At 53.9% G+C, this 230,686-nt stretch carries 195 protein-coding genes, 1 tRNA gene, 1 other RNA gene and 2 pseudogenes (2 of these 199 running past the window's edge); 105 read left to right on the forward strand and 94 right to left on the reverse strand.

All coding sequences use genetic code 11. The features are described 5' to 3' along the window. The 11 genes from recB to rppH form a co-directional block, all read right to left on the reverse strand. Positions 1–2,215, reverse strand: the 5' portion of a protein-coding gene (recB, locus tag FN037_RS14890; protein ID WP_138360146.1) for an exodeoxyribonuclease V subunit beta. It extends 1,331 nt beyond the left edge of the window; only the first 2,215 of its 3,546 coding nucleotides appear in the window; the start codon lies at positions 2,213–2,215; its stop codon lies off the left edge, out of view. Next, positions 2,212–5,097, reverse strand: a complete 2,886-nt coding sequence (gene ptrA / locus FN037_RS14895) for a pitrilysin (protein ID WP_142502568.1) — start codon at positions 5,095–5,097, stop codon at positions 2,212–2,214. The genes recB and ptrA overlap by 4 nt, the downstream gene beginning before the upstream one ends. 128 nt (positions 5,098–5,225) lie before the next feature. Beyond that, positions 5,226–8,600 carry an exodeoxyribonuclease V subunit gamma gene (gene recC / locus FN037_RS14900; RefSeq protein WP_142502569.1) on the reverse strand — a complete coding sequence of 1,125 codons (3,375 nt, stop codon included), beginning with the start codon at positions 8,598–8,600 and terminating at the stop codon, positions 5,226–5,228. Between the two features lie 12 nt (positions 8,601–8,612). Then, positions 8,613–8,936 (reverse strand): prepilin-type N-terminal cleavage/methylation domain-containing protein, encoded by a 324-nt coding sequence (locus FN037_RS14905; RefSeq protein WP_138360149.1) that lies wholly within the window; start codon positions 8,934–8,936, stop codon positions 8,613–8,615. Next, positions 8,921–9,328: a DUF2509 family protein gene (locus FN037_RS14910; protein ID WP_138360150.1), complete on the reverse strand. Its 408-nt coding sequence runs from the start codon at positions 9,326–9,328 to the stop codon at positions 8,921–8,923. Before FN037_RS14910 ends, FN037_RS14905 begins: the two co-directional genes overlap by 16 nt. Then, a complete protein-coding gene (locus FN037_RS14915; RefSeq protein WP_142502570.1) occupies positions 9,325–9,888 on the reverse strand; it encodes a prepilin peptidase-dependent protein in 564 nt (187 codons plus the stop codon). The genes FN037_RS14910 and FN037_RS14915 overlap by 4 nt, the downstream gene beginning before the upstream one ends. Further along, positions 9,879–10,346 (reverse strand): prepilin peptidase-dependent protein, encoded by a 468-nt coding sequence (locus tag FN037_RS14920; protein ID WP_142502571.1) that lies wholly within the window; start codon positions 10,344–10,346, stop codon positions 9,879–9,881. The genes FN037_RS14915 and FN037_RS14920 overlap by 10 nt, the downstream gene beginning before the upstream one ends. 381 nt (positions 10,347–10,727) lie before the next feature. Next, on the reverse strand, positions 10,728–11,522 hold the full coding sequence (gene thyA / locus FN037_RS14925) for a thymidylate synthase (RefSeq protein WP_138360153.1): 795 nt from the start codon (positions 11,520–11,522) through the stop codon (positions 10,728–10,730). Between the two features lie 6 nt (positions 11,523–11,528). Next, entirely contained in the window at positions 11,529–12,404 is an 876-nt protein-coding gene (lgt, locus tag FN037_RS14930; protein ID WP_138360154.1) for a prolipoprotein diacylglyceryl transferase, read from the reverse strand. A gap of 219 nt (positions 12,405–12,623) precedes the next feature. Continuing rightward, positions 12,624–14,870 (reverse strand): phosphoenolpyruvate--protein phosphotransferase, encoded by a 2,247-nt coding sequence (gene ptsP, locus FN037_RS14935; RefSeq protein WP_138360155.1) that lies wholly within the window; start codon positions 14,868–14,870, stop codon positions 12,624–12,626. A gap of 12 nt (positions 14,871–14,882) precedes the next feature. Further along, positions 14,883–15,413, reverse strand: a complete 531-nt coding sequence (rppH, locus tag FN037_RS14940; RefSeq protein WP_138360156.1) for an RNA pyrophosphohydrolase — start codon at positions 15,411–15,413, stop codon at positions 14,883–14,885. Between the two features lie 441 nt (positions 15,414–15,854). Between rppH and FN037_RS24620 the strand changes: the two genes are divergently transcribed. The 5 genes from FN037_RS24620 (at position 15,855) to FN037_RS14965 (ending at position 19,281) form a co-directional block, all read left to right on the forward strand. Next, positions 15,855–15,986, forward strand: coding sequence for a hypothetical protein (locus tag FN037_RS24620; protein WP_241675616.1), 132 nt, complete (start codon positions 15,855–15,857; stop codon positions 15,984–15,986). Positions 15,987–16,095: 109 nt separating this feature from the next. Next, positions 16,096–16,791, forward strand: coding sequence for a DNA mismatch repair endonuclease MutH (gene mutH, locus FN037_RS14950; RefSeq protein ID WP_138360158.1), 696 nt, complete (start codon positions 16,096–16,098; stop codon positions 16,789–16,791). A gap of 168 nt (positions 16,792–16,959) precedes the next feature. Next, entirely contained in the window at positions 16,960–17,673 is a 714-nt protein-coding gene (locus FN037_RS14955) for a TerC family protein (protein WP_138360214.1), read from the forward strand. A 114-nt stretch (positions 17,674–17,787) separates the two neighbouring features. Continuing rightward, positions 17,788–18,006, forward strand: coding sequence for a YgdI/YgdR family lipoprotein (locus FN037_RS14960; protein ID WP_004105255.1), 219 nt, complete (start codon positions 17,788–17,790; stop codon positions 18,004–18,006). A gap of 234 nt (positions 18,007–18,240) precedes the next feature. After that, positions 18,241–19,281 (forward strand): NADP(H)-dependent aldo-keto reductase, encoded by a 1,041-nt coding sequence (locus tag FN037_RS14965; protein ID WP_138360159.1) that lies wholly within the window; start codon positions 18,241–18,243, stop codon positions 19,279–19,281. Between the two features lie 41 nt (positions 19,282–19,322). Here FN037_RS14965 and lplT read toward each other — a convergent pair whose 3' ends face one another. Together lplT and aas are read right to left on the reverse strand one after the other, a co-directional pair. After that, positions 19,323–20,516, reverse strand: coding sequence for a lysophospholipid transporter LplT (gene lplT / locus FN037_RS14970; RefSeq protein WP_142502572.1), 1,194 nt, complete (start codon positions 20,514–20,516; stop codon positions 19,323–19,325). Next, positions 20,509–22,668, reverse strand: a complete 2,160-nt coding sequence (gene aas, locus FN037_RS14975; RefSeq protein WP_142502573.1) for a bifunctional acyl-ACP--phospholipid O-acyltransferase/long-chain-fatty-acid--ACP ligase — start codon at positions 22,666–22,668, stop codon at positions 20,509–20,511. The genes lplT and aas overlap by 8 nt, the downstream gene beginning before the upstream one ends. A 423-nt stretch (positions 22,669–23,091) precedes the next feature. On the opposite strand from aas, the gene galR reads away from it, so the two are divergent. Next, on the forward strand, positions 23,092–24,108 hold the full coding sequence (gene galR / locus FN037_RS14980; protein WP_138360162.1) for an HTH-type transcriptional regulator GalR: 1,017 nt from the start codon (positions 23,092–23,094) through the stop codon (positions 24,106–24,108). On the opposite strand, the gene FN037_RS14985 is transcribed toward galR, so the two are convergent. The 4 genes from FN037_RS14985 to FN037_RS15000 form a co-directional block, all read right to left on the reverse strand. After that, positions 24,069–24,548, reverse strand: coding sequence for a GNAT family N-acetyltransferase (locus FN037_RS14985; protein WP_138360163.1), 480 nt, complete (start codon positions 24,546–24,548; stop codon positions 24,069–24,071). The two genes, galR and FN037_RS14985, sit on opposite strands and share 40 nt — an antisense overlap. Continuing rightward, the gene (locus tag FN037_RS14990) at positions 24,545–25,318 is read right to left on the reverse strand and encodes a GntR family transcriptional regulator (protein ID WP_138360164.1); all 774 of its coding nucleotides are present in this window, start codon (positions 25,316–25,318) and stop codon (positions 24,545–24,547) included. Before FN037_RS14990 ends, FN037_RS14985 begins: the two co-directional genes overlap by 4 nt. 67 nt (positions 25,319–25,385) lie before the next feature. Next, positions 25,386–26,813: a glycoside hydrolase family 1 protein gene (locus tag FN037_RS14995; protein ID WP_142502574.1), complete on the reverse strand. Its 1,428-nt coding sequence runs from the start codon at positions 26,811–26,813 to the stop codon at positions 25,386–25,388. A 7-nt stretch (positions 26,814–26,820) separates the two neighbouring features. Then, positions 26,821–28,158 (reverse strand): PTS sugar transporter subunit IIC, encoded by a 1,338-nt coding sequence (locus FN037_RS15000; protein WP_138360166.1) that lies wholly within the window; start codon positions 28,156–28,158, stop codon positions 26,821–26,823. Positions 28,159–28,462: 304 nt separating this feature from the next. Here FN037_RS15000 and FN037_RS15005 point away from each other — a divergent pair, with 304 nt between their 5' ends. Then, complete coding sequence (locus tag FN037_RS15005) at positions 28,463–29,464, forward strand: LacI family DNA-binding transcriptional regulator (protein WP_171034836.1); 1,002 nt, start codon at positions 28,463–28,465, stop codon at positions 29,462–29,464. 81 nt (positions 29,465–29,545) lie between these two features. Here the strand turns inward: FN037_RS15005 and lysA are convergent, their stop codons facing one another. Beyond that, positions 29,546–30,808, reverse strand: a complete 1,263-nt coding sequence (lysA, locus tag FN037_RS15010) for a diaminopimelate decarboxylase (protein WP_142502575.1) — start codon at positions 30,806–30,808, stop codon at positions 29,546–29,548. A 134-nt stretch (positions 30,809–30,942) separates the two neighbouring features. On the opposite strand from lysA, the gene FN037_RS15015 reads away from it, so the two are divergent. Beyond that, positions 30,943–31,869, forward strand: coding sequence for a LysR family transcriptional regulator (locus FN037_RS15015; RefSeq protein ID WP_138360169.1), 927 nt, complete (start codon positions 30,943–30,945; stop codon positions 31,867–31,869). On the opposite strand, the gene FN037_RS15020 is transcribed toward FN037_RS15015, so the two are convergent. Beyond that, positions 31,835–32,548, reverse strand: a complete 714-nt coding sequence (locus tag FN037_RS15020; protein ID WP_142502576.1) for an aspartate/glutamate racemase — start codon at positions 32,546–32,548, stop codon at positions 31,835–31,837. The genes FN037_RS15015 and FN037_RS15020 overlap by 35 nt on opposite strands. 138 nt (positions 32,549–32,686) lie before the next feature. On the opposite strand from FN037_RS15020, the gene FN037_RS15025 reads away from it, so the two are divergent. The 6 genes from FN037_RS15025 to FN037_RS15050 all read left to right on the forward strand — a co-directional run bounded on the left by FN037_RS15025 (position 32,687) and on the right by FN037_RS15050 (position 39,304). Continuing rightward, a complete protein-coding gene (locus FN037_RS15025) occupies positions 32,687–33,013 on the forward strand; it encodes a cupin domain-containing protein (protein ID WP_138360171.1) in 327 nt (108 codons plus the stop codon). 869 nt (positions 33,014–33,882) lie between these two features. After that, complete coding sequence (locus tag FN037_RS15030) at positions 33,883–34,773, forward strand: carbohydrate ABC transporter permease (protein WP_138360172.1); 891 nt, start codon at positions 33,883–33,885, stop codon at positions 34,771–34,773. Then, on the forward strand, positions 34,766–35,668 hold the full coding sequence (locus tag FN037_RS15035; RefSeq protein ID WP_138360173.1) for a carbohydrate ABC transporter permease: 903 nt from the start codon (positions 34,766–34,768) through the stop codon (positions 35,666–35,668). Before FN037_RS15030 ends, FN037_RS15035 begins: the two co-directional genes overlap by 8 nt. A gap of 12 nt (positions 35,669–35,680) precedes the next feature. Further along, positions 35,681–36,808, forward strand: coding sequence for an ABC transporter ATP-binding protein (locus FN037_RS15040; protein ID WP_138360174.1), 1,128 nt, complete (start codon positions 35,681–35,683; stop codon positions 36,806–36,808). A 16-nt stretch (positions 36,809–36,824) separates the two neighbouring features. Beyond that, positions 36,825–38,111: an ABC transporter substrate-binding protein gene (locus tag FN037_RS15045; RefSeq protein WP_138360175.1), complete on the forward strand. Its 1,287-nt coding sequence runs from the start codon at positions 36,825–36,827 to the stop codon at positions 38,109–38,111. A 65-nt stretch (positions 38,112–38,176) separates the two neighbouring features. Then, the gene (locus FN037_RS15050) at positions 38,177–39,304 is read left to right on the forward strand and encodes an oligogalacturonate lyase family protein (RefSeq protein ID WP_138360176.1); all 1,128 of its coding nucleotides are present in this window, start codon (positions 38,177–38,179) and stop codon (positions 39,302–39,304) included. A 412-nt stretch (positions 39,305–39,716) separates the two neighbouring features. Here the strand turns inward: FN037_RS15050 and FN037_RS15055 are convergent, their stop codons facing one another. Both FN037_RS15055 and FN037_RS15060 read right to left on the reverse strand, forming a co-directional pair. After that, complete coding sequence (locus FN037_RS15055; protein ID WP_142502577.1) at positions 39,717–41,150, reverse strand: glycoside hydrolase family 32 protein; 1,434 nt, start codon at positions 41,148–41,150, stop codon at positions 39,717–39,719. An 18-nt stretch (positions 41,151–41,168) separates the two neighbouring features. Further along, on the reverse strand, positions 41,169–42,410 hold the full coding sequence (locus FN037_RS15060; protein WP_138360178.1) for an MFS transporter: 1,242 nt from the start codon (positions 42,408–42,410) through the stop codon (positions 41,169–41,171). 244 nt (positions 42,411–42,654) lie between these two features. On the opposite strand from FN037_RS15060, the gene FN037_RS15065 reads away from it, so the two are divergent. Continuing rightward, on the forward strand, positions 42,655–43,650 hold the full coding sequence (locus FN037_RS15065) for a LacI family DNA-binding transcriptional regulator (protein ID WP_142502578.1): 996 nt from the start codon (positions 42,655–42,657) through the stop codon (positions 43,648–43,650). A 1-nt stretch (position 43,651) separates the two neighbouring features. Here FN037_RS15065 and FN037_RS15070 read toward each other — a convergent pair whose 3' ends face one another. Then, positions 43,652–45,070, reverse strand: a complete 1,419-nt coding sequence (locus FN037_RS15070) for a sugar porter family MFS transporter (protein ID WP_138360180.1) — start codon at positions 45,068–45,070, stop codon at positions 43,652–43,654. Between the two features lie 525 nt (positions 45,071–45,595). Then, complete coding sequence (gene kduD / locus FN037_RS15075; RefSeq protein ID WP_142502579.1) at positions 45,596–46,357, reverse strand: 2-dehydro-3-deoxy-D-gluconate 5-dehydrogenase KduD; 762 nt, start codon at positions 46,355–46,357, stop codon at positions 45,596–45,598. 540 nt (positions 46,358–46,897) lie between these two features. On the opposite strand from kduD, the gene FN037_RS15080 reads away from it, so the two are divergent. Then, entirely contained in the window at positions 46,898–48,073 is a 1,176-nt protein-coding gene (locus FN037_RS15080; RefSeq protein ID WP_138360182.1) for an oligogalacturonate lyase family protein, read from the forward strand. 191 nt (positions 48,074–48,264) lie between these two features. Here the strand turns inward: FN037_RS15080 and FN037_RS15085 are convergent, their stop codons facing one another. After that, positions 48,265–48,960, reverse strand: coding sequence for an oligogalacturonate-specific porin KdgM family protein (locus tag FN037_RS15085; protein ID WP_142502580.1), 696 nt, complete (start codon positions 48,958–48,960; stop codon positions 48,265–48,267). A gap of 619 nt (positions 48,961–49,579) precedes the next feature. Continuing rightward, entirely contained in the window at positions 49,580–50,758 is a 1,179-nt protein-coding gene (locus tag FN037_RS15090; RefSeq protein ID WP_142502581.1) for an acetyl-CoA C-acetyltransferase, read from the reverse strand. Between the two features lie 387 nt (positions 50,759–51,145). On the opposite strand from FN037_RS15090, the gene FN037_RS15095 reads away from it, so the two are divergent. From FN037_RS15095 to FN037_RS15110, 4 genes are all read left to right on the forward strand, one after another. Next, the gene (locus FN037_RS15095; protein WP_142502582.1) at positions 51,146–52,375 is read left to right on the forward strand and encodes an amino acid permease; all 1,230 of its coding nucleotides are present in this window, start codon (positions 51,146–51,148) and stop codon (positions 52,373–52,375) included. A gap of 550 nt (positions 52,376–52,925) precedes the next feature. Then, a complete protein-coding gene (locus FN037_RS15100; RefSeq protein WP_142502583.1) occupies positions 52,926–53,621 on the forward strand; it encodes a flagellar brake protein in 696 nt (231 codons plus the stop codon). Between the two features lie 5 nt (positions 53,622–53,626). Then, positions 53,627–54,211: a helix-turn-helix transcriptional regulator gene (locus FN037_RS15105; RefSeq protein ID WP_142502584.1), complete on the forward strand. Its 585-nt coding sequence runs from the start codon at positions 53,627–53,629 to the stop codon at positions 54,209–54,211. Between the two features lie 138 nt (positions 54,212–54,349). Then, positions 54,350–55,066 carry an EAL domain-containing protein gene (locus tag FN037_RS15110; RefSeq protein ID WP_142502585.1) on the forward strand — a complete coding sequence of 239 codons (717 nt, stop codon included), beginning with the start codon at positions 54,350–54,352 and terminating at the stop codon, positions 55,064–55,066. Positions 55,067–55,125: 59 nt separating this feature from the next. On the opposite strand, the gene FN037_RS15115 is transcribed toward FN037_RS15110, so the two are convergent. The 5 genes from FN037_RS15115 to FN037_RS15135 form a co-directional block, all read right to left on the reverse strand. After that, a complete protein-coding gene (locus FN037_RS15115; protein ID WP_241675618.1) occupies positions 55,126–55,713 on the reverse strand; it encodes a fimbrial protein in 588 nt (195 codons plus the stop codon). A gap of 77 nt (positions 55,714–55,790) precedes the next feature. Beyond that, positions 55,791–56,786 (reverse strand): fimbrial protein, encoded by a 996-nt coding sequence (locus FN037_RS15120; protein ID WP_138360189.1) that lies wholly within the window; start codon positions 56,784–56,786, stop codon positions 55,791–55,793. Then, on the reverse strand, positions 56,777–59,263 hold the full coding sequence (locus FN037_RS15125) for a fimbria/pilus outer membrane usher protein (protein ID WP_138360190.1): 2,487 nt from the start codon (positions 59,261–59,263) through the stop codon (positions 56,777–56,779). The genes FN037_RS15120 and FN037_RS15125 overlap by 10 nt, the downstream gene beginning before the upstream one ends. An 11-nt stretch (positions 59,264–59,274) precedes the next feature. Continuing rightward, positions 59,275–59,976, reverse strand: a complete 702-nt coding sequence (locus FN037_RS15130; protein WP_142502586.1) for a molecular chaperone — start codon at positions 59,974–59,976, stop codon at positions 59,275–59,277. A 95-nt stretch (positions 59,977–60,071) separates the two neighbouring features. Then, positions 60,072–60,680 (reverse strand): fimbrial protein, encoded by a 609-nt coding sequence (locus FN037_RS15135; RefSeq protein ID WP_138360192.1) that lies wholly within the window; start codon positions 60,678–60,680, stop codon positions 60,072–60,074. A 733-nt stretch (positions 60,681–61,413) separates the two neighbouring features. On the opposite strand from FN037_RS15135, the gene FN037_RS15140 reads away from it, so the two are divergent. After that, the gene (locus tag FN037_RS15140; RefSeq protein WP_138360193.1) at positions 61,414–61,623 is read left to right on the forward strand and encodes a YdgH/BhsA/McbA-like domain containing protein; all 210 of its coding nucleotides are present in this window, start codon (positions 61,414–61,416) and stop codon (positions 61,621–61,623) included. A gap of 162 nt (positions 61,624–61,785) precedes the next feature. On the opposite strand, the pseudogene FN037_RS15145 reads toward FN037_RS15140, so the two are convergent. Next, positions 61,786–61,905 (reverse strand): annotated as a pseudogene (locus FN037_RS15145) (EamA family transporter); the annotation flags it as partial. A gap of 150 nt (positions 61,906–62,055) precedes the next feature. On the opposite strand from FN037_RS15145, the gene FN037_RS15150 reads away from it, so the two are divergent. The 4 genes from FN037_RS15150 to FN037_RS15165 are packed head-to-tail and all read left to right on the forward strand — an operon-like array spanning position 62,056 to position 66,742. Beyond that, complete coding sequence (locus FN037_RS15150) at positions 62,056–62,277, forward strand: YtcA family lipoprotein (protein WP_171034838.1); 222 nt, start codon at positions 62,056–62,058, stop codon at positions 62,275–62,277. 5 nt (positions 62,278–62,282) lie between these two features. Then, the gene (gene mdtN / locus FN037_RS15155; protein WP_142502587.1) at positions 62,283–63,311 is read left to right on the forward strand and encodes a multidrug transporter subunit MdtN; all 1,029 of its coding nucleotides are present in this window, start codon (positions 62,283–62,285) and stop codon (positions 63,309–63,311) included. A gap of 12 nt (positions 63,312–63,323) precedes the next feature. Next, positions 63,324–65,267 carry an FUSC family protein gene (locus tag FN037_RS15160; RefSeq protein WP_142502588.1) on the forward strand — a complete coding sequence of 648 codons (1,944 nt, stop codon included), beginning with the start codon at positions 63,324–63,326 and terminating at the stop codon, positions 65,265–65,267. Next, entirely contained in the window at positions 65,264–66,742 is a 1,479-nt protein-coding gene (locus FN037_RS15165) for an MdtP family multidrug efflux transporter outer membrane subunit (protein ID WP_142502589.1), read from the forward strand. The genes FN037_RS15160 and FN037_RS15165 overlap by 4 nt, the downstream gene beginning before the upstream one ends. On the opposite strand, the gene FN037_RS15170 is transcribed toward FN037_RS15165, so the two are convergent. After that, entirely contained in the window at positions 66,739–69,441 is a 2,703-nt protein-coding gene (locus FN037_RS15170; RefSeq protein WP_142502590.1) for a LuxR C-terminal-related transcriptional regulator, read from the reverse strand. The two genes, FN037_RS15165 and FN037_RS15170, sit on opposite strands and share 4 nt — an antisense overlap. A 161-nt stretch (positions 69,442–69,602) precedes the next feature. Here FN037_RS15170 and FN037_RS15175 point away from each other — a divergent pair, with 161 nt between their 5' ends. Beyond that, positions 69,603–70,382, forward strand: coding sequence for an acetoin reductase (locus FN037_RS15175; RefSeq protein ID WP_138360199.1), 780 nt, complete (start codon positions 69,603–69,605; stop codon positions 70,380–70,382). A gap of 188 nt (positions 70,383–70,570) precedes the next feature. On the opposite strand, the gene FN037_RS15180 is transcribed toward FN037_RS15175, so the two are convergent. Further along, positions 70,571–72,124 (reverse strand): peptide MFS transporter, encoded by a 1,554-nt coding sequence (locus tag FN037_RS15180; RefSeq protein ID WP_142502591.1) that lies wholly within the window; start codon positions 72,122–72,124, stop codon positions 70,571–70,573. Positions 72,125–72,697: 573 nt separating this feature from the next. Between FN037_RS15180 and FN037_RS15185 the strand changes: the two genes are divergently transcribed. The 19 genes from FN037_RS15185 (at position 72,698) to FN037_RS24710 (ending at position 93,943) form a co-directional block, all read left to right on the forward strand. Next, positions 72,698–73,654, forward strand: coding sequence for a transporter (locus FN037_RS15185; RefSeq protein ID WP_185929272.1), 957 nt, complete (start codon positions 72,698–72,700; stop codon positions 73,652–73,654). Between the two features lie 184 nt (positions 73,655–73,838). Further along, positions 73,839–74,522 carry a Crp/Fnr family transcriptional regulator gene (locus FN037_RS15190; protein ID WP_142502593.1) on the forward strand — a complete coding sequence of 228 codons (684 nt, stop codon included), beginning with the start codon at positions 73,839–73,841 and terminating at the stop codon, positions 74,520–74,522. A 93-nt stretch (positions 74,523–74,615) separates the two neighbouring features. Further along, positions 74,616–75,623: a LysR family transcriptional regulator gene (locus tag FN037_RS15195; protein WP_142502594.1), complete on the forward strand. Its 1,008-nt coding sequence runs from the start codon at positions 74,616–74,618 to the stop codon at positions 75,621–75,623. A 207-nt stretch (positions 75,624–75,830) separates the two neighbouring features. After that, a complete protein-coding gene (locus tag FN037_RS15200) occupies positions 75,831–77,141 on the forward strand; it encodes a nitrate/nitrite transporter (RefSeq protein ID WP_185929273.1) in 1,311 nt (436 codons plus the stop codon). Positions 77,142–77,230: 89 nt separating this feature from the next. Then, complete coding sequence (locus FN037_RS15205) at positions 77,231–77,896, forward strand: 3-oxoacid CoA-transferase subunit A (protein WP_312845806.1); 666 nt, start codon at positions 77,231–77,233, stop codon at positions 77,894–77,896. After that, positions 77,889–78,557: a 3-oxoacid CoA-transferase subunit B gene (locus FN037_RS15210; RefSeq protein ID WP_142502597.1), complete on the forward strand. Its 669-nt coding sequence runs from the start codon at positions 77,889–77,891 to the stop codon at positions 78,555–78,557. Before FN037_RS15205 ends, FN037_RS15210 begins: the two co-directional genes overlap by 8 nt. 3 nt (positions 78,558–78,560) lie before the next feature. Continuing rightward, on the forward strand, positions 78,561–78,902 hold the full coding sequence (locus tag FN037_RS15215; RefSeq protein WP_142502598.1) for a cupin domain-containing protein: 342 nt from the start codon (positions 78,561–78,563) through the stop codon (positions 78,900–78,902). A gap of 16 nt (positions 78,903–78,918) precedes the next feature. Next, positions 78,919–79,707, forward strand: coding sequence for an SDR family NAD(P)-dependent oxidoreductase (locus FN037_RS15220; protein ID WP_142502599.1), 789 nt, complete (start codon positions 78,919–78,921; stop codon positions 79,705–79,707). 10 nt (positions 79,708–79,717) lie between these two features. Then, entirely contained in the window at positions 79,718–80,644 is a 927-nt protein-coding gene (locus FN037_RS15225) for a 3-hydroxyacyl-CoA dehydrogenase family protein (RefSeq protein ID WP_142502600.1), read from the forward strand. A 4-nt stretch (positions 80,645–80,648) separates the two neighbouring features. Further along, positions 80,649–81,587: a cyclase family protein gene (locus FN037_RS15230; protein ID WP_142502601.1), complete on the forward strand. Its 939-nt coding sequence runs from the start codon at positions 80,649–80,651 to the stop codon at positions 81,585–81,587. Positions 81,588–81,869: 282 nt separating this feature from the next. Next, positions 81,870–83,054 (forward strand): acetyl-CoA C-acetyltransferase, encoded by a 1,185-nt coding sequence (locus tag FN037_RS15235; protein ID WP_312845803.1) that lies wholly within the window; start codon positions 81,870–81,872, stop codon positions 83,052–83,054. 17 nt (positions 83,055–83,071) lie between these two features. Next, positions 83,072–83,932, forward strand: coding sequence for a 3-keto-5-aminohexanoate cleavage protein (locus tag FN037_RS15240; RefSeq protein WP_185929274.1), 861 nt, complete (start codon positions 83,072–83,074; stop codon positions 83,930–83,932). An 81-nt stretch (positions 83,933–84,013) separates the two neighbouring features. Then, the gene (pntA, locus tag FN037_RS15245; protein WP_142502603.1) at positions 84,014–85,540 is read left to right on the forward strand and encodes a Re/Si-specific NAD(P)(+) transhydrogenase subunit alpha; all 1,527 of its coding nucleotides are present in this window, start codon (positions 84,014–84,016) and stop codon (positions 85,538–85,540) included. A gap of 9 nt (positions 85,541–85,549) precedes the next feature. After that, positions 85,550–86,938 (forward strand): Re/Si-specific NAD(P)(+) transhydrogenase subunit beta, encoded by a 1,389-nt coding sequence (pntB, locus tag FN037_RS15250; protein WP_142502604.1) that lies wholly within the window; start codon positions 85,550–85,552, stop codon positions 86,936–86,938. A 1,549-nt stretch (positions 86,939–88,487) separates the two neighbouring features. After that, a complete protein-coding gene (locus tag FN037_RS15255) occupies positions 88,488–89,939 on the forward strand; it encodes a sugar porter family MFS transporter (RefSeq protein WP_142502605.1) in 1,452 nt (483 codons plus the stop codon). A gap of 25 nt (positions 89,940–89,964) precedes the next feature. Then, positions 89,965–90,888 carry a sugar phosphate isomerase/epimerase family protein gene (locus FN037_RS15260; protein ID WP_138360201.1) on the forward strand — a complete coding sequence of 308 codons (924 nt, stop codon included), beginning with the start codon at positions 89,965–89,967 and terminating at the stop codon, positions 90,886–90,888. 15 nt (positions 90,889–90,903) lie between these two features. Then, positions 90,904–92,082 (forward strand): Gfo/Idh/MocA family protein, encoded by a 1,179-nt coding sequence (locus FN037_RS15265; RefSeq protein ID WP_142502606.1) that lies wholly within the window; start codon positions 90,904–90,906, stop codon positions 92,080–92,082. Between the two features lie 46 nt (positions 92,083–92,128). Continuing rightward, positions 92,129–92,602, forward strand: a complete 474-nt coding sequence (locus FN037_RS15270; protein ID WP_142502607.1) for a heme-degrading domain-containing protein — start codon at positions 92,129–92,131, stop codon at positions 92,600–92,602. A gap of 462 nt (positions 92,603–93,064) precedes the next feature. Then, positions 93,065–93,943 (forward strand): C40 family peptidase, encoded by an 879-nt coding sequence (locus tag FN037_RS24710; RefSeq protein ID WP_142502608.1) that lies wholly within the window; start codon positions 93,065–93,067, stop codon positions 93,941–93,943. Positions 93,944–94,179: 236 nt separating this feature from the next. Here the strand turns inward: FN037_RS24710 and FN037_RS15280 are convergent, their stop codons facing one another. The 3 genes from FN037_RS15280 to FN037_RS15290 all read right to left on the reverse strand — a co-directional run bounded on the left by FN037_RS15280 (position 94,180) and on the right by FN037_RS15290 (position 97,000). Further along, positions 94,180–94,530: a YbaN family protein gene (locus FN037_RS15280; protein ID WP_260607877.1), complete on the reverse strand. Its 351-nt coding sequence runs from the start codon at positions 94,528–94,530 to the stop codon at positions 94,180–94,182. Between the two features lie 331 nt (positions 94,531–94,861). Next, a complete protein-coding gene (locus FN037_RS15285) occupies positions 94,862–96,313 on the reverse strand; it encodes a sensor histidine kinase (RefSeq protein WP_142502610.1) in 1,452 nt (483 codons plus the stop codon). Positions 96,314–96,316: 3 nt separating this feature from the next. Further along, positions 96,317–97,000: a response regulator transcription factor gene (locus tag FN037_RS15290; RefSeq protein ID WP_142502611.1), complete on the reverse strand. Its 684-nt coding sequence runs from the start codon at positions 96,998–97,000 to the stop codon at positions 96,317–96,319. Positions 97,001–97,495: 495 nt separating this feature from the next. On the opposite strand from FN037_RS15290, the gene hutW reads away from it, so the two are divergent. From hutW to FN037_RS15305, 3 genes are all read left to right on the forward strand, one after another. After that, entirely contained in the window at positions 97,496–98,806 is a 1,311-nt protein-coding gene (gene hutW / locus FN037_RS15295; protein WP_142502612.1) for a heme anaerobic degradation radical SAM methyltransferase ChuW/HutW, read from the forward strand. 28 nt (positions 98,807–98,834) lie between these two features. Continuing rightward, on the forward strand, positions 98,835–99,479 hold the full coding sequence (locus tag FN037_RS15300) for an NAD(P)H-binding protein (protein ID WP_142502613.1): 645 nt from the start codon (positions 98,835–98,837) through the stop codon (positions 99,477–99,479). 320 nt (positions 99,480–99,799) lie between these two features. After that, positions 99,800–100,831: a hemin-degrading factor gene (locus FN037_RS15305; RefSeq protein WP_142502614.1), complete on the forward strand. Its 1,032-nt coding sequence runs from the start codon at positions 99,800–99,802 to the stop codon at positions 100,829–100,831. Positions 100,832–100,904: 73 nt separating this feature from the next. Here the strand turns inward: FN037_RS15305 and FN037_RS15310 are convergent, their stop codons facing one another. The 19 genes from FN037_RS15310 to FN037_RS15400 all read right to left on the reverse strand — a co-directional run bounded on the left by FN037_RS15310 (position 100,905) and on the right by FN037_RS15400 (position 126,430). Further along, the gene (locus FN037_RS15310) at positions 100,905–103,034 is read right to left on the reverse strand and encodes an HlyD family efflux transporter periplasmic adaptor subunit (protein ID WP_142502615.1); all 2,130 of its coding nucleotides are present in this window, start codon (positions 103,032–103,034) and stop codon (positions 100,905–100,907) included. A 2-nt stretch (positions 103,035–103,036) separates the two neighbouring features. Continuing rightward, positions 103,037–104,353 carry an efflux RND transporter periplasmic adaptor subunit gene (locus FN037_RS15315; protein WP_142502616.1) on the reverse strand — a complete coding sequence of 439 codons (1,317 nt, stop codon included), beginning with the start codon at positions 104,351–104,353 and terminating at the stop codon, positions 103,037–103,039. Next, positions 104,346–105,044 (reverse strand): efflux RND transporter periplasmic adaptor subunit, encoded by a 699-nt coding sequence (locus FN037_RS15320; RefSeq protein ID WP_260607906.1) that lies wholly within the window; start codon positions 105,042–105,044, stop codon positions 104,346–104,348. Before FN037_RS15320 ends, FN037_RS15315 begins: the two co-directional genes overlap by 8 nt. Before the next feature lie 35 nt (positions 105,045–105,079). Further along, entirely contained in the window at positions 105,080–106,801 is a 1,722-nt protein-coding gene (locus FN037_RS15325) for a TolC family protein (RefSeq protein WP_260607907.1), read from the reverse strand. Between the two features lie 56 nt (positions 106,802–106,857). Then, on the reverse strand, positions 106,858–113,481 hold the full coding sequence (locus FN037_RS15330; protein WP_142502619.1) for a putative Ig domain-containing protein: 6,624 nt from the start codon (positions 113,479–113,481) through the stop codon (positions 106,858–106,860). Positions 113,482–113,518: 37 nt separating this feature from the next. Continuing rightward, positions 113,519–115,129: a TadE/TadG family type IV pilus assembly protein gene (locus FN037_RS15335; RefSeq protein ID WP_260607880.1), complete on the reverse strand. Its 1,611-nt coding sequence runs from the start codon at positions 115,127–115,129 to the stop codon at positions 113,519–113,521. Then, on the reverse strand, positions 115,126–115,704 hold the full coding sequence (locus FN037_RS15340) for a hypothetical protein (RefSeq protein ID WP_142502620.1): 579 nt from the start codon (positions 115,702–115,704) through the stop codon (positions 115,126–115,128). Before FN037_RS15340 ends, FN037_RS15335 begins: the two co-directional genes overlap by 4 nt. Further along, positions 115,691–116,200 carry a hypothetical protein gene (locus FN037_RS15345; RefSeq protein ID WP_260607881.1) on the reverse strand — a complete coding sequence of 170 codons (510 nt, stop codon included), beginning with the start codon at positions 116,198–116,200 and terminating at the stop codon, positions 115,691–115,693. The genes FN037_RS15340 and FN037_RS15345 overlap by 14 nt, the downstream gene beginning before the upstream one ends. Then, positions 116,197–117,042: a tetratricopeptide repeat protein gene (locus FN037_RS15350; RefSeq protein WP_142502621.1), complete on the reverse strand. Its 846-nt coding sequence runs from the start codon at positions 117,040–117,042 to the stop codon at positions 116,197–116,199. Before FN037_RS15350 ends, FN037_RS15345 begins: the two co-directional genes overlap by 4 nt. Before the next feature lie 33 nt (positions 117,043–117,075). After that, the gene (locus FN037_RS15355) at positions 117,076–118,041 is read right to left on the reverse strand and encodes a type II secretion system F family protein (RefSeq protein WP_142502622.1); all 966 of its coding nucleotides are present in this window, start codon (positions 118,039–118,041) and stop codon (positions 117,076–117,078) included. Positions 118,042–118,050: 9 nt separating this feature from the next. Continuing rightward, the gene (locus tag FN037_RS15360; protein WP_142502623.1) at positions 118,051–119,031 is read right to left on the reverse strand and encodes a type II secretion system F family protein; all 981 of its coding nucleotides are present in this window, start codon (positions 119,029–119,031) and stop codon (positions 118,051–118,053) included. Positions 119,032–119,046: 15 nt separating this feature from the next. Beyond that, complete coding sequence (locus FN037_RS15365) at positions 119,047–120,366, reverse strand: CpaF family protein (protein WP_409513737.1); 1,320 nt, start codon at positions 120,364–120,366, stop codon at positions 119,047–119,049. 99 nt (positions 120,367–120,465) lie between these two features. After that, a complete protein-coding gene (locus FN037_RS15370) occupies positions 120,466–121,674 on the reverse strand; it encodes a CpaE family protein (protein ID WP_142502625.1) in 1,209 nt (402 codons plus the stop codon). Positions 121,675–121,687: 13 nt separating this feature from the next. Further along, positions 121,688–122,350 (reverse strand): CpaD family pilus assembly lipoprotein, encoded by a 663-nt coding sequence (locus FN037_RS15375; protein ID WP_142502626.1) that lies wholly within the window; start codon positions 122,348–122,350, stop codon positions 121,688–121,690. A 17-nt stretch (positions 122,351–122,367) separates the two neighbouring features. Next, complete coding sequence (locus FN037_RS15380) at positions 122,368–123,798, reverse strand: type II and III secretion system protein family protein (protein WP_142502627.1); 1,431 nt, start codon at positions 123,796–123,798, stop codon at positions 122,368–122,370. Between the two features lie 66 nt (positions 123,799–123,864). Then, positions 123,865–124,791 (reverse strand): Flp pilus assembly protein CpaB, encoded by a 927-nt coding sequence (gene cpaB, locus FN037_RS15385; protein WP_308560658.1) that lies wholly within the window; start codon positions 124,789–124,791, stop codon positions 123,865–123,867. 49 nt (positions 124,792–124,840) lie between these two features. Continuing rightward, positions 124,841–125,380 (reverse strand): prepilin peptidase, encoded by a 540-nt coding sequence (locus FN037_RS15390; protein WP_138360205.1) that lies wholly within the window; start codon positions 125,378–125,380, stop codon positions 124,841–124,843. Positions 125,381–125,382: 2 nt separating this feature from the next. Next, positions 125,383–125,595: a Flp family type IVb pilin gene (locus tag FN037_RS15395; protein ID WP_138360206.1), complete on the reverse strand. Its 213-nt coding sequence runs from the start codon at positions 125,593–125,595 to the stop codon at positions 125,383–125,385. A gap of 331 nt (positions 125,596–125,926) precedes the next feature. After that, on the reverse strand, positions 125,927–126,430 hold the full coding sequence (locus FN037_RS15400) for a LysR substrate-binding domain-containing protein (RefSeq protein ID WP_142502628.1): 504 nt from the start codon (positions 126,428–126,430) through the stop codon (positions 125,927–125,929). Between the two features lie 1,378 nt (positions 126,431–127,808). Between FN037_RS15400 and FN037_RS15405 the strand changes: the two genes are divergently transcribed. From FN037_RS15405 to FN037_RS15425, 5 genes are all read left to right on the forward strand, one after another. Further along, positions 127,809–129,167 (forward strand): MFS transporter, encoded by a 1,359-nt coding sequence (locus FN037_RS15405; protein ID WP_142502629.1) that lies wholly within the window; start codon positions 127,809–127,811, stop codon positions 129,165–129,167. A gap of 86 nt (positions 129,168–129,253) precedes the next feature. Further along, positions 129,254–130,120, forward strand: a complete 867-nt coding sequence (locus FN037_RS15410) for an MBL fold metallo-hydrolase (RefSeq protein ID WP_142502630.1) — start codon at positions 129,254–129,256, stop codon at positions 130,118–130,120. 46 nt (positions 130,121–130,166) lie between these two features. Continuing rightward, on the forward strand, positions 130,167–130,412 hold the full coding sequence (locus tag FN037_RS15415) for a hypothetical protein (RefSeq protein ID WP_142502631.1): 246 nt from the start codon (positions 130,167–130,169) through the stop codon (positions 130,410–130,412). Continuing rightward, positions 130,373–131,092: an alpha/beta hydrolase gene (locus FN037_RS15420; protein WP_312845807.1), complete on the forward strand. Its 720-nt coding sequence runs from the start codon at positions 130,373–130,375 to the stop codon at positions 131,090–131,092. Before FN037_RS15415 ends, FN037_RS15420 begins: the two co-directional genes overlap by 40 nt. Positions 131,093–131,406: 314 nt before the next feature. After that, entirely contained in the window at positions 131,407–132,186 is a 780-nt protein-coding gene (locus FN037_RS15425) for an HAD-IIB family hydrolase (RefSeq protein WP_138360749.1), read from the forward strand. A gap of 59 nt (positions 132,187–132,245) precedes the next feature. Here FN037_RS15425 and FN037_RS24630 read toward each other — a convergent pair. From FN037_RS24630 to actS, 3 genes and pseudogenes are all read right to left on the reverse strand, one after another. After that, positions 132,246–132,507: pseudogene (locus tag FN037_RS24630) on the reverse strand (integrase); the annotation flags it as partial. A gap of 97 nt (positions 132,508–132,604) precedes the next feature. Then, positions 132,605–132,678, reverse strand: a tRNA-Gly gene (locus FN037_RS15435). An 80-nt stretch (positions 132,679–132,758) separates the two neighbouring features. Further along, on the reverse strand, positions 132,759–133,484 hold the full coding sequence (actS, locus tag FN037_RS15440; RefSeq protein WP_142502633.1) for an amidase activator ActS: 726 nt from the start codon (positions 133,482–133,484) through the stop codon (positions 132,759–132,761). A gap of 374 nt (positions 133,485–133,858) precedes the next feature. On the opposite strand from actS, the gene xdhA reads away from it, so the two are divergent. The 3 genes from xdhA to xdhC are packed head-to-tail and all read left to right on the forward strand — an operon-like array spanning position 133,859 to position 137,521. After that, on the forward strand, positions 133,859–136,162 hold the full coding sequence (gene xdhA, locus FN037_RS15445; protein WP_142502634.1) for a xanthine dehydrogenase molybdenum-binding subunit XdhA: 2,304 nt from the start codon (positions 133,859–133,861) through the stop codon (positions 136,160–136,162). A gap of 4 nt (positions 136,163–136,166) precedes the next feature. Next, positions 136,167–137,045: a xanthine dehydrogenase FAD-binding subunit XdhB gene (gene xdhB / locus FN037_RS15450; protein WP_138360752.1), complete on the forward strand. Its 879-nt coding sequence runs from the start codon at positions 136,167–136,169 to the stop codon at positions 137,043–137,045. Beyond that, positions 137,042–137,521, forward strand: a complete 480-nt coding sequence (gene xdhC / locus FN037_RS15455) for a xanthine dehydrogenase iron sulfur-binding subunit XdhC (protein ID WP_138360840.1) — start codon at positions 137,042–137,044, stop codon at positions 137,519–137,521. Before xdhB ends, xdhC begins: the two co-directional genes overlap by 4 nt. Before the next feature lie 31 nt (positions 137,522–137,552). Here the strand turns inward: xdhC and FN037_RS15460 are convergent, their stop codons facing one another. Then, a complete protein-coding gene (locus FN037_RS15460) occupies positions 137,553–139,331 on the reverse strand; it encodes a sigma-54 interaction domain-containing protein (protein ID WP_142502635.1) in 1,779 nt (592 codons plus the stop codon). 465 nt (positions 139,332–139,796) lie between these two features. Here FN037_RS15460 and ygeW point away from each other — a divergent pair, with 465 nt between their 5' ends. The 5 genes from ygeW (at position 139,797) to arcC (ending at position 146,104) form a co-directional block, all read left to right on the forward strand. Continuing rightward, positions 139,797–140,984, forward strand: a complete 1,188-nt coding sequence (ygeW, locus tag FN037_RS15465) for a knotted carbamoyltransferase YgeW (RefSeq protein ID WP_138360754.1) — start codon at positions 139,797–139,799, stop codon at positions 140,982–140,984. A gap of 62 nt (positions 140,985–141,046) precedes the next feature. Next, positions 141,047–142,243, forward strand: a complete 1,197-nt coding sequence (dpaL, locus tag FN037_RS15470) for a diaminopropionate ammonia-lyase (protein ID WP_138360755.1) — start codon at positions 141,047–141,049, stop codon at positions 142,241–142,243. Between the two features lie 57 nt (positions 142,244–142,300). After that, the gene (locus FN037_RS15475) at positions 142,301–143,512 is read left to right on the forward strand and encodes a YgeY family selenium metabolism-linked hydrolase (protein ID WP_138360756.1); all 1,212 of its coding nucleotides are present in this window, start codon (positions 142,301–142,303) and stop codon (positions 143,510–143,512) included. A gap of 257 nt (positions 143,513–143,769) precedes the next feature. Then, positions 143,770–145,161, forward strand: coding sequence for a dihydropyrimidinase (gene hydA, locus FN037_RS15480; protein ID WP_142502636.1), 1,392 nt, complete (start codon positions 143,770–143,772; stop codon positions 145,159–145,161). A gap of 10 nt (positions 145,162–145,171) precedes the next feature. Next, positions 145,172–146,104, forward strand: a complete 933-nt coding sequence (gene arcC / locus FN037_RS15485) for a carbamate kinase (RefSeq protein ID WP_138360758.1) — start codon at positions 145,172–145,174, stop codon at positions 146,102–146,104. Between the two features lie 116 nt (positions 146,105–146,220). Here the strand turns inward: arcC and yqeB are convergent, their stop codons facing one another. Both yqeB and yqeC read right to left on the reverse strand, forming a co-directional pair. Further along, complete coding sequence (gene yqeB, locus FN037_RS15490; protein WP_142502637.1) at positions 146,221–147,846, reverse strand: selenium-dependent molybdenum cofactor biosynthesis protein YqeB; 1,626 nt, start codon at positions 147,844–147,846, stop codon at positions 146,221–146,223. 48 nt (positions 147,847–147,894) lie between these two features. Then, the gene (gene yqeC, locus FN037_RS15495; protein WP_138360760.1) at positions 147,895–148,674 is read right to left on the reverse strand and encodes a selenium cofactor biosynthesis protein YqeC; all 780 of its coding nucleotides are present in this window, start codon (positions 148,672–148,674) and stop codon (positions 147,895–147,897) included. Positions 148,675–148,700: 26 nt separating this feature from the next. On the opposite strand from yqeC, the gene FN037_RS15500 reads away from it, so the two are divergent. The 11 genes from FN037_RS15500 (at position 148,701) to idi (ending at position 164,633) form a co-directional block, all read left to right on the forward strand. Beyond that, the gene (locus FN037_RS15500; protein WP_142502638.1) at positions 148,701–149,264 is read left to right on the forward strand and encodes an NTP transferase domain-containing protein; all 564 of its coding nucleotides are present in this window, start codon (positions 148,701–148,703) and stop codon (positions 149,262–149,264) included. A 323-nt stretch (positions 149,265–149,587) separates the two neighbouring features. Next, positions 149,588–152,692 (forward strand): putative selenate reductase subunit YgfK, encoded by a 3,105-nt coding sequence (ygfK, locus tag FN037_RS15505; RefSeq protein ID WP_142502639.1) that lies wholly within the window; start codon positions 149,588–149,590, stop codon positions 152,690–152,692. A gap of 2 nt (positions 152,693–152,694) precedes the next feature. Then, positions 152,695–154,023: a putative aminohydrolase SsnA gene (gene ssnA, locus FN037_RS15510; protein ID WP_142502640.1), complete on the forward strand. Its 1,329-nt coding sequence runs from the start codon at positions 152,695–152,697 to the stop codon at positions 154,021–154,023. Between the two features lie 45 nt (positions 154,024–154,068). Next, positions 154,069–154,848, forward strand: a complete 780-nt coding sequence (ygfM, locus tag FN037_RS15515; RefSeq protein WP_142502641.1) for a molybdopterin-dependent oxidoreductase FAD-binding subunit — start codon at positions 154,069–154,071, stop codon at positions 154,846–154,848. Next, complete coding sequence (locus FN037_RS15520) at positions 154,845–157,715, forward strand: molybdopterin-dependent oxidoreductase Mo/Fe-S-binding subunit (protein ID WP_142502642.1); 2,871 nt, start codon at positions 154,845–154,847, stop codon at positions 157,713–157,715. Before ygfM ends, FN037_RS15520 begins: the two co-directional genes overlap by 4 nt. Before the next feature lie 451 nt (positions 157,716–158,166). Next, positions 158,167–159,567, forward strand: coding sequence for a nucleobase:cation symporter-2 family protein (locus tag FN037_RS15525; protein ID WP_142502643.1), 1,401 nt, complete (start codon positions 158,167–158,169; stop codon positions 159,565–159,567). A gap of 15 nt (positions 159,568–159,582) precedes the next feature. Continuing rightward, positions 159,583–160,899 (forward strand): guanine deaminase, encoded by a 1,317-nt coding sequence (guaD, locus tag FN037_RS15530; RefSeq protein WP_138360767.1) that lies wholly within the window; start codon positions 159,583–159,585, stop codon positions 160,897–160,899. Positions 160,900–160,931: 32 nt separating this feature from the next. Continuing rightward, complete coding sequence (locus FN037_RS15535; RefSeq protein WP_138360768.1) at positions 160,932–162,299, forward strand: NCS2 family permease; 1,368 nt, start codon at positions 160,932–160,934, stop codon at positions 162,297–162,299. 85 nt (positions 162,300–162,384) lie between these two features. Then, positions 162,385–163,830 (forward strand): nucleobase:cation symporter-2 family protein, encoded by a 1,446-nt coding sequence (locus tag FN037_RS15540; RefSeq protein ID WP_142502644.1) that lies wholly within the window; start codon positions 162,385–162,387, stop codon positions 163,828–163,830. A 1-nt stretch (position 163,831) separates the two neighbouring features. Continuing rightward, complete coding sequence (locus FN037_RS24635) at positions 163,832–163,954, forward strand: hypothetical protein (RefSeq protein ID WP_241675623.1); 123 nt, start codon at positions 163,832–163,834, stop codon at positions 163,952–163,954. A 130-nt stretch (positions 163,955–164,084) separates the two neighbouring features. Continuing rightward, entirely contained in the window at positions 164,085–164,633 is a 549-nt protein-coding gene (idi, locus tag FN037_RS15545; protein WP_138360770.1) for an isopentenyl-diphosphate Delta-isomerase, read from the forward strand. Between the two features lie 42 nt (positions 164,634–164,675). On the opposite strand, the gene lysS is transcribed toward idi, so the two are convergent. The 5 genes from lysS to xerD form a co-directional block, all read right to left on the reverse strand. Further along, positions 164,676–166,193: a lysine--tRNA ligase gene (gene lysS, locus FN037_RS15550; RefSeq protein WP_142502645.1), complete on the reverse strand. Its 1,518-nt coding sequence runs from the start codon at positions 166,191–166,193 to the stop codon at positions 164,676–164,678. Positions 166,194–166,202: 9 nt separating this feature from the next. After that, positions 166,203–167,301 (reverse strand): peptide chain release factor 2 gene (prfB, locus tag FN037_RS15555; RefSeq protein ID WP_138360772.1). Its coding sequence is split into 2 segments (ribosomal slippage): positions 166,203–167,225 and positions 167,227–167,301, totalling 1,098 coding nucleotides; the frame shifts between segments, so codons are not numbered across the junction. A gap of 85 nt (positions 167,302–167,386) precedes the next feature. Continuing rightward, on the reverse strand, positions 167,387–169,120 hold the full coding sequence (recJ, locus tag FN037_RS15560) for a single-stranded-DNA-specific exonuclease RecJ (protein ID WP_142502646.1): 1,734 nt from the start codon (positions 169,118–169,120) through the stop codon (positions 167,387–167,389). A gap of 5 nt (positions 169,121–169,125) precedes the next feature. After that, a complete protein-coding gene (gene dsbC / locus FN037_RS15565; protein WP_138360774.1) occupies positions 169,126–169,839 on the reverse strand; it encodes a bifunctional protein-disulfide isomerase/oxidoreductase DsbC in 714 nt (237 codons plus the stop codon). 21 nt (positions 169,840–169,860) lie between these two features. Further along, positions 169,861–170,757, reverse strand: a complete 897-nt coding sequence (xerD, locus tag FN037_RS15570) for a site-specific tyrosine recombinase XerD (RefSeq protein WP_138360775.1) — start codon at positions 170,755–170,757, stop codon at positions 169,861–169,863. 120 nt (positions 170,758–170,877) lie between these two features. Between xerD and fldB the strand changes: the two genes are divergently transcribed. Continuing rightward, positions 170,878–171,399, forward strand: a complete 522-nt coding sequence (gene fldB, locus FN037_RS15575; RefSeq protein ID WP_138360776.1) for a flavodoxin FldB — start codon at positions 170,878–170,880, stop codon at positions 171,397–171,399. Positions 171,400–171,609: 210 nt separating this feature from the next. On the opposite strand, the gene FN037_RS15580 is transcribed toward fldB, so the two are convergent. Both FN037_RS15580 and sdhE read right to left on the reverse strand, forming a co-directional pair. Further along, positions 171,610–172,020, reverse strand: coding sequence for a protein YgfX (locus FN037_RS15580; RefSeq protein WP_138360777.1), 411 nt, complete (start codon positions 172,018–172,020; stop codon positions 171,610–171,612). Beyond that, complete coding sequence (sdhE, locus tag FN037_RS15585) at positions 172,001–172,267, reverse strand: FAD assembly factor SdhE (RefSeq protein WP_138360778.1); 267 nt, start codon at positions 172,265–172,267, stop codon at positions 172,001–172,003. Before sdhE ends, FN037_RS15580 begins: the two co-directional genes overlap by 20 nt. Positions 172,268–172,569: 302 nt before the next feature. On the opposite strand from sdhE, the gene ygfZ reads away from it, so the two are divergent. The 8 genes from ygfZ (at position 172,570) to dagF (ending at position 181,190) form a co-directional block, all read left to right on the forward strand. Next, on the forward strand, positions 172,570–173,553 hold the full coding sequence (gene ygfZ / locus FN037_RS15590; RefSeq protein WP_142502647.1) for a tRNA-modifying protein YgfZ: 984 nt from the start codon (positions 172,570–172,572) through the stop codon (positions 173,551–173,553). Between the two features lie 227 nt (positions 173,554–173,780). Further along, positions 173,781–176,579, forward strand: a complete 2,799-nt coding sequence (dagR, locus tag FN037_RS15595) for a transcriptional regulator DagR (RefSeq protein ID WP_142502648.1) — start codon at positions 173,781–173,783, stop codon at positions 176,577–176,579. 213 nt (positions 176,580–176,792) lie between these two features. After that, positions 176,793–177,218, forward strand: coding sequence for a PTS sugar transporter subunit IIA (locus FN037_RS15600; RefSeq protein ID WP_142502649.1), 426 nt, complete (start codon positions 176,793–176,795; stop codon positions 177,216–177,218). A gap of 11 nt (positions 177,219–177,229) precedes the next feature. Then, complete coding sequence (locus tag FN037_RS15605) at positions 177,230–177,715, forward strand: PTS system mannose/fructose/N-acetylgalactosamine-transporter subunit IIB (RefSeq protein ID WP_012135808.1); 486 nt, start codon at positions 177,230–177,232, stop codon at positions 177,713–177,715. A gap of 25 nt (positions 177,716–177,740) precedes the next feature. Continuing rightward, positions 177,741–178,490, forward strand: coding sequence for a PTS sugar transporter subunit IIC (locus tag FN037_RS15610; RefSeq protein WP_142502650.1), 750 nt, complete (start codon positions 177,741–177,743; stop codon positions 178,488–178,490). Continuing rightward, entirely contained in the window at positions 178,487–179,347 is an 861-nt protein-coding gene (locus FN037_RS15615) for a PTS system mannose/fructose/sorbose family transporter subunit IID (protein ID WP_185929276.1), read from the forward strand. The genes FN037_RS15610 and FN037_RS15615 overlap by 4 nt, the downstream gene beginning before the upstream one ends. A gap of 3 nt (positions 179,348–179,350) precedes the next feature. Next, a complete protein-coding gene (gene dgaE / locus FN037_RS15620) occupies positions 179,351–180,460 on the forward strand; it encodes a D-glucosaminate-6-phosphate ammonia lyase (protein WP_142502651.1) in 1,110 nt (369 codons plus the stop codon). Continuing rightward, positions 180,447–181,190 (forward strand): 2-dehydro-3-deoxy-phosphogluconate aldolase, encoded by a 744-nt coding sequence (dagF, locus tag FN037_RS15625; protein ID WP_142502652.1) that lies wholly within the window; start codon positions 180,447–180,449, stop codon positions 181,188–181,190. Before dgaE ends, dagF begins: the two co-directional genes overlap by 14 nt. A gap of 73 nt (positions 181,191–181,263) precedes the next feature. Here the strand turns inward: dagF and trhA are convergent, their stop codons facing one another. Together trhA and yqfB are read right to left on the reverse strand one after the other, a co-directional pair. Further along, the gene (gene trhA / locus FN037_RS15630) at positions 181,264–181,917 is read right to left on the reverse strand and encodes a PAQR family membrane homeostasis protein TrhA (protein ID WP_138360780.1); all 654 of its coding nucleotides are present in this window, start codon (positions 181,915–181,917) and stop codon (positions 181,264–181,266) included. 162 nt (positions 181,918–182,079) lie between these two features. Next, positions 182,080–182,391 (reverse strand): N(4)-acetylcytidine aminohydrolase, encoded by a 312-nt coding sequence (gene yqfB, locus FN037_RS15635; protein ID WP_138360781.1) that lies wholly within the window; start codon positions 182,389–182,391, stop codon positions 182,080–182,082. Positions 182,392–182,440: 49 nt separating this feature from the next. On the opposite strand from yqfB, the gene FN037_RS15640 reads away from it, so the two are divergent. Then, positions 182,441–183,169 (forward strand): MurR/RpiR family transcriptional regulator, encoded by a 729-nt coding sequence (locus FN037_RS15640; protein ID WP_138360841.1) that lies wholly within the window; start codon positions 182,441–182,443, stop codon positions 183,167–183,169. 120 nt (positions 183,170–183,289) lie between these two features. After that, on the forward strand, positions 183,290–184,723 hold the full coding sequence (locus FN037_RS15645; protein WP_142502653.1) for a 6-phospho-beta-glucosidase: 1,434 nt from the start codon (positions 183,290–183,292) through the stop codon (positions 184,721–184,723). An 80-nt stretch (positions 184,724–184,803) separates the two neighbouring features. On the opposite strand, the gene FN037_RS15650 is transcribed toward FN037_RS15645, so the two are convergent. From FN037_RS15650 to FN037_RS15685, 8 genes are all read right to left on the reverse strand, one after another. Beyond that, positions 184,804–185,547 (reverse strand): SDR family oxidoreductase, encoded by a 744-nt coding sequence (locus FN037_RS15650; protein ID WP_138360783.1) that lies wholly within the window; start codon positions 185,545–185,547, stop codon positions 184,804–184,806. A gap of 60 nt (positions 185,548–185,607) precedes the next feature. Then, positions 185,608–188,481 (reverse strand): aminomethyl-transferring glycine dehydrogenase, encoded by a 2,874-nt coding sequence (gene gcvP, locus FN037_RS15655; RefSeq protein ID WP_142502654.1) that lies wholly within the window; start codon positions 188,479–188,481, stop codon positions 185,608–185,610. A gap of 220 nt (positions 188,482–188,701) precedes the next feature. Further along, positions 188,702–189,091 (reverse strand): glycine cleavage system protein GcvH, encoded by a 390-nt coding sequence (gene gcvH / locus FN037_RS15660; protein ID WP_138360785.1) that lies wholly within the window; start codon positions 189,089–189,091, stop codon positions 188,702–188,704. 23 nt (positions 189,092–189,114) lie between these two features. Next, complete coding sequence (gcvT, locus tag FN037_RS15665; protein WP_142502655.1) at positions 189,115–190,209, reverse strand: glycine cleavage system aminomethyltransferase GcvT; 1,095 nt, start codon at positions 190,207–190,209, stop codon at positions 189,115–189,117. A gap of 420 nt (positions 190,210–190,629) precedes the next feature. Further along, the gene (gene ubiI / locus FN037_RS15670; RefSeq protein ID WP_142502656.1) at positions 190,630–191,832 is read right to left on the reverse strand and encodes an FAD-dependent 2-octaprenylphenol hydroxylase; all 1,203 of its coding nucleotides are present in this window, start codon (positions 191,830–191,832) and stop codon (positions 190,630–190,632) included. 10 nt (positions 191,833–191,842) lie between these two features. Then, positions 191,843–193,021, reverse strand: a complete 1,179-nt coding sequence (gene ubiH, locus FN037_RS15675) for a 2-octaprenyl-6-methoxyphenyl hydroxylase (RefSeq protein ID WP_138360788.1) — start codon at positions 193,019–193,021, stop codon at positions 191,843–191,845. Then, on the reverse strand, positions 193,018–194,334 hold the full coding sequence (pepP, locus tag FN037_RS15680) for a Xaa-Pro aminopeptidase (protein ID WP_142502657.1): 1,317 nt from the start codon (positions 194,332–194,334) through the stop codon (positions 193,018–193,020). The genes ubiH and pepP overlap by 4 nt, the downstream gene beginning before the upstream one ends. Before the next feature lie 28 nt (positions 194,335–194,362). Beyond that, the gene (locus tag FN037_RS15685; protein ID WP_142502658.1) at positions 194,363–194,941 is read right to left on the reverse strand and encodes a YecA family protein; all 579 of its coding nucleotides are present in this window, start codon (positions 194,939–194,941) and stop codon (positions 194,363–194,365) included. 164 nt (positions 194,942–195,105) lie between these two features. Between FN037_RS15685 and zapA the strand changes: the two genes are divergently transcribed. The 3 genes from zapA to FN037_RS15700 all read left to right on the forward strand — a co-directional run bounded on the left by zapA (position 195,106) and on the right by FN037_RS15700 (position 196,369). Continuing rightward, positions 195,106–195,435, forward strand: a complete 330-nt coding sequence (gene zapA, locus FN037_RS15690; RefSeq protein ID WP_004105598.1) for a cell division protein ZapA — start codon at positions 195,106–195,108, stop codon at positions 195,433–195,435. A gap of 41 nt (positions 195,436–195,476) precedes the next feature. Then, positions 195,477–195,660, forward strand: a non-coding RNA gene (gene ssrS / locus FN037_RS15695) — 6S RNA. A 112-nt stretch (positions 195,661–195,772) separates the two neighbouring features. Then, complete coding sequence (locus tag FN037_RS15700) at positions 195,773–196,369, forward strand: 5-formyltetrahydrofolate cyclo-ligase (protein ID WP_142502659.1); 597 nt, start codon at positions 195,773–195,775, stop codon at positions 196,367–196,369. 113 nt (positions 196,370–196,482) lie between these two features. On the opposite strand, the gene serA is transcribed toward FN037_RS15700, so the two are convergent. Together serA and rpiA are read right to left on the reverse strand one after the other, a co-directional pair. Beyond that, positions 196,483–197,715 carry a phosphoglycerate dehydrogenase gene (serA, locus tag FN037_RS15705; RefSeq protein WP_138360792.1) on the reverse strand — a complete coding sequence of 411 codons (1,233 nt, stop codon included), beginning with the start codon at positions 197,713–197,715 and terminating at the stop codon, positions 196,483–196,485. Positions 197,716–197,983: 268 nt separating this feature from the next. Then, positions 197,984–198,643, reverse strand: coding sequence for a ribose-5-phosphate isomerase RpiA (gene rpiA, locus FN037_RS15715; RefSeq protein ID WP_138360794.1), 660 nt, complete (start codon positions 198,641–198,643; stop codon positions 197,984–197,986). Positions 198,644–198,812: 169 nt separating this feature from the next. Between rpiA and argP the strand changes: the two genes are divergently transcribed. Beyond that, on the forward strand, positions 198,813–199,706 hold the full coding sequence (gene argP, locus FN037_RS15720; RefSeq protein ID WP_138360795.1) for a DNA-binding transcriptional regulator ArgP: 894 nt from the start codon (positions 198,813–198,815) through the stop codon (positions 199,704–199,706). Positions 199,707–199,893: 187 nt separating this feature from the next. Here argP and FN037_RS15725 read toward each other — a convergent pair whose 3' ends face one another. From FN037_RS15725 to tkt, 7 genes are all read right to left on the reverse strand, one after another. Further along, positions 199,894–200,661 (reverse strand): oxidative stress defense protein, encoded by a 768-nt coding sequence (locus tag FN037_RS15725; protein ID WP_138360796.1) that lies wholly within the window; start codon positions 200,659–200,661, stop codon positions 199,894–199,896. 91 nt (positions 200,662–200,752) lie between these two features. Next, positions 200,753–201,388 (reverse strand): arginine exporter ArgO, encoded by a 636-nt coding sequence (gene argO, locus FN037_RS15730; protein WP_138360797.1) that lies wholly within the window; start codon positions 201,386–201,388, stop codon positions 200,753–200,755. A gap of 189 nt (positions 201,389–201,577) precedes the next feature. Beyond that, positions 201,578–202,435 carry a small-conductance mechanosensitive channel MscS gene (mscS, locus tag FN037_RS15735; RefSeq protein WP_138360798.1) on the reverse strand — a complete coding sequence of 286 codons (858 nt, stop codon included), beginning with the start codon at positions 202,433–202,435 and terminating at the stop codon, positions 201,578–201,580. A 188-nt stretch (positions 202,436–202,623) separates the two neighbouring features. Beyond that, a complete protein-coding gene (fbaA, locus tag FN037_RS15740) occupies positions 202,624–203,703 on the reverse strand; it encodes a class II fructose-bisphosphate aldolase (RefSeq protein ID WP_009654956.1) in 1,080 nt (359 codons plus the stop codon). A gap of 97 nt (positions 203,704–203,800) precedes the next feature. Beyond that, positions 203,801–204,964 carry a phosphoglycerate kinase gene (pgk, locus tag FN037_RS15745; RefSeq protein WP_138360799.1) on the reverse strand — a complete coding sequence of 388 codons (1,164 nt, stop codon included), beginning with the start codon at positions 204,962–204,964 and terminating at the stop codon, positions 203,801–203,803. A gap of 51 nt (positions 204,965–205,015) precedes the next feature. After that, positions 205,016–206,035, reverse strand: coding sequence for an erythrose-4-phosphate dehydrogenase (epd, locus tag FN037_RS15750; RefSeq protein WP_138360800.1), 1,020 nt, complete (start codon positions 206,033–206,035; stop codon positions 205,016–205,018). Positions 206,036–206,361: 326 nt separating this feature from the next. Beyond that, positions 206,362–208,353, reverse strand: a complete 1,992-nt coding sequence (tkt, locus tag FN037_RS15755; protein WP_142502661.1) for a transketolase — start codon at positions 208,351–208,353, stop codon at positions 206,362–206,364. A 277-nt stretch (positions 208,354–208,630) separates the two neighbouring features. Here tkt and FN037_RS15760 point away from each other — a divergent pair, with 277 nt between their 5' ends. Beyond that, positions 208,631–209,389: a M48 family metallopeptidase gene (locus FN037_RS15760; protein ID WP_142502662.1), complete on the forward strand. Its 759-nt coding sequence runs from the start codon at positions 208,631–208,633 to the stop codon at positions 209,387–209,389. A 111-nt stretch (positions 209,390–209,500) separates the two neighbouring features. Here the strand turns inward: FN037_RS15760 and speB are convergent, their stop codons facing one another. The 3 genes from speB to yqgB all read right to left on the reverse strand — a co-directional run bounded on the left by speB (position 209,501) and on the right by yqgB (position 212,765). After that, complete coding sequence (speB, locus tag FN037_RS15765) at positions 209,501–210,421, reverse strand: agmatinase (RefSeq protein ID WP_138360803.1); 921 nt, start codon at positions 210,419–210,421, stop codon at positions 209,501–209,503. A 227-nt stretch (positions 210,422–210,648) separates the two neighbouring features. Beyond that, complete coding sequence (speA, locus tag FN037_RS15770) at positions 210,649–212,625, reverse strand: biosynthetic arginine decarboxylase (protein ID WP_138360804.1); 1,977 nt, start codon at positions 212,623–212,625, stop codon at positions 210,649–210,651. A gap of 8 nt (positions 212,626–212,633) precedes the next feature. Then, positions 212,634–212,765 carry an acid stress response protein YqgB gene (gene yqgB / locus FN037_RS15775; RefSeq protein ID WP_138360842.1) on the reverse strand — a complete coding sequence of 44 codons (132 nt, stop codon included), beginning with the start codon at positions 212,763–212,765 and terminating at the stop codon, positions 212,634–212,636. 787 nt (positions 212,766–213,552) lie between these two features. Here yqgB and metK point away from each other — a divergent pair. From metK to ruvX, 8 genes are all read left to right on the forward strand, one after another. Then, complete coding sequence (metK, locus tag FN037_RS15780; protein WP_138360805.1) at positions 213,553–214,707, forward strand: methionine adenosyltransferase; 1,155 nt, start codon at positions 213,553–213,555, stop codon at positions 214,705–214,707. A gap of 390 nt (positions 214,708–215,097) precedes the next feature. Beyond that, entirely contained in the window at positions 215,098–216,492 is a 1,395-nt protein-coding gene (locus FN037_RS15785; protein WP_142502663.1) for a sugar porter family MFS transporter, read from the forward strand. A 75-nt stretch (positions 216,493–216,567) separates the two neighbouring features. Beyond that, positions 216,568–217,068 (forward strand): SprT family zinc-dependent metalloprotease, encoded by a 501-nt coding sequence (locus FN037_RS15790; protein ID WP_138360807.1) that lies wholly within the window; start codon positions 216,568–216,570, stop codon positions 217,066–217,068. A gap of 223 nt (positions 217,069–217,291) precedes the next feature. Beyond that, entirely contained in the window at positions 217,292–217,999 is a 708-nt protein-coding gene (gene endA / locus FN037_RS15795) for a deoxyribonuclease I (protein WP_138360808.1), read from the forward strand. 90 nt (positions 218,000–218,089) lie between these two features. After that, positions 218,090–218,821: a 16S rRNA (uracil(1498)-N(3))-methyltransferase gene (gene rsmE / locus FN037_RS15800; protein ID WP_142502664.1), complete on the forward strand. Its 732-nt coding sequence runs from the start codon at positions 218,090–218,092 to the stop codon at positions 218,819–218,821. A 20-nt stretch (positions 218,822–218,841) separates the two neighbouring features. Next, a complete protein-coding gene (gene gshB, locus FN037_RS15805) occupies positions 218,842–219,789 on the forward strand; it encodes a glutathione synthase (RefSeq protein WP_138360810.1) in 948 nt (315 codons plus the stop codon). Between the two features lie 179 nt (positions 219,790–219,968). Next, positions 219,969–220,532, forward strand: a complete 564-nt coding sequence (locus FN037_RS15810) for a YqgE/AlgH family protein (protein ID WP_138360811.1) — start codon at positions 219,969–219,971, stop codon at positions 220,530–220,532. Then, complete coding sequence (ruvX, locus tag FN037_RS15815; protein ID WP_138360812.1) at positions 220,532–220,948, forward strand: Holliday junction resolvase RuvX; 417 nt, start codon at positions 220,532–220,534, stop codon at positions 220,946–220,948. Before FN037_RS15810 ends, ruvX begins: the two co-directional genes overlap by 1 nt. A gap of 95 nt (positions 220,949–221,043) precedes the next feature. Here ruvX and FN037_RS15820 read toward each other — a convergent pair whose 3' ends face one another. Continuing rightward, positions 221,044–222,024, reverse strand: coding sequence for a type IV pilus twitching motility protein PilT (locus FN037_RS15820; protein WP_138360813.1), 981 nt, complete (start codon positions 222,022–222,024; stop codon positions 221,044–221,046). A 16-nt stretch (positions 222,025–222,040) separates the two neighbouring features. Between FN037_RS15820 and FN037_RS15825 the strand changes: the two genes are divergently transcribed. The 8 genes from FN037_RS15825 (at position 222,041) to FN037_RS15860 (ending at position 228,495) form a co-directional block, all read left to right on the forward strand. Further along, positions 222,041–222,745, forward strand: coding sequence for a YggS family pyridoxal phosphate-dependent enzyme (locus tag FN037_RS15825; RefSeq protein ID WP_138360814.1), 705 nt, complete (start codon positions 222,041–222,043; stop codon positions 222,743–222,745). 17 nt (positions 222,746–222,762) lie between these two features. Then, positions 222,763–223,329, forward strand: coding sequence for a YggT family protein (locus FN037_RS15830; protein ID WP_142502665.1), 567 nt, complete (start codon positions 222,763–222,765; stop codon positions 223,327–223,329). Next, positions 223,326–223,616 carry a DUF167 family protein YggU gene (yggU, locus tag FN037_RS15835; RefSeq protein WP_138360816.1) on the forward strand — a complete coding sequence of 97 codons (291 nt, stop codon included), beginning with the start codon at positions 223,326–223,328 and terminating at the stop codon, positions 223,614–223,616. The genes FN037_RS15830 and yggU overlap by 4 nt, the downstream gene beginning before the upstream one ends. Positions 223,617–223,628: 12 nt before the next feature. Beyond that, complete coding sequence (locus FN037_RS15840; RefSeq protein ID WP_142502666.1) at positions 223,629–224,222, forward strand: XTP/dITP diphosphatase; 594 nt, start codon at positions 223,629–223,631, stop codon at positions 224,220–224,222. Continuing rightward, positions 224,215–225,351, forward strand: coding sequence for a radical SAM family heme chaperone HemW (gene hemW, locus FN037_RS15845; RefSeq protein WP_142502667.1), 1,137 nt, complete (start codon positions 224,215–224,217; stop codon positions 225,349–225,351). The genes FN037_RS15840 and hemW overlap by 8 nt, the downstream gene beginning before the upstream one ends. A 305-nt stretch (positions 225,352–225,656) precedes the next feature. Continuing rightward, a complete protein-coding gene (locus FN037_RS15850; protein ID WP_142502668.1) occupies positions 225,657–226,643 on the forward strand; it encodes a TRAP transporter substrate-binding protein in 987 nt (328 codons plus the stop codon). A 47-nt stretch (positions 226,644–226,690) separates the two neighbouring features. Further along, on the forward strand, positions 226,691–227,194 hold the full coding sequence (locus tag FN037_RS15855) for a TRAP transporter small permease (RefSeq protein WP_142502779.1): 504 nt from the start codon (positions 226,691–226,693) through the stop codon (positions 227,192–227,194). Beyond that, complete coding sequence (locus FN037_RS15860) at positions 227,194–228,495, forward strand: TRAP transporter large permease (protein ID WP_138360820.1); 1,302 nt, start codon at positions 227,194–227,196, stop codon at positions 228,493–228,495. The genes FN037_RS15855 and FN037_RS15860 overlap by 1 nt, the downstream gene beginning before the upstream one ends. 105 nt (positions 228,496–228,600) lie before the next feature. Here the strand turns inward: FN037_RS15860 and FN037_RS15865 are convergent, their stop codons facing one another. From FN037_RS15865 to trmB, 3 genes are read right to left on the reverse strand one after another with little or no spacing between them, the layout of a single operon-like run. Further along, the gene (locus tag FN037_RS15865) at positions 228,601–229,320 is read right to left on the reverse strand and encodes a DUF2884 domain-containing protein (RefSeq protein ID WP_138360821.1); all 720 of its coding nucleotides are present in this window, start codon (positions 229,318–229,320) and stop codon (positions 228,601–228,603) included. A gap of 50 nt (positions 229,321–229,370) precedes the next feature. Continuing rightward, positions 229,371–229,697 (reverse strand): YggL family protein, encoded by a 327-nt coding sequence (locus FN037_RS15870; protein WP_138360822.1) that lies wholly within the window; start codon positions 229,695–229,697, stop codon positions 229,371–229,373. Beyond that, entirely contained in the window at positions 229,697–230,416 is a 720-nt protein-coding gene (gene trmB, locus FN037_RS15875) for a tRNA (guanosine(46)-N7)-methyltransferase TrmB (RefSeq protein ID WP_138360823.1), read from the reverse strand. Before trmB ends, FN037_RS15870 begins: the two co-directional genes overlap by 1 nt. 136 nt (positions 230,417–230,552) lie before the next feature. Between trmB and mutY the strand changes: the two genes are divergently transcribed. Continuing rightward, on the forward strand, positions 230,553–230,686 hold the 5' portion of the coding sequence (mutY, locus tag FN037_RS15880) for an A/G-specific adenine glycosylase (RefSeq protein ID WP_138360824.1). It continues 925 nt past the right edge of the window; 134 of the gene's 1,059 nt are visible here — the first part of the coding sequence; its start codon is at positions 230,553–230,555; its stop codon lies off the right edge, out of view.

The following is a 230,686-nucleotide window of genomic DNA, read 5'->3' on the forward strand; positions in this document are numbered from 1 at the left end:
CAATCTGCACCAGGTGTTTGTCGCTTTCCAGGCGCATCTGCTGGCTGGAAGCATTGCTATCCGGCTCAGCGATATGCTGCGTCAGCCAGCGTACCAGCGCATGTTCACTCTCCAGTTGACTGGCTGCCTCCTGAAGTAGCTCGCTAATATGCAGGATATCGGTCAACCGCCGCTCGCCGCCGCGGGTCGCCAGCAAATTTTCCGCGATATTTCGCGCTGTCATCAGCGCGCGCAGCATCGGCATGATCCCACGCTGCCGCCAGATTTGCCGGTAACCGCTAAACTCCTCGACCAGCTCATCCCAGGCCCGCTCATTTTGATTGAGCTTGTCAATATCGAACGCGTTAAGGCCGAACATTGACGTCGCCAGCGCACTGCGCAAGGTTTCTTCACGATCGGGAGCCAGCACCGCCTGCAGCAACCATAACAGTTCCCGTGCTTCCGGTGTTTCAAATACGCTATCCCGGTTGGAGAGATACACGGACGGAATCGACAACAGCTGGAGGGCATCACGGATCAACGATGCCTCCTGACGGTTACGCACCAGCACCGTGATGTCCGAAGCCTGCACCGGTGTCGCGCGCTCCCCACGCCATAACAGCGCCTTTCCCTGCTGCCCGGCGCTGAGCCAGTCGCGAATTTGCGTCGCGCAAAGCTGAGCCATAAACGCCTGATAATCTCCCGCGCCAACGGCTTCGCCCGGCATCAGCCAGATATTCATCGCCGGCACCGCGGCATCATCGACGGTAAAGCGCAGCCCCTGGTTTTTCTCTGCTGATTTCACCGGCAGGAACGGTATCTCGCGGAACATAAAAGGGTTATCGCTGAGGCTGAACAGACGATTAACGCTCTCAACCATTCCCGGCGCAGAGCGCCAGTTAGTATCCAGCGTATAGTGGGCGCTCACGTCGCTGCGCGCCCTCATATAGGTGAAGATGTCCGCGCCACGGAAAGCGTAAATGGCCTGCTTGGGATCGCCAATCAGCAGCAGCGCGGTATCCGCCTGTCGCCGCCAGATACGACGGAAAATACGATATTGCTGTGGATCGGTATCCTGGAATTCATCGATCATCGCCACCGGGAAACGCTGACGAATCGCGCAGGCCAGCGCGTCTCCGCTATCCCCGCGCAAGGCCTCGTCCAGGCGGCTGAGCATATCGTCAAAACCAAGCTCACCGCGGCGACGTTTTTCCCGCGCCACCGCCTGACGGATTTCGACCATCGCCCTGGCAATAACCAGGTCAGTCAAGGTTAACGCTGACGACAGTAGCGCCTCTACCGCGCTAAACAACGGGTGTACAGGCGGTAAACCGTCCGCTTTAGTGCGTTCAAGCAAGAAGGCCTGGGAGAACTTTTCCAGCGCCTCCGGTAGCTGGTAGTTCAGGGTCTCTTCCTGCGCCCAGGCATCCACTTTCTCCAGCCATTTCCCCTGATTTCCACGATTAAACTTGCGTCGGTCCAGACCGGAGTTTTCCAGCACCTCCGCTATCTCCCCCGCCTGCTCCCGCCACTGTTGTTTAAGGGCGTTAATGCGCCCGATAATTTGCTGGTGGCGTTCGGCCAGCGTTTCTTCATCTGCCGGCGGAGATTTAAGCTGCGGCGCTTCCCCCTGCAACCAGCGATCGATTGACTTCAAAAGATCACGCGGACCTTTCCACGTCGCATCGATAACCGCAGCGATATCGCGCGGTAGCGGATAACAATGCCGACGCCAGAAATCGGCGCAGGCCTGATAGCGCAGGCGTGATTCATCTTCAATCAGTTGCTGTTCAAACAGCATACCGGATTCAAAAGCGTTAAGGCTCAGCATCCGCTGACAGAAGCCGTGAATGGTGAACACCGCGGCTTCATCCATCTGGCGTTCCGCCAGCAGCAGCGTTTGCGCCGCCTGGTCTTTATCGGTGATTTCCGCCAGCAGTCCGGCGTAGAGAGGGTTGTCGGTGCTGTCACGCAGACACGCGATACGCAGCTCGTGGATATTGCTGCGAATACGCCCGCGCAACTCTTCAGTCGCCGCTTCGGTGAAGGTCACCACCAGCAGTTCTTCAACACTGACCTGCCGGGGGAAAGCGGATTCCCCCCCCAGCCCCAGCAGCAGCCGCAGATAGAGCGCGGCGATAGTAAAGGTTTTGCCGGTGCCCGCAGAGGCTTCAATCAGACGCTCGCCTGTCAGGGGCAAGCGCAGTGGGTCAAGAGACTCGGCGGTGTCGGTCATTCATCTTCTCGCATCAGGGGTAGAGATTTCTGCAATGCGCTGACTTTTTCCCAGATTTTGCCACCCTGCGGATGAGCGTATTCCACTTTGCCATTCTGGCTGCCGGAAACCTGAGAGAGTATCGCCATGCCTTGCGGATCCACCACCGTCTGATGGAAAAAGTCAGCAAGTTTTTGCGGCGTCAGCAGTTTAATCTGAGCCACTACTTTATCACGTGAATCGAAACGCATATTACCGCGATCGAAATCTTTGCTCAGCTTTGACGCTTCTTCGCTCAGCGTTTGCGGCGCTTGCTGAATCTGGCTGATAACCGCCTGCTGAATTTGCGCAAATGCTTGCGGCGTCATCGCCCGTAATCGGGCTTCCGCCGTCGGGAAGAACGCCCTGAAGCGTTGCCAGAGGAAAGCTGGCTGTTTGTTGCTGCTCTGCAGTAAGAAGCCCATACCCCACTGGCGGCCCACGTTCATCGGGAAGGCGAAGACCGCATAGCCCAGTTGTTCTTCGGTGCGCAACTGGTTATAGAACCACGGTTGCACGATTTGCCCGAGAAGAGAACTGGCGGCAGAGCTGGTGTATTCGTCAACGTCAGGCGGTGCAAAAACGGCGGCCAGCGCGGAATCAGTGCTGTTGCCAGTTTTTTCAAAAATCGCCAGTTGTTTACGGTCTACCCGCACATTTTTGTTACGGCACCACTCGTTGCCGTCGGCCCCCAGTTGCTTTTGAATCTGCCGCGCCATGGCGATGGATTGATCCGCCGTGAGATTGCCAATCACCAAAAATTCAGGGCGACCTTTCGTTTTGAGATTCTCGCGGTATTCCAGCACCTCTTGCAGCGTAATTGACGGCAGTAGCGCCCGGCGCTCTTCACGCTGAAAGTAAGGCACCTGAGAAACCATCTGGATCGGGACTATCGCCTGATCGTAGGCTTTGCCTTTATCCGCCGAATCCATCATCTGGGCATACCAGGACTTCGCCTGCTTCAACTGTTCTTCTGTTGGCGTATAGCTGAAGTAACCATCGAGCAACGCGCTAAACAACTGCGGAAGATGCTGCGTATAGCCATTGGCGTTGACCATCAATCCATTATTGGCGCCGGTAGAAAAGGTGATTCCCCCGACAGCCGCCTGATTACTGAGCTGATCAAGCGCAATACCCGCCAGATAATCATTGAGGGCGAACATGACCTGCCGACGAGCGCTGTCCATCGCCTGCGGATTGCGCAGAACCAGCGAGATATCCGCTTTCGGTTCACTGGCGAAAAACTGGCTCGGCGCATAAACCACGCGTAGGGTCGGTTCATTGACGATCAACTGCGGATGCGGCCAGGCTTTGTCACTTTTAATTAAGGAGAAATCGTCAGGAATGTAGGGGTTCAGTTGCGGTAGCTTGAGATCGATGGCGCTGGATTTCAACTGCCAGTCGGCAAAAGTCTGCTCGCTGATTTTATCCACCTGATAGGGCGCATCGACGAAATAAGCCATCTTGTTATGCGGTTCTTTCGGGCTGATATACCAGATACGGGCGTTTTGCGGCGTCATCATCGCCAGCCGATCGTTAATCGCCTGCGGATCGTAGCGATCGGCAATATTTACCACATCCAGAGCATGTTCGACCGGCACGCGGATCATGGTATCCGCCAGCCATTCGACGTAATCCATATCGCGGTTAATGGACGGGTAGCGAAAATCAAGCGCCAGCACATGGGCCAGTTCGTCAAAATAACGTTTATCGATCCCCTGGCTACGCAACAGGTTAAGGTAGCTAAAGATAGCTGCCGTGACTTCATCACGATGCGACAGGCCTTTGTCCGTCAGGGTCGCGGAGATGGCCAGCACCCCGCTATTACCGTTGACGACCGGATCGGAATCCGCCCGGATTCCTTCAACCAGCCCCTGCCTTTGTAACCAGTCTGAAAGCGTGCCGGGGCTGCGATTACCGATCATATAGGTGATCAGCTCGTCAGTTTTGCTGCGAAACTGATCGCTATTGTTATCAATGCGAAATTCCACACGCAGCACTTTACGCGGCAGCGCCGGAACATAGTGAATAATGATGCCCTTTTGCGCATCAGTCACCACCGGCACGGTAATTTTCGGTTTGCTGATAGCGTGATTCGGTACGCGACCATAGGTGGCAGCCGCGATGCCCGCCAGTTCCGGCAAAGGCTTATTGCTGTAGATCACCGCTTTCATCAGGTTGGCGGAATACCATTTGTCGCGGAAAGCGTGAAGCGCATCAAGCACCGGTTTGCCAGGTTTGTCGCTTAGCGTCTGAAGGTTACCACCAGAAAAATGCGAACCAGGGTGCGCCGGATTGATGGTTTCCGCGCTAATCTGCGCCATTCGCATCCCGTCCCGGGTTCGCGCCATGGTCAGTTCAGCATTAACCGCATTACGCTCGCGTTCGACATATTTTTTATCCAGCAGCGGCGCGGCAATGGCGTCAGCCAGACGATCGACGGCACCATCCAGAGCATCATTTTCCACTTCAAGATAGAACGCAGTGCGATACGGCGCGGTACTGGCGTTGTGGCTGCCGCCGTGCATTTTGAGAAATTCGGCGAGGCTATCGGGCCGGGGATACTTTTTCGAGCCCATTAACGTCATATGCTCAAGAAAGTGGGCCAGCCCCTGATGTTCAATGGGGTCCTGCAGAGAACCGACAGGAACAACCAACGCCGACAGCGATTTCACCGCCTGCGGATCGGAGACCAGCAGCACCACCATGTCATTATCCAGGCGAATCGCTTGATATTGACGGGGATCATTTTCACTTTTACGGATAGTTTCCTGAATAGGTTGCCATCCGATGTCTGCCTGACTTAACGGCGCCCAAAGGGCGACCAGTATGACAATAACCTTAAACCATACACTGCGGGGCATTCACGAACCTCATTATTAACAAACCTGGCGCTGCACCATATGCAGCCTTATCAAACATCAGTCCGTGATTTGTTGCGCATCATAAATGAACCGCCATTCTTTTGCGCAATTTTTATACTATCGCCATGTTATGCGGACTGATGAAAACGAAATATCGGCAGTAAATAGCGCTGCGTTTGCGCGATGATCTCTTCATAGTATGCTGGTTCCAGCGTTCGCCACAGGCGTTGATACCAGACATCTGCACCTTCACCGCGGACCACCATATTCCCGTCATAAGCCTGAAGAAATTTACTACGCGCTTTTTGTTGCGTCTCTTCATCCATTAACATGATATTCTTCTCAGCGTCATAACAGACTTTTAGCCACGCGCCGCCGCTTTCCGGCAGCAGCAGCAGTGGTTCAGACATGCCTTGCAGATAACCATCAACCAGATCATTCAGATATTCCTGAGCCTGCTCCTGCGCCAGCGGGGGGAAACGCCACCCCCCTTCTTTGCGCACAAACAGCCGGCTTTCTCCCGTTCCTCCGCTGGCACAATAGACAAGATGCTCCAGCCAAAGTTGCATTCCTTGCGCCATGCTTAACATCGATGGTCGCCAGCGCAGCAAACCGTCAGATTGTACCTGCTGTAGCCACCCGGTAATGTTGACGCCGTTACATTGCAGATCAATTTCCATACTTTGCCCGGGCAGCCGACTGGCGATCACCCGCTCAGCCAGGTTTTGCATCTCCTGCCGTTGAGCCTCCCAGGCCAGCTCGCCAAAAGCGCCATAGGGCAACTCCCCGGCCGCGCGGAAACGACGATACATTGCCGAAGCATCCTGCTGCTCAATAAGCGTATTGAGCAACTGCTGGTTCAACTGATAACGACTCAAACCTTCGAGAGTGAAGGGCTCATCGTCGGGGATCTCGCTCTCCTCCGGGCGAAAATTAACCCGTAACCGCTGCTGAAAGAAGGCGCGGACAGGGTGCTGCCAGAAACGCAGCAACTGCCCGAAAGGCAGGTGGTCTATTTCCAGCGCGGGCAGCGGCTGGATAAAATCGCTGTGGGCCGCCCCCTGTTGGCTGGCGGCTGGCAGCCATTCCCGGGCATAGCTTTGTTCTTCATTCGCAAGAAAATTATCCGCATCGAAAGGCATACGCGTATGCAGATGAGTAATATGTTCTTTAACACGACGTTCGCTGGCATCGCAATCCAGAGCTTCATCGCCAGCCAGGCAGTGGCTCTGACCAATATAATCCGCCAGCTCCTGGACCAGTACGGAGGGATAGCGCTCGCTGTTATCCTGAATTGAACGACCAATATAGCTGATATACAGCTTTTGCCCGGCGGACATCAGCGCTTCAAGAAACAGATAACGGTCGTCATCACGACGACTACGATCCCCGCGTTGCGGCTTCTGGCTCATTAAATCAAACCCTAACGGCGGCAGGGTACGCGGATAAACGCCATCATTCATACCCAACAAGCAAACCACCTTGAAAGGAATCGAGCGCATTGGCATCAGAGTACAAATATTCACCGGCCCGGCGAGAAATCGCTGGCTGATTCGCTGCATATCGAGCCGTTGAGCCAGCTCATCGCGGAGTAAAGACAGCGGCACCGCTTCAGCATATTGCGCCTCTACCCCGCCATTAATCACGGCCTGCCACTGCTGCTCAATCAACGCCAGGGCAGCTTCCGTCTCGCTATCCGGAAGGAAAAAGTCGTTCAGCAGATCGCGACATACCGGTAGCCACTCGGCTAACGGGCGATCTTCCGCCAGGCCGCGGCGCCAGAGATTAAGCTGCATCAGCAATGATGCGAGATGACCAACCAGCTCGGCGATAAGCCCGCTCGATTCGTCATAAGGTAGCACCGAGCGCCACTCCCCCTCACTGCTGTCCATCGCGTAGCCTAATAACATACGCGTCAGGCCAAATCGCCAGGTGTGCTGACCGGTCGCCGGGAGATCCAGTTCACGAACGTTGTCGTCATCCATCCCCCAGCGGACACCAGATTCGTTTACCCACTGGCGCAGGTAGCGCAACCCCTCTTCGTTAATGTTAAACCGCGCGGCCAGCACCGGGACATCCAGTAGCGCCAGCACATCTTCGCTGGCAAAGCGACTCTCCGGCAGAGAAAGGAGAGTGATAAATGCCTGTAGCGCCGGATGCGACTCACGGGCGCGACGGTCAGAGATGGCCCACGGTAGCCAGCGTTCACCGCTCGCACTCCCAAAGACGGCCTGAATATACGGGCTATAGCTATCAATATCCGCCACCATAACGATAATATCGCGCGGCGTCAGTTCAGGATCCTCTTCCAGCATGGCCAGCAGCCGGTCGTGCAGCACTTCCACCTCGCGCTGCGGGCTGTGACAGACGTGGATCGTCAGGCTGCGATCGTCCGCCGCTAAAACCCGCTTGCCGCCGCTGTTGGCGAACTCCTCCGCGCTGCGTCCGGTCACCGCCGCATTGCGCAAGTCGAGAATATCCGCCTGAAGATTGTGCAGCAAATTATCCGGCACGATATCGACGAAAGCATCCAGCTCGTCATAGCGTTCCAGACCCGCCAGCAGATAGATATAGTCGCGCCCCAGCTTGCCCCATGAGGCCAGCAATGGGTTGCCGACATCTTGCTCCCCGGCATCGTTGAACAGTCCTGGCGCCAGCGCCGTATCACGAAACAGCGGCAGCTCTCGCGATGTTTCGCGGTGGTGACGGCGCTGGCGAGACATCAGCCTTGCCAGAAATGCGGGATCTTTAATATCCCCCCAGTAGTAGCGGCAAGGGTTAGTGAAGAGCACGTAAACATCCACATGTTTTCCCAGCGCCTGTAGCGCCTGCAGATACACCGGCGGCAGCGCCGAGATGCCGCATATAAATACCCGGGACGGGAGCCCGGCAGGCGGTTCCTTCGCGGCTTCAAGCGCGCTGATAAAGCGTTGATACAAATTGGCGCGATGCCACAGCGGCTGCCCCAAATCAGCCGTATATTCCACTAACGCCTTCCACAGCGGGGCTTGCCATGCCTGCGCCTCGCCCAGCCCGTCTACGCGCTGGCCGTCCTCCCAGCGCATCAGCCACTCGGGGCGATAAACCAGGTACTGGTCATAGAGATCCGCCACTCTTGCCGCCAACTGGAAAAGTTTGCGCTTGTCGTTATCATCGCTCAGATAGTGACATAGCGGCATAAAAGCATCGTCATTTAGCCGCTGTGGTAACAGGGTCATGAGCTTCCAGCTCATGCTTTGCTTGCTGAACGCGCTTTCGCCAGGGATATCTTTCAGTACATGAACGAACATGTCCCAAATGAAACTGGCGGGTAACGGGAATTCGATATTGGCTGCGATGCCGAATCGTCTGGCTAACGACATCTGTAGCCATTGCGCCATCCCGCTACTCTGGACCAGAACCATTTCCGGCATGAAAGGGTCATCCAGCGGCTGACGCTCGACGATAAACTCCATCAATGCTTCCAGCACATCCAGACGGTTTGAATGGTACACCCTTAACATATTCGCTCCTGCCTACTGACTGACCGGGCAATGCAGCCTGGTCATCTGGGCCCGCCTGACGGCGGGCATGGTGATCGTTACCGTGATGCTGACACATCTTTGCGCCGATGTCTGCATGCGGGATATCTGGCGATTATCCGGCACTGCTGGCGGATTAAGCTGACTGAATCGCCACGCATCGCGCCACAGTTGACGGTACTGATTGATCTGCATAAAGCCATTGGCCAGCGCACGCTGATAACCTGCCAGGGCGGTGACGGTCATGACCATCAGCATTAAAGCCAGTAGCGTTTCTGGCAGGCTAAAACCGTCCTGCTTCTTCAGGGCATCTGGCATAAGCTCGCCTCCTTTAACGGGCAAAAATCGCTCCAGCCGTGGGGAGAAAATCGGACACGGTTTTGTTCCACCGTGCCGGTTTGCCACAGCAGCATGGTACCGCTGCCGCCAATCAGCAATACCGATGCATCGCTGAAGATTCGCAGGCAGGCACGCCAGCCGAGCGTGACATCCTGCTGACAGCTCACCGCTTCCTGTCGCGGCCAGGAAAGGCCTTTTCCCCACTGTAGCGCAGATTGCACGCTGGCAGTATCGCGCAGGGCCTGCATTTCGTTGGCTGCTTGCGCCAGCAGAGAACGCTGCTGTTGGTTCAGCCCCTGAAGCAACAAACTGCCGAGCGCGAACAGCAGAAGCACCATCAACAAGGAAGAGAAACCACGCTGACGATTCACAGGTTATATCCTGTTACGCTGTATTCCGCACGGGCGTGGATTTGCCGACCAAAAATGGATTGTGCCGCCAGCGTTATCGATAATTCCGGGGGGAATCCCGCTCTGTCGTAGCGGGAAATGTGAAACGTGGTGATTTTAATCGCCGCCGGATTAGTCATTTTCTCCCAGCCTTTACCATTACAGCTGTCCGCCCCACGCTGGGTTTCCAGCGCACCATCACGTAACCGGAACCCGGTCATATCTGATTCTGACAGTGGAGCCGTATTCCAGACGCCATCGCTGTTGCCATCCCAGCGGACAAGCAGACAATCACCACTTGCGGCAATATGCAGCGCCTCTCCGCGACAGCGGCCGTTGCAATAACCGGCGCGTTGCAAATGCTTCGCCACGGTGTAAATACGCTGCCAGAGTTCATTTTCCAACGACTGTTGCCGGGTCAGGAGAAGCGTTGCCGACTGTAAGGCCGGGAGAAAGCGCGCGCCGCCTGACAATAGCACCGAGCTGATAGCCATCACGATCAGTGTTTCTGGTAGCGAAAAACCACGGCGTATTACAGACATGATACCGTCTCCTCACCACGGCAGAGACGGATTCGCCCCCAGTTAGAGACAATAATGTTCCAGCCACCAGCCGCGCTTTCCAGCCGGATATGTCCGGCCCAGGCGGTATTCCGCAGGCCGTAAAAACCCAGCCCAGGCGTCATGACGCGGAGCGAAACTTCCGGCCACAGCGGGTATAGCGTGAAAACATCCTTTTCACGACAGTCGGCCGTGGAACCAGTAGCGCTCAGGCACCAGCCCTCCCCGCTCCGACCAACGTTTAACAACCGATTACGATTATGCCAGTTGGCATCATCACGCAGCAGCAGCAGAAAGTCGCGAACCTGACAGGCTGTTTGCCACAGGCGCTGCTGCCGTTGCCAGCTGTGCCAGCCATATAGCCCACTGGCGCAAAGAATAACGACCAGTATCAGTGCGACCAGGGTTTCCGTCAGGGTATAGCCATGTTCTCTGTTCATGAGCTGAGTATGGGTATCAGCAATACCTTTTTCGAACGGAAAAATACGCGTTTGCGTCGCGCCTCGGAGAGTATTAAAGACGTTGCAATGGCTTGCAAAGACGGAGGAAACCAACGAACAAAAAGGCGCCCGATAGCAGCAGATTTTCCACGGTCTTGCCGCAGGGAGGTGAGCACATCAGGAAAACGGGCGAGAGTACGCTGGCACACATGCAGGACTGGCCGCCAGGACGGCGGCCAGTGAGGTCGTTCGAGGCTGGACAAACTTGCCTGGGCCAGGCGAAATCTCCCCAGGGCGTTCACACACAGGGGATATGCCCCCTGTCCACGTTATTTATCGTGAACAGAACAGGCCACTAAGCAAAAACATTCACTCCGGGAATTAAATCGCCACCGGCGCTTTAATTCCCGGATACGGGTCATAGCCTTCAATTTCAAAGTCTTCAAACCGGTAGTCGAAAATCGACGCCGGTTTGCGTTTGATGACCAGTTTCGGCAATGCGCGGGGTTCGCGGCTCAGCTGCAGATGCGTCTGCTCCATATGGTTGCTGTACAGATGCGTGTCGCCCCCGGTCCAGACAAAATCGCCCACTGCCAGGTCGCACTGCTGCGCCACCATATGCACCAGCAGGGCGTAGCTGGCGATATTGAACGGCAGGCCAAGGAACACATCGCAGGAGCGCTGATACAGCTGGCAGGAGAGCTTGCCATCCGCCACGTAAAACTGGAAAAACGCATGGCACGGCGCCAGCGCCATTTTGTTCAGTTCGCCAACGTTCCATGCCGAGACGATAATACGCCGTGAATCCGGGTCATTTTTCAACTGTTCCATCACCGTGCTGATCTGGTCGATATGACGACCATCCGGCGCAGGCCAGGAGCGCCACTGCTTGCCATAGACCGGCCCCAGATCGCCGTTTTCATCGGCCCATTCATCCCAGATGGTAACGTTGTTTTCATGCAGATACGCAACGTTGGTATCTCCCTGCAGGAACCACAACAGTTCATGGATGATGGAGCGTAAATGACAGCGTTTGGTCGTCACCAACGGGAATCCTTCCTGCAGGTTAAAACGCATCTGGTGGCCGAAGATAGAGACGGTGCCGGTACCGGTGCGGTCATTTTTTTGCGTGCCCTCGTCGAGCACTTTCTGCATCAAATCAAGATACTGTTTCATGGTTCCTCAAGAGTTTTGTTGCTGCGGACGACAACGGTACGCCCAGACCATCATAATGATACCCGCAAGCACCATAGGAATCGAAAGAATCTGTCCCATACTGATGTACTGCACCCAGGCGCCGGTGAACTGCGCGTCGGGCTGACGGAAAAATTCCACAATAATGCGGAACAGGCCGTAGCCAATCAGGAAAAGACCAGAAACCGAGCCGGTCGGGCGCGGTTTGCGAATAAACAGGTTCAGGATCAGGAACAGCACCACGCCTTCCAGCGCCAGCTCATACAACTGTGAAGGATGGCGGGGCAGCGCGCCGTAGGTATCGAACAACGATTGCCACTCGGGATGTGACGGCAGCAGAGCCAGATCTTCCGCGCGGGAGCCGGGGAAAATCATCGCATAGTGGAAGTTCGGATCGACACGCCCCCACAGTTCGCCGTTGATAAAGTTGCCCAGCCGCCCGGCGCCAAGGCCAAACGGAATCAGCGGCGCAATAAAATCAGAGACCTGGAAGAAGGTTCGCTTCGTGCGTCTGGCGAAGATGATCATCACCAGAATCACACCGATCAGGCCGCCGTGGAAGGACATGCCGCCATCCCAGACGCGGAACAGGTAGAGCGGATCCTCCAGGAAGAGCGGCAGGTTATAGAAAAAGACGTAACCGATACGCCCGCCGAGGAAGACCCCCAGGAACCCGGCGTACAGCAGGTTTTCAACTTCATTTTTCGTCCAGCCGCTACCCGGACGATTGGCCCGACGGGTGGCCAGCCACATGGCAAAAATAAACCCGACCAGATACATCAGGCCGTACCAGTGCAGGGAGACCGGTCCAATGGAAAATATTACCGGATCAAAGTCCGGAAAATGCAGGTAGCCACTATTCATCTGTCACCATAAAGACTTGTTATTCCGCCGAAAGTGGACAGCGGGGATCCTCCGCGCCTGCCAGAAAACGGCGCTCCAAAGGCTGCGAATGATAACATATGCGCGAAAGACGATCCGAGCCGGACGTGTAAAAGATATGTATACGAATGCGAATGAGCAGCAGAGGAGTTCCGGAGGCGGCGCGTTGCGCCTTGTTCACGCGCCGTCCGATAATGACAGCTATCGGCCTCCGCGAATCAGGCCGCCGAGACCGCGCCGCTCCATAAAAGCCGCAACCTGGTGACGGACTTCAGTCGCCATCTGCGCTTCCAGACTGCGGCGGGAAAGTTCCTGGGCCTCATCAATATCGATACGGCGCAGCAGATATTTCACTCTTGCCACCGAGCGACCATTCATTGACAAATGGCGATAGCCCATACCGATGAGGATCGTCACGCACATCGGATCACCCGCCATTTCACCACACAGTCGCAGATCGATGTCGAAACGCTCGGCATCGCGGGCGATCATCGCCAGCGCCCTGAGAACTCCTGGGTGCAGGCTGTCATACATACTGGCCACCCGGGTATTATTGCGATCCACCGCCAGAATATACTGGGTCAGGTCATTAGTGCCAACAGAGATAAAATCAATGCGATTAGCCAGTTGTGGAAGCATAAAGACCATCGACGGCACTTCCAGCATCACGCCAAGACGCGGACGTGGAATAGCATAGCCGATCATGTCTTCCACTTCACGGCTGGCGCGATCGATAAGACGACGAGCCTCATCCACTTCATCCAGGCTGGTCACCATCGGCAGCAAAATACTGAGGTTACCGGTCGCCGCATTGGCGCGCAGCATGGCGCGTATCTGCACCAGAAAAATCTCCGGCTGATCGAGCGTGATGCGAATACCGCGCCAGCCAAGACACGGGTTCTCTTCGCTGATTGGCATATACGGCAGTTGTTTATCCGCGCCGACATCCAGCGTGCGCAGAGTCACCGATTTCTCGTTGAACATCTGTAGCATTCCCTGATACTGGGCAACCTGCTCCTCTTCAGAGGGGAAGCCGCTTTGCAGCATAAAGGGAATCTCGGTGCGGTACAGACCGATACCATCGACGAAATTGCCGAGCTTCTCCTCATGCTCAGGGCTCAGCCCCGCATTGAGCATCACTTTTACTCGCTCGCCGCTTTTCAGTTCAGACGCCCGCTTGAGATCGTCCTCAGCCAGGCGGCTAAGTTCATTCTCTTCGCTAATCAGGCGCTGGTACTCCTGCAGCAACACCGGCTCCGGATCGACCAGCAGCTCGCCACGGTAACCGTCGACGATCAGGGTATGACCGTGCAGCAGCGAAGGCTGAATATCCGCCCCCATCACCGTCGGAATGCCCAGCGCACGAACCATAATCGCAGCATGCGAGTTCGCCGCGCCGTCACGTACCACCACGCCTGCTAAACGGTCCTGAGGAACTTCCGCCAGAGTCGTGGCCGACAGTTCGTCCGCCACCAGTATGATGCGCTCCGGCCAGCTATCCGTTCCCTGAATGCTGTCATCAAGGTGAAACAGCAGTCGCTGGCCTAACGTGCGTAAATCACCCGCACGCTCTTTCAGATAGCCATCACTGAGCGCGGCAAACTGTTCGGCAAACTGCTCGATGATCTTCTTCACCGCCCATTCGGCCACCGCGCCTTTATCCACTTCAGCGAACAGTTCACGACGCAGGCGCGCGTCGGAAAGCAGGTGTGAATAGAGGTCAAAGATGGCCGCCGTCTCTTTCTGCGCGCCGGCAGAATAGCGTTTGCTGTAACGACGAAACTCGTTCGCCGCCTCTTCCAGCGCGATGGTCAGACGCTCGCGCTCGGCAGCGGTATCAAGCGTCGAGGCTTCATAAACCTGCTCCATCAGCGGCAGGCTAACGTCCATCCAGCCTTCAGCAATGGCGACGCCGGACGAAGCAGGCAGGGCGCGAATGCGGGTCTGACGATATTGACCAAACAGCGCGTTTAACTGGGACTGAGAAAGAATACCGGCGATTTGCGTGGCCAGCGTAACAAGAAAAGACTCTTCACTTTCGTCAAACTGGCGCAACTCGCGCTGCTGCACCACCAGCACCCCCAGCAGTTGGCGCCGCTGGATAATCGGCACGCCAAGGAAGGCACGGAAACGCCCCTCTTTTACCGCAGGAATATATTTAAAGCTGGGATGCTTTTGCGCGTCGGCGAGGTTAATGGGTTCTGCCAGACGGCCGACGAGGCCGACCAGGCCTTCGTCAAAAGCGAGCGCGACAATGCGCCCGCGGGGCTTTTTCAACCCGCGAGTCGCCATCAGGTAATAACAGCGCCGGTCGTTGTCAGCCAGATAAACCGAGCAGACCTCCGTTTCCATTGCGGCGCAGATATCGGTTACCAGGATATCCAGCGCCTCGTTTAAACGTGGCGTACTCGCGACCTTCTCGACTATTTCTCGCAACCGAGTGAGCATAATGTGTGTGGCTTAACCTCTTTTACGTCGATATGCAGGCGCGCTTTGCGGCTTAGGCGAACTTTCTGCCAGCGCCATTGTGGCGCTGGCGAACTCTTTCATCACCCGGCGGTAGACATCGCGCTTAAACGACACCACCTGACGCACCGGATACCAGTAGCTTACCCATCGCCAGCCATCAAATTCAGGTGTACTGCTGGTTTGCATATTGACATCCGCATCACTGCCAATCAATTGCAGGAGAAACCACTTCTGTTTCTGGCCGATACATACCGGCTTTGTGTCCCAACGCACCAAACGTTTAGGCAATTTGTAACGCAACCAGTTACGGGTTGAAGCCAGAATCCGCACATCTTTGCGGTTTAACCCAACTTCTTCGAACAATTCCCGATACATCGCCTGCTCTGCTGATTCTCCTGGATTAATGCCCCCTTGCGGGAACTGCCACGAGTGCTGACCATAGCGCCTGGCCCACATAACCTGACCCTGGCGATTACAGATTACAATACCGACATTTGGGCGGTAGCCATCGTCATCAATCACCGGACTACCTCAAAATAAGCTTCAATGCGAATGATTGTTTCACACTCGCTGGAAACGGTAAACCACTCTGTGAACGAGATGAGATCGAATAACATTTGAATAACTCACAGCAATCCCCCGAGTTATAAACAGTGAAAGCCGTCCACGCGCGATTTTATTCACTTTTTCTGTGGATAGAGTTGTGAAGAAGTACGGAATTAACCAGGGAAAACCCAGAGTAATCCGAACAGCGGCGTAATCAACCCACATAATAATATATTTGTTTTCATTAAGTTACCTTGTTTAAATTTCATCATTCACAGTGTAACGTGACGATCATCACATATACGATCCCGGAACTGATGAAAGATCGAACAATGTCGGTTTTATCCACAGCTTGCGCAAGTACTCTGGACATATTTTGGCTAAAAACTCGATTTTTCTCCCACGTCAAGGCTGTAAATGGAAACAGTAGTGGCGCTTTTCCCCAGTTATCCCATTTTTCTGTGGATAACATGGTGTAAGATCCTGTTCATTGTCGGTGACCAGTTCTGGAAAACCTGCCTCCAGATTTTTCATAACGGCAAAAAATAATTAAAAAAGCCATATGAATCATCAAATTGTCATAGTTAGTCAGGAAAAGGTAAACTCTATCCACAACGGACGAAATTACCGCTTATTTTTTATCCAGAGGTTTCATGTTATGCCGAATATCGCGCCGCTCTTATCGCCACCGCAAAGCCAGGAACAGCTTCTGGCTCAGGCGCGGCAGCTGGCAGGTTATTCACTGGGTGAGCTGGCCGCCCTTGCCGGTATTCCCGTTCCGCGCGATTTAAAACGTGATAAAGGCTGGATCGGTATCCTGCTGGAAATTTGGCTTGGCGCCAGCGCAGGCAGCAAGCCCGAGCAGGATTTCGCCGCTCTCGGCGTTGAATTGAAAACCATCCCTGTCGATTCTCAGGGGCGTCCACTGGAAACGACCTTCGTCTGCGTCGCGCCGCTCACCGGTAATAGCGGCGTCACCTGGGAGAGCAGCCATGTGCGTCATAAACTCAAGCGCGTACTGTGGATCCCGGTAGAGGGCGAGCGAACGATTCCGCTCGCCAGCCGCCGGGTGGGCGCGCCTCTGCTGTGGAGCCCCAGCGAAGAAGAAGCGCGTCAGCTACGCATGGACTGGGAAGAGCTGATGGATCTGATCGTGCTTGGGCAAGTTGAACGCATCACTGCGCGTCACGGCGAAGTGCTGCAATTGCGCCCAAAAGCGGCAAATAGCAAAGCCCTGACCGAAGCGGTTGGCGCCCACGGAGAGCCGATCCTCACGTTACCGCGCGGTTTCTACCTGAAGAAAAACTTCACCGCCGCCCTGCTGGCCCGCCACTTCCTTCTTTCCTCTGGATAATTCACACCGCGGGCGGTGTTTAACAACGCGTGCGCTGGCTCCAGGGGCGAGCAGCGCAGGAAGGCGCCGGAGCAGTCGCGCACGGCGATTACTGTCCATGATTAATTTTTTGTTCTGCCATGCGGGTTGCATATAATCACTTCTTTCTATTTTGCAGGACTTTGAATGATGTTATTTGCATGGGTAACCGATCCTAACGCCTGGCTGGCGCTTGGTACGCTGACGCTACTGGAGATAGTGCTTGGGATCGATAATATTATTTTCCTCTCTCTGGTCGTGGCCAAGCTTCCCACTGCGCAACGGGCTCATGCCCGCCGCATCGGGCTTATGGGGGCAATGATCATGCGTCTGGCGTTACTGGCGTCAATCGCATGGGTCGTTAAGCTCACCAACCCGCTGTTTACCGTGCTGGGCCAGGCGATCTCATTTCGCGATCTGATCCTGCTACTCGGCGGGTTATTCCTGATCTGGAAAGCGAGTAAAGAGATTCACGAATCCATTGAAGGAGAAGAAGAGGGGTTAAAAACCAACGTTCATTCATTTATTGGCGCCATTGTGCAGATTATGCTGCTGGATATCATTTTCAGCCTTGATTCGGTGATTACCGCCGTCGGGCTGTCGGATCATCTGTTCATCATGATGGCGGCGGTCGTTATTGCCGTACTGGTGATGATGGTGGCCGCCCGTTCGATAGGCGATTTTGTTGACCGCCACCCTTCGGTGAAAATGCTGGCGCTGTCATTTTTGATTCTCGTCGGCTTCACGCTGATACTGGAAAGTTTTGATGTGCACGTGCCGAAAGGCTACATTTATTTCGCTATGTTCTTTTCGATTGCGGTTGAGAGCCTCAATCTGCTACGAAATAAAAAAAATCCGCTGTAACCCGCACAGCCCTGAAAAGGGCTGTCATCCCTTTTAAGACTTTACTGATTCTTATATTCCAGAAATCAGACTATTAATCTGATAGAAGGTACGGCCAAAATAGAGGTAATAACGATGAAAAAATGGGCAGTATTGATTTCCGCCGTAGGACTGGCATTCTCCGTTTCCGGCTGCAGCAGCGATTATGTCATGGCAACCAAAGACGGACGTATGATTCTGACAGACGGTAAACCTGCGATTGACGACGACACCGGTCTTATCAGCTACGAAGATCAGCAAGGGAACAAAATGCAGATCAATCGCGATGATGTCTCGCAGATTATTAAACGGTAAGCTTTCACGCCAACCTGCGACGAGCCGTTTATCACAGAGTTAAGCGGTGTTTTCGTCCCCTTTTCATTTGCGAAAAGAGTCGGGATATCCTGATCCATCTCCGGATAAATCAGGCCAGATTCCGTAAACCCGGCTTTTTTTGATCTTTTTACTTCCCCTTTTTCTTCCCCTCTGCCATTTTTATATTCCTTTGTCGGGGAACGCCTGACCTTGTAACAAAAAAGGAAACCGGCTATGCAGTATCACCGTATCCCACACAGTTCTCTTGAAATCAGCACGCTGGGACTGGGCACAATGACGTTTGGTGAGCAGAATAGCGAGGCAGACGCGCACGACCAGCTCGATTACGCTGTCAGTCAGGGCATCAACCTGATCGATGTCGCCGAAATGTATCCTGTCCCGCCGCGCCCGGAAACCCAGGGCCTGACGGAAACCTATGTCGGTAACTGGCTGGCAAAACGCGGTAATCGCGAAAAACTGGTTATCGCCTCCAAAGTGAGCGGCCCTGCCCGCAATAACGACAGCAGTATTCGCCCTAACCATGCGCTGGATCGTAAAAATATCCGCGAGGCGCTGCACGACAGCCTGAAGCGGTTGCAGACTGATTATCTTGACCTCTATCAGGTCCACTGGCCGCAGCGGCCAACCAACTGTTTTGGTAAACTGGGCTACACCTGGACCGATTCCGCCCCGGTCGTCACCCTGCTGGATACCCTGGAAGCGCTGGCTGAATTCCAGCGCGCCGGGAAGATTCGCTATATTGGCGTCTCCAACGAAACGGCTTTTGGCGTGATGCGCTATCTCCATCTGGCGGACAAGCATGATTTGCCGCGTATTGTGACGATTCAGAATCCTTACAGCCTGGTGAACCGCAGCTATGAAGTGGCGCTGTCGGAAGTGAGCCAGTATGAAGGCGTGGAGCTGTTAGCTTATTCCTGTCTGGCATTCGGTACGCTGACCGGGAAATACCTCAACGGCGCGAAACCCGCCGGCGCGCGCAATACCCTGTTCAGCCGCTTTACCCGCTATAGCGGCGAGCAGACTCAGAAAGCGGTGGCGGCCTATGTCGATATCGCAAAACGCCATAATCTTGACCCGGCACAAATGGCGCTGGCTTTCGTGCGTCGCCAGCCGTTTGTCGCCAGCACCCTGCTTGGGGCGACGACCATGGCGCAGCTTCAGACTAACGTCGAAAGCCTCCATCTGACACTAAGCGAAGAGGTGCTGGCGGAGATTGAAGCGGTGCATCGAATTTATACCTACCCGGCACCGTAGGAAAAGTCACCTTCCCGGGGCGGTCCGCTGCACCCGGGAGACTATTTACGACGCCCCCAAATCCACAGCGCGATGATAGCCAGCGCAAATACCACGCCGAAGCCCATCCCGACGCCGACAACCGGAATACCTATGCTCACCGCCAGCGAGTACAGGCCCAGCATCAGCAACATCGCGACGTTCTCGCCGAGATTCTGCACCGCGATTGCATTGCCCGCGCCAACCGTGTGTTTGCCGCGTTCCTGAAGCAGCGCATTCAGCGGCACAATAAAGAAACCGCCGAACGCCCCGAGCAGCAGCAGCAGGCCAAATGCCGGCAGCAACGCCTGCTGGATGGCGAAAAAGACGACCGCGACGCCAATCAAAATCCCCGCGGGAATACAACGGGACACCGTTTCCAGCGTCACCAGCTTCGCCGCCGCGCCAGCCCCCAGTACTATCCCCACCGCCACCATTGCGTTAAGGTAGGTCGGCATGGCATTACTGGTAATACCCAGGGCTACTGGCACCCACAGCACCAGTAAGAAGCGCAGGGTCACTCCCGCTCCCCAGAACAAGCTTGTGCCGACTAACGAAAACCGGGTATCGCCGTCACGCCACAGCACTGCACAGGCGCTAAAGAAACGGTGGGTCATCGGCCTGAAACGCCACGACTGTCCGGGACGCGCGGCGGGCAGTTTGGGGATCCACAGGTTGGCCATCACCGCCCCGCCGTACACCATCGCGCAGACGACAAGCGCCGCCAGGACATGCCAGTCCGCCAGAATACCGCCAGCCATCGAACCAAGCAAAATAGCCGCAATGGTGGAGGACTCCATCAGGCCGTTAGCTTTGACTAACTTATCCCCGGTGGTCAGCTCGCCGAGGATGCCGTATTTAGCCGGAGAATAGGCGGCAGCGCCAATGCCCACCAGCGTGTAGCCAACAAACGGATTAACGCCAAAGCAAATACAGCCCGCGCCGATAAGCTTCAGACCGTTAGCCACCATCATTACTCGCCCTTTGGCGAAGCTATCGGCAAACTGCCCGACAAACGGCGCGAAGAGAATGTAAGCACCCACAAACAACATCTGCAATACCGGCTGGCTCCACGCCGGGTAGAACAGTTGCTTCATCAGCGCCAGGGTCGCGAAGAGTAGCGCGTTATCGCCGAATGCCGAGAGAAACTGGGCGCAGATAACCGCCATCATTCCTTTCGAATACAGAGAAGTGTTAGTGTGTACTGACTCACTCATCCGAATGTTCCATCTCTTCAACCATATCGTTAAGGGCGACGAAATCCGGCTTACCGCTGCCCAGCACCGGGAGCTGTTTCAGCCAGCGAATGTCGCGCGGTACCGCCAGCTCCGGCACGCCATGTTCACGGGCATAGCGCAGCAGTTTCTCGCGATTTAGTTCATTATCGCTGGTAAACAGCACCAGCGCCTCGCCTTTACTGGCATCCTGTTTAATCGCCATGGCGTGCATTTTGTCCGGCGAAACCGCCAGCGCCACCTGCTCGACCATCTCCAGCGATACCATCTCACCGGCAATTTTAGCAAAGCGCTTTGCGCGTCCCTGAATTCGCACATAGCCCTGCTCGTCAAAGGTGACAATATCGCCGGTGTCATACCAGCCGGTTTCCACTTCGCCGTGTTGATTCTCCGCCGTTGGCGCCTCCAGCACACCCGGATTTTCCACGCGCAGATAGCCTTTCATAATATTCGGCCCTTTTAGCTGCAGACGGCCGCCTTCTTCAATACCCGGCATCGCCAGTAAACGCGCATCCATACCCGGCAGAATGCGACCAACGGTTCCCACCTTCGTCGCCATCGGCACATTGATCGACACCACTGGCGCACATTCGGTAACGCCATAGCCTTCGAGAATACGCAGGCCAAACTTGTCCTGCCAGATCTGCTTTGTGCTCTCCTGCAGTTTCTCCGCGCCTGCAACAACATACCGCAGGCGATAAAAGTCATATGGATTAGCAAAGCGGGCATAGTTGGCGAGGAAGGTCGAGGTGCCGAACAGCACGGTACAATTACGGTCATACACCAGTTCCGGCACCATGCGATAATGCAGCGGACTCGGATAGAGGAACACCTCCGCACCGGTAAACAGTGGGGTCAGCAGGCCGACCGTCAGGCCAAAGGAGTGAAACAGCGGCAGCGAGGACATAAAGCGATCGTTCGCGGTAAAGTCAGCGACGGTTTTAATCTGCTCGACGTTAGCCAGCAGGCTTTTATGACTATGTACCACGCCTTTCGGATTGCCTTCTGAACCGGAAGTAAACAGGATCATCGCCGCATCTTCCGGCTGCTGCTTAACCTGCGCCAGCTTCGGTATCAACAGATGACCAAAAATCCACAGCTTATCCGCGGCGGTGATATCCGCTTTTAAATCTTCGAGGAATACCCAGCGCACCTGAGTCAACTGTTCCGGCAGGTGCCAGAGTTTGCCTTTATCAAGGAAGGTTCGCGAGGTGAAAATCGTCTTAGTTTCGGCGGCGGTAACCGCGCTGCTCAGGCCTTTCACTCCGGCGGTATAGTTCATCATCGCCGGAATACGCCCACGGGCAATCGCGCCGAAAATTACCGCTGCGCTAATCCCGGCATTCGGCAGCATCAGGCCGATTTTCTCGCCCTGAGCGCTATACCTTTCCAGAATACGCGCCACAAACAGGGTTTTGGTCAACAGCTTACGGTAGGTATCCGGCTGAAAATTAATATCTTCCACGCAGTTTTTACGCGCACCGAAGCGGTACTGCGCCGCCAGCAGCGATTCATACAGCGTTTCGCGCGGGCGCACCGCCATCCGCGCTTCCATCATTATCTGATGCAACATTTCTCCGGCAATTTTACGCCGGTCGCGGGCGCGCGGCGCCTCAGGCATCGCCAGATGCGTCGGCGGCAGCAGATGCAGTTGAATACGGGGAAAAAGGCGGCGCCTGACCAGCCCTTTGAGGCGGCTAAAGGGGGTAAGCTCAGCGCCCTCGATACGCAGCGGCACAATGGTCGCCTGCGACTTTGCTGCAACGAAAGCCGCGCCGTCATAAATTTTCATCAGCGAGCCGGTCACCGAAATCCGCCCTTCCGGGAAAATAACCACCGGACGCCCTTGTTCAATCAGGCGGACCAGATGCTTAATGGACATGGGTTTGGTCGGGTCCAGCGGCACAAAATCGATAAGGGGTGTCAGAGCACGCATAAACCAGCGCTGGCTAATTGAAGAGTACACTGCAAAAACAGGGCGCACCGGCAGGAAAAGCGCCAGCAGTATGCCGTCAATAAATGAGACGTGATTGGGCGTAATCAGTACCTTTGGCTGGTACAGCGCCTGGGTGTCGCCGGTGAGTTTTACCCGGTACAATCCCTTGAATAACAGTCTAAAAAATCCTAAAAGCATAACAACTCCGTCTGACCGGTTAATCAGTCAAAGCAGGTTACACGAGAAGAGGTGGGAAATGCAGTGCGCGAAGAGGAATTCAGGACAAAAAAAACCTGCGCATCTGCGCAGGTCGGTGCAAGATAATCAGTACGAATAGCGTACTTAAGAAACTCACCAATCAATACCTCTGGGAAAGCCAGAATATCAATGATATGAATGGGTAAACCAGCGAACATTCGCAACAGCTAATCGCAAAGTGTAAGCAAAGGTGTGAATTCCCCCCTCCCGGAATCATTCGCAGGTTGCCTGTGAGTAACTCTTTCATCAGCAAGGCTAATCTGTGTCACAATTACATGACCCCAGGCGCCGCGGTTCTTGAATCTGCGGCGCTTTCCCGTAACATAAACGGTATGTAAACGCTTACCCTAAAAAAGGCATGGTATGGCGACAATTAAGGATGTAGCCCGTCTCGCAGGAGTTTCCGTCGCTACCGTCTCCCGCGTGATTAACAATTCACCGAAAGCCAGCGAAGCCTCACGCCAGTCGGTGGGGGCGGCGATGGAAGCGTTAAATTATCATCCTAACGCCAACGCCCGCGCGCTGGCGCAGCAGTCAACGCAAACCGTTGGCCTGGTGGTGGGCGATGTTTCCGACCCTTTCTTTGGTTCAATGGTCAAAGCCGTCGAGCAGGTGGCCTACAATACCGGCAATTTTTTGCTGATCGGTAACGGCTATCACAGCATCCATAAAGAGCGTCAGGCGATTGAACAGTTGATTCGCCACCGCTGCGCAGCCCTGGTGGTTCACGCCAAAATGATCCCCGATGACGAGCTGACCGCGTTAATGAAGCAGATCCCCGGTATGGTGCTGATCAACCGTATTATACCTGGCTTAGAGCAGCGCTGCGTCGCGCTGGATGACCGTTACGGCGCCTGGCTGGCAACGCGTCACCTGATTCAGCAAGGGCATACCCGCATTGGCTATATCTGTTCCGATCACCCGATTTCCGATGCCGAAGACCGTCTTCAGGGCTATTACGCGGCATTAAAAGAGAGCGGCCTGGCGTGCAATGACCGCCTGGTGACCTTTGCCGAGCCTGATGAGAGCGGCGGTGAACAGGCGATGACCGAACTGCTGGGGCGAGGGAGGCATTTTACCGCCGTGGCCTGCTATAACGACTCAATGGCCGCCGGTGCGATGGGCGTGTTAAACGATAACGGTATTGATATACCACAGGAGATTTCGCTGATCGGTTTTGATGACATACTGATTTCACGCTATGTGCGCCCGCGTCTGACCACCGTGCGCTACCCGATCGTCACCATGGCGACTCAGGCCGCCGAGCTGGCGTTAGCGCTGGCGGAACATCGCCCGCCCCCGGAGATAACCCATCTTTTTAGCCCGACGCTGGTACGCCGTCACTCGGTGGTTTCGCCTGCGGAACGCGATAAATCATAGCGATATAAACTGACCGTCGTGGCCGGGTAATCCAGACCTTCGCCGATATACTGCCAGCCAAAACGCTCATAAAAATCACGGCAGGCGGAATAGAGAAACAGCGCGGAATAGCCCTGCGTTCGTGCATACCGGATGACATGCTGCTGTAGCGTTCCCGCCAGCCCTTTTCCCCGTGCTTCCGGGGCGACATAGAGTGCCGCCATCCACGGATACAGATCCTGACGACTGATTAAGTCGCAGCGCCAGAGCCCGACGGTTCCCAGCAGTTTTTCATTTTCAACGGCAATAAACGTAACCGGCAACGCCCCCGGCGTCTGGCTATGCCCGATGATGCTGGCGAAAAACGCCTGCGGCAACATATCGCCGCCAAAAGCCCGCCATAGCCACTCCGTAACCTGCCCAGCATACTGCGGCGCGGCGGATAAAGGCTGAATAATCACATCAGCTTTCCCTGAAAAACAGGCACTGACTCAAAGAGATAGCCGTCAAAGTCCGGTGCGTCTTCATCAGAAAGCTCCAGCAGACTATTTTTTACGTTTTCAAGGTGCTGCCACATGGCCTGCCAGGCGCCCATCACATCGCGACGGCGCAGGGCGGCGAGGAGCGTTTGCCGGTCGCCAAGCCACTTCAGGCGATACGCCCGGCTGGCGATATGTACATTGAACTGCTGCCATAACGGGCTGCTGTCCATTTGCAGCCAGATGCGCTCGACCGTCGCCAGCAGCATCTGGTTTTGCGTCGCCCCGGCCAGCACCAGGTGAAAAAGCCGGGCGTTGTCCTGACTGGTATCGTTGGCGGCAATAGCCCGCTGCTCCTGCTCAATAATACGTTTCAGGTTATCGATATCGGCGCGGGTGGCCATTTTGGCGGCAAAAGCGGCGATATTGCTCTCCAGCAACTGGCGGGCCTGCAGGATTTCGAAAGGCCCGACGTCGCTGCTCAGCATCTGTTCTTCCTCGCTATCGCCCTCATGCGGGATGCGCATAACGTACACCCCGGAGCCCTGGCGAATATCCACCGTTCCCTGTAACTCCAGCATCAACAGCGCTTCACGGACGATCGTCCGGCTCACACCGTAAATTTCGGCGATATTGCGTTCCGGCGGCAGACGCGATCCGATGGGATAGCGCCCCTGCGCAATCTGTGCGCGTAAATCATCACCAATCTCCTGATAGGGTTTCTTTTCCGGCGGAATAATAGCCTTCTCCACAATATCACCTGTGCGTTATGAACCTGCGAGTCAATATCGCCGCTATCTTAGCAAAATTTAACCATGCCTAACGCCACTCGTCGTCAATATCCAGCGTCAATTCCCGACGTTCGCCAAGCTGACGGAACCAGCTGGCGGAAGCCTTCGGCCTTCGCGCGCGGTGATTTTGCAGATCGATTTCAATCAGCCCGTAACGATTTTTAAAGGCGTTCATCGGCGAAACATTGTCGGTAAACGCCCACAGCATATAGCCGTGGCAGTTGGCGCCGGCTTCCCGCGCACGCAGCGTTTGCCACAGATGTTCGCTGATAAAGCGAATCCGGTAATCGTCGGCGATGGTGCCTTCGCTATTGCGAAACTGCCCTTCGTTTTCCACCCCCATGCCGTTTTCGGCCACGAACCACGGGATATTGCGGTAATCCTGTTTAATCCGCATCGCCATATCAAAAACGATTTGCGGATAAATTTCCCAGCCACGCGAACTATTCATCCGTCTTCCCGGGAGTTCAAAGGGCTCATAATAGTAAGCCGGATGGAATGGCGTCTGCGGGTGCCAGGCGCGCGACGGGGCTTTCACCCGGTGTGGGTAGTAGAGATTAATTCCCAGCTCATCCACGGTGTTTTCACGAATAATCGCCAGCTCTTGCGCACTGTAATCCCAGCCAACGTTGTGCTGTTCGAGCAGGTCGTACAGTTCTGACGGATATTCGCCGTGGACCAGCGGATCGAGGAAAACCCGGTTATAAAACAGATCGTAGATTTCCGCGGCGCGAAGATCATGAGGCGCTTTTGAACGTGGATAAGTGACTTCCGGGTTAAGAATACAGCCGACCGTGCCGCGATAGCCTTTTTCGCGAAACAGCCTGACCACTTTAGCCGTCGCCAGCACCTTATGATGATTCCACTGCATCCAGGTCCCGGTATTCTGTTCGTAAGGCCAGCGCAGCGCGTCGAGGTAGACCCGGGTCTGTACCACAATCGGTTCATTGAAAGTAAACCAGCGCGTCACCTTATGGTGATAGCGGGCAAAAACTTTCTCCGCATATTGTACGAACAGATCAACCACTTTTTTCGACGCCCAGCCGCCGTAGTGCTCCAGCAGATAGCCGGGCAGTTCATAGTGCTCAAGGCAGATCATCGGCTCAATGCCGTTAGCCCGTAGCGCGTCAAACAGCTGGTCGTAGTACGCCGCATACTCTTCATCAACCGTGACGTTTTCATAGTCGGTAAGAAAACGCGACCAGTTGATCGACGTACGATAGTGGGTCAGTCCCGCCAGCTTCATCAACTGCACGTCTTCGCGGAAGCGGTTGATAAAATCGGTCGCGACCGCCGGGCCATAACCGTTATGCCAGACGTGACGATCGTTCTTGTACCAGAGATCCGGCCAGGAATCCTGCCCCTCTTTCTTGCCGCTCCAGCCTTCGGTTTGCCACGCCGACGCGGCGGCGCCGAGGATAAAGTCGCGGGGAATCGCGATCCGTACTCTGCTCATGGTGTCCTCATACATTCTGACTGACTTCAGCGTTTTCCGCCTGACGCTGCGCGTTTTCCGCACGACGGGAGGCTATTTTGACGAACGGCAGATAGATAAGCACCGCGGCGACAATACAGACAAGCTGTGTCACTACCGCCCCCATCGATCCGGCTGTGGAGAGCCAGGCGTTAATCAGCGGTGGCGTGGTCCACGGCACCATGACCACCGCTTTACCGGCAAAACCGGTGACGGTGGCGAAGTAACCGATACTGCCGGTCACCAGTGGGGTAATAATAAAAGGGATCGCAAGGATCGGATTAAGCATGATCGGCATACCGAAAATCACTGGTTCGTTAATATTGAACAGCCCGGGTCCGATCGACAGTTTGGCGATCTCCTTCATTTCTTTGCGTTTGGTGGCGATCATCACCGCAATCAGCAGGCCAATCGTCAACCCCGAACCGCCAATGCTCATATAAACATCCCAGAACGGCATGGTGATGATATTCGGCACCTCTTTGCCCTGCTCAAAGGCGCTCATATTGACGGTAATCGCCCCCAGCAGCAGCGGTTCGCGGATCGGTTTGATCATCTGATTACCGTGAATGCCGATAACCCAGAACAACTGGGCGACAAACATCAGCAGCAGGATCCCCGGCAGGCTTTGCACCACTCGCTCCAGCGGCTGCTGTACCACCTGGTAGACCGCATCATAGAGATACATGCCGGTAATTTGATGAAAAATAAAACCAAAGGTAGCAATCGCCGTGGTGGTAATAATTGCCGGGATCAGCGCGGAAAACGATGCCGATACGTTGGGGGGAACGGTGTCCGGCATTTTGATCTTGAGGCCTTTGCATCTCTCCAGCCAGCAGTAGATCTCCACGGAAAGAATGGCAATAAACATGCCGAGGAACAGGCTGCGCGTATCTGAGAACTGGCGCAACAGCACATCTTTCACTTCATGCATTTGTCCGTCGACCAGCATTTCGACGGTGGTTGGCGTCACACAGATAAAACAGATGACCGCCAGCAGGCCGGGAAACAGGCTCTTAATACCGTTAATCCGCCCAAGCTCGATGCCGATCAGAAATACGGCGCCGATATTAAGAAAGTTAAGCGTCGCATAGTTAATTGCGCTGGTAATCGGTTTTAGCGCAGCCAGAAAAGAGAGCGCCTGAAAGCTGGCCAGCCCGTTTTTCGGATCCAGCACCATATTGGAGATCAGCACCGAAAAGGCGCCCACGATGATCACCGGCATCAAGGTAATAAAGGCCGCCTTTATCGCCATAATGTAGCGGTAGCTGTTGAATTTCGTAGCGAAACTCCCCAGAGAGTCGATCAATTTGTCCTGCAATGCCATAGAGGATACCTCAGGGTTAAGGGACTTTTTTGCGCACAAGGTGTACAGCCAGGCACCTATTGGCATACCAAAAATAATCACCGATGGGAAAAAGTTCTGTGACTAAGTTCGCAACCTCAGAACTGGCATTCCAAAAAAACCCAAATTGGCATGCCGAATTCATTGTTTTATTTTTCAGCCCGTTAATCCTGCAAAAGCGTGATCGCGATAGTTTTTTTGCTTTGCCACGAAGCCATATCCCCCTGAATGTCTGTGATAAACTGCGCATTACCACGTGATATCAGGAATCGGATGAATGGCTACAATGCTGGATGTCTCAATTCACGCAGGCGTCTCTAAAGCGACGGTTTCCCGCGTGTTGAACGGCACTGGTCAGGTGAAAGAGAGCACCCGCCAGCGGGTTTTTAAGGCAATGGAAGAGCTGGGCTATCGGCCCAACTTTCTCGCCCGCTCGCTGGCGAACCGCACGAGCAACAGCATCGGCCTGGTGGTCTCCATTTTCGACGGTTTCTATTTTGGGCGTTTATTGCAGCAGGCTTCCCGACAAACGGAAGCCTGGGGTAAACAGCTGATTGTCACCGACGGGCACAATGCGCCGGCGCGTGAAGAAGAGGCCGTACAGATGCTTGCCGACCGTCAATGTGACGCCATCGTGCTATACACGCGCCATATGAGCGAAAAGAAAATTATGTCGCTGATTGAGTCCATCGGCACACCACTGGTGGTCATTAACCGCGACGTTAGCCAGGCGCGGGATCGCTGCGTTTTTTTTGAACAGCAGGATGCGGCGTTTCAGGCGGTAGAGTATCTGATAACTCAGGGCCATCGCGATATCGCCTGTATTACCGTGCCAATACATACGCCAACGGGAAAGGCTCGCCTGGAGGGCTATCGTCAGGCGCTGAAAAAGCACGGTATCAAATGGGATCCGGCGAAAGTGAAGTATGGCGATGCCACCATCCCACGTGGCTATGAACTGTGCCGTGAACTGCTGGAAGAAAAAACATCGTTTAGCGCGCTGTTTTCCTGTAATGACGATATGGCGCTGGGTGTTTCAAAAGCGTTGCGTCAGGCCGGGCTGCGGATCCCGCAGGATATTTCATTGTTTGGTTTTGATGACGCGCCGAGCGCCAAATGGCTGGAACCGGGGCTATCCACGGTCTACCTGCCGATCGATAACATGATTACCACCGCTATCGATCAGGCGATCAAGCTGGCCAACGCTCAGCCGATTGAAACCATCCCGCCGTTTACCGGCACCCTGGTACTGCGCGAGTCGGTGGTCGCCGGCCCCTATTCCACGTAATCCGCCGGATGGCGTATCCGGCGAAGAAGCAACGGCATGCCTGGCATCGGCCCGATAAGCGAAGCGCCATCGGGCATCCACTCACAACTGTTCCAGCGCTAACAGTTCGTCAATTGTCTGGCGACGGCGAATCAGCCGCGCTTTACCGTTGTCGAACAGCACTTCCGGCAGCAATGGACGACTGTTGTAGTTTGAAGACATCGATGCGCCGTAAGCACCGGTGTCATGCAGCACCAGATAATCGCCCGGCACCACCGCTGGCAGCAGGCGGGTTTCCACTTTTCCCCCTTCCTGCTGGGTAAAGACATCGCCCGATTCGCACAGCGGCCCGGCAACCACGGTTTCAATCTTCGCGGCGGCGCTCAAATCCCGACCATCCCCCGCCAGGGCGGTGATATGGTGGTAGCTGCCGTACATCGCCGGGCGCATCAAATCATTAAAACCGGCATCAATCAGCACGAAGTGACGGCTGCCCATCCCTTTCACGCTGCGTACCTGAGAAACCAGCACCCCGGCTTCCGCCACCAGGAAGCGACCCGGTTCCAGCTCCAGCTTCACCGGGTGACCCAGATATTTGGCTATTTGCTCGCGCGCCGCGTTCCACAGCCCGAAGTAATGATCGGTATCGATCGCCTCTTCCCCTTCGTGATAAGGGATCGACAGCCCACCGCCGGCGGAGATCGCCTGCAGATCCTGCCCGAACTCGATAACCTGGCGCACCATCGCCCCGCACACCTGCTCCAGATGGCCATAATCCACCCCGGAACCAATGTGCATATGAATGCCCACCAGCTGAAGCTGATAGCGTTGCATCACCTCCAGCGCCGCCGGTAAATGCGTGTGCCAGATACCGTGTTTGCTGTTCTCGCCGCCGGTATTGGTTTTTTGACTGTGGCCGTGGCCGAACCCCGGATTAACGCGCAGCCAGACCCGGTGACCCGGCGAAACTTCCCCTAGCTGCCTCAGCATATCAACAGAACCGGCGTTGACCGGGATTTGCAGCGCTTTTACCCGCGCCAGCGTCGCGTCATCGATCAGATCAGCGGTAAACACAATGTCGTCCGGATGCTGTTGCGGATCGTAGCCGGCCGCTAACGCGCGCTCGATCTCGCCCAGCGACACCGAATCCACCTTCACCCCCTGCTCACGCATCAGGCGTAAAATGTGAATATTGGAGCAGGCTTTCTGCGCAAAACGCACCACGTCGAACTTCCGGAGTTGAGCAATCTGACGACGGATAATCTGCGCATCGTAGACCCAGACCGGGCAGCCGAACTCAGCGGGCAAGCGCAGCAGATTTTCTGCGGTCAGATCGGTATCGGTGGCATAAAGCGAGTGTGGCATAAGTAACTCCGGTGCTGTGTGTGCGTTATCTCTGTTTTTTTACGATTACGCCACAGCGCGTAAGGAATAAAAAATATCGTTTTATTGCCAGTCTATGCAAAAATGATATGGAATGCATAATCCAAGGATCGCTGATGCCCGCCGTAAACCTGCGCCATATCGAAATCTTCCATGCGGTGATGACCACCGGCAATCTGACCGAAGCCGCGCAGATGTTGCATACCTCGCAGCCAACCGTCAGCCGCGAGCTGGCGCGTTTTGAAAAAGTGCTGGGATTAAAGCTATTTGCCCGCGCGCGCGGTCGTCTGCAACCCACGGTTCAAGGATTACGCCTGTTTGAGGAAGTTCAGCGCGCCTGGTACGGACTGGACAGAATCGTTAGCGCCGCGGAAAGCCTGCGCGAATTCCGCCAGGGCGAGCTGTCGGTTGCCTGCTTGCCGGTATTTTCGCAATCTTTTTTACCGCTGCTGCTGGAGCCGTTTTTGACGCGCTACCCGGACGTTCACCTGCAAATCGTCCCCCAGGAATCGCCGCTGCTTGAAGAGTGGCTGTCGGCTCAGCGCCACGATCTCGGCCTGACCGAAACCCTGCATACCCCTGCCGGAACCGAGCGTACGCCGCTGCTGACGCTGAATGAGGTGTGCGTATTGCCGCAAGGCCATCCGCTGGCCGTGAAACAGATGCTAACGCCCGCGGATTTTCATGACCAAAACTACATTAGCCTGTCGCGTACCGACAGCTATCGCCAGTTGCTTGATGCCCTGTTTCTCGAACATCAGGTCAAACGGCGGATGGTGGTTGAGACCCATAGCGCCGCCTCAATTTGTGCCCTGGTGCGCGCTGGGATTGGCATTTCGGTGGTTAACCCGCTCACCGCTCTGGATTACGCCGGAAACGGCGTAGTGGTACGCCGCTTTAGCGTTGAAGTGCCCTTTACCGTCAGCCTGATTCGCCCACTGCATCGGCCCGGCTCCGCGCTGGTCGATGCTTTCGCGTTACATCTGCAAAAAAGCCTGCCGCGTATTCTTACCCCGCTTGAAGCGGTGCTGACGAAAGCATAAAGTTGACCGCGTCCGCCGCATGAATCGCAGTGGTATCAAACACCGGCAGCGGACTGCTTTCCGCAGGCACCAGCAGGCCGATTTCGGTGCAACCGAAAATCACCCCTTCCGCGCCCTGTTCCGCCAGATCCTCAATCACCTGAAGATAGTAGTCGCGCGAATCCGCGCTAAAGGTCCCCAGGCACAGTTCATCGAAAATGATCTGGTTGATACGCTGGCGATCGTCGGCCTGCGGGATCAGCGTGTCGATAGCGAACTTCTGCTGCAACCGGCCGCGATAAAAATCCTGCTCCATGGTATAACGCGTCCCCAGCAGAGCTACCCGGCGTTGGCCTTTGGCTGTTATCGCCCGTCCGGTGGCGTCGGCAATATGCAGAAACGGAACCTCGCAGCGTGTTTCAATCGCCTGCGCGACCTTGTGCATGGTGTTGGTACACAAGAGGATCCCTTCGGCTCCCGCCTGCTGCAGGCCGAAAGCCGCCTGGGCGAGGATCTCCCCCGCCCGCTGCCAGTCCCCGGAAGACTGACAGGCTTCAATGTCATGGAAATCCACGCTATGCAGTAACAGACTGGCTGAATGTAGCCCGCCCAAACGGCTTTTAATGCCTTCGTTAATAAGGCGGTAGTAAGGAATCGTGGATTCCCAACTCATTCCGCCCAACAGGCCGATCGTTTTCATTATTCACTCCTTCCAGGAATACCTTTGCGACGCCGAACTTGTGATCAGCTTTCCACTTCTCCTGACATTCGTTTCTTTTTACAAGATTGTGGTGTAAATTAAGTGAAACAGCGTTTTAATTAACTACAGGACGACCAGATGTTTATTTTCCATAAAGAGACCACCCTTGAAGATCTGGGCAATGGCGTAACCCGCCGCATCCTTGCGCACGATGGCAACATGATGGCGGTCGAGGTGAACTTCGAAGCAGGCGCCATCGGGCCGATGCATAACCATCCCCACGAACAACTCACCTATGTTCTTTCCGGCGAGTTTGAATTCACCATCGGCGATGAAAAACATGTGGTGAGCGCAGGCGATACCCTCTACAAGAAACCAGAGATTATGCATGGCTGTATCTGCCTGAAACCAGGTACGCTTCTTGATACTTTTACCCCGATTCGCCAGGATTTTCTGCAAAAGTAATATCTCATCTCCGGGGCATGCCCTGCGTGCCCTGATGCGAGTCAGTGACGCCATTTATGCGATTTTATGGTGTCACGTCTGTCGGCGTGAATCTCTTTTTTCCGGTTGCTGAAAACCACAAACAAACGATATCCGAAATTATTCCGGATGAATCGGGATAACTCTACCCTAAATTATTCGAGTTGCAGGAAGGCGGCGACGCAGTGAATCCCCGGGAGCGTACTCCAGTACGTAACTGGGGTGAACGAGGAAAGCCAACGCACATGCAACTTGAAGTATGACGGGTATAACGAGTAAACAACATCCTGGTTTTTCGCCAGAACCACCGCTTAATCGCACCTTTCTGGCTGTAACAAAGCCTGATTCCCCCGTAAATGGCCTTTCACTGACGTGCATCAGCGTCCCCCCACCATTTTCTGAACTTTCCCGCTAAAAATATCTGTCCTAAAGTAGATTTTATCCAAATCATTAACAAGGCTAATTATTTCCCCCACCCGGCTTTTACCAGCTCACGCCTCATCCTGTTTCAGGCCCATTTTCCCGGTAAAATGCGCGCCTCCGCACCTTTTTGAAACATCGTTTCGACTTTGATCACATTTCCGCGATGAACTGAATGACTCTGTGATAAATAGCAATAAAATAAAATTAAAACGGCGTTTTACAAAATCAGGACGCAAGGTAAGACAAAATCAAAAAACACATGCTCTGCAAGGATAAGTAGAGCGAAAACGTTCTCAATAAGTAAAAAGCGCATTAAGGAATGACTCACGGCTGACATAGCAAAAACACATTAACTTTCCGGCGGCGGCGCCCGCGGGAAAGGCAGTCAACAGAATCCGTATTAAAACTCGTAAGCCAGGTAGGTATGTATGAATGAAAACAAGCTCCTGGGATTGGCATGGATATCGCCCTATATTATCGGGCTGATAGTCTTTACCGCCTTTCCCTTTGTTTCATCTTTCTTCCTCAGTTTCACTGAGTACGATTTGATGAATCCACCGGTGTTTAACGGCATCGAAAACTATCGCTACATGCTGACCGAAGATAGCCTCTTCTGGAAATCCATGGGCGTGACGTTCGCGTATGTCTTTTTAACCATTCCGTTAAAACTGGCTTTCGCGCTGGGGATCGCTTTTGTCCTCAACTTCAAACTGCGTGGTATCGGTTTTTTCCGTACCGCCTACTACATCCCCTCGATTCTCGGTAGCTCCGTGGCGATCGCCGTCCTGTGGCGCGCGCTGTTTGCAATCGACGGGCTGCTGAACAGCTTTATTGGCGTATTCGGCTTCGATCCGGTCAACTGGCTCGGCGAACCTTCGCTGGCGCTGATGTCCGTTACCCTGCTGCGCGTCTGGCAGTTTGGTTCCGCGATGGTGATCTTCCTCGCGGCGTTGCAGAACGTGCCGCAGTCTCAATATGAGGCAGCGATGATCGATGGCGCGTCAAAATGGCAGATGTTTATGAAGGTCACGGTACCGCTGATCACCCCGGTGATTTTCTTCAACTTCATTATGCAGACCACTCAGGCGTTCCAGGAGTTTACCGGCCCGTACGTCATTACCGGCGGTGGCCCAACCTATTCCACCTATCTGTTCTCACTCTATATCTACGACACCGCATTTAAGTACTTCGATATGGGTTACGGCGCGGCGCTGGCGTGGGTGCTGTTCCTGGTGGTCGCGGTCTTTGCCGCCATTGCGTTTAAGTCTTCGAAATATTGGGTGTTCTACTCCGCCGATAAGGGAGGCAAAAATGGCTGATATTCAACAAATCTCTGAAGCAAGAGACATCGCCGCACGTGAAGTCGCACGAACTCTGCGTCGTGAAAAAATCAGTCGCTCGATTCGCTATGTGATCCTGCTGTTCGTCGGCCTGCTGATGCTCTACCCGCTGGCATGGATGTTCTCGGCGTCGTTCAAACCGAATCACGAGATCTTCACCACCCTGAGTCTGTGGCCTGCCCACGCGACCTGGGAGGGTTTTATCAACGGCTGGAAAACCGGGACTGAGTACAACTTCGGTCACTACATGCTGAACACCTTCAAGTATGTCATTCCGAAAGTACTGCTGACCATTATCTCCTCCACCATCGTGGCCTACGGCTTCGCCCGCTTCGAGATCCCGTGGAAAAAATTCTGGTTCGCCACCCTTATCACCACCATGCTCCTGCCGAGCACCGTGCTGCTGATCCCCCAGTACCTGATGTTCCGTGAAATGGGCATGCTGAACAGCTATCTGCCGCTGTACCTGCCGTTGGCCTTCGCCACCCAGGGGTTCTTCGTCTTTATGCTGATTCAGTTCCTGCGCGGCGTCCCCCGCGATATGGAAGAAGCGGCGCAGATCGATGGCTGCAACTCCATTCAGGTACTGTGGTACGTCGTGGTGCCGATTCTGAAACCGGCGATTATCTCCGTCGCGCTGTTCCAGTTTATGTGGTCGATGAACGACTTTATCGGCCCGCTGATTTACGTCTACAGCGTCGATAAATATCCAATTGCACTGGCGCTGAAAATGTCCATCGACGTCACGGAAGGCGCTCCGTGGAACGAAATTCTGGCAATGGCGAGTATCTCCATTCTGCCGTCCATCATCGTGTTCTTCCTGGCACAACGCTACTTCGTACAGGGCGTAACCAGCAGCGGAATTAAAGGTTAAGAGGGAAATATCATGGCTGAAGTTATTTTCAACAAACTGGAAAAGGTCTACTCCAACGGCTTCAAAGCGGTACATGGTATCGATCTGAAAATCGCTGATGGCGAGTTTATGGTCATCGTTGGCCCCTCCGGCTGCGCCAAATCCACCACCCTGCGCATGCTGGCCGGTCTGGAAACTATCAGCGGCGGCGAGGTGCGCATCGGGGAAAAAATCGTCAACAATCTCGCGCCAAAAGAACGCGGGATCGCGATGGTATTTCAGAACTATGCGCTTTACCCACATATGACCGTCCGCGAAAATCTCGCTTTCGGCCTGAAGCTGAGCAAAATGCCGAAGGATAAAATTGACGCCCATGTGAACGAAGCGGCAAAAATTCTCGAACTGGAAGAGTTGCTGGATCGCCTGCCTCGTCAGCTCTCCGGCGGCCAGGCGCAGCGCGTGGCGGTTGGCCGCGCAATTGTGAAAAAACCCGATGTATTCCTGTTCGATGAACCGCTCTCTAACCTTGATGCCAAGCTGCGTGCCTCAATGCGTATCCGCATTTCCGATCTGCACAAACAGTTGAAGAAATCCGGCAAACCGGCGACCACCGTATACGTGACCCACGATCAGACCGAAGCGATGACCATGGGCGATCGCATTTGCGTAATGAAGCTGGGCCATATCATGCAGGTTGATACCCCGGACAACCTCTACCATAAGCCGAAAAATATGTTTGTAGCCGGTTTTATCGGCGCGCCAGAGATGAATATCCGCCCCAGCCAGTTGGTTGAACACGCGGGTCGCCTGCACCTGACCATTGGCGATGAGCTGCTGCCGTTAAACGACACCCTGCAGAGTAAAGTCGCCGCGCATAAGGACCAACAGGTATTCTTCGGTGTGCGCCCGGAGTTCGTCTCTCTCTCCGATGAACCGTTTGCCGAAGGATCATGCACTGGCGAAATGGTGCGCGTGGAAAATATGGGACATGAATTCTTCGTCTATCTGAAGGTTGCGGATTATGAACTGACCGCCCGCGTTCCGTCAGATGAAGCGAAACCCATGATTGAGAAAGGGCTTCATCGTAAGGTGCATTTCAAATTTGATTTCAACAAGTGCCATATTTTTGACGCTAAAACTGAACAGAACATCTCTCTGTGAACACTGGAGTATTAAAATGAAAAAAGTGCTTTTAAGCGCCGCAATCTCCGCAACTCTGAGCCTTACCGCGCTGCCGTCAATGGCAAAAGATGTCGACCTGCGTATGTCGTGGTGGGGCGGCAATGGTCGCCACCAGGTCACCCTGAAGGCGCTGGAAGAGTTCCACAAGCAAAACCCGGATATTAACGTTAAAGCGGAATATACCGGCTGGGATGGCCACCTTTCGCGCCTGACCACGCAAATCGCTGGCGGTACCGAGCCGGACGTGATGCAGACAAACTGGAACTGGCTGCCCATCTTCTCGAAAAATGGCGAAGGCTTCTACGATCTCAATAAGATGAAGGACGTTATCGATCTGAGCCAATTTCCGGCCAAAGAGCTGCAATCCACCACCGTGGACGGCAAGCTCAACGGTATACCGATCTCCGTTACCGCTCGCGTGTTCTACTTCAACAATGAGACCTGGAAAAAAGCAGGCATTGCGTATCCGAAAACCTGGGACGAGCTGATGGCGGCGGGTAAAACCTTCGAAAGCAAGCTCGGTAAAGAGTACTACCCGGTGGTGCTGGAGCACCAGGATACGCTGGCGCTGTTGAATTCATATATGGTGCAGAAGTACAACCAACCGGCGATCGACGAGAAGACGAAGAAATTCTCCTGGAGCAAAGCGCAGTGGGTTGAATTCTTCCAGATGTATAAAAAATTAATTGATAGCCACGTGATGCCGGACACCAAATACTACGCGTCATTCGGCAAGAGCAATATGTATGAAATGAAGCCGTGGATTCAGGGCGAGTGGGCGGGAACCTATATGTGGAACTCGACGATCACCAAATACTCCGACAACCTGAAGCCACCGGCGAAGCTGGAACTGGGGGCGTATCCGATGCTGCCAGGCGCGACCGACGCGGGCCTGTTCTTTAAACCGGCGCAGATGCTCTCCATCGGCAAGTCAACGAAAAACCCGCAAGCGGCAGCGAAACTCATTAACTTCCTGCTGAACAGCAAGGAAGGCGTTGATACCCTGGGCCTGGAGCGTGGCGTACCATTAAGTCAAGTGGCGGTGAAATACCTGACCGAAGACGGCACCATCAAAGCCGATGACCCGGCAGTCTCTGGCCTGAAACTGGCTCAGTCTCTGCCGACCAAACTGTCTGTATCACCTTACTTCGATGACCCACAGATCGTCGCCCAGTTCGGCACCACTCTGCAGTACATTGATTATGGGCAGAAAACCGTAGAAGAGGCGGCGGCGGACTTCCAGCGTCAGTCTGACCGTATCCTGCGTCGCGCAATGCGCTAATTGTTGGTTATCAGTCCCTGCCCCGCAGCGCCGGCTGCGGGGTATTTTTGTGCAAGGAGGGAATCATGAAAGGCAAAATCATCCCGCTGAACTTTCTGCATACACAAGACAGCGAAACCGGTCACCCGGTGATCCGGATGACGCCACCGCATGTTATCTGCCATCGCAACTACTTCTATCAAAAATGTTTTACCCGTGACGGTGGTAAGCTTATTTTCGGCGGCGCGTTTGAGGGCCACTGGAACTACTATTTACTCGATATTGCCGCGCAGAAGGCAATCCAGCTCACCGACGGTCCGGGGGATAATACCTTCGGCGGTTTTCTTTCCGATGACGATCGGTCGCTGTGGTATGTGAAAAACAACCAGCAGTTGCGTCGTGTGGACCTGATGTCGCTGGAAGAACAGGTCGTTTATCAGGTAGATGACCAATGGGTGGCTTACGGTACCTGGGTCGCTAATAGTGATTGTAGCCAACTGGTGGGGATTGAAATAAAAAAAAGCGACTGGCAACCCCTGACCGACTGGCGCAAATTCCGCGCCTTTTACTTTACCCGGCCGACGTGTCGGCTGATTAATATCGATCTGCGCAGCGGCGAACAGCGCGTGGTTTTGCAGGAGAAACGCTGGCTCGGTCATCCGATTTACCGCCCGTTTGATAACCGCACTATCGCCTTCTGTCATGAGGGGCCACGGGATGCGATCGATGCCCGGATGTGGCTTATCGACGCGGACGGCAGCAATATGCGTAAGGTTCGCCAGCACCAGCCGGGAGAGAGCTTCACCCACGAGTTCTGGGTGCCGGATGGCTCCGCGCTTTACTATGTTGCGCATCAGGAAAACGATCCGCATCGCTATCTGTGCTGCGCCGACCCGACGACGCTGAAGAATAGCCAGTTGATGGCCATTCCCCCCTGCTCACATCTGATGAGCAATCAAGATGGTTCCCTGGTGGTCGGCGACGGCGCGCCGCACAGCACCGGCGATATTCAACTTAACGATCCGTTTATTTGGGTATTTGATATTCGTACCAATAAGCAGACCGCGGTTTGTCGCCATGACTCGACATGGAAAGTGATCGACGGCGAGCGTCAGGCGACGCACCCACATCCGTCATTTTCACCGGATAACCGCTGGGTGCTGTTCACCTCCGATAAAGAAGGCATGCCGGCGCTGTATCTGGCGGAAGTGTAATACTGCAGCGTCGTCCCTCTGATTTCATCCCCCTCACACAAAGCCGTCTCTTGAGCAGATCTTCTGGTCAAGAGACATTGTCTGCCGGCGCCAGGGATAACCCCCTGCCGATCGGTGAAGCGCCATTCGCCAGGTTTTATTGCCGGTCAGAAGAATTCGGTTAACAGGTGGTGTTGGCGAAATGACGCATTTTTATTTTTGCCTGATTTTGGTCGGTGGATTGTTCCGTTCACCGTCAATACGAAGATATTGGTTATATCCACAGCCCGTGAACGACACCGCATAAAAAACCCGATGGCGGGCTTAACCGGCCCGCGTTCGCCTGACTGGGGATTTCCTGTATCCACAACAAGGATGACATTCACAACCCGCCCAAGGTCAAAGGCGGGTTATTAACAACACTTAAATACTATTATTCGAGCTGCCAGGCACCCGCTTCAGTTAAAAATGCGCAACCGCTCCAGGCAAACAGCGCCAGTTCGCGACGGCCTGTATCCGGATATATCCGGCTGCTAAGACACGCCTCCCCTTCATTAACAAACACTTCCACGGAAGAGCTATCGAAGAATATCCGCAGTTTGAGATTCTCACCAGCGGCCAAAGGTACGCTACGCGTCCCGCACAGACCATACTGCGGATAATGGCGTTCCAGTACCAGGCGCTGCATCTGCGCATCCACATACACGCGCAGCCCCTCACCAACGCTCAGGCCATACTGTTCAGCGTGGCTATTCGCGCAATCCCAGTGCACAACAACCTCCATCGCCTCACAGCTTTCCACCATTGTGGTCTGCTGGTTTTTCAGGGTAGCGACCGGCCAGGGAAACCAGGCGCCGCGCATGCTTTCCACCTCTTTAGCCGGGCGCATTTGCAACCGATTATCCGCACTCAGGCTCACTTCACGTGGCAACGAAAGCATTCCCGCCCAGCCGTCCTGCTGCTCCGGCAGCGGTGATTCCCACATATCCAGCCAGCCAATCACGATCCGCCGACCATCGGGGGTCAGGAAGCTTTGCGGGGCGTAAAAATCGTGGCCGTGATCCATTTCAACAAACCCGCTCTCGCGAACAAACGCCTGCCCCGGTTGCCATTCGCCGAGCAGATAGCCGCTCTGAAACAGATTTCGATTTTGATAACCTTTCGCCGCCACCCCCTGCGGGGAAAACATCAGCACACGTTTACCGTTGAGGAGAAAGAAATCCGGGCATTCCCACATATAGCCCATCTCTTTTTCCGCCTCATCGAGAATGCCCGCATCATGCCACTGGCGCAAATCAGCGGAACGATACAGCCGCACCTGCCCGGTATCGCCGTCACGAGCGCCGACGATCATGTACCAGCTATCCCCTTCTCGCCACACTTTCGGGTCGCGGAAATGGTGCATGCCTGGCGGCGTATCCACCACGATCCCCTGACGCTCAAAGTGAATACCGTCGCGGCTGGTCGCCAGACACTGCACCTGATAGAGGTTGGCTTCGTCGCCGGGATCGCCGTGGAATTTATGCCCGGTGTAAATCAGCGCCAGCGTATCACCATCAACCACCGCCGAACCAGAGAAGCAGCCGTCTTTATCCTCCGGACCTTCGGGAGCCAGCGCCACCGGCAAATGCTCCCAGTGCACCAGATCCTTACTACGCGCGTGGCCCCAGTGCATCGGCCCCCATTGTGTGGAATACGGATGATGTTGGTAAAAAGCGTGATACCAGCCATCAAACCAGACCAGGCCATTTGGATCGTTGATCCAGCCAGCTCGTGCGGCCAGGTGATAACGCGGATACCAGCGCAGGTTCAGCGTTTCATGTTTCGCCTGCAGTTCTTTCTCAGCCCTGGAAATTGAATAGATCATATGCGTTACTCTTTTGCTTCAGATAGCGGAAGTTTGCGGCACCAGCGGATCGGAAGATGACTTACCGGACCGTAATAAAAAGATGGAGATAAAGGTGGTACAGAACACCAGCAGTCCCATAATCAAGTAGGAGTGGGCAAAACCGTATTTTTCATAGCTATAGCCCGCCAGGGGCGACAACACCGTGGCGATAACCGAGCTGGTGCAGGCAAAGCCCACCAGATACAGGGTAGATGAGAGGCGTTTATCAAAATTTAAACTGTTGTATTTAAAGATAGAGACCAGCAGCACCGGCAGTTCGACCGCATGCAGCAGTTTGCTAATCGAGATAAGCAGCGGCCCTTCCACCAGCCCGGAGGCCACCATACGCATCGCCATCACCATCCCGGCAAAGATCAGGCCGTTTTTCGCGCCGATACGGTTGACCAGCCACGGCGCACAAAACATGCCAGCAGCTTCAAGGAACACCTGGAACGAGTTCAGGTAACCATACATCTCGTTGCCTTCCTGCAAGGTCGGGAACTGAGAAGAGAAGTAGACAGGAAACTGCTGGTCGTACACGCCGTAAATGCAGGTGCCAACCACGAAGAAGACCAGCGCCCAAAAGCGCGGCAGGGTCAGCAGACGCAAGGCATCTTCCAGCGTGACTTTTCCCCCCGATACCGCTTCCTGCATAGCGTGCGGCGCAGAGGAAACCCGCAAGCGCGCCAGTAAAATAAAGAACACCAGTCCGGAGCAACTGGCTACCGCGAAATTTAAGTGCGGGTTGATGTTAAACAGCAAACCGGCAAAAAACGTCGCCACCGCCCAGCCCAGCGATCCCCACATTCGTGCCTTGCCAAACTCAAACTGGCTCTGGCGCGCTACGCGTTCGGTATAAGATTCCAGCACCCCAATGCCGCCATTGAAGGTCAGACCGATATAAACCCCGCCGAAAATACTGCCCAGCAATACGTTAATTTTCAGCAGATAACCAAATAGCAAATAGGCCGGACCAGAGAGGATCAGCAGCACGGTAATATACCAGAGCAGATTTTTGCGCAGACCAAGCTTGTCCTGTATAAAGCCGTAACAAACCTGGGCAAACAGCGCGGAGACGGAAAGCACCGCATAAATGATGCCGGTGTCCCCCGCTTTCAGCCCCACTTCCTGATGCAACCAGATAGAGAGCAGCGAGCCTGAAGAAGACCAGGTGACGAAAAAGAAAAACAGTAAGGCACTGAGTAACGGATAGCTCTGAGAGCGATGCGCTTTCATCATAACATTCTCATGTTGGGGTAATGCCGATATGGTAACGTTAACAAAAAAAGAAACTCATGCCGTTTTGCTGATATTTATGATGTTAATCACAAAAGTTAACGTTAACATAACAGGAATGAGATCACGATCAAATATTCCTCATCCACGCGTACGCCATGTGTGGGATAGAATGTCGTATGATCCTTTTACATCAGCAACTTAGTTGTATAACCCGTTGTCGGACGGCAATGGTGGAGCACTCAATATGGCATCTCTGAAAGATGTGGCAAGGCTGGCGAATGTATCGCTGATGACGGTGTCGCGGGCGCTGAATAGCCCGGAAAAACTGAAACCGGAGACCCTGTCCCGCGTCCAGGCCGCTATCGAACAGACTAATTACGTTCCCGATCTGTCGGCGAAAAAAATCCGCGGCGCGCACGCCACGCCAAACACCATTGGGGTGCTGGCGCTGGATACCGTCACCACACCATTCTCGGTGGAAATTACCCTGTCCATCGAAGAAACCGCGCGGGCACACGGCTGGAATAGCTTCGTGGTGAACATGTTTTCCGACGATAGCCCGGAAACCATTGTCGATCTGCTGCTCTCCCATCGTCCGGACGGCATTATCTACACCACCATGGGCCTGCGCCAGGTGCCGCTCCCGGCCAAGCTGTTGACCCTCCCCTGCGTGCTCGCCAACTGCGAAAGTCTGCGCGATCCGGTTGCCAGCTATATCCCGGATGATGAGCAAGGTCAGTATACGGCGGTACAGGCGCTGTTAGCCGCGGGCTATCGTCGTCCGCTGTGCCTGCATCTACCGGCCAATCATCTGGCTACCGTCCGCCGCCGTCAGGGGCTGGAACGCGCCTGTCTGGAAGCGGGTATCGATCCAGGCACACTCGATCATTGCTATATGGCGTACGGCGATGAGCACTATCGCGATATCCCTGCCATGCTGCTGGCACATATTCACCAGCAAGCGCCGTCATTCGATTCGGTCATTTGTGGCAATGACCGAATCGCCTTTATGGTCTATCAAACGCTGCTGGCCCAGGGGCTGCGCATTCCGCAGGATGTGGCGGTGGTGGGCTACGACAATATGGTGGGGATCGGCGATCTGTTTTTACCGCCGCTTTCGACAGTACAGTTACCACACTATGACATCGGGCGCCTGAGCGCCCTGCATATTATTAACGGCGACAGTCACCGGCAGACGGTGCGGGTTGCCAGCCCATGGTTACCGCGTGAGTCATTGTAATTTAATTACCAATATTGCGCAGTTTCTCACCGGACATCAGTTGGCGTTCAATATGCTCCAGCGTGACATTTTTGGTCTCCGGGATCAGCCAGAATGTCACGCCGATAAACGCAACGTTTAGCACGGTATAGAGCCAGAAGGTTCCTGCCGCGCCAATGGTATCCAGTAAAGTCAGGAAGGTTGCGCCGATAATCATATTCGACACCCAGTTAGTGGTGGTTGAGCAGGTAATACCGAAGTCGCGGCATTTCAGCGGTTGAATTTCCGAACACAAAATCCACACGACCGGCGCGGCACTCATCGCATAGCCTGCAATACACATCATTGTCATCCCGACCGAGAGCCAGGAGAGGCCGCTGGAAGCGGTGCCATTATCAAACTGCATCAGGCAGTAACCCAACACCAGCGTACCGATAGCCATGACGCTAAAACCAATTTTTAGCGCTGGCTTACGCCCGGCTTTATCAACGGTAAAGACGGCAATAAAAGTGGCGAACATAAACGTCAGACCGACCACAAGGGTCGCCACCATCTGCTGCTGAGTGGTGGTAAAACCAGCCATTTTAAAGATACGCGGCGCGTAATACATGATGATGTTCATACCGGTAAATTGCTGCATCGCCTGCAACAACATGCCGAGAAATACCGCACGGCGTACGTTGCGGTTGACCTTAAATAGCGCCCAGCCGCTCTGCTTCAGCTTCAGGCTTTCGCGGATTTCATTCAGCTCGTCACGGGCTTTATCTGAAGTATCACGCAGCATCCGCAGCACCTCTTCCGCTTCGATATGGCGTCCTTTTTCCGCCAGCCAGCGGGGGCTGTCAGGCAGAAAGATCACCAGAATAATCAGCACAATGGCGGGTAATGCCAGCACGCCAAGCATCGCCCGCCAGTTACCGCTGTAGCTAAATGCGGTATCGGAGAGAAACGCCATCACGATCCCCAACGTCACCATCAATTGATACATACTGATCATCTTGCCGCGCACATGTTCACTCGCCATCTCAGAGAGATACAGCGGCGCGGTATAAGAAGCGATCCCCACGGCAATCCCGAGAATAACCCTTGCTATCAGCAGCATTTCAATGCTGGTCGCAAAAGCAGAGCCCACGGAACCGGCGACAAACAGCACTGCGCCCGCCATCAGACTGTATTTGCGACCCAGCCGAAAAGAGAGCCAGCAGTTAAATAATGCGCCAATCGCGGCTCCCAGCATCATGCTGCTCACGACCCACTCCTGCAGGCGACTGGATAATACAAAATGTTCGGTAATAAAGGGCAAGGCGCCGGCAATCACCCCGATGTCGAGACCAAACAGCAATCCTGCCACCGCGGCGGCAATTGAGACAAACTGATTCATGCGCCGGGTATCGCGCTGCGTACCCGGGATGGATGTAGAGTCGTGACTAATTGAAATCATTTTTTTCCTGCCAGACGAAGTAAGACATAGGGTGAAAGTACGAGATCGGTGAACTCAAGTGTCAGGCCGGACAAGCCAAAAATATGGATTAATTAGCTATTGAGGATCGTTTTGTGATGGACATTCAACTTTGGAGTAAACAGAAAATGATCATTCTCATATCTACACTTCCTGTAATATATAGAGTTATCCATGAAATATAAAAAAACAATATGGATTATTTCCATTTCATGATATGGACAATTATTGTTATAGCATGAGAAAGCTACTGGCGTGGCAATACCGATTCAGGTTTGCCATACGTTATCTGGAGAAGGCTGCGAGGATCTTTATCGCCATCCCTGGAGAGATATTGAACGGGACGGTAGAACCGTCACTCCGCGGGAAGAGACCGCGTCCTGCGAAGGAGAAATGAGAAGCGCATAAACAGAGGTAAGGCCACGCAAAACAGCCAGTCAGTTGCTGAACTGACTGGCATGACTGCCGAAACGGTTTTTTGTTATGACAGCCAAACGAGGTGAAAAATTAGCGTGCCAGCCAGCCGCCATCCACCGCAACGGTGTAGCCATTGATATAATCCGAGGCGCTGGAAGCCAGAAATACCACCGGCCCCATCAGGTCGCTCGGCAGTCCCCAACGGCCTGCCGGGATACGATCGAGGATCTCACTGCTACGTTGTTCATCCGCGCGCAGCTGCTGAGTATTATTCGTCGCCATATAGCCCGGCGCGAGCGCATTCACATTGATACCGTGTTTCGCCCACTCGTTCGCCAGCAACCGGGTCACGCCCATTACCGCACTTTTAGACGCCGTATAAGACGGTACGCGGATCCCGCCCTGGAAGGAGAGCATTGAAGCGATGTTGATAATCTTGCCGCCGGTCCCCTGGGCAATAAAGTGTTTCGCCGCCGCCTGGGACATAAAGAATACGCTCTTAATGTTCAGATTCATCACGTCATCCCAGTCTTTCTCACTGAATTCAATCGCATCCTCACGACGGATCAGACCGGCGTTGTTCACCAGAATATCAATATGACCGAATTCAGCCACCGCGCGTTCCAGCAGTTGCGGAATACCGTCAATCTGACGCAGATCGGCGGTCAGGCTGAGAAAGCGACGCCCCAACGCGGTTACGCGTTCAATGGTTTCTGTCGGCTCAACAATATTAATCCCTACGATGTCACAACCTGCTTCCGACAGACCGAGCGCCATGCCCTGACCCAGACCCGTATCACAGCCGCTGACAACGGCCACTTTACCCTGCAGGGAGAATGTATCGAGAATCATACTTGGTTCCTTTCATCTTTCAGTGCCTGTAGGCACAGGCGAGGTTCTATTCGTCCGGCCCGCTTGCTTGCGCAGACCCGTATGGTTTACAGAACTCTCAGGGGTTTCCCATATAAAAAATAAAACAGAGTTCCGATTTTAGGTTTGTCCATCTTATCCTTGCCTAAAGCCATTTTCAATTATTATTAAAACATTGTTTCAATTTTAATGTGTATCAATATTGAAAATGCCGAACAGATCACGAAGTGGATGACGACCAGCGCTGATTTTTTATTTTTACTCCATAAAATACATATGGTTAACATCTCATTAAAATGGTTGAGCTCCTTCAGAAACGACAGTAATGCGGCGACTGGCCAGGTATCAGATGGTGCAATGGCGAAAAAGTGCGATCCAGAGCAAGGTATTGTTGCTAATTGAGCACGTCATCACAAATAATGAAACATTGTTTTGATAAATTAATACCCATCTTTTAAATAAAATTGTGCTGACCGGTCTCTAATGACCTGGCGACATATCAGGAAGGAAAAGGAGTACATCATGGCTAAAGGCATGCGGGTAAAATTGAATTACGACGTCAGCCGCGATCCGGACACCGGCGCGGAAATCACCCGCTTAACCCCACCCGACGTTACCTGTCATCGTAACTATTTCTATCAGAAATGTTTTTTTAATGATGGCAGCCATTTACTGTTTGCCGGCGAATTCGATGGTAACTGGAACTACTACCTGTTGGACCTGGCGAAAGCCGAGGCAGTACAGTTGACCGAAGGCGCTGGCGATAATACGTTTGGCGGTTTCCTTTCCCCGGATGATAAATCCCTCTATTACGTAAAAAACGACCGCACGTTGCTGGAAGTTAACCTCACCACCCTGCAGGAACGCGAAGTTTATCGTGTTGCCGACGACTGGGTGGGCTATGGAACCTGGGTTGCGAACAGCGACTGCACGAAACTGGTTGGCATCGAGATCGCCAGAAGCGACTGGACGCCGCTCAACGACTGGCAGATCTTCCACGATTTCTTCCATAAAGGTCCTCATTGCCGTCTGCTGCGCGTCGACCTGCAAACCGGCGAAAGCAGTGTGATCCACGAAGAGAAAAAATGGCTGGGCCACCCGATTTATCGGCCTTTCGATGACAACACCGTCGCCTTCTGCCATGAAGGCCCACACGATCTGGTCGATGCAAGAATGTGGATGGTGAACGAAGACGGCAGCAACGTGCGTAAAGTCAAAGAACATGCAGAAGGTGAAAGCTGCACCCACGAATTCTGGGTACCGAATGGCTCCGCGCTGGTCTATGTCTCTTATCTGAAGGGCCAGCAGGGCCGGACGATTTATCGCTTCAACCCGGATACCGGGGTCAATGAAGCGGTCATGCAGATGCCCGCCTGTTCGCATCTGATGAGTAATTTTGACGGCACAATGCTGGTGGGCGATGGTTCCGGCACCCCGGTGGACGTGAAAGACACCAGCGGCTACACCATTGATAACGACCCGTATCTGTACGCTTTTGATGTCGCGAAACAGGCTTATTTCCGCGTCGCGCGTCACGATACCTCCTGGGCCACGGTGGCCAATAGTCGCCAGGTTACCCACCCGCACCCATCCTTTACGCCGGACGATAGCGCCATTTTGTTCAGTTCCGATAAAGACGGTAAACCTGCCGTTTATATCGCGAAGTTGCCGTTGCATCCTGAGATGCTGAAGGCATAGCGTTTGTCACTGTTTGAGTGAATGTTTCTGTAACTGGCCTTGCCCTCCCTCGCGGAGGGCTTTTTTCTGGCGCGTGATCCGCCCTTTCTGGCGACGCAATTCACATCGTGAATCGTCGCAATCCGTCGGAAAACACAAACAGAAAACCCCGGCTAACGGCTCCGGGGAAAACGATGAGGGCGTTTTTTGTTTTAGAACGAGTAGGCCACCCCCACACGGAAGCGGGTCTGGCGGTCACTGCGGTCGGCTACGCCAACGTTACCGAGTTCACCGTACGGCGCCCAGTTTTTATCCAGCTTATAGGCAACTTTGAGGTTGTACTCTTGCGAGTACGGTTTATTGTCGTTACGGGCAACGCCTTCGGTACTGCGCGCATAAACATAGTTCAGCTCAGCACGCCAGTTGCCGAAAACATAGCCGGCCCATGCATCGCCACGGTTGACTTTATCATCGTCTTTGCCGGCATTCGACGGATAGCGGGTGTAGTCATAACGATAACGGGCCGCAACGTAGAAACCGTTGTCAAAGCTATACTGCGCGCGCAAAAAAGGCTTATAGATTGAGCGGCTATCGTTACTCTCAATTTTAAACCCCGGTTCCATCGAAAAGTTCTTATTGGGCTTCCACTGCCAGCCAATGGTCTCTTCATGACCGTTACCGACCAAATCCGAATAGGGCTGGCTGGCGTTGTCGCCCCCTGATTTCCACTTCGCCTCAACGGAGAAGCCAAAGCCGTTCGCGAAACGATGGGAGACGAGAACACGATCGGCGTTGCTCTTATCCGATTTGCCGCCATCAATGAATTCGTGACGTAAATCAACCGTGACCGCTGAGGCCGCGAAAGACATGCCGCAGAGCGCAGCAAAAGTCAGAGATCTTACCAACATAAAATACCCCTCTATATAATTAAAATATCATTTCGTTTTTATGAAACTGCATTTTATTTTTTAGGCAATTATGTTTTAGTGATCTCGATCGTAATTATTTGTTTCAAAAAAGGTGGCACAAAAAGACGTGACAACGCTCAACAAAAATAGGGACCGGAGAGAGGATTTTTCGAAAGAAAGTGCTTGATGATCAAAAACCTCCGTGGGCAGGTCATGTCGCACGCTTAAGCCAGGCTGCGGAGGTTTTTTATGCTGTCTTATTTACTGGCGGGAATATGTTGTTTCTGCGTCGGGGAATAAAAGCAGGATAATGTTGACGCGCTTGCCACCCTGATTAAATTTGCATAAATAAATAGTGTTATCACTTTATAGCCGTCGGGAAACCAGGAAAAATTCGGGTACGCCTCCTCGACCGGCCACTCGCCTGATCGGAAAACGCAACGAATTTCCCTGTCGGCGGATATGCTGCCACCCACGCAATTGCGGGTAAAAGAAACAGGCCCCAGGCCAGAACCCGGCGAAAATAAACAATACGCGACTCCTGACTTTTGGCAAAACCAGCACTCAACCTCCGGGCCTGGCCCACCGGAAAGCGCCGGAAACGGGCGTCCGGAAAGTTCTATTCACGTTCAACCGCCAGCGCAACCCCCTGACCGCCACCAATGCATAGGGTCGCCAGTCCTTTATGTGAATCGCGTTTGATCATCTCATGAACCAGGGAGACCAGGATACGGCAACCGGAAGCGCCAATTGGATGACCCAGCGCGATCGCACCACCGTTAACATTCACCCGCCGCTCATCCCATTCCAGCATCTTCCCCACCGAAATCGCCTGAGCGGCAAAGGCTTCATTGGCTTCAATCAGATCGACTTCATCCAGCTTCCAGCCGGCTCTTTCCAGGCAACGGCGGGTGGCATGTACCGGAGCAATGCCCATCAACGCGGGATCGACGCCAACGCTGGCAAAGGCGCGGATCCGCGCCAGAACCGGCAGCCCCAGCGCCTGAGCTTTAACTTCACTCATCATCATCACCGCTGCTGCTCCATCATTAATGCCTGAAGCATTACCCGCGGTTACCGACCCTTGCCGATCGAAAGCCGGGAGCAAACCCGCTAGCGTTTCTGCACTGGTCTCCGATCGCGGTTGTTCATCGGTATCCACCAGACGTGAAATACCGTTGTACTCAGTGGCCACGGGCACAATTTCATCGCGAAAACGACCGGAATCAATCGCCCGTCGCGCTTTATGCTGCGAACTGAACGCCCAGGCATCCTGCTGTTCGCGGCTGATATCATACTCGCGCGCCAGATTTTCTGCCGTCACGCCTATATGATAATCATTAAATGCATCCCACAGGCCGTCGTGGACCAGGCTGTCGATAATCTGACCGTTATCCCATTGCGCCCCGCTGCGGCTGTCGGTTAAAACGTGCGGAGCACGGCTCATATTCTCCTGCCCTCCGGCGATCACCACATCGGCTTCCCCGCACTGAATGGCCTGAGTCGCCAGGTGTAGCGCCTTCAGACCGGAGCCGCACACATCGTTGATGGTAATTGCAGAAACGGTATCAGGCAGTCCGCCACGGAGCGCCGATTGACGCGCCGGATTTTGTCCGGTGCCCGCAGTCAGGACCTGACCGAGGATCACCTCATCAACATGCCGGGGATCGACGCCGCTACGCTCGACTAAGGCTTTCACCACCACGCTGCCCAGTTCCACCGCCGAATGACGCGACAACGTCCCCTGAAAACAGCCGATTGGCGTTCGCAGCGCGCCGACGATTACGACCTCTTTCATCCTCTACCTCTGCACATAAAAACAGCACTATAGTAGTGAATTGTTATCAATAAGTTTCGCAATTATTTAAAAAAGTGAGCGTGAATCACAAAGATTTTAGCCGATTTTAACGCCCGTAACCCCCGAGAGCGCAGCACAGCCCGCTTCCCCCCCTCTCCCGATAAGGTTTTTTATTCCACTCCCCAACAGCAAAAAAGTACGAGGATAACCGATTATATTCAGCGCCATCAGGCTGTTATCCGCGTCAATGATCTTTCGCAGGCGGCCAGAGCGATGACCGGCGATCCGCCGCCTCACCGCGCCGTCGGAAACTATCGCCACAGCAAATATATAAATGTGATAAATTGCACTCCTTTTTGTTCTTTTTATGGTTGATAAAGTCACATAATGTATAAATTTTGGTCTAAAGAAGAGACACTTTGGAGTTTTGCCTTATATGGTACTGCTGTAGGTGCAGGCACGTTATTCTTACCGATTCAGTTGGGCGCTGCCGGCGCCATAGTTCTGTTCATCACCACACTGGTTGCCTGGCCGCTAACTTATTGGCCGCACAAGGCGCTGAGTCAGTTCATCCTCTCCGCCAAAATTGCCCCTGGCGCGGGGATCACCGGTGCCGTTAATCACTATTATGGTAAAAAGATCGGTAATCTGATTACCGGGCTCTATTTCCTCGCTTTTTTCGTGGTGGTGCTGATCTACGCTGTGGCTATTACCAATTCGCTCGCCGGGCAGTTATCCCGCTCTATTCCGATCACGCCTGCAGTACGCGCATTGCTTAGCCTCGGCGTGGTGCTGGTACTGAATCTGATCTTTTTAATGGGTCGCCATATCACGATTAAAGTGATGGGATTTTTAGTCTTCCCGCTCATTGCCTGCTTCTTGTTCCTCTCTGTTTATTTAATGGGCAGCTGGCAGCCTGAGTATCTGACCAGTCAAATGCAGCTGACTCCGCACACGCTCCACCAAATCTGGATCTCAATTCCCGTGATGGTTTTTGCTTTTAGCCATACGCCGATCATTTCGACTTTTGCTATCGATCAGCAGGAGAAATACGGCGAGCACGCCATGAGTAAATGCAAAAAGATCATGAAGGTGGCCTACACGCTTATCTGTGCCAGCGTGTTGTTTTTTGTTTTCAGTTGCCTGCTGTCGATACCGACAACGTATATTGAAGCCGCGCGTGATAAAGGCGTGACCATTCTTTCCGCGCTGTCGATGATGCCCGGTTCACCGGCCTGGCTGGCGGTGACCGGAATTATTGTCGCGGTCGTCGCGATGTCGAAATCATTCCTTGGAACCTATTTTGGTGTGATTGAAGGTGCCAGTGAAATCGTGAAAACCGCCCTCGCCCAGGTCGGTATTCGCAAAAGCCGGGCATTTAACCGTGCGATGTCGATCCTGCTGGTTTCCACGCTGACCTTTGTGGTCTGCTTTATCAACCCTAATGCCATCTCAATGATTTATGCGATCAGCGGCCCACTTATTGCAATGATTTTATTCATCATGCCGACGCTGTCCACATATCTCATTCCGGTGCTGAAACCCTATCGCTCACTCGGTAACGTGATAACCCTGGTGGTAGGTTTACTGTGCGTCTCGGTAATGTTCTTGAGTTAACCTCCCCGGGCGGCGGAGATCCTTTTTCGCCGCCGTTCTGCCCGTATTCTCATTTCCGCACGCCTGCTCTTCCGCCCACCTTATCGCCCATTGATTTCACGTCACCAAATGCCATCTCCCGTTATTTGCGCTATCGACATTCCGGCGGATTGAATGCATGACAGGAGTCCAGTATTCGGTTGCGCAAATTCCTGCTCCGCGAATTTATCGCCTGCCCTTCTTATGTTGCCAAATGATTTTGTGTAAACATCCTATAAATTGGCTGTTATTTGCATTATGTTCTAACCGACACCCCTGACGCAGAATAGTTGAATGCTCTTCGATCGGCCTCCGGACTGGAGGCATCTGTTGTTTCTGTCACAAAAGGATTTTAGTTCTCTTGATTGCAGGAAAAACAATATCTCATCCAAAGTTTATACAAATCAATTTAGCCCAAAAGATAGCTAACAACATTAAACACTCATAAAAACATCTGATTAACACAATCAGAATGTTCGTATTGCTATATAAAAAATCAACGCCACACAATAACAATTAACAAGGATTTTACATGACAGAGGGAACAATAAAGACCAATAAGTATGAAATTATTGCTATTTTCAGAGAAGAGCGTCGGAAACAGGCAGAGATAGAAATTATTATTAATAACAAAAGCACCATTACCCAGTTAACACGTGTGGATTTTTCTGAATTTCATATTGCCACCGCCAGAAAAATCCCTGCCGGTCATAAGGTTAAGTTTATCTTGCATAGTGATTCCGGGAAAATAGAGTTTTGCTCAATGTTAAAAAAACAGGGTGCTCATGGTGAAAGTAATACGGTAGCGTTCATCTTGCCTGACTGTATCAAGGTAGTGCAACGGCGGCGCGCGCCACGATTCCGGTTACATCAGGAGCACGGCTTTCTCTGCCATGGCCGATATAAGAATGGAGAAAACTATCTATTCGAAATCAAAGATATTTCGGATGGGGGTTGCGCACTGATAACCGCAAACCCCAATCTAAAATTTCTCAGCCATAATGCAACCATCAAGAATGCCATTCTGGACCTCGCTGAATATGGTGAAATAACCGTAGACCTGGTGATAAAAAATGTCGTCATGGTAACCCTGGATGATAAAGAAGCCCCTGCAAGCTACTACCAGATTTCTTGTCAGTTTAAATTTCGCCATCCTGATAACAAGAAGAGAATAGAAAAAGTATTACTCGACTTGATTATGGAAGCCAAAAGAAAAAAGAGAGTTTAAATCCCTTGAACAGTATCTTACTTTACACCGATGACAATATCATTGGGCAATCAATTTACCACTATCTTACGGATAATCAGAAAAGCATTACCACGCTGGATCTGCTGGCGTTGACCAATGGTATCTGCGTTCCGTTGACCGACACCGTGATCATCAATGTTATTCATAAAGATATCGCGGCAGCCACCACTGTCGCGTTACTTAACAGCTTACAAAATCACCTGATGTCCTGCACATCGCTGGTTCTTATTGTCCAGAACGAGCTATCCAGCCTGTGTCGGGAGCTTCTGAATCTGGATAATATTTTGATTCTACATGACAAATCACCCATAACAGATTTCGCCGCCATTATTACCCCACCATTAGCCCCAGACAATGTGCAGGAATTATGCACCCAGAGAATGCTGAGCGCCAGGGAACGCCAGATTCTGGAGTTAATCATTACCTGCAACAACAATAAAAGAATTGCCGCGCTTCTCGATATTGACCACAAAACGGTGCATAGCCATAAAGCACATATCATGAAGAAACTCGGCATGCATAACTCATGGAGCATGCACAAGATGATAGCCAATATGTATCAATGTTGAAATCTACAGTATGCCGGTGCTCTATCAAAAACCGATAATTAATTGGTATTTTGCCTTTAATCATTCCCATCGGCAGAAAGGTTACCTATAATAATATTACTCTCTCCCGACTTTCGACTTGTTTTCTGATAAGAGATAATGAACGCAACCATTTTTCCCTGCCATAGCCTCTCACGTAGCGATTTATTCGTTCGTTATGTCTTTCAAAAAATGTTTTCCCCAAAAGGTACACTCGTCGCGGTGGAATGTCTGAGCCGTTTCGATCGCATGCCCATCTCACCTGAAGATTTCTTTCGTTATGCCAATACCGGGTTACGTGAGAGTATATTTATGGAACAACTGGCGCTCATTGCAAAACATAAACAATGGTTTAATAAAAAGGGTATTTTCGCGACGATTAATGTTGACGACCATATACTGAACGTGTTGCTCAGGCCAGAGATCCAGGAGATTATTGAGCACATTGGTTGCGTCCACTTTGAAGTTACGGAGAATTCAAATAAGTTATTGAATAATGCCCTCGCCACCTGGCGTACCGGACAACGCGCGACGCTCTGGCTCGATGACTTCGGTTCAGGCTACGCAGGTATTAATGCCATTCGCGGCTACCATTTTGATTATGTCAAAATCGATAAAAACCTTTTATGGGATTTAATGAAAAAAAACGCGGGGCGACCGCTGATGGATGCGCTGGTCACCTTCCTTACCCGTAACCAGCATAATGTTATTATTGAAGGTATCGAAAGTGAAGCACATAAGAACTGGTTACAGGGTATGGAATGGTTTGCCATTCAGGGGCACTACTGGCAAGAGGTCAGCATGGAACAACTGATTCAAGAAGAAATCGGGATTTAAAAAATGCCGGAACATTCCGGCATCACAATCAATATGGCGGCAACAAATAAATCAGCGAATTAATTATAAACTAACTCCCAGGTCGCCCAACTGGTCAACAAACCACTGGTCGCTTTTTCCGGGGTGGGCGTAACGTAGCCGATGTAGTAAGTAAATACGCCGCCGTCTACTGACTTTTCCACCAAAGGCACCCGGTTTTGCAGCGGGTCTGCCGGGACAATTTTATTGCTCTTATCCAGGGTATTATTGTCGTTAGTCGACAACGCCAGAAAAATATGACGGGCACCATCCGCGCGCGTATTCGCCAGATAACCGGCGTTTTCATTGCTGACGGAATTGACCATAAACCCATCAATCCAGCGCACGCTCACCATCCGAACTTCATCTTTATCCACCGCGCCGCCATCATGGCGAAGCTGGCAGTTTGAGAGTTCCAGCGTAAAAGGCTGCGGTTTCATAAATGCACCCGCGCCTCGGGCGTGCACTTCCGCCAGGCTGATCGGCGCCAGCCAGACGCTACCGCTGCCTGCATTATTGCCACCGTTGAGCGTCACACTGCAGGAAATATCGGTCACTCTCCCGGCAAAATCCACTCGCCCTTGATCATAATTGGTCTCAAATCCCCACGCCGAAGAGGCAACAAGCATTGCGCTCACCAGACCCCGTTGAATGAGTCGTTTGCGATTTTTATACTGGACTGAATCACGCATCCCCGCCTCCGGCATTAATCGTACGTCAGGTTGAAAACCATATGCGACTCCACTTCACCCGCGCTGGTGGTTGCCGCGTACTGGTAGAAGCGAGCACGATAAGGCAATGAGATATAACGGGTTTCCTCGGTCTGTAGGGTACCGACATTATATTTTTTGCTGAATTCAAGAGGCTCGCCATCTTTCAACACCTGGACACCAATACCGCTCGCCGCTGAGCTGCCGGTTTTTTCGTTGATCAGCACCCCCTGAGCGGCCGTGGTGCCTGTCGCCAGGTTTCCGGAAAATGTCGTATAAATGTTGGCAAAACCGGATTCGCTTACGCCACCGCTACACTGCAACTGAATATTAAAGTCTTTCCCTCCTGCGGTAGTACCGACGCCCGTCAGATCGCTGCGCTTAATGGTACCAATATCAACGTTCATATTTGTTCCGCTGAGTACGGTGCAGGATGGCGAGACAATGGTAATGGCATTAGCGCTGAGGAAGGTTTCAAGGATCGGGTCATTACCGCTTTCCCAGTCATAAGAGGTATATTTCCCCGCCGCCAGGGTTCCACTACCGGTCACGCTCGCGGTTTTAATCACCTCCAGCGTAAAACGGGAACCTTCCAGCGTATAATTAGTGGTCCCGCTGACCGTGGAGGAGAAGACGTCCGGGTAGATAATATTGACCGTCGAACCGCCGCGACTAAAACGCAGCCCGATGCCGGCCACATTGGTGGAATACACTTTATTCCCCAGATCGGTCGCCCCGGAAGCAACGATTTTCGCCGCAAAACGGTTAGTACCGGAGGTACACCGATAGCTGTATCCCCCCGGCGCCGACATTGTCCAGTTTCGGGTAGCAATCACTGAGCCTACCGGCAGATCCGGCGAAACAACCACCCGCCCGATAGCCATATCCAATGTCACCGTCGGCTGCGAAAGGCGCGTGCAGGAAGCCCATGCCGACGTGATCCCCAGCACCATTAAGCCAATAAAAAGCGTCAGTTTTTTACTTAGCGACATAGCGTTTCCTTTGTTTTTGCCTGACTCAAATCCACCGTACATTGCCCGCCACTCCACTTCACGGTCGCCAATCGGACACTGTCGTCGCTGATAAATAGCATGCTGCCCTGACCCACCACGCCAATCTCTTTTCCACTCGGGTCGAAAATCGTGGCGGCGAACGGTAATGGCTGACCATCGCGCTGGCGCGCCAACCGCGTAATGTTGTTTTGCACTGTTGTATCGAAGGAAACTTTGACCACACTCCCCTCCCACGGCACAACCTGCGCCACGGTACGATCGAACGCGATATCGTCGTTGCTGCCTTTCGGATCAATTTCAACGGCGTTAATCCGGTAAGGCCGCAGATACGGCAGAATAGCGTAGCCGTCACTATCAATGCGGGTGCCCGGCGACCCTGGCAACATGGCGCCTGCGGCATCTTTCGCCTCAATCAGCGCCATTGTGGTGCCGGTTTCAGGTGAGAATACCGCGCCGTGTTGATGGACAACCAACGTCCCGCTGGCACCCAGGCCACTCTGACGATACCCCTCGCCCTGGCTATAGCTGCCGTTCAGCGTCGTCCACGGAGTACGATAACTGCCATTCAGCGCCACATCGTGCTGGCCCCCGGTGGAGGTGGTCGTTGATACGCCGTAGTTGAGGTTGTTTTCGCTATCCAGCGAACCATTGACGCCAATCTGCGAGCTGGAGAAATGCGAATTGTTGAACGAGGTGTTTGACGTCAGATTAGCGGTGCGATTTTCGCCGAACCACAGGGGATAGCTGAAGTTAAGCGAAACACGGTCATCACGACGATGACCGGAACTGTCCGGGGTATAAACGCGCTGGGCGCTGACCGACCATGAGAGGCGGCCAAACATGTTATTATAACTCAGTTGATACTGTTTTTCCGTTCCCGAACGGTTCCAGTAATCCGAAATCCGGCCACTTAAGTAAAAACCGCCCCACCCCTCCGGCAGGTTCTGATTAACAGTAAAGGTCATACTGTTTTTTTGCCGCCACACGGTATAGCTACTGTTGTGGTTTTTTTCCTGATCAACCGCATACAACGCATCGTTCAGGTTGTAATAGCCTTTGGTTGAATAGCGATACGCCGCCAGCACAATACTGGTCTGGGTTTCGGTAAACATACGGTTAAAGGTGGCGCGGTAGCTCTGCCCCTGTTCATCAAGGGTACCGCTCTTCAGCCGGGAATGCGTCACATCGAATGACAGTGCGCCGATACCGGTGTTCATCCCGGTGCCCAGCAGGAAAGCCTGATAGTCATCAAAGCCGGTGACACCGGCATAGCCAGTAAACTGGTTATTTAACCCATGCTGCCAGGTCCCCTGGTAGAGCATCGGTTTATTGCGCAACGAATCATCATCAACTTTACCGGCAGAGAGCGCGTAGCGGGTCATCCCCGGACGCAGCAACTGCGCCACCGAGGCGTAAGGTACGCTGAACACTTCGACCGAACCATCGGCCTCCTTGACTGAGACTTCAAGGTCGCTGCCATAGCCTGAGGGGTAGACATCCTGCAAGGTAAACGGGCCCGGCGGCACGGTGGTCTGATAGATAATATTGTTGCCCTGACGTACCGTCACCAGCGCGTTACTTTGCGCCACGCCGCGAATTTCCGGGGCATAGGAACGCATACCGTCCGGGAACATATTGTCATCAGTCGCCAGATTTATCCCACGCAGGCCGATAGTGTCAAAAAATTCACCGTTGGTAAAAATCTGCCCGCCGCTGACAATCGAGTTAATCTGCGGAATTGGACGCTGCAGGTAGGTCTGATTGCTGTTCCAGCGCGCCTTCCCCTGCTGCTGCTGCCAGTTCAGATTACCAATATGTTTAAGCAGCCACCCGTTCCACGAAAACCCCGCATTAACTCCCAGATAAGCGCTGCTGTTATCTGAACCGCCTGTCGACGAGGTGTGGCTATTCCAGGCGTTAGCCATCCAGCCTAAATTCAGCGCCGCAATGCCTTTATCCCAGAACTTCGGGCTGACAAAGTTCTTAAAACGCTGGTCTTCGTAGATTTGCGGTACAGAGATATCCAGTCTCAAAGAAGACTGGATCAAAGTATCTTTGACATTCTCTTCTTTACGCCACGCCTGCAGACGTCCACAGAAGCCCTCTTTCTCGCTGAGTTGCGGGTTAAGCTTTTCTGGCGAGATCCCATATTGCATCAGCATCGCTTTGGTATAGCAAACGCCCATCTTGCCATCTTTTCCGCGTGTGACATTCAAGTCATAGCGCCCTTTCCATTCGCCGTTGGTATACACATCAAGTGAATAAACGCCTTCGGTGATAGCGCTCATGGAAAAGCGCGACAGATCGACCTTTTCACGACTGCCAACGATAAAACCATCGTTAAACTGCCAGACCGTTCCTGGGTTTTCCTGTCCACTGGAAAATGGCGGAAAGCAGCACAGCGCCACCGCAATGGCCGTGCTTAATCTTCCCGGGCAGATTGACCTCTGCTTCATGATCCTTCCCCTTATTTGACGGCAACTTTCACTGCGACATCTGCGCCATAGTCATTAATGTTGTTAACTGTCAGGATCTCGCCTTTGCTCACCGCAGAAGAGAGGGCGATGGTCTGGCTGGACTGCGGAGCAAACATCACCGTTTTGCTGTTCAATGCTTTGCCACCGTTACGGGAAATACGGCTTACGGTGATATAAAAGGGGGTAGGATTACTGACGGATAAGTTGCTACCGTTAGCGGAAAGCACCAGTTTTTCCGCCGCGGTGTCGCGGTTGCCTAATCCGTTGGGGCGATAGATAAACTTAAAGCGCGAACGAATCGCCAGTTGCAGAATATTTTGTCCTTCGTTCTTCTTGCTAGCCTCTACCGGTGGAATTTCCAGAATATTCAACCACCACAGCGTCTCTTTATTTTTAGCGAGCCCTACGTTACTGCTGAGCTTAATACGCAGGGTCTGACCGCTTTTGGCGTCCACGCGGGAAATCGGCGGAGTGATAATAAATGGTGTGGTAATGGTATCCGGTGTGGCATCAGCATTACCATTATCCAGCCAGGCTTGTGCCAGGGCCGGACGGTCGGCAGTGTTAGTGAGCTGCACCGTTATTTCTTTTTCATTTCCTGGGTAAATAAAGCGAGTACCGTTAACAATAATATTATTAGCATTAGCCGCAAAACTAAAAATGAAACAGAAAAAAAGGGCAATACGTATCATGCTGACCTCAGAATAAAAAATAAGCGGCGGCGGCGGCCGCTTTATTATTGTTTTATACCGCCCCTGTACGGGGCGGTTTTATTTCTCAGTCGAGATTACTGATAGGTAATTTCGTAAGTCGCGTAGCTGTTAACGACACCCGTAGTAACGGTTTCCGGGGTGCTGGTCACATAGCCAACGTAGTAAGTGAAGCGTGCGCCCCCTTCAACGGCCGACGCGTCACCAGTCGCTTTCGGCTGGGAATCTGCGCCCGGAATAATTTTATTGGTCAGCGCGGTAGCATTATCGGTAGCCAGAACCAACTGAATATTCTGCGCGCCAGCCGCTTCGGTGTTTGCCAGGTAGCCCTGTTGCGTGCTGCTTGCGCCAGCCAGCAGGTTACCGCCCGTCCAGTTTACGCCCAGTTTGCTCACATCATCCTGGACAGTACCGTCAGCCGCCTGGCAGTCAGAAACATCGATGGTGAACGATTTTGGTTTCAGATAGGTATCCGCAGACGCAGCTTTAACTTCCGTTAACGTTACTGGTGACAAATAAACATTAGCATCGCTGCCCTGGCCATTTACGGAAACAGTACAAGAAACATCGGTAACTTTACCGAAGAAATTAACCTGGCCGCCGCCTACATTGGTATCAGCAGCATTTGCCGCAGCCATACCAAAAAACGCAGTCGCCATTGCAGCAGAGAGAAGAACCTTTTTCATTACCATTTCCTTGTCAGAGTGAATTAAGTATCAATGAGCAAACAGTTAATTTGCACAAAGTCAGAAACGATATGCGATGCTCACTTGTGCAACTGTTAATAGAAACTTCGACTGACCGGAAGCCGCAATATTTAAGCGTCAGGAACGAACTCCAGAAAGAACTCGTTGATTCTGTCGGCGTCAAAGAATGCTATTTTCGCTAACAAATATACATTTACTCATGAGTTGTTAATCAAGGTAACAAATAGATTACGGCTATTAATAATTGGCAATCGATAGCATAAAACAAATCTCTTGCTATTTACATTGGCAGAGGAGAAGCGATAGCGAATGAATAAAACAGGTATCCATCCTGTCATAAATGACTATTTCAGCCTGTCCGGAACATGCTTAATCCATCTCATTCAACAGATAATTTCCGCTATCACAATTGACCGGGCTTCTCTTTTACGTGCCCAGACTATGCATAAAACCAATTATTAATCACCTGAAGCCAGGAAAATCGTTTTGCGAGAGCCTGTTTTTGCCATAGCCGGAAACAGGCGAAAGAAAAATTATCACATTGTTTTTACTTATAAAAACAATCAAAAAACTCAGTTCAATGTCATCCCTCGGTCATAATAATGTGATCTAGATCGCACTTTTTGCAACGCGAGTGATAGTTAGCATGCTTATTATAAACCCATCGAAAGCAACATCGCTTTCCACCATAAAAGTTAAAAGGATACACACCATGAAAAACGTAAAATTACTTGCCGCTGCCGGTATGCTCTCTCTGGTCTCTTTCGCTAGCTTCGCCCAGTCAGTCAGCGTAACCGCAGATACCCTGGACAACGCAGAAGCCAAAATCGCCACGATAGCTAAAGACCACGGTGAGTCCTACCACATTACCGAGGCTTATAACGGTAACCAGGTCCATATGACCGCTGAGTTGTCTAAATAAACAGATGGTTGCAGAGGGAGCTGCCGGACAGGTCGCCTGAGCGCGGCTGGTCTGGCTCCCGCCACACAATAAGTACGCAGCAATGTCGGGCCCCTCAACGGGGCTTTTCTGTTTCGGTCGTGCGGATCTTCGGTGAAATCCCGACGCGTGAATACCGGGAATTTACCGCTTCGCGGCTTTCGATAACGCCCGCTGAATCGACAGCACGCTTAACGGTACAATCACCAATCCCACCAGAGCCTTTCCCTCAATCGTCTTCCCCAAAAATATCCAGCCCAAAAGATACAGCATGAAGCCGTCCGGGATATCTGCCTTTTATTTCATCATGAGGGGGATTAAACTTATTTAACTATGACATAAGTATTCAGGGATTCATTCTTGCAGCGTATTGTAAAGCTGGCGTGCCCGGCACCGTTATTATTCTCGCTTTTTATGCTTTCCGGCTGCTCATTTTCCCCGGCGATTCCGGTATTAGGCGCGGCATTCCCCGGCTGGTTTTTCTGTTTATTGATTGCTGCGTTTTTGCTTATCCCCTGCCACATCCTGATTGTGCGCAATGGGTGGCAATCGCGATTTTCTCCGCTGGTCTTCAGCTATCTGGCGCTGATGTTCCTGTTCGCCACTATTTTGTGGTTCCTGTTCTTCGTAAACTAAATACTATGGCCCAATCCCGCTCAAGCGTTATCCGTAAAAAGTGGCCCTTGCTGGCCCTGGTTCTCGCCGCTATCCTGGCGCTGATTCTGGTTATCTGGCAGCTACAAACCTCGCCAGAAACGAACGATGCCTACGTGTATGCAGACACCATCGACGTAGTGCCGGAAGTAAGCGGGCGGATCGTCGACATGCCGATTCGCGACAACCAGCGGGTTAAGAAAGGCGACTTGCTGTTCCGCATCGATCCGCGCCCCTACCAGGCGATGCTCGACGATGCCAGAGCGCGGCTGACAACCCTGGATGCGCAGATCATGCTGACCCGGCGCACAATCAAAGCGCAGGAATATAACGCGCAGTCGGTCGCCGCCGCCGTTGAACGCGCCAGAGCGTTGGTTAAACAAACCACCTCTTCGCGCATTCGCCTTGAACCCCTGGTGCCGCAGGGTTTTGCCTCGAAAGAGGATCTTGACCAGGCGCGAACGGCGGAAAAAGCCGCGCGCGCCGAGCTGGAGGCCACGCTGTTGCAGGCGAAACAGGCGTCTGCCGCCGTAACCGGCGTCGATGCGATGGTGGCGCAGCGGGCGGGGATCCTGGCGCAAATCGCGCTGGCTGAGCTGCATCTCGAATTTACCGAAGTCCGTGCGCCGTTCAATGGCGTGGTGGTGGCGTTAAAAACCACGGTTGGTCAGTACGCTTCAGCGCTTAAACCGGTTTTTACTCTGCTTGATGACGACCACTGGTACGTGATAGCGAACTTCCGCGAAACCGATTTAAAAAACGTGCGTCCTGGCGTCCCGGCCAGAATCACCGTGATGACCAACCACAGCCGGATCTTCAAGGGCGTGGTTGACTCGGTGGGTACCGGCGTGCTGCCCGACGGCGGCAGCGTAATCGAAGGCCTGCCGGTTATTCAGAAAAGTATCAACTGGGTCCATGTCTCTCAGCGCTTTCCGGTCAAAATTGCCGTCAAAGATCCCGATCCGAACCTGTTTCGTATGGGCGCCTCCGCCAGCGCCGTTCTGCAGCCGCAATAATAAGGAGGCGGTATGCATAGCTTCTGGCCTTTTCTGACCCAGGAACTCCGTGATACGCCGGGGCGAGCAAACTATACCTTACGTCTGACGCTCAGCTGCGCGGTGCTGATCGTCCTGTTCATGACGCTGCATATCCCATTTTTACCCGTCGCGCTGATCGTGGTGTTTTACGTCAGCCAGCCTAACGTGCTGATAATCAAACTGGTCAGTGTCGTTTTTGTGATCACTGTCAGTATCGCCCTGGGCAGCATCCTGCTGATTATCAAGTGGACCTATGACTATCCGCTGATCCGTCTGGTTGCCTCGGTGTTTTTGTTCTTCTGCGCGATTTACCTGATGCGGGTGCTCGGCAAGCTGGGGCTGGCCTTCTTCGTGGTGGCGCTGGTGCTTATCTACGCGCAAACCTTCCCGTCAATGACCAGTCAGAGCGAAATTCTGGTGCGGCTGCTGCTGTGGCTATGGGTTGCGATTAACACCGCCATTCTGGTGACGCTGCTGGTTAACGCCTGTTTCCGGCAGGCCTTTCCTGGCTATCAGTTCAGGGCCCGTCTCGTGGTTATGTTGCGTCAGACGGCGCAGATCCTTACCCAATCAGGCGACGGAAAATCACGGCCAACCTTTAAAGAGATTGCCGGACAGTTTAACCAGCTGCAATCTCTGTATCAGCAGGCCTCACGGGCGACCCCGGAGATTGCCGCCAGTCCGCAGCTCTGGCAATCGCTGATGGCCGCCGTACTGCGCTGCTATCATTTGACGGCGCTGTTACAACCGGGTGATGACCATCCCCATGAGCGCCAATGGATAGCTCACGAGCTTACCGCGCTGGCGGAGAATCTGCCCGCCGCCGCAACGGCCGATTTTCAGCCGCGCGATGTACCGCAGGAGAGCGCTAATAGCGTGATTTTGCAGGAAATCGCGCAGATCCTGACGCGGTTTGCACGCGGCGAAACGATCCCGCTGCCGCAGGGCGAAGTGGAAAAAGCCCCGCTCCTGTTACCGGATGCATGGTCCAATCCGGCCTACCTGCATTTTGCCCTGAAAACGCTACTGGCGACGCTGCTGTGCTACGTTTTCTATACTGCCGCCGACTGGCAGGGCATCCACACCATTATGTTGAGCTGCGTGATTGTCGCCCAGCCCGGTCTGGGAGCCACCATGCAAAAAACGTGGCTACGCATTGGCGGCGCATTGCTGGCGACGCTGATTGCCCTACTGTTGATCGTCTTTGTTCAACCCTGGACCGACTCGCTGAGCGGCCTGCTGGCGATGACCCTGCCGGTTTTCGCGCTGTCCGCGTGGATTGCGGCCGGTTCAGAGCGCATCGCCTACGCCGGTATTCAGATCGGCTTCACCTTCGCGCTGGCATTCCTGAGCTGGTTTGGCCCGCTCAGTAACTTAACCGAACTGCGCGACAGGGTTATTGGTATTCTGCTTGGCGTACTGGTCTCCTCAATTATTCATCTCTATCTGTGGCCGGATAGCGAAGCGCCGCAGCTCAAAGCACGTCTGGCGCAGTTGTATCGTCAGCTTGCCCATACCCTCTCCGCCCGCGATGATGAGATCAAACTGGTGCCGCTGTTTGCGGCGCTGACCAGCAGCGAAACGTTAATGCATCGGGTTGCCGCCGAGCCGCTGGGAACCTACGCGCATCCCTATCCTGATGCCAAAAACTGGCCGGTTCGCGCGACCTTTAACCAGGCCGAGGAAATTGCGTGTTTAAGCGAAGGCTATCGGCTATGCGCCTTGCCGGAAGACACCTTTTTAGCCGACTGCGCCAGGCGGCTTGCGGCCTACGCCCGCGATATCAACCCGTCGCCAAACCCGGCGGAGCCCGCGCGCGCGCTTCATCCGGACCCGGCCAATCCTTTCGGCACGCCGCTGGTCAACGCCCTGGCCGCGCTGCCGGAGTGGTCTTTTACATCATCCGTTATCCTGCCACAGGCAACCAGGTCATGAGAAAAATAATCCTCCCCACGCGCTTCTGGCACGCCTCGCCGCTGGCCTTTGCCCTGATGTTATTGACCGGCTGCGCGTTAATTCAGGACGATCCCGGTCAGGTACCGATGATCACCCCCCAGCAGGCAGAACTGGCGCAGGTGATTCATCTGGCGAACAGCGGCTGGCCGCGTGCCCGCTGGTGGGAAGACTATCGGGATCCTCAGCTCAATATGCTGATCAATCGCGCGTTGCAAAACTCGCCGACCATGCAGGCTGCCAGGCTGCGTATTTCACAATCGCAGTCAACGGTCGAGCTGGCGCAGTCGGCAATGGGCGTACAGGCCACCGCCGTGGCAGCGCAAAACCGCCTGCGGGTAACCAACAGACAGTTCACCTGGCCCTATTCATACTCGCTACCGGTGGATAAAAACGGTCCCTGGTACACGCTGAATACGGTTGGCGTCGGGGCGACGCTGAATATCGATTTATGGGGCGCCGATCGCGCCCGTGTCGCCGCGGCGATTGGCGAGAAGAATGCCCGCCTGGCCGAAACTGCCGGCATCGAACTGGACCTCGCCAGCAGCGTGGCCCAGCTCTATTTCGCAATGCAGGCCACCTTCCAGAAAATCGAATTGCTCAATCAACTGACCGCTATCGCCCGGCTCTCGGTGCAGGCGCATGAACATCGTACTCAGCGTGGCATTGAAGATAGCGTCGATGTCGCCAACGCTCGGGCCGAACTGCTGGCGGCGCAGCAGCAGGTGATTACCGCGCAAGGGACGCTGACGCAGTATCGGGAAACGCTGCGGGCGCTCATTGGCGCCGATGCGCATAATATGCCGGAGATTCATCCCGTGGCGCTGCCGTCGCTCCAGGAGACGCTCCCCGACTCGCTCTCCTTTGCGCTGCTGGCCCGCCGCCCGGATCTGCAGGCCCTGCGCGGCTATGTCAGTGCCTCCATCAGCCAGGTGGATGCGGCAAAAGCGGCGTTTTATCCGCATTTTGGTATCAAGGCTTTCTGGGGTTACAACGCCCTCAGCGTCGGCGACTTGTTTAAGTCCTCTTTCCAGCAGATCAACCTGCTGCCGGGACTCTATTTACCCCTGTTTGACGGCGGGCGCTTAAACGCCAACCTGAAAGCGACGCGCACGGCGAGCAATATTCTGATTAAGCAATACAACCAGGCGGTACTGGATGCGGTTCGCGATGTGGCGATTAGCTCCAGCCAGCTGAACGATTTGAACCAACTGGCCGCCCTGCAACAACAAAAAGTGACGGCGGCGATGGCGACCACTGACAGCGCCAGCGCCCACTACCAGCGCGGGCTGCTCAGCGACTATGCGGCGCAGGAGGCGCGCCGTCCGGCCATCGCCCAACAGCTTTTGCTGCTGGATATCGAGGCCCGGCGCCTCAGTACCGATGTCTCGTTAATTAAAGCATTGGGCGGCGACTATCGCGGCCCGGCATCAAGCGGGAGTGAAAAGCCACGCTAACTTAACAGGCGCCACTGCCGCGCCTGATTGACCGCCTGAATGCGGCCTTTAACCTGTAGCTTTTCATAAAGCTGTTTAAGGTGCCATTTGACAGTCTCCGCAGAAATACCCAGTTCGCGGGCGACGCCTTTATTGGAATAACCGTCGGCAATCAAACGCAGCGTCTGCTGCTCCCGCTCAGTAAGGTGCAACGCGGGCGGCTTATTGATCACGATGCCGACAGCCGCAAAGCGGGAGAGCAAAGACGATATATCGGCGATCAGCGGATCATCTGCCGCGCCGCGCTTCAGCCTCTCCTCCAGCAACGCAGCCATGTCTGCGCCGCCATCCAACAGGCTGCGCAGTAGCCCCTGATGCAGCGCGCGTGAAAACGCGGGCCGGAAGACGTCCATCGCCTGTTCGCATGCTTCTGCCTGCCACAGGGCGACCGCCTGCATCAGTCGCAAACGTACGGCAAACAGCCACTCGCCGCTGGTTTCCCGAACGCTGGCCAGTTTATCCAACAGCCGCGCGGCAGCCTGCGGCTCACCATTCGCAATAAGTAAACGGCTCTGGCTTAAGGCAACATATCCGGCAACCGCGTCCGTCTGGTCAAAAGACTGTAAACGAAGCAGCAGCGCATCAGCAGCCAGTTTATTCCCCGCGTGGAGCGCGAGCGCGAGGCGCTCCGCCAGCAACGGTGCCTGCGCCCGTAGCCAGCCTCGCTGAACAGCCACCCCCTCAGCATGAAGTAACAGCGATTCAGCTTCTGCTAACCGCCCCATTTCGCGGGCCTGACGGGCCAACACAACGTAACAACGGATCAGGCCGTCCGGCGGGCAAAAATCATCGATCATTCCCAGCCGTGGAATCAGCAGGTTTTGAATCTGCACTTCTTTACCCTGTTCCCAGGCGATCTCCGCCAGGATTGGCGCCAGAGTCGCGCCGCTGCAGGAATTCACGCCGGTATGTTGTTCGGCATGGCGCAGCGCACGGAACGCCTGGCGTTCCGCTTCGGCAAGATTACCCTGTCGCAGATAGCTCTGCGCCATAACGAACGCCCGGTAGACCTCCACAAACAGGTTGCGGTTAGCGACACGCACGCCCGACACTTTCTGCTGAACGTCCAGCGCCTGCTGTGGCCGGGAATCCGCAAGGTGACAATAGCTGAGGATGTTGCACACCAGGCCATCGACCCAGATATCGCCGCAAGGGACCTCGCGCAATAGCGGTTCAACGATAGCGATACTGCTGGCAATATTATCAGCGAAGGCTTCGCAGATAGCGCGAACCACGCGTAATTTGACCCACGAACTGTGAGTCAGCACATCGCTATGCGCCGCGACTTGCGCATCAATAGCATCCAGCAACTGGCGCGCCTCACCAAAACGGAAGCGATGCGCTAACGCCCAGGCCAGATTAAGCTGTAGCGCAATGCGCGACGGGTCCTGACTGGCGGGTAAATAGCGGATCCAGCGCACCAGAGTATCAATATCCCCCTCTTCCGCCAGCGACTGCGCGCCGGCTTCCGCATCTTTCGCCACCGACTTCCCGGCGGCCAGCGCATGGCGTATCGCCTCAGCCCATAGCTGCTGCGCAGCGAACCAGCCGCTGGCGCGATCGTGCAACTGGCGAATATCAATCTCACGGCTGTGGCGCAAGCGGTACCGCAGGGCGTCGCGCATCAGCGGGTGGTAGCGAAACCAGACGCCGCTCTCGTCCAGCGCGGACAGAAACAGGTTGTGCTGTTCTATCCATTGCAACATCTCCCTGGCGTTATTTTTGCCGCTGACGGCATCACACAACGCCGGATGCAGACGATTAAGCACAGAGGTATGCAAAAGAAAGTCGAATACCGCCGGCGGCAGCGGCGCGAAAATAACTTCCTCCAGGTAGCGTGAGAGGGAGCGCGCGCTGGCGCTAAGCCCCGTCATCACCGTGGATGCGTCCGGGGACAGCGCGGCCATTTTCATCCCGGCCACCCACCCTTCCGTGAGCGCAATAAGTCGGGGAATAGCCTGCGGTTTAAGCCCGGCAGCGCCGGAAAAATATGCGCGGGCTTCGCCGGGGTTAAAACGCAACTCCGGGTCATACACCTCCAGCAACTGATCCTGCATTTGCAGGCGGCTAAGAGCCAAAGGCGGTTGGTAGCGACTACCGATAATCAAGTGCAGAGCCGGCGGCGCATGGTTCAGCAGCCAGCTCATCCCCTGGTGAATCGCCGGATCGCTGATGTACTGGTAGTCGTCAAGAATCAGATACAGCGGGTGCGGGCACTGGTTAAGCTGATTGACAAGTTCGGCAAAAAACAGCGTGATATCAGCAGGCAGTTCCCCTTGCAGAATATGCAGAAACGGCGGGCTCCATCCCTGCCACAGCGGCCTTAACGCCTCCTGTAGATAGCGCATAAACAGCAGCGGCGCGCCGTCATCTTCATCCAGGTTCAGCCACGCCAGCGCATCCCCCTGCTGCTGGCGGTATCGATACCACTGCGCCAGTAGCGTCGTTTTACCAAAGCCTGCCGGGGCGCACACCAGCGTTAAGCGGCGAGATACAGCGGCGTCAAGGCGCTGCAGCAGACGTTCCCGCAACAGCAGCGTTTCCGCCGTACGGGGCGGCGTAAAGCGGGTGGCGATAAGCGGCAACGTGCGCGTAAAGCGAAAAGGTTCCTGGTGATCAAACGCTGCCAGTGGATCATCCGCTGAGGATAAAAAAGCCATACCACGATTACCTCTTGATTCCGTCCGTCCGGCTATCCCCCCCATCAGGGGAGTAGGCCATGCTTGTCGTGCCCGATAGAGTAGTTTAATCCTCCGCCACTGCTACGTCGTCAGTCGCGGATATCCATAGTTTATTAATCAGTACAAGGTGAGTACAGAATATGGCTATCGAAAATAAAGTTGCGTTAGTGACCGGCGCCGGTCAGGGCATTGGCCGCGGTATTGCATTACGTCTGGCCAAAGACGGCGCATCGCTGATGCTGGTCGACGTGAACCCGGAAGGGATTGCCGCCGTCGCCGCCGAAGTTGAAGCGCTCGGTCGTAAAGCGGCCACCTTCGTCGCCAATATCGCCGATCGCGATCAAGTCTATGCCGCCATTGATGAGGCGGAAAAACAGCTGGGCGGCTTCGATATTATCGTTAACAACGCCGGGATCGCGCAGGTACAGGCGCTGGCTGATGTCACGCCTGAAGAAGTCGATCGGATTATGCGCATCAACGTTCAGGGCACCTTGTGGGGAATTCAGGCAGCGGCGAAAAAATTCATCGACCGTCAGCAGAAAGGGAAAATCATCAATGCCTGTTCCATTGCCGGTCATGATGGTTTTGCGATGCTGGGGATCTATTCCGCCACGAAATTTGCCGTGCGCGCCCTGACCCAGGCGGCGGCGAAAGAGTACGCCAGTCGCGGTATTACGGTTAACGCCTATTGTCCGGGGATTGTGGGAACCGGTATGTGGACCGAAATCGATAAGCGTTTCTCGGAAATTACCGGCGCGCCGGTTGGCGAAACCTACAAAAAATATGTGGAAGGCATCGCCCTTGGCCGCGCCGAAACGCCGGACGATGTGGCAAGCCTGGTCTCCTATCTGGCAGGCCCGGACTCCGATTATGTTACCGGTCAGTCGATCCTGATCGATGGCGGTATTGTTTACCGTTAAACGTCAAACCCGGCGCAGAACGCGCCGGGTATCTGAAAGACTAAGAGCCTATCCCACCAGGCGTTATTGGCGCAGACAGTTTGAACACGGCCAGCGCGGAAGAACCGGAGCGTACACCTAGTACGTGAGGATTCTGAGCACTGCCCAGGTTCAAAATGACAAGCGAAATAGCCCTAACGGGATAGGCTCTAAGCGTTGACGGTCGATTCCTGCGACTGCCTGTTGCGGGTATTTTCCAGCATCCGGCGAACCGGCACAATCAGCACGCACAGTACCGCCGCGCAGATCAGCAGCGCAATTGAACAACGCGCGAACAGGTCTGGCAGCATCTCCAGTTGATCGGCCTTCACATGACCACCAATCAGGCCCGCCGCCAGGTTACCCAGCGCGCTGGCGCAGAACCACAACCCCATCATCTGGCCGCGCATTCTTTCCGGCGCCAGCAGCGTCATGGTCGCCAGCCCAATCGGGCTCAGGCATAGCTCGCCCAACGTCAGCATCAGAATACTGCCCACCAGCCACATCGGGGATACGCCTGTCCCGCCGTTGCTCAGGACATTTTGCGCCGCCAGCATCATCAGGCCAAAACCCGCCGCCGCGCACAAAATACCGATAACGAACTTGGTGATACTGCCAGGACGCACGTTTTTACGGGCCAGCGCAGGCCATGCCCAGCTAAAGATCGGTGCCAGCAGAATAATAAACAGGGCGTTGATCGACTGGAACCACACCGCCGGGATCTCAAAAGTGCCAATCATACGGTTGGTATAATCATTGGCGAACAGGTTGAACGAGGTCGGTTTTTGCTCAAATGCGGACCAGAAAAAGGCGGCGGAGATCAGCAGAATAAAGCACACCAGCAGGCGGGCCCGCTCTTTTCGGTTCAGCCCGGCAAAAGCGAACAGGTAGATAAAATAGAGCACCACCGACGCCGCAATCACATAGACCAGCCCGCTGGCCACCGCGACCGGGTTAATCACAATAACGCCCCGGGTAATCAAGGCGACAATCACCGCCACGCCGACCGCCAGCGCCAGCAGCCAGGCGCCCACGCCGTTTCTTTTCACCACCGGGCTATTCCAGGTTGAATCCAGTCCGACTTCGCTGTCGTAGCGTTTCATCGCCGGAACCGCAAAGACACGAAAGATCACCAGCGCGATCAGCATCCCGATACCGCCGATACCAAAGCCCCAGTGCCAGCCGTGGGATTTGATCAGCCAGCCGGAGATCAGCGGCGCAATAAACGACCCCATGTTGATACCCATATAGAACAGCGAGAAGCCACCGTCCCGGCGCGCGTCGCCTTTCTTGTACAGCGTACCAACCATCACTGAAATACAGGTTTTGAACAGGCCGGAACCGAACACAATAAACATCAGGCCGATAAAGAACAGGCTTTCGCCCATCACCGCCGACAGCGCAATAGACAGATGGCCCATGGCGATCAGGATTGAACCGTACCAGACCGCCCGTTGCTGCCCGAGCCAGTTATCCGCCAGCCAACCGCCCGGCAGCGCAGCAAGATACATGGTTCCGGCAAAAATACCGACGATCGCCGAGGCGTTTTCACGCGCCAGCCCCATCCCGCCATCATAGACGGTGGCGGCCATAAACAGGATCAGTAACGGACGGATGCCGTAAAACGAAAATCGCTCCCACATTTCGGTGAAAAACAGGGAACCGAGAGGATAAGGATGACCAAAAAAGGTTCGACTTTCATTTTTAGTAACAGAGGAATGCATAACTTCTCCCAAAGGTGTCCACAGCGCTTTAATACTGCGGGGAATGTGTTGCTCTTTGATCCACAAAGCCAATCACTCAAATTTAATAGACGTTATTTAACTATTTGATAACCTAATCGTGGTCATGTCCAGTACCCTCCCTTAACTTTTTAGATGAAAAGTCTACAAACATCTAATTTTACAGATTTATAGTTTGCTCAGGGGAAAATATAATTGACATCACAAAGCAGTTCAACAAATCCACAAAAACATTAAAAAAACAAATAATTACAACCATTTCCCTTCATAGTTTATCTCTCGAACACATAGGCTAAATCACGAGTCAAAAACCCTAAGAAATACGTATCTGATGAGGATAATGGCAGGAAAGACCGATAAAAATAACAATTTCCGTTGTGAATAGGTTGTCATCAAGGATCGTCGGCAATCCAGTACCTGCTGTCTGCACAGGAGGGAATCACCGGGGAAAAGGCCTTTGCATATTCCGAAAAGGCATTCTTACTTATGCTATTCCAGATAGCTCTGTTTTTGCTTTTAATCGCGCCAGTACTGGTCACAAAATGGACGATTACAATGAAAATAAGAACGCTTTCTCTTACCCTGATCCTTACCTCCTCTCTGGCTGTTTGTCACCCACTCTTCGCTGCCGAAGGGTTGACGCCGCTACAACCCGGCACAACTACTGGCACCCATACCGGGGCGCTTCCACCTGATGGCCTATATCTATCAATGACATCCACGTATGAATCCGGCGTTGTACGTGATGGCAGCGGTAATAAGGCTAACGTTACCGGCGGGAAAAATAAGCTCTCCAACGTTGGGCTGGTGATGGCCGTCACCTGGGTTCCCGGCTGGGATGTCCTCGGCGCCCGCTATGCCGCGATGGTGGTACAGCCCTACAAGTTTATTCGTCTGAGAAATACCGGTCTGCAGACCACCAACCACACCAGCGGCTTTCTGGGCACCAGCGTTACACCTCTCTCGCTGTCCTGGGATTTACACAACAATTTCCATATCGGCGCGGGATTAGCCATCTATATCCCGGATGGTAAGACCGCTTATACCCGCAATGCGACAACCGGCAAAAAAGAGACCTCCGGGGATAATGTCTCCTATGATTACTGGTCGTTTGAACCCAATATTGCCATCAGCTATCTGACGGATGACTGGGGTATCACGCTCAATAATATTTTTGATTTTAACTGCAAAAATACCGAGACCGATTACCACTCCGGCAGTACTTATTATCTGGACGTTACCGCGACCCATCGCATCAGTAAAAACCTCACGGCGGGGCTCATCGGCAACTGGACGAAGCAGGTTGCCGACGACAAGATTAATGGCAAAACGGTTCAGGGTGTGGAGGGTATTTACTCTACCGGCAGGCGCGTCGAACACATTAAAGCAGGCCCAATGCTGAGCTATAACGTTAACGGCATTACCATCACTGGCCGGTTGCTGTTCAATCTGCACAGCGAAAATGATAGCGGGATGACCTTTTTCCATATTGGCATGTCAATGCCGCTGTAATCATGAATTTCACATCTTTCACTATCTTTGCGTAAATAAGCCGGACAGACGGAGCTGGACGAGGTGAAAAATCCAGCTCCTGACGGTTCTCTTTGAGAATTATCACATCTTGTCAATCCCCGGCTTAAAAACCACGCCCCGATTGCCGACAATATTGCCTCCCCCCTCCCGGACAGGAGCGACTATGCTAGCCGAAGAAGCCATCGTGATGATCCCTGGCTGGAACGCATTTCCTCAGGCGCTCCAGCAGGCTTTACTACGTCAATCACGCATTCGCAGTGAAAAAGCCGGCAGCATCGTCTTTCATCAGGGCGCTGAGGTAGCGGTTATCGCCTGGACGCTGAAAGGCCATCTGTTCTCCAATGTTCACCACATCAACGGTAACCTGACGTTGCTCACCCACGTACCGGTCGGACGCATGATCTTATTTAACTTTGTCTGGAAACACACCCCGTTAGACCGCAACTTTATCGCCATGACCGATGTGGAATTACTTATTCTTCCCCGCGCAAGCGCGACGCAACTGCTGGCCCAATTCGATGAATTCAAGATGCAGGTGATTGATTCACTCACCGAACGGCTGAATGATCTGGATCGGGTGCTATACACCCATAAAGTGGCCTCCAGGGAAGCCTGTATAGCGGCTTTTCTGGTGGATTGCGAAGAGGGGCAGAAAGGGCCACGTCGTGAACGTCACATTCCCTTTACCATGCAGTTTATGGCCGAGTGCTTGCGTCTCTCACGCCCCTTTGTCGCCAAAACGCTCAGGCATTTCGCCAGCCGGCAGATGGTCGCGCTCAATTACGGCAATATCGAAGTGCTCGATCTTGATGGCCTGCGCCAGATCGCCAATCGCGAGATTGTGTGAATTGTGAACTATGGCGCGCGGCAAATGTTAATTCTTTCCATTTGCTCCTCGGGTTACCTGCCAGGATATTAATCCAGGCAAATCTGAAGCGAGATGACGACCATGTACTGTGAAGATTATCGTTGCGAGGAGTCAGCCCCCGTACTAACCCAGGATGTCACCCTTTCCGACCCGCATATCATGACCAGGATGATGTTCTTCGTAAATCTGGTCACCACCGGTTCCATTTCATCTGCGGCAGAACGCATGGGCATATCGATTTCCTCCGGATCGCGATGGTTGTCCGATCTGGAAAAAGAGATCGGTTGCCCTCTCTATCGACGTAACAATAAATCGATGCCGCTCACCGATGCCGGTGATTATTTGTATCGTAATTTCTGCCTGATCGGTGAAAAAGTCGGCCAGCTAAAAAATGAGCTGACGCATTTTTCCACCCAGCGTCGGGGGACGATTCGCATCTGCTGTACGCCGGTTTATGCCGAGCAATACCTGATGCCAATCGTTGCGAACTACCTCGCTGGTAATCGACAGGTGAACATCGCCGTACAGGTCTCGGCCTTCGGTATCCAAAACTGGAAAGACCACGATATCACTATCTGCGCCGTCAATGCTCTGAGCCACCAGCAGGATCAGGAACTACCGCTGGTAAAACGTAATCTGATTGCCGAACCGTTCCTCACCGTCGCCTCACCGCAGTACTTACTGATGAATGGCACGCCGCTGCATCCATCCGAACTGGTGCATCATCGGTGTCTGTTCGCCAGTTCACTCACCGGCAGCAACGACTGGGCCTATGAGGTCAATAACGAACGCCATTTTTTCAAAATTCCCAAATCCCTTGAGGTCTGTGACAGTACGCTATTACGAAAATCGGTGCTTTCAGGGGCGGGTATCGCCTACCTGCCAGAATATGTTGTCCAGCACGATATTCACGAAGGGAAATTAATCCACCTGTTTAAAGAGATGCAGACATCGAAATGGTTATTAAATCTCTATTATCCGGCACGCAATCAGATAACTGAATGTGTATCCTCTTTCAAACATTTTTTGATTGAACAGCATACTATCACGTTTCATAAAATGCATACGGAACGCCATTAACAAAAATTTCCGTACCCCTTTTCACATTTGCAAATGTACTTTTTATTTTTAGTCTTCAAACCCCACAGTCGTATTGTTAGTCTTATTTCAGTTAGTTTGCTTTCACGATAATAACATTACCCATCGCAAATGTTTTATGGCCCATCGCCCTTATTATTCAATGCGCGGGTGATAAGGGTGATTAAATTTATTAACTGGGTGAGAATTATGCAAAATACAAATAACATTGCCGCAAAGGCGGTCAATCATTCCAGCACCCGTAGTAATTTCGGCGGATGGGGCTGGAGTATGGTTGGCTTCAGCATGCTGATGTATTACAACTTCGCCGCATGGACTGCTGACGGACTTAACGTTATCGTCCAAAGCTTTGTCGATCTTCACGGCTGGGATTTCGCCACGCTCCTCTCTTTCTCCACACCCGCAGGCTGGATTGGTGTGATCGGCGCGCTATTGATCGCGGAAATGATCAAACGTAAAGGGGCGAAAATCGTCGCCATTTTTGGCCTGCTGGCGCTGGGATTGACCATGATCGGATTTGGTCGCGTCACCTCCTACACTGAATACGCCATAGGTCTGGCGCTGATGAACCTGCTGGCCACCGGTTGCTGTTTCAACGTCCCCGCAACGCTACTCAACAGCTGGTTTCCACGGAAAAAAGGCCTGGCACTCGGTTGGGCGACAATGGGAATGTCATTCTGTACCGCGACGCTGATCCCTATCATGTTTTTCCTCTTTGACCATGTGGGCATACCCAACGCATATGGCGTCGTCGGCGGGGCGTTAATCACCCTCGGCATCATTTCTATATTCTGGATCCGCAATACACCGGAAGAGCTTGGGTTGTACCCGGACAACGAACCGATTTCTCGCGAGCAGCAAGCGGCAAACCTGGCAGAGCAGAACGACTACCAAAGTCCTTTTACTTACAGGGTACTCTTTCGCGATCGGGATATGTGGTTAATTGCCGTTGGCTTTGGTCTGCTGTGGCTGGTGGATATTGGCGTCGTCAGCCAGTTGATCCCAAGGTTGGTTTCGGTCGGCTATGAGAAAGAAACCGCCGTCTGGATGTTTACCTCCGCCGCGCTGATTTGCGCCATCTTCAGCTACTTCTGGGGATGGGTGGACGTCAAAGTCGGTACCCGCAAAGCCAGCATCGCTTACGCCTTTTTCTTCGCCGTGACTCATGCCTGCCTGCTGGTTCGCGGCAGCGATTATTTCACCTACTTCACGCTATTGATGGTCGGCGCCAGTATCGCCGGTATTAAAGAACTCTGTACATCAATGGTCGGTACCGTCTATGGCCGCTACGATTTTTCCGCCGCCAACCGTCTGGTGTCAACCATTGCATGTTTATTCCGGGTTAGCTGCTTTGCAGTCGCAGCCATCAGCCTGAAATATACCGGAGGTTACGATGCAGCGTATATTTCCTTTATTGCAATGGATATTGTGGCTGCCCTGTTAATTTTCATGATTAACGACAAATGCAAAGGAAAAACAGATTCCATCGTCACCGAATAACTATCTTACCGTATTACACCGGGGCATAACATTATCGTCAACCACGGTTATCGAGGATTAACGTCACTTATTCAGGAAGTCATGCCATGTTGGAAAAAGAGATTATTTCGCCACAACGCGCTGCTGCCATGGTGGAAGAAGGAATGACCATTATGATTGGCGGATTTATGGCAGTCGGAACGCCAGAAAAAATTATCGATGCGCTGGTGAAAAAAGGCGTGGGTAATTTAACGATTATTGCTAATGATACCGGTTTTATCGATCGAGGGATTGGCAAGCTGGTAGTAAATAAACAGGTCCGGAAAATTATCGCTTCTCATATTGGCCTGAATCCGGAAACCGGACGGCAAATGTCCAGCGGCGAGCTGGAAGCGGAGTTGGTTCCTCAGGGAACGCTGGTTGAACGTATTCGCGCGGGCGGCGCCGGGCTGGGAGGCGTACTGACCCGGACCGGATTAGGTACGGTAGTGGAGGACGGTAAACAGCAGGTCATCATTGACGGCCAGCCCTGGCTGCTGGAGCGACCACTGCAGGCTGATATCGCCCTGATTCGCTGTTCTATTGCCGATACCGCCGGTAACGCGATGTTCAATAAAACCACCAAAAACTTCAACCCGGTGATGGCAACCGCCGCGCGTCTGGTGATCGCCGAATGCGAAGCCGTTGTGCCAATGGATTGTACCGCTGCCGACCGTTACAACACGCCCGGTATCTTTATCGACTACCTGGTCAAAGGGGAAGAGCATCATGGATAAATATGCCGTGAGAGAACGCATCGCGCGCCGGGTCGCCGAAGAGCTTCACAGGGGCGATCTGGTCAATCTGGGCATTGGCCTGCCCACTCAGGTGGCCAACTACGTTCCTGAAGCGCTAGGGGTCATCTTCCAGTCTGAAAATGGTCTGGTAGGGCTTGGCCCTATACCCGATAACGACAGTATTGATGCCGATTTAACCAACGCGGGCGGCCAGCCAGTCACCGCCGTACCCGGCGCGGCCTTTTTCGACAGCGCCCTGTCATTCGCCATCATCCGCGGCGGTCACGTCGACGTGACGGTTCTGGGCGCGCTGGAAGTGGATCAGGAAGGCAACCTCGCCAACTGGATCATTCCCGGCAAGATGGTGCCGGGAATGGGAGGCGCTATGGACCTGGTTAACGGCGCCCGCCGCGTGATTATTGCCATGGAGCACTGCGATAAAAAAGGCCAGCCGAAAATTCTGCCCCGCTGTCAGCTTCCGCTGACCGCCGTCGGCCAGGTCAATCTGATCGTAACGGAAAAAGCGGTGATTGAAGTCAACGACGGTCTGATCCTGCGCGAAATCGCCGTGGATACCAGCGTCGATGAAGTCGTCGCCCAAACCGCGGCACCGTTACGTATTTCTGAGTCATTAATCCAGTTTGCTGGAACAAGGACATAACCAATGAAAGTGATATCGATGAGTGAAGCCAGGCCCTATAACCCGCCGCTGCACCATGCCATGGTGGCGCTGAAACTTTGCGACGGCGCGTTATGTAACGCCAGGCAGTTCTGGTGCGGTCTTTCACATTTCTTACCCGGCGGCGGCGCCGAATGGGCCTATGACGATTCGCCAACGGAAAAACTCTACGTGGTACTGGAGGGCGCCATCACCATCCGCACCAAAGAGGAAACCCGTGTGGTTAGCAAAGGGGAAGCCGTTTTCCTTGCGCCGTTTGAAGGGCGCGAAGTGGTTAACCACACCAATTATCCGACCAGCATGCTGGTCATTGCCAGCAATGCATAACCCGTAAGGAATCATTATGGACACATCATGGGATAGCAAAGTCAAAACGCTGTTCAATCTCGAAGGCAAAGTCGCCGTTATCACCGGCGGCGCCGGTGCGCTGGGCGAAGGCGTGGCTCGTGGCCTGGCGAACTACGGTGTCAAAGTGGCGGTGACCGGCCGCACCCTGGCGACACTGGAAAAAACCGTTCTGCAGGTGCAGGAAGCGGGTGGAGAAGCCCTCGCTATCGTCGCTGACATGACCGACGAAGCCGCGGTTAAAACCCTGGTGGATAACGTGGTCACCGCCTGGGGGAAGGTCGACTACCTGATTAATATTGCCGGAATCGCCATCCGCCACCCGGCGGAAGCCTTTGATGTTAACGATTTCCGCAAAGTGATGGATATCAACATCACCGGCACCTTCATTCCCTGCAAAGTGTTTGGCGAGCTGTTTATCCGCCAGGGCTTCGGGAAAATCGTCAATACCTCTTCGGTACGCGCCTTTGCCGGCCACCCCGGCGGCTATGCGGCTTACGGGACATCGAAAGGGGCTATCAATTTATTAACCAAACAACTGGCGACCGAATGGGCGAAATACCATATCAACGTTAACGCCGTCGCGCCAACTATCTTCTGGACGCCGCTGACCCAGGAAGTGCTGGAAGACGAGAAGCTGAAAAAGATCTTCCTCGATCGCATTCCTATGGGCCGCGCTGCTGTCGTGGAAGATATGGTCGGCACCGTCGTTTATCTCTGCTCCCCTGCCGCTGATTTTATCACCGGCCAGGTGATTTATATCGACGGCGGCTGCACGGCAGGTTAAGGAGAGGGTTATGAATAATCCGGTCACGCGGGTTACTGTCCTCGGCGGCGGCCTGATGGGCAGTGGTATCGCGCAAATCTTTGCCGCGCACGGCGTAGCGGTGACGATTTACGATATCGATACCAGCGTCTGGAAAGCGCCAGATACCATACGCAGTAACCTGCAGCGAATGCAGGCAGACGACGCTACCATTGAGCAAATCCTCAGCCGCGTCACGTTTTGCGGCCAGCTGGCGGAGAGTGTCAATGGCGCGCAAATTGTCTTCGAATGCGTCCCTGAACAGTTGAGCCTGAAGCAGCAGTTGTTTCACGAGCTGGACGCACTTTGTCCGCCGGAGACCATTCTCGCGTCCAATACGTCAGTCATCAGCATCAGCGATATCGCCCGCGATGTGACCCACAAGCAGCGGGTGCTGGGCACACATTTCTGGAATCCGGCCTTCCTGATCCCACTGGTGGAGGTGATTCGCACCCGCTGGACCGACAACGCATTATTCGAACGTATGTTCGACATTCTCACCTGGGCCGGGAAACGCCCTGTTCGGGTTAATAAAGATGTGCCGGGATTCCTGGTCAACCGCCTGCAGCATGCCCTGTGGCGCGAAGCGATTTACCTTGTGGAACAGGGGATCGCCGACGCGCGTACCGTAGACGAAGGCATTCGCTATGGCTTCGGTATCCGCCTGCCGACCCTCGGCCCGCTGGAAAATGCCGATATGGTGGGCACCGACCTGACGCTGGCGATCCATGAATACATTTTCCCGCATCTGAATAACGCGGTGACCCCCTCGCCGTTACTACGGCAGTTGGTAAGCGAAGGCAAGCTGGGGTTCAAATCCGGCGCCGGGTTTCAGACGTGGGACGACGCATCAATTAACGAAAGCCGTGAACGCCTGCTGAATTATCTGCAGCGCGTCACCCGACAACCTGAGGAGTAATAATATGGGTAAAAAAGTCTTTGTCGATTTGACGCATCCGTTTAGCGCCGATACGCCGCGCTGGCCTTATTTTGATAAACCACTGATCGACAGCGCGCATACGATGGCAAAGGGTGGCGTTCTGACGCAGCGTATTTCCTGCACAATGCATACCGGCACCCACTGCGATGCGCCGCGTCACGTAATGGAAATAGAATTCGATGGCAAAAGAGCGCGCTATACACATGAAATGCCTGTCGATGCTTATACCGGTGAAGCGGTATGTCTGGAAATTAACGTCGGACGCTGGGAATTGATTCAACCACACCACCTGGAAGATGCCTGTCGTCGGGCGAATATTAAACCAGAAGCGTTAGCTGGCATGGTGGTATGTCTGAATACTGGTATGCACCGTAAATTTGATGACTCTAAAGAGTATTATCATTATTCCTGCGGTACCGGCGTAGAAGCCGGAAAATGGTTTGTGAAAAATAGGGTTAAATGCGTCGCAATGGATATGCAGGCCTTAGATCATCCGTTACATACCGCGATGGGAAATAACGGCGCCACGCGCATGAATTTACTCGGTGCTTCTGGTCGTCCACTCACTGAAGAATATATTGAACAGTTCGGTGAAGAAGCCTATGCGGAATTTGATAAAGAACTGTATATCAAACTCCACGGCCAGGCCGCCTATGACGAAAAATTCGGCGATCTGGAAGCTATCGGTTGCTGGGGAACCTGGGAACCTTGCCATAAACAGATGCTTGGCCACGGTATTGTTGGCGTTGAGAACCTCGGCGGTAATCTGGATAACGTTTCCGGCAAGCGCTTTCGTTTCTTCTGTTTCCCACTACGTTGGTATTTAGGCGATGGCTCCATGGTTCGTTGCGTAGCGGAAATTGATGAAGATGATATTAATGACGTCCCGGAAAGAACTTATAGTTACGGAGGCTGTATTTAATTTTTCATTACGCACAGGTTCGCTTACAGCATTAATAACGTGAATAAACAGGCTGAATATTTTGCCATTCAGCGCAGGACACCCTATGCCCGGCGTAATCATATTGACTATATCGGGCATATGGACGACTTGCGCCAAAATACTATCGCACCCCAATATTAAGCCTATTTTTTCGTTATCAAACAGCACTAAAAATTTAATTTCACGCTCAGGAAAAATATATTTCCGACAGTGTAAATACCGTTAACACCCAATGCCGCTCTGCATCGGAGGAGCACACTCATGAGTATAAAAGATGTTGTCATTGTCAGCGCCGCCCGTACGCCCATTGGCTGCTTTGGCGGCGCGCTAAAGGATCTCTCGGCTATTCAGTTGGGTGAACACGCGGTCACCGCCGCTATCGCTCGCGCCGCCATCAAACCGGACGATGTCGACGAAGTCATTATGGGCAACGTACTGGGTGCCGGGCTGGGTCAGAATGTCGCCCGCCAGGTCGCAATCGCCGCCGGGGTCCCGGTAGAAAAGAGCGCCTTTAACGTCAGCAAGGTCTGTGGTTCCGGGCTCAAAGCAACCATCCTCGGCGCGCAGGCCATTGCGCTGGGCGATGCGGACATCGTAGTGGCTGGCGGGACGGAAAGCATGAGCAACGCCATGTATTTGTCAGCCGCCGCCCGCTGGGGACAACGTATGGGCGACAGTGCGCTAATTGATAGCCTGATTAGCGACGGCCTGACCGATGCTTTTTCCGGCGAGCATATGGGGATCACGGCGGAAAATCTCGCACAAAAATACCACCTCACTCGGGAAGATCTGGACGCCTACGCAGCAGAAAGCCAGCAGCGTACCGAATGGGCACAGAAAAACGGTCGTTTCGACAACGAAATCGTCCCCATCAAAGTCGTCACCCGCAAAGAAGAGCGTTATGTCAACGTCGATGAATTTCCACGCCACGGTACCACCCGTGAAACTCTGGCCCGATTACGTCCGGCGTTCCGGCCTGACGGCGTGGTCACCGCAGGTAACGCTTCCGGCATTAACGACGGTGCCGCCGCATTGGTCCTGATGAGCCGTGAAAAAGCCGCGTCCCTCCAGATCCAGCCGCTGGCGACGATCCGTGCCTGGGGCAGCGGTGGCGTCGATCCCAATATTATGGGCTATGGACCGGTCCCCGCCACCCGCCGGGCCTTGTCCAGAGCAGGCTTGCAGGTGGGGGACCTCGACGTCATTGAAGCCAATGAAGCCTTCGCTTCACAGTGCCTGAGCGTGATGAAAGGACTGGGGCTCGATGCGCAGAAAACCAACGTCAACGGCGGCGCGATTGCCCTTGGTCATCCCATCGGCGCTTCCGGCGCACGCATCCTGGTGTCACTGGTCCATGAAATGCAGCGCCGCCATGCCCGTTATGGTCTCGCCACGCTCTGTATCGGCGGTGGGATGGGGCTGGCGATGGTGGTTGAAAAAGAATAATCATCAAGGAGTTAATTATGTCTGCAGAAAACCGTGTGATTCTGACCGTCGCCTGTACCGGGGCCTGGCCACAGAAAAGCGATACCCCGTATATTCCGCTCACTCCGCAAGAGCAAGCGGATGAAATCGTACGCTGCTGCGAGGCCGGCGCCTCCATTGCCCATATTCACGTACGTGATGATGAAAATCAGGCATCAATGGATTTTGATACGTTCGCCGAGACCGTACGACTGGTGCGCGCGCGCTGCGATATCGTCATTAACCTGACGACCTCCGGCGGTCTTGGCCTGAGCGATGAGATTCGCATGAAACCGTTCCAGTTATTGCGGCCCGAAATGGCCTCTTTTGACGCCGGAACCATGAACTGGGCCCATTCGACGATTTTCGAGAATAGCCCGCGCTTTCTGGAAAAACTCGCGCTCAGCATGAACGAGTGCCAGGTAAAGCCGGAATTCGAAATCTTCGATGCCGGGATGATTTATAACGTTCTGTATTATATCAAGAAAGGGTTGATTCAGGGTCACCCACACTTTCAGTTCGTCCTCGGCGCGCCGGGCGGTATGACGGCGGAAGTACGTAACCTGATGTTCTTACTTGATACCTGCAAACAGCATCTGGGGAGTCATTTCACCTGGTCGGCACTGGGAATTGGTCGCGGCCACTTGCCTATCGTCCTCGCGGCACTGGCACTCGACGGCAACGTGCGAGTGGGAATGGAAGACAACATTCTCTACCGCAAAGGTGAACTGGCACAGTCCAACACCTGGTTCGTTGAGCGCGTAAAACGACTGGCGGCGGAAGTAGATAAAACCATCGCCACTCCGGATGAAACACGCGCCATTCTCGGTCTGATACGTCAACAGCCGATCGGCGTCTGAGTCCACGCCTTACGGAATATCGATCGCCTGTCGTTATATGTGGGCGATCGTTTCCGATCAACATCTGAACGGAACCCCCTTATGAAAATTTCGATACCCCAGGAACGGCTGGCGGGTGAAACTCGGGTCGCCGCTACGCCCGCTACCGTAGAACAACTGCTGAAACTGGGCTTTACCGTCTCGGTCGCCCGCGGCGCCGGCGCAGCAGCAAACATAACTGATGACGCCTGGCTGGCCGCTGGCGCGACGTTATGTTCCCAGGATGAAATTTGGCAGAGTGATATCATTCTTAAAGTTAACGCGCCGCAGGCGGAGGAAATTCCGCTTTTGCCGCCAGGCTGTACGCTCATCAGCTTCATCTGGCCTGCGCAAAACGCCGGGCTAATGGCGAAGCTAGCCGAACGCGGGATAACGGTGATGGCGATGGATGCGGTACCACGTATTTCACGCGCTCAGTCGCTGGACGCCCTGAGTTCAATGGCGAATATCGCCGGATACCGGGCCGTGGTGGAAGCCGCTCATCAATTTGGCCGTTTCTTTACCGGACAAATTACCGCCGCAGGTAAGGTCCCACCAGCGAAGGTACTGGTCATTGGCGCAGGCGTTGCCGGACTGGCGGCGATCGGCGCCGCCAGCAGCCTCGGTGCCATCGTACGGGCCTTCGACACTCGCCCGGAAGTCAAAGAGCAAATCCAAAGCATGGGAGCGGAATTTCTTGAACTGACATGTGAAGAAACGAGCGGTAACGGGGACGGTTATGCTCGCCAGATGTCCGCCGCATTCATCGAAGCGGAAATGGCATTATTCACCTCCCAGGCCAGAGAGGTGGATATTATCATCACTACCGCGTTGATCCCCGGGAAACCTGCCCCGCGCTTGATAACCCGCGAAATGGTCGCCAGCATGAAACCCGGTAGCGTTGTCGTCGACCTGGCCGCCCAGACCGGCGGTAACTGTGAACTGACAGAACCGGACAAATGCATCACCAGCGACAACGGCGTCAAAATCATCGGTTATAGCGACCTGCCCGCACGGATGCCGGCTCAGGCATCCCAGCTTTACGGTACGAACCTGGTCAATCTGCTGAAACTATTGTGCAAAGAGAAAGACGGTACGCTGAATATGGATTTCTCTGATGTCGTCATTCGGCATGTCACGGTGATCCACGATGGCCAAATTATCTGGCCTGCACCACCGATTCAGGTTTCCATACAGCCACAACCGCCTAAACTCGCGCAAGCGGAGCCGGTGAAGCGCGTTCCCGCCACGCCGTGGCGTCAATATACCCTTCTGACGCTGGTCATCGTACTGTTCGGCTGGCTGGCGCATATCGCGCCGGCAGACTTCCTCGCCCACTTCACGGTCTTCGCCCTGGCCTGCGTGGTGGGCTACTACGTGGTGTGGAACGTCAATCACGCCTTGCACACACCGTTAATGTCCGTCACCAACGCGGTGTCAGGGATCATTGTCGTCGGCGCGGTTCTGCAAATCGGTCTCGGCGGCTGGATCTCGGCGCTGGCTTTTAGCGCCGTTTTTATCGCCAGTATTAATATCTTCGGGGGTTTCTACGTCACCCGCCGCATGCTGAATATGTTCCGCAGAAACTAAGGAGTCACTATGTCTGGAGGTCTTGTTACTGCGGCCTACATTGTCGCCGCACTGTTGTTCATTTTTAGTCTGGCTGGATTATCGAAGCATGAAACATCACGCGCGGGGATCGTTTTCGGTATCGCCGGAATGACGATTGCACTGGTCGTGACCATCTTTGGGCCACAGGCCGCTGATGTCCCATGGATTCTGGTGGCGATGATGGCAGGCGGCGGCATCGGCATTTTTTTGGCTCAACGGGTGGAAATGACCGAAATGCCGGAACTGGTCGCGATTCTGCACAGTTTTGTCGGGTTGGCGGCAGTGCTGGTCGGGATCAATAGCTATCTTAGTCACAGCCCCCTCAATGATACAACCCTCGCGACAATCCATCTGGTGGAGGTATTTCTGGGGATCTTTATTGGGGGGATAACCTTTACCGGGTCAGTTGTTGCGTTCGGTAAACTGCGTGGGATCTTCTCATCTAAACCACTGATGTTGCCCGGTCGTCACGGGATGAATCTTGTAGCGCTGCTGGTCTCTTTTGCCTTGCTGGTGGTGTTCATACGCAGCGACAGCCTGCTGTGGCAAAACCTGGCATTGAGCATCATGACGCTGATCGCGCTGCTGTTTGGCTGGCATCTTGTCGCGTCAATCGGCGGGGCGGATATGCCAGTGGTTGTCTCTATGCTCAACTCTTACTCCGGATGGGCGGCGGCGGCGGCGGGCTTTATGCTCAGTAACGACCTGCTGATTGTCACTGGCGCACTGGTCGGTTCTTCCGGGGCTATCCTGTCATACATTATGTGTAAGGCAATGAATCGCGCGTTTATCAGCGTGATCGCTGGTGGCTTTGGCAGCGATGGCGCTGCCGCTGATGATAACAGCCCGCAGGGAGAGTATCGCGAATGTCACGCCTCAGAAGTGGCGGAAGCGCTTAAAAGCGCCCGTTCGGTGATCATTACCCCCGGCTATGGGATGGCGGTGGCGCAAGCGCAGTATCCAGTACAGGAATTAACCAGCCGACTCATTACACAAGGTGTGCAAGTACGATTTGGCATCCATCCGGTCGCCGGGCGTCTGCCGGGGCATATGAACGTGCTGCTGGCTGAAGCTAAAGTGCCTTATGATATCGTCCTGGAGATGGAGGAAATTAATGACGACTTCAGCGATACCGACGTGGTGCTGGTCATCGGCGCCAACGATACCGTTAACCCGGCGGCGCAGGAAGATCCCGGTAGCCCTATTGCCGGCATGCCAGTGCTTGAGGTATGGAAAGCCCAACAGGTTGTGGTGTTCAAACGTTCAATGAATACCGGTTACGCCGGCGTACAAAACCCGCTTTTCTTTAAAGAAAATACCGCAATGTTGTTCGGCGATGCAAAAACGAGCGTAGAAGCCATCCTGGCTCAACTCTGACTCGCAGCGTTCAGCCTGAAGTAACGTCGCGTCTCCCCCCCGAACCGTGGATGCAGCACTTAGCACGATACATATTTTCAAACTGCTCCGGGCTGCTTCCACAACAGGCGCACTGCCATCACCCGCCATGAGTCACACTCAACATTACTCAATCGCATGGCGGGTATTCACTGAACTCAACCCGAGTCTCCCGATACATTCAGCGTCTATCATCCAACCGAAAAAAATCCCGCCGATGTCCAGTGCCCTTCGGGCCTGGGCATTGTAAGCGTCCCCTGCATCTTAAATGACACAGAGATAGCGGCCAGACCCGCAGGAATGCGGCGCGTCAAAACGAGTTAGCTAACGCCCCATCGATTACCGTCGAGAGCCGGTTTGCGGTGTGCAAATTCAGCACGCATGCGTCCCAGGTAAATGACAAATAACGGTTTTGTCGCCTGCGCATAACGGTGACTTTCCAGCATGAGAATTAATCAGAGAAGAGTGAATACATAGACCAAAAACTAGAAAAAAGATTTCATTTTAAATATAAATAAATTTTTTGTTTTTATGTGATTTGCGTCACTCTCGAATGTTAAAAATATTGTATAAATATATTTTATTATTTAAATTCATTATGTTACACACGCACAACCATTGCTTTGTAAGTGATATGCTAATGGTTAAAGTGATTGACCAGACATGATTTTTTGATCAACACCACATTTTTTGAAATGGAAATTTTATTTGTTTTGTATTTTGGTTTTTTGGTTTCATAATCAATTCGAATTCATTTTAATAGTCACCGTTATAAGCGGGAGCTCAGACAGGCGGAAGCGATGGATACAATCAGATTAGCAATGCCCCAGGCATTTTCAAGGCTCTTTGATAATCAATATGTTAACGCTTATCCAATCGCTGTTTTCGTCTCTGAACACCGGTGTGTCACAGGCCTGAGGCCAACTCTGGGAAAAGATGCTGGTGAACCTGATGTTCATCAGCGGGAATAGATAAGAAATGGGGCATATCGTGACCGGCAATATCAGGCAGGACCTGTCCATCAGTTTCTTGCCTGTCAGACTCCGGTTAAGTCCGGCGCAGCTAACACAATGACCGCTGCAACGACGACTGTCACGGATCGCGTTCCATTATCACTTCTGCCAGGAGATGAGTATGCAGCCCGACAACCAGTTTTTAGCGTCCAAAATTGGGTTAAGCAATGGTTCAGGCATTAGCACTAATCATGTTTTCCCTAAAGGAAGTAAATTCCTCGATCGCATTTTTCACCAAAAACAAATTACGTGTTCCTGTATTAATGCAATGCGTATATTAACCAGTTCACTAAAACATCGGTGTTGTGCCGCAGCATACACAGGATCAAGCCCGGGATTATCCGCTTTCACGCGTTATTCTTCGGGTAGACCAGATTAGGAAATCATATTGCACTTTGGGATATTTAAAGTTTTCCCAAAGACGAATTTTCGCATTTTTATTTGAGGGTTTGTTTTGTAGTTTTTATATAAACGTTTTTAGAGATAAAAATTTTAATTTCATACGTGAGGGTATGATCATGGGTTACGTTGAAAAAAAACACAATATCGCTTATGTACTGGCGATTTGTACCGTGGCCGCACTCGGTGGCCTGCTGCAGGGATATGATACATCTGTTATTTCAGGAGTCATTGAACCTTTAACGCAACATTTTAAACTGGAGCCGTCTCAAACCGGCTGGGCCGTATCCAGTATTGTTATTGGTTGCGTACTTGGGGCCTATATGGCCGGGAAACTGGCCGATCGTTATGGCCGAAAAATGGCTCTGACCATTACTGTTTTCTTCGTCCTTGCATCTGTCGCAGGTATGGCTCTGGCGACCAATTTTACCCTGTTTATCTTATTCCGTATTTTGGGTGGATTTGGTATCGGTTTATCCTCCGTCGTCTCGCCGATTTATATGACCGAGGTCGCACCTCGCGATTATCGTGGCCGGGTAGTGGCCATGAATATGATCTGTTTCGTCGGTGGCCAGGTACTGGTGCTAATTGTTAACTATCTGATTGTCCGCGGCGCGGATCATGAATGGCTGGTCAATACAGGCTGGCGCTACATGCTGGGCTTTGGCTTGCTTCCTTGCGTACTTTTCCTGCTCCTGGTCAAATTTATCCCGGAATCTCCCCGCTGGAACGTGATGGTAGGCAGGAATGAAGAAGCGTTGAAAACGCTGTCGCGTATTTCGAATGCCGAACATGGTAGCCGGGTATTGAAAGAAATTGAAGATTCGTTTCATGCTGATGCGGCAGCGGCAGCGAAATCGACTGAATTAACGGAGAAAAAGCTGAGCAGCCGAAGCAAGATGTTTATCTTTATTGCGGCCATGATTGCAGTGTTTAACCAGTTAACCGGGATTAACGTCATTCAGTACTTTGGCCCGACATTGCTGATGAACGTCACCGGTAATATGGAAGAAGCCATGCTGATGGTCACCTGGCTCGCCGGGCTACAATTTATCGGCGTACTGACCGGGATGATGCTGGTTGACCGCATGGGACGCCGCTCTCTTCTGCAAATCGGCTCCTGCGGTACCTTCATCTGCCTTGCCTTCACGTTCCTGACGTTCTACTACGGTGTAAAAGGCTTCACCTCAATTATCGGTCTGCTGGGCTTCATGTTTATCTTCGGCCTGACCTGGGCACAAATCGCCTGGACCGTGGTCGGTGAAATTCTGCCAAACCGCTTACGCGCTATGGGAATGGGTATTGCCTACGCCGCACTGTGGGGATCCAACTTTGTTATCAGCCAGATTTTCCCTGTCATGAATGATAACCCCTGGCTGCGTGAACACTTCCATGGCGGCTTCCCGCTGATGCTGTTCGCTATCTGCTGTTTGATCTCCTGGTGGTTCGTCCATCGCTATATCCCGGAGACGAAAGGGGTATCGCTGGAGAAAGTCGAAGCGCTTGTCTCCGCCCGTATTGAGAAAAATTATGTAGCATCTTCTGTAACCAATAAAATTACAACCCGTTAACTCCCGAAAAGAGAAAGAGGTTATTATGACTATTCATATTGCAAATGCACCTTGTAGTTGGGGTGTTGATGATCCGAAAAACCCGTACCTTCCATCCTGGGAAAAAGTATTAACTGAAGCAAGTAAAGCAGGATATAAAAGTATTGAACTTGGGCCATGGACTTATTTGCCAACGGACCCGAAAAAATTAACTGAAGAACTCAATCGTTACGATTTATCGATTGTCGCCGGGACTATTTTTGATGATTTGGTGAGTGAAAGTAATTTTGCCAATATTGTTGAACTGACGCACAATATTTGCCGTAACCTGTCAAAAATCCCGACGGCTGAAAAAAGCCATGGGGCGAATTATCCCGCACCTTATCTGGTGGTGATTGATTTCGGTAACCCGGAGCGCGCCAAATATGCGGGCCATTCGGATAAAGCGCCGCGTTTAAGCACTACCGACTGGAACAGAATGGTTGAGCATATTAAACATATCAGTACGCTGGCGTGGAACGAATATGGCGTGCGTGCAGTCATTCATCCGCATGCCGGTGGCTGTATTGAATTTGCTGATGAAATTATTCAGATAGAAAAAGATATTCCGCATGATATCGCCGGACTGTGCCTGGATACCGGCCATCTCTATTACTCCGGGATGGACCCGGTGACCTGGCTTGAGCGTTATTTCTCACGCCTGGATTATATCCATTTCAAAGACGTCAATGGCGATGTCCACAAAAACGTGCTGGCAAAAGGTCTGGATTTCTTCGCTTCCTGCGCAGAAGGCGTGATGTGCCCAATCGGTAAGGGCGCCATTGATTACCCTGCGGTGAAAGCCCTGCTGTCCCGCCTCAATTATCAAGGGTGGATTACGATCGAACAAGAACGTGATCCTCGTCAGGCCGAGGGAAGTCTGCATGATGTGACTCAAAGCCTGGTCTATCTCAAATCAGTTGGTTTTTAACAGGAGAATTCGATCATGATCAATGGATTAAAACCTCTGGATCGCTCTTTACGTTGGGGGATGATCGGCGGCGGCGGCACTAGCCAGATTGGTTATATTCACCGTTCAGCAGCCCTGCGTGATGGTTCTTTTGCTTTGCTGGCTGGCGCGCTGGATATTGATGCTGAACGTGGTCGCGCGTTTGGCGTCAAGCTGGGAATTGCGCCGGAGCGCTGCTATCCGGATTACCAGACGCTGTTCCGCGAAGAAGCAAAACGTGCGGACGGCATTGAAGCGGTTTCCATCGCGACGCCAAATAATACCCACTTTGAAATCTGCAAAGCCGCACTGGAAGCCGGCATTCATGTGGTATGTGAAAAACCGCTCTGCTTTACCGGTGAAGAGGCAAAAGTGCTGGAAGAACTGAGCCAGCAGAAGAAAAAAATTATTGGTGTGACCTATGGCTACTCCGGGCACCAGATGATTTTGCAGGCGCGCGAAATGGTACAGCAGGGGCTGCTGGGTGAAATCCGCATCATTAATATGATGTTTGCCCATGGCTTCCATGCAGAAGCGGTGGAGCTGGATAATCCAAGCACACGCTGGCGCGTCGATCCTAAATATGTCGGGCCGAGCTATGTTCTTGGCGATCTGGCGACCCATCCGTTGTTCCTGGCTGAAACGATGGTGCCACATCTGAATATCAAACGTCTGCTGTGCTCCCGCCAGAGCTTTGTCAAAACTCGCGCCCCCCTGGAAGACAACGCTTATGTGCTGATGGAGTATGACAACGGCGCAGTGGGCTCAATGTGGTGCTCAGCGGTGAACTGCGGTTCTATGCATGGTCAGAAAGTCCGGGTTGTCGGTTCAAAAGCCAGCGTGGAATGGTGGGACGAGCAACCCAACCAACTGCGTTATGAAATTCAGGGGGAACCGGTGCGTATTCTGGAACGCGGTATGTCATACCTGGCGCCAGAAGCGCTGGCTGATGACCGCATCGGCGGTGGGCATCCTGAAGGGCTGTTTGAAGCCTGGTCTAACCTGTATCGCCGCTTTGCCCTGGCAATGGACGCATCCGATCGCGGTGATGAGGCTTTCCTGAAGACATTCTGGTATCCCGGAGTACATGCCGGTCGTATCGGGGTAAATTGGGTGGAACACTGTGTAGAATCCGCAGACCAGGGTGGTCAGTGGGTTGAGTTTTCTGTTCGCTAATCAATGCCAGGGAGCGCCGTCAGGCGCTCCCTGAAAGGATATCGCCATGTCAGAAATCCCATCAATTGAAGTGCTGGAACAACAGGAACAGAGTTTACGTCTGGCGCATTTCGATCACCGGGCCGCCTGGTTTATCGGTAACTTGCTCTATGAGCGAGCTAACGCAGAAGCCTTACCCATCGCCATTGAAGTGTACGCCTGGGGGCAACCGTTATTTCTGGTAGCCCTGCCCGGTTCCAGTAATGAAAATCTGGAGTGGATCGCCCGTAAACGGCATACCGTACTGCGTAATGCTCATGCCTCCTTGCTCACCGGGGAGCGTTATAAAGCGCAAGGCATCACAATGGAAGACTTACCCTATCTTGATCCCCAGATCTATACAGATAGCGGCGGATGTTTCCCTTTGCTCACACCGGGTGGCGCAGTATTTGGCGCGGTAACGGTCAGCGGTCTGGCATCCCACGACGATCATGCGCTCGCCGTATGGGCTATTGAGCAATATCTTGCGTCTGAGAAATAAACGGCCGCTCTGGCGCCATCAATAATCACCAGATAGTTTGCAGAAATTAAATATTGCTTTGCTGAGTGCCGATGCGCATATCATCACTCATGCGAGTCACAGGCGTTTTTAACAGCGCCAGCGCTGGTCAAAGAAGCGATGCCCAGGGATGGGCTGAGTGATATTTAATGTACATGCATTTTAAGCGTTCTTTTGTATATACGATCTGATAATATTTTCTGATATACAACCATAGTAGCTGTCGTCACCCCTGATTCAAACGAGCGTTTCACCAATATCCAGGTATATTCCCCAAGGCTAACGCCAGGCCTGCCCCAGCTTATTTTTGTCGCAAGGAGCATTCCACTGCACAATATGTCACTTCTTAATTAAATTTTCTTAATGTATCAATCGTATCCTTTTGAGTGAGCGTTTTTTAATGAATACTGTAACTATTGAGGAAATCATTCGGTCAGCACTGACATGCCTTTATTACTCACAATCTTTATTTCACTTTTGAGTAGCATACTAATTATCGGGACAACAGCAATAGCGTCGCCGCATCACGCTGCGATAAACCCGGCTGAACTTACGCCCCATCGAGAATCCGCAAGTAAACGGCCACCCCGTGCTAACGCGGTAAATTCGGCAAAGCTCCGAACATTATTAAGAGAGTATGATAATCGCCAGTTGGGGAAAGTCACAAAAAATGAACCCCGTTCTTCAGTTCAAAGAAAAATGGTGTACAACCGGACAGCGCCAAATATTCGTTATACCGCTCTGAAAAAAGATCCGGGCGCAAAGGCGTTAGTAAAGAGGGGATTGTTAAAAAGCGCCCGGAAAAAAAGTCCGGAATACCGTCACGCGGTTACAACAAAAATGTTGTTCTCATACACTTCGCGAATTACTGATGATATCCCTGACAGCCTGGCATTCCGGACTCTTCATACAGAACATTACCTCCGGGTCAGACAGAATGCTGTAAAAAAATTGCTGGAACAGCTTGGCAAGCCTTACCAATGGGGGGGCGCTTCCCCTTATAGCGGATTCGATTGCAGCGGTCTTGTCTATTACGCCTATAAAGACCTCGTTAAAACGCCGCTCCCCAGGACGGCTAATGAAATGTTTCATCACCGTGATGCGGCCTCAGTCAATAAAAATGAGCTGGAACAAGGAGATCTGGTATTCTTTCGGATTCACAAAGGTTCAGCCGACCATGTTGGCGTATATCTTGGTAACAATCGGTTTATCCAGTCCCCACGTACCGGTTCCGATATACGAATCAGTAAATTAACCGATGAATACTGGCAAGCACATTATGTCGGCGCTCGCCGGGTTGTCACGCCGCAAACCATTCGTTAAACAGACCAGGGGCGACTTAGAGTCTATCCAGTTAGGGCTGTTTTATTTGCCATTTTGAAGCTGGGCGGTGCTCAAACTGCCTGCAACAATAACACCGGGTGGGATAGGCTCTTAATACTTCAGATGATTCGGCGCATCTTTCGGACGGCATCGCTATTCACACCAGCCACCTCATCAGTCTCCTTGAGTCAGAAAAATTGCCTGACAAATAACGTGGCGCCGGGTATCGACATCATTTACATGCTACTTTCCGGTCTGCACCAAAGCCATACCAGTACCGCTGACATACACATAATTGAGATGACGACACTAGGGATATGCGGCACGGTCAGTATCATAATGGTCGCTGAAAAAGCCATAGCCAGCGTGGACATCCATTTTGCCCGTCTTGGCATCACCCCTTTCCGCCAGTTCTCCAGCACAGGTCCAAACCAGCGATGGCCAACGATCCATGAATGAAGACGCGGGGAACTGCGCGCCGCGGCCCAGCAGGCAAGCAACAAAAACTCAGTGCACGGCAATCCTGGAACAACCAGGCCAAAAGCCGCCAGAATCAGACTGATGACAGCCAGGAGGCGAAATAACATGCGGGTTACGCCGCGGGATATTTTCAGTCTGTCACTACAAGTAATCCACTGACGCATCAAAATAACTCACTCAAAATAGCCTTTAACATTAACCCACATCTTTCATCAACTATACTCTAAATAATTCTAGCTGCAGGACAAAGCGGTTAACCGTTTTGAACCGCGCAAGCATTTTATTTCAGGTATGGCACACAAGAAATTTTACCACCGGCAAAACCTCCTTGCGGGATAATGAAATCCTCAAGGGATAAAATCAACAGACAGATAATTAAGAATTATTAATTGAAAAACGCCCCCTGGCTATTCCTTAAAAAACTGAGAAGGAAATGCATCATTTACACCGCTTCAGGCACAGATAGACACATAAACCCGGATGGGTATTCTGAAAACAAACTTTGCCGCCATGCAGCTCCGCAATGGCTTTTACCAAAGATAACCCCAACCCATATCCGCTGCTGGAGTAACGCTGCTCCAGGCGTTCAAAACGTTCAGTCGCTTTTTCCTGCAGAGACTCCTGGATACCGGGCCCGTAGTCTGCCACATATAACGATAACCACCCCCGGTACAAGCGATAGCCAAGTCTGATGCATCCCCCTTCTGAGGCATACTTAAGCGAATTCTCAATCAGGTTCGCCAGCGCCTGAAATACCAGGGCGCGATCGAAAAACATGACAATATCAGAACTCTGCTCTACCACTATGCGACAGGCTCGCTCTTCTGCCAGCGGTTGATAATATTCCACAACATCTTGCAGGAGTTCCTGTGCAGAAAGTGAAGATAGCTGATGGATACAGCGCCCACTTTCGATCTCACCAATTCGCATAACGGTGCGAAACAACGCTAAAACCGTCTGGACTTCATTAACCGCATGCTCCACCTCTTTTCTGGCTTCAACCGTCAAATCCGGTCTTTCTGAAAGGGTATATAGTCTGTTATGTAAATGAGTAAGAGGCGTACGTAATTCATGTGCAATGTGTCCCGCATTATTACGCACTTGTTCCATTAGACGGTCAATTCTATCCAAATTCTGATTGATATCCACGCTCAATGCGTCGAAATCATTACCATAAGAAGAAACCGGCATTCGCACCTGTTTTTCACCGTTACTATAACGGTGCAACGCTTCGCGAATTTGCCTTACGATTTGTAAGCTTCGTAAGCTAAATTGCCTGCTGACATACAAGCAAAACAATAACACAACAAATACGCCGGCGCCTGCCACGAGAGGGATCGTGCGTACCCGTTCTAACATCGGCAATATATTATATGCCCGAAAAAGAATGCCGCCATCCTGCAGTAATACCGTCAGCCCGACAATATTATTACTGCTGGCATCCTTAATCAGGGATTTAAGGCAGGCAACATCAATATGGCATTTTTCCGCGGACATGCTATAAACCGGCATATTGTGATACACCAGCGCCCCCTGAGGATCAATAACAATGACCTGCGCCATTCCATCATTATTGTCTCCCTGCAACTCATGTTGTAACTGGCTGATGATATCAGACGTTCTTTTCAGGGCGGATTTCACCGAGTAATCATAGATATCGTTGATGATGACGTCATGAACATGCCCGCGCACCAACGATTCGATCAGTATGCTGGAGCCAATCATGCTGACCATCGCCATCACCAGAAACAGAAACACGATGGTGATCGCCTGGCGGAAATTTGCGGTGGTGAGAAAATCAGGATAATGGCTGGCGCTAATCACCTGCCACTGGCCAACTTTCATTTGCAGGTAGCGGAGTAATCGACAAGCAAAAGTGTTCTGGAACATCGCTTACCTTTGCCCTGGCTGTTCCAGACAATAACCGACTGAACGCAGTGTCTTTATTAGCGGCCGGTCAAAACCTTTGTCTATTTTGGCACGCAGTTTCGACATATGGACATCAATCAGGTTGGTTTGCGGATCAAAATGGTAGCCCCATACCCGCTCCAGCAAATGCGTACGACTGGTCACTTTCCCCGGCGTTTCCATTAACATTAATAACAGTTTGAGCTCTTTGTCCGTCAGATCTATCGGTTTCCCTGCCCGCCAGACTTTACGCTGAAGACAATCAACTTTAAGATCCGCAAACGTGAGGACCGCGTTCTGCGCAGCATGACGCTTATCCCGACCAACAATAATATCCAGACGAAGCCTGAGTTCATTAAAATTAAAGGGCTTACCCAAATAATCTTCCGCGCCCAGTTCCAGCCCCATAACGCGGTCGACATCGCGATCTAATGCGGAAAGCAGCATAACAGGGGGATGCTCGCAATTTTGCAACTCACGTAAAACAGTAAAACCATCCATACCCGGCAGCATACGATCAAGCAAAATCACATCATAAACATCCTGACGTATGGCATTTAAAGCCTGAGAACCATCATGAATAATCTGGCAAATATGACCATGAACATGCAATTTTTCACCAAGCCATCGGCAAAGAACAGAATCATCATCAACCACTAAAACACGCATAATATCCCCAGAGTTTAAATGTATTCTTCTTTGTATTTTTTTGAATACCCGGTATTTGTGTCTTTTGCCACACGCGCACAACACGCTTTCACGCTGAAACTTTCACGCTAAATGTGGGCAGGCATAGATTTTTACAAAAGATAATAGCAATCATTATCATTTAATAGCAAGAGCTAACCTGGATTTCACCTCTTTCAAACAACAAGGCACAAAATCACAACAATAAAACGTGCCCTTCGCTGGCGCTTCTCCTGTACGCCCAAATGCTGCCTGTGGCTAATAGTAAGCGATTGTCTTGTTCATGGGGGATCGTTAACAAAACTTAATATTGCCGTAAGCCAGACACGGCGCGGGTTTCACCGGAGCGGCCCTCCCCTCCTGATCTGAATCAATTTCCCTTCCGGACGACTATGACAGTCTTCGCCCAAATAACTGTAAATAGGATTCATTTTCATTAATGCATCCCCTTGTTCAGCTTCCAGGAGAAACTCAGCGATGCCCTTTGATTTCAGCAGCCATTATGCCCGTCCGGGTAATATGCCGTTTTCTCAACGTCGGGCGACCATGCCATGGCGCCAACAAGCCCCACTCAGCGCCAGCGAGCGACACAGCGCCTGGCAAGATCTACTGGCGCATCCATTGCCGAATAACCCACGTCTTCTCTATCTGCATATTCCCTTTTGCGCCACCCACTGCACCTTCTGCGGCTTTTATCAAAACCCGCTGAATGACGACACGCTGGAAAAATATTGCCAGGCGCTGTTACAGGAACTGGAAATGGAAGCCCACAGCCCCCTGCATCAGTCTGCCCCTATTCAGGCTATCTATCTTGGCGGCGGTACGCCAAGCGCGCTTAGCGCTTCCCAACTCTCTATGATTATTCACGCTATTCGTCGCGCTCTCCCCCTGGCACGCGACTGCGAAATTACGGTCGAGGGGCGCATTCTTGATTTTGACGATCGGCGCCTTGAGGCCTGCCTTGAGGCTGGCGTTAATCGATTTTCGCTCGGTATTCAGACGTTCGACACCCGGTTACGACAACGCTTAGGCAGGCGAACCGGGCGACAGGCGATGATTGATTTCATCTGCCATCTTGCCGAACGCTCCCAGGCCACCCTGGTGGGAGATCTGATGTTTGGCTTACCCGGACAGACGCTCGAAAGCTGGCAAGACGATCTTGCCGTAATACGTCAGTTACCGCTGGATGGCATTGACCTTTATGCCCTCAATCTGTTCCCTTCAACGCCCCTGGCTAAAGGCGTGGAGGCGGGCAGGCAACAGCTCCCCACCCCAGAGTGGTGTCGCAATGCCTACACGCTGGCCTGTGATACCCTGGCCGCAGATAACTGGCGTCAACTCAGCAACAGCCATTGGGCGCGCACCCGCAAAGAACGTAACAGGTATAACTTGCTTATCAAAAGCGGCGCGGATTATCTTGCTCTGGGGTGTAGCGCGGGAGGATCGCTGGACGGCGCTGCCTTTATGAACCTGCGTAGTCTTCCTGATTATTTCGATAAAGTGTTGTGCGGGGAAAAACCATTAGCGATGATGACCCGCCGCAGCGCGGATTATCACTGGCGGATGGCTATTCAGGGCGGACTGGACACCGGTTATTTCGACCTGAGCGCTATATTGCCCGACCCCACCCAACTGATGCCGCTATTAACACAATGGCAAACCTGTGGATTATTGTCCTGCCAGTCAGAGGGCACGTTTACCCTGACAACCGAGGGCCGTTTCTGGGCAAGCAATATGCTGGACGCCCTGCAACAAATCATTCCGGTAATACGTCAGACCTCCACCTGACCAATACTCACCCATAAGAGGAATCACGATGAATTCATCTCACCGCTCCCCCTGGCTGATATTCGGCGCATCATCAGGCGTTGGCTTAGCGCTGGTACATCAGGGCTTAGCTGAATCGCGCACAATATATGCGCTGGTACGCTCCCCCGAAAAAGCGGCGATGCTCAGCGCCCTCGGCGTCAAAGTAATAGCAGGCGATGCGCTGGATGCCGGGCACGTTGAATTAGCCTGCGTCACTGCCGGTCCTGATGCGCGGATTGTTTCAACATTAGGCAGCCCGGAAACCGACTACGCCGGTAATCGGCTGATTATTGATACCGCAGAACGGTGCGAACTGAAATATATGTTGCTGGTGACATCCATAGGTTGCGGCGAAACCTGGCACACGCTTTCCGCCCGTGCCCGCCAGGCATTTGGACAGGCGGTAAGAGAAAAGTCCCTTGCTGAAAGCTGGCTGCGAACCAGTACGCTAAACGGTTGTATCGTGCGCCCTGGCGGCCTGAAACACGGTGCCGCGACCGGCATGGCGATCCGGGTCGAAGGAGAAGCCCATGGCCTTATCTATCGTGAGGATGTCGCCCGACTAATCCGTCAGATGATTGATGACGAACAGTGTTATGGCCACACCTTTGCGGTGATAGACCCAACACTCGTAATATTAAATAAAATTTAGGTTTCTATAATTCGCTTGTCGCATACCTGAATTGCATGATAATACTGAAATATAATACAGCGCGAAAAATAGATGGGCTGGTTAATTCATTTCGGTGAAAATTAAACAGATATCACCATTTATTCATACCGGGTGATGCGGCAAGCATAGGTATTCCAATGGGCTTATTCAAATAAGTCACTCAGGCGATCACAGGTGGCCAACGCACAAGTAACCTGAAGAATAACAGTATATAGCCAGAAAAATGAAACCTGCCATCCATAATACAATAACGGTATCTCTGGCACTCCCTAATTTTTAATAAACAATGCAGGAAAAGAATGAAGCGGACTGAACTTTATCAACGTTATCTTGACGCCAAAGAAAACAATCCCCGGACATACGCCCGTGATCTGGCCAGCCAGCTTGGCGTCAGTGAAGCTGAGCTACTTGACGCGCGCGTCGGGCACGATGTGCAGCGCCTGAACGTCGATACACGTATCCTGCTCAACGCACTCGAAAATGTGGGAGAAGTGAAGGCGCTGACGCGTAATGATTTTGCGGTTCATGAGCATATCGGGGTTTATACTCAGCAGTCCCTTCATGGTCATGCCGGTCTCATCCTGAATCCTGGCGGGATTGATTTACGTTTGTTCCTGCAACACTGGCAATGTGTCTTTGCCGTTCACGAAGCCAACAAACACAGCCTGCAATTCTTTGATGGTCAGGGCGACGCGGTCCATAAAGTCTATGCATTGCCGGAAACAAATATGTCCGCATGGCAGGCGATAATTGCTGAATATGCAGATAATAGCGGGCAATCCTTTATTCCATCGCCTTCCCGCCGCCCTCAATATGCCGATAACGTAGATGCGGAAACGCTGGAACAAGAATGGCGAGCGATGACCGACGTTCATGATTTTTTCGTGTTACTGCACCGGCATAACCTTTCCCGCCAGCAGGCATTTAATGCGGTGAGCGACGATCTCGCATGGCGGGTTGATAACACCGCAGTACAGACAATACTGCAGCAGGCTCAGGCGGTGCAAAATGACATCATGATTTTCGTCGCCAACCGTGGCTGCGTTCAAATCTTCACCGGCATTGTCGAAAAGCTGGAGCCGTTAAGAGGCTGGTTAAATATCTTTAACCCACGTTTTACGTTACACCTGAAAGATGACGCTATCGCCGAAAGCTGGGTCACCCGCAAACCGACAAAAGATGGCTTTGTGACCAGCCTTGAGCTGTACGCGGCGGACGGTAGTCAAATCGCGCAACTGTTTGGCCAGCGCACCGAAGGCCAGCCGGAGCAGACGATCTGGCGCGAGCAAATCGCTTCGCTAACGCCGCTTACCGAACCGGAACAGGTATAATCTCGCTCGACGCGCCCCCGTTTCCGGGGGCTATGCCCTTCTCATGCCAAAGCATGCCGCCCACCTCGGACGGTTAAAATGAAAACTCGCGGATAACCACAGACGACAAGCGCTGCCATAAACTGACGGCGAGGATCCGCGGCGTCCCGGTTATCGCCAGAGTCCCTATCACCGCTTGTTCTGGTACCGGCGTATCCGGCGACAGGCGTAACACGACACGATATACCGCCTGTTCTGGCGTCAATCGCTGTTGACTGTCACTGAGCGCGGCGATGTCTCCGCCATAGAGGGAGGCAAGCTCCGCTACCGGCCGCAAATCGCGTACCGCAGTATGTTCCACCTCAACCACCTCACCGGCTATCGAGGAACGTGAAGTATCATGCGGATAGAAAACGCCCTTTGCCCCAATCTGCAACCGCAGCCACGCGTTTTCCGGGACAAAGGCTTCCACCAGAGCGCCCTGCGTGCCGGTCACTGTCGCCAGCCACTCGCCTTGCCCTAACCATTCCCCGGCGGCCAGAGGCCACGCAATATCCGCCAGCCGCCCGGAGAATGGCGCACGTATCGCCAGATCGGTCAGTTGTTGCTGCAACACCTGGTGGCGCTGGCGGGCGGCGTCGCGCTCTTGCCTGACCCGCTGGTGCGTTTGCAATGTCTCATTATTCAGCGTCTGAAAACTCTGCTGCCAGGTCAGCGTCGCAAGCTGAAGATCCAACTGTTGGCGTTGATGCTGGACAGCATCCGCGCGCAGGGTAAACAATATTTGCCCTTTCTCCACCCGTTGACCGGCGCGCGCCCGGATCTGCTCAACCTGCGCCGGCATCGGCATATACAGGCTGCCCTGCTGTTCCGCCCGCAGCAATCCCGGCGCGTAAACCGTGCGCTGCCAGGGAAGCAGCAAGAGCATTGCCGTCAAAAAAATACCGCCCAGGGTCAATATGACATTGCGATTCATTCGGTAATCCTTACGACGGTGGTGCCAGGCGCGAAGCTCATTCGCAATGGGCAACAGCACGAAATAGCCGATTTCAATGGCGAACAACGCCATCCCCAGCAACCTGAACGTCATGTGGTACACCAGCAAAGCGATGCCTGTGAACAGGAACAAACGATAAATCCAGGTGGCAAACGCATACCCGGTCAATGTACGGCGCAGCCAGTTCGGCAAAGGTTCTGGCGGCATATCCCGTAAACCAAACAACCATTCGCGCAACTGCCAGCGCCCCAGTGCGAAACCACGTTGCTGTAAGTTCCCAATCCCCAGGCAGTCAGAAAGCAGAAAATAGCCGTCAAAACGCATCAACGGGCTCAGATTAACCGCCAGCGTCATCATCCAGGTGGTCGTCGCCAGCATAAACGCCGCGCTGCGCGCCATCCCATCCGGCAAAAAGCTCCAGGCCAGCGTTGCCCATGCGGCAATAGCCAGTTCGGTCAGCATCCCGGCGGCGCCAATTGCCAGACGCTGACGGCGGCTGGCGAGTCGCCAGGCGGATGAGGTATCGGTATACAAAACCGGCATCATGACCATCAGCGCCACGCCGAGGCTACTGACCTTCGCCCCGTACCGTTTGCAGGTGTAAGCATGGCCTGACTCATGCAAAAACTTGGTGACGCACAGGGTCAGACCGGCCAACACGGCCCCTTCCAGCGTGAAAAAATGCAGGAAAGTATGGCGAAACGTTTCCCACTGCTGACTGGCAAACAGTAATCCCGTCATCCCGGCAATCACTGTCGCCAGCCAGAACCCTGGGCGATAGAACATCGCAACCCAGGGGAGAGTACGCTGCAAAAAGTTATCCGGATGAAGCAACGGAATGCGCAAAAATAAATAATGGCGCAGAACATAACGCCACCAGGCGATTTTCCCTGCCGCAAGCTGCTTCGTCATTTGTCGAATCGCCTGGTCGCCACATCGCCGGGTCAGGGCGTTGGTGGACAGGAACTCACCAAAAGCCCGCACGTCCTCCTCATCAATCGACACCGGCAACTGCTGGTTTATCTCTGCGACAATCTCCCCTACGTCCCCGAGCGACCAGTGTGATAACAGCGCCATTTCCAGCCAGCCAATACGAAAATAGCGGTCGCGCAGCGGATCTTCTAACGTCCAGGTGGGAGAGCCATCCCAACTGGCGGGGCCTGGGTGCAAAATAAGTTCATCGCGCAGCGGCGCAAGCCGCCCTGTCGACGGAGCCGTTACCGTCATACTTATACTCCCAGCCATACCCGTAGCGCCGACCAGGGCTTACGCAACAGGTAGGCGATCAGCACCGTACGCTGCCCGTAGACGCGGGCGGTGCCCTTCAGCCCAACGCGCAAAACGGGGTCATCTTGCAGAAAACGCGCGCGCAGCCGGTAAGCCATCACGCTCTCCGCCGTCAGGCTCGCCCGGTAGCCAATCTGCGTAAGGCGTGCTGGCTGAGGCGAGCCTGGCGCAACATTCAGGAACAGGCGGACTTCCGCATCCTGACTCAGCGCAATGGCGTCCGCCGCGGGCAGTTGTATCTCCAGTTCCGTATCGCGCGGGTCGGCCACCATCATGATCCGCTCGCCAACGGACACTGAACGGCCAATCAAATCGCTCACATCGTCAAAAATAGCAACGCCATCGCGGGGGGCGGCCAGCGCCATACGCGCCAGTTGCGAGGTAAGAAACGCCATTTCGCTTTGCGCCTGCTGACGACGGCTGGACAGAACGGCTAACTGCGCTTTTGCGTCCGTATCATTGAGCGCCATTTGCTGCGCTTGTCGATACTGCGCATCCGCGCTGGCAAACTGCTGGCGTGCATTTTCTCTTTGGTTTTCCAGCTCCCGCGCATCCAGCCGTACCAGAATCTGCCCCTTTTTCACGCCCTGATTGGGTTTTACCGAAATCGCATCAATCACCCCGGATAGCGGCGCCCGCACCATTACTGGATGATGGGCGACCACTTCGGCGGGCGCTAATGCGGACTGGCGTACTGGAATCAACATGATTAGCGCCGCGAGAAGCGCCGCAACCACAATTTTCTTTTTCCGCAATCGCAGAGGCCCCCGCGATTTTCCCTGTCTCGTCAATCCTCGCCAGGCGTGCCCGTAAGCGTCGGTCAGTTGCCCCAGCAACGCCCGCTCAGACTCGCCCCAGGGCGTTTCCCGCAGCAGGATCAAAGCCATTGGCGCATCAGATGAAACGTGCGCCAGCGGTAGCCAGAGCCCATGCTCCGGCAGGTACTCATGCCAGAAATCGCGATCCCCGGCAGGTAAGTTTTGCCCCGTCAACGTCTGCATCTGTCGATAGCGCTGCTGCCACTGAAGACACAGCTGGCTAAATCCACGACAAAATGGCGCATGCTCGTCAAGACTGACGATGCCGGAGGCGGCGCGCAGTTTACCTCGCCCCCCGTCCCACAACATGGCCTGTCGATAAGGCGTCAGACGGTGCGTTTCATTGACCATGAAAAAAGCCAGCGCATCATGGCTCTCCAGCGCTCGCATCCGACTTTGCAGTTGCAGCAACGCCGCCAGCGGCTGTAGCGCATTACTCATGGGCCCGCGACTCCGGTGGGCTGAGATGCGCCACGCCGCTCATTCCCGGCAGCAGGCCTTCACCAGCCAGAGTAATACGGCCAAAAACTTTCACTGACTGGCTCACCGGCTCTATGGCAGAAGAGATGCGGCTCACCTCGGCGGGATAATTCAGTCCGGTTTCATCGAGGGTTACGGAAAAAGGCGAGCCGACTTTTAGCCAGACTAACCAGCGGGAGGGCACAATCATCTCCAGTTCAAACGCACTGTCATCGTAGATAGAGAGCAGCTCTTTGCCTTCCGGCACCGTCTCCCACTGGCGTACCCGCGTTTGCGTCACGCGCCCAGAAAACGGGGCCGTAATCACACAGCGTTTGAGCATCGCCCGATTGACGCCGCTTTCAGCCTGCGCCATCGCCACGGCGGAACGCGCCTGATCAACGTCGGACACGCTGATGGAATTCAGTTTGTCGAGCCGGTTAGCCACGGACAATTTCTTACGCGCCGCCTGTTCGGCGGCATTCGCATAGTTCAGTTTTTCCTGTAAAACCGCGCAATCGAAAGCCAGCAGGGTGTCCCCCTGGCGGAAGCGGTCGCCCTCTTTAACCGCCAGTTTCGCCACTTTCGCCGCAATGCCGCTGGAGAGCGTAGTCTGCCGCACCGCGCTAAGCTGCACACGAATAGTCTCTACCGGCTCGGCGGCGCTGGTCATCAGTGGCCAGATCACGCCAAGTATCGCCAGCCGCCTCATTCCGTCTCCCCAGCCATTGATTGCAGGCTATTCCACATATCGCCGCTCGCCAGTGGATAGCTTTGCGCAACAGGCTGAGATGTTGCTCTGACCACCGGCGCGGAAGGCACCGACGCAGCGGCGGTCAGGAGCGGCGCCACCGGCGCGGAAGGCGAGGTTTTCAGCAGCGGGGCCGCCGTTTTCGGCGCGGGAGAAGACAACGACAACGAAGTCTTAGCCAGCGCCCCTGTTTCAATTTGTCGGCTGGTCTGATGGATACTCTGGCTCAGCGCCGCCAGGCTGGTTCCGGCAATCTGCGTCGGTAAGACGTCGAGGCCTGCGGCCTGATAAACGGTCCCCAACGCATCCTGCATACTGGCAAAACTTCGGTCGCGGGCGCGCGTCGTGAGGATCGTTTCCGTGCTGACCCGCACCTGTTCCATTTGGGTCGCCGCCTGATTGCGGTAGCTCTGGTCCGTCTGGTTCATAATGCCGCGCTGTACTCGCGCCAGTTCCTGATAACGGTTAAACATCTGCGCGCTTTGCTGATACTCCAGCCACGCTACATTCACCTGCGTCAGCACCGCCATCCGTAATGCCTGACGACGCGCTTCGGCCAGAGACTCTCCCGCTTCGCCAGCGCGTTTAACCGACGACCACGACAGGACATTGAGCAAATTACCGCTGACCTGTACGCCAGCGCTGGCCCAGTTATGGTTCACCAGATAGCTGTTGCTGTCGCCATTTACCCCCGCGAACAGCGACACGCCGGGCAGCAACCGGGTTAGCGATTTACGGGTATCCAGCACCGCATTCCGCGCCAGATAGCTTTCCTCGCGTATCTCAGGCCGTTTCACCATTGAGAAGTTTTCCAGATCCGTCAGTGAATACGGTAATTTCGGCTGGGTGAGGCTGTTTTCCTGCGGCGCCACCAGCGTGAAATGGCTGGCGGGCGGTAGATTCATCAACGAAGCAAGGCGCGATTTAGCCAGCGCCAGATCGCTATCCACCACTTCTAACTGACGCACCATCTCCAGCATATTCTTCTGAAAACGCAGCGCGTCTACCGGGGCGAGCAGGCGCTCGCGTTCGGTCTGGCGGGCATACTCCAGCGACTGACGCGCCTGCGTCAGCGCCTGGGTGACTTCCGGCTGCAAACGCTGGGCGGTCGCCGCTTCCCAGTAGGCCGTTCGCACCTGACGGGTGATATCCGCCACCACCTTGCGCCGCCGCTCCTCTGCCGCCAGGGTTTTGTTCGCCTGCATTCTGGCGTTGAAGTAGCTGATGCCGAAATCCAGCACGTTCCAGCTGATACTCAGATCGGCAGTACGCAGCGTTTTGTCCTGGCTGGTGGAGGCGACCAGCGATTGCTCGCCCGTGCTCACCGAACGACTGCTGGAACCGGCGACGTTATCGCGGGTGTGTAAGCCGGCGCGCGCCGCCAGTTGGGGCAACATATCCAGCCGGGAAACATCGAGCAGATTATCCTCAATCGCCTGTTCCATCAGCGCGACCCGTTGTTGCAGGTTGTATTTCAGCGCCCGGGCCAGCGCTTCGTCCAGCGAGATCACCCCGTGAACCGGCTCCTGATCGGCAAACATATGGGCCCGGTCGCTAAGCGCCTGTTTAATCTGTTCTTCGGCGGTGACCGGCTCAGGCCGTACCGAACAGCCCGCGAGGATTAACGCGCAGGCAACGATGGTCAATTTCATGCCGCGAACGGACGACAGTCGCGTCATAAAGCGTGCTGAATTGGAATAACTCACCAGAGGACTCCCTGTTGTTTTAAAAGTATTCATGATGCTTTTCCCGCTTGCGTAACGGGCGTTGTCATCAGCCGCGCGGCCTTCAGGAGCGCATCGCTGTTGCCGCGCTCCGCCGCCAGGATCTGTGAAAATGCGGGTTTTGCCAGGGTATCGATTGCACGAACAGGCGGCTCCGCGTCTGCGGCTGCTGCGGGGATTCGCGCATCTCCGGCAGGAGAAATCGGATGCGTTCCCGGTAATGTCAATATCTGCGTCTCGCCATCCGCCTGGGTCAGCAGCACCTGAATCTGCCCAACCGGTGGCGCATCGGCGACATTGACGCTCAACTCACCGGCGAGAGGGTCAAACTGCAGCCATTCCGGCAAGGGACGCCCATTGGCCAGGCGCGCGGCAACAAAATTGCCGTTATCTGCCAGGCGATACACCTGCCGCCCTTCGCTTACGGGAGGCTCGCCATTCGCATGGATGTTCGCCACCGTTGTCCTCGCTGGCGCGGTAAAATCCACGTTTTCCAGCACCGGCATTATCCCCGGCATAATCGGGTCCAGCGCCCATGTCGTCGCGGCGTAGTCCATTGGCCCCGTCGCGAGCGGTGAAACGGATGCGGCAGCCATTCCCGGGGAAAGCTCAACATTGAACGCGGCATCGGGCGTCGGGGACGATTCTGGCTGCGGCGCGGAAAAGTGACGCAGCGCTTCGCCGTCAGTCATCGCCGCAAAAATCCGCGCCAACGGCAACGGGTCAAAGAATGGCGAAGACGCCATCGGTATGACCGGGTTCACCGCCCGTTGCGCGACCGTTAACGACAGCGTCAGCGTCGCCTGCGCCCCCTGCGCATCGGTGACGATAACCGTCAGAGTGAAACTGCCGCTCTCGGCTGGCGTGCCGCTGATGGTCAGCGAGTCGGCGTCAAACAGGAGTCCGTCGGGCAGTCCCGTAACCTGCCAGCTCAATGACGTATTATCCGCATCGCTGAACAGCGCGTCAGAGAGCGTCGCACTGTAGGCATTACCCTGCGTGGCCTGCGCCAGTATCGGCGCGGGCGCGTTCAATTGCGGCGCATCATTGACCGCCAGCACGGTGACGGTAGCGGTAATATTCAGCGTGGCGGTATCCGCCCCGCCGCCGTTATCCTGCACGCTGGCGAGAGTCACGGTACGGATGCCCTCGGTGGGATTGTCGCTGAGGTTGGCATAGGCAATATTGTTGAGCAACGTCGCGGCATCGCTGATGCCGTCAGGGGCGGAGAGGGTCAGCGTGACCACGCCATCATTCACCGCCACTGCCCAGGCGTAGCCGCTGGCGGTGGTGCCTTCACCGTCCACCAGCGTGATGACCGCGCCGTCAATGGTCAGGGTTTCACTCGCCCCCTCGCTGACGCCGGAGATGGTCAGCGTCACGCTGTTAACCACCTGCTCTGTTTCAATGACGTCAATCGCAATGTCATCGAATAAGGTGACCGCACTCTCGCCTTCGGTATACCCGACGGTGTTGCCCGTGCCGATAACGATCGGCGTATTGTTAACCTGCAGCACATTGACGGTCGCCGCGATAGCCAGCGCGGCGGTATCGCTGCCGCCGTTCGCCGTACCGCCATTATCCGTGACGGAAACCAGCGTCACGGTACGCGCGCCGGCGGTCTGATCGGCGTTAGCATTTGCATAAGACAACGAATTAATCAGGCTGGCGGTATCGATGCCGCTCTGGCTGGTGATGGTCAGGGTGACCACGCCTTCATTATTGATCACCGCCTCCCAGTGATAACCGCTGGTCGTATCGCCGCTGCCCTCAACCAGGCTGATGGCCGTGCCATCAATATTCAGGGTTTCACTGCTGCCATCAAGCACACCGGAAACGGTAACGGAAATGCCGATAATCGACTGGTTACTGTCGACGGTGGATACCACGACATCACTGAACAGCGCGGCGCTTTCTTCTCCGGGTGTGGCGTAGTCAACCTCAGCCGCATCGGCGTCCAGTTCAGGCGCGTCATTCACGCCCTGAACGGTAACCGTGGCAGCGATAGCAAGTTCCGTCGTATCGCTACCGCCGTTATCCGTCCCGCCATTATCCTGTATTGCGCTGATACTCACCGTGCGCGTCCCTTCGCCCGGATTATCGCTGCTATTGGCATAGGCCAACCCGGACAACAGCGCCGCCGCGGCATCGCTGGTCATGCCATCGCTGCTGGAGACCACCACCGCCGCGCTACCGTCATCGCTTAACGTGACCGTATAAACATAACCGCTCGTGGTGCTCCCCGTCGCGCCATCCGTCAGCGTAACGGTCGTACCGTCAACGACCAGGGTTTCACTCTCGCCATCGACCAGCCCGGAAACCGTCAGGGTCAGACCAACGATCGTCTGATCGGACTCAATCGTCGAGATCGTCACATCCCCGAACAACGCGACGGCCTCGCCATCTTCGGTATAGGTGCCCCCGACAGCAGTGGCAGTGACGGATGGCGCATTATTCACCGCGCTCACCGTGAGCTGGATCGCCACGCTGCTGGTGGTGTAGCGATCGGCAACGGAGAGCGTGAGCAGGATAGCGCTGTCGGGCTGGTTGCTGGTGTTGGTATAGGTGAGTTGGTTCAGCACCTGATTCGCCGTCCCGGTACTCACGTCAGCGGTAAAGGTCAGCGTCAGCGCGCCGTCCGTGATCGCAACCGTGGCGATAGCCTCGCCATCCAGCGAGAGAACACCATTCGTCAGCGTCAATCCATTGCCGTCGCTGAAACCGTAGATATCTGCACTGTCCGCCTCGCCATCACGCGCCAGCGTGATGACCGCCCCCTTGTAATTCCCCGCCCCGTCATTCAGGGCATCGTACTCCGCATCCGCCAGGGTCAGGCCGCTGGCAGGCGTGATCGTCTCCCGTTCGCTGTAGGCCACCGAGACGCTGGTGGCACTGATAATATTCAGTCCGAGCGTGCCGCCGTACATATGCCTGCCGCCGTAAATAGACAGGCCATCAGCGCTGACCACCAGCCGGGAGATGGCGCTATCGGTGGTAATCGTGCCGGATAACGCGGGCGCGCCCTCTTCGCCAATGGTATACACCGCGATTATATTGCTCGCGGCGCTGGTCACATACAGCGTGGTGCCATCGTCTGAGATGGCGATACTGTGCGGGTACTGGTAAAGCGCATCATATGCGCTAATGGCGCTGACCAGGCTCAGAGTGCCGGATGCGCTGTCGTATTGCAGCGTGGTCAGGAAGCCATTGCTGGTTGTCAGGTACACCGCCCCGGTATCCGAGACAACCAGGGCGTTGGCGCCGCTGAAAGCGTTACTGTTACTCAGCGTGGCAATGGTATCGGTCACGCCTCCGGCGTCGGTCCATACCAGGTCGTTGCCGCTTCTTGTCAGTTGCCCGACATAGCTCACCGTGCCGTCATCGGCCTGGGTATAGAGCGTCAGACGCTGGGAACTCAGCACATAGACGTTGCCATCCTCATCCACTTGCATGGCGACAGCCGTGCCGAATCCGCTGTCTGGCGCATAGGTGTCGATGGCCGTCAGGGTGCCTTCGCTACCGATGCTATAGGCATATAAGGTGCTGGATGAGAGCGCATAGAGCGTATCTCCGTTGTCAGACACCGCAATCTGCAAAACGGTTTCCGGCAGGTCGGCGGCGCTGCCGACCAGACTCAGGGCACCGTCGTCTCCGACGCTGAATACCGTGATCGAATAGGCCTCGCTGCTTCCCGTAGACGAGTATCCCGTCACGTACAGCAGGCTACCGTCGGCGGAGTATGTCACCGAGGTGATCGCCTGCAGGCCGTCAGCCTCAATGCCGTTGCTGTCATCGCCATCATCGCTCAGACCTTGCGTGAAGGTCTGTAACAGCGTTAACTCGCCGGTTGTCGTATCGCGGCTGTAGACATAAAGAGAGCTGGTGCCGTTGGGACCATTAGCGTTGCTGCTGGTACTGGCGGCAATGACCAGAATACCGCCATCGTCGGATAGCGTGATGCTGTTGACATACTGGTTGAAACCGCTAAGCGAGCCATCGCTGGTGTAGATCAGATCGCTGGAATCCGCAATTAATGAAGGCGCGTTGTTGCTCGCTTCTTCGGTCGTAATCACCCGTAACGTCATCTCATGCGAGCTGCTGGCCCCTGACTCGTCGGTCACCGTCACCGTTAGCGTATAATCGTCCACTGCGCTGGATGAACCCGATATGGTCAGGGTTTCCGGGTCGAAGACCAGACCGTCCGGAAGACCGGATACCGTCCAGGTAAGGCTATCGCCGTACAGGCTATCCGCATCGCTGAAGAGCGAATCGTCCAGCGTGGCGCTGTATTCGGCCCCTTCGGTCGCACTGGCGAGGCTCGTGGCGGCGCCTTCGCTCAGCGCCGGAGCACGGTTAGCAATCTGCGCCACCTCCAGCGTCAGTTCCAGAGATGCGCTGGCCCCTGACGCATCGGCGACGGTCACCGTCACGGTAAAAGTGCCCGTTTCCAGCGCAGCGCCGGAAATGGTATGGGTAGCGGCATCAAATGACAGCCCGTCAGGCAGTCCCGTTACGCTCCAGGTCAGGTTATCCCCATCCGCGTCGCTGAACAGATCGGACGATAAGGTGAAACTGTAGTCTGTTTCACTGGTTGCGCTCTCCAGCTCATAATCGGCTGACACGCTGGCGTTGACCGTCGGTAGCGCGTTGACCCGCAGGGTGACCACCTGGTTATTGCTGGCGAGCTGCCCGTCATTTACCGCGACGGTCAACAGAATATAACTGCCGACGACGGCCGCGCTGTTGCGGTAAGTGAGTTGCTGCAGGACCTGGTTCGCCACGTCGGTCGCGACATCTGCGGTGAAGGTCACGGTCAGCGATCCATCGCTGCTGGTGGCGAGCGTGGCGATAGCACTGCCCTCAAACGAAATGACGCCATCGGCATAAGTCAGCCCATCCCCATCCTCCATGCCGAATGTTCCACCGTCCACATTCGCGCTGACGGTAATGCTCGTGCCGTTGTAGTTACCTTCGCCCGCATTCAGGACATCGTTATTGCTATCCGCAAGGGTCATTCCGCTGGCGAAGTGGGCGGACGCCCCTTCCGCCAGCGTTTGCGCCGCCGTGTAACGCGTCACGCCGCTGCTGCCCGCAATAAGCAGGGATAAGCCATCGCTGGAAACCGCGATATCGCCCACATCACCTCCGCTGACACTGCTTACCAGCGTCAAGGTTCCCCCGCTCTGCGATACGCTATAAACATAAATAGAGCCGCCGCTGGTAGTGGCGTACAGCACGCCGCCATCGCTGCTCAGGGCGATGTCCGTCAGGCCCTCAAGGCTGAAGGTTTCCACCAGCGTAAGGCTGGCGTCGCTGAACTGATAAAGAGAAAGCGTGCCATAATCCGGGTCAGCGACATACAGGTACTGCCCGTCCTCTGATACGGCCAGGCTGTAATCAACGGCGCTGAATCCCCAGATATCGGTGGTCAGTGTCGCCACGGTACTCAGGGAGCCATCATCAGCGCGCTGATAGACGAGGATAGCGTGGCTGCCGTTGGTATAAATCACATAAACATAATCCCCGGAGGTGGCAATAACGCCGTTGCGGCCGCTACTGTCTGATTCGCCGGGCGCACGCGTGAGATACGTCAGTTCCCCTGTCGTCGTGTCGCGACTAAAAATCACCACATCGTTGTAGTCTGTGCCGGCATAGACCCAACTGCCATCGTCCGATATCGCTAAGCCGCCGGAGATATAGCCGTCGGCATAGGTCACGGTTGACGCCAGGCTGACGCCGCCATCCTCAATGCTGAAAACGTAAATCGCGCTACTGCCGTCAGTAACATAAAGCGAGAGACCATCGCTGCTGCTTACTATTTCAGTGGCCGTTCCCATATCCGCCACGCTCAGGGTCTGCACCAGCGTCAGTCGGCCAGAGTCGTCCACGGTAAATACGGAGACGCTGCCCTCCCCGGCCACATAGGCGTAGTCGCCCTCGTCTGAATACGTAACCTGGGCGTCATCGCCGAGGTCAGACAGGTCGATGCTTTCCGCGGACGCTAACGGGCGATCATCGCTCAGCGTCGGCGCGACATTAATCGTATTATCAATGGTAATTGAAGAGCTGATATCCAGCGTCGCCGTCTCGCTATCATCGCTTAAGGTGGCAAGCGTGACGGTAATGGTTCCGCTTTCCACCGTGTTATCAACGGTCTGATACGCAATGCCGTCAATAAGACTGGCGATATCCGCTTCGCTACTGGCTTCTGAGGACGCAATGCTGAGGGTAATACGGGTAACGCCGCCGCTAACCGTCACCTGATAGCTGTAGTAATTTTCGCTGGTGACGCCGGAACCGACCACAAGGGCGATAGATGTGCCGTCAATGACCAGCGCCTGATTACTACCGGCGCTATCCACGGTCACCACCAGATCCGAGAGCGCCTCACTATCAGTAGCGGAGGCCACACTCACGTCAGAGAACAAGTCCACGCTTTGCGTACCGGAGCCGTCATCAACGGTAATGGACGCCTCAACGCCGGTCGCCGTGACGCCGGGCTGACTCTCGGTGGCGTCAACCACTTGTTCGGCGGTGGCGACGGCGGCAGCGTCGAACATCATACGCGGTTCGAGGGCCCAGGCCTGCCATAGCGAACGTCGGCCCAGACGCGGTGTAGAACGGGAAGAGCTCATAATGTCATATCCTGTCAATCAAAAGTCGCACTTGCTATTACTCAATGAGCCGAACAAAACTGCTTTCCTGCTGCAACTCTTCGGCAATCTCGGTTAAGCGCTGGCTAATCTTGCTTTCTGAGGCGACGAAATCCTCGCCGTTGTAATAGGTCAGGTCCGTGCTTTTCACCGCACAGCCGGACAACCCGGCATCCGCAACGGTGCGAAACGCCGATGCGCTGGCGATAGTGCCGCCGTCCGCTTCGTTTTCCGCTTCATCATTGCCCGTAACCACGAGGAAAAAACGCAGGTCGTGGTCGCGGAAGCTGGAACATAAATGGGTAAATCGCTCAATGATCACGCGAGTGTCATCGCAGCTCTCACCATTGGTTGGGCAACCATCCGTGGTTTCGCCTACATAAGCGTTGTAGCTATCGCTGTCGAACCACAATGTGTCGGAGGAGTTGACCAACAGCACCACAGCCTTTAAACGTTCGTTGTTGCCGGTATCGAAATCCTTCGGCAAATCATCATCCAGACCCCAGCCGCTCTCGCCGCGAAACGCCGGCGCCAGCGCCATCGCCGCCCAGCCCATCGCAATGGCGTAGTTCACGTTAAACCCCGTACGCATGGCGTTCAGACGGGTGGCGATAGCGTCCATGTCATTGCTCAGCGGGAGTAACGGCGCATAGGGGCATCCCTTATCCACCACGATATAAAAAGTGTCACGCGCACCATCCGCCTGGCCAAAAACCGGGTTTGGCCCTATCCAGGAGATGTAGTACGACTCGATGGCGTTTTCAGGCAGATCCGCCCGGTAATAAACCCGAAACTGATTCGCAGGCGCCTCATCCCAGAAATAGTTCTCTCCCAGGTTCAGGCCACGGTACATACATAACAGGTTGTAACGACGGTCCGGGATACGCTGGTCGGCCAGGCTACCGTAGCCGGACTGGAACAGAGAAGTGAGTTCTATCGGGTTCAGCGCCCCGCTGGATGCCCATTGCCGGATACGCCCTGAATGTTCGGCATCGTACACGTTAACCGCCTGGCTATACGGCACTAACGCCAGCCAGCTGTTGTCGCTATCGCCAATCAGGTCTGACGCAAACTCATTCCCGATACGGCGTAACGCGGCAAGGTTGCTGCTGTCTTCATGCAATGTATTCGGCAGGGCCAGCGCCACCTCCAGTGAGGCGGTATGCACTTCTGCGGTGGAATAGATTTGTTGTTCCTGCCTGGCGACGTTTAATAAATCCGGGTTGGTATCAAACGTGACCGTCACGGTGTAAAGGCGATTATTATCATCATTGCGACCGCTGGTGACGCTGACGCGATCGAGGGTCAGGTCGGACGCCAGTTTGCTGTTCATGCCCAGATTGTTGCGGACATATTCATACGCCAGCGCCGTCATCTGCGTCTGATCGAAGGTTCCGTTTTGTGAATGGCTCACCACCGCCTGGTGTCCTACCGCCAGCGCCGCCGCATCCGTCGCCCGCTTGATCTGCGCGGCATCGCCGGTGGTCTGCATGGCGTCGACAATAAAGGCCCCCGTCACCAGCAACCCCATCGTCCCCAGCACATAAAATGCCGTGCCTGCCCCACGTTCCTGTCGCCAGAAACCGCGCAGCAGACGGCGCAGCCTTTGCCATTTATGGCGCATCATCATTCATCCTCATCCAGACCGGCTTCCTGCGCCAGAGCGTCATCCAGCGCAATAAGCCCATGCGCGACGCGATTCACCGTTGATGCATGCAAGAGTCCGCTAATCGACAGCCCTCCCACGAGGCTGACATCACTCCCCTCGCGGCAGATATCCACTACCACCATCGACACGTTATCGCTGTCATCCTCTTCGTCCCGCTCCGGCAGATCGCCGGGCCAGGCGTCGCCAGCAGCAGCCTGATTGTCTTCACACAGATCGGTGGCGCTCCCCCGACTGAGCTGCCAGTAAACCAGCCCGTTTCGCCGCACGTTGCTGATTAAAATCTGATAATTGCCAGACAGATCTTCCGGCAGCACGGCATCCAGTAGCCCCTGCAAGCCCTCTTCGGTCAGTTCCGTTTGATATCCCAGCACCGAGGCTATCGCCCCGCTCCGCTGTTCCATATGCTCCCGCTCCAGACCAACGGTGTAGATGTCCGTACACAGCGCGCCAACCGCCAGCACCAAAGGAAAAATCAGCGCCGTTTCCAGCGCTGCCGCCGCCCGGCAGCACGCCAGAAAACGTTTAATCCTGCTCATCGGTGGTCAGTTCCGTGCCGAACACATGCTTGTACTGATAGCGGAAGGTATCCCCAAGCGACAGCACCTCCGGGAGAGGGGTCAGAAACGCTTTTTTAATCTGCACCGTTACCGACCATACGGGCCGGGTATTTTCCGTTTCTTCATCCCCGTCTTCCGCGGCGATCGCCAACCCGCCCAATTGGCTCAGGTTACTGAAATACAACACGCTAACCGTCAGATCGCTGCCATCGAGATAGCCATACGCCGAATCGACCATGCGCGATTTCAGATTTTCCGCCATCCGGGATGCGCTGACGGTCGGCAGGTCATCGAAGCGAAAACTTTGCACCGATTTCTCCAGCGCCACCCTGCCGACGCCAATCACCAGCCCGACGCGGGCCAGTTCAAACAGCATCATCACGCCAACCAGCACCACCGGGACCAGAAATGCCACTTCTGTCGCGACGACGCCCCGGCTGGCGCGCCAACGCTTGCGCAGCGCGTTGTTCATCATTCCGGGGCATCGCTCAGTTGCAGCGGGCTGCGGCTGGCGATTAACAGGCTACGGCTACGCGCCGGGATCTGCGGCTGCTTCAGCTCGCTCACCTGTCGGGCCAGCGTGTCCATCAACGACGCGATGCGATCCGGGCTGGCAATAGCCGCCAGCGTCTTACGCGCCTGCTCATCATGGTTTTCATACAGGAACGCGAGGGCCAGATTCAGTTGGGTCGATGGCGCGCTGTGGCCTGTCGTCCGCAGGAGTTCAATCGCTTTATCCGCCTGCCCGCTACTGAGCCAGGACAACGCCAGGTTGTTCAGCGCCGCCAGATCGCTGGGATCGCTACGCAACGCCTTGTTGAACTGAACACGCGCGTCATCGTGGCGACCGCTGGCATCCAGCACCACGCCCATGCCATTGAGCGCGCTCGCGTTATCCGGTACGGCGGTCAGCGCACACTGAAAATCCTGTTGCGCCATCTGAATACGCCCCATCGCCAGTTGCGCGCGCCCCATCCCCAGACAGAGGGCCAGCGCTTCGCTTTTTTGCATTTGCTGAGGATCGCCCCCCAGTTGCTGACGGGCGCGGACGTACAGGCTAAGCGTATCCTGCGGCGAACGAACCGGGGCCGCGACGCTGGCGTATTCCAGCAACTCGCTACCGCTCAGGCGTCCCCTGCTGTCCAGACGGGCGTAGACGTCAACCGCCGCCTCAAGCCGCCCCTGATCGCGCAACAGGCGCGCGAGTTTTAGCCCCTCATCTTTGGAGCCTTTCAGGGTATGGCTGCCCGCACAGCCGGCCAATACCGCGCCGCACAGCAGCACCAACAACAAACGCGAAAAAGTGGAAATAGTCATTCAACAGTCATCCTTTATTTTTCAGCCACCGCATTAGTTCGATAGCATGCGAATCACGCGTAACAACGCAGGCGCCGCCATAATGGCGATAATCGGCGGCAAAATGAGGCCCATCAATGGCACGCTAAGCTGCGCCGGTAATTTCCCGGCTTTCTCCTCAAGTCCTAAAATCAGGGTCTTACGGCTTTCATCGGCGATAGTGCGCAATGCCTGCGATAATGGCGTGCCATAGTGTTCAGCCTGAATCAGCGTCGCCACCATGTTCTCGATTTCCGGCACCCGCGTACGCTCGGCCAGATGCTGTAGCGCGACGGCGCGGTCAGACAAAATTTGTAACTCTGCCGAGGTGTAACGCAGTTCATCCGCCATCTCGGGGGCGGAAAGCCCCAACTCTTTTGAGACCACATGCAGCACCCGGCCAATGGGCAGCCCGGCTTCAGCGCAGACCACCATCAAGTCCAGCGCATCGGGTACGGAACGGGCCAGTTTTTCACCGCGGCTGGCGGCACGCCATTTCAACCACCATTCCGGCAGTAAGCTGCCGATGAAATAGCCCATCAGCCCGGCGGCTAACCCCGTGAGCCCCAACCGGTCTGCCGGGGGCAGCATGCCAACCACCAGCACCAGTGCGCTGAACACCCCGCAGGCGAGTTTCCCGGCAACGAGCCAGCCCACGGCCTCTGTCCGGCGAAAGCCGGCGAAATCCAGCATCCGGCGCAGTTTTTTGCGGTCACGTTCCGCGCCCGCCATACGCAGCCCCTGCTCCGCCAGAGGTTGCAACAGTTTTTCCAGCGCTGGCGACAGCTCGCGCCCCTGCCCGCGCAGAATGGCGTTTTCGGTTTTCTCAACGGCGTTTTGCGCGGACTGGGGTAAATGCGGAGCCAGCCGCTCAGATAATTGACGCGCGCGCCGCTGTTTTCCCTGACGCCAGGCTAACCCGACGCCAAGCGCGATGAGCAATAGCGCGATGAGCAGTAATGGGTCATCTCGTAACATCATTCCCCCTCGTTACCCTATCCGCCGGACCATCATAAAGGTCACCAGCATGCCCAATCCCACGCTGCATACGGCGTAGATGAGCACCGTCGTCCCCACCGGATCGGAAAACAGGAACGCGAAATCCTCCGGCGATTTGAAATACATATAGGCCAGGCAGCAGGGAAACAGCGCCGCGACGATTTTGGCCGATGCCCGCGACTCTGAGGTTTTCGATAAAACTTTCAGGGCCAGTTCACGGCGTTCGCGTAATGTTTTCGCCAGGCGCTCCAGGGTATCCCCCACCCGTCCTCCGGCCTCCTGGTTGATGATCAGAATCACCACAAAGAAGCGATATTCCGCCATGGGAACGCGCCCGGCAGAGGCCTGAATCACCTGTCGCAGCGGTATCCCCAGCTTGAGCCAGTGGTCAATGGCCCGAAACTCGTGCGCCAGAGGGCCGTTCAGGTGTTCAGCCACCAGCGCGAACGTGTTCGGCACAGGAACACCGGCGCGCGCCGCGCGCACAATGGCATCAATGGCATCCGGCAGACTTTCACGCAGAGCGCGGAGATGCTTTTGCAACGCCGAACGGAATAACACGCCGCCGATTACCACGGCGAACAACACCGCGATACTCATCCCGAAGGCCAGCGGCGACGGCGTGCGCTGACCAATCGCCATCCCGATGGCGAAACTGATGGCGAGTAGAATCACCAGCCGCTGGCGTAATGTCTTACGCCAGCCGATAAATGCCAGTTGATCCCACAGAATCGCCAGCCTGGTGCCTAACCAGGGGATCTGACGAAACGGCGTTGCGGCGGTCTCTTTCAGGATCGAATCCGTCGATTGCGCGACAGCCTCTGCCTCGCTTTGATCCAGAATGAGTTGCAGGCGTCGTTCACGTTGCTGACGCAACTGGCGTTGGCGTTTCCAGTAGTGCGCCGCCAGACACACCAGCAGAACGCTTAAAAACACCAGAATAGTCAGAAAGTTAAGCAGCTTCGGGTTCATCAGGGCATCCCTCTATCAGGCATCGAACAAATGTGCCTTGTCGCTAAAAAACTGAGGACGCTGTACGTGCTGGATGTAGTCGCCAGTCAACTTGCCGGAAGCATCAACGCCGCGGACCTGAAAGGTAAAGAGATCCTGCATCTGAATAATTTCATCCTCCATGCCGCACAGTTCGCTAATCGACACCACCCGCCGTACACCGTCCCTCATGCGCTCTATCTGCACGATCAGATGTACCGCGCTGGCGATCTGGCGGCGGATCGCCATCAGCGGCAATTGCATATTGGCCATCATCACCATGTTTTCCAGACGTTGAATGGCGTCACGGGTGGTGTTGGCGTGCACCGTACATAACGACCCGTCATGGCCCGTATTCATCGCCTGCAGCATGTCAAAACACTCGCCGCCGCGTACCTCGCCGAGGATGATACGGTCAGGACGCATACGTAACGCGTTACGCATCAGATCCCGTTGATCCACTTTCCCCGTGCCTTCCGCGCTGACCGGACGGGTCTCCAGGCGGACGACATGCTCCTGCTGCAATTGCAGTTCAGCGGCATCTTCAATGGTGATAATGCGATCGGTAATGCCGATTTTTTGCGAAAGGGCATTGAGAAGAGTGGTTTTCCCCGCGCCAGTCCCCCCGGAGACAATGACGTTGACCCGCGCCTGCATCGCTTTATTGAGTAGCGACGCCATCGCGTGGGACATGCAGTGCGCATCGGCCAGCGCTTCCAGCGACAAATTGCGGCGCATAAACTTACGAATAGAAATGGTGGTGCCGTCAATCGCCAGCGGATAGGTAATGACGTTCACACGGCTCCCGTCCGGCAGGCGGGCATCGACCATCGGACTGGCTTCATCAATACGCCGTCCCACGGCCGCCGCAATACGCTGAGCGGTATTAAACACATGTTCTTCGTCGATAAAGGTGACTGACGATAGCTCCAGCTTGCCGAAGCGTTCGACAAACACCTGGTTGGCGCCATTGACCAGAATATCGTTGACGGTGTCATCCGCTAACAGCGGCTGAATTGGCCCGATACCGGTCATTTCATCCAGCATCTCCGCGGCCAGCGTCTCTTCTTCCTGCCGTGATAACTGCAGACGTTGCTCGTCACAAATGTTACGTATCACCGACTGGATCTGCGCCAGCAGAGCGTCCCGCCCCATGACGGCCGCTTTGCCGGCATCGATCTGGTCATAAAGCTGAGCCCGGATGACCCGTCGTTGCGTATTGCGGCTGTCGGATTGTGGCGGGCGGCTGGCGGCAGCGACGGGACGCGCCTCCGCGGGTTTCTGTTCCGCGGCGATGGCGGCAGTCGCTTCTGTCATTGGTGAATGCGCTCGGATAGGCTCTTCCCGTCGCATCACCTGGTTTTTACGCCTCAGCATATTCGGTTTCCTCCTTCTGCCATGACGGGATACCCCGCCTCAGGCGCGCCGTAACAGGCTGGATAACCAGCGTTTTTTTACAGGTTCAGGACGCTGGCCGCAGGCCAAATCGGCGAGCTGACGCAGCCCTTGCAGCCAGGGGGGAGAGGACGCAATATCCAGGGCGCCCATCGCCAGGCTTTTCGCCAGTACGCCGCCAGCATGGGGCAAGGTGACATCAATGGCGCGGCCGACGATATGTTCAAATTCGTCACGCGGTAACGGCGGATGCGCGTGGAAATGACTCTGGTTATGAACCAGCAACAGGCGCTGCCCTTCACTTTCATCACCAATCTCATGCAGAATTCGGCGCACATTGCGGGCATCCTGCACGGTGAGTTCCGTGACCACGATGCGCAAATCAGCATAGGTCAGCACGTCGAGCGCCCCGGAGGGAAAAGCGCAAGGTAAATCCCATACCACCTGATTGAACATCCGGCACAGCGCGCCGCCGAGATTGAGAACCGCATCAACTTCCACGGCATCGGCGATATTCAGGGTCGGTTTTTGCGCCAGCACATGCAGGCGGGTATCAACGCGCAGCATGGCGCGCTGCAACAGACGAGTATCCAGTTCGTCGCTCGCCAGCACGGCGGCTAATCCCGCATCATCACTTTGCCCCAGCAGTAAAAGCTGATCCCCATGACGCCTGTCGAAATCCACTAAGGCGACGGGCAGATGGCGCTCCGCCGACAATAAACGGCTCAGACCCAGCGCAACGGTGCTGGCGCCAACGCCGCCGCTGGCCCCCGTTACCGCTACCGTCCGCCCGAGGCGAGCGTATTCCGGCCCCGCTTGTTGCCCGGCGCATTTCGCTAACGTGGCGGACAGCAGGTCCAGCGTATAGGGTTTAACCAGGTAGTCGCTGACTCCCAGTTGCAACAACGAACGGTATAACCCAATATCCTGAACCGCCCCCGTCGCAATGACCTGGCAGCCCGGACCGCATATTGCCAGCAAGGTTTCCAGCGCAGGCAACGGCCACGCTTCACCATCCAGATCCACCAGCAAAATTCGGGGAGGTAAGTTCAATTCGCACCAGGTTTTTGCTGCGGCAATGCCGCCCGGCTGTACCGGCGCATCCGGGTGTTTCAGGCGCGCCAGAGCATCCCTGAGCCCCCTTGCTTCAGAGTCGCTATGGACAAAGGCCGCGAATGCCGGCTGACGCTCGTCGCTGCCGGTGCCAGAGGAAACCATTACGTCACTCATCGTTTCTCCCGGATTAATCTTCGCTAAAGTCGATATTGAGGAGCTCTTTCACGTCATCACCTTGATAGCGCTCAATACTGTTAACCGCCGCCACGCCGTCAGCTTCCGCGAGGCTGCGCGCCTGAATCAGATCCCGGGGTTCCGCCACCATCATCGCCAGATTGTTCTGGTTGGCGCAGCCGAGGTAGCCGACGCTCTCGAACGGTTTCACCATCAGCATATTGGGATCGTTAATCGCACATCGACTGGTCTGTATCGCCAGAGCCCGGGAAGTCACCTGTAAGTCCCCCTGGCCGCTGACCATTGCCAGACGCCGTTGGACGTTCACCTTCTGCGGATCGGCCCCGGCATTTTTGAGCGCGATGGATAACCGCGCGGCTATCTGTTCGCCGCGTGGGGTATAAGGCGTTATCGTCAGCGACTGTTTTGCTAACCGCCCCTGTTTGTTCAGCATCTCATTGAGGGCGTTGAGCGATGCGCTGCTCAGCCCGGAACCTCCCGGCGCCGCGTTTAAATTGACCGCCTGCGCGCTGGGTTTAACGGTGACGGGGGTCAGTTCCGGCTGGTCAAAGCGCTGCATACGTATGTCATTGATTGAACGGTCGCTGCAGGCCGCAAGCGCCATTGTCAGAAGACTGATTGCCAGCGTTTTCATTACGTTATGAGTGATAACCATTGTGTCATCCAACTTAATCAATAGAGGTAGCCCACGGCGCCGTAGCTCGGCGTAACCGCATCCAGCGTTTTCACACCCTGCCCTGGCGTCTGTAACTGACCCGCGTTAACCGGTTCCACAACGTAAGCCGTGGCGATAATCACCAGTTCAGTTTCTTCATGACTTGTTGCTTCGTTTTCAAACAGGCGCCCCATCACCGGAATACTGCTCAACCCCGGAACGCCGGTTACCGTCTGGCTATTCGCGCTACGTAGCATGCCCGCCAGCGCAAAGCTCTGACCGCTCGCCAGCTCTACGGTGGTATCCGTCCGTCGCACCGTCAGGGCCGGGATAACGGAACCGCTTTCAAGTGTCACCTGCCCAACGGAGGTCAGTTCGCTGACTTCAGGCGCAATGTGTAAACTGATGCGATTGGCGGAGAGCAGCGTTGGCGTCATACGAAGAATGACCCCGTAGGACTTATACTCAATACTTACATTATTGTTAGTAATCAGTACGATAGGCACTTCCCCTCCGGCGGCGAATGCGGCGGTCTCACCGGACATGGCGGTTAGATTAGGTTCGGCCAGTACCGTCGCCATATTCTGTTCATTCATTGCCGAGAGCAGGCTGCTCAGCGAACCATCCGAGCCGCTACGGTTAAACCCAAGAAAACTACTGCCATCCGCGCCGGTAAACGTCCGCGTGCTGGAATCAAAGAAGCTGGTCAGTGTGCCGGAGCCAAAGCCGAGGGTAGAGCCGCTGCCGTGATTCAAAGACGCATTCCAGTTAAATCCCAGCTCGTGGGTCAACTTACGCGATACTTCAACCACCCGAACCCGGATATTAATTTGCGAAGGCGTTCTTATTTTCAGTTGGTTAACAACATCGGCGGAGGTTTCGCTACTTCCCGCCGCGCCATTTCCGCCGCCCTGACCTCCCCCTGCGCCGCCGCGGCTGATCGATGCCTTGATATACGTCTGTACGCTATCAATGACGCGTTTCGCGTCCTGCGGCGTATCCACGCTTCCCCGCACGATCACGCCGCTGGGAATACCGGCCTCCAGCTGGATGTCCGCGGTCGGGAATTCACGTTTTAGCCTTGCGCTCAACGCGTTCAGATCATGTTCGACGCTTACGCCAATGGCGGTGATCACTTCCCCGTATTGATCCATGGCATACAGCGTGGTGGTGCCCACCGATTTGGCATACACAAACAGGTTTCCGGGGGACGGTAACTCAAAACTGGCGATTTCCGGGTCCGCCACCAGTACGCTATCCGGCAGCGCGTCGAGTTGCAGCATGCGTCCCTGATGGACGGTGAGATGCACCACACTGGAGATCGGCACTTCTTGCAGATTTTTCGACGAAACAGGTATTACCCACCCTGCCAGCAGGCAGACGCCAGCCAGCAGCCAGCAGCGGCCCGCTGTCCAAACGTCACGTCTGAAAGCAAAATACATTTTCATTTACTGACTTCCATATTGGGATTTATGTATCTGCACAACGTCAGGCTTTCTCTGGCGTCGACAGGTTTATCGTGACGGGAATGTTCGGGTTTCTTTCTTGTCGCCCCGGAACAGTTTCACCTGATGGCCGTTACCATTTCCGTTATAAATCTGGGTACTGTCGGATAAGGTGGTGACCCGCGGAGGGGCGGCCTGCGTCGGTATGGCGTCATCTTCCGTACTGCGCAGGGCTAAGTGCAGCATCCCCACCTCTTTCGCCACTGCGAGGATTTCCGCCTGTTCCGGTGTCACCTCGACGGTCACGGTCTGGTAACTTACGCTCCGGCTTCTGCTGGTTTTGCTGGTATTACGCGATGCTGCCGGCTGCGCATTTTCAACATCCTGACGAGGGCGAACATCGGTATCCGTCTGGTTATTCAGCGCCAGGACGCGCAGGTCACGAACGATAGTCTGGGAGGCAAGTTGCGGGATCCCCGATGCGTTGTTGTCTGAGGATGCGAAGTCGATCAGATCGTCTTTGCGAAGACTAAGAATGATATCGACTTTGTCACCTGCGGCGACCAGGCCGGAATTACTGGCTACCGCGTTGGTGGGGATAGAAATCGCGCGCATACCTTTGTGTAATACCGCGGCAATAAAGCCCGGTTCATTAGGGCGTACCAGAATATTGCTATTCAGGGGCGTCCCCGCGGCAATTTTTTCACGCAAGGTGGCGCCAAACAGAAGGACTTCACTATCTTTACCACGAATAAAATTAAACGTCCGGGAGACAGGCAGATCTGTCTCCTGCCAGCGTAGCGCGGAAGTATCGATAAAATCGCCGGGATTCAGGTCTCTGTTTGCCACCAGTACAACATTTTTAGGTTCAGGGATCTGAACCTGTTGCGGTACCGGTTTTATCTCCGATAATTGACTACGCACCAGCAGAGCAACAATTGCGGCAAAGATACATGCCCCGGACAATAATAATGTCGAGTTTCTTTTTATTCTCATTTTTATTTAATTCTAATGTTCCCGATAAACATCGCCGGGGAGTTATAGTTTAGATATATGGCCAAATCAGAATATAGGCTGCCCCGGAAGCTATCGCGATCCCATAGGGTATTCCCTGAGAAAGCTCAGGGGCTAATACTGGCGGCATGGCGAGTTGTGTCTTTAATTTTTCATTAATAAAACCAATACCTGAAGACAATATGACAGGAAACATATTTAGCAGAGGTAAAGTTAACGCCAAAATACCGCCAACCAGTGCTGTCACCATGACAAAAACGGTTTGCTGACCGTAACCCACCCAAAGGCACAATACGCCCATCAATTTGACGTCTCCGGCCCCCAGTCTTCCCGTGAGGAATAATAAAAAACCCACGATAAAAACCAACCCGGAGCCTGGCAAATCACGCAGCATCATCATCATCGGCACACCGGCGATGCTGACTTGCCAGATACGGGTTCCCACCCAGCCAAGCAGTATTAACACGACTGCGCGGTTAGGGATACGTCGTTCAAGTAAATCGCTAAATGAACACCATAACAGACAACCAGAAAGAAACAGTATTTGTGCGCCGTGTCCCAGATCAGTCATGTCTAGCCGGAGGTTGAGCCAGAAGTGCCCGATCCCGTAATCTGATCGGCAATCTCTCTGAATTTCTCATTCAATGCTCTGACGAAAACCCCGTCATCGCCAAAAATTGCGCCAATAGCCGCCGCCATCGCTGCCGCCAGGATGCCGTACTCAATGGCAGTCACCCCGCTTTCATCGCGAAAAAAAGCCTTCAACTTTGCGTTGCAGTTTTTCATTTTTTTCCCTTACTAATAATGGTTATTTAGAACGGGCAATCGGATACCTGACATCATAATGAGAGTTATTATCATTAACAGCAAGAAGATTTATATTAACTTTTTTTAATCTTGAAGGCGGGCGCAATTGCCTGTAAAAACAGGCTTTGTCAGAGCGATTATCGTATGTGCCGAATGTGTCTGCCTGCACTGAGGCGTTATGTTCATCGCAGCGACAATGCAGACATTGTTGATAAAAAATCATTATTAATCAGATCATTAGATATCAGCAATCTGGCTATGGCAATCCATATAATTATTATAGTACTTCGGGTAACACGCGGTATGTCAATCAACAGGAGACAGAGCAACTAAACATATCCAGCATGTAATTGGTCAGTAGATTTGTTGAGTCTGAATAATCCTTTCGCTTATTCAGAAAGCCAATATCGTCGAGAGGGATATGGATACAGGTATTCAACTCAGCAAAGAAGCTATTTTCAAGCCACGGCGTGATAATACTTCGTGGTAGCAGCGCGAGCAGTTTTGCCTGTTTCATAATAGACATGATAATAATCATTTCCCTTGAAATAATATGGAATCGTCTAACCTGCGGCCACTGCAGACGAGTCATCATTTCTTCAAAATGCTGACGCGCGAGCGTCCCGACCAGAGCCATCAACCAAGTCGCCGATTGCAATGCATCCAATTTAGCCATGCTGTCACCAGCCAGAAAATGTCCCTGCGAACATACCACGATTAACTTATCATTCACGCAGGGCGTAAAATCCCACCCCTCTGGGATCACCAGTGGCTTACGGCAACAGACAAGATCGTATTCATTGCGTATTTTGATCTTTCACATGTTGGATTAGCGCAGTCTGCTATCGGTAAAGATCCCGACTTGACACCAGTACAGACTGGAGTATGCTGCACGGCGTTTATCTGGAACTATACCGTCACGCAACTTCTGACGGTTTGGTTGAGCCGAAGGCCTGGATCAGGCGTGGTCGGCAAACATGCATTGACCCAGTTGCAGGGAAAGCCAGGAACAGAATTTACGGAAACCGATCCTGTCGGATCTTATACCTATTCAACGCCTGATGCCGCGACAAGACTTGCCGCTGTAGTCAGACTATCCTGTGGCGGTTTTCAGCATTTTACCTGGCTATTATTGTCTACAGGCGCTGCGTGGAATATGCCGTATCCGACATCGGCTATGGCCATCGCGCGGCCGCTACGGATAACATAATATGGCTGGGAGATCTGCGCGATTTTCTGAATTGACTATGAATATTTCAGGCAGAGCTGCTATCACTATTATCCCCATATGCCGGGAAAGTCATAGAATAATGAACAGGCCATTCTATTCTCTGGTATTTTTATCTTCTGGCATCAGAGTATTTTCTTAGGTATTCTAAGCCAGTAAATGACAAAAACCGGTCTTCTAATAATTCCTTGCGTCCACTATTCAGGACAAAAAAACTGTCACACGGCAAGAGAGATATATCTGCAGGGAACAAATTTCATCAGCCAAAGGCATCCCTCCGGCGAAGCCCATTGGATATCTCTCATTGTTGGGAACAGCATAAATAGTTTTTTCTAAAACATATTTTTGAATTTACTCATTTAGAACCGTTCTCACCAGACGTTATTGTTGCAGGCAGTTTGAACACGGACAGCGCGGAAAAACCGGAGCGTACACTAAGTACGTGAGGATTTTGAGCGCGGCCCTGATTCAAAATGACAAATAAAATAGCTCTAATGGGACAGACTCTTAAACAATTCTAATAAACATTCAACCATCCGTTTTTTCGGCGATATATTTTTCTATTAGGAGTGGCGCTGAGAAAAAGTTGCCAATGAATTTATTATGATTGTTAATATTAATAGCTTTTCACTATACATTTAATTAAATAGTTTTATTTTATTTTTTTGGATTAATGTCATATCACTTTGGGCATTAGCACAAAACTAAAAATAACGATTAAGCTAATTTCCCATAATCTTATTTTTAATGGCGCACTACACTGAGTAAATAAAATTAACGAGTGAGCGCATGTAACTTTTCTTTATGATGTAAACGGGGGGTGTCAGACGTTGTAGTTGTAATGAAGCAGATATGTTAAACATACCAGATTCGGCCGCTTGATTTATAGAGTATCCGCGTCAGTTCTGCGAAAAAAATTACAGTACCCTAATAAATATTCAATTAACCAACGACGAAATTAAAGATGAATAATGAAAAACGTACCAATGTCCGGTTTTATGTCATCTTGATGGTGCTTATTACCGGTATAATTTTATTTGCTGACAGAAACCTTTTGCCAACAATTGCCAAACCATTAATGCATGCTCTGGATATCTCCCCGGCGACACTGGGTTGGATTTTTAGTTGTTTCGCTATCGTCTACGTTGCCTGTCAGATTCCCGGTGGCTGGCTGCTTGACAGGTTTGGCTCACGTAAAATAGTTACCCTGTCCTTTGTCGGGATGGCTATCGTGAATATCCTACAAGGGTTTGTCACGTTCTATTCCGGAGTGTGGGTGCTGATTTCTTTCTGTATCCTGCGCGGAGTCATTGGGTTTCTGGAAACGCCGGGGGTGCCTGCTTTTATAAGGGTGATCACCACATGGTGCCCGCTGAAAGAGAAAGGCTTAGCAGGAAGTCTGGCCGGGGCGGCACAGTATATGGCGGTATTCGTGTTTGTGCCGTTTTTCGCGTGGTTCGCCAGCGCATATAACTTCCAGAAATTGTTCTTTGTTATTGGCATACTTGAGTTGCTGATTGCCTGGCTTTTTTACAAATCTACCCCCGCTCCGGCACATCATCCGAAAGTGAATCAGGCGGAGCTTGATTATATCCGTGAAGGCGGTGGCCTGCCGGATATGGATATTAAGAAGAAAGAAAAGAAAGCTCAGAAGGTTGTTGAGTGGACTGACATCAAAGCCTTCATCACCAACAGGCAGACTATTGGCATTTTCATCAGCCAGTATTGCTTTAACTGTCTGGCGTTATTCTTCCTCTCCTGGTTCCCTATGTATTTGATGACGGAACGGGGAATTGATATTAAAGCTACCGGTATTCTGGTTGCGATCCCGGCTTTCGGAGCATTTGTTGGCGGTCTTTCCAGCGGCGCGCTCTCCGATTTCCTAATGAGGAAAACATCTTCCCTCACCATTTCCAGAAAAACGCCTATCTATATCGGTATGCTCTGTTCATTCTCTATGTTTTTCTGTAACTACGTTGATTCTATCTATTTAGTGGTAGCACTGATGACGCTCGCGTATTTTGGCAAAGGTTGTTCAACGCTGGGTTGGGTAATTCTTACCGATGTTGCGCCGAAGAAAATCATCAGCACCGCTGGCGGTATTTTCAATGCGTTCAGCAATATCTCAACGATCGTAACGCCAATTGTGATTGGCTACATAGTAAATTACACAGGAAGTTTTACCTGGGCGCTTATATTTGTATCAGCACATGCCCTCCTCGCTTTACTTAGCTACCTGGTTATTGTCTGGCCAATTAAACGTATTGAGGTAGATCCGAACGAGGAAATCTCGGTATCGGCCTCTGAACCAGTGAAAGAATAAGCCGCGGCATCGGTGTTTATCTATCAACCGGTGCTAAAATTTTTATACTGTCGATCGTGATAACGATATGCAGGGGAGAACAAACTATGACGGCCAAAAGTGACTATGCAGCATACCTGCAACGTAAAGAGAGAAAGAAAGCTGAATTGATGGGGAAATACTGGGTTAACCAGGAAAGCCGCTATATATCTCCCTTTCAGATTTATGGGAATTTGTATTATGTCGGTGACAGCTGGGTTTGCGCACATATTGTGGATACCGGAGACGGGCTCATTTTATTTGATGCAGGCAATACTGGTGCGACTGCAATGCTGATTCATGCGATCTGGGCCGCGGGATTTAATCCTTCCGATGTCCGCTGGCTGATACTATCGCATGGTCATGTAGAGCATATTGGTGCGGCTAATTTTTTCAAAAGGATGTTTGATACTAAAATCTATCCGGGAGCGCCAGATGCTGAAATGTTCAGAACTAAGCCCGAGTTCGTCTTTATTCAAGACTGTGCCAGTATCGAAGATGAATTATGCCTGATTGATGTTGAAATCAATGATGGAGATGTGCTCCAGTTCGGTCATATTACCGTAAAATTTGTGCTCGTTCCGGGGCATACTGAGGGATGTATCGCCTGCTTTTTTGATGTGACTGATGGCGATCATACCAGGCGAGTAGGCTATTACGGTGGGTTTGGTTTCAATACATTACAGAAAGAATTTCTTGAAGAGTATGGCGACCCACAGCTGACTCTGCGTCAGCAGTACCTTCATTCACTTGAAAAAGTGCGCAATGAACCCGTTGATATTTTTATGGCAAATCACACTGTTAATATTGATCTGTTAGCCAAACGTCAGCAAATGCTTGCTGATCCAGGCGTAAATCCTTTTATAGATAAAAAGGCATGGTCATTATATCTGGATAAAAAACGTGATGATTTACTTAAAATGATGGAAGATTGATATTTACCGTACTAAGAGCGTTATTCGTAACCAGAGGTATTTACTGATGAAATATTTTATTGAACCCGGCAGAACCCGCAAAAGCATCAACTTTATTGATAATATTATTTATTCCCATTCCCATGTTCTAAATGGTAATCCTCTGGAACTGAAGTTGTCGATTATGTCACAGAACGGTAATAGTGAAATGAAAGCGGCCTCAGGAAGCGAATATCAAGAAGAAAAAAATCAGCTCGTCAGGCTATCCTCTGGATTCCCGGAGGTGGATTTCGCGGCGTCGATAAAAATATGATGGTGGCGGAAGTTCAGTATCTGGTCGAGGCTGGTTACATCGTTGCATCAATGTATTATCGTGGCAGTCATCAGGCACATTATCCCGAGCAATTAAAAGATGTTAAAACCGTGCTGCGTTTCTTACGTGCCCATGCCGGGGAATATGATATTGATCCGCAATATATAGGTGTAATGGGGCGTTCTGCGGGGGGACATTTAAGTTTAATGGCGGCAATGAATACCGAAAGTTACGATACCGACGAATGGGCGGGATTTTCATCAAAAGTACAGGCAGCTTACGATCTCTTCGGGCCGGCAGATATTGTAACCCTGATGGAAAACGATGAAATTCAGATGCGTAATCCAGGCCACCGCTGGAAAAAAATTGAGGATACTCATGCTGGTGCATTACTGGGAGGCGACCCCGCGATAATGAAAGAACGTGCAAAGGAGGCCTGTGTAAAATATTTCATTAATCATGAGATGGCCCCGGTATTGATTATGCATGGTGATAACGATCCTCTGGTACCACTAACGATTAGTGAAGATATCTATAATGACATTTGTCGCGCTGGGTTAGAATATCGCGTAGATTTCTATGTCGTCAAAAATGGAGGACACGGTACGCCAGAGTTTTTTCAACCGGAAACACAACAAATTTCACTGGGATTTTTTAATCGACAGTTACGTGCAAAATAAAATAATCATTTAATAACAGAGATGCTGCTTCCATTATTAGCTTAGCTAGCATTCGTATGATTTTATATTTCCATATAAAAATAACGCGCAGACAATCATCTTTAATATTCTTCACTAGCTTATCTCTCCAGGCAAGCGGATAAATAGTTTATAAACAAAAAAATCATCAGTTAAAAACATCGATATGAAATAAAATTTCAATTATTAACAACACAATACAGATTATAACTTAGCACGATTTGAACTTTAAAAAAGTCATAAACTATTTAATCATGGAAGATTATGGTATCTACAATACTTACTCGAGTTTGCTTATGAAACAGATTTGTTCTACAGATTTTACACATTTTAAGCATGTGCGTTTTGTACTCACAGACCTCGATGACACGCTAACCTATAGAGGACGGCTGTCAGCTGAAACCTATACGGCGCTGGAAAGGTTGCAAAAAGCGGGGGTTAAAGTGATACCAGTCACAGCCGCGCCCGCAGGCTGGTGCGATCAGATGGCGCGGATGTGGCCAGTTGATGGCGTCATTGGTGAAAATGGCGGCATATTTTTCAGAAGAAAAAATGACGGCCACGGAATCGAACACTTTTTTTGGCATGATAAAGAGAAACATTCTGAGGTTGCTGAACGCCTGAAGCTGATTGGGGAACAGATAAAAAGGGAAATTGTTGCCGCCCGCTTTGCCGACGATCAACCGTTCAGAATGACCTCAATTGCCTTTTCTAAACCGCAAGAAGATCGGCTTTGTTCATTAATACTTGACGCATTAGTACAAGCAGGTGCGGCAACCACTGTAAATAATCTCTGGATTCTTGGCTGGCTTGGGAAATATGACAAGTTATCTATGGCCCGGCGAATACTCAGGGATTTTTACGCGCTTGACATAGATTTCGATCGCTCCGCCATACTGTATAGCGGCGACTCGACGAATGACGCGCCGATGTTTTCATTCTTTGAACATACGGTTGGAGTGAGCACAGTAACAGACTACCTGGATCAAATCCCGCAACCTCCGCAGTGGATTACCTGTGGGCCAGGTGGCGCTGGTTTTGTAGAAATTGCAGATGCGATAATCGCTTCCAGATAATAAGGGGATATTAACTGGTTAAGTAAACTTTAAGTTAACCCCATCCAGCTATATCGGTAATCCTCACGAGCCAGCAGGTCAACTAACGGTTTACCCTTAAAGCGCTGCTTGCGGTTCTTCGGTAACTGCTGGAGAACATAACGAACCCTGAGCACATCAATCAGCGCGGGTTACCCTTTTGGCGTCAGCATTGAGACCCAGATAGTCGAATATTTCGATTAACTCAGCGTGAGATGATTGGTTTTCCCCTAAGGTGGTTGGCTTCTAGTATGGAGCGTTTTCCGCTTCGTACTGCTCAAAGAGGCTAGCGCAGCTAATGCTGCCTGGTCACTACAGGGTTACAGTGAATAAAACTATCAGGAGGCTTAAAGCTGCATCCCTTAGGATTCAGTAAACAGGAATACTTTAAGAAGATGTCTGGAGCGGGCGAAGGGAATCGAACCCTCGTATAGAGCTTGGGAAGCTCTCGTTCTACCATTGAACTACGCCCGCGAGGAAGTGCGTGGGCCATTATAGACCTTACACATCGGCTGACAAGCCTGAACTGCGCTAACTGCCGATAAAATAACCTGTTAGCACTTAGGTTTACTGCCCTGCGGTGGTAAATAACGCAGTGGGTCGATCGCCGTCGCTCGGTAGCGAATCTGGAAATGCAGACGCACGGAGTCCGCATCCGTGCTGCCCATTGTGGCGATCTGCTGGCCAATCTTCACGTTCTGCCCGTTATTCACCATCATCTTATCGTTATGCGCATAGGCGCTGATATAGTCCTCGCCATGTTTAATCATAATCAGATTACCGTAGCCGCGCAGTTGATTACCCACGTATACCACTTTGCCCGCGCCTGCGGCGTAGATCGGCTGGCCGCGCCGGCCAGCAATATCAATACCTTTATTACCGCCATCGCGGGTGGAATACGGCAACACAACTTTACCGCTGGTTGGCCAGCGCCAGCAGCGTTGTCCCACCGGCGGCCAGGATGATTGCGGAACCTGTGAGGAAGGCGTCACGGTAGCGGTGCGGCTGGTTGACGGCTTCTTAGTGGATGAATGTCCTTTCGTCGTGGCCCCTGAACGACTGTTCAGCTTCAGCTTCTGTCCGACTTCAATGATATAGGGAGGCGAAATATTGTTAAGTCGGGCGAGATCCCTGACGCTGGTGCCCGTAGCACGTGAAATCGCATACAGCGTATCGCCACGCTTCACGGTATATATGGAGCCGGAACCAGATGAACTGGAACACCCCGCAACGATCAGGCTGCTCATCAATATTATCGTGATATAAAAGCGTTTACCCATCAGGCATCCTGCACTCAACACAAACCGCCACCTCAACAATCAGAACAATCATCATACCAGTCAGCCGGAGGATACCCAATCGCGACACCGCCACCGGAAGTATTAAAGTGATGATATCCATCCGCGCGAGGACATTTGCCGATACCGGCCAGAGTTTATCGCCTAATGCACTGTGTATCATAATGATTTAATTAGGCTCATAATGATATACCGCATTCGGCCCGCTTTTCTCCCCTGCCCCGTCATATGCGCCACATTTTTTAACGTCATCACACTTCCATGTTACCTCGCCCGAGATTTCCGCTTCTGGCGTAATTCTTGCCTGTTTCAGGTATTGGCATACATGCCAAATCTTCATTTCAGAGGGGACGATTATGGAATCGCGAGAAGCGACCGCAACCGGTGAATCATGCATGCGTGTGGATGCCATTGCCAAAGTGACCGGGCGTGCCAGATACACCGACGATTACGTTATGGCAGGGATGTGTTATGCCAAATATGTCCGCAGCCCTATTGCTCACGGTTATGCCAATAACATTGATTGCAGCGAGGCCAAAAAGCTGCCAGGCGTACTGGCGGTGTTTACCTGGGAAGACGTGCCAGATATTGCGTTTGCCACTGCCGGGCATGCCTGGACGCTGGACGAAGGTAAACGCGATATTGCCGACCGCTACCTGTTAACCCGTCACGTCCGTCATCATGGCGACGCGGTGGCGATTGTCGTGGCACGAGATGAGCTTACCGCCGAGAAAGCGGCCCTGTTGGTCAACGTCGACTGGCAGCCACTGCCCGTAATAACGACGCCGGAGGCCGCGCTGGCGCCGGGTGCGGTCAAAATCCATCCGGAGGGCAATCTGCTCAAACAGAGCGAAATGAATGCAGGCAACGTTACCCAGGCGATAGAAACCGCAGACCTGCAGATTCAGGGGCATTATCAAACCCCGGTTATCCAGCATTGCCATATGGAAAGCGTCACCTCCTTTGCCTGGATGGAAGAGGATTCCCGCATCTCCATCATCACCAGCACGCAGATCCCGCATATCGTGCGCCGGGTTGTCGGTCAGGCGCTCGGTATTCCGTGGTCGCATGTGCGGATCATCAAACCGTATGTCGGCGGCGGTTTCGGCAATAAGCAGGACGTGCTGGAAGAGCCGATGGCGGCATTTCTGACCAGCAAACTTGGCGGTATTCCGGTGAAAGTATCGCTGAGTCGCGAAGAGTGCTTTCTTGCTTCCCGTACCCGCCACGCTTTTACTATCAATGGCCGAATGGGTATCAATCGCGACGGCACTTTACAAGGCTATAGTCTCGATGTTCTGTCAAATACTGGCGCTTACAGCTCGCATGGTCACTCCATCGCCTCAGCCGGCGGCAATAAAGTGGCATATCTCTATCCGCGTAGCGCTTACAGATACCGTTCAACAACCTGCTACACCAACCTTCCCACAGCAGGCGCCATGCGCGGTTACGGCGCTCCGCAGGTGGTCTTCGCGCTAGAAGCAATGATCGATGATGCCGCTACCGCGCTGGAGCTCGATCCGGTGGACGTCCGCTTATGTAACGCCGCCCGCGAAGGTGACGCTAACCCGCTCACCGGGAAAATTATCTACAGCGCCGGGTTGCCAGAATGTCTGCAAAAAGGCCGCAAACTGTTTGACTGGGATAAACGCCGCGAGGCGTGTCGCCATCAGCAAGGCAATATCCGCCGGGGCGTCGGCGTCGCCTGCTTCAGCTATACCTCCAACACCTGGCCGGTAGGGGTCGAAATCGCCGGCGTTCGCCTGCTGATGAATCAGGACGGTACAATTAATGTGCAAAGCGGCGCCACCGAAATTGGTCAGGGCGCCGATACCGTATTTGCACAGATGGTAGCAGAGACGGTTGGTGTCGCAGTAAGCAACGTACACGTAATTTCAACCCAGGATACCGATGTCACACCATTCGATCCTGGCGCATTCGCTTCGCGGCAAAGCTATACTACCGCGCCCGCGCTGCGCAAAGCGGCACTGCTGTTAAAAGAGAAAATCCTTGCCCAGGCCTCGACTATGCTGCATCAGTCGGCCATAAACCTGACGCTGATCGACGGCAATATCGTCCTTATCGATCGCCCTGCAATCCCGTTGCTGTCGCTGAAAGAGCTGGCCATGGATGCGTTTTATCATCCTGAACGCGGCGGGCAGCTCTCAGCGGAAAGTTCCGTAAAAACCACCACCAATCCTCCGGCCTTCGGCTGCACTTTTGTCGATCTGAACGTTGATATCGCACTTTGCAAAGTCACCATCAACCGCATCCTCAACGTTCATGATTCCGGTCATATTCTGAACCCTCTGCTGGCGGAAGGTCAGGTGCATGGCGGAATGGGGATGGGTATTGGCTGGGCGCTGTTTGAAGAGATGATTATCGACGCTGACAGCGGCGTCATACGCAACCCCAATCTGCTGGATTACAAAATACCCACCATGCTCGATCTCCCGGAACTGGAGGGGGCTTTCGTCGAAACGCTGGAGCCGCAATCCGCCTATGGCCATAAATCACTTGGAGAGCCGCCAATCATTCCCGTTGCGGCCGCCATTCGCAATGCGGTCAAAATGGCGACGGGCGTGGCGATCGATACGCTGCCGCTGACGCCAAAACGGCTGTTCACCGCATTTCACGACGCGGGTTTGATTAAAGGATAAGACTATGTTTGATATCGCGACCTACCACCGCGCCACGGATATCGACGGGGCCATCACGCTGCTGACGAACAATCCGCAGGCCAAACTACTCGCGGGTGGTACAGATGTATTAATTCAGCTTCATCATCATAACGCCCGTTATCGCCATATTGTGGATATCAATGGATTAGCGGAACTACGCGGCATTACCCTCGCGGATCATGGAGGAATACGCATTGGTTCCGCCACCACCTTCTGCGAACTGATCAACACTCCCTTGATCCAGCACCATCTTCCAGCACTCAGCGCCGCTGCCGCGTCGATTGCCGGGCCGCAAATTCGCAACGTCGCCACCTATGGGGGCAATATTTGCAACGGCGCAACCAGCGCCGATTCGGCGACGCCTACGCTGATTTACGAAGCGACCCTCGAAATCCATTCTCCCGACGGGGTGCGTTTTATGCCCATCAACGGCTTTCACACTGGCCCAGGAAAGGTTTCTCTTGCACACAACGAACTGGTGGTGGCGTTTCATTTTCCTGCCCAGCCTGCCACCGATACCGGTAGCGCCCACTATAAATACGCGATGCGCGACGCCATGGATATTTCCACTATTGGCTGCGCCGCGCGCTGTACTCTGGAGGATGGCCATATTCGCGAGCTTCGGCTGGCTTTCGGGGTCGCCGCTCCGACGCCGATCCGCTGCCCCCACGCGGAACAGAGTGTGCAAAATGCCCCGTTAACCCAACAAACGCTGGAGACGGTTAGCGAAGCGGTTTTACATGATGTCGCACCGCGATCCTCGTGGCGTGCCAGCAAAGCATTTCGTCTACATCTTATCCAGACGATGACTCAAAAAGTGGTCAGCGAAGCCGCTATCAAGGCAGGAGGAGAATGGCAATGAATCACACCGACAGAATCACCCTCGCATGCCAGATCAACGGCATGGATTTTCAACTAAGCGTCCCTCCGGGCATGCCGCTCTCCGAACTGCTACGCGAACAAGGGCTGTTGAGCGTAAAGCACGGCTGCTGCGTCGGAGAGTGTGGTGCCTGTACCGTCCTGGTTGATGGTACCGCCATAGACAGCTGCCTGTATCTCGCCGTCTGGGCCGCGGGTAAAGAGATTCGCACGCTGGAGGGGGAATCACAGAACGGTCAACTATCGCACGTGCAGAGGGCTTATGCCGAATCAGGCGCCGTACAGTGCGGATTCTGCACGCCGGGGCTCATTATGGCCACCACGGCCATGCTTGCAAAACCCCGTAACCAGCCAATGACCATACTGGAGATACGTCGGGGGCTGGCGGGAAATCTGTGCCGTTGTACTGGCTATCAGATGATCCTCAACGCAGTACGTGCCTGCGAGACGCCGGAATAAACCGCATCTGACCGGCCTGAATTCAGGCCAGTCAGATATTCATTAATTCGTATTTTTTAATCTTGCGATAGAGCGTGGCGATGCCAATACCCAGTTCGTCCGCCGCCTGCTTTTTATTGTGATGCCGTGACAGCGCCTCGCGGATCATCTGTTTCTCCATCTCTTCAAGCGCGGTACCGCCAGCGTCCTCGGCCTGAGGAGGCAATATGTTAACGGGTTCGTCATCGCACCCTGGCATTTTATCATTGTGAAGCAAATTCGGCGGCAGCAGCGCGCTATCAATCACCTCACCAGAGGGCACGACGTTAACCAGATACTCCATCAAATTACTCAACTCCCGCAGATTGCCCGGCCAGCGATGACGCTTTAGCAAAGTCACCACATCCGGAGCGATGCCGGGATACACCAACCCAAGCCGACGGGTATGCAGATGCAGAAAGTAATGCACCAGCAGTTCAATATCATCCTGACGTTCACGCAGGGGCGGCAAGGTTAATGGAATCACGTTAAGCCTGTAGAAAAGATCTTCGCGAAATTTACCTTCTGCAATGAACTGCCCCAGATTTTGATTGGTAGCGGAAATAATTCGGATATCCACCTGCACCGGACTGCTGGCACCAAGGGGTAAAATTTCCCTCGCTTCAATCGCGCGCAACAATTTCGCCTGCAGCATCAGCGGCATATCGCCAATCTCATCGAGAAACAGCGTCCCGCTATTAGCGGCCTGAATCAGGCCGGTTTTACCGTTAGCAGACGCGCCGGTAAAAGCCCCTTTCACATAACCAAACAGTTCACTTTCCAGCAGTTGTTCTGGGATCGCAGCGCAGTTAATGGCGATAAAGGGTTTGTTTTTACGCTCGCTCAGCTTGTGGATCGCCCGGGCGACAACCTCTTTCCCGGTACCGCTTTCGCCAACGATCATCACGCTGGAAGGACTGGGAGCAATGCGGCTAATCAGTCGCTTAAGCTGACGCATCACCCGGCATTCACCGACCAGTTGCTCAATATGCGGTTCGTCGGTTGCCAGCGATACGGCGGTACTGGTATGCGACTGATGAAAGGCCATCAGGAATAATTGCCGCCCTTGAATATTATGTAACTGGCCGATAATCAGTTCATTTTTATCATCCCAGGAGACAATATGTTGCATATGCCCATGAGTGAAATTGCTTTCAAACGTTAGCGGCCTGAAGCGAACGGATTTTCCCGTCATGGTGTTATTCATAACCCCAAGAATTTTCAGGGCCGTTTGATTGGCGAACTGCACACGGCTGTCTTCATCGATGACCAGCACGCCTTGATCCATATTTTCGATCATGATCGAGAATATTTTACTGATCCCCTCGCCGCCACCTTGATCCTGAAGAAGTTTCGAAACAAAAATGGTTGATATATGCCGAACGTAATCGGAAAACTCCCGCAGATTATCGTTAATATGTTCCTGCTGTTCATGCGTGACGGCAAGCAAACTGATTACGCCAACACAACGATTCTGTAAAATAACCGGTGTTCCCAGAAATGCTTTCTCGCGACAATTATCTTTGCAGTCACATCCTTCGCAAAGAGGATCGTGACGAGAGTGCGTCACCACCTTTTCCTTTTGCGTTTCCAGAACATAACGTAATAACCTTGAATTGCTGCTCAATTGACGACCGAGGAATTTACCGTAGGTGCCTGTGCCCGCAACGCGGCACAGATTTTCATCGACGATCTCCACCTCCAGTTGCAATACACTGGCAAGCATTCTGGCAAAACGCTGAATAGTCGGTTGAATTTGCATCAAAACGGATTGCGTCGTTGCAAGCACCATAGACTCACCTTCCGGCATCACTTAAGTAGTTGATCATTTATAATATTGATGTTTATCAGGGGTTAATAATACTAACCCAGGAAAATATTGCTTTGATAAAAACAGGACTCTTTATCATTTTCCCATCCTCATTATGGAAGAGATGTCACATTTTCATATCAATATGAGAATCGACCCAACAATTTTATCAATATGGCTATCTACTCTGTTCTTCGATGCCTTATTTTCATTCTATTTCTCACCATAAAAAATGACGTTTAAAAAGCCAAACGTTTACGTCCGATAATCCGCAGAAAAAAGAGCGATGATGTGTGATCGCCGCCACAAATAACCGTTCTGAAATAATATCCCCGCAGCACTGGATTAATTCTGGCACAGTTATTGTTAGGTGATGGTATCGCTGTGATATCGCGCAGTCATAGCAATTAAGCCACCTTGCCGTTATTCCACTACCGGGACTTTACAATGAAAACTGTTAATGAGCTGATAAAGGATATCAATTCGCTGACTTCGCACCTTCACGAGAAGGATTTTTTATTAACGTGGGAACAGACAACGGATGAACTACAACAAGTCCTTGATGTTGCCGCCGCACTGAAGATGCTACGCGCCGAGAATATCGCGACCAAAGTCTTCAATAGTGGATTAGGGATTTCCGTTTTCCGCGATAATTCCACCCGAACCCGCTTCTCTTATGCCTCTGCTCTTAACCTGCTTGGCCTGGCCCAGCAAGATCTTGATGAAGGTAAATCGCAAATCGCCCACGGCGAAACGGTCCGCGAAACGGCCAATATGATCGCCTTCTGCGCCGACGCAATTGGTATCCGCGACGACATGTATCTTGGCGCGGGGAACGCCTATATGCGTGAAGTCGGCGCCGCGCTTGATGACGGTTATAAACAAGGTGTTTTGCCCCAGCGTCCGGCGTTAGTCAACCTGCAATGCGATATCGACCATCCGACCCAGGCAATGGCCGATCTGGCCTGGCTGCGCGAGCATTTTGGTTCGCTGCAGAATCTGAAAGGTAAGAAAATCGCCATGACCTGGGCTTATTCACCGAGCTACGGTAAACCGCTCTCTGTGCCCCAGGGCATTATCGGCCTGATGACCCGTTTCGGCATGGAGGTGACCCTGGCGCATCCGGAAGGCTATGACCTGATCCCCGATGTTATCGAAGTTGCCAAAAACAATGCCAATGCTTCCGGCGGCAGCTTCCGCCAGGTCACCAGCATGGAAGATGCATTCAAAGACGCAGACATCGTCTATCCGAAGTCATGGGCGCCCTATAAAGTTATGGAAGAACGGACCAAACTCCTGCGCGCCAACGATCACGCGGCCCTGAAAGCCCTGGAAAGGAAGTGTCTGGAGCAGAATGCGAAGCATAAGGACTGGCACTGCACCGAAGAGATGATGCAGCTCACGCGCAACGGAAATGCGCTGTATATGCACTGCCTGCCGGCGGATATCAGCGGCGTCTCCTGTGAGGAAGGGGAAGTCACCGAAGGGGTATTCGAAAAATACCGTATCGCCACTTACAAGGAGGCCAGCTGGAAGCCATACATCATCGCCGCAATGATCCTCTCTCGCAAATACGCGAAGCCCGGCATCCTGCTGGAACAACTGCTGAAAGAAGCGCAACAGCGCATCAAATAACCCCCAGGCCGACCTTCCGGTCGGCCCTCCGTTTCCGGAGGCAACAAGGAGAAGGATAGAATATGTCCGTTTTCTCATTGAAAATTGATATCGCCGACAATCGCTTTTACAGCGGTAAAACGTCCGCGCTGTTCTCGCAACGGCAGGCGAAACAGGCTCGCCTGTTCCACCAAAAAATTACCGGTTATCGTCCGACGCCGCTCTGCGCACTGGACAGTCTCGCCAGCCTGTTTGGCGTAAAGAAAATTCTCGTTAAAGATGAATCGAAACGCTTTGGACTGAACGCCTTCAAGATGCTCGGCGGCGTTTATGCCACCGCCCGTCTGCTGTGTGAAAAATACCAGCTTGACATCAATACCCTTTCGTTCTCGCAGCTTAAAAACGCCATTGACGAGAAGATGACCTTCGCGACGACCACCGATGGCAACCACGGCCGGGGCATTGCGTGGGCTGCGCAACAACTAGGGCAAAACGCGGTGATTTATATGCCGAAAGGCTCTGCCCAGGAGCGGGTCGACGCCATTCTCAATCTTGGCGCGGAGTGCATCGTCACTGATATGAACTATGACGATACGGTCCGTCTGACCATTCAGCATGCGCAACAGAACGGTTGGGAAGTGGTACAGGATACCGCCTGGGAAGGCTACACCAAAATCCCCACCTGGATCATGCAGGGCTACGCCACGCTAGCCGATGAAGCCGTGGAGCAAATGCGTGAACTGGGCGTCGTTCCGACCCACGTACTGTTGCAGGCTGGCGTCGGCGCAATGGCAGGCGGCGTGCTGGGCTATCTGGTCGATGTCTATGGCCCGCAGAACCTGCGCAGCATTATCGTCGAACCGGACAAAGCCGACTGCATTTACCGCTCGGGCATTAAAGGCGACATCGTCAATGTCGACGGCGATATGGCGACCATCATGGCCGGTCTGGCCTGTGGCGAACCTAATCCGCTCGGCTGGGAAATTCTGCGCAACTGCGCCACACAGTTTATCTCCTGCCAGGACAGCGTCGCCGCGCTGGGTATGCGCGTACTGGGAAATCCCTATGGCGACGACCCGAGAGTCATCTCCGGTGAGTCAGGAGCCGTCGGGCTGGGCGTACTGGCCGCCATTCACTATCACCCGCAGCGTCAGGCCTTAATGGAAAAACTGGCGCTGAATAACGACGCCGTGGTGCTGCTTATCAGTACCGAAGGCGATACCGATATCAAGCACTACCGCGAAGTGGTCTGGGAAGGCAAACATCCCGTCGCACCGTAGTTCCCTTTATTGACAAAGGCTCCCAGAAGACGCGGGGGTTAAAACTGGAGATAAACAATGGCTAAGAACATTCCATTTAAACTGATTCTGGAAAAAGCAAACCACTACAAAGACGATATGACGCGCTTCCTGCGCGATATGATCGCCATTCCCAGCGAAAGCTGCGATGAAAAGCGCGTGGTTCATCGGATCAAACAAGAAATGGAAAAAGTCGGTTTCGATAAAGTCGAGATCGATCCGATGGGTAATATTTTGGGTTATATCGGTCACGGGCCGCGTCTGGTTGCAATGGACGCACATATTGATACCGTTGGGATCGGTAATATTAAAAACTGGAATTTTGATCCCTATGAAGGAATGGAAACCGATGAGCTGATCGGCGGACGCGGCACCTCCGATCAGGAAGGCGGCATGGCATCAATGGTTTACGCCGGAAAGATCATTAAGGATCTCGGTCTGGAAGATGACTACACGCTGCTGGTCACCGGTACGGTACAGGAAGAAGACTGCGACGGCCTGTGCTGGCAGTACATTATTGAGCAATCCGGTATTCGGCCGGAATTTGTCGTCAGTACCGAACCGACCGACTGCCGGGTGTATCGTGGGCACCGCGGGCGTATGGAAATCCGTATTGATGTCCAGGGCGTCAGTTGCCACGGTTCCGCACCGGAGCGCGGCGATAACGCGATCTTTAAAATGGGGCCGATCCTTAACGAATTGCAGGAGTTATCACAACGTCTGGCCTACGATCCGTTTCTCGGCAAAGGCACTCTGACCGTTTCCGAAATCTTCTTCACCTCGCCCAGCCGTTGCGCCGTAGCGGACAGTTGCGCCGTCTCTATTGACCGTCGTCTGACCTGGGGAGAAACCTGGGAAGGCGCGCTGGAAGAGATCCGCGCCCTGCCGGCAGTGAAGAAAGCCAATGCAGCCGTTTCTCTGTACCACTACGATCGCCCCTCCTGGACCGGCCTGGTCTACCCGACCGAATGCTACTTCCCGACCTGGAAAGTGGAAGAGGATCACTTCACCGTGAAAGCGCTGGTCAGCGCTTACGAAGGGCTGTTTGGCAAAACGCCGGTGGTCGATAAGTGGACCTTCTCCACAAACGGCGTCTCGATCATGGGCCGCCACGGCATCCCGGTAATCGGCTTCGGCCCGGGCAAAGAGCCGGAGGCCCACGCGCCAAATGAGAAAACCTGGAAATCGCATCTGGTTACCTGTGCCGCCATGTACGCCGCCATTCCGCTGAGCTGGCTGGCAACGGAATAATCATTAACCGCACCTCCGCTTAGAGCTTGTCTCCGCAGGCATCATTAGCGTGGCCAGTAGGATACCGACAGTGCGCAGAAACCGGAACGTACACGCTGTACGTGAGGATTATTCGCATCACTCGCCCCTTCGGTGCCACGCCTAAAGTGCCTTCAAAACGCAACGCGTTTTGTACGGGCACAGCCCATGACCAGAATGGCAAATGAAAACATCCTGCCGGGATGGGCTCTTCGCCGGAGGCGATTCTGGAGTCCGCTATGCGCGTGCTGATTAAAAACGGCATTGTCGTTAATGCCGATGCTCAGACAAGACAAGATTTGCTGATAGAGAACGGCATTGTTCGCCAACTGGACGACGATATTATTCCGCAGCTTCCCTGCGAGATTATCGACGCGACAGACTGCTACGTCATGCCCGGCGGCGTGGATGTACACACTCATTTTAACATTGACGCCGGTATTGCCCGCAGTTGTGATGATTTTTTTACCGGTACCCGCGCAGCAGCATGCGGCGGTACAACAACCATCATCGATCATATGGGATTTGGCCCGACGGGATGCCAGTTGCGCCATCAGCTGGGGGTTTATCACGGTTACGCCGCGCATAAAGCCGTCATCGACTATAGCTTTCACGGGGTCATTCAGCATATCAACCACGCCATTCTTGATGAAATTCCGATGATGGTTGAAGAGGGGATCAGTAGCTTTAAGCTGTATCTGACATATCAATACAAGCTTAACGATGATGATGTATTGCAGGCACTGCGCCGTCTGCATCTCTCTGGCGCGCTGACAACGGTCCATCCAGAAAATGATGCCGCCATCGCCTGCAAACGCGCCGAGTTTCTTGCCGCAGGACTCACTGCGCCGCGCTATCACGCCCTGAGTCGCCCCCTGGAGTGCGAAGCCGAAGCCATTGCCAGGATGATCAATCTTGCGCAGCTCGCCGGCAATGCACCTCTGTATATCGTCCATCTCTCCAACGGCTTAGGGCTGGATTATTTACGTCTGGCGAAATCCAGACACCAGCCGGTATGGGTAGAAACCTGTCCTCAGTATCTACTGCTGGACGAGCGTCGCTATAACACACCGGAAGGACTGAACTTCATTCTCAGCCCTCCGCTGCGCAATGTCCGCGAGCAGGACAAACTCTGGTGCGGTATCAGCGACGGCACGATTGATGTGGTCGCCACCGATCACTGCAATTTTTCAATGGCGCAGCGCCAACAGCTCTCCGGCGGCGATTTCAACCGCTGCCCAAATGGGCTGCCCGGCGTAGAAAACCGGCTGCTGCTGCTCTTTTCCAGCGCCGTGATAACTGAGCGCATTACGCCACAACGCTTTGTCAATATGACCAGCGCCCTACCCGCGAAACTGTTCGGCCTGTGGCCGCAGAAAGGGCGGCTGGCGCCAGGCTCCGATGGCGATGTGGTGATTATCGATCCGCATCAGACAACGGAAATTCGCCATGCCGAACAGCATGATAACGGCGACTACTCTCCCTGGGAGGGATTCCGCTGTACCGGGGCTATCGTCAGAACCCTTTCACGCGGCGAAACCCTGTTTTGTCAGGGGGAGTTTAACGCCAGAGCGGGCCGGGGTCGCTTCCTGAGACGCAAGCCGTTTAGCCATCGTAATCACACTGAATAAGTGAGGAAAAATGAGTAAGAAAATTGTTCTCGCGCTGGGCGGGAATGCGCTGGGCGAGGATCTGGCCGGGCAAATGCAGGCCGTTAAAATGACCTCTCAGGCGATCGTGGATTTAATCGCCCAGGGCCATCAACTGGTGGTCACGCACGGTAACGGTCCGCAGGTGGGGATGATCAACCTGGCCTTTGAAGCGGCGGCGAAAACCGCAGCCCATACGCCAATGCTGCCGATGTCAGTGTGTGTGGCATTAAGCCAGGGTTATATTGGTTACGATCTGCAAAACGCGCTGCGCGAAGAACTGTTATCACGCGGCATACAAATGCCGGTGGTGACACTGGTCACGCAAGTGGAAGTTGACGCCAGCGATCCTGCCTTTCTTAATCCAACCAAACCCATTGGTTCTTTCTTCACCCGGCAAGAAGCCGAATTGCTGGAGAAACAGGGTTATACGCTGAAAGAAGATGCCGGTCGCGGCTACCGCCGCGTTGTCGCCTCTCCCAAACCAATAGACATTATCGAAAAAGAGACCGTCAAGGCGCTGGTCGAGGCCGGACAGTTAGTCATTACCGTCGGCGGCGGTGGTATTCCCGTGATCCGTGAAGGCAACCATCTGCGAGGCGCCAGCGCGGTTATCGACAAGGACTGGGCCAGCGCCCGGCTCGCCGAAATGATCGATGCAGATATGCTCATCATTTTGACGGCAGTGGAAAAAGTGGCGATTAACTTCGGTAAAGAAAATGAGCAATGGCTGGATCGTCTGTCATTAAACGATGCCGATCGCTTTATCAACGAAGGCCATTTCGCCAAAGGCTCCATGCTGCCGAAAGTTGAAGCCGCCGTGTCATTCGCCCGTTCCCGGCCTGGACGGGAAGCGCTGATTACCGTCTTGAGCAAAGCGAAAGAAGGCATTGAAGGAAAAACCGGCACCGTGATCTGCCAGTAGCCGGACAATACAGCGCCATCCGGCATACGCTCCACACGGTTGCCGGATGGTGACGCTAACGTCCCCTGTCATCCTCTGCGAACAACGTGGTCGTTGGTGACAAACAACACGCAACCTTATGCAACTTCCAGCACTTCTCTGGTTGATTTTACCCCTTGATGCATCAGCATCATCAGCGCTTCCAGGACTCCGCCGCCGATCGCCCGCGCTTTATCAGACACGGTGGTAAAATCGGCTGTCTCGCCACGCGGGTCAATATCACCGATTTTAAACCCGCCGACCACCGCCAGCCCGTCGCTTAACAGGCCACGCACCATGCCCGACAGCGGGGCCTTAATTTCACTGTCGCCAATCCAGGCGATCACCTCCCCCTCCTTCACCAGGTCGCCTAATTTTACATTGGCACGCATGATGCCCGCTGCGGGCGCACGAATCACCCGTCGCGCGGTATGCCCCATAATATTCCCCGGCACGCCGGTATTTTCTTGTGCGCAACCGGAGTAAATCACCTTTCCCAGCCAGTGGCCGCGATTGGTTTCTATTACCGCATGACAATCCTCACCTGCGCTAAATCCTGGCCCTAAAGCAATCGTCACCGGGGCCATCGCAATATGGGTGCCCAAATTGTGTTTTGCCAGAATGGCATCCACCACGCAGACGGGCTTTAACGTATCAAGAGATGCACAGACAGGATCGACCAGCACCGGAATGATGCCGCGCTCCGCCAGCGCTATCGCGTCTGTCGCCGAATTCACCCGCCGGGCGGTGACGCTTTCCACCACCATTTCCCCCTCAAACACCGCCTGAGCAAATGCCACGCTGCGGCGGATCACCGTCGGTTGCTCCACTTCCAGCATGAATACCTTGAATCCGGCATGGTAAAGACGCAACGCCACGCCGCTGGCGATATCTCCCGCGCCGCGGATCACCACGCGCTGATGCCCGGAAGGATGCGCAGGTTTCATCATTAATCCGCCAGGCGCGTTATTCTTTATCTGTAAAATCTCAGCCAGCACGCTTACCGCGATCTCCTGCGGCGTTTCAGCGCCAATGTTGTAACCTACCGGCGCATGCAGGCGCGCAAGATGTTCTTCCGCGATGCCTTTTTCCCGCAACTGGCGCAAAAAAAGCTGAACCTTGCGGCGACTTGCCAGCAGCCCCAGCCAGGCCAGCGGACGCTCCACCAGCTTATCCAGCGCCTCGCGATCCTGATTATTGGTGGCGATAAGGACGAAGTTATCGGGCCGGATCTCCAGCGCATCCACCGCCTCAGCAAACGAATCGGCATGCAGTAACTGCACCGAGGGCGGGAATGCCGCCGGATTTAAGCTTTCACGATAAATATCCGCCACGGCGATATCAAAACCCAACAGCGCGGCGCTCTGTGCTATCGCCCGATTCACATGCCCGGCGCCGATCAGCACCAGACGGGGACGGAGCCCATGTACGCTGATGAAGACCGTCATCGCGCCACCGCAATCAGAACCGACAGCATCCGCACCATTACGCGCCATCCGCCCATGAAACAAACGCGGCTTTCTTTCCCGTAAAGCCTGTTGCGCCTCATCGATCACTTTGCGCTCCACCATTCCTCCGCCAATCGTGCCAAAGGTCGTTCCATCCTGATGAATCAACATCTCAGCTGAATGTCGCGGCGTTGAGCCACGGCTATCGACAATTTGCGCCAACGCAAATGGACTGTTTTGTTCTTCGAGTCTTGCCGCTTCTGTGAAAATATTCATAAAAACCTCAATGGATATCCCTATGGTGGTTCCGGTTTCCCGGCCTCGCTATCTCACAAGTCTGCGCGTAATCGGTGGCTGTTCCCGTACCGCCCCCAGCCAAATGGCATCCACATTCCCATTGCGCAATAGCTGGAACAGATCGTATTCCGTCGCGCTATTCTCAGATTGAGAAAATTGATTGAGAAACCAGATACGCCTGCTGTCCGGCGGGACGTTTTTAAACGCCCCCTGTGGGTGGCGAATTAGCCGAAGAAGGTGCCCGAAGGTCAGCGGCTCATCCGCCGTCAGGCCAGTGATCTCAGCAAACAACGGCCAGCGATGGACATTCTCCGCGCCCGTATTCTCCCCCAACATCTGCCCGCCCATAACGGCAATCACGCAGCAACTGCTTTCAGGTATGCAAGGTTCGTGCTCATCCGGCGCTTTAAGCGGCAATCCGTGAGCGCCATCCGCTTCTACCAGAATAACGTCACATTCCGCACGGGCCGCCAGCGCATCAATGGCCTGCGGCGAAAACCCTCTCGCTTTCCCTTCCTGCGCTTTCCATGCGCGAAAACAGGCCCAGATGGGCCGCATAAGATAGTGGGAAGGCAGAGCGGCAGGCTCCCGGCAGAAGATCGTTGGGCAAGCGGCATCGGGCAGAAACATATGCGTCGTTGTGGTCACGATGACCCGCCTGCCGTAGCCATGAAATAATCTCGCCAGCCAGAAAAGCGTACTCGTTTTCCCGCCAGCCCCGACAAGCGAAATAATCAAGGGACGTTTCTGCGCACCTAAATCAAAGAATAAACCGGCGTGACTCTTTATATTTTTATCAATAATCATCAGCCACCTAAAATAAGGAATGGACGATGCCGCCAATCGACTGCATTATTACCGCCGCGGGGCTTTCATCACGAATGGGAAAATGGAAAATGATGCTACCCTGGCAGGACGGGACAATTCTTGATGCAAGTATCAAAAATGCCCTGCAATTTTGCAGCCAGGTTATTTTAGTTACCGGCTATCGCGGCGATGAACTGTACCATCGCTATGCCGGCGCAAGTCATATACTGATAACGCACAACCCTGACTATGCTGATGGTCTGTACTCTTCTGTGAAGGTCGCCGCAAACGCCGTTAAAAGCGAATACTGCTTCATCACCCACGGAGACATGCCCTGCCTGACGTTTGAAATATTTAATAAAATATGGTCATTACGCAATGACAGCGCGCTAATCCCGTACTATCAGGGCACGCCAGGCCATCCGATTCTGCTCACCCGACGCTGCCTGTTACAGGCCCTCTCCGGCCCGCAAAAAAATATGCATCAGGCATTACTGGCTGGCGCGCATAATAAGGTGGAAATAGATCATATAGAAATCATTTCGGATGTTGATACGCCAGAAGATTTTATTCGCCTCCATCAGCATTAATGAAAATTATCACGACCAGGTTAAACGATTGCGTTCAAACAAAAAAGTTCCACACCCTCCACACTTATCATAATGATACAAATTCCTTCTTTTTGAGAAAATAAAAGGCGTTCGTGAAACAACCGTTTGATAAATGGATCATACTGATTTTAATTCTCATTTACGACATGTGAGATATTTCACAAAGCGGGCTCAAGTTTAGAAGCACTTCACAAAAAATTATATTTATGCCCGGTGTCCGTAATCATGGTGTGAATGTTGCTCTACCCCCCCAGACCTCCGGTTTATCCACACCGGTTAATTCATGATAAAAGGAGAGGGTTATGGGGGATATTATGCGTCCCGTGCCATTTGAGGAGCTTTTGACGCGCATATTTGATGAATACCTGCAACAGGGTTCTATCTTTGGTATTCCTGAGCAACAGTTTTACTCACCCGCCAATGATAGGTCAGTCAACGTCTTTGGTGAAACCTGTGCCACCCCCGTTGGTCCTGCCGCTGGCCCGCACACCCAACTGGCGCAAAATATCATCACCTCCTGGCTGACTGGCGGCCGCTTCATTGAACTGAAAACAGTACAAATACTTGACCGGCTGGAGCTGGAAAAACCCTGTATCGATGCGGAAGACGAATGTTTCAATACTGAGTGGTCCACCGAGTTTACTCTGCAAAAGGCCTGGGATGAATACCTGAAGGCCTGGTTCGTCCTGCATCTGTTAGAGCAGATTTTCCAGCCCGCCAGCGCTGGCGCCGGGAAATCATTTATCTTCAATATGAGCGTCGGCTACAACCTGGACGGCATCAAACAACCGCCGATGCAGCAGTTTATCGACAGTATGATCGATGCTTCAGCGCAGCCGAAATTTACGCAATACCGCGACACACTTAGCCGCTGGCTGCATGACGACGATTTTCTGGCACGCCACGGACTGAATAAACAGCGGGAAACCCTGCGCGCGCTTCCCGAACGTATTCCTGCCACCCTGGTTCATGGCGTCACCCTCTCTACCATGCATGGCTGTCCGCCACATGAAATCGAGGCCATCTGCCAGTACATGCTGGAAGAAAAGGCGCTGAACACCTTCGTAAAACTGAATCCAACCCTGTTGGGCTATGCCCGCGTTCGCCAGATTCTGGACAGCTGCGGCTTCAGTTATATTGGACTGAAAGAGGCGTCGTTCGAGCACGATCTCAAACTATCCCAGGCGCTGGAAATGCTGAAACGCCTGATGGCGTTGGCGAAGCAAAAATCGCTGGGCTTCGGCGTCAAGCTCACCAACACCCTTGGCACCGTCAACAATAAAGGCGCGCTTCCCGGCGATGAGATGTATATGTCCGGTCGGGCGCTGTTCCCGCTTTCTATCAACGTGGCGGCGGAACTGTCCCGGGCCTTCGACGGAAAATTACCGATCTCATATTCCGGTGGCGCCAGCCAACTGACAATTCGCGATATTTTCGATACCGGGATCCGCCCTATTACTATGGCGACCGATCTATTGAAGCCCGGCGGCTACCTGCGTCTGAGCGCCTGCATGCGTGAGCTGGAAGCATCGGATACCTGGGGAATGACCCAAATCGACGTGGAGCGATTAAATCGGCTGGCAGAAGACGCTATGACGATGGCCTATACCCAGAAACACTGGAAACCGGAAGATCGAATTGAGGTAGCGGAAAGCCTGCCGCTAACCGATTGCTACGTCGCGCCGTGCGTTACCGCCTGCGCTATTAAGCAGGATATCCCCGAATATATTCGCCTGATGGGAGAACAGCGCTACGCCGATGCGCTGGCGCTTATCTATCAACGCAACGCTCTGCCTGCCATTACCGGTCATATTTGCGATCATCAATGTCAGTACAACTGTACGCGCCTGGATTACGACAGCGCCCTGAACATTCGCGAACTGAAAAAAATCGCCCTGGAAAAAGGCTGGGATGAATACAAACAACGCTGGCATAAACCCGCAGGCTCCGGCTCCCGGCATCCGGTAGCGGTGATCGGCGCGGGCCCCGCGGGGCTTGCCGCAGGTTATTTCCTGGCGCGAGCCGGACATTCGGTTACCCTCTTCGAGCGGGAAGCTAACGCTGGCGGCGTCGTCAAAAACATTATCCCACAGTTCCGCATCCCTGCTGAGTTAATCCAGCATGATATTGATTTTGTTGCCGATCACGGCGTGAAATTCGAATATGGCTGTGATGCCCATCTCACGGTCCAGCAGTTGAAAAACCAGGGTTATCAATATGTGCTGATCGCCACCGGTACTGACAAAAACAGCGGCGTGAAACTGGAAGGCGATAATCCTCATGTCTGGAAATCGTTGCCCTTCCTGCGTGAATACAATCAGGGCTCCACGCTGAACCTGGGTAAACACGTGGTTGTTGTTGGTGCCGGGAATACCGCGATGGACTGTGCCCGGGCGGCGTTGCGCGTGCCCGGTGTGGAAAAGGCAACCATTGTCTATCGCCGTTCACTGCAGGAAATGCCTGCCTGGCGTGAAGAGTATGAAGAGGCATTGCACGATGGCGTTGAGTTCCGCTTCCTGATGAATCCACAACGTTTTGCTGCCGACGGGACGCTCACCCTGCGCGTGATGTCTCTTGGCGAGCCTGATGAGAAAGGGCGCCGCCGTCCGGTAGAAACAGATGACACCATTACGCTGCATGCCGACAGCCTGATCACCGCCATTGGGGAACAGCAGGACACCGATGCGCTGAGCGCCATGGGAGTCCCGCTGAACGATAAAGGCTGGCCGGAGGTAAACGCCAACGGTGAAACCCGCCTGACAAACGTCTTTATGATTGGCGATGTTCAGCGTGGTCCTTCCTCTATCGTCGCCGCTATCGGCTCTGCCCGGCGGGCAACCGATACGATCCTTTACCGGGAAAATATCCGCTCTCACCACGCCGATAAACGCTGGAATAACGTAAATCCTGCTGAAATCTACCAGCGTAAGGGGGAGATATCGGTCGCCATCATCGACAAAGACGATCGCGATGCCTTCGTTGCCCAGGAAGGCGAACGCTGCCTTGAGTGCAACTACTTATGCAGCAAGTGTGTCGATGTCTGCCCAAACCGCGCCAACGTATCGATTGCGATACCAGGCTTCAGGAACCGCTTCCAGACGCTGCACCTGGACGCTTACTGCAACGAATGCGGCAACTGCGCCCAGTTCTGCCCGTGGCAGGGCAAACCTTACAAAGACAAAATCACCGTCTTTAGCCTGGCGCAGGATTTTGACGCCAGCAGCAATCCAGGTTTCCTGGTGGAAGAGGATCGCGTACGCATCCGTCTCAATAACCAAAGTTGGGTCCTGAATATTGATAACGACGGCCAGTTCGCCAGCATCCCACCGGGACTGGATGAAACCTGCCGCATCATCAGCCATGTCCACCAGCAACATCACTATCTGCTGGGCCGGGTGGAGGTATAACCATGTTAATTCTGAAAAATGTCACTGCCATACAGCTTCACCCTGCGAAAGTGCAAGAGGGTGTTGATATTGCCATAGACAATGACGTTATCATCGAGATCGGCGATGCGCTGACCCGACGCTACCCAGAGGCGGACTGGAAAGAGATGCATGGGCGCCTCGTCATGCCCGGGCTGGTTTGCGCACACAACCATTTCTACTCCGGCCTGTCGCGCGGCATTATGGCAAAAATTGCGCCCAGCCCGGATTTTATTTCAACGCTGAAAAACCTGTGGTGGCGGCTGGATCGCGCGCTGGACGAAGAGTCGCTCTACTACAGCGGATTAATTTGCGCCATCGAAGCGATTAAGAGCGGATGCTCTGCGGTCATCGATCACCACGCTTCTCCCGCGTACATCGATGGTTCGCTCTCCACGTTGCGCAATGCTTTTCTGAAAATCGGCCTGCGCGGAATGACCTGCTTTGAAACGACCGATCGCAACGGTGGGATCGATGAGCTACAGGCCGGTGTGGAAGAAAATATCCGCTTCGCCCGCCAGATAGATCAGGCCAGGGAAGCGGGCACAGAACCCTATCTGGTGGAAGCACATATCGGCGCTCATGCCCCCTTTACCGTACCGGACGCTGGCCTGGAAATGCTGCGTGAAGCGCTCAACGCCACCGGTCGCGGGCTGCATATCCACGCCGCGGAAGATCGCTATGATGTTTCCCACAGCCACCATATGTATGGCAAAGATTTGCTTATCCGGCTGGCGGAATGGGATCTTATCAATCGCAAAACGCTGGTCGCGCACGGCCTTTATTTGTCCGCAGACGATATCGCCCTGCTGAACGAACAGGATGCGTTTCTGGTGCACAACGCCCGCTCCAACATGAACAACCATGTCGGCTACAACCACCATCTTACCGATATTCGCAATCTGGCGCTGGGCACCGACGGTATCGGCTCCGACATGCTGGAAGAGATGAAATTTGCCTTCTTTAAACATCGTGATGCCGGCGGTCCGCTGTGGCCTGACGGTTTCGCTCGTGCCCTGACTAACGGCAACGAACTGCTGAACCGCAACTTCGGCGCACGCTTCGGTCGACTGGAGGCGGGTTATAAAGCCGATCTGACCATTTGTGATTACGCCGCGCCCACGCCGCTGCTGGCTGACAACATCGCCGGACATATCGCCTTTGGTCTCGGTTCCGCCAGCGTCCATAGCGTGATGATCAACGGCGCGATGGTTTATGAAGACCGCCAGTTCGCTTTCGATTGCGATTCGATTTATGCCCAGGCACGGAAAGTTGCTGCGGATATGTGGCGTCGAATGGACTCGCTGGCATAACCCACGCCTCTTTCGTATCGACAGAAAGATTGATGAGGAAAGATTATGATCGAGCAATTTTTCAAACCGGACTCCGTAGAACAAGCGCTGGAGCTCAAATCACGCTACCAGGATGATGCCGTCTGGTTTGCCGGGGGCAGTAAGATCAATGCCACGCCGACGCAGCCTGACAAGCAAATTGCCATTTCCCTACAGAACCTTGAACTGGAGTGGGTTGACTGGGATAACGGCTCTCTGCGAATTGGCGCAATGACGCGCCTGCAGACTCTGCGCGATACCCACTATATTCCCGACGCGCTGCACGACGCGCTGGGTTTCGTTTACTCCCGCCACCTGCGTAACCAGTCGACTCTTGGCGGTGAGATCGCCGCCCGTCAGGAAGAGTCCGTTTTGCTCCCTGTTCTGCTGGCGCTGGACGCGCACCTGATATTTGCCGACGGCAAGAGCCTGTCGCTGGAGAATTACCTCACTCAGCCCGGCTCGCCCCTGATCACGGAAATTGTCATCAACAATCCGTTTTGCGCCTGTGCAACCCGTAGAATCAGCCGCTCGCAAGCCGGGTTAACCGTAGTCACCGCCGCGGTGGCTATTCCGGAACAGGATGAAATACGTATCGCGCTGGACGGCGTGGCGGACAGGCCAGTCCGTTTGCGGGATGTGGAATCACAGCGCCTGGAAGGCCGTGCGCTGGAGCAGGCCGTCGCCGCCGCCATTTTCCCTCAGCAGGATCTACGGGGCAGCGTGGCTTATAAACGCTATATCGCCGGTGTGGTCGTGGCGGATTTGTATACCGACTGCCAGCAGACAGGGGAGAAGGTCGTATGATTATTCACTTTACCTTAAACGGCACTGCGCGCGAGATGAAGGTGAATCCTGGCGCTAACGTACAGGCATTACTTTTCGATCTTGGCATGCATTCGGTGCGCAACAGCGATGATGGTTTTGGTTTCGCCGGTTCTGACGCGATTCTGTTTAATGGCCGCATCGTCAACGCCTCTCTGCTTATCGCCGCCCAACTGGAGCAGGCAGCGATCCGCACGAGCGAATCGTTGGGCAAATGGAATCAACTGAGCCTGGTACAGCAGGCAATGGTCGACGTCGGGGTGGTGCAATCGGGCTATAACGACCCCGCTGCCGCGCTAATTATCAGCGATCTTCTCGAGCGTATCGCGGACCCGACGCGTGAAGAGATCGACGACGCGCTCTCCGGTTTATTTAGTCGAGATGCTGGCTGGCAACAGTATTATCAGGTGATAGCGCTGGCGGTGGCACGTAAAAGCAACCCGCAGATAACCCTTGATAGCGCACCAACCTTCCGCGACGACCTGGCAATTGTCGGCAAGCTGTATCCGAAAACCGATGCGGCAACCATGGTGCAGGCTAAACCCTGCTACGTCGAAGACCGTATCACACCCGATGCCTGCGTGATTAAGATGCTGCGCAGCCCGCATCCCCATGCGCTGATTACCCACCTTGACGTTAGCAAAGCCGAGGCGCTGCCGGGAGTCGTTCACGTTATCACCTATCTTAACTGCCCCGACATCTACTACACCCCAGGCGGCCAGAGCGCTCCGGAGCCGTCGCCGCTCGACCGAAGGATGTTTAGTCAAAAACTGCGTCACGTTGGCGATCGCGTCGCGGCGGTCGTTGCAGAAAACGAACAGATAGCACTGGCGGCGCTGAAGCTTATCGACGTCAAATATCAAGTGCTCAAGCCGGTCATGTCGATTGACGACGCAATGGCCGATGACGCGCCGGTAATTCACGATGAACCGGTTGTCTATATGGCCGGGGCGCCGGATACGCTGGAAGAAGATAACCGCCATGCAACCCAGCGCGGGGAACATATGATCATCAATTTCCCCATTGGCGCGCGTCCACGTAAAAATATTGCCGCCAGTATTCACGGTCATATTGGCGATATGGAAAAAGGCTTCGCCGAAGCCGATGTGGTGATTGAGCGTACCTATTCCTCTACCCAGGCCCAGCAGTGTCCGGCAGAACCCCATATCTGCTTTACCCACATGGACGGTGACCGTCTGATTATTCACGCGTCAACGCAGGTTCCATGGCACTTACGTCGCCAGGTCGCTCGCCTCGTCGGAATGAAACAGCACAAGGTTCATGTGATTAAAGAGCGTGTGGGCGGCGGATTTGGTTCCAAGCAAGATATCCTGCTGGAAGAAGTTTGCGCCTGGGCCACCTGCGTCACCGGACGCCCGGTCTATTTCCGCTACACCCGTGAAGAGGAATTTATTGCCAATACCTCCCGCCACGTTGCCAACGTCACCGTAAAGCTTGGGGCGAAGAAAGATGGTCGCCTGACCGCGGTGAAGATGGATTTCCGCGCGAATACCGGCCCCTACGGCAACCACTCTCTCACCGTGCCGTCCAACGGACCAGCGCTGTCACTGCCTTTGTATCCCTGTGATAACGTCGATTTCAACGTAACAACCTACTACAGCAATATCTGTCCGACCGGCGCCTATCAGGGATACGGCGCACCGAAAGGCAACTTCGCTATCACCATGGCGCTGGCCGAACTGGCCGAACAGCTACAGATTGATCAACTGGAGATGATTGAGCGTAATCGCGTCCATGAAGGCCAACCATTGAAAATTCTTGGCGCAATTGGCGAAGGTAAAGCGCCAACATCGGTGCCGACCGCGGCCAGCTGTGCGCTGGAAGCGATTCTGCATCAGGGGCGCGAGATGATCCAATGGTCCTCACCCAAACCGCACGACGGTGACTGGCGAGTGGGCCGCGGTGTCGCCATCATTATGCAGAAGTCCGGGATCCCCGATATCGATCAGGCCAACTGCATGATTAAACTCGAATCTGATGGCACGTTTATCGTGCATTCCGGCGGGGCGGATATTGGTACCGGCCTGGATACGGTGATCACCAAACTGGCGGCGGAAGTGCTGCATTGCCCACCGCAGGATGTATACGTTATTTCCGGCGATACCGACCACGCCCTGTTTGACAAAGGCGCCTATGCCTCATCCGGCACCTGCTTTTCCGGCAATGCGGCGCGCAAAGCGGCGGAAAATCTGCGGGAAAAAATCCTCTTTCACGGAGCTGAAATGCTCGGTGAGCCGCTGAGCGATGTTGCGCTGGCAGCCCCTGGCGTGGTGCGCGGCAAGCAGGGTGAAGTGAGCTACGCTGACATCGGCCACAAAGCCGAAACCGGCACCGGTTTCGGGACGCTGGTCGCCACCGCCAGCTATATCACGGCCGATTTCGCGTTCCCGTATGGAGCGAACTTCGCCGAAGTGGCGGTAAATACCCGCACCGGCGAGATTCGCCTCGATAAATTCTATGCGTTGCTGGACTGTGGCACGCCGGTTAATCCCGAACTGGCGCTGGGACAAATTTACGGGGCGTCAATGCGCGCCATCGGTCACAGCCTGAGCGAAGAGATTATCTATGACGCACAAGGCCATCCGCTCACCCGGGATTTGCGCAGCTATGGCGCACCGAAAATCGGTGATATTCCGCGTGATTTTCGCGCGGTGCTGGTACCCAGCGACGATAAAGTCGGTCCATTTGGTGCCAAATCTATCTCCGAAATTGGCGTGAACGGCGCGGCGCCGGCCATTGCCACTGCCATTCACGATGCCTGCGGCGTCTGGCTGCGCGAATGGCATTTTACACCGGAGAAAATACTGAGCGCCTTAGGAAGGCTGTAACGCGAAGAACCGCGACAGTACACAGCAAGCATTCCCTCTCCTCCGGGAGAGGGAAAGAACCACGCGGGCTCTTTTATTCCAGTAATACGGCCAGATTAAGAGCCTATCCCACCAGGCGTTATTGGCGCAGACAGTTTGAACACGGCCAGCGCGGAAGAACCGGAGCGTACACGTAGTACGTGAGGATTCTGAGCACTGCCCAGGTTCAAAATGACAAGCCAAATAGCCCTGACGGGATAGGCTCTAAGAGCCCGGCCCAACAGGCGTAGTTGGCATGGCCAATGAAAGCCTTCTGCTGGGCCAGGCGCAAGGTGATTCAATCATTATTAAATGCCGTCTGTGGGTTGATCGCCTCGCGGCTCAGGGCGTTCTGCGCTCAGCATCCACAGAATTTTAATCTACTGAATCAGATGATCAAATTTGCTTATACCCAAACAGAGGGAGTAAAGGGATGTCTGATCTACCCCATGCAGGTTCCGACCTGATTTATGAACTGGAGGATCGCCCTCCTTTTCGCGAGACAATAGTGGGAGCGATTACCCATTTATTAGCTATTTTCGTCCCCATGGTCACCCCTGCCCTGATTGTCGGAGCAACGCTACAACTCTCTGCGGAAACCACCGCGTATCTGGTCTCGATGGCGATGATCGCCTCCGGGATCGGCACCTGGCTGCAGGTTAACCGCTACGGCATTATCGGCTCGGGTTTGCTGTCGATACAGTCGGTGAATTTCTCGTTCGTTACCGTGATGATAGCCCTCGGCAGCAGCATGAAAAGCGATGGTTTTCATGAGCAGTTGATTATGTCATCACTGCTCGGCGTGTCGTTTGTCGGCGCATTTCTGGTCGTAGGTTCCTCGTTTATCCTCCCCTATCTACGCCGGGTGATCACGCCCACAGTCAGCGGCATTGTGGTGCTGATGATTGGCCTGAGCCTGATTAAAGTCGGCATTATTGATTTTGGCGGCGGCTTTGCAGCAAAGAGTAGCGGCACCTACGGTGATTATCAAAATATCGGCGTCGGCTTGTTAGTCCTGATAGTCGTGATCGGTTTTAACTGCTGCCGCAACCCGTTACTGCGCATGGGAGGGATCGCCATCGGATTAGGCGTCGGCTATATCGTATCGCTATGTCTTGGCATGGTCGATTTCAGCAGCATGAAAAACCTGCCGTTGGTGACCGTACCGGTCCCGTTTAAATATGGTTTTCATTTCAGCCTGCATCATTTTCTGGTGGTCGGCACCATTTACCTGCTGAGCGTGCTGGAGGCCGTTGGCGACATTACGGCAACGGCGATGGTTTCGCGGCGTCCAATCCAGGGCGATGAGTATCAGTCGCGCCTGAAAGGCGGCGTGCTGGCTGACGGACTGGTCTCGGTCATTGCCTCCGCACTCGGCTCCCTGCCGCTCACTACCTTTGCGCAAAATAACGGCATTATCCAGATGACCGGCGTCGCCTCGCGCTATATCGGGCGCACCATCGCCGTGATGCTGGTGATCCTCGGTCTGTTTCCCACAATTGGCGGCTTCTTCACGACCATTCCCTCTGCGGTACTCGGCGGCGCGATGACGCTGATGTTCTCCATGATCGCTATCGCCGGGATCCGCATCATCATTTCAAACGGTCTGAAGCGCCGCGAAACGCTTATCGTCGCGACCTCTCTCGGTCTGGGGCTCGGCGTTTCCTATGACCCGGAAATTTTCAAAATATTGCCTGCCTCCATTTATGTGCTGGTGGAAAACCCCATCTGCGCGGGCGGGCTGACCGCGATCCTGTTGAATATCATCCTCCCTGGCGGCTATCGGCAAGAGGACGTTTTGCCCGCAGCGACCTCGGTGGAAGAGACGGATTAATTGTAAGGGGATCACATGTCAGGTGAACACACGCTTAAAGCCGTGCGCGGCAGTTTTCTCGATATCACGCACACCATCGACAATCCCGAAGCGCTTGAATCGGCGTTGCGGTTTGTCGAGGATGGGTTGCTCTTGATTTATCAGGGGAAAATCGAGTGGTTTGGCGAATGGGAACAAGGGAAACATCAGGTTCCGGAGGCTACCCGCATCCGCGATTATCGTGGAAAACTGGTGACTCCCGGATTTGTCGATACCCATATCCACTATCCGCAGAGCGAAATGGTCGGCGCCTATGGCGAACAGCTACTGGAGTGGTTGAACAAACACACCTTTCCCACCGAGCGGCGTTATCAGGACCTGGAATATGCGCGCGAGATGTCCTCTTTTTTCCTGAAGCAATTACTGCGTAATGGCACCACCACTGCGCTGGTCTTCGGTACCGTACACCCCCAATCGGTAGATGCCCTGTTCGAAGCCGCCAGCCATATCAATATGCGCATGATCGCCGGCAAAGTGATGATGGATCGCAACGCCCCGGCTTACCTGTTGGATGATGCGGAAAGCAGTTACCAGCAAAGTAAAGCGCTGATTGAACGCTGGCATAAAAAGGGTCGCTTGCTGTATGCCATCACCCCTCGTTTCGCCCCAACGTCTACGCCGCAACAGCTTGCGATGGCGCAGCGCCTGCGCCAGGAGTACCCGGACACATGGTTACATACGCATCTGTGTGAAAACAAAGATGAAATTAACTGGGTGAAAACACTCTACCCCGACCATGACGGCTACCTTGACGTCTATCACCAGTACGGATTGACCGGTAAGAACTGCGTCTTCGCTCACTGCGTGCATCTGGACGAGAAAGAGTGGGATCGCCTGAGCGAAACAGGTTCCAGCATCGCCTTTTGCCCCACGTCAAACCTGTATCTCGGCAGCGGCCTGTTCAATTTGCAAAAAGCCTGGCGCAAAAAGATCAACGTTGGCCTGGGCACCGATATCGGGGCGGGCACCACCTTCAATATGCTGCAAACGCTAAACGAGGCCTACAAAGTCATGCAGCTTCAGGGATACCGTCTCTCGGCCTATGAGGCATTTTACCTCGCGACGCTGGGCGGGGCGAAGGCGCTGGGGCTCGATCCTCTCATCGGTAATTTCACCCCGGGAAAAGAGGCGGATTTTGTAGTGCTGGAGCCAACGGCAACACCGCTGCAGCAATTACGTTACGACAACTCGGTGTCTTTGATCGACAAACTGTTCGTGATGATGACGCTGGGTGACGATCGCTCTATTTATCGTACCTATATTGACGGCCGCCTGGTGTATGAGCGCACCTGACGCAACCCTTATATTCGACTGAGGACATGATTATGTCTGGAGATACTCTGCCAACTCCTAACGCATCACAACCCCGCGGTGCGCTCGATGCTTACTTCAACATTACGGCTCGCGGCAGTTCAGTTCGCCAGGAAATCCTGGCCGGGCTGACCACCTTTCTGGCGATGGTCTATTCGGTCATCGTGGTGCCCGGTATGCTGGGAAAAGCGGGATTCCCGCCAGCCGCGGTGTTTGTCGCAACCTGTCTGGTCGCAGGATTCGGGTCACTACTGATGGGGCTGTGGGCCAATTTACCCATGGCGATCGGTTGTGCCATTTCTCTGACCGCCTTTACCGCCTTTAGCCTCGTGCTGGGACAACAGATCAGCATTCCCATCGCACTCGGCGCGGTATTTCTGATGGGGGTCATTTTCACCGCAATTTCAGTCACCGGAGTACGAACCTGGATCTTGCGTAATCTGCCAATGGGCATCGCCCACGGTACCGGAATCGGTATTGGGTTGTTCCTGCTGCTCATTGCGGCAAACGGCGTCGGTATGGTGATAAAAAACCCGCTCGAAGGGCTACCGGTTGCGCTAGGCGCATTTACTTCTTTTCCGGTACTCACGAGTTTGCTGGGCCTGGCGGTCATTTTTGGTCTGGAAAAATGTCACGTTCCCGGGGGGATCCTGCTGGTCATTATCGCTATCTCAATTATTGGCCTGATTTTCGATCCCGCCGTCCAGTATCACGGCCTGGTCGCGATGCCCAGTCTGAGCGGCGAAGACGGAAAGTCGCTGATTTTTAGCCTCGATATCATGGGTGCGCTGAAGCCAGCCGTACTGCCCAGCGTACTGGCGCTGGTGATGACCGCCGTCTTTGATGCCACAGGTACGATTCGCGCGGTGGCCGGGCAGGCAAATCTGCTGGATAAGGACAACCAGATTATCAACGGCGGTAAAGCGCTAACCAGCGACTCCGTGAGCTCCGTATTCTCCGGCCTGGTCGGCGCCGCCCCCGCGGCGGTCTATATCGAATCCGCCGCAGGAACCGCCGCCGGAGGGAAAACCGGCCTGACGGCGACCATTGTCGGCTGCCTGTTTTTGCTGATCCTGTTTTTATCTCCGCTGTCTTATTTAATCCCTGGCTATGCCACCGCACCGGCACTGATGTACGTAGGGTTGCTGATGCTAAGTAATGTCTCAAAACTCGATTTCAACGACTTTATTGATGCGATGTCGGGCCTGGTCTGCGCGGTGTTTATCGTCCTGACTTGCAATATCGTCACTGGCATTATGCTCGGCTTTGTCACCCTGGTTGTCGGGCGCATTTTCGCCCGCGAATGGCAAAAACTGAATATTGGTACCGTAATTATCACGCTCGCCCTGGTGATATTTTATGCTGGAGGATGGGCCATTTAAGTACCCACGGACAGGGTATCGAGGCTCGTCATTTTTAATCCCCGGTAAGCGATTTGGCCGTTTACCGGGTTAAGGAGAAATACGCATGAGCGCCATAGATTCTCAACTTCCTCCCCCCGCAGATCCCGACAATACGATCGACGAAGTTGATCGTCTCTTATCGCCGGGAAAGCTCCTCATTCTGGGGCTACAGCACGTACTGGTTATGTACGCGGGTGCGGTAGCAGTACCGCTGATGATTGGTGACAGACTCGGACTGAATAAAGACGCCATCGCCCTGTTGATCAGCTCCGATCTTTTTTGCTGCGGCGTAGTCACGCTGCTGCAATGCATTGGAATCGGTCGTTTTATGGGCATTCGTCTGCCGGTGATTATGTCGGTGACGTTTGCCGCCGTAACGCCGATGATCGCCATTGGGATCAACCCGGATATTGGCCTGCTGGGGATTTTTGGCGCAACCCTTGTCGCCGGGCTCATTACCACATTGCTGGCGCCGCTTATCGGGCGCTTAATCCCGCTATTTCCTTCACTGGTGACCGGCGTGGTCATCACCTCTATTGGTTTGAGTATTATTCAGGTTGGCGTCGACTGGGCTGCCGGGGGCAAAGGTAACCCGGAATACGGCAATCCGGTATATCTGGGCATTTCATTTGCGGTACTGATTTTTATCTTATTGATCACACGGTTCGCAAAGGGCTTTCTCTCTAACGTCGCCGTTTTATTAGGCATTATTTTTGGCTTTACGCTGTCCTGGATGATGAATGAGGTTAACCTTTCTGGCCTACATGACGCCTCCTGGTTCGCTATCATCACCCCAATGGCTTTCGGGACGCCGGTCTTTGATCCGGTATCGATCCTGACCATGACGGCGGTGTTAATCATCGTCTTTATTGAATCGATGGGAATGTTCCTCGCTCTCGGAGAGATCGTTGGCCGCAAACTCTCCTCGCAGGATATTGTCCGCGGGCTGCGCGTGGATGGTGTGGGCTCGCTGATTGGCGGCCTGTTCAACAGCTTCCCCCATACTTCATTTTCGCAAAACGTCGGTCTGGTCAGCGTCACCCGCGTGTACAGCCGCTGGGTATGCATCGCTTCCGGGATGATTTTGATTCTGTTTGGCATGGTACCGAAAATGGCGGTACTGGTCGCGTCGATTCCACAGTTTGTCCTGGGCGGCGCTGGTCTGGTCATGTTCGGAATGGTGCTGGCGACGGGCATTCGCATTCTGTCGCGCTGTAACTACACCACTAATCGTTACAACCTCTATATTGTGGCAATCAGTCTCGGTATCGGCATGACGCCCACCCTGTCGCATGATTTTTTCTCTAAATTGCCCGCGGTCCTCCAGCCGCTGCTGCATAGCGGCATTATGCTGGCCACCATTAGCGCTGTACTACTTAACCTGTTCTTTAATGGCTATCGGCATCATAGCGAACTGGCGCAAGAAACCGCGTCCTCGGGCGTTAAAGTCCGAACGGTACGCATGTGGCTACTGCTGCGCAAGCTCAAGAAGAGCCAGCGGGAGGAGTAAGATGAATGCCGCTCTGCGCTGTATTATTAGCCTGTTACTGCTAGTGCTACTGGCGATCCCGGCGGTTTCCGAGGGCATTGCGCTGGCCATTGAAAGTCGGTTTCAGTTTATGCTGCTTTTCTGAGTCTCCCTTCTTCGGCGGCCTCATCAGATAAGATGAGGCCGTCATCTATAGGTGAAATAGTCCGAAGTGTTAATTATTCCGTCGCAACAGGGCTTATAATAGCCAGTGCTTATGATTTTTGGTGAAAACTATGCGACAGGAACATGTTATTTTGCTGGATGAGCAAGATAAGCCCTCAGGTATGCTGGAGAAGTATGCCGCCCACACCCGCAGTACTCCTTTGCATCTTGCGTTTTCCTGCTGGTTGTTTAATGAACATGGTCAGTTGCTGGTCACCCGGCGTTCACTGGGCAAAAAAGCCTGGCCCGGCGTCTGGACGAATTCTGTTTGCGGGCATCCGCAGACCGGCGAAACCTTTGAGCAGGCGGTTGCCCGCCGCTGCCGCTTTGAACTTGGTGTTGATATTACCGACATCACGCCGGTCTTTCCTGCATTTCGCTATCGGGCCATCGCGCCAAACGGTATTGTCGAAAACGAAGTCTGCCCGGTATATGCTGCCCGAATAGCCAGCCCGCTACAGGTTAATCCCGATGAGGTTATGGATTACCAGTGGAGCAATCTTACAGCGGTGCTAAGCGGTATCCGCACCACGCCGTGGGCTTTTAGTCCGTGGATGGCAATGCAGGCCGCTGATAATAATGCGCGTAACGCGTTAATCAACTTTAGCCGCCAGATGTAAAAAACCCCAGCAGCGCTGGGGTCTCGTTTATTGCCGTTATGCTTATTTTACCGGACGCATCGCCGGGAACAGGATCACGTCGCGGATAGTGTGACTGTTGGTGAACAGCATCACCATACGGTCGATGCCAATGCCCAGCCCCGCCGTTGGCGGCAGGCCGTGCTCCAGCGCGGTAACATAGTCTTCGTCGTAGAACATCGCTTCGTCGTCACCGGCTTCTTTCGCGTTAACCTGATCCTGGAAGCGCTGCGCCTGGTCTTCCGCATCGTTCAGCTCGCTAAAGCCGTTACCGATTTCACGCCCGCCGATGAAGAATTCAAAGCGGTCGGTAATTTCCGGGTTCACGTCATTACGGCGCGCCAGCGGAGAGACTTCTGCCGGATATTCGGTGATGAAGGTCGGCTGAATCAGGTGCGCTTCCGCCACTTCTTCAAAGATCTCGGTCACGATGCGACCCAGACCCCAGCTCTTCTCAACGTGAATGCCGATGCTTTCCGCAATGGCTTTTGCAGAATCGAAGTTATCCAGATCGGCCATCTCGGTTTCCGGACGGTACTTCTTGATCGCTTCGCGCATAGTCAGTTTTTCAAACGGCTTGCCGAAATCAAAGGTCTGATCGCCGTAAGGCACTTCGGTATGGCCGAGAACGTCCTGCGCCAGGGTGCGGAACAGGGATTCGGTCAGCTCGATCAGGTCTTTATAGTCCGCATAGGCCATATAGAGTTCCATCATGGTGAACTCTGGGTTATGACGAACGGAGATACCTTCGTTACGGAAGTTACGGTTGATTTCGAACACGCGCTCGAAGCCGCCAACTACCAGACGCTTCAGGTACAGTTCCGGCGCGATGCGCAGGTACATGTCCAGATCCAGCGCGTTGTGATGGGTGATAAACGGACGGGCGGAAGCGCCACCGGGGATCACCTGCATCATCGGAGTTTCCACTTCCATAAAGCCGCGGCCGACCATGAACTGACGAATGCCTGCCAGGATCTGCGAACGCACTTTAAAGGTGTTGCGGGATTCATCGTTGGCGATCAGGTCCAGGTAGCGCTGACGATAGCGCGCTTCCTGATCCTGCAGGCCGTGGAATTTGTCCGGCAGCGGGCGCAGGGCTTTGGTCAGCAGACGCAGTTCGCTGCAATGGATGGAGAGTTCACCGGTTTTGGTTTTGAACAGCTTACCGCGCGCCGCGATGATGTCCCCGAGGTCCCATTTTTTGAACTGCTCGTTGTAGACCCCTTCCGCCAGATCGTCGCGGGCGACATACAGCTGAATGCGGCCGCCAACGTCCTGCAGCGTAACGAAGGAGGCTTTCCCCATAATGCGACGGGTCATCATACGGCCAGCAACGGCGACTTCAACGTTCAGCGCTTCCAGCTCTTCGTTTTCTTTGGCATCGAATTCAGCGTGCAGTTGGTCAGAGGTGTGGTCACGACGGAAATCATTCGGGAACGGGATACCCTTCTCACGCAGTGCAGCCAGCTTTTCACGACGGGCTTTCAGTTCATTATTAAGGTCAATTGCCGCGTCAGCGCCCTGTGCTTGTTGTTCAGACATGTTGGTTCCTCATAGCCCTGCTTTCAAACTTGCTTCGATAAATTGATCCAGGCTGCCGTCCAGCACCGCCTGAGTGTTACGGGTTTCCACCCCGGTACGCAGATCTTTAATGCGGGAGTCATCCAGCACATAAGAGCGGATCTGGCTACCCCAGCCGATGTCGGATTTAGTATCTTCCATCGCCTGCTTCTCAGCATTTTTCTTCTGCATCTCCAGCTCATAAAGCTTCGCTTTCATCTGCTTCATGGCCTGGTCTTTGTTCTTGTGCTGTGAACGGTCGTTCTGACACTGAGTCACTAAGCCAGTCGGGATATGGGTGATACGCACCGCGGATTCCGTCCGGTTAACGTGCTGACCGCCCGCGCCGGACGCGCGGTAAACGTCAATGCGCAGATCCGCCGGATTAATTTCGATATCAATATCGTCATCCACTTCCGGGTAAACGAACGCGGAGCTGAAAGAGGTGTGGCGTCGGCCGCCGGAATCGAACGGGCTCTTACGCACCAGACGATGAACGCCGGTTTCGGTACGCAGCCAGCCGTAGGCGTAGTCACCGATAATCTTGATGGTCACGGACTTAATGCCCGCCACTTCGCCTTCGGACTCTTCGATAATCTCAGTCTTAAAGCCGCGCGCTTCCGCCCAGCGCAGATACATACGCATCAGCATGCTGGCCCAGTCCTGCGCTTCGGTTCCGCCGGAACCTGCCTGGATATCAAGGTAGCAATCGGCGCTGTCATATTCACCGGAGAACATACGGCGGAACTCCAGCTGCGCCAGCTTCTCTTCCAGTCCGTCAAGCTCAGCGACGGCTTCGTTAAAGGTCTCTTCGTCGTCGGCTTCAACGGCCAGCTCCAGCAGGCCAGAGACATCTTCCAGCCCCTGAGACATTTGATCCAGCGTATCAACGATGGCTTCCAGCGAGGAGCGCTCTTTACCCAGCGCCTGGGCGCGCTCGGGTTCATTCCAGACGTCCGGCTGCTCCAGCTCGGCGTTTACTTCTTCGAGACGCTCTTTCTTGGCATCATAGTCAAAGATACCCCCTAAGAACGTCCGAGCGCTCCGTAAGGTCCTGAATGCGGTTTTTTACCGGATTTATTTCAAACATGATCGGTTTCTTTTAATGGATTCGTCAAAATGCGGTGATAAGAGCGGAATTCTACCGGATTCGCGCTCTTATTAATATACTGTTGTCAATTTGGCCAGAGGTGGTCGATAATCAGCTGCAGGCTACGGTTGCCGCGGAACTCGTTGATATCAAGCTTATAGGCAAGCTGCACTTCGCGCACGCCGTTATCCGGCCAGATGGAAGTATCAACATTGAACGCGATACCGTCCAGCAGCGGGCCGCCGCCAACAGGCTCAACCATCACTTTCAGATGACGTTCGCCCACCAGCCGCTGTTGCAACAGGCGAAAGCGCCCGTCAAACAGCGGCTCCGGGAACATCTGCCCCCAGGGACCGGCATCACGTAACATTTGCGCGACTTCCATGCTCATCTCCGCCGCCGCCAGCGGGCCGTCGGAGACGACTTCCCCCTGCAAAAGCGCGGGATCGAGCCACTCAGTCACCAGCTCGCCAAACCGTTGCTGAAATTCGGCAAAACGCACCTCTTCCAGCGACAGTCCCGCCGCCATAGCATGACCGCCAAACTTCAGGATCATACCAGGGTAGAGCGTATCCAGGCGTTCCAGCGCATCACGCATATGCAGCCCCGGGATCGACCGACCGGACCCTTTTAACGTTCCGTCCCCGGTAGGCGCAAAAGCGATAACCGGACGGTGAAAGCGCTCTTTAATGCGCGAAGCCAGAATGCCGACCACGCCCTGGTGCCACTGCGGATGATACATCGCCAGCCCGCCAGGCAGCGCCTCACTGCCGTGCTCCAGCGTCTCGCACAAGGCCAGCGCTTCCGCCTGCATGCCCTGCTCTATCTCTTTGCGCGTCTGGTTTAACGCATCAAGTTCATTAGCCAGCATCCGTGCTTCGCCGATGTTGTCGCATAGCAACAATGCGACACCGACGGACATATCGTCCAGCCGCCCCGCCGCGTTCAGACGCGGTCCGAGAGCAAAGCCCAGATCGCTGGCCGCCAGCTTTTGCGGATCGCGATTAGAAATTTCCAGCAACGCCTTGATGCCAGGGCGGCATTTCCCCGCCCGGATACGGCTCAGCCCCTGCCAGGTCAGGATGCGATTATTGGCATCCAGCGGCACCACATCGGCCACGGTACCGAGCGCGACCAGGTCGAGCAGATCCGCCAGATTCGGCGGCGCAATGCGGTGCTCGTCAAACCAGCCTTTATCACGCAAAAAAGTGCGCAACGCCAGCATCAGGTAAAAAGCGACGCCAACCCCGGCCAGCGATTTCGACGGGAATTCGCAGTCGATCAGGTTAGGGTTAATAATGGCTTCCGCCGGGGGTAACGTATCTCCCGGCAGGTGGTGATCGGTCACCAGCACCGGAATACCCAGCAAGTGAGCATATTCGACGCCCGTATGGGATGAAATACCGTTATCAACGGTCATAATCATCTGCGCACCGCGAGCGTGAGCCTGAGCGACCACCTCCGGGCTTAGGCCATAACCATCTTCAAAGCGGTTAGGCACCAGATAGGAAACATTACCGTAGCCCATCGACCGCAGAGCCAGTATGCTTAGCGCGGTGCTGGTGGCGCCGTCGGCGTCAAAATCGCCGACCACCACAATGTGCAGCGCCTGTTTAAATGCGCCATAGAGCATCTCAACCGCTTTTTCGACCCCGCTCAGCTGTGACCACGGCAGCATGCCTTTCACGCCGCGCTCCAGCTCCTGCGCACATCGCACGCCGCGACTGGCGTACAAGCGTTGCAGCAGAGGCGGGAGACTGGCAGGTAAATCGACGCCATCAACCGCCTCACGGCGGCGTAGTTGTATCTGTTGTTTCACGCGTATCAGTTACCGCTCGTTTGTTTTTGATACTCATCAAGGAGTGCTTTCAGATCCTTAGGATCCCGATAGCCTGGCATAAGCGTGCCGTCACTCAGCACCATCGCCGGAGTACCGTTAACGCCAAACTGCACGCCGAGCGTGTAGTGTTTAGCGATATCAATATCGCAGCTCGCGGGCTCAACACTTTTGCCGCTCATCGCATTATCCAGCGCTTTGTTACGATCTTTCGCACACCAGATAGCCTTCATATTCTGCTCGGCTTCGCTTTGCAGGCCTTGTCGAGGGAAAGCGAGATAGCGCACCGTAATGCCCAATGCGTTGTAATCGCGCATCTGTTCATGCAGTTTATGGCAGTAGCCGCAGGTAATATCAGTGAAAACGGTAATAACCTGCTTTTCCTGCGGCGCTTTATAAACAATCATCTCTTTTTCCAGCGCCTTCAGCTTACTCGCCAACAGCGTATTAGTGACGTTCACCGGCTGCGCGCCGCTAACGTCATACATCGGCCCCTGGATAATGTGCTTACCATCATCCGTAACATACAGCACGCCGCTTTCCGTTAACACAGTGCTGATACCCTTGATCGGAGAAGGTTGAACGTCCGAACTCTGAACCCCCAGTCTGGTCAACAGCTGTTTAATCGCCGCGCTATCGGCATGTGCCGCGCCGGACAAAGTGGTTGCCAGTAGGGTGAACATCAGTAAACCTTTTTTCATACTCAGTCCTTTTTTCAGCACTCACGCACGCGGGTGATGCTGTTGATGAAGTTGTCGCAGACGCTCGGTCGCCACATGGGTATAGATCTGCGTCGTGGAGAGATCGCTGTGTCCTAACAGCATCTGCACCACGCGTAAGTCGGCGCCATGATTAAGCAAATGCGTAGCAAAAGCATGGCGCAACACGTGCGGAGAGAGCTTTTCGCTGTCAATCCCCGCCAGTACGGCATAGTGCTTAATTCGATGCCAGAACGTCTGTCGCGTCATCTGCTGCGCGCGCTGACTCGGGAAAAGCACATCGGATGCCGCGCCGTTCAGCAGCCAGGGACGCCCGTACTCAAGGTAATTCTCAACCCACAGTATCGCTTCTTCGCCTAACGGCACCAGTCGTTCTTTATTACCTTTCCCGATCACGCGCAACACGCCCTGACGCAGGCTAATGTCGCTCATGGTCAGGCCAACCAGCTCTGACACGCGCAGACCGGTGGCGTACAGCACTTCCAGCATTGCTTTATCGCGCAGCTCAAGCGGTTGTTCAACCAGAGGTGCCTGTAACAGACGCTCAACCTGAGCCTCGCTCAGATCCTTCGGCAGCCTCTGCGGCAACTTTGGCGATGCCAGCCGCGCGCTGGGATCGTCCGGGCGGATTTTTTCCCGATAAAGGTGCTGGAAGAAACGGCGCACGGCGCTTAGCAAGCGCGCGGTGCTGGTGGCTTTATAGCCGCCGGTTTGCCGCTCCGCCAGCAGCGACTGGAGATCTTCGCCGCTAACGCTGGCAAGCGACAGCCCGCGGTGGTGCAACCATTCGACCACCATCGTCAGGTCCCGACGATAGGCGCTTAGCGTGTTTTCCGCCAGATTACGCTCCAGCCATAAAGCATCAAGAAACTGCTCGATTTGTCCGAGATCCTGTTCCACTCCGGCCTCTTTGCTTATTAAAACGGCGTCATTATACCCTAAATAATTCGAGTTGCAGGCTGGCGCGACCTTTCTGGTACACTACGCCAAAGTCACAGCAAGAATTGAGACGTTTTCGCGATGAACATAGGTCTTTTTTACGGTTCCAGCACCTGCTATACGGAAATGGCGGCAGAAAAAATCCGCGATATCATCGGCCCTGAACTGGTGACGCTACACAACCTGAAAGATGACTCCCCTGCCCTGATGACGCAATATGATGTGCTGATCCTCGGCATTCCGACCTGGGATTTTGGCGAGATCCAGGAAGACTGGGAGGCTGTCTGGTCGCAGCTCGATACCCTGGATCTGCAGGGTAAGATTGTGGCGTTGTACGGTATGGGCGACCAGTTAGGCTACGGCGAATGGTTCCTTGATGCGCTCGGTATGCTGCACGACAAGCTGGCGACCAGAGGCGTGACGTTTATCGGCTACTGGCCAACCGAGGGCTATGAATTCACCAGCGCCAAACCGGTTATCGCCGATGGTCAACTGTTCGTTGGCCTGGCGCTCGACGAAACGAACCAGTACGACCTGAGCGATGAACGTATTCAGAGCTGGTGCGAGCAAATTCTCGGCGAAATGGCCGAGCAGTTTGCCTGAGTCCGCGCACAGGCCAGGCCTACCCGACGTTGTTGTCACAGCCAGCCTCAACAGCGTACAACAACCGAAACGCAGATGGAGTCTATAAGGACTGACTCGCGACGTTCGCTCTCCGGGCCGCCCGGAAGAGTGTTCAAAATAGGTTGGTATGTTGCCGGGCACTGCCCTGGTGCAAAATAGCAAGTAAAATAGTTCTGATGGGCCAGTCGCTTAATCTTGCGTGGGTTTCTGTAACACCAGCCGACACAAATCGCGCCACTCTCCCGCATCCATGCTATCCGCCGCAACCCACAAATTTTGCGTCCGGTGGTCTTCCATATGCCGCAGCCGCAGCAACATTCCGCTGCTGATCACCCACGGCGTGCCGATAATCGCCCACTCCGTTTTTTGCCAGCGTAAGCGAGAGTCAATCAGCAGCTTTATTTCACCCTGTCGGGCGTGGATCCGCCGCTGGCTACGCACGCAGTCAAACACCACCAGCGACAAGAGTATCAGCCAGAGTGGGGTATAACTTAGCGGCCAGGGCATCAGCAGCACCAGCGCCGCCACGATGCCATGCAGCAACAGTGAGAACCACTGCGCTCGCCATGAGATGCGTAAATCAGATTGCCACAGGACCACGTTCCCGATTCCGTGTCTGAATTAATTTTACCATCCGTTGCAGTTCTGCATCAGCCGGCTCACCATGATTCATTAACCAGTTGAATAAATCCGGATCGTCGTTTTCCAGCAGGCGGATAAACAACTGTTTGTCGCCATTGCTCAACGAATCGTACTCATGCTCGAAAAACGGCATGATGGAAATATCAAGTTCACGCATACCCCGACGGCATGCCCAGTGGATACGAGCTTTATTGTTAATGTCCATGTTGTCATTCCTGCACAGAGATATTGCTTAGTTTAACGCGTTTTCGCTATCGACTTCACTGGAATATCAAGATTCGCGAACGCTATTCCATGAAATCCCTAAAAATACCCGGGTTTTGCTGAATGCCTCCCCCACGATTAACGCGCCCGGTGCCATGCCGACTTGTGGGGATATTTATTCTTCTCCCTTGCCTTCGCTCTGGCGTTTAAGGGCACTCGTGGCCTGGCGAAAGCGCTTGCATTGCGCAATAGCTCTTTTACCATTAGTCGCACACTCTGCGTTAAGCTATTCAGGATATGACTATGGCTTTTACACCTTTTCCTCCGCGTCAGCCCTCCTCTTCCGCTCGTCTGCCGTTAACGCTGATGACGCTGGATGACTGGGCGCTGGCGACGATTACCGGCCCGGATGGCGAGAAATATCTGCAGGGGCAGATTACTGCCGACGTCAGTCACCTGACCGACGAGCAGCATCTGCTTGCCGCGCATTGTGACGCCAAAGGCAAGATGTGGAGCAACCTGCGCGTTTTCCGCCGTAACGAGGGGTTTGCGTGGATTGAACGCCGCAGCCTGCGTGAAGCGCAACTGACCGAGCTAAAAAAATACGCAGTATTTTCTAAAGTGACGATCGCCGCCAATGATGACCTCGTGCTGTTAGGCGTCGCCGGTTTCCAGGCGCGCGCCGCGCTGGCGCCGCTGTTTGGCGAATTGCCTCATGCCGAAAAACAGGTTGTCAGCGAAGGCGCCACTAGCCTGCTGTGGTTTGCGCATCCGGCTGAACGTTTCCTGCTGGTGACCGATGTGGAAACCGCTACCCGCATCACCAACGCTCTGCGCGGTGAAGCCCAGCTTAATAACAGCCAGCAGTGGCTGGCGCTGAATATTGAAGCCGGTCTGCCGGTTATTGATAGCGCCAACAGCGCGCAGTTTATTCCGCAAGCCACCAACCTACAGGCGCTGGGCGGTATCAGTTTTAAGAAAGGCTGCTATACCGGTCAGGAAATGGTTGCCCGTGCTAAATTCCGGGGCGCCAACAAGCGCGCCCTGTGGTCTCTGGCGGGGAAAGCCAGCCGCGTACCGGAAGCCGGGGAAGACCTGGAGCTAAAAATGGGTGAAAACTGGCGTCGTACCGGCACCGTTTTAGCCGCGGTGCAGTTAGACGATGGTCATCTGCTGGTGCAAGTGGTGATGAATAACGATATGGAGCCCGACAGCGTCTTCCGCGTACGTGATGACACCGGTAGCCTGAGCATCATGCCGCTGCCATATTCGCTGGAAGAGCGTTAAGCTACCGCTTCCGGATAAAACTGACACACGCACCTGTCCAGGAGACAACGCTCAGACCGTCCACATCACTGGAGCAGAAAAACGCTTCGCCGCCAGAGTCATTCCCTTTGGCGGCATCATCCTGTTGGTCCTGCTACCTATCTATCATCTCCAGCATAACGCCACTTTCTTATGTAGCAGAATAGTGTATGTTCTGAACAATCATTTATTTCTTAAGCGGTAAAGAGATGAGACGGATTGAGGTAATACTGAGGGAACTCGAACGGCTGACGCGCGGGCTGAATCTTGCCGATCTGGCGCAGGAGACGGCATTTACGGCGGAAGCCATTGGCTTTAACCTCGGGCTGGCGCGCAACTCGGTCAGTAAAGATCTCAATCAACTCTGCAATGATGGTCTGGCGATTAAAAGCCGGGGCCGCCCGGTGTTTTTCCTGCACCGTCAGGCGCTGGAGACGCTGCTGGGGCGTAAGCTGGATGACGCCGAACGTGAAGTACGTACGATTGCCGATCTGTTGCCGCGTCAGGAAGGGCACACAATCGACGATCCCTTTACCGGTCTGATTGGCTACGATCGCAGCCTGCGCGATGCAGTAGAAAAAGGCCGTGCCGCAGTGCTTTACCCCCACGGGTTGCATGTGTTGCTGACCGGACCTTCCGGCGTTGGCAAAACCTTCTTTGCTGAACTGATGCACCGCTTTGCCTGCGAGCACGCCGCAGGCTCCCTGCCGCCGCTGGTCTATTTTAACTGTGCGGAATATGCCCATAACCCGGAACTGCTTTCTTCGCACCTGTTCGGTCATCGACAGGGGGCGTTTACCGGAGCGAGCGAGAATAAACCTGGCCTGGTGGAGCAGGCGGACGGCGGCTATCTGTTGCTGGATGAGGTACACCGTCTGCCGTATGAAGGGCAGGAAAAGCTATTCTCCATTCTCGATAAAGGTGAATACCGTCCGCTGGGGGCAAGCAGCAAGGCGCGTTCGATATCGGTACGTCTGATTTGCGCGACGACAGAGCCGGTAAGTTCGGCGTTGTTGCGTACTTTTCAGCGGCGTATTCAGGTCTGTATCGATCTGCCGGGCATTCGCCAGCGTTCAATCGAAGAACAGGTGGAGCTGATTGTCGGCTTTCTGCAACGTGAAAGTCGCAAAATTGAGCGCACGGTGAGTATCGACAAGACGCTACTGCTCTGGCTGCTGAATAAGCCGCTGGAAGGCAACATCGGCCAGCTCAAGAGTGATATCCAGTTCCTCTGCGCTCAGGCGTGGGCGTCGGGGATGACGGAGCATAACGATACGCTGCAACTGGATAAACGGCTGGCGGAAATGCCGTTTAACGCCACGCCGGAGCAACGTCTGCTGGTGGACACGCTGTTTGATGGCAAAGAGCGCTTGAACGTTGACGCGCGCACGTTGCCTGCCTTGAAAACGTCGCTGGCGACGGGCGCCGAGATTGAAGAGAGCGATCTCTTTTACAGCTTCCTGACCCGCGAATACGTCAATCTGCGCAACAGTAACGTGCCTCCGGCGGAAACGCTGGCGATCCTGAAAAATAAGCTCAGCTCGATTTTTGAATATGGTCTCTACAGTCGCGACAATATTGCGCATCCGCCGCGTTATGGCGACCAGATTGAGGAACGTGTGACGCTGCTTATTGGCTGCGTGGAGCAGGTGCTTACGTTTACGCTGCCGGAGAACCTGGTAAATCCGCTGCGTAAACATTTTCTGGCGCTAATTGGCTACGTTCAGCGTGGCCTGATCCCGCAGCTTTATTCTTCCAGCCTGATCCTCGATCGCTGCAAAGATGAGTACGACAACGCCACATTGTTGTGCCGAAAAATCAATGAATTGCTGCATATTCAGTGTCCGGCGACGGAAGTGGTCTGGCTGTGTCTGTTCCTCAAAGAGTGTCGTCATTATCGTCAGCGTATCGACGCCAGCCCGGACTGCGGGGTGATCCTGATTGCTCACGGTGCAACAACGGCCACAAGCATGGCGCAGTATGTGAATCGGGTGCTGGAGCGCGAGTTGTTCAGTGCTATTGATATGCCGTTTGAGCAGTCGGTGCATGACACGCTGGAAACTCTGACCCAGATGATTCAGACCCGACGTTATCAGCGGCTGATCCTGATGGTGGACATCGGCTCGCTGGTACATTTTGGCAGTACGATCAGCAAATTATTCCAGATTGACGTTCTGCTGATGCCAAATATAACCCTGACCAGTCTGCTGGAGGTAGGGCTGGATTTAAGCTATGAAACCAGCGACCTGCCGCAGTTGGCGGCGTTAATGCAGGGTAAAAGCATCCCCTGTCAGCTTTGTACGCCACAGCAGGAAAACGGCGGCAAAGTGCTGGTTATCTCCTGTATTACCGGCATGGGCACAGCGGAAAAAATCAAAAAGGTGCTGGAGGAGAGTTTTGGCGAGTTGATGTCGCAGGACACGCGGATGGTGATCCTCGATTACAACGATGTTCGCAGCCTGGAGCGCGTCCAGCAGTCGCTGCATGCCAGTGAACGACTGGCGGGTATTGTTGGCACCTTCCAGCCGGGGCTGCCGGATATTCCGTTCATTTCGCTGGAGGAATTGTTCTCTGAGCAGGGGCCGGAACTGGTGTTGAGCCTGTTAACGCCTGACCTCACCAGCGCTGAACGCCGCTTGGAAATGGAACGCAGCGCAATGCGCTTTATCAGCGCGCTAACGATGGAGAGCATCATCAACCATATTTCAGTGCTTAACCCGCAGCGCATTCTGAAAGAAATGGAAGGGGTGCTTAACCATCTGACTACCGCGCTTTCGCTGAAACCAAGCCGCCAGGTGACACTGCGCTTCCTGATCCACTGCTGCTGCATGGTCGAGCGTATCGTGATTAACCGAAAACCGTTACAGATGGCGCTGGAAAACAAACCGGATCTGGATGCCCGCGCGTTTAGTGTCATCAAATCGGCTTTCCTGCCGATTGAAGAGGCTTATGCCATCCGTTTATCGGACGCGGAATATTTTTATATCTACGAATTACTCTATAGCTGATCCCTTATCTGGCGTGGCGCTGCGCCTCGCCAGACCTCTCTTCTCCCCTCGCGTGACACAAATCCTGGCACAGCCTTTGCTCTTACTCTGATGAGTTTTGCCGGATGGTGTTTGCTATTCGTAGGCCCGGTAAGCGTAGCGCCACCGGGCAATGTGTGCCGGATGGCGCTATCGGGCATTGCCAGTCTCATGTAATCGAGCCAGGAGGCCATTTTGACTACCACTGAATCCTTGCCCCAGATCCTGCTGCTGACGCATGGCGGCTGGGGACAACAGCTCTGCAACAGCCTTCGCATGGTGATGGGGGAAATTAAAGGCGTAACAGAAATTGCGCTCATGCCCGTGGATACGCTGGGCGAGTTTTATCAACGTGTCGAAGCCGTGGTGAAAACCATGCCGGAAGGCTCACTTATTCTGACCGATTTTGTTGGCGGCACGACCTCCAACGTGGCGGCACGACTGAGTGCGGATTATCCGGTGGCGGTGGTTTCCGGGCTGAACGCCTCGCTGCTGCTGGAGGCGCTGGACCGGCGGGAACACGGCCTGCTTACCGCCTGCGTGAGCGGTCTGGTGGAAGCCGGGCGCAGCAGTTGTCTGGATGTCGTCGCCCACGTTCGTCAATTACAACAATCACAATAAGGAAAATCATTATGGCAAACATCGTGTTATGTCGTATCGACAGCCGTCTGATTCATGGGCAGGTGGTGACGAAGTGGGTCGGACAATCTCAGGCGAACCGGATTGCCGTGGTCAGTGACGAGCTGGACGCCGATCCGTTTATGAAAAACATCTACCTGATGGCCGCGCCGCCAAACATCAAAGTGGATTGCTACAGCAACCAGAGCTTTGCGGCATCGTGGAAAGAAAACCAACTCGGTGATGGCAATGTGCTGGTGTTGTTCCCGTCTCTGGTGGCCATTCAACAGGCCGTGCAGCAGGGATTTGATGTCACCACTATTCAGGTTGGGGGCTTAGGCGGCGGGCCAAACCGCAAAGCGGTTTTCCAGAACATTACGCTCGATGAAAAAGACGTTGGCATTCTTAACGACCTGAAGAGTCGTGGGATTCAGGTGTTCTTCCAGACGATCCCGGAAGATAAACCACAGTCGCTGGACGATATCCTGAAAAAATTCTAATCCTTTGATAACAGGGTAAATAACTATGGATACTTTAGTCTTTGCAAGCCTGATGGGGTTGTATTACTGGTTTGCCCGATTACGCCTTGGCTACACCTTCTCCGCCATGCTACTTCAGCCGGTGGTTGTCGCGGTCTTTGTGGGGCTGCTGCTCGGGAATATGCAGACGGCGATGATTATCGGGGCGGGTATGCAGCTCGTCTATCTGGGCGTGACCTCGACGCCGGGCGGCAACGTGCCGTCAGATCCGGCGCTGGCGGCCTGTATCTCGATCCCCATTGCGGTTAAAGCCGGAATGGACCCCAACCTGGCGATTGCGCTGGCGATTCCGTTTGGCGTGATCGGCGTATTCCTCGACCAGCTACGCCGTACGCTGAACGCCGCCTGGGTACATATGGCCGACAAACACGCGGAAACGGCAAACATGGCGGGCATTATGCGCTGTGCTTTCCTTTACCCGGCGTTACTCGGTCTGGCACTGCGTTTCCCGGTGGTGTTCGCCGCCAACTATTTCGGCCAGGACGTAGTGGAAAGCTTCCTCAAGCTGATGCCGCACTGGCTGACCCACTCCTTTGAAATCATGGGCGGGATTCTCCCGGCGCTGGGCTTCGCCATCACCATTATGGTGATCGGCAAAAAGAGTCTGCTGCCGTGGTTTATCGGTGGATTCTTCGCGGTGCTGTACCTCAAGGTCGACATCATGGCGATGGCAATCTTCGGCACCTGTGTGGCCTTCCTGATTAAAGGCCTGGCGAAAAATGAAGGAGCAGCATGATGAGCAGCGACGTAATGCAACATGAACTGGTTGAGCGTGCGCGGGAAACCGGAGCGCTGACCAAAGCGGACATCACCAAAGCATGGTTTATCTACTGGCTGGGCGCGGAGGTTTCCAACTCCTATGAACGTTTACAGAGCCTGATTTTCTGCGCCTCGATGACGCCGATCATCAAAAAACTCTACCCGCAAAAAGAGGAACAGGTAGAAGCGCTGAAGCGTCATCTGAACTTCTTTAACTCAGAACAGACCTTTGGCGCGGTGATCCAGGGCATCTCCATCGCCATGGAAGAGCAGAAAACGCGTGGCGAACCGATCAGCGACGCCTCCATTACCGGGATTAAAACCGGCCTGATGGGGCCGCTGGCCGGAATGGGCGATTCCATCGTCTGGGCGGCGGTGATGCCGCTGTTGATTGCGATTTTTATTCCGTTCGCCGCCAGTGGCAGCGCATTCGGGGGGATTGCGCCGCTGATTCTCTATCCGGCCATTACGCTGGCGATCAGCTACGGCCTGATTCACAAAGGCTATACGCTGGGACGTGATTCCATCGTCGGGCTGTTACAAGGGGGGCGAATCAAGGAACTGATCTACGGCGCTAACGTGCTGGGGCTGATCATGATGGGGGCGCTGTCGGCGAGCTACGTCAAGATCACCACCCCGCTGAAAATCAGCGCCCTGAAAGGTTCTGAAGTGGTGGTTCAGCAGATCCTCGACTCCATCGCGCCAGGCCTGCTGCCGCTAGCGGCAGTGTTTGCCATCTATATCTTTCTGGTGAAGAAGGGGCCGCGTTACACCACCATTCTGCTGTCGATTGTGGCGCTTAGCGTGGTCTGCTCGCTGCTGGGAGTGTTGTAAGCCATGACACAGAATATCTATCAACAGCTGGGGCTGAAGCAGGTGATTAACGCCTGCGGCAAGATGACGATTCTTGGCGTCTCCAGCGTCGCGCCGGAGGTGATGCACGCCACGGCGCGTGCGGCCTCCGCTTTTGTCGAGATCGACAGGCTGGTGGAAAAAACCGGTGAGCAGGTCTCCCGCTATACCGGTGCGGAAGACAGTTATGTCACCTCATGCGCCTCGGCGGGAATTGCGATTGCCGTTGCCGCCGCCATTACCCGTGGCGATCGGGCCCGGGTCACGCAGATGCCGGACAGTACCGGTATGGCCAATGAAGTGGTGATGTTGCGGGGGCATAATGTGGATTACGGCGCGCCGATCACCAGTGCGATCCGTCTGGGAGGCGGGCGCGTAGTGGAAGTAGGGTCGAGCAACCTGGCCGCGCGCTGGCAACTGGAGAGTGCGATTACCGATGACACCGCCGCCCTGCTGTATGTGAAATCACATCACTGCGTGCAGAAGGGGATGTTGGGCATTGAGGACTTCGTCCAAGTGGCGCAGATCCACAACCTGCCGTTAATTGTTGATGCCGCTGCCGAGGAAGATTTGCACGTCTGGGTGGCGAGCGGCGCGGATATGGTTGTCTACAGCGGCGCGAAAGCCTTCAATGCGCCAACCTCTGGATTTATCACCGGCAAGAGAACGTGGATCGCCGCCTGCAAAGCGCAGCATCACGGCATCGCCAGAGCGATGAAGATCGGTAAGGAGAATATGGTCGGGCTGGTGTATGCGCTGGAGAATTATCACCAGGGGCAGACGATAGTCACCGCCGAGCAGCTTCAGCCGGTAGCCGATGCCATTTCAGCGATTCGTGGGTTGAGTGCGGATATCGAGCAGGATGAGGCCGGGCGCGCGATCTGGCGTATTCGTATTCGGGTGAATGCCCGTGAACTGGGGCGGGATGCCCGCGAAGTCGAAGCTCAGCTGCGCGGTGGCGATATCGCCATTTATGCCCGTCGCTATAACCTCCACCAGGGCGTTTTCAGCCTCGACCCGCGAACGGTCGCAGAAGGGGAAATGGCGTTAATCGTGGCGCGACTGAAGGAGATTGCCGACCATGCAGCAGATTAATTTTTATCGTAATCGTGTGGCGATTAACGTACTGGCGAAAGATATCGCCAATGCCAGGGAAATCTATGATGCTGCCGAAGGCCATGCGGCGATCGGCGTCCTCTCCGCACAGTTTGCCTCAGTGGAAGACGGTGTTCAGGAGGTAAAGCGCTGGATGGCGGAGGTGCCGTGCATCTCCGTGGGGCTGGGAGCGGGCGATCCGGCGCAATACTATAAAGCGGCGATGATTGCTGCAAAGGTACACCCGGCGCACGTCAACCAGACCTTTACCGGATGTGGTTTTGCCGCTGGCGCGCTGGCGGCAACGGGCGGCGAAAAAACGCATATCAACGCGCTGGTCAGCCCGACAGGCACGGCGGGCGAGGTGCTTATCTCCACTGGCGTTCGCAGCAGCCAGGGGACGCCGGCCCGTGTTTCCTGCGATGCAGCGGTACGCATGATGCAGGATATGAGGGCGCACGCGGCGAAGTTTTTCCCGATGGGCGGCGAGACGTCGTTACCGGAGCTGTATGTGCTGGCAACCAGCGCAGCCCGCAACGGGATGACGCTGATCGAACCGACTGGCGGCATTTCCCTGGAAAATTTCGGCGTTATTTTGCAAACCTGTCTGGAGGCGGGCGTGCCACGCGTGATGCCGCATGTTTACAGCTCGATTATCGATCCGCAAACCGGAAACACCCGGCCTGAAGATATCGTCAGGTTAATGGAGATCGTGAAAGCTATGGTATGAGTTAAAACATCAACTCAGTCCCGGCATCCACAGCGCTTGCCGGGGCAATTACAAAAGCTGATTTGGTTGAAACCTACCCCACGTACAAATAAATCGCCAGGAAATGGCATACGCTGCCGCCCAGCACAAAGCCGTGCCAGATCGCATGATTGTACGGAATGCGCTTGCAGACGTAGAAAATCACGCCCAGCGAATAGACCACGCCGCCAACCGCCAGCAGCGTCACACCGCCCACCGAGAGTTTAATCGCCAGTTGATAGACGACGATCAGCGACAGCCAGCCCATTGTCAGATAGGTCACCAAAGAGAGGATCTTGAAACGATGCGCAATTGTCAGCTTAAACAAGATCCCCAGCAGCGCCAGACTCCAGATCACTATCATCAGCCCGCGGGATAGCGGCGAATTTAGCCCTACCAGCAGGAATGGCGTATAGGTTCCGGCGATCAGCAGGTAGATAGCGCAGTGGTCGAACTTTTTCAGCCAGAGCTTGGCCCGCTGATGCGGAATCGCGTGATAGAGCGTGGAGGCAAGAAACAGCAAAATCATACTGCCGCCGTACAGGCTGTAGCTGGTAATGGCTGTAGCACTGGCATTCGCATCTACCGCCTGAACCAGCAACAACACCAGACCGACAATGCCAAATACCAGGCCGACCCCATGACTGACGCTGTTGGCAATTTCCTCTGCCAGAGAATATCCCTGGGTGATTAATGGTCTGCGAACCATAGTTGACTCCGAAAACAAGTACGCTTTCAATGCTCACTTAGGTTAACTGAGAATGATTCCAGTGAACACCTGTTAGCTAAAATAAAAAGGTGAATATTTATTAATAATATAAAATCATAAAGTTACAGATAAATTTCAACTAACAGTCGTTCGCTTTTTTAATTAAAGCTTTTCAAATTCAATCACATAAAACTGCTTTTCATGCGGATAGATCTCTGCAATTACCTTTTTCAGCTGCGGCAGCGTCATATTTTCCTGCTGAGCCTGCAATTCACTCAGAGTATCCAGAGTCACCGTTGATGTCGCCAGTACGCGAATGGCGCAGAAATAGCCATCATCTTCATAGCGGCCAACGCGCAGAATATCGCCCGCTTTAAAGTGCGATTCAGACGCATCGCGGATGGTAATGGTCTTGCGCCCGGCGAGGATGTCCTCCTGAAAACGCTGAAAAAAAGTGATGTCATTTGGCTGCATGATATCATTCCGTCCTGGTCATTATGAATTGTGAGTTTGCCCTGTGAGTATCTTCTCCCACGCCGCTATCGCCAGTCTCAATAATCTTGAGATGATGGTCTATCACTACGTCATTAAAAATCGCGACAAAGTGATGTACATGACCATCCGCGAACTGGCGGAAGCCGCCGGGGTCTCGACGACTACCGTCCTGCGCTTCTGCCGCAAGCTACAGTGCGAAGGTTACTCGGAGTTTCGCGTACGCTTTAAATTATATTTAGAGCAGGATGAGCCGCAACAGGCCAATTTTGGCGCCAGCGAAATAATAAGCTTTTTTAAAAGCGTGAATAACGATGAATTTGACCAGCTACTCGCCCAGGCGGTCGATATTATTCTCGCTTCCGAGAGAATTATTTTCGTCGGCGCCGGAACCTCCGGTGCGCTGGCAAAATATGGCGCACGCTTTTTCTCTAACGTCGGAAAATTCAGTAATCATATCGACGATCCTTATTTTCCGGTTACCAGTGATATGGCGCGTCATGCGCTGGCAATTGTGCTGTCCGTCTCCGGTGAAACCGAAGAGATCCTGCGCTTCGCCAGCCAGTTCAGCCTGCATCGCTGCAAGGTGATGTCCATCACCAGCCACGAACACTCGCGGCTGGCAAAGCTGGCCGATTTCAATCTCTCCTGGCATGTGCCGCAAACGCGTATTGCTGGCGGTTATGATATTACCACGCAGATCCCGGTGATTTATATTCTTGAAACGCTGGGACGTAAATTAGCGCGCAAACTCATCTGAAAATAACAGGATGTTTTTTCGATGTAACAAATCCCACGCCGGGTAAATTGTTATATCGTGACATTTATATTCTCTTTGTTAGACTCAAACCAGATTGTATTAATTTGAGATTGAGCAACAATGAAAAAACTCACCTTAGCAAAAGATTTCTTATGGGGCGGCGCCGTTGCCGCTCATCAGGTTGAAGGCGGCTGGAACAAAGGCGGAAAAGGGCCAAGCATCTGCGACGTGCTGACGGGCGGGGCGCATGGCGTACCGCGTGAAATCACCCAACAAGTCGTAGCGGGTAAATATTATCCAAACCATGAAGCGGTCGATTTTTACGGTCACTATAAAGACGATATTAAGCTGTTCGCCGAGATGGGTTTTAAATGCTTTCGCACCTCCATCGCCTGGACCCGCATTTTCCCGCAGGGTGACGAGACGCAGCCGAACGAAGAAGGGCTGAAATTCTACGATGATATGTTCGATGAGTTGCTCAGATACAACATCGAACCGGTCATCACCCTCTCCCACTTTGAAATGCCGCTGCATCTGGTACAGCAATACGGCGGCTGGACCAACCGTAAAGTAGTGGATTTCTTCGTCCACTTCGCGGAGGTGGTATTTGAGCGCTACAAGCACAAAGTCAAATACTGGATGACCTTCAACGAGATCAACAACCAGCGCAACTGGCGCGCGCCGCTGTTTGGCTACTGCTGTTCCGGCGTGGTGTATACCGAACATGAAAACCCGGAAGAAACCATGTATCAGGTGCTGCATCACCAGTTCGTCGCCAGCGCGCTGGCGGTGAAGGCGGCACGCCGCATCAACCCGGAGATGAAGGTCGGCTGTATGCTGGCGATGGTTGCGCTCTATCCCTTTTCCTGTAATCCGGAAGATGTCATGTTCGCGCAGGAATCCATGCGTGAGCGCTATGTGTTTACCGACGTTCAGTTACGCGGCTACTACCCGTCTTATGTGCTGAACGAATGGGAACGTCGCGGCTTTAACATCAGCATGGACGCTGGCGACGCGGAGATCCTGCGTGAAGGCACCTGCGATTATCTTGGCTTCAGCTACTACATGACTAACGCGGTAAAAGCAGAAGGCGGTAGCGGCGATGCCATTTCCGGCTTCGAGGGCAGCGTGCCGAATCCGCACGTCAAAGCCTCCGACTGGGGCTGGCAGATTGACCCGGTCGGCCTGCGTTATTCCCTGTGCGAGCTGTATGAACGCTATCAGAAGCCGCTGTTTATCGTCGAAAATGGCTTTGGCGCCTACGACAAAGTGGAAGAAGACGGCAGCATCAACGACGATTACCGTATCGACTATCTGCGCGCGCACGTTAAAGAGATGATCAAAGCGGTGACCTATGATGGCGTGGATCTGATGGGCTATACGCCGTGGGGCTGCATCGACTGCGTTTCATTCACCACCGGGCAATACAGCAAGCGCTACGGCTTTATCTACGTCAACAAGCATGACGACGGCAGCGGCGATATGTCACGCTCGCGGAAGAAAAGTTTTACCTGGTATAAAGAGGTTATCGCCAGCAACGGCGAAACGCTCTAACTCAGCCACGCCGGGCGGCGCTACGCTTGCAACGCCCTACAAAACCATAGGCCCGGTAAGCAATTAGCGCTACCGGGCGTTTATTTTCCACCCGCTAATTCAAGAAAACTCCCCGTCACATACGAAGCTTTCTCACTCAGTAACCAGACAATGGCCTGCGCGACCTCCTCCGGCTGGCCGCCGCGCTGCATAGGGAGCATCGACTTAACGCGATCAACCCGCCCTGGCTCACCGCCGGAAGCATGCATTTCGGTATAGATAAGACCAGGGCGCACACAGTTCACGCGAATCCCCTGGGCCGCTACTTCCAGCGCCAGCCCGGTAGTGAGCGTATCCACGGCCCCTTTTGACGCCGCATAGTCAACATATTCGAAAGGCGCTCCCAGCCGCGATGCCACAGATGAAACATTAACAATCGCACCACCCTGCCCCCCGTGCTTTCTGGACATCCGCTTTACCGCCTCCCGACAACAGAGGAAATAGCCTGTCACATTGGTCGCCAGTACGCGATTAATCCGTTCAGCGGTTAAATTTTCTATCGTGCTCTGTTCAAACAAAATCCCGGCGTTATTCACCAACGCGCTCAGCGGCTCAGCTTCGCGATCGATGGCTTCGAACATCGCCATAACCTGGCTTTCGTCGCTGATGTCGGCACGCAAAGCAAAGGCATTCCTGCCTGCGGCAATAATCGAATTCACGACCTCTGTAGCCGCTCGAATATTGTGATGAAAGTTAACCGCGACGGTATAGCCCTCTTCTGCCAGTTGCAGAGCCGTCGCCCGTCCTATCCCACGACTACCGCCGGTAACCAGTGCTATTGCCATATCATTTCTCCTAAAAATAAAGGCGCCGAAGCGCCTTTAAAAGATAGTCGAATCAGCTGATTACTGATATTCAGCGATCGGTACGCAGGAACAGAACAGGTTACGATCGCCGTAAACATCATCCAGACGTTTCACGGTCGGCCAGTATTTATTGTTCAGCCCTGCCGGGAATACCGCCAGCTCGCGACTGTAAGGATGGTTCCACTCGCTCACCAGTTCGCCCTGCGTGTGCGGCGCGTTAACCAGCGGGTTATCCGCCAGCGGCCACTCACCGGCCTTCACGCGATCGATTTCCGCGCGAATCGCCAGCATCGCATTGATAAAGCGATCCAGCTCCATCTTGCTTTCCGATTCCGTCGGTTCAACCATCAGCGTACCCGCCACCGGGAACGACATGGTCGGCGCATGGAAGCCGTAGTCGATCAAACGCTTGGCAATATCCAGTTCGCTGATGCCGGTCTCTTCTTTCAGCGGACGGATGTCGAGAATACACTCGTGCGCCACGCGGCCATCACGACCGGTATACAGCACCGGAAATGCATCTTTCAGCCGGCTGGCGATATAGTTGGCGTTCAGAATCGCCACCTGACTTGCCTGCTTCAGCCCTTCCGCCCCCATCATGCGGATGTACATCCAGCTGATCGGCAGAATGGATGCGCTGCCGAACGGGGCGGCAGACACCGCGCCCTGACGGGTCAGCATCCCTTCGATGTGCACCACGCTGTGACCCGGAACAAACGGCGCCAGATGCGATTTCACACCGATCGGCCCCATACCCGGGCCGCCGCCGCCGTGCGGAATGCAGAAGGTTTTATGCAGGTTGAGGTGCGAAACGTCTGCGCCGATAAAACCCGGAGAGGTAATGCCGACCTGCGCGTTCATATTGGCACCATCAAGATAAACCTGACCGCCGAACTGATGCACTATCTCGCACACATCACGAATGGTTTCTTCGTACACGCCGTGGGTGGATGGGTAAGTGACCATGATGCAGGAGAGGTTCTGCGCATGCTGCTCCGCTTTCGCCCGCAGATCCGCTAAGTCGATATTGCCGTTTTTATCGCAGGCCACTACCACCACCTGCATTCCTGCCATATGCGCTGAAGCCGGGTTGGTGCCGTGAGCCGAAGCGGGGATCAGGCAGATATCACGATGCCCTTCATTGCGGCTTTCGTGGTAATGACGAATCGCCAGCAGACCCGCGTATTCGCCCTGTGCGCCAGAGTTCGGCTGCATACACACAGCGTCATAGCCCGTCAGTTTCACCAGCCAGTCAGAAAGCTGGCTGATCATCTGATGATACCCTTCCGCCTGATCTGCCGGACAAAACGGATGCAGTTCCGCAAATTCCGGCCAGGTGATGGGGATCATCTCGGCGGCGGCATTGAGCTTCATGGTACAGGAACCCAGCGGGATCATCGCCTGGTTCAGCGCCAGATCCTTACGCTCCAGCGCATGCATATAGCGCATCATCTCCGTTTCGCTATGGTAGCGGTTAAATACCGGATGCGTCAGGATCGCGTCATCACGCAACATGCAGGCCGGAATTGAGCGGCTATCAAGCGCCACATCTTTATCCAGCGTATCAATGTTAAGGCCGTGGTCGTCACCCAGCAGGACAGAGAACAGTTGCCGCACATTTTCGCGGGTTGTCGTTTCATCCAGCGTGATGCCAACGGCGTTGTGGATGTCGCTGCGCAGGTTGATCTCTGCCGCTTCCGCGCGCGCCAGAACGGCGGCTTTATCCGCGACTTCCACACACAGGGTGTCAAAATAGTGTGCGTGACGCAGTTTCAGCCCTTTTTGCTGTACGCCCGCCGCCAGAATGTCGGTCAGGCGGTGAATGCGATTAGCAATGCGCTTCAGCCCAACCGGGCCGTGATAAACGGCATACAGGCTGGCGATGTTGGCCAGCAGCACCTGTGAAGTACAAATATTGGAGTTGGCTTTTTCGCGACGGATATGCTGTTCGCGAGTCTGCATCGCCATGCGCAGCGCGGTATTTCCCGCCGCATCTTTCGATACGCCGATAATACGGCCCGGCATGGAACGTTTAAATTCATCTTTGGCGGCAAAGAACGCCGCGTGTGGGCCGCCGTAGCCCATCGGCACGCCGAAGCGTTGCGCAGAGCCGAACACAATGTCCGCGCCCTGCTTGCCCGGCGCCGTCAGCAGCACCAGCGCCATAAAGTCAGCGGCCACGCTAACGATAACTTTACGCGACTTCAGTTCGCTAATCAGCGCGCTGTAGTCGTGAACTTCACCGGTGGTGCCAACCTGCTGCAACAGCACGCCGAACACATCCTGGTGATCCAGCGCTTTTTCCGCATCATCGACAATAACATCGAAACCAAAGGTTTTCGCCCGGGTGCGCACCACGTCCAGCGTTTGCGGATGAACGTCAGAGGCGACAAAGAAACGGCTGGCGTTTTTCAGTTTGCTGATGCGTTTTGCCATTGCCATCGCTTCCGCTGCGGCGGTGGCTTCATCCAGCAACGAAGCGGAGGCCATATCCAGCCCGGTCAGATCCAGCGTCACCTGCTGGAAATTCAGCAGCGCTTCCAGACGCCCCTGCGAAACTTCCGGCTGATAAGGCGTATACGCAGTGTACCAGCCCGGATTTTCCAGCATATTGCGCAGGATAACCGGCGGCAGCTGCACCGCGGTATAACCCATGCCAATGTAAGACGTGAAGCGCTTGTTGCGACCGGCAATCGCTTTTAATTCTGCCAGCGCGGCGTATTCCGTCGCCGCTTCACCTACCTGCGGCGGCGTGGCAAGCTGAATGTCTTGCGGCACAATCTGGCCGATTAGGGCGTTTAGCGACCCGGCGCCAACGGCATTCAGCATCTCTTGCTGCTGCGCGGCATCCGGTCCGATATGGCGTGTAATGAAAGCGCCGCTATTTTCAAGCTGGCTTAACGTCTGTGTCATGGGCGATGGTTCCTGAAACGTGCGGTGAATCGTGGTTGTCTCTGGCTCAATTGCCCGGTGGCGCTAACGCTTACCGGGCCTACGCGTGCGAAAACGAATACGCAAAATCATTCACATGGCAGGACGGCGGCGACGCAGAGAATCCCAGGAGCTTACATAAGTAAGTGACTGGGATAAGCGAGGAGGCCAACACACCTGCAACATGAAGGATGACGCGTATTTATTCGTCTTCTAACAATGCTTCGTATGCGGTTGCATCCAGCAGCGCATCGATTTCACTTTCGTCACTGGCTTTGATTTTGAAGATCCAACCGCCCGCATATGGCTCGCTGTTGACCAGTTCCGGGGAATCGTTCAGATCTTCATTGACGGCAACGATTTCACCGCTAACTGGCGCATAAATATCAGAAGCCGCTTTTACCGACTCGGCAACGGCGCAGTCAGCGCCCGCGTCAACGGTCGCGCCCACTTCCGGCAGGTCAACGAAAACCATATCGCCAAGCAGCTCCTGCGCGTGCTCAGTGATGCCGACGGTATAGGTGCCATCCGCTTCTTTGCGCAGCCATTCGTGTTCTTTGCTGTATTTCAGTTCTGCTGGTACGTTGCTCATCAATTCATCTCCAAAAGGGGAAATCACACCACGGCTTTGCCGTTGCGTACAAAAACGGGTTTCGTCACTTTTACCGGCATTTCGCGGTTGCGGATCTGCACCACGGCGGTTTCACCAATGCCTGCCGGCACACGCGCTAAGGCAATGCTGTAACCCAGTGTGGGGGAGAAGGTGCCGCTGGTGATAATGCCTTCTTTCTGATTACCATCGGCATCGCTAAAGTGGACCGGCAGGCCGCCGCGCAGGACGCCTTTCTCAGTCATTACCAGCCCCACCAGCTTCTCGGTGCCTTTTTCACGCTGCAGTTCCAGCGCTTCGCGACCGATAAAATCACGATCAGCGGGCTCCCAGGCGATGGTCCAGCCCATATTCGCCGCCAGCGGAGAGACGCTTTCATCCATCTCCTGGCCGTAAAGATTCATCCCCGCCTCCAGGCGCAGCGTATCCCGGGCGCCAAGGCCGCACGGCTTAACGCCTGCGTCCAGCAGGCCACGCCAGAAACCTGCCGCCTGCTCGTTCGGCAGCGCGATTTCATAGCCCGCTTCCCCGGTATAGCCGGTGGTGGCGATAAACAGGTCGCCGGACTGCACGCCAAAAAAGGGCTTCATGCCTTCAACGGCCTGCCGCTGGGTCTCGGTAAACAGCGTGGCCGCTCTCTCCTGCGCCTTCGGCCCCTGTACGGCAATCAGGGAAAGATCGTCGTGCACGGTTACCCCAAGGCCATAGGATTCAGAATGCTGAGCAATCCAGGCGAGATCTTTCTCACGGGTGGCGGAGTTAACAACAAGGCGGAAATAATCTTCAGAAAGGAAATAAACAATCAGGTCATCAATGACACCGCCGGAGGCAGTCAGCATTCCGCTATAGAGCGCTTTACCCGGGACGGTAAGCTTCGCCACGTCATTCGCCAGTAAATAGCGCAGAAATTCGCGGATACGGCTACCATGAAAGTCCACGATGGTCATATGCGACACATCAAACATCCCGGCATCACGACGCACCGTGTGATGCTCATCGATCTGCGATCCGTAATGCAGCGGCATCATCCAGCCATGGAAATCCACCATGCGCGCGCCGCATAACGTGTGTTGTTCAAACAACGGAGTCTGTTGAGCCATCTTTTCCTCATCGAATAAAACGGAAACCAGCCACTGGTTTTAGCGATTTTACGCCGCAAACGCGCCGCCGCCATCGCTGACGAACACCGACGCAAACGTTCTCTTTGGCCTGAACTTACCACCGAAATCCGGACTAAACCATAAGCTAAATCAGGACATCACATTAGCTTATGACAAAAATCCACGGCACAACCAACAGAACTTTAAACTAAAAAATCACCTATTATTCCGCGCAAAATAAAACAAAATCGCCAATGAAGCAGAAAATTATGACATTTAATGTTGAATTAAAAACCTAAGATCGGTGATGAAAATAAGACGGCATTAATAAAACTAATGCGAAAAAAGAGGTGAAATTAGATTATTTCAAATGAGAGAGGGTAGCCCGGCGCGGAGGCCGGGGAAATAAATGTGACGAACTTAACGTAACCAGGCAGGAAGGTCGTTTAACCCCATCGCCTGACGAATAAGCTGTGGCTTCACGCCGGGTAACGTATCCGCCAGCTTGAGGCCGATGTCGCGCAGTAGCTTCTTCGCCGGATGGCTGCCGGAGAACATCTCGCGAAATCCCTGCATCCCCGCCAGCATCAACGCTGCGCTATGCTTACGCCTGCGCTCGTAGCGACGCAGATACAGATGCTGACCGATATCCTTACCCTGCGCATGCAGGCGTTTCAGTTCATCAATCAGCTCGGCGGCATCCATAAAACCAAGGTTAACGCCCTGCCCGGCCAGCGGGTGAATAGTGTGAGCGGCATCGCCAACCAACGCCAGGCGATGGGCGGCAAACTGACGGGCATAGCGGCCGGTCAACTGAAAGACCTGACGCTCGCTCTCAACGGCGCACAACCCCAGACGATTATCAAAAGCAATATTCAGCGCCTGGTTGAAAGCGGGTGCCTCTGCCTGTTGCATCCGTTTCGCTGCCTCGGGAGACAGCGACCAGACGATAGAGCAGAGATGCGGATCGCTCAGCGGCAAAAACGCCAGGATGCCTTCGCCGTGGAACGCCTGGCGAGCAATCGCTTCGTGCGGCGCTTCAGTGCGAATGGTAGCGACCAGCGCGTGATGCTGATAATCCCAGTACGTCAGCGGAATGTCGGCATTGTTGCGCAACCACGAATTGGCGCCGTCAGCGCCAATCACCAGCCGGGCGGTTAACATACTGCCATCCTGCAGGCTAAGAAAGGCTTCATTTTCCCCCCAGGCGACATGCTGCAACTGGGCCGGAGCCAGCAAGGTGACGTCGGAACAACGCTGCGCTTTTTGCCACAGAGCATGGTGTATCACCGCGTTTTCAATAATATGCCCCAGGTGGCTAAAGCCCATGCTTTGATCATCGAAGCGAATGCGACCAAAACTGTCTTTATCCCACACTTCCATGCCGTGATAGCAACTGGCGCGTCGGGCAATGATATCCTGCCAGACGCCCAGTTTGCTCAATAGCGTTTCGCTGGCGGCGTTAATCGCCGACACCCGCAGCGCCGGCGGCGCATCGGCGTTCAGCGGTTGAGGCTCAGCCTGTTCCAGCACCGCAACGCGCAGCCCGCTACCCTGCAACCCGCAGGCAACCGCCAGCCCCACCATTCCACCGCCCACAATGGCGACATCAACACTTTGCACGTTTCACTCCTTAACGGGGGACCCAACCGAGGGTACGCTGCGCCAGCGCATCGCGAGCCGGGGTAAATAATTCCATCGCCATCAGACCGACATTGCGCCCCACGACCAGCGGCGCCCAACGATTGGCGAACAGATGCACCAGACCGTCGGTCACGCCAATCGTGGCGGCTTTGTCGTCGGCGCGTCGCGCCTGATAACGGCTCAAAAGCGCATAGTCGCCCGGATCCTGACCAACGGCATGCGCCTGCGCAACCATTTCCGCCAGACTCATCACATCCCGCAGGCCGAGGTTAAACCCCTGTCCGGCAATGGGATGCAGCGTCTGCGCCGCATTACCCACCAGGGCCAGACGATGCGTAACCGTGCGGGTAGCGGCAGTCAGCGATAACGGATAAGCGCTACGCTTTCCGGCGTGAGTTATCTGGCCAAGCCGCCAGCCAAATGCCTGCTGCAGTTCATCGCAGAAACGTTCATCTGACCAGCCGAGCACCTCTTCATGCCGCGACTGCGGATGACACCACACCAGCGAACCGCGCCCCTGCGACATCGGCAGCATCGCCAGCGGGCCATGTCGGGTAAAGCGTTCGAATGCCTGGCCGTTATGCGGCCGAGCGGTACTGACGTTGGCGATAATCGCCAGTTGTTCATAGGGCTGCTGCTGCCAGCTTATCCCGCAGCGCGCCCCCAGAGTGGAGCGCGAACCATCGGCCGCCACCAGCAGTTTACCGTTAAGGGTTTCACCATTGTCCAGAGTAAGACTAACGTCCCCCACGCTGCGGCTAACCTCCGCAACTTTAGCCGGACAGTGCAGCGTGATGCCAGGCGCCTTGCGCAGTTGCGCAAACAGGCGCTGGCCGACATCGTGTAGTTCAACCACCTGACCTAGTGCCGCCAGAGCGTAATCCCGGGCGTCAAGCGTCACAAATCCCGCATGCCCGCGATCGCTGACGTGGACGCGCTGAATGGCCGTCGCGCAGTCGGCAATCTCCTGCCAGATACCGATCCTGGCCAGTTGCTGGCAGGTTCCGGCCGCCAGTGCGATCGCCCGCGCGTCAAAGCCCGGATGCTTCGCGGATTCCGGCGCCGATGCTTCAACCAGATGCACCGGCAGATTACCGCCGGTCAGGCGAGAAATCGCCAGCGCCAGCGTCGCACCGGTCATTCCACCGCCAACGATCAGTACGCTCATAGCTGGCGCGCCGCCGCCATCAGCGCCTCAATATCGTCCGCGTTTTTCACCACCCCCGCGGTGAGGTTCTCGTTGCCGTCTTCGGTGATGACAATGTCATCTTCGATACGAATGCCGATACCCCGATACTGCGCCGGAACATCAGCATCCGTCGCAATATACAGACCCGGCTCAACGGTCAGCACCATTCCCGGTTCAAGAATACGCGAGCGGTCGACGTCATAATTCCCCACATCGTGTACGTCAAGTCCCAGCCAGTGGCTCAGACCATGCATAAAGAAAGGACGATGGGCGTTATTAGCCATCAGTTCGTCAATATCCCCTTTCAGTATTCCCAGACGTACCAGGCCGCTAATCATAATCCGCACCACCTGCTGGTTAACCTCATTAATTGAGGTGCCGGGGCGATAAAGCTTCAGCGAGGTTTCCAGCGATTCAAGGACGATATCGTAAATCTCGCGCTGCGCCGGGCTGAATTTACCGTTAACCGGGAAGGTACGGGTAATATCGCCCGCATAGCCATGGTATTCACAGCCGGCATCAATCAGCACCAGATCACCGTCGCGCAGTTCGCTCTCATTCTCGGTGTAGTGCAAAATGCAGCCATTTTCACCGCCGCCCACGATGGTGTTATAAGAAGGGAAGCGCGCGCCGTGGCGGTTGAACTCATGGAGGATCTCACCTTCCAGCTGGTATTCGAACATCCCTGGACGGCATTTTTCCATGGCGCGGGTATGGGCCAGCGCGGAGATTTCACCGGCGCGTCGCATCACGTCCAGCTCTTCCGCTGACTTAAACAGGCGCATTTCATGCACGACTGGCCGCCAGTCAATCACCGAGTTCGGTGCCTGCAGATTCTGACGCACGCCTTTACGCAGTTTTTCCAGCGCGTTAAACACCAGTTCATCGGCGTATGCATATTCGCCCTGGGCAAAATAAATAGCATCAAGGCCATTAAGCAACTGAAACAGTTGCTGATTAATTTCACTAAACGCCAGCGCGCGATCGACTCCCAGCTTCGCCGGCGCGGCCTCCTGCCCAAGACGACGGCCAAACCAGATTTCAGCGGTCAAATCGCGAACGCGGTTAAACAATACGCTGTGGTTGTGCGTTTCATCGCTTTTAATCAGCACCAGCAGCGCTTCCGGCTCATTAAAGCCGGTGAAATACCAAAAATCGCTATTCTGCCGGTAGGGATATTCCGAATCTGCGCTACGCGTGACTTCCGGCGCGGCGAAAATCAACGCCGCGCTGCCTGGCTGCATCTGCGCCAGCAGAGCCTGGCGACGAGAGAGAAATTCCTGCTGAGTCATGACGCCCCCTGAACAATTTAGTGAATAATTAGTGTAGTGTCGGCTTCTGAACTTCCGGCGCAGTAGGTTTTTGCATTGAAAACGTATCGTGGCACAACAGCGCTGCAACGCGGACGTACTCGATAATCTCTTCAAGGGACATTTCGAGCTCTTCCTGATCCTCGTCTTCGTCGTACCCGAGCTGGGCGATATTGCGCAGATCGTCAATCGCTTCGCCCGCTTCGTCTTTGACTTTATCCAGCTTAGGCTGCGTCACGCCTAACCCAAGCAGAAAATGGTTCACCCAGCCCGCCAGCGCATCGGCACGATCGAACACGCTCACCGCCTCGCCATCCGGCAAGTAAAGCTGGAACAAAAAGCCGTCATCTTCCAGCGAATCACTGGTGGCGGAATGCATGTGACGCAGCGCCTGCGCCAGTTCATGGCCAAAAGCCAGTCCTTCGTTAGTCAGGTCATGCACCAGAGGCTGCCAGCTGCTGTCCTTGTTGCCGCCACACAGGATCCCACAGATTAATCCGTGCATTTCGGCAGGCGTTAATCCCACCCCTTGTTGGTTCAGTAACTGGTCTACATCACTGTAACCAGGCATTTCGTTCTGTATAGACATGCGCATTCGTCATCGTTGGGAGGAATATTCATGATATGCTACCACTTTGGACCCTGGTGAACCAGAATAGGACTTGTATCTCCGAACCAGGGTAGCTATAGTGTCGCCCCTTCGCGGAGCCTCCTTGGCGCGAAGGCCGCGCAGTTAATCAGCAGGAAGGTGGCATGTCTGCACAACCCGTAGATCTCCAGATTTTTGGCCGTTCACTCCGCGTGAATTGCCCGCCCGAACAAAGGGATGCCTTAAACCAGGCCGCTGATGACCTGAATCAGCGGTTGCAAGATTTAAAAGAACGCACTAGAGTCACAAATACTGAGCAGTTGGTGTTCATCGCCGCGTTGAACATCAGCTATGAGTTGACTCAGGAAAAAGCGAAAACCCGCGACTACGCCGCCAGTATGGAGCAGCGTATTCGGATGCTTCAGCAGACCATCGAACAAGCGTTGCTTGAGCAAGGTCGCATAAGCGAAAGACCCGGGCAGAAGTTTGAATAACACTTTGCATTTAACTGTGTTAGAGTAATCGCAAGAACAAAATTTCTCTGAGATGTTTGCAAGCGGGCCAGTCCCCTGAGCCGATATTTCATACCACAAGAATGTGGCGCTCCATGGTTGGTGAGCATGCTCGGTTCGTCCGAGAAGCCTTAAAACCGTGACGACACATTCACCTTGAACCAAGGGTTCAAGGGTTACAGCCTGCGGCGGCATCTCGGAGATTCCTTCTTTATCGTTCCATCCCCCGACTTCATTTCCGGCTTATGCCATCGTGTATTACACTATGCCTGTTTGTATTGTTTGCTCACTATTGTTTGTACACCAATGAGATTCAGGCATGACGCTATTGTCAGATATCCCGTACACCAGGCAACACATTCGCCAGCAGATCCGCCAGCGCCGACGCGCGTTAACACCGGAGCAGCAAACACTGTTTGCCCTGCAGGCAGCAGACAGAATGATGGTGTATCCTCCTGTTTTGCTTGCGCATACGGTCGCAGTATTTCTTTCGTTTGATGGCGAACTGGATACGCAGCCGCTCATTGACCAACTCTGGCGAGCGGGCAAGCGGGTTTTTCTCCCCGTCCTTCACCCTTTCAGTCCGGGCAATCTGTTATTTTTACACTACCACCCGCACAGTGACCTGGTCGTCAATCGTTTGAAAATCCACGAACCCAGACTTGATGTGCGCGATGTGCTGCCCCTCAGCCAACTGGATGTGCTGATTACGCCGCTGGTGGCGTTCGATGCCGTCGGGCAACGCCTGGGAATGGGCGGCGGATTTTACGACCGGACGCTGCAAAACTGGCGGCAATACTATCTTCAGCCGGTCGGCTACGCTCACGATTGCCAGCAGGTCGAAGCGCTACCGGCAGAGCAGTGGGATATCCCGCTGCCAGCGGTCATCACGCCGTCAAAAACCTGGATCTGGTAAATCGGCTTTAATCGCCAGCAGCGCGTTTGTATGAGCGAGAGAAACGTCAGAATTGCGGTATGAAGCCGAGAGAAGGGGCAGGTTGCTGACCTGCCCGCTGGCAACAAAGGGGATTAGAACAGCAGACGAGCGCGAATAGTGCCCGGAATGGCCTTCATCGCCTGCAATGCGGTCTGTGCCACATCTTCTTCCGCTTCGATATCGATAACCACGTAACCCATCTGCGGCGTGGTCTGCAGATACTGCGCCGCGATGTTAATACCCTGTGCCGCAAAGATCTGGTTAATCGAGGTCAGCACGCCCGGACGGTTTTCGTGGATGTGCAGCAGACGGCGGCCACCGTGCAGCGGCAACGACACTTCAGGGAAGTTAACCGCAGAAAGCGTCGAACCGTTATCAGAGTATTTCACCAGCTTGCCCGAGACTTCCAGACCGATATTTTCCTGCGCTTCCTGAGTTGAACCGCCAATGTGCGGAGTCAGGATAACGTTGTCAAATTCGCAGAGCGGGGAGTTAAACGGATCGCTGTTGGTCGCAGGTTCGGTTGGAAATACATCAATCGCCGCGCCCGCCAGATGTTTGCTCGCCAGCACCTCGCACAGGGCCGGGATATCAACGACTGTGCCGCGAGAGGCGTTAATCAGCAGCGCGCCCGGCTTCATCAGCGCCAGTTCTTCCGCGCCAATCATATTTTTAGTGGAGATGTTTTCCGGCACATGCAGACTCACAACATCGCTCATATTCAACAAATCAGAGAGATGCTGTACCTGAACGGCGTTACCTAACGGTAATTTGCTTTCAATATCATAGAAATAGACGTGCATCCCCAGCGATTCGGCCAGGATACCCAGTTGGGTACCGATATGACCATAGCCAATAATGCCCAACTTTTTGCCGCGCGCTTCGAAGCTGCCAACCGCCAGTTTGTTCCACACGCCGCGATGTGCTTTCGCGTTTGCCGCCGGCACGCCGCGCAGCATAAGCAACAATTCGCCAATAACCAGTTCAGCAACGGAGCGCGTATTTGAGAACGGCGCGTTAAACACCGGAATACCGCGTTTTGCCGCCGCATTCAAATCAACCTGATTGGTACCGATACAGAAACAGCCGACGGCAACCAGCTTTTCCGCCGCCGCGAAAATCTCTTCAGTCAGATGAGTACGGGAACGCAGGCCAATAAAATGAGCATCACGGATCGACGCTTTCAGCGCTTCGCTATCCAGCGCGCCTTTGTGAAACTCGATATTGGTGTAGCCCGCCGCGCGGAGATTATCCACCGCTTTTTGATGTACACCTTCAACCAGCAGAAATTTAATCTTGTCTTTTTCCAGTGATACCTTAGCCATTTCCCCGTCCTGTTTTGTCTTAACTGATGTCGTGCGGAACGAAAGTTCTTCTCAGCAACATATCAAAAAAAACTATCGCGGCAATATGAACGTTTGCGTCAACAACCTGAAGAAATATCACTCAGCGGGAAATGACAGAACAAAACACCATAAAGAAAAAGAAAGACAGACTGTTACTCATGATTTGAGAATAAATGTGACATAAGTCACCAAAATGAACCTGATGAAAAAATATTGGCGAGGGAGCAGGTTCACTCCCCCGGTCAGACTATTTCGTGATGGTTTTTACTCCATCGGCGGTGCCGATCAGCGCGATATCCGCGCCACGATTCGCAAACAGGCCGACGGTTACCACGCCGGGAATACCGTTGATGGCATTTTCCAGCGCCACGGCGTCAAGAATCTCCAGGCCATATACGTCGAGGATCACGTTACCGTTGTCGGTCACCACGCCCTGACGATACTCCGGACGACCGCCCAGCTTAACCAGCGCACGCGCCACGGCGCTGCGGGCCATCGGAATCACTTCAACCGGCAGCGGAAATGTACCGAGAATATCGACCTGCTTAGAAGCATCGGCGATACAGATAAACTTGTCAGCAACCGAGGCGATAATTTTCTCCCGCGTCAGCGCCGCACCGCCGCCTTTAATCATCTGCATATGGCCGTTAATCTCGTCAGCACCGTCGACATAGATGCCCAGACGATCAACGCTGTTAAGATCAAAAACAGTAATACCGAGGCTTTTCAGTTTTTCGGTTGAGGCATCGGAGCTGGAAACCGCCCCTTCAATCTGCCCTTTCATGGTGCCCAGCGCGTCAATAAAATGTGCCGCCGTGGAACCCGTACCAACCCCAACGATGGTGCCCGGCTGTACATACTGCAATGCCGCCCAGCCTACTGCTTTTTTCAGTTCATCTTGCGTCATGATTATGGTCCGAAATGTAATTGCCTGTGGCGCATTATAGAACACCAGGGGTGTTATTGTCCCTGCGACGAAGATCACACAACGCAGCAGACAATTTTTTCGTCTTCATCAAAAGCAAATTTATGTCATAGTGCGAGTTAACGAAAAGTATTAGGGGTACGTCAGAGCAATGAAACGACCGGACTACAGAACACTACAGGCGCTGGACGCGGTAATCAGGGAACGAGGATTTGAGCGCGCCGCGCAGAAGCTTTGTATCACCCAGTCCGCCGTCTCACAGCGCATTAAACAACTGGAAAATATGTTTGGCCAACCGCTGCTGGTGCGCACCGTACCGCCGCGTCCTACCGAGCAAGGGCAAAAATTGCTGGCCCTGCTGCGTCAGGTCGAGCTGCTGGAAGAGGAGTGGCTGGGCGATGAGCAAACCGGCTCCACGCCGCTGCTGCTGTCGCTGGCGGTCAACGCCGACAGTCTGGCAACCTGGCTGCTGCCCGCGCTTTCCAGCGTACTCTCCGACTCCCCTATTCGCCTCAATTTACAGGTGGAAGATGAAACCCGTACCCAGGAACGTCTGCGCCGCGGTGAAGTCGTCGGGGCAGTCAGTATTCAGCCGCAGGCACTGCCCAGTTGCCTGGTCGACCAGCTCGGGGCTCTCGACTATCTGTTCGTCGCCTCTAAAGAGTTTGCGCAACGCTATTTTCCCAACGGCGTCACCCGTTCGGCGCTGCTCAAAGCGCCGGTGGTGGCGTTCGATCATCTCGACGATATGCACCAGGCTTTCTTACAGCAGAATTTCGACTTACCGCCGGGCAGCGTCCCCTGCCATATCGTGAACTCTTCTGAAGCCTTTGTGCAGTTAGCTCGTCAGGGAACCACCTGCTGTATGATCCCGCATCTGCAGATTGAGAAAGAGTTGAACAGCGGTGAGCTTATTGACCTCACCCCTGGCCTGTTCCAGCGCCGGATGCTCTACTGGCACCGTTTCGCGCCGGAGAGCCGCATGATGCGCCGGGTGACCGATGCGCTGATCAATTATGGGCACAAAGTATTAAGGCAAGATTAGGCCAGGCTTTCAGGGTGGGAGCCATCCAGCCAGTGAATGACGAGTTACAGTAATCTGACTTTATGCAATCGGTTCACATTGGGCGAGGGTTCACGGCGGGCTTTGCTAAACGATTCAGCGTGTCGCCGATATCATGTTGACGCAATGACCATCGGAAAAGCCCGGCATTCAGGCCGGGCAACATAGTCTATTGCGCCGCTTTTGACTCATCAGCAGCTTTTGCTGGCGTGGACGGTGCAGAGGCAGACTGCGCAGGTTGCAGTTCAAACACCACATCCACCTGATCATCAAACTGAATTGTCGCCTGTTCATAGCTTTCCTGAGCAGAAACTGGCGCCGCATCCGCTTTCATCATCCGCACCATCGGGCTGGGCTGGTAATTGGAGACATGATAACGAACGCTATAGACCGGCCCCAGCTTACTATGGAAACCGGCTGCCAGTTCCTGTGCCTGGTGAATAGCATTATCAATCGCCGCTTTGCGCGCTTTATCTTTATACGCGTCCGGTTGCGCAACCCCCAGAGACACTGAGCGGATCTCATTCAGACCCGCTTTTAATGCGCCATCTAACAGACCGTTGAGCTTATCCAGTTGCCGTAACGTGACTTCAACGCTACGCACCGCGCGGTAGCCCTTAAGAATGCTTTTACCATTCTGATAATCATAATCAGGCTGAGTACGCAGATTGGCTGAGTTAATATCTTTCCTGCCAATACCGCTCTTTTCCAGGAAAGAAAGATACTGGGCAACACGTTCGTCAGCCTGTTTCTTTGCCGATGCCGCGTCTTTCGCGGAGACGTTAACTTCAATCGCCAGGGTGGCGATATCGGGAACCGCGGCAACGCTGGCGGTCCCTGACGTGACAATATGTGGGCCATTTGGCAATTCATTTGCCTGTGTGGCCATTACGCTAAATCCGAGTGCTGCCGCCAGGGCCATGACTTTTAACTTCACTGTCGTTTCTCCATCTTACATGAGTCGTCCATAAGGTGGACGCATGCCAACCAGCTTAGCGCGTAGATGAGGAAAGTCCATCAGAGAAGGCTTAGTTAAGCAGCGCCTGCACATGCGCAAGGCCATCTTTCGCTAACTGTAGCGCAATCATCCACATTACCAGGCCGACCAGCAGATTGATGACTCTTTGCGCCGTTGCCGTACGCAAACGCGGTGCCAGCCAGGCGGCCAGCAGGGCCAGACCAAAGAACCATAAAAACGAAGCGCTAATGGTACCTAAGGCAAACCAGCGCTTTGGCTCTGCTGCCAGTTGTCCGCCAAGGCTGCCGAGCACCACAAAGGTATCAAGATAAACATGTGGATTCAGCCAGGTCACCGCCAGCATGGTGACAATAATTCTCCAGCGCCCCTGCTTCATCGCTTCCGCGCTGGCCAGTTCCAGATGTCGGCTAAAAGCCGTTTTCATCGCCCCAAAACCGTACCACAATAAAAAGGCGACGCCGCCCCAGGTCACCATCGCCAACAGCCACGGCGACTGCATCAGCAACGCGCTGCCGCCAAACACGCCGGCACAAATGAGCAGCAGATCGCTGATCGCGCAAAGCAGAGCAATCATCAGATGATACTGGCGACGAATACCCTGATTCATCACAAAAGCATTTTGGGGACCGAGCGGCAAAATCATCGCCGCTCCCAGAGCAAGCCCCTGGAAATAATAAGATAACATATGGGATTTTCCGCCAGAGTCGTAAATTCGGACTGACTATAGCGCGGCACGATTATTAGATGAAATTTATATTTTTAATCATTAATAAGTAAAGCTAATAAAAGATTTTTACAGGCGCTTGTCGTCGCAAACAAAAAGGGCCCGCGATCATCAACCGCGAGCCCTTTTCGCTAAAACCTGAAGCGAATATTATTCCGCCTGTTCTTTCACCTTCTTAACGTTCACATCCATTTGCGGATACGGGAAGCTAATTCCGTTGGCGTCAAAATCACGCTTAATACGCTCCAGAATATCCCAGTAAACGCTTTGCAGATCGCTACTTTTGCTCCATACGCGCACCACGTAGTTCACCGATGACGCCCCCAGTTCATGGAGACGAACCGTCATTTCCCGATCTTTCAGGATACGCTCATCAGATGTAATGATATCGGTAAGCAGCTTTTTCACCAGATCCGTATCAGAGTCATATCCAACGCCAATGATAAACTCATTACGGCGAACCGGTTCACGGGAGAAGTTGGTGATATTACCGTCAATAACCTTTTTGTTCGGCACAATAACGATTTTGCCATCCGCGGCACGCAGCGTGGTGGAAAAAATCTGGACGTTAAGTACCGTTCCCGCGGTACCGCCCAGATCAACGTACTCCCCCGCGCGGAACGGACGGAAAACAACCAGCAGCACGCCAGCCGCAAGGTTAGCCAGCGATCCCTGCAGCGCCAGGCCAACGGCCAGACCTGCGGCGCCAAGAACGGCGATAACCGATGCTGTCTGCACGCCTACACGCCCCAGTGCGGCAATCAGCGTAAAAGCAATAACCGCATAACGCGCCAGTGCGGACAGAAAATCGGCGACGGTGGCATCAATGTGTCGCGCCTGCATCAGACGATTCAGAGTATTAGACACAATTCGCGCCACGATCAGACCAACAATAATAATCGCGATGGCCGCGACGATGTTGACGGCATAACTCAGTAATAGTTGCTGATTACGCACCAGCCATGAACCGGCGTGATTTATGCTACCGACAACGTTCAACTCTTCCATTTAACATTCCTTATGGATACCCGGACGGGAAATAAAATAACTAAGCCTGCTAATGGCAGGTAGCTTAAGGGTAAACAATAAGCGTATGTTTTGCCAAATTGATCACATTTTTTCGCGACGTTCTGCCTTGCCCGAAAAATAAAAAAAGCCCGCATCGCTGCGGGCTCCAGACTAAAAAAAGAATTTTGTTACAGAACGTCGATCGCGTTCAGCTCTTTAAATGCCTGCTCCAGACGCGTCACCATTGAGGTCTGAGCGGCGCGCAGCCATACGCGCGGATCGTAGTATTTCTTGTTCGGCTGGTCTTCGCCTTTCGGGTTGCCCAGCTGGCCCTGCAGGTAAGCTTCGTTCGTTTTGTAGTACTGCAGGATACCGTCCCAGGTTGCCCATTGGGTATCGGTATCGATGTTCATTTTGATAACGCCGTAGCTTACGGAGTCTTTGATTTCCTGAGCAGAAGAACCGGAACCGCCGTGGAAGACGAAGTTCAGGCTGTTGTGCGGCAGGTTATGTTTCTTAGAAACATATTCCTGAGAATCACGCAGGATAGTCGGGGTCAGAACCACGTTGCCCGGTTTGTAAACGCCGTGCACGTTACCAAAGGAAGCAGCGATGGTGAAACGCGGGCTGATTTTGCTCAGCTCGGTGTACGCGTAATCAACATCTTCCGGCTGGGTGTACAGAGCGGAAGCATCCATGTGGCTGTTGTCCACGCCGTCTTCTTCGCCACCGGTGCAACCCAGTTCGATTTCCAGCGTCATGTCCATTTTGGCCATACGCGCCAGGTATTTAGAACAGATCTCAATGTTTTCGTGCAGCGATTCTTCAGACAGGTCAATCATGTGAGAAGAGAACAGCGGTTTGCCGGTAGCAGCGAAATGTTTTTCACCCGCATCCAGCAGACCGTCGATCCACGGCAGCAGTTTCTTCGCACAGTGGTCGGTGTGCAGAATAACCGGAACACCGTAATGCTCAGCCATCTGATGAACGTGGTGCGCGCCAGAGATCGCCCCCAGAATTGCCGCGCCCTGAGGCACGTCAGTTTTCACGCCTTTGCCGGCGATGAACGCCGCGCCGCCGTTAGAGAACTGAACGATAACCGGAGAACGAACTTTTGCTGCGGCTTCCAGAACGGCGTTGATGGAATCAGTACCCACGCAGTTTACCGCTGGCAGAGCAAAGTTGTTTTCTTTAGCAACCTGGAACACTTTCTGAACGTCGTCGCCAGTGATGACGCCCGGTTTTACGAAATCAAAAATTTTAGACATGTTACGTAGTCCTGTATCTGTATCTTCGACCGTTGAAGGAGGTTCGCGAGCTTTTACACGCGCTGAAAAACAGGCGGGTCTCCCCGCCTGAACTGAATTACTGCTTAGCGCGCTCTTCGAGCATAGCTACTGCAGGCAGAACTTTGCCTTCCACGAATTCGAGGAATGCGCCGCCGCCAGTGGAGATGTAGGAGATTTTGTCCGCAATGCCGAACAGGTCGATTGCCGCCAGAGTGTCACCGCCGCCAGCGATGGAGAACGCTTCGCTGTCGGCGATCGCGTTGGCAACAATTTCAGTACCTTTACGGAAGTTCGGGAATTCGAACACGCCAACCGGACCGTTCCACAGAATGGTTTTTGCATTTTTCAGGATTGCAGCCAGTTTTTCTGCGGAGGCATCGCCGAGGTCCAGAATCTGCTCGTCATCTTTGATGTCGCTAACCGATTTCAGGGTCGCGGTTGCTGTTTCAGAAAACTCGGTCGCCACGCGGACGTCAGTCGGAACCGGGATATCGCAGGTGCCAAGCAGGCGTTTCGCTTCATCAACCAGGTCGGCCTCGTACAGGGATTTGCCCACATTGTGCCCCTGAGCGGCAACGAAGGTATTGGCAATACCACCGCCAACGATCAGCTGGTCAGCGATTTTGGACAGGGAGTCCAGAACGGTCAGTTTGGTAGACACTTTAGAACCACCAACGATAGCCACCATCGGGCGAGCCGGTTCTTTCAACGCTTTACCCAGCGCGTCCAGCTCAGCGGCCAGCAGCGGACCTGCGCAAGCGACGTCGGCGAATTTACCGATACCGTGAGTAGAAGCCTGGGCGCGGTGAGCAGTACCGAATGCGTCCATCACAAACACGTCGCACAGAGCAGCATATTTTTTAGACAGCGCTTCGTCGTCTTTCTTTTCGCCTTTGTTGAAGCGAACGTTTTCCAGCACCACCAGTTCACCGGCAGCCACGTCAACGCCATCCAGGTAATCTTTTACCAGGCGAACCGGATTGGAGAGTTTGTCTTTCAGGTAGTTAACAACCGGCAGCAGAGAGAATTCTTCGTTGTACTCGCCTTCGGTAGGACGACCCAGGTGAGAAGTGACCATCACTTTCGCACCCTGTTTCAGGGCCAGTTCAATGGTCGGCAGAGAGGCGCGGATGCGCGCATCGCTGGTTACTTTCCCTTCTTTAACGGGTACGTTCAGATCCGCGCGGATAAAAACGCGTTTACCCGCCAGATCCAGATCGGTCATCTTAATTACAGACATGGTGAATCCTCTCGTTGATTCTTAATAAAGTTTTGCAAGCGCCTGAGCGCCTTACCTGAAACCTTGTGCGGCCATCGCTAACGTGGTGTCAAGCATCCGGTTAGCAAAGCCCCATTCGTTATCACACCAGACCAGCGTTTTGATCAAATGTGCGCCACTCACCCGCGTCTGCGTGCCATCAACAATCGCGCTATGCGGGTCATGGTTAAAATCTATCGAGACTAACGGTAATTCCGTATAGTCAACTATACCATGAAATGAACCCTGTGCTGCTTTTTGCAACAACTGGTTGACTTCACTCGCTTTTACTGGTTTCTTCACCGTCACGCTGAGGTCAATTGCCGTGACATTAATGGTCGGCACGCGAACCGCAATCGCCTCAAAACGGTCGTTAAACTGGGGAAAGATACGCGCGATCCCCGCAGCCAGTTTAGTATCCACCGGGATAATCGATTGACTGGCTGCTCGCGTACGGCGCAGATCCGGATGGTAGGCATCAATGACCTGCTGATCGTGCATCGCGGAGTGGATCGTCGTTACCGTGCCTGACTCAATGCCGTAAGCATCATCCAGCAGTTTAATGACCGGAATAATGCAGTTGGTGGTACAAGAAGCGTTGGAGACGATACGGTGCCCGGCGCGTAGCTCATCATGATTTACGCCAAAAACCACCGTTGCGTCGAGATCGTTGCCGCCAGGATGTGAAAAGAGCACCTTCTTTGCCCCGGCCTGAAGGTGGGCTTCGCCATGTTCACGGCTACCGTAAACGCCGGTGCAGTCAAGCACGACATCAACCGCCAGTTCCCGCCAGGGTAACGCCGTAATGGAAGACTCATGCAACAGGCGAATCGCATCATCGCCAACAAACAGTTGCTCTCTCTCCTGGCGCACATCCCAGGCAAAGCGCCCATGGCTGGTGTCATACTTCAACAAATGCGCGATACCCGCGGCATCCGCCAGTTCGTTAATTGCCACTACGGTGATTTCCGCCCGGCGCCCGGATTCATACAAAGCACGAACCACGTTACGCCCGATGCGACCGAAGCCATTAATCGCAATGCGTATGGTCATAGGTCTCCTGCAAGGCTTTCCCTGATCTGAAGTGGCTGACAGAGTAATCCAGCAACGCCGTGAGGGAAACCTTACCTGTCGCAAACTGCGACTGATTGATTAATTGTCGAACATTTAGCCGACTGAAACGCTTCAGCTAGAATAAGCGAAACAAGGAATAAAAGGAATGATTGTCCAGCTCAATAAGCGATTTATCTGACTTGCGTCACATTTTAAAAGGAATAGTTTATTGGGAAACCATCATTCCTGCGGTACCGTTTATTGCTTTCAGCCAGATAAATGAAAAAAGGCCGCTCTCTCGCGGCCTTAGTGTGGAAGCGCATCTGCTACAGCAGCGCTTTCGCCTTAGCAACCACGTTCTCAACGGTAAAACCGAACTCTTCGAACAGTTGCTCCGCCGGGGCTGATTCACCGAAGGTGGTCATGCCGACGATCGCGCCGTTCAGACCCACGTATTTGAACCAGTAGTCGGCGATACCCGCTTCGATTGCCACACGCGCAGAGACTGCTTTCGGCAATACCGCTTCACGATAGGCCGCATCCTGCTTGTCGAACGCGTCGGTGGACGGCATGGAAACCACCCGCGCTTTCACGCCTTCGGCGGTCAGTTTTTCGTATGCCGCAACCGCCAGCTCCACTTCGGAACCGGTGGCAATGAAGATCAGTTCCGGCTGACCGGCACAATCTTTCAGTACGTAACCACCGCGGGCGATGTTCGCCAGCTGCTCTTCGCTACGCTCCTGCTGCGCCAGGTTCTGACGGGAGAGGATCAGCGCGGTCGGGCCGTCCTGACGCTCCACACCGTATTTCCACGCCACCGCAGATTCCACCTGGTCACACGGACGCCAGGTGCTCATGTTCGGCGTCACGCGCAGGGAAGCCACCTGTTCTACCGGCTGGTGCGTCGGGCCGTCTTCCCCCAGACCGATGGAGTCGTGGGTGTAGACCATCACCTGACGCTGCTTCATCAGCGCCGCCATACGCACCGCGTTACGGGCATATTCCACGAACATCAGGAAGGTGGAGGTGTACGGCAGGAAACCACCGTGCAGCGCGATGCCGTTGGCAATGGCGGTCATACCGAACTCGCGCACGCCGTAGTGGATGTAATTACCGGCGGTATCTTCGTTGATCGCTTTAGAGCCGGACCACAGGGTCAGGTTAGACGGTGCCAGGTCAGCGGAGCCGCCGAGAAACTCAGGCAGCAGCGGACCAAATGCTTCAATGGCATTCTGCGACGCCTTGCGGCTGGCGATTTTCGCCGGATTCGCCTGCAGCTTCGCGATAAATTCATTCGCTTTCGCGTCGAAGTCAGCCGGCATATCGCCTTTCATACGACGGGTAAATTCAGCCGCTTCCTGCGGGAAGGCTTTGGCGTAGGCGGCAAACCTCTCGTTCCACGCAGACTCTTTCGCCTGACCGGCCTCTTTCGCATCCCACTGCGCATAGATGTCCGACGGAATTTCGAACGGCGCGTATTTCCAGCCCAGTTGTTCACGGGTCAGCGCGATTTCCGCATCGCCCAGCGGCGCGCCGTGGGAATCGTGGGTACCGGCTTTGTTCGGGGAACCGAAACCGATGATGGTTTTGCACATCAGCAGGGACGGTTTGTCGGTAACCGCGCGCGCTTCTTCCACCGCACGTTTAATCGCTTCAGCATCGTGACCATCCACGCCGCGCACCACGTGCCAGCCGTAAGCTTCAAAACGCTTCGCGGTATCATCGGTAAACCAGCCTTCAACGTGACCATCAATGGAGATACCATTGTCGTCGTAGAATGCCACCAGTTTGCCCAGTTTCAGGGTGCCGGCCAGGGAACATACCTCGTGAGAGATACCTTCCATCATGCAGCCGTCGCCCATGAACGCGTATGTGAAGTGGTCAACAATATCGTGGCCCGGACGGTTGAACTGCGCCGCCAGGGTCTTCTCGGCAATCGCCATCCCGACCGCGTTCGCAATGCCCTGCCCCAGCGGGCCGGTGGTGGTTTCGACACCGGCTGTGTAGCCCACTTCCGGGTGGCCCGGCGTTTTCGAGTGCAGCTGACGGAAGTTTTTCAGCTCTTCAATCGGCAGGTCATAACCGGTGAGGTGCAGCAGGCTGTAGATCAGCATCGAGCCGTGGCCGTTGGACAGTACGAAACGGTCGCGGTCGGCCCAGGACGGATTGTTCGGGTTATGGTTCAGGAAATCACGCCACAGGACTTCGGCAATGTCAGCCATCCCCATCGGGGCGCCCGGGTGACCGGATTTGGCTTTCTGTACTGCGTCCATGCTCAGCGCACGAATAGCGTTAGCAAGCTCTTTACGTGAGGACATTTTGACTCCAGATCGGATAATGAAGGCCGTGCCCGCAACGGCTTGACGACCGCGCGTTTTGGGCTACGCCGGAAAAAAGTGTGAACAATGTAACCTAAGCGGCAAAGCATGTACATGGAGCATCCTTTTGCCGCTTAAGAAATCTCCGGAACAGGTTGTGCTACGCGGTAATCCTCTCGCCCGCCTCTCAAGAGAGTATTTATAATTTGCGCAGGATATGGCAGGTCAGCCATAGCCATTTTTCGAATAAATAACCATAAGATTGTGGAAGATAAAAATGAAAATTCACTCAACTATTCTTGCCCTTGGGATCGCCGCAGCCCTCACCGGATGCCAGAACATGGATTCCAGCGCCCTGCTCAGCTCAGGAGCGGGAGCCTATCAGGCCTGGTCGCTCAGCGATGAGCAGGTGAAAGCGTTAAGCGATAAAGCCTGTCAGGAGATGGATGCCAAAGCCACCATCGCGCCTGCGGGGAGCCAATACAGTAAACGGCTGACTAAAATCGCCGCCGCGCTGGGGGACAATATCAACGGCCAGCCGGTGAACTACAAGGTGTACCAGACCAAAGACGTTAACGCCTTCGCCATGGCTAACGGCTGCATCCGCGTATACAGCGGACTGATGGATCTAATGAACGACAACGAAGTCGAGGCAGTGATCGGCCACGAAATGGGCCACGTCGCGCTTGGGCATGTGAAGAAAGGAATGCAGGTCGCATTAGGCACTAACGCCTTGCGCGCGGCGGCGGCTTCCGCTGGCGGCGTTGTCGGCAGCTTGTCGCAGTCCCAGCTAGGCGATCTTGGTGAAAAGCTGGTGAATTCTCAGTTCTCTCAACGTCAGGAGTCGGAAGCGGACGATTACTCTTACGATTTGCTGCGTAAGCGCGGGATTAGCCCTGCCGGGCTCGCCACCAGCTTCGAGAAACTGGCCAAACTGGAAGCCGGTCGCCAAAGTTCAATGTTTGACGATCACCCGGCGTCTGAAGCGCGCGCTCAGCATATTCGCGAACGCATGGCTGCGGACGGAATTAAGTAATGATTCCCCCCATTCCGCAACGCTATTGGGCGGAATGGGGGAAGTCAGACGGACTCCGGACCTACAGCCGGAACGCCGTCCCTGCTCAAACCGGCAAGCCAAATAACCCGATTACTCGCCTTTCTTCGCCGCCTGGATATACAGCATTTCCAGCGCTAGCGTCGCTGCCGCCAGCGCGGTGATCTCCGATTGATCGTAGGCAGGCGCGACTTCTACTACGTCCATCCCCACAATGTTCAAATCCTTCAGGCCGCGCACCAGTTTGATCGCACGATCCGACGTCAGGCCGCCAATCACCGGCGTACCGGTACCCGGCGCGAACGCGGGATCGAGACAGTCGATATCAAACGTCAGATAGACCGGCATATCGCCAACGATCTGTTTCACCTGCGCGATCACGTCGTCCGCGGTACGATCGTTGACCTGGCCCGCGTCCAGCACCGTGAAGCCGTTATCTTTATCAAACTCGGTACGGATACCGATCTGCACGGAATGATGAGGATCGATCAGACCTTCGTTCGGCGCGGTATAAAACATGGTGCCGTGGTCAAACTCGCAACCGTTCGCGTAGGTATCGGTGTGGGCATCAAAGTGTACCAGCGCCATTTTGCCGAAGTGTTTAGCATGCGCGCGCAACAACGGCAGAGTCACGAAATGGTCGCCGCCGAAGGAGAGCATACGCTTCCCGGCCGCCAGCAATTTCTCCGCATGGGCCTGCAGCTTTTCGCTCATTTCACGCGCATCGCCGAAAGCATAAACCAGGTCGCCGCAGTCAACTACGTTCAGGCGCTCACGCATGTCGAAGTTCCACGGGAAGCGGTTGTGCTCCCACGCAAGGTTGGTCGAAACCTGGCGGATCGCCGCCGGTCCGTGACGGCCGCCCGCACGCCCGGAAGTCGCCATATCAAACGGAACGCCGGTAATGACCCAGTCGGCATCGCTGTCGTACGGCTGGAAATTCAGCGGCAGACGCAGGAAGCCAAATGCGTTAGATACCAGCGAGTTATCATATTGATGACCTAAGGTGCTCATGTCCTGACCTCTTTTAAAGTCGATACATTAAAAACAGATGAAAAAAAATCCCCTCCGCGTCGTTAAACCCGACGAGGAAGGGATTAATTAGTAAATCGCTTATTGGGGCGAATTATCGCCGGTAATACATGCGGGTTCAAGTGAGTATAGCACTCTGCCGGATGGCGCCGCCTTATCCGGCCTGCATTCACAGGCCCGGTAAACGCAGCGCCACCGGGCACCGACGGCTACTCATCTTCCAGGTAAGTATACCCGTACAGACCCGCTTCGAACTCTTCAAGGAACTGTTGCTGTAAATCCGCATCCAGATCGGTATTTTTCACCTGATCGCGGAACTGAGTCAGCAGCGTGCTCGGCTCCAGCTGCACGTATTGCAGCATATCCGCCACGGTATCCCCTTCATCAGACAATTCAACTTCGACGCTGCCGTCAGGGAAGACAAACACGTCCACGGCTTCCGTATCGCCGAACAGGTTATGCATATTGCCGAGAATTTCCTGATAGGCGCCGACCATAAAGAAGCCCAGCATCGGCGGGTTGTCTGGATCATATTCCGGCATCGGCATGGTGGTCGCAATACCGTCACCATCCACATAGTGGTCGATCGCGCCATCGGAATCGCAGGTAATATCCAGCAGCACCGCACGACGTTCCGGCACCTTGTTCAGCCCTTCCAGCGGCATCACCGGGAACAGTTGATCGATACCCCAGGCGTCCGGCATCGACTGGAACAGGGAGAAGTTGACGTAAATTTTATCCGCCATTCGTTCCTGCAGTTCGTCGATGATCGGGCGATGGGCGCGGTTGCTCGGATCAAGCTGTTTCTGTACTTCATGGCACATATTCAGATACAGCTGTTCGGCCCAGGCGCGCTCCTGAAGATTAAAGGTGCCGGAGGAGTAGCCGATATGAATATCGTGCAAATCCATCTGGCTATCGTGCAGCCATTCCCGCAGCGAGCGGCGATTGCCGGTTTCGTGCATTTCCTGCCAGGTTTCCCACATACTTTGCAGCGGACGGGCGGCATCTTCCGCTGGCGGGGTGGCCTCGGTATATTCGTTACGCTCAACGCCGATAATATTGGAGACCAGCACCGTGTGATGCGCGGTGACTGCGCGACCGGACTCAGTAATCACCGTCGGATGCGGCAGGCCGTTCTCTTCACAGGCATCGCCAATCGCCCAGATAATATTGTTGGCATATTCGTTCAGACCGTAGTTCACCGAACAGTCAGACTGCGAACGGGTGCCTTCATAATCAACGCCAAGACCGCCGCCAACATCGAAGCACTGAATATTGACGCCCAGCTTATGCAGTTCGACATAAAAGCGTGCGGACTCGCGGACGCCGGTGGCGATATCGCGAATATTGGCCATCTGCGACCCCAGGTGGAAGTGCAGCAGTTGCAGACTCTCCAGGTGCCCTGCCGAGCGCAGGATCTCAACCAGCTGCAGAACCTGCGTTGCCGCAAGGCCGAATTTTGATTTTTCGCCGCCGGAGGATTGCCATTTACCGGAACCCTGAGAAGCCAGACGCGCGCGGACGCCAAGCCGCGGCACCACGTTCAGGCGCTCGGCCTCCTCCAGCACGATGGCGATTTCCGACATTTTTTCGATGACCAGATAGACCTTATGGCCCATCTTTTCACCCACCAGCGCCAGGCGGATATATTCACGGTCTTTATAACCGTTGCACACAATCACGCTGCGGGTCATGCCCGCATGCGCCAGCACCGCCATCAGTTCAGCCTTGGAGCCCGCTTCCAGCCCCAGCGGTTCGCCGGAATGGATCAGCGATTCAATAACCCGACGATGCTGGTTAACCTTGATCGGATAAACCAGAAAGTAGTCGCCGTTGTAGCCATAGGATTCCCGCGCGCGCTTAAAAGCCGCGTTGATGGAGCGCAGGCGGTGCTGCAGAATCTGCGGGAAACAAAATAGCGCAGGCAGGCGCTGGCCCTGCGCTTCACGCGCTTTTACCAGCTCAGCGAGGTCAACGCGCGCTTGCGGGACGTCAGGGTCAGGGCAGACGCTGATATGGCCCAGTTCGTTAACGTCGTAGTAGTTATTACCCCACCAGGCAATATTATAAGTGCGTAGCATCTTGCTGACTTCCTGGGAGCTCATCGCAACCTCCTGCATGGAACGTAGTACACCGTGCTCGCCTGCTGACGAAGGCGAAAACAAAGGCATGTCGTCAGACATAGCGAACCTCAAATTTTATTAACAAGTGTAAAACAGTTGACTACTATCGCAATCCGAAGACGCGATAACAACCCATAAACAGTCCCTGATCCCAGCGGATAGTGCTGGACCTGTGACTGTGCGACTGGTTTCTTATTCATATCATCGTACAACACGTCGCCGAACAGCGTATGACAGTCCGGAGAAACCACGAGAAAACCCTTGCTATCGCAAGAGCGCCCTTGTTCAGTTTTCGGCTGGCCGACCGGCCCTGGAATCCTGAGAAGCGCCGAGATGGGTAGAACATCGGCAGGTTTGCATGAGAAAGATGCAGAATGATGCAGGACAGTGACGCGCGACGATACGACGCGGCGAGCCAGGTGAGAAACGTGGGTTCATTATCTGTGAGCACCTCCACACTGCCCCGATACGGGCCAGCGACAAGCCAAAGCGATACATTCCTGACAGACAGCGCAAACGCCGTTGCGGGGCGCTGTAAATACAGACTGCTTAGCCTATTCCACCAGGCGTTATTGTTGCAGGCCGTTTGAGCACAGCCCGGGTTCAAAAATAGCCCCAATGGGATAGGCTCTTAACCCGGCTGGAAGTGACGCCACGAGCTGCGTGCCCGTGCGCTTTTTTAATGAGCCGCGCGCGGCGATTTATACCGAGAAGCGCGGTAAAAAGCAAAATAAAAATATGTACGCTGTCAGGTTTTATCAGCAAAACTGCCCTCCCCCTTTTTTCCATAAATGCGACCAATATCAAAAAAGGCTGGAAATGGGCTCAAGAACTGACCTAAAATAGCCATCCAGAAGTTAATCCGTCTATACTGATTAACACTCAGACTGCTCGTGTCACTACCTGCAAGCTTTGGTATAGTCATCCGTCAAAGCCTCTTCACACAACAGTATGAGCTACCCGAATAGTCTACAGGTGAAATTAAATATGGCAAAACACCTCTTTACGTCCGAGTCCGTATCAGAAGGGCATCCAGACAAAATTGCTGACCAAATCTCCGACGCCGTGCTGGATGCGATCCTCGAACAGGATCCAAAAGCACGCGTAGCATGTGAAACCTACGTTAAAACCGGCATGGTTCTGGTTGGCGGTGAAATCACCACCAGCGCATGGGTGGATATCGAAGAGATCACCCGTAATACGGTCCGTGAAATTGGCTACGTGCATTCCGATATGGGCTTTGACGCCAATTCTTGCGCGGTGCTGAGCGCGATCGGAAAACAATCTCCGGATATTAACCAGGGCGTTGACCGCGCCGATCCGCTGGAACAGGGCGCGGGCGACCAGGGCCTGATGTTTGGCTACGCGACCAACGAAACCGATGTGCTGATGCCAGCGCCGATCACCTACGCGCACCGTCTGGTGCAGCGTCAGGCTGAAGTTCGCAAGAACGGTACCCTGCCGTGGCTGCGCCCGGATGCGAAAAGCCAGGTCACCTTCCAGTATGACGATGGCAAAATTGTCGGTATTGACGCGGTCGTGTTGTCTACCCAGCACGCTGAAGAAATTGACCAGAAATCGCTGCAGGAAGCGGTGATGGAAGAGATCATTAAACCGATTCTGCCTACCGAGTGGCTGAATACTTCCACCAAATTCTTTATCAACCCAACCGGCCGTTTTGTTATCGGCGGCCCGATGGGCGACTGCGGACTGACCGGGCGTAAAATCATCGTTGATACCTACGGCGGTATGGCTCGTCACGGCGGCGGCGCTTTCTCAGGTAAAGATCCATCTAAAGTGGACCGTTCAGCGGCTTACGCTGCACGCTATGTTGCGAAAAACATCGTTGCCGCTGGCCTGGCTGACCGTTGTGAGATTCAGGTTTCTTACGCTATCGGCGTGGCTGAACCGACCTCTATCATGGTTGAAACCTTCGGTACTGAAAAAGTGCCTTCTGAACAGTTGACCCTGCTGGTACGCGAATTCTTCGACCTGCGTCCGTACGGCCTGATTCAAATGCTGGATCTGCTGCACCCTATCTACAAAGAGACTGCAGCATACGGTCACTTTGGTCGTGAACACTTCCCATGGGAAAAAACCGACAAGGCAGCTCAACTTCGCGATGCCGCTGGCCTGAAATAACCCCATTCCCGCACGCTTAAGGCCAGCCATGCGCTGGCTTTTTTTTGCAACAATCCTCATTCGCAACTGTTCAACTGTCCTGTAGTTTCCCTTGAAACAAGCACTTAAATGAAAGCGATTACATTAGATACAGATTCAATCTCTTATCAAGGCCGACGTGAAATGTAACAACACTCCGCAGTGTTACACAATATTTCAGAGAATGCTGATTAGCGTTTTTAATAAACTAAGCCATACTATATCAACCAATTGATTTAAATAAATTTATATTGATTACGTTTCTTTACCTTAGTGTAATCGATTACACGGTCGTGATTTTTATCACATTTTTTTACTGCGGACTTCCCTACCCTACCCGGAGACGAATCACTCACTCAACTGGAGGGCGTTATGCCTGACAACAAAACACAAGGGCGCGCAAACAAGACGATGACATTCTTCGTCTGCTTTCTCGCCGCACTGGCTGGTCTGCTGTTCGGCCTTGATATCGGTGTCATTGCAGGCGCTTTACCCTTTATTGCCGACGAGTTTCAGATAAGCGCTCACACCCAGGAATGGGTAGTGAGTTCCATGATGTTCGGCGCCGCTGTCGGTGCGGTCGGCAGTGGCTGGCTCTCCTTTAAACTCGGGCGTAAAAAAAGCCTGATGATTGGCGCAATCCTGTTCGTTGCCGGTTCGTTATTCTCTGCCGCCGCACCGAACGTTGAAGTACTGCTGATCTCCCGCGTCCTGCTCGGTCTGGCTGTCGGCGTAGCCTCCTACACGGCCCCCCTGTATTTGTCGGAAATCGCGCCGGAAAAAATTCGCGGCAGTATGATTTCGATGTACCAGTTGATGATCACCATTGGTATTCTCGGCGCTTATCTTTCCGATACCGCCTTCAGCTACAGCGGCGCATGGCGCTGGATGCTCGGCGTGATTATTATCCCGGCGGTACTGCTGCTGATTGGCGTTATCTTCCTGCCAGACAGCCCGCGCTGGTTTGCGGCTAAACGTCGCTTTGTCGATGCCGAACGCGTTCTGCTGCGCCTGCGCGACACCAGCGCAGAAGCAAAACGCGAGCTTGATGAGATCCGTGAAAGCCTGCAGGTAAAACAATCCGGTTGGTCGCTGTTTAAAGAGAACAGCAACTTCCGCCGCGCGGTATTTCTCGGCATCCTGTTACAGGTGATGCAACAGTTCACCGGTATGAACGTTATCATGTACTACGCGCCGAAGATTTTTGAACTGGCGGGCTACGCGAATACCACCGAACAGATGTGGGGAACCGTCATCGTTGGTTTGACCAACGTTCTGGCCACCTTCATCGCGATCGGCCTGGTCGACCGCTGGGGCCGCAAACCGACCCTGATCCTCGGGTTTATCGTCATGGCCGTCGGCATGGGCGTACTGGGCAGCATGATGCATATCGGGATTCACTCCGCCATGGCACAGTACTTCGCGGTCCTGATGCTGTTGATGTTTATCGTTGGCTTCGCCATGAGCGCCGGCCCGCTTATTTGGGTACTGTGTTCCGAAATCCAGCCGCTGAAAGGACGTGATTTCGGTATTACCTGCTCAACGGCGACCAACTGGATCGCCAACATGATCGTTGGCGCCACCTTCCTGACCATGCTGAACTCTCTGGGAAGCGCCAACACCTTCTGGGTCTACGGCGGGCTGAACGTTCTGTTCATTTTCCTGACCCTGTGGCTGATCCCCGAAACCAAAAACGTTTCACTGGAACATATTGAACGTAACCTGATGAAAGGCCGCAAACTGCGTGAAATCGGCGCCCGCGACTAGTCTGACACGCTTCCTCTCTGCGGGGAGGAAGCTTCTTCTTGCTCTCCCTTCCGTGGCGCATTATCCTCTGGCGCTATGAAAACACCCCGAATTCCGATTGCTCTTCAACAGGCTGTCATGCGCAGCCTGCGGGAGAATCTGGCCAAAGCAAACCTCAAACTGGGGCGTAACTATCGAGAGCCGGTACTGGTTTATCAGCAACGCGGAGCCGCCGCCGGTACCGCCTGGCTGGAAAAAAACGAAATTCGTCTTAACCCGGTACTGCTTCTGGAAAACCAGCAGGCGTTTATCCGTGAGGTCGTGCCCCATGAGTTAGCCCACCTGCTGGTGTGGAATCACTTTGGCCGCGTCGCGCCGCATGGTAAAGAGTGGAAATGGATGATGGAAAGCGTATTGGGCGTTCCGGCCCTGCGCACCCATCGTTTCGAACTTGCGTCAGTGCGGCAAAATACCTTTACTTACCGCTGCCAGTGTCAGCAGCACCAGCTAACCGTCCGCCGCCATAACCGTGTGGTACGGGGCGAAGCGGTTTATCGCTGCACCCGCTGTGGTGATGTCCTGGTCGCTGAAGAGTAATCCCCCGAATACCTCGCCTCACTCATTCACGTTTTAACAGCAAATCATGCACCCCGGGCTATTCCTGAGTATCACAACAACAAATGAGTGGCCGTATCACATCCAGCCAGCGACGTGGTCGTTACCAGGATTTCGGGTATAACTGGAAATTTTCTGCGCTGACTGATTGCATCCGGCAATCGTATTCGTTACGTTGCGGGCTCGTTTTACTACGGAGTTCACAATGTCCCGTATTCATATTTTTGCTGTCGCATTGCTCAGCGCGACGGCGTGTGCCCCGCTTGCGGCGGAAGGAATCCACAGTTTTTCCCAGGCCAAGGCCGCAGGCGTCAAAGTTAACGCCGATGTTCCCGGCGATTTCTACTGTGGCTGTAAAATCAACTGGCAGGGTAAAAAAGGCATTATCGACCTGCAATCCTGTGGTTATAGAGTGCGTAAAAATGAAAACCGCGCCCATCGGGTCGAGTGGGAACACGTGGTTCCGGCCTGGCAGTTTGGCCATCAGCGCCTGTGCTGGCAGGAGGGTGGCCGGAAAAACTGCGCTAAAGATCCGGAATACCGCAAAATGGAAAGCGATATGCATAATCTGCAGCCAGCGGTCGGCGAAGTAAATGGCGATCGCGGCAACTTTATGTACAGCCAGTGGAACGGTGGTGAAGGCCAATATGGCCAGTGCGCGATGAAAGTGGACTTCAAAGACAAAATCGCCGAGCCGCCGGTTCGCGCCCGAGGGGCTATCGCCCGCATCTATTTTTATATGCGCGACCGCTATAAGCTAAATCTCTCTCGTCAGCAAACCCAACTGTTTACCGCATGGAATAAGCAATACCCGGTCACCGCCTGGGAGTGCGAGCGCGACGAGCGTATTGCGAAAATTCAGGGCAATCATAATCCGTACGTCCAGCAGGCTTGCCAGGCGCGAAAGAGCTAACCTACACTAGCGGCAATTGTCAATTTGCAGCGTCACGCTTCCCCCGGCACGGGGGGAGACAGCATCTGCGCGAAGAACGGAATATCAAGCATGCGCATTCCTCGTATCTATCATCCAGAACCGCTCGCAACGGGTAGCCATATCGCCCTCTCCGACGATGCGGCTAACCATGTCGGCCGTGTGCTGCGTATGGGCAAAGGGCAGATAATTGAGCTTTTTGACGGCAGCAATCAGGTCTTCGAAGCGGTTATTGTCGAGGCAGGTAAAAAAAATGTTCTGGTGGCGGTGCAGAGCAGCACAATCGATAACCGCGAATCACCGCTGCATATCCATTTAGGCCAGGTTATGTCCCGTGGCGAAAAAATGGAGTTCACGATTCAGAAATCGATTGAACTGGGTGTAAGCCTCATAACGCCACTGTTTTCCGAACGCTGCGGCGTTAAACTGGACGCTGAACGTTTGCAAAAGAAGATCCAGCAGTGGCAAAAAATCGCCATTGCCGCCTGCGAGCAGAGTGGCCGCAACGTGGTGCCGGAGATTCGCCCGGCCATGCCGCTTGAAGCCTGGTGCGCGGAGCAGGATGAAGGACTTAAGCTCAATTTGCACCCGCGCGCCAGCGCCAGTATTAACACGCTGCCTTTGCCGGTCGAGCGCGTTCGCCTGCTGATTGGTCCGGAAGGCGGCCTTTCCGCGGAAGAGATAGCAATGACCGCTCGCTACCAGTTTACTGATATCCTGTTAGGACCTCGCGTTCTGCGTACAGAGACAACTGCGCTCACTGCCATTACCGCCCTGCAGGTGCGTTTTGGCGACTTAGGTTGAAGCGTTAACGGAGAAGAATAATGATCAAGCTCGGCATCGTGATGGATCCCATCGCAACCATCAACATCAAAAAAGACACCAGCTTCGCCATGTTGCTGGAAGCGCAGCGTCGCGGCTACGAACTCCATTACATGGAGATGAACGATCTGTACTTAATCAATGGCGAAGCCCGCGCCCGTACACGCAAGCTGAGCGTCGAGCAGAATTACGATAAATGGTACGAATTCAACGGCGAACAGGACCTGCCGCTGGCGGACCTTAACGTGATTCTGATGCGTAAAGACCCGCCGTTTGATACCGAGTTTATCTACGCGACCTATATTCTGGAACGCGCCGAAGAGAAAGGTACGCTCATCGTCAATAAGCCGCAAAGCCTGCGCGATTGTAACGAAAAGTTGTTTACCGCCTGGTTCTCCGAACTGACGCCGGAAACGCTGGTTACCCGCAATAAAGCGCAGTTGAAAGCATTCTGGGAAAAACATGGCGATGTCATCCTCAAGCCGCTGGACGGTATGGGCGGCACGTCGATTTTCCGTGTTAAAGAGAGCGATCCTAATCTCGGCGTTATTACCGAGACGCTAACCGAGTTAGGCAGCCGATACTGCATGGCGCAGAACTATCTGCCCGCCATTAAAGATGGCGATAAGCGCGTGCTGGTGATTGACGGCGAACCGGTTCCATACTGCCTGGCCCGCATCCCGCAGGGCGGCGAAACCCGTGGCAACCTTGCGGCTGGCGGTCGTGGCGAAGCGCGTCCGCTGACCGAAAGCGACTGGTCCATCGCCCGTCGCGTTGGCCCGACGCTAAAAGCCAAAGGCTTAATCTTCGTTGGTCTGGATATCATCGGCGATCGCCTGACGGAAATTAACGTCACCAGTCCGACCTGCGTACGCGAGATCGAAGCGGCATTCCCGATTTCCATTACGGGTATGCTGATGGATGCTATCGAAAAGCGTCTTAATAAATAAAGGGCAGATTCAGGCTATGGGGTAACGCCTGTAGCCTGAAGATAGCTGAAAGAGATTCAATTTCAGATTATAGACAGGCGACACCCCTGAAGCCTGCAAGATAAAGTTGAATCGACACTTTCATACTTTACCCGCATACTGGGTGCTGCTTTTTTGAACCAGGAACAGAACCTCTGACAATGAATTTACAGCATCACTTTCTAATTGCCATGCCTGCTCTTCAGGACCCGATTTTCCGCCGCTCGGTAGTCTATATCTGCGAGTATAACGATGACGGCGCCATGGGCATTATTATCAATAAGCCGATGGAAAATCTGCAGGTTGAAGGGATCCTGGAAAAGTTAAAAATCACGCCTGAGCCGCGCAACCCTGAGATCCGTCTGGATAAACCGGTGATGCTGGGCGGCCCGCTGGCCGAGGATCGGGGCTTTATTCTGCACACGCCCCCCTCTGATTTTTCTTCCAGCATCCGTATTTCTGATAACACGGTGATCACCACCTCCCGTGATGTCCTGGAAACGCTGGGGACGGACAAACAACCGGCCAACGTGCTGGTCGCGCTGGGCTATGCTTCCTGGGAAAAAGGCCAACTGGAGCAAGAAATACTGGATAACGCCTGGCTAACCGCGCCGGCCGATCAGAATATTTTGTTCACCACGCCGATAGCAGACCGCTGGCGCGATGCGGCAAAACTGATCGGTATTGACATCGTGACCATGCCAGCCGAAGCGGGGCATGCATAATGAGCGGGACCTTTCTGGGTTTTGATTTCGGCACCAAAAGTATTGGTGTCGCCGTTGGGCAACGCATTACCGGCACCGCCCGCCCCCTTCCCGCATTAAAAGCCCAGGACGGTAAACCCGACTGGAACGTTATCGAAAAACTGCTGCAAGAGTGGCAACCTGACGCCGTTATCGTCGGCCTGCCGCTTAATATGGACGGCACGGAGCAGCCGCTGACCGCGCGAGCGCGTAACTTTGCCAATAAGATACATGGCCGCTTCGGCGTACAGATAACACTGCATGATGAGCGCCTGAGCACGGTTGAAGCCAGAGCCGGATTATTCGAACACGGCGGATTCCGGGCGCTCAATAAGGGGCGAGTTGATTCAGCCTCTGCCGTCATCATTCTTGAAAGCTATTTTGAACAAGGGTTTTAAGCCTGTTATATAGGCATATGCGGGCGTCATCGCACGATATCGGGCTCCTGCGCGCTACCGCGTGCAAGCTTAAGATATCTGAATATAACAACCGACTACAAACGCCCCTCAGCCGTACGTTGCTGAAAGCTTTGTGTAAAGGTTTGCATGCCAGATTGTTGCCCGGTTTGCATCACGCCGGGCAGTTGATGCGTTTTTCCCTCACGGATTAAATTCGCTACCGCCGGGGTATTGACCAGCAGTTCGTACAGCGCAACCCTTTTGCCAGCGGTATCCGGAAGCAGTTTTTGCGCCAGCACCGCACACAGGCTCCCCGCCAGTTGGCTACGAACCTGCTCTTTCTCCTGAGCCGGGAAGACATCGACCAGCCGCTCGACCGCCTGTGCCGCACCGCGCGTATGTAACGTCGCCATCACCAGATGGCCGGTCTCCGCCGCGGTTAATGCAAGACGGATCGTCTCTTTGTCGCGGAGCTCACCCAACAAAATAACGTCCGGATCCTGGCGTAACGCGACGCGCAAAGCGGCAGCAAAAGAGGAACAGTGACGGCCGATTTCCCGTTGCTGAATCAGGCAGCGCTCGCTACGATGAATAAATTCCACCGGATCTTCCAGCGTTAAAATATGGCCATCAAGACGCTGATTAAGGCTACCCACCATCGCTGCCAGTGTGGTTGATTTACCGCTACCTGTGGCTCCGGTCACCAGAATAAGCCCACTCTCTTCGTTGAGCAGTTCTGTTAAGGCTACCGGAACGCCAAGCTCGTCCAGTAACGGACAGGTTTCCGCCAGCAGACGCAACACCAGCGACAGGCCGCGGGTATGGGCAAATGCGCTGGCACGAAGACGCGGCCCGCCCGCCGGAGCCAGGGCGAAATCTACTTGCCCGCTGTTCTGCCACTGAACCAGTTGATCATCGCTGAGCCAGTCATGAAGGATCTGGCCGATGTCCGGCGCAGCGAATGGCGCGGGCTCCAGCTTTCCCTGACGACGCCAGCGTGGTGCCGAAGCATTACACAGGTGTAGATCGGAGACATTATGCTTTACACTAAGGGCCACTATTTCTTCCAGTTCCATAACTCATCCTCGGTATATGAACGATATTGCGCATAACCTGGCACAGGTCCGGGACAAAATCTCCGCCGCCGCCGTACGCTGCGGTCGTGCTCCAGAAGAAGTTACGTTGCTTGCAGTGAGTAAAACAAAACCGGCGAGCGCGATCGAAGAAGCGATAGCCGCAGGTCAGACTGCATTTGGCGAAAACTATGTTCAGGAAGGGGTGGAGAAAATCCGCCATTTTCAGGAAACTGGCGTAACCGGATTACAGTGGCACTTTATTGGCCCGCTGCAGTCCAACAAAAGCCGTCTGGTGGCGGAGCACTTTGACTGGTGCCATACCGTCGATCGCCTCAAAATCGCCGTTCGCCTTAACGAGCAGCGTCCGTCGCATGCGCTGCCTCTCAATGTGCTGATTCAAATCAACATTAGCGATGAGCAGAGCAAGTCGGGCATTCCGCCTGAAGAACTGGACGCGCTGGCGGCGGAAATCGCTGAACTGCCGAATCTGCGGCTGCGCGGTTTAATGGCGATTCCGGCGCCAGAGTCAGAATATGTAAGGCAGTTTGCCGTCGCCCAACAAATGGCGGTAGCATTTGCCCGGCTAAAAGCGCACTACCCTACCGTCGATACCCTGTCTTTGGGGATGACGGATGATATGGAAGCCGCTATCGCGGCGGGAAGCACTATGGTGCGCATCGGAACCGCAATTTTCGGCGCACGCGACTACAGCAAAAAATAAGGAACCTGAGGAACGCCATGAAGACGTTGACTTTCCTGCTTTCAACGGCCATTGAACTTTATACAATGGTCGTGTTGTTACGCGTCTGGATGCAGTGGGCGCGCTGCGATTTTTATAATCCGTTTTCGCAGTTCGTGGTCAAAGCGACGCAGCCTGTCGTTGGCCCCTTGCGCCGCATCATTCCGGCAATGGGGCCGCTCGATAGCGCCTCCCTGCTGGTTGCATTTATTCTTTGCGTCGTGAAAGCCATCGTCCTGTTTATGGTCGTGACTTTCCAGCCCATTATCTGGATTTCTGCGCTGCTGATCCTCATTAAAACCGTGGGCTCGCTGATTTTCTGGGTGCTGTTGCTGATGGCCATTATGAGCTGGGTAAGCCAGGGCCGCAGCCCGGTGGAATATGTTCTTATGCAACTGGCTGACCCGCTGCTGCGCCCGATCCGCAGAATGCTGCCATCAATGGGTGGGATTGATTTCTCCCCGATGGTGCTGGTTCTGCTGCTGTACGTTATCAATATGGGTATCGCCGAACTGTTGCAGGCTACCGGCAACATTCTGCTTCCGGGACTGTGGATGGCGCTATGAGTGCCGTTGAAGTCCGCGCTGACGGGCTGGTTTTGCGGCTGTATATTCAGCCTAAAGCCAGCCGAGACAGCATCGTTGGTTTACATGGCGACGAGCTGAAAGTCGCCATTACCGCTCCCCCCGTTGACGGCCAGGCCAATGCCCATCTGGTTAAATTCCTCGCCAAACAGTTTCGCGTAGCGAAAAGCCAGATTGTTATTGAAAAGGGCGAACTGGGCCGTCACAAACAGATAAAAATCATTCATCCGCAGCAGATCCCGGCCGGGATCGCCGCGCTGACAGAATAAACAGGATTGATTATGCAAAAAGTTGTTCTCGCCACCGGCAATCCCGGAAAAGTGCGTGAGCTGGCCTCGTTACTGGCAGATTTTGGCCTCGATATCGTCGCTCAGACCGTTCTGGGCGTCGATTCCGCAGAGGAAACCGGTCTGACGTTTATTGAAAATGCCATTCTGAAAGCGCGCCATGCCTCGCAAGTTACCGGACTGCCGGCCATCGCCGATGACTCCGGGCTGGCCGTCGATGCGCTGGGCGGCGCGCCTGGCATCTATTCCGCGCGCTATGCCGGCGAAGATGCGACCGACCAACAGAACCTGGAAAAGTTACTCGCTGCGTTGAAGGACGTGCCGGACGATAAACGCCAGGCCAAATTCCACTGTGTGCTGGTTTATCTGCGCCACGCGGAAGATCCGACGCCGCTGGTCTGCCACGGCAGTTGGCCCGGCATCATCGCACGCGAAGCCGCAGGCAGCGGCGGCTTTGGCTACGACCCAATTTTCTTTGTTCCGACGGAAGGGAAAACCGCAGCTGAACTGACCCGCGAAGAGAAAAGCGCGATTTCCCACCGCGGGCGGGCGCTGAAACTGTTACTGGACGCCTTACGTAATGGCTAATTTGCCGCCTCTCAGCCTCTATATTCACATCCCGTGGTGCGTGCAAAAATGCCCGTACTGCGATTTTAACTCGCACGCGCTGAAAGGCGACGTGCCGCACGACGATTACGTTCAGCATCTTTTGAACGATCTGCGGGCTGACGCCCATTATGCGCAGGGGCGAGAAATTGGGACGATTTTTATCGGCGGCGGTACGCCGAGCCTGCTCTCCGGCCCGGCAATGCAAACCCTGCTTGATGGCGTTCGCGAGTCTCTGCCGCTGGCGGCCGATGCGGAAATCACCATGGAAGCCAATCCTGGTACCGTGGAAGCGGATCGTTTCGTGGAGTATCAGCGCGCGGGCATCAACCGTATCTCTATCGGCGTCCAGAGCTTTAGCCAGCAGAAGCTCCAGCGTCTCGGGCGCATTCATGGCCCGCAGGAGGCGAAACGCGCGGCAAACCTGGCAAGCAGTCTGGGGCTGCGCAGTTTTAACCTTGATTTAATGCACGGCCTGCCCGATCAGTCGCTGGAGGAGGCGCTGGACGACCTGCGCCAGGCCATTGAGCTCAGCCCACCGCATCTCTCCTGGTATCAGTTGACCATTGAGCCCAACACCCTGTTTGGCTCGCGTCCGCCGGTATTGCCGGATGACGATGCCCTGTGGGATATCTTCGAGCAGGGGCATCATCTGCTAAGCGCGGCGGGCTACCAGCAATATGAAACTTCCGCCTATGCTAAGCCGGGTTATCAGTGCCAGCATAACCTGAACTACTGGCGCTTTGGCGACTATCTGGGCATCGGCTGCGGCGCGCACGGGAAAGTGACCTTCCCGGACCGGCGGATTTTGCGGACGGCAAAAACCCGGCATCCGCGTGGCTATATGGCAGGTCGCTACCTTGAACGCCAGCATGATGTGGAAGCTGAAGATAAACCGTTCGAGTTTTTTATGAACCGTTTTCGCCTGCTGGAAGCGGCGCCGCGCGATCAATTCAGCCGCTACACCGGGCTTGATGAGCGCACCATCCGCCCACAGATTGATGCGGCGATTGCCCAGGGCTATCTGACGGAAGATAAGCGCTGCTGGCAGATTACCGGGCACGGTAAGCTGTTTTTAAATTCTCTCCTCGAATTATTCCTTCACGAATAATCCCTTTAATTTATATCCCGCGATAAAAATAGGGCGGGATATTTCATTGCTCGCTTTTTCCGATACGTCAATATTATTATTTTCGAATCATTCGTGCGAAATTTACAATAAAAAATGAAACAAACTTATTTACCCAATAATAAATATGAGATTAAGCACAAAACCATGCATTTCATTGCGTCACTGAAAAAATTTGTGAGTCAGATAGCTTAAAGATGTCAGACAGCCAGGATAACATGTCATACAGAAAGAAGGAAATATGCTCAAGATATTGACCAATTAACCTATGTGCATGGAGCCGATTCATGAAAAAATTCTCTTTCCCTTGTTCACTGGCGTGCGTATCTCTGCTTGCCCTACTCTCTTCAGGTGCCGGCGCGGCGGAGAAAATTACGTTAAAACTGGCGCATAACCTTGAGCGCAGCCACGTTGTTCATCAGGCTTTTGAAAAGATGTCCAAAGAGGTTAACCAACTTTCCGGCGGTAATATGAAGATACGTATTTACCCCAGTAGCCAGATGGGTAGCGCGCGAGAAACCATGGAGCTATTACAAAATGGCGCCCTGGATATGACCAAAGGTTCTGCCAGCGATCTGGAGTCATTTGATAATATCTACGCGATTTATAACCTGCCGTTTCTGTTTAAAGACCAGATGCATTTTAATAAAGTTGTCTTCGGTGAAGTGGGCAAGGAAATAATGGCGTCCACTAAAGACAAAGGGTTCTTTGCGCTTGCTGCTTATGTTGCCGGTACACGAAGTTTTTATGCCAAAAAGCCCATCACCAAACCGGAAGATTTAAAAGGACTGAAGATCCGCGTCCAGGCCAGCCCGACAACGCTCAGGATGATTGAATTAATGGGAGGGTCGCCAACCCCCATCTCCTTTGGCGAAGTCTATACCGCCATGCAGCAGGGCGTCGTGGATGGTGCGGAAAATAACGTTCCTTCCTGGGTTCAGACCCGCCATATCGAAATCGCTAACGTTTTCTCCGAAGACGAACATGCCTCAATCCCGGATTTCCTCGTTATCTCCAGTCGCACCTGGGACAAGCTCACGCCAGAGCAGCAACAAATCCTGACCAAAGCGGCTAAATCCTCAGAAGTTTATCAACAACAGCTGTGGGAAAAGATCGATGCCGACACCCGCGCAGAGGCAAAAGCCATGGGTGGCGAAATTGTTAAAGTCGATAAAGCGCCGTTCCGTGCGGCCGTACAGCCGCTGTTTGATGACTTCAAAAAAGACCCGAAACAGGCTGCTCTGCTGGCCAAATTTGAAGCTGCTGCCGAATAAAACTTTAATGGGCCGGCAACTGGCCCGTTTTCATCGGGGAATCAATGATGATACTTAACCGCATAAAACTGGCGGTGGATCGCACGATCGCCGCATTCTCTGTCGCCGTCATGGTAGCGCTGGTTGTCTGCGTCGTCTGGCAGGTATTCAGTCGTTACGTATTAAACACGCCAAGTACCCTGACCGATGAACTGGCCCGCTTTTTAATGATCTGGGTCGGCCTGCTGGGTGCAGCTTACACTGTTGGCGCTCAGCGTCATCTGGCTATCGATTTGCTTGCGATGACGCTGTCGCCCCGCAAACAGGCATTTCTCAGCGTAATCATTAATTTACTGATCTTTATTTTTGCCGGATCAGTGATCGTCACCGGCGGCCTGAAGCTGATTGAAAAAACACTGTCAACCGCCCAGGTCTCAGCGGCAATGCAGATTCCGATGGGTTATGTTTATCTGATCCTGCCGCTAACTGGCATCATCATGATGTTTTACGCGTTATGTTTTATTAGCAGCGGTCTGAAAAACATGAAGCACGCTGAAGCGGGAGCACACTAATGGATAGCTATATTGCACTGACGCTGTTCGGTTCTTTCTTTGTGCTGGTCTTTATTGGCGTACCTATCTCCTTTTCTATTGGTATCGCCACCGTGGGCTCGATGCTAATGATGTTCCCCTGGGATATCGCGGCAATCACCGTTTCTCAGCGCCTGGCGAACGGACTGGATAACTTCGCCCTGCTGGCTATCCCGTTCTTTATCTTTGCCGGTACGCTAATGAACAGCGGTGGAATCGCTATACGCTTAATTAATCTGGCGCAGGTGATGGTTGGGCGCGTCCCGGGCTCTCTGGGTCATGTCAACGTGCTGGCGAACATGATGTTCGGCTCCATTTCAGGTTCGGCTGTCGCCGCTGCCGCTGCGGTGGGTGGAACGCTGAATCCTATCCAGACGCAAAAAGGTTATGACCCGGCCTTCTCTACGGCGGTTAACGTCTCATCCTGCATCACGGGCCTGTTAATTCCACCATCAAACGTGCTGATCGTCTTTTCGCTGACGGCGGGCGGCGTCTCGGTCGCATCGCTATTTATGGCAGGTTATCTGCCCGGCATTCTGATGGGCCTGTCGATCATGACTGTCTGCGCCATCATTGCTAAGCGTCGCAACTACCCGGTCTCTGAACGCCCGACCTGCGCCCAGGCGGTAAAAGCGTTTTTCGACGCGTTGCCCAGCCTGCTGCTGGTTGTCATCGTAATGGGCGGGATCCTCGGCGGCATCTTCACGGCAACAGAAGCCTCCGCTATTGCCGTCGTGTATACCTTTATCCTGTCGGTCCTCATTTATCGGGAAGTGAAATGGCGGGATCTGCCAAAGCTGATTCTTGAATCCGTGGTGATGACCTCTATCGTGCTGCTGCTGATTGGTTTCTCGGTCGGCATGTCGTGGGCAATGACCAATGCCGATATTCCCTACATGATAAGCGACGCGCTGATGGGGGTTTCTGAAAACCCGGTGGTGATTCTGCTACTGATTAATATCGTGCTCTTAATCGTCGGGATCTTTATGGATATGACTCCGGCGGTGCTGATTTTCACGCCAATCTTCCTGCCAATCGCCGAGGATTTAGGTATGGATCCGGTGCATTTCGGCATTATGATGGTCGCTAACCTGTGTATCGGTCTGCTGACGCCCCCAGTGGGGAGTGCGCTGTTTGTCGGCTGCTCGATTTCCGGCGTTAAAATTCAGCAATTGATCAAGCCGCTATTGCCGTTCTACGCGGCCCTGCTGATTGCCCTGATGATGATTGTCTATATTCCGCAGATCTCGCTGTTTATTCCGCAGATACTGGGGCTGATGTAACCTGTTTCTATGACTCAGGATGCTTTATCAGCAGCCGACAACAACGAAAAGGATAAACACAGAACCTGATTCCGCTACCTGCAGGCGCAGGTAGCGGAATAAAGATTATTTTAGCGACCCCACCAGCGCTTTGCGGCTCTCCTCCAGGGAAACCACGCGATTACAGACATCCTTACCAAACTGCTGGAAATCTGCCTCCTGGTTTTTCCACTCTTCCTGAATCGCCGTTTGCAGGCCGCCCAGGCTGCCGAGGATCCCCTGCAGCGGGTTACCGCCGCCTTTTAGGACCGCTTTCGCCCCCATCTCGTTGATGCTGTCCTGCAGGATGCCGCCCATGGTCTGGTTCACCAGTTGCTGGCCGTCGGCGCGCACCTGATCGATGGCTTTATAATGAAAAGTCAGCCCGTCGCTGCGATGTTCAATAATACGCCCCATCTGCGCTTTCAGTTGCGCATCCAGCTTCGTCAGGCGGCTATGCATGCTACTGCTGGCGCCCACCTGTTCAGTAATAATTTTATCCAGCGCGGCGCGGCTTTTTTCAACCCGCGAACGTGCGCCTTCATCAATCCACGGCAGACTGCTGCGCAGGCTGGCCTGATAGTCCTGAGCCTGCTCGCGCTGAGCGGCATTCAGGGAATACGCTTTTCCGTTAAAGCTCAAGTTGCCGTCCGGTTTAATCACCAGATCGCCGTGTTCGCCTTTCACCTGCACCTGCTGCGGGCTAAGGATGACATCGTCACGCGGCGTGACGCTACACTGGTAGTCCGCATGCGCGGACAAAGCGGTGACGGAAAGCGCCACGGCCAACAGCGTTTTGCGCATCATTTTACTCCCTTAAGACAAAACGGGCCGGCAGTTGCCGACCCTTGTCAAACTTAGTCCCACCAGATATCAAAAAGTTCGCTGGTGCGAACATCGGCAAGGCCGCGCGCCTCCAGCCACTGACGTACAAGGGTCTGATGCTCCTCGGTACATTTGCCGATTTCCTGCATGCAGATTAAACCTTCCCAGGAGAGATAGCCGCTGCCGTCAAAAGCCAGCTTATTGGGCTCAATCACTTGATCAATCAGATCGTTAACGGTCTGGTCGATCTGCTCTTCGCTTGTCCCTTCCGCAAAGCGCCACGCCACGGAAAAACCCACTTCCTGAAACTCGTCGATATGCATTTTTTTACGCAGACGACGGCTACGATTCGTTGCCATTATTTCACCCTCTCGAACATTAAGTCCCATACGCCGTGGCCAAGACGATGACCACGCTGTTCAAATTTGGTTACCGGACGTGATGCCGGGCGCGGTACATAGTCGTTGTTCTCAGACAGATTACGGTATCCCTCAAGTGAAGACATCACTGCCAGCATATGTTCGGCATATTGCGCCCAGTCGGTCGCCATGTGGAAAACACCGCCCAGTTTCAGCTTACTTTTTACCAGTTCGGCAAAAGGCGGCTGAACGATACGCCGCTTATTATGCCGCGCTTTGTGCCATGGATCGGGAAAAAACAGCTGCACCATATTCAGGGCGTTATCCGGGATCATCGTATGCAGGACTTCAACCGCATCGTGACACATGACGCGCAGGTTTTGCACACCCTCTTCTTCGGCGGAAGCCAGGCAGGCGCCAACGCCCGGTGAATGCACTTCTATGCCGAGAAAATTCTGTTCCGGTTTCGCCTTCGCCATGGCCACCAGCGAAGCGCCCATACCGAAACCGATCTCCAGGGTGACCGGCGCTTCACGGCCAAACAGGGCGGCGAAATCGAGCGGCGCATCGTTGAATTCAACGCCCATCACCGGCCAAATGTTATCCAGCGCATGCTGCTGACCCTTCGTCAGGCGCCCCTGACGACGGACGAAGCTGCGAATACGGCGCAGCGGGCGACCGTTTTCATCGAATTCCGGGGATATGACGTCGTTTTTCATAAAAGTTAAGTCTGCTTGTGAGAGTGTTCGGAAAACGGGCATTATCCAAAGTTACCCGGCGGATGCAAGGGTTTACAGTCTCTCGCCCTTGTGCTGCAATCTGCCACCTTATAATCGCAATCCCGGAGCTGTAGCTTTGACTTTTCTCGCCGCGCAATTTTCAGCCCAGGTACTGGACTGGTACGACAAATACGGGCGTAAAACCCTGCCCTGGCAAATCGGCAAGACGCCTTACAAAGTATGGCTCTCCGAGGTGATGTTGCAACAAAC

The sequence above is a fragment of the Klebsiella sp. 2680 genome (assembly GCF_900198535.1).
GTDB classification, from domain to species: Bacteria; Pseudomonadota; Gammaproteobacteria; order Enterobacterales; family Enterobacteriaceae; genus Klebsiella; species Klebsiella indica.

What these genes read in the sequence shown, in the direction of transcription:
- ptrA (WP_142502568.1), bottom strand. Translation starts at nt 5,097, where the DNA reads ATGCCCCGCAGTGTATGGTTTAAGGTTATTGTCATACTGGTCGCCCTT.
- recC (WP_142502569.1), bottom strand. Translation starts at nt 8,600, where the DNA reads ATGTTAAGGGTGTACCATTCAAACCGTCTGGATGTGCTGGAAGCATTG.
- FN037_RS14905 (WP_138360149.1), bottom strand. Translation starts at nt 8,936, where the DNA reads ATGCCAGATGCCCTGAAGAAGCAGGACGGTTTTAGCCTGCCAGAAACG.
- FN037_RS14915 (WP_142502570.1), bottom strand. Translation starts at nt 9,888, where the DNA reads ATGTCTGTAATACGCCGTGGTTTTTCGCTACCAGAAACACTGATCGTG.
- FN037_RS14920 (WP_142502571.1), bottom strand. Translation starts at nt 10,346, where the DNA reads ATGAACAGAGAACATGGCTATACCCTGACGGAAACCCTGGTCGCACTG.
- thyA (WP_138360153.1), bottom strand. Translation starts at nt 11,522, where the DNA reads ATGAAACAGTATCTTGATTTGATGCAGAAAGTGCTCGACGAGGGCACG.
- lgt (WP_138360154.1), bottom strand. Translation starts at nt 12,404, where the DNA reads ATGAATAGTGGCTACCTGCATTTTCCGGACTTTGATCCGGTAATATTT.
- ptsP (WP_138360155.1), bottom strand. Translation starts at nt 14,870, where the DNA reads ATGCTCACTCGGTTGCGAGAAATAGTCGAGAAGGTCGCGAGTACGCCA.
- FN037_RS24620 (WP_241675616.1), top strand. Translation starts at nt 15,855, where the DNA reads ATGGAAACAGTAGTGGCGCTTTTCCCCAGTTATCCCATTTTTCTGTGG.
- mutH (WP_138360158.1), top strand. Translation starts at nt 16,096, where the DNA reads ATGCCGAATATCGCGCCGCTCTTATCGCCACCGCAAAGCCAGGAACAG.
- FN037_RS14955 (WP_138360214.1), top strand. Translation starts at nt 16,960, where the DNA reads ATGTTATTTGCATGGGTAACCGATCCTAACGCCTGGCTGGCGCTTGGT.
- FN037_RS14960 (WP_004105255.1), top strand. Translation starts at nt 17,788, where the DNA reads ATGAAAAAATGGGCAGTATTGATTTCCGCCGTAGGACTGGCATTCTCC.
- FN037_RS14965 (WP_138360159.1), top strand. Translation starts at nt 18,241, where the DNA reads ATGCAGTATCACCGTATCCCACACAGTTCTCTTGAAATCAGCACGCTG.
- lplT (WP_142502572.1), bottom strand. Translation starts at nt 20,516, where the DNA reads ATGAGTGAGTCAGTACACACTAACACTTCTCTGTATTCGAAAGGAATG.
- aas (WP_142502573.1), bottom strand. Translation starts at nt 22,668, where the DNA reads ATGCTTTTAGGATTTTTTAGACTGTTATTCAAGGGATTGTACCGGGTA.
- galR (WP_138360162.1), top strand. Translation starts at nt 23,092, where the DNA reads ATGGCGACAATTAAGGATGTAGCCCGTCTCGCAGGAGTTTCCGTCGCT.
- FN037_RS14995 (WP_142502574.1), bottom strand. Translation starts at nt 26,813, where the DNA reads ATGAGCAGAGTACGGATCGCGATTCCCCGCGACTTTATCCTCGGCGCC.
- FN037_RS15000 (WP_138360166.1), bottom strand. Translation starts at nt 28,158, where the DNA reads ATGGCATTGCAGGACAAATTGATCGACTCTCTGGGGAGTTTCGCTACG.
- FN037_RS15005 (WP_171034836.1), top strand. Translation starts at nt 28,463, where the DNA reads ATGCTGGATGTCTCAATTCACGCAGGCGTCTCTAAAGCGACGGTTTCC.
- lysA (WP_142502575.1), bottom strand. Translation starts at nt 30,808, where the DNA reads ATGCCACACTCGCTTTATGCCACCGATACCGATCTGACCGCAGAAAAT.
- FN037_RS15015 (WP_138360169.1), top strand. Translation starts at nt 30,943, where the DNA reads ATGCCCGCCGTAAACCTGCGCCATATCGAAATCTTCCATGCGGTGATG.
- FN037_RS15020 (WP_142502576.1), bottom strand. Translation starts at nt 32,548, where the DNA reads ATGAAAACGATCGGCCTGTTGGGCGGAATGAGTTGGGAATCCACGATT.
- FN037_RS15025 (WP_138360171.1), top strand. Translation starts at nt 32,687, where the DNA reads ATGTTTATTTTCCATAAAGAGACCACCCTTGAAGATCTGGGCAATGGC.
- FN037_RS15030 (WP_138360172.1), top strand. Translation starts at nt 33,883, where the DNA reads ATGAATGAAAACAAGCTCCTGGGATTGGCATGGATATCGCCCTATATT.
- FN037_RS15035 (WP_138360173.1), top strand. Translation starts at nt 34,766, where the DNA reads ATGGCTGATATTCAACAAATCTCTGAAGCAAGAGACATCGCCGCACGT.
- FN037_RS15040 (WP_138360174.1), top strand. Translation starts at nt 35,681, where the DNA reads ATGGCTGAAGTTATTTTCAACAAACTGGAAAAGGTCTACTCCAACGGC.
- FN037_RS15045 (WP_138360175.1), top strand. Translation starts at nt 36,825, where the DNA reads ATGAAAAAAGTGCTTTTAAGCGCCGCAATCTCCGCAACTCTGAGCCTT.
- FN037_RS15050 (WP_138360176.1), top strand. Translation starts at nt 38,177, where the DNA reads ATGAAAGGCAAAATCATCCCGCTGAACTTTCTGCATACACAAGACAGC.
- FN037_RS15055 (WP_142502577.1), bottom strand. Translation starts at nt 41,150, where the DNA reads ATGATCTATTCAATTTCCAGGGCTGAGAAAGAACTGCAGGCGAAACAT.
- FN037_RS15060 (WP_138360178.1), bottom strand. Translation starts at nt 42,410, where the DNA reads ATGATGAAAGCGCATCGCTCTCAGAGCTATCCGTTACTCAGTGCCTTA.
- FN037_RS15065 (WP_142502578.1), top strand. Translation starts at nt 42,655, where the DNA reads ATGGCATCTCTGAAAGATGTGGCAAGGCTGGCGAATGTATCGCTGATG.
- FN037_RS15070 (WP_138360180.1), bottom strand. Translation starts at nt 45,070, where the DNA reads ATGATTTCAATTAGTCACGACTCTACATCCATCCCGGGTACGCAGCGC.
- kduD (WP_142502579.1), bottom strand. Translation starts at nt 46,357, where the DNA reads ATGATTCTCGATACATTCTCCCTGCAGGGTAAAGTGGCCGTTGTCAGC.
- FN037_RS15080 (WP_138360182.1), top strand. Translation starts at nt 46,898, where the DNA reads ATGGCTAAAGGCATGCGGGTAAAATTGAATTACGACGTCAGCCGCGAT.
- FN037_RS15085 (WP_142502580.1), bottom strand. Translation starts at nt 48,960, where the DNA reads ATGTTGGTAAGATCTCTGACTTTTGCTGCGCTCTGCGGCATGTCTTTC.
- FN037_RS15090 (WP_142502581.1), bottom strand. Translation starts at nt 50,758, where the DNA reads ATGAAAGAGGTCGTAATCGTCGGCGCGCTGCGAACGCCAATCGGCTGT.
- FN037_RS15095 (WP_142502582.1), top strand. Translation starts at nt 51,146, where the DNA reads ATGTATAAATTTTGGTCTAAAGAAGAGACACTTTGGAGTTTTGCCTTA.
- FN037_RS15100 (WP_142502583.1), top strand. Translation starts at nt 52,926, where the DNA reads ATGACAGAGGGAACAATAAAGACCAATAAGTATGAAATTATTGCTATT.
- FN037_RS15110 (WP_142502585.1), top strand. Translation starts at nt 54,350, where the DNA reads ATGAACGCAACCATTTTTCCCTGCCATAGCCTCTCACGTAGCGATTTA.
- FN037_RS15115 (WP_241675618.1), bottom strand. Translation starts at nt 55,713, where the DNA reads ATGCTTGTTGCCTCTTCGGCGTGGGGATTTGAGACCAATTATGATCAA.
- FN037_RS15120 (WP_138360189.1), bottom strand. Translation starts at nt 56,786, where the DNA reads ATGTCGCTAAGTAAAAAACTGACGCTTTTTATTGGCTTAATGGTGCTG.
- FN037_RS15125 (WP_138360190.1), bottom strand. Translation starts at nt 59,263, where the DNA reads ATGAAGCAGAGGTCAATCTGCCCGGGAAGATTAAGCACGGCCATTGCG.
- FN037_RS15130 (WP_142502586.1), bottom strand. Translation starts at nt 59,976, where the DNA reads ATGATACGTATTGCCCTTTTTTTCTGTTTCATTTTTAGTTTTGCGGCT.
- FN037_RS15135 (WP_138360192.1), bottom strand. Translation starts at nt 60,680, where the DNA reads ATGAAAAAGGTTCTTCTCTCTGCTGCAATGGCGACTGCGTTTTTTGGT.
- FN037_RS15140 (WP_138360193.1), top strand. Translation starts at nt 61,414, where the DNA reads ATGAAAAACGTAAAATTACTTGCCGCTGCCGGTATGCTCTCTCTGGTC.
- FN037_RS15150 (WP_171034838.1), top strand. Translation starts at nt 62,056, where the DNA reads ATGCTTTCCGGCTGCTCATTTTCCCCGGCGATTCCGGTATTAGGCGCG.
- mdtN (WP_142502587.1), top strand. Translation starts at nt 62,283, where the DNA reads ATGGCCCAATCCCGCTCAAGCGTTATCCGTAAAAAGTGGCCCTTGCTG.
- FN037_RS15160 (WP_142502588.1), top strand. Translation starts at nt 63,324, where the DNA reads ATGCATAGCTTCTGGCCTTTTCTGACCCAGGAACTCCGTGATACGCCG.
- FN037_RS15165 (WP_142502589.1), top strand. Translation starts at nt 65,264, where the DNA reads ATGAGAAAAATAATCCTCCCCACGCGCTTCTGGCACGCCTCGCCGCTG.
- FN037_RS15170 (WP_142502590.1), bottom strand. Translation starts at nt 69,441, where the DNA reads ATGGCTTTTTTATCCTCAGCGGATGATCCACTGGCAGCGTTTGATCAC.
- FN037_RS15175 (WP_138360199.1), top strand. Translation starts at nt 69,603, where the DNA reads ATGGCTATCGAAAATAAAGTTGCGTTAGTGACCGGCGCCGGTCAGGGC.
- FN037_RS15180 (WP_142502591.1), bottom strand. Translation starts at nt 72,124, where the DNA reads ATGCATTCCTCTGTTACTAAAAATGAAAGTCGAACCTTTTTTGGTCAT.
- FN037_RS15185 (WP_185929272.1), top strand. Translation starts at nt 72,698, where the DNA reads ATGAAAATAAGAACGCTTTCTCTTACCCTGATCCTTACCTCCTCTCTG.
- FN037_RS15190 (WP_142502593.1), top strand. Translation starts at nt 73,839, where the DNA reads ATGCTAGCCGAAGAAGCCATCGTGATGATCCCTGGCTGGAACGCATTT.
- FN037_RS15195 (WP_142502594.1), top strand. Translation starts at nt 74,616, where the DNA reads ATGACGACCATGTACTGTGAAGATTATCGTTGCGAGGAGTCAGCCCCC.
- FN037_RS15200 (WP_185929273.1), top strand. Translation starts at nt 75,831, where the DNA reads ATGCAAAATACAAATAACATTGCCGCAAAGGCGGTCAATCATTCCAGC.
- FN037_RS15210 (WP_142502597.1), top strand. Translation starts at nt 77,889, where the DNA reads ATGGATAAATATGCCGTGAGAGAACGCATCGCGCGCCGGGTCGCCGAA.
- FN037_RS15215 (WP_142502598.1), top strand. Translation starts at nt 78,561, where the DNA reads ATGAAAGTGATATCGATGAGTGAAGCCAGGCCCTATAACCCGCCGCTG.
- FN037_RS15220 (WP_142502599.1), top strand. Translation starts at nt 78,919, where the DNA reads ATGGACACATCATGGGATAGCAAAGTCAAAACGCTGTTCAATCTCGAA.
- FN037_RS15225 (WP_142502600.1), top strand. Translation starts at nt 79,718, where the DNA reads ATGAATAATCCGGTCACGCGGGTTACTGTCCTCGGCGGCGGCCTGATG.
- FN037_RS15230 (WP_142502601.1), top strand. Translation starts at nt 80,649, where the DNA reads ATGGGTAAAAAAGTCTTTGTCGATTTGACGCATCCGTTTAGCGCCGAT.
- FN037_RS15235 (WP_312845803.1), top strand. Translation starts at nt 81,870, where the DNA reads ATGAGTATAAAAGATGTTGTCATTGTCAGCGCCGCCCGTACGCCCATT.
- FN037_RS15240 (WP_185929274.1), top strand. Translation starts at nt 83,072, where the DNA reads ATGTCTGCAGAAAACCGTGTGATTCTGACCGTCGCCTGTACCGGGGCC.
- pntA (WP_142502603.1), top strand. Translation starts at nt 84,014, where the DNA reads ATGAAAATTTCGATACCCCAGGAACGGCTGGCGGGTGAAACTCGGGTC.
- pntB (WP_142502604.1), top strand. Translation starts at nt 85,550, where the DNA reads ATGTCTGGAGGTCTTGTTACTGCGGCCTACATTGTCGCCGCACTGTTG.
- FN037_RS15255 (WP_142502605.1), top strand. Translation starts at nt 88,488, where the DNA reads ATGGGTTACGTTGAAAAAAAACACAATATCGCTTATGTACTGGCGATT.
- FN037_RS15260 (WP_138360201.1), top strand. Translation starts at nt 89,965, where the DNA reads ATGACTATTCATATTGCAAATGCACCTTGTAGTTGGGGTGTTGATGAT.
- FN037_RS15265 (WP_142502606.1), top strand. Translation starts at nt 90,904, where the DNA reads ATGATCAATGGATTAAAACCTCTGGATCGCTCTTTACGTTGGGGGATG.
- FN037_RS15270 (WP_142502607.1), top strand. Translation starts at nt 92,129, where the DNA reads ATGTCAGAAATCCCATCAATTGAAGTGCTGGAACAACAGGAACAGAGT.
- FN037_RS24710 (WP_142502608.1), top strand. Translation starts at nt 93,065, where the DNA reads ATGCCTTTATTACTCACAATCTTTATTTCACTTTTGAGTAGCATACTA.
- FN037_RS15280 (WP_260607877.1), bottom strand. Translation starts at nt 94,530, where the DNA reads ATGTTATTTCGCCTCCTGGCTGTCATCAGTCTGATTCTGGCGGCTTTT.
- FN037_RS15285 (WP_142502610.1), bottom strand. Translation starts at nt 96,313, where the DNA reads ATGTTCCAGAACACTTTTGCTTGTCGATTACTCCGCTACCTGCAAATG.
- FN037_RS15290 (WP_142502611.1), bottom strand. Translation starts at nt 97,000, where the DNA reads ATGCGTGTTTTAGTGGTTGATGATGATTCTGTTCTTTGCCGATGGCTT.
- hutW (WP_142502612.1), top strand. Translation starts at nt 97,496, where the DNA reads ATGCCCTTTGATTTCAGCAGCCATTATGCCCGTCCGGGTAATATGCCG.
- FN037_RS15300 (WP_142502613.1), top strand. Translation starts at nt 98,835, where the DNA reads ATGAATTCATCTCACCGCTCCCCCTGGCTGATATTCGGCGCATCATCA.
- FN037_RS15305 (WP_142502614.1), top strand. Translation starts at nt 99,800, where the DNA reads ATGAAGCGGACTGAACTTTATCAACGTTATCTTGACGCCAAAGAAAAC.
- FN037_RS15310 (WP_142502615.1), bottom strand. Translation starts at nt 103,034, where the DNA reads ATGACGGTAACGGCTCCGTCGACAGGGCGGCTTGCGCCGCTGCGCGAT.
- FN037_RS15315 (WP_142502616.1), bottom strand. Translation starts at nt 104,353, where the DNA reads ATGAGTAATGCGCTACAGCCGCTGGCGGCGTTGCTGCAACTGCAAAGT.
- FN037_RS15320 (WP_260607906.1), bottom strand. Translation starts at nt 105,044, where the DNA reads ATGACCAGCGCCGCCGAGCCGGTAGAGACTATTCGTGTGCAGCTTAGC.
- FN037_RS15325 (WP_260607907.1), bottom strand. Translation starts at nt 106,801, where the DNA reads ATGACGCGACTGTCGTCCGTTCGCGGCATGAAATTGACCATCGTTGCC.
- FN037_RS15330 (WP_142502619.1), bottom strand. Translation starts at nt 113,481, where the DNA reads ATGAGCTCTTCCCGTTCTACACCGCGTCTGGGCCGACGTTCGCTATGG.
- FN037_RS15335 (WP_260607880.1), bottom strand. Translation starts at nt 115,129, where the DNA reads ATGATGATGCGCCATAAATGGCAAAGGCTGCGCCGTCTGCTGCGCGGT.
- FN037_RS15340 (WP_142502620.1), bottom strand. Translation starts at nt 115,704, where the DNA reads ATGAGCAGGATTAAACGTTTTCTGGCGTGCTGCCGGGCGGCGGCAGCG.
- FN037_RS15345 (WP_260607881.1), bottom strand. Translation starts at nt 116,200, where the DNA reads ATGATGAACAACGCGCTGCGCAAGCGTTGGCGCGCCAGCCGGGGCGTC.
- FN037_RS15350 (WP_142502621.1), bottom strand. Translation starts at nt 117,042, where the DNA reads ATGACTATTTCCACTTTTTCGCGTTTGTTGTTGGTGCTGCTGTGCGGC.
- FN037_RS15355 (WP_142502622.1), bottom strand. Translation starts at nt 118,041, where the DNA reads ATGATGTTACGAGATGACCCATTACTGCTCATCGCGCTATTGCTCATC.
- FN037_RS15360 (WP_142502623.1), bottom strand. Translation starts at nt 119,031, where the DNA reads ATGAACCCGAAGCTGCTTAACTTTCTGACTATTCTGGTGTTTTTAAGC.
- FN037_RS15365 (WP_409513737.1), bottom strand. Translation starts at nt 120,366, where the DNA reads ATGACAGAAGCGACTGCCGCCATCGCCGCGGAACAGAAACCCGCGGAG.
- FN037_RS15370 (WP_142502625.1), bottom strand. Translation starts at nt 121,674, where the DNA reads ATGAGTGACGTAATGGTTTCCTCTGGCACCGGCAGCGACGAGCGTCAG.
- FN037_RS15375 (WP_142502626.1), bottom strand. Translation starts at nt 122,350, where the DNA reads ATGGTTATCACTCATAACGTAATGAAAACGCTGGCAATCAGTCTTCTG.
- FN037_RS15380 (WP_142502627.1), bottom strand. Translation starts at nt 123,798, where the DNA reads ATGAAAATGTATTTTGCTTTCAGACGTGACGTTTGGACAGCGGGCCGC.
- cpaB (WP_308560658.1), bottom strand. Translation starts at nt 124,791, where the DNA reads ATGAGAATAAAAAGAAACTCGACATTATTATTGTCCGGGGCATGTATC.
- FN037_RS15390 (WP_138360205.1), bottom strand. Translation starts at nt 125,380, where the DNA reads ATGACTGATCTGGGACACGGCGCACAAATACTGTTTCTTTCTGGTTGT.
- FN037_RS15395 (WP_138360206.1), bottom strand. Translation starts at nt 125,595, where the DNA reads ATGAAAAACTGCAACGCAAAGTTGAAGGCTTTTTTTCGCGATGAAAGC.
- FN037_RS15405 (WP_142502629.1), top strand. Translation starts at nt 127,809, where the DNA reads ATGAATAATGAAAAACGTACCAATGTCCGGTTTTATGTCATCTTGATG.
- FN037_RS15410 (WP_142502630.1), top strand. Translation starts at nt 129,254, where the DNA reads ATGACGGCCAAAAGTGACTATGCAGCATACCTGCAACGTAAAGAGAGA.
- FN037_RS15415 (WP_142502631.1), top strand. Translation starts at nt 130,167, where the DNA reads ATGAAATATTTTATTGAACCCGGCAGAACCCGCAAAAGCATCAACTTT.
- FN037_RS15425 (WP_138360749.1), top strand. Translation starts at nt 131,407, where the DNA reads ATGAAACAGATTTGTTCTACAGATTTTACACATTTTAAGCATGTGCGT.
- actS (WP_142502633.1), bottom strand. Translation starts at nt 133,484, where the DNA reads ATGGGTAAACGCTTTTATATCACGATAATATTGATGAGCAGCCTGATC.
- xdhA (WP_142502634.1), top strand. Translation starts at nt 133,859, where the DNA reads ATGGAATCGCGAGAAGCGACCGCAACCGGTGAATCATGCATGCGTGTG.
- xdhB (WP_138360752.1), top strand. Translation starts at nt 136,167, where the DNA reads ATGTTTGATATCGCGACCTACCACCGCGCCACGGATATCGACGGGGCC.
- xdhC (WP_138360840.1), top strand. Translation starts at nt 137,042, where the DNA reads ATGAATCACACCGACAGAATCACCCTCGCATGCCAGATCAACGGCATG.
- FN037_RS15460 (WP_142502635.1), bottom strand. Translation starts at nt 139,331, where the DNA reads ATGGTGCTTGCAACGACGCAATCCGTTTTGATGCAAATTCAACCGACT.
- ygeW (WP_138360754.1), top strand. Translation starts at nt 139,797, where the DNA reads ATGAAAACTGTTAATGAGCTGATAAAGGATATCAATTCGCTGACTTCG.
- dpaL (WP_138360755.1), top strand. Translation starts at nt 141,047, where the DNA reads ATGTCCGTTTTCTCATTGAAAATTGATATCGCCGACAATCGCTTTTAC.
- FN037_RS15475 (WP_138360756.1), top strand. Translation starts at nt 142,301, where the DNA reads ATGGCTAAGAACATTCCATTTAAACTGATTCTGGAAAAAGCAAACCAC.
- hydA (WP_142502636.1), top strand. Translation starts at nt 143,770, where the DNA reads ATGCGCGTGCTGATTAAAAACGGCATTGTCGTTAATGCCGATGCTCAG.
- arcC (WP_138360758.1), top strand. Translation starts at nt 145,172, where the DNA reads ATGAGTAAGAAAATTGTTCTCGCGCTGGGCGGGAATGCGCTGGGCGAG.
- yqeB (WP_142502637.1), bottom strand. Translation starts at nt 147,846, where the DNA reads ATGAATATTTTCACAGAAGCGGCAAGACTCGAAGAACAAAACAGTCCA.
- yqeC (WP_138360760.1), bottom strand. Translation starts at nt 148,674, where the DNA reads ATGATTATTGATAAAAATATAAAGAGTCACGCCGGTTTATTCTTTGAT.
- FN037_RS15500 (WP_142502638.1), top strand. Translation starts at nt 148,701, where the DNA reads ATGCCGCCAATCGACTGCATTATTACCGCCGCGGGGCTTTCATCACGA.
- ygfK (WP_142502639.1), top strand. Translation starts at nt 149,588, where the DNA reads ATGGGGGATATTATGCGTCCCGTGCCATTTGAGGAGCTTTTGACGCGC.
- ssnA (WP_142502640.1), top strand. Translation starts at nt 152,695, where the DNA reads ATGTTAATTCTGAAAAATGTCACTGCCATACAGCTTCACCCTGCGAAA.
- ygfM (WP_142502641.1), top strand. Translation starts at nt 154,069, where the DNA reads ATGATCGAGCAATTTTTCAAACCGGACTCCGTAGAACAAGCGCTGGAG.
- FN037_RS15520 (WP_142502642.1), top strand. Translation starts at nt 154,845, where the DNA reads ATGATTATTCACTTTACCTTAAACGGCACTGCGCGCGAGATGAAGGTG.
- FN037_RS15525 (WP_142502643.1), top strand. Translation starts at nt 158,167, where the DNA reads ATGTCTGATCTACCCCATGCAGGTTCCGACCTGATTTATGAACTGGAG.
- guaD (WP_138360767.1), top strand. Translation starts at nt 159,583, where the DNA reads ATGTCAGGTGAACACACGCTTAAAGCCGTGCGCGGCAGTTTTCTCGAT.
- FN037_RS15535 (WP_138360768.1), top strand. Translation starts at nt 160,932, where the DNA reads ATGTCTGGAGATACTCTGCCAACTCCTAACGCATCACAACCCCGCGGT.
- FN037_RS15540 (WP_142502644.1), top strand. Translation starts at nt 162,385, where the DNA reads ATGAGCGCCATAGATTCTCAACTTCCTCCCCCCGCAGATCCCGACAAT.
- FN037_RS24635 (WP_241675623.1), top strand. Translation starts at nt 163,832, where the DNA reads ATGAATGCCGCTCTGCGCTGTATTATTAGCCTGTTACTGCTAGTGCTA.
- idi (WP_138360770.1), top strand. Translation starts at nt 164,085, where the DNA reads ATGCGACAGGAACATGTTATTTTGCTGGATGAGCAAGATAAGCCCTCA.
- lysS (WP_142502645.1), bottom strand. Translation starts at nt 166,193, where the DNA reads ATGTCTGAACAACAAGCACAGGGCGCTGACGCGGCAATTGACCTTAAT.
- dsbC (WP_138360774.1), bottom strand. Translation starts at nt 169,839, where the DNA reads ATGAAAAAAGGTTTACTGATGTTCACCCTACTGGCAACCACTTTGTCC.
- fldB (WP_138360776.1), top strand. Translation starts at nt 170,878, where the DNA reads ATGAACATAGGTCTTTTTTACGGTTCCAGCACCTGCTATACGGAAATG.
- sdhE (WP_138360778.1), bottom strand. Translation starts at nt 172,267, where the DNA reads ATGGACATTAACAATAAAGCTCGTATCCACTGGGCATGCCGTCGGGGT.
- ygfZ (WP_142502647.1), top strand. Translation starts at nt 172,570, where the DNA reads ATGGCTTTTACACCTTTTCCTCCGCGTCAGCCCTCCTCTTCCGCTCGT.
- dagR (WP_142502648.1), top strand. Translation starts at nt 173,781, where the DNA reads ATGAGACGGATTGAGGTAATACTGAGGGAACTCGAACGGCTGACGCGC.
- FN037_RS15605 (WP_012135808.1), top strand. Translation starts at nt 177,230, where the DNA reads ATGGCAAACATCGTGTTATGTCGTATCGACAGCCGTCTGATTCATGGG.
- FN037_RS15610 (WP_142502650.1), top strand. Translation starts at nt 177,741, where the DNA reads ATGGATACTTTAGTCTTTGCAAGCCTGATGGGGTTGTATTACTGGTTT.
- FN037_RS15615 (WP_185929276.1), top strand. Translation starts at nt 178,487, where the DNA reads ATGATGAGCAGCGACGTAATGCAACATGAACTGGTTGAGCGTGCGCGG.
- dgaE (WP_142502651.1), top strand. Translation starts at nt 179,351, where the DNA reads ATGACACAGAATATCTATCAACAGCTGGGGCTGAAGCAGGTGATTAAC.
- dagF (WP_142502652.1), top strand. Translation starts at nt 180,447, where the DNA reads ATGCAGCAGATTAATTTTTATCGTAATCGTGTGGCGATTAACGTACTG.
- trhA (WP_138360780.1), bottom strand. Translation starts at nt 181,917, where the DNA reads ATGGTTCGCAGACCATTAATCACCCAGGGATATTCTCTGGCAGAGGAA.
- yqfB (WP_138360781.1), bottom strand. Translation starts at nt 182,391, where the DNA reads ATGCAGCCAAATGACATCACTTTTTTTCAGCGTTTTCAGGAGGACATC.
- FN037_RS15645 (WP_142502653.1), top strand. Translation starts at nt 183,290, where the DNA reads ATGAAAAAACTCACCTTAGCAAAAGATTTCTTATGGGGCGGCGCCGTT.
- FN037_RS15650 (WP_138360783.1), bottom strand. Translation starts at nt 185,547, where the DNA reads ATGGCAATAGCACTGGTTACCGGCGGTAGTCGTGGGATAGGACGGGCG.
- gcvP (WP_142502654.1), bottom strand. Translation starts at nt 188,481, where the DNA reads ATGACACAGACGTTAAGCCAGCTTGAAAATAGCGGCGCTTTCATTACA.
- gcvH (WP_138360785.1), bottom strand. Translation starts at nt 189,091, where the DNA reads ATGAGCAACGTACCAGCAGAACTGAAATACAGCAAAGAACACGAATGG.
- gcvT (WP_142502655.1), bottom strand. Translation starts at nt 190,209, where the DNA reads ATGGCTCAACAGACTCCGTTGTTTGAACAACACACGTTATGCGGCGCG.
- ubiH (WP_138360788.1), bottom strand. Translation starts at nt 193,021, where the DNA reads ATGAGCGTACTGATCGTTGGCGGTGGAATGACCGGTGCGACGCTGGCG.
- pepP (WP_142502657.1), bottom strand. Translation starts at nt 194,334, where the DNA reads ATGACTCAGCAGGAATTTCTCTCTCGTCGCCAGGCTCTGCTGGCGCAG.
- FN037_RS15685 (WP_142502658.1), bottom strand. Translation starts at nt 194,941, where the DNA reads ATGTCTATACAGAACGAAATGCCTGGTTACAGTGATGTAGACCAGTTA.
- zapA (WP_004105598.1), top strand. Translation starts at nt 195,106, where the DNA reads ATGTCTGCACAACCCGTAGATCTCCAGATTTTTGGCCGTTCACTCCGC.
- FN037_RS15700 (WP_142502659.1), top strand. Translation starts at nt 195,773, where the DNA reads ATGACGCTATTGTCAGATATCCCGTACACCAGGCAACACATTCGCCAG.
- serA (WP_138360792.1), bottom strand. Translation starts at nt 197,715, where the DNA reads ATGGCTAAGGTATCACTGGAAAAAGACAAGATTAAATTTCTGCTGGTT.
- rpiA (WP_138360794.1), bottom strand. Translation starts at nt 198,643, where the DNA reads ATGACGCAAGATGAACTGAAAAAAGCAGTAGGCTGGGCGGCATTGCAG.
- argP (WP_138360795.1), top strand. Translation starts at nt 198,813, where the DNA reads ATGAAACGACCGGACTACAGAACACTACAGGCGCTGGACGCGGTAATC.
- argO (WP_138360797.1), bottom strand. Translation starts at nt 201,388, where the DNA reads ATGTTATCTTATTATTTCCAGGGGCTTGCTCTGGGAGCGGCGATGATT.
- mscS (WP_138360798.1), bottom strand. Translation starts at nt 202,435, where the DNA reads ATGGAAGAGTTGAACGTTGTCGGTAGCATAAATCACGCCGGTTCATGG.
- fbaA (WP_009654956.1), bottom strand. Translation starts at nt 203,703, where the DNA reads ATGTCTAAAATTTTTGATTTCGTAAAACCGGGCGTCATCACTGGCGAC.
- pgk (WP_138360799.1), bottom strand. Translation starts at nt 204,964, where the DNA reads ATGTCTGTAATTAAGATGACCGATCTGGATCTGGCGGGTAAACGCGTT.
- epd (WP_138360800.1), bottom strand. Translation starts at nt 206,035, where the DNA reads ATGACCATACGCATTGCGATTAATGGCTTCGGTCGCATCGGGCGTAAC.
- tkt (WP_142502661.1), bottom strand. Translation starts at nt 208,353, where the DNA reads ATGTCCTCACGTAAAGAGCTTGCTAACGCTATTCGTGCGCTGAGCATG.
- FN037_RS15760 (WP_142502662.1), top strand. Translation starts at nt 208,631, where the DNA reads ATGAAAATTCACTCAACTATTCTTGCCCTTGGGATCGCCGCAGCCCTC.
- speB (WP_138360803.1), bottom strand. Translation starts at nt 210,421, where the DNA reads ATGAGCACCTTAGGTCATCAATATGATAACTCGCTGGTATCTAACGCA.
- speA (WP_138360804.1), bottom strand. Translation starts at nt 212,625, where the DNA reads ATGTCTGACGACATGCCTTTGTTTTCGCCTTCGTCAGCAGGCGAGCAC.
- yqgB (WP_138360842.1), bottom strand. Translation starts at nt 212,765, where the DNA reads ATGAATAAGAAACCAGTCGCACAGTCACAGGTCCAGCACTATCCGCTG.
- metK (WP_138360805.1), top strand. Translation starts at nt 213,553, where the DNA reads ATGGCAAAACACCTCTTTACGTCCGAGTCCGTATCAGAAGGGCATCCA.
- FN037_RS15785 (WP_142502663.1), top strand. Translation starts at nt 215,098, where the DNA reads ATGCCTGACAACAAAACACAAGGGCGCGCAAACAAGACGATGACATTC.
- FN037_RS15790 (WP_138360807.1), top strand. Translation starts at nt 216,568, where the DNA reads ATGAAAACACCCCGAATTCCGATTGCTCTTCAACAGGCTGTCATGCGC.
- endA (WP_138360808.1), top strand. Translation starts at nt 217,292, where the DNA reads ATGTCCCGTATTCATATTTTTGCTGTCGCATTGCTCAGCGCGACGGCG.
- rsmE (WP_142502664.1), top strand. Translation starts at nt 218,090, where the DNA reads ATGCGCATTCCTCGTATCTATCATCCAGAACCGCTCGCAACGGGTAGC.
- gshB (WP_138360810.1), top strand. Translation starts at nt 218,842, where the DNA reads ATGATCAAGCTCGGCATCGTGATGGATCCCATCGCAACCATCAACATC.
- FN037_RS15810 (WP_138360811.1), top strand. Translation starts at nt 219,969, where the DNA reads ATGAATTTACAGCATCACTTTCTAATTGCCATGCCTGCTCTTCAGGAC.
- ruvX (WP_138360812.1), top strand. Translation starts at nt 220,532, where the DNA reads ATGAGCGGGACCTTTCTGGGTTTTGATTTCGGCACCAAAAGTATTGGT.
- FN037_RS15820 (WP_138360813.1), bottom strand. Translation starts at nt 222,024, where the DNA reads ATGGAACTGGAAGAAATAGTGGCCCTTAGTGTAAAGCATAATGTCTCC.
- FN037_RS15825 (WP_138360814.1), top strand. Translation starts at nt 222,041, where the DNA reads ATGAACGATATTGCGCATAACCTGGCACAGGTCCGGGACAAAATCTCC.
- FN037_RS15830 (WP_142502665.1), top strand. Translation starts at nt 222,763, where the DNA reads ATGAAGACGTTGACTTTCCTGCTTTCAACGGCCATTGAACTTTATACA.
- yggU (WP_138360816.1), top strand. Translation starts at nt 223,326, where the DNA reads ATGAGTGCCGTTGAAGTCCGCGCTGACGGGCTGGTTTTGCGGCTGTAT.
- FN037_RS15840 (WP_142502666.1), top strand. Translation starts at nt 223,629, where the DNA reads ATGCAAAAAGTTGTTCTCGCCACCGGCAATCCCGGAAAAGTGCGTGAG.
- hemW (WP_142502667.1), top strand. Translation starts at nt 224,215, where the DNA reads ATGGCTAATTTGCCGCCTCTCAGCCTCTATATTCACATCCCGTGGTGC.
- FN037_RS15850 (WP_142502668.1), top strand. Translation starts at nt 225,657, where the DNA reads ATGAAAAAATTCTCTTTCCCTTGTTCACTGGCGTGCGTATCTCTGCTT.
- FN037_RS15855 (WP_142502779.1), top strand. Translation starts at nt 226,691, where the DNA reads ATGATACTTAACCGCATAAAACTGGCGGTGGATCGCACGATCGCCGCA.
- FN037_RS15860 (WP_138360820.1), top strand. Translation starts at nt 227,194, where the DNA reads ATGGATAGCTATATTGCACTGACGCTGTTCGGTTCTTTCTTTGTGCTG.
- FN037_RS15865 (WP_138360821.1), bottom strand. Translation starts at nt 229,320, where the DNA reads ATGATGCGCAAAACGCTGTTGGCCGTGGCGCTTTCCGTCACCGCTTTG.
- FN037_RS15870 (WP_138360822.1), bottom strand. Translation starts at nt 229,697, where the DNA reads ATGGCAACGAATCGTAGCCGTCGTCTGCGTAAAAAAATGCATATCGAC.
- trmB (WP_138360823.1), bottom strand. Translation starts at nt 230,416, where the DNA reads ATGAAAAACGACGTCATATCCCCGGAATTCGATGAAAACGGTCGCCCG.